Consider the following 214,191-nt stretch of genomic DNA (forward strand, 5'->3'; position numbering starts at 1 on the left):
CGCCGCCGGGGCGGTCATCGGGACCGTCACGGTCGCTGATCCGGACGCCGGCGACGCGCACACGCTCTCCGTCTCCGACGCGCGCTTCGAGATCGTCGGCGGCCAGCTCAAGCTGAAGGACGGGGTGAGCCTCGACCATGAGGCGGAGCCCAGCGTCTCGGTGACGGTCACCGCCACGGATTCGGGTGGGAAGACCGTCTCCGAGACGGTCGAGATAGCAATCGGAGATGTAGCGGAGGTGCTCACCCTGACCTCCGGAGACGACCATTTCACCGATACCGGTGTCGCCGAAACCGCTATCCATGGCGCGGACGGAGACGACACCATCGTCGCCCATGAGGACGGCGGGGTCATCTACGGCGAGGGCGGCGCTGACAGCCTCGTCGGCGGCGCGGGCCAGGACAGTCTCGACGGCGGCGCGGGCGACGATACGCTGGAGGGCCATGCGCCCACGCTCACGCGGCAATCCTTCAACTGGAGCGCGCTTCCTGACCCGGATGACGGCGGCGCGATCGACCAAGGCGACGATCTTTCGGCCGGCGCCGTGCAGAATACCGGGCTCGTCGAAGTGCGGATGACCGTCGAGGAGATTTCCGGCGCTGCGGACACGGACTTCGAAAGTGGCTTCGCGCAGAATGTCGACGGCATCAAGTCCGGCGGGGAGGTCATCAACCGGGCCTCCGCCGCCGAGATCGACTATGCAGGGGCCACGGCGGGCTCCAGCATCGTGGCCCTCGATTTCGCCTCGGCCGCCGACGGCGTCTCGGACGAAGTGCGCAACGTCTCCTTCCGCGTCAACGACATCGACCGGCGCGACGGAACGGACACCGTCACCATCAAGGCCTTTGACGCCTTCGGGAACGAGATCGGGGTGAGGCTGACGGGCGGCGGCGACGTCACGCTGATGGATACTGACGGCGTCGGAGGGGCGGATACGGCCACGGCGCGCGCCGGGGTCGGCGATTCCGTTCCGGACGAGGCGCGCTCCTCGCTTCTGGTCGAGATCGACGGGCCGGTCGCGCGGATCGAGATCCATCACTCGCTCGACGCGTCGAACCTTGGCGGCGTTCGCGTAACGGACGTGTTCTTCGACGCGGTGACGCCGGAACCCGGCTCCGCGGGCGATACGCTCGTCGGCGGAGAGGGGGACGACCTCATCCTCGGCGCATCCGGGGGCGATCTGATCGTCGGTGACGGGGGCGCGGATCGGATCGATGGCGGCGACGGCGACGACACGATCCGCGGCGGGGACGGGGCCGACGCGATGCAGGGCGGCGATGGCGCCGATCTCTTCATCCTGGAGAACGGGTTCGGCGACGATTCGATCGACGGCGGAGAGGGCGCGGACACGATCGACGCCTCGACGGTGACCGACGCCATCACGCTCGCCATATCCGGCGACGGCGAGGGAACGCTCTCCATCGGCGGGGTCGAGGGCGGGCCCGCCGTGGCCGACGACGTGATCGAGACGCCGGGAGCGCAGTTCGAGTTCTTCCTCCTCGACAAGACGGCATGGACCGATCCCGCACGGATGCTCGCCTCCAACTCCAGCTCCGGCGACGCGAATTCAGGGCAGCAGATCGCCTTCAACGGCTATAACGGCGTGAAGGCGGGCATTCAGCAGACACTGCTGGAGGACGGCGCGTCTAGCCTCGCTCAGGCGGTCACGATCAACGGCCTGACTTTCGCAGCGGGAGCGGACATCGAGCTGGACTACGGCTTCATCGTGGCCGACGCCAACGGCATCCAGTATTTCGTGGGCAAGGTGGACCTTGGCGGGGGCGGAGAATACGACGCCTCGGTCATCACCGCCGGATGGAACCCGGCGACGGGCGAGTGGGTCGATCCGCCGGCGCCAGGGACCGTGCTGACGCTGCTGAATCTTGATAACGTCACCGGGACGCCCTGGTCCGGGAGCCACTCGGCCGGGCAGATCGCGAGCAGTGATTTCGACCCCTACTCGAACGACGTGCAGCTTGGCCCGAGCGTGACGGCTCCGGTCGTTGAGGATGCGACGACGCCGGCGGAGCCGGTCATGTCCGCCTCGTTCCAGAGCGTCGAGGCCTTCCGCCTCGGCGAGGGCGACGACATGGCGGACGCCTCCACGGCGACCGTGGACCTCGTCATCGAGGGGCGCGGCGGCTCCGACACGATCCTCGGCGGCTCGGGGAACGACCTGATCGACGCCGGGGACGGGCGGATCGACTCGGTCGAGGCGACGGGGGTGCGGTCGCCGACCTTCAACGTGTTCCGCCTCGGCAATTTCGGCGATCTCGACCCGGACGAGAGCAACGGCGCCTCCGAAAACGCCGCCGCGATGCTCGGGACCTACGGCTCGGAGGACAATCCGCTCTTCCTGCACCTGACGCGCGCCACCGGCAACGATACGAACAACAACGGCCGGATCGAGGACAACGACTGGAACCGTCTCGACGCCGAGGTCGAAAGCTACACGATTGACGGGCAGACGGTTAAGCTCGACTCGGGCCAGGCCTACAGCGCGACGGCTACGTTCACGGACGGGACGACCGGCGCCTTCCTCGCCATCGTCGTTCAGCTCCAGAACGGGGAGACCTACCTCTTCCCGGCCTTCAACAACCCCGAGGATTCCGTCCTTCTCACGACCAAGCCCATCGCCTCGGTGGCGCTGAACAGCGTCGCTCTCGATGACGGGTTTCCCGGCACGATGCGCTTCGACACCGACTTCAAGACAATGGCGGGGAACGAGGTGGAGGGCGGCGCCGGGGATGACACGATCCTTGGCGGAGCCGGGGCGGACACGCTCACGGGCGGCGCGGGGGACGACTCTCTCACCGGCGGCGGCGGGGCGGACATCGCCATCTTCACCGGAAACCGCAGCGACTATACGATCGTCGATCTCGGCGACGGGCGTTACGAGATCACCGACAACCGCGCAAACGGCGCCGCGAACGAGGGGACGGACACCGTCTCCGGGGTCGAGATCTTCCGTTTCGCGAACGGCGACGTGGAAGAGATCGACCTCATCACGCCCCGCCTCCACCTGATCGGAACCGGGGCCAACGAGACGCTCACCGGCGGCGCCACAAACGACACGATCGAAGGGCGCGGCGGGGCGGACCGGCTGTCAGGCGGCGAGGGCGACGACCGGATCATTGGCGGAACCTCGCAGGACACGATCCTCGGCGGCGACGGGGCCGACACGATCATGGGCGGCGGGGGGCATGACAGCATCGACGCCGGTGCGGGCGCGGACTCCGTCACGACCACGAGCGGGAACGACACGATCAGCGGCGGCGCCGGCGACGACGTGATCATCGCAAATGGCGGGGCGGACTCTGTCCTCGGCGGCGAAGGGGACGATTTCCTCGCTCTTGGTTCAGGCAACGACCGCGCCTGGGGCGAGGCGGGGAACGATACGATCCGCGGCGAGAGTGGGCTCGACACGATCGACGGCGGCGCGGGCGACGACAGCATCGACGCCGGCGCCGACAATGACCTGGTGACCGGGGGCGAGGGGAACGACACGCTGATCGGCGGCCTCGGCGACGACACGATGACAGGTGGCGCGGGGAACGACAGCCTCGTCGGCGGCGACGGCGCGGACAGCCTGACCGCCGGCGACGGCGACGACACGATCGATGGCGGCATCGGGAACGACCGGCTCTTCGGAGAAGCCGGGGACGATGTGATCGACGCCGGCGAGGGCGCGGATTCCGTCACCGGCGGCGCGGGGGACGATGCGATCATCGGCGGCGGGGGCGACGACCGGGTCTTCTGGAGCCAGCCGCGCTCCGAGTTCCGCATCCTCTACGACGCGGATACGGCGACCTTCACGATCCGCGATCTCGACGCGGCGGGGACGGACGAGGGGAAGGACACCGTCTCCGGCGTCGAATTCTTCGTCTTCGGCGGCGTCGAATACACCGCGGCGCAGATGATCGCGGAAGCCGCGCGGCAGGAGACGGAGGGCGCGGGCTTCGAGGTCAACCTCGCGGGCGGCGGGTTCAGCATCGAGTATTTCGACTTTGACGCCACGGTGAACTCCGTCAATGACATCGACTGGAATGCCGAGCCCGTTCATCGGGAGGCGCGCGAGGCGCTGGACTTCGTGGAAGAGGTCGGCCCCGCTTTCCACGCCGAGGCGACGGTGCGGTTCGACAACCTCGCCGGCGGGCACTGGCAGCGCATCTTCGACTACGGCAACGGCCCGGCGAGCGACAACATCCTGCTGACGCAAGTGGGCAATTCGAACGACCTGAGGTTCGAAATCTACGACGGCTCCGCCAGCCATTCCATCGTGGCCAATGGCGTGATCGTTGAGGGTGAGACGGCGACATGGACCGCCCAGGTCTCCGATGATGGCCTTATGCAGATCCTCAAGAACGGAATTGTCGTCGCCGAGGGTCAGGGAATCGTCCCGCCCGATGTCGAGCGCGCCAACAAGCTTGTCGGAGAGTCCAACTGGGGGGGGGACACGCCGCTGATCGGCGAAGTGATTTCTATCACCGTCGACGAGGACGGCTATGACCAGTACACAGAGCTTCAGGGTGGGTTCAACGACGCGGTGGACGACGCGACCTTCGCCCTGCGGGCCACGGGCTCGATCACGGTCGACGAGGCAGGGGTCTATGAGTTCAGGCTCGGCTCGGACGACGGCGCAGTGCTCTTCGTGAACGGAGAGCCCGTGATCGACCATGACGGGCTTCATACCTTCAAGACGAAAACCGGATCTCTCACGCTCGAGCCGGGGGAGCACGAGATCGAGGTCCGGTACTTCGAGAATACCGGCCGCAACGGCCTCTCCCTCGAATGGAAGGCGCCAGGCGAAGCGGAGTTCTCGCTCCTTCGGGCCGATGGCGGGCTGGAGACCGTGGAGGCGTCCCCCCTGACGCTCGATCTCGACGTGGACCCGGGCGGATGGACCGTTCAGGGCGTCTCCCTCACCGGCCTGCCGGACGGGACGATCCTGATGAGCGGCGACGATGTCGCCGTCTCCGGCGCCGATCCGCTGGACGTGACGGGATGGAACCTCGAGCATCTCGAGATTACCCCGCCCGCCGGTTTCGTCGGGACCATCAGTCTCGAGGTCTCCGTCGACGGTCTCGACTCCGGCGGCGCGGCCGCGGAGCGGCTCTCGGTCTTCGAGATCGAGGTCGCGCCCGATCCGGAGGCGGCGGCCGCCCCGGATGACGGCGGGGGCGACGGGGACGGCTGGGTCGATGCGGCCGACGGCGCCGGCGCGACGGGGGGCGGCGACGACGTGATGGGCGAAGACGTCGATTTCAGCGACGATTCCGGCGTCGAGGGCGCCGGCTTCCACAGCCACGAGACGCAGGATCCCTGACCGGCGCCGGCGCCGTTGGACATGGGGAAGGCTTCTAACTACAGTCTCCGCTCGCGGTTCGGAAGAAACCACGCGGGCGGAGCGACATGGGCGGGAAGCGCATTCTCCTTTGCATCGGCGGCGGCGTCGCGGCCTACAAGTGCCTCGACCTGATACGCCGCGCCCGCGCGCGGGGAATCGCCGTCACCCCGGCGATGACGCGCGCGGCGGCGGAATTCGTCACGCCGCTCTCCGTCGCCGCGCTGGCGGGGGAGAAGGTTCACCAAACGCTCTTCGACCTCACGGCGGAGGCGGAGATGGGGCATATCCAGCTCTCCCGCGCCGCCGATCTCCTCGTCGTCGCGCCCGCGACCGCGGACCTGATGGCGAAGATGGCGGGCGGCCATGCGGACGATCTCGTCTCCACCCTCCTCATGGCCACGGACAAGCCGGTGCTGATCGCCCCGGCGATGAACGTGCGCATGTGGCTCCACCCCGCGACGCAGCGGAACCTCGCCCGGCTGAGGGAAGACGGCGTCCATGTCGTCGGGCCGGACGAGGGCGACATGGCCTGCGGCGAATTCGGGCCGGGGCGCATGGCGGAGCCGGAGGCGATTCTCGCCGCGGCGGAGCGGTTGTTGGCTCCGAAAGGCCGCCTCTCCGGCCGGCGCGTGCTCGTCACCTCCGGGCCGACGCATGAGCCGATCGATCCGGTGCGCTACATCGCCAACCGCTCCTCCGGCAAGCAGGGCATGGCCATCGCCGCCGCGCTGAGGGACGAGGGCGCCGCGGTCACGCTGGTCACGGGGCCGACGAACGAGCCCGCGCCCGCCGGCCTCTCCGTCCATCGGGTCGAGACGGCGCGGGAGATGCTGGCGGCGGTCGAAGCCGCCCTCCCCGCCGACGCCGCGATCTTCGCCGCCGCCGTGGCGGACTGGCGGGCGGCGGAGGAATCGGGCCGCAAGCTTAAGAAGGACGGGTCGGGCGTGATCCCCGATCTCCGCCTCGCCGAGAATCCGGACATCCTCCGCACGATCTCCGCCCTGCCCCCTGGCCGCCGCCCCGCCCTCGTCGTCGGCTTCGCGGCGGAGACGAACGACGTGGTCGAGAACGCCGCGGCGAAGCGGGCGCGGAAAGGCTGCGACTGGATCGTGGCGAACGACGTCTCCGGCGGCGTCATGGGCGGGGCGCGGAACGCCGTCTCCATCCTCGACGCGTCGGGGCGGGAGGACTGGCCGGAAATGGGCAAGGAGGAGGTCGCCCGCCGCCTCGCCGCGCGGATCGCGGACTGGTTCATGGCGGAGACGGCCTCATGCTGACATGCGCCGTGACGCTCGCCGCCCTCCCGCATTTCGACCCGGAATTCGGCCCGCCCGCCTACGCCACCGCGGGCGCCGCCGGCGCCGATCTCCGCGCCTCCTTCCCGGAGGCGGAACGGGAGGCGGGGCTGATTCTCGCGCCCGGCGCGCGGGCGCTCGTGCCGACAGGGCTCGCCTTCGCGATTCCCGAGGGCTGGGAGGGGCAGGTGCGCCCGCGCTCCGGCCTCGCGCTCCGGCACGGGCTCACCGTGGCGAACGCGCCGGGCACGATCGACAGCGACTACAGGGGCGAAGTGATGATCCTCCTCGTCAATCTCGGGGCGGAGCCCGCGCGGATCGCGCATGGCGACCGCGCGGCGCAGATCGTCTTCGCCCCCGTCGCCCGCGCCGGCTTCGCCTTCGGCGCGGCCGGGTCGACGGGGCGGGGCGCGGGCGGTTTCGGCTCCACGGGCGTGAAGGGCGGGCCATGCTGAGATTCTCGCGCAAGACCCTCCTCGCCTTCGAGGCGGTGCTGGACGTGGCCTTCAACGCCCGCCCCGATCCCGTCCAGTCGAAGGACATCACCCGCCGGCTCGGCATCCCGCAGCGCTATCTCGAACAGGTGATGCAGCAATTGGTGCGGGAGGGCGTGCTGAAGGGCGTTCGCGGCCCGCGCGGCGGCTATACCCTGGCGCGGGAGCGGCGGCGGATCACGGTCGCGGAGATCATCCGCATCGTGGACGCCGCGGACGCCGAGGCGGACCCGGAGCCGCCCGCCTCCCGCCTCGGCGAGGTGGTGGCGCGGCCGCTCTGGCGGGCGGCGCAGGAACGGGCGCTGCGGGAGCTGGAGGAGGTCACGATGCAGGACCTTTGCGCCGAAGCGGAGGCGAAGGGCGTCAGGCGTGAGAACGCGGCGCCCGATTTCACGATCTGAACGCCATGAGGCGACGGGAGGAGACGAACATGCGTGCGCACGGCCGGATTTATGATGACATCACCGAGACGATCGGGGGCACCCCGCTCGTCCGCTTCGCCCGCCTCGCGAAGGCGGCGAGGGTCGAGGCGGAGATCTGCGGCAAGCTGGAATTCTTCAACCCGCTCGCCAGCGTGAAGGACAGGATCGGCGTCTCGATGATCGACGCGCTGGAGAAGGAGGGGAAGCTCGGCGAGGGGGCGACGCTGATCGAGCCGACCTCGGGCAACACGGGCATCGCGCTCGCCTTCACGGCCGCCGCCCGCGGCTATCGGCTGATCCTCTGCATGCCGGAGTCGATGTCGGTGGAGCGGCGGAAGATGCTCACGCTCCTCGGCGCGCGGCTGGAGCTGACCGACCCGAGCAAGGGCATGAAGGGCGCCATCGCCCGGGCCGAAGAGCTGGCGGCGGAGATTCCGGGCGCGATCATCCCGCAGCAATTCGCGAACCCGGCGAACCCGGCGATCCATGTGCGGACGACGGCGGAGGAAATTCTCGCCGACACCGGCGGAAAGGTGGACTACTTCGTCTCCGGCGTCGGCACCGGCGGGACGATCACCGGCGTGGGCTCCGTGCTGAAGGCGAAGGTTCCGGGCGTGAAGGTCGTCGCCGTGGAGCCGGAGGACAGCCCGGTGCTTTCCGGCGGCGCGCCCGGCTCCCACAAGATCCAGGGCATCGGCGCCGGTTTCGTGCCGCAGATTCTCGACCGGAGCCTGATCGACGAGGTTCTGACCATCGGCAACGAGACGGCCTTCGACACGGCGCGGCGGCTGGCCCTTCTCGAAGGAACGCCGGGCGGCATCTCCTCCGGCGCAGCCGTCGCCGCGGCGCTGGAGCTTGCGGCGCGGCCGGACATGGCCGGCAAGCGGATCGTCGTCATCCTGCCGAGCTTTGCGGAGCGCTATCTCTCCACCGCGCTTTTCGACGGGCTCTGATGCGGCGGGGGGCGGGCGCGGCCCGCCCCTCAGGCCTCCAGCATCCGGCGGAGGAGTTCGACATCCTCCGCAAGGAGGCTGTCGGTGTCCGTCAGGCTCTCCACCCGCTTCACCGCGTGCATCACCGTCGTATGGTCCCGCCCGCCGAACTTGCGGCCGATCTCCGGAAGGCTCTTCGAGGTGAGCGTCTTGGCGAGGAACATCGCCACCTGCCGCGGCCGCGCCACCGCCCGCGCGCGCCGCGCGGAGGTCATGTCCGATAGGCGGAGATTGTAGTGCTCCGCCACCTTCCGCATGATCTCGTCGATCGTCACCTTGCGATCCGAGGCGCGGAGAAGGTCCGACAGGCATTCCTGCGCCATGTCGAGCGTGATCTCCCGCCCCACCAGCCCGGCGAAGGCGAAGAGCCGCGTCAGCGCGCCCTCCAGCACCCGGACATTGGAGGAGATGCGATGGGCGAGGAATTCCAGCACCTTCGGGTCCATGCGGACATTCGGCTCCCGCGCCTTCGCCGCCTCCGCCTTCGCCTCGAGGATGCCGAGGCGAAGCTCGTAGTCGGTCGGGTGGATGTCCACCACGAGGCCCCATTGCAGGCGGGAGCGGATGCGCTCCTCGAGATTCTCGATGTCCCCCGGCGCCCGGTCGCCCGAGATCACGATCTGCTTGCCGGAATCGATCAGCGCGTTGAACGTGTGGAAGAATTCGATCTGCGTCGAATTCTTGCCGGCGATGAACTGCACGTCGTCCACCATCAGCACGTCGACGGAGCGGAACTGATCCTTGAAGGCGATGGTGTTGTCGCGCTTGATGGCCTGGATGAAGCGATACATGAACTGCTCCGCCGAAAGGTAGAGCACCTTCCGCTCCGGCCGCAGCTCGGCGATCCGCCAGGAAATGGCGTGCATCAGATGCGTCTTGCCGAGGCCGACGCCGCCATGAAGGAATACGGGGTTGTAGACCACGCTGTCGTCCTCGGCCACGCGCCGCGCCGCGGCGTGGGCGAGCTCGTTGGGCCTGCCGACGACGAACTGGTCGAAGGTGAACCGCTTTTCCAGCGGCGCGGAGCGGAGCGGGGCATCCGCCCCTCCGTCCGAGGCGGCGATCGCCAGCGCGGGCGCGGCCGGTCGGCGCGCCGGCTCCTCCGGCCGCTCCGCCGCGGCGGAGACCGCGATCCGGAGGCAAGGCGCGCCGGCTTCCGAGAGCGCGGCGACGATCTCCTCGGCGTAGTGCCGGCGCACCCAGTCGGCGGCGAAGTCGGTCGGCGCGTCGAGCCGCGCGCAATCGCCCGCGGCGCCGCGGAAGACGAGCGGCGCGATCCATCGGTTGCAGGCGGCCGCGCCGATTTCCGACTGCACGAGCCTGACCGCCTCGCCCCAGATTCGCGCCTCTTCCACCGCCATCTCCCCGCCCTTCAACGCCGCCCCCGCCGCCTGCGTCCGCACTGCTCTCTTCATGCCCGCCGCCCTGTCCCTCAGCTCTGCCGCCAGGGAAGGCCGCGCGCCTTCCAGCCGTTCACCGTTCCGCGGCGCGCATCGGGATCGAGATCGCCCTCGAATCCCTCCGCGACATTGACGCAGCGGAGCGGCCGCCCGGCCGCCGCGGCCGTATCCGCCGTCGCTTGCGCCGCGCGGAGCGACCGGGCGCCAGAGCGGCAGATGAAGAAAATCGTTTCAGCGCCCGCCCGCTCCGCCGCGTCGAGCGCGGCCTCCGCGAAGGCGGGGTTGACCGCCATAGTCGGGAAGGATTGCCACTCGATCATCGCCAGCTCCGCCCCCGCGCCGGAGAGGTCCGGCGCGCCGACGAAGCTCCATTCCGCGCGGGTCCGCACGTCGATCATCAACGCGCCGCCGGCTTTCAGCGCCGCGAACGCGCCTTCCGGCCCGACTTCCTCCACCCCGTTTCCCATGTTCATTCCAGGGACCCTTTCCCGAATCCTCTTTCTGACGTCGGGGACGTTATCGGCAAGCCGACGCGTTCTTCAAGCACAAGTCGACTTGACCGCGCAGGTTTCCAAGTCTTTCGCTGTCGGCTGTGGTTCGGGGGGAGATGTTCCCAAGTATCCGGGGGATATTAACCAATATTAACATTTCAGATCACCGGAGTTTCATTCACTGCATTTCGTGGAGCGAACGCAGGAAGGCGATTCGTGGAAAAATTAACGATCTAAGCATCGCGCAGTTGGTCGATTCTCTCAACCGGTGCAAATGCAGAACATCACTCCGAAACGACACAAAAATGAAACGCGCGGAGCAATGCTCCGCGCGTCAGCACGAACGAAACAGCCCGGGGGCCGGCTTCAGACGGAGAGCGCCTTCACCCTCGAAGAGAGGCGGGAGACCTTGCGGCTCGCCGTGTTGGCGTGCAGCACGCCCTTGGTCGCGCCCCGCATGATCTCGGGCTGGGCGGCCTGGAGCGCCGCCTTCGCCGCGGACGCGTCGCCAGAGGCGATCGCTTCCTCGACCTTGCGGATGAAGGTCTTGATGCGGCTGCGCCGGGCGGTGTTTACCGCGGTGCGCCGCTCGATCTGGCGCACGCGCTTGGCGGCGGACGGCGAGTTGGCCATGAGACGATTCCGTATTCTTCTTGCGAAACGAAGCGCGCGTATACGCGCCGCCTCCGGATCGGTCAAGCCGCGCCTATCTCTGGCACGACGCGCAATAGAAGCTCGACCGCCCCGATTGCGCCACGCGGCGGACGGTTCCGCCGCAGCCCTCGCGCCGGCAGGCCTCGCCCTCCCGGTCATAGACGAGGAAGGAATGCTGGAAATAGCCGAGCTCCCCGTCCGCCTGCCGGTAGTCGCGCAGCGTAGAGCCCCCGGCGGCGAGCGCGTCCGCTATGGTCGCGTTGACCGCCTCGGCGAGCCGCGCGATCCGGGCCGCGGAGATCGAGCCCGCCATGCGCTTCGGCGAGATGCCGGCGCGGTGCAGCGCCTCGCAGACATAGATGTTGCCGAGCCCGGCGACGATCTTCTGGTCCAAGAGCGCCGCCTTTATCGGCGTGAACCGCCCCGAAAGGCGCGCCGCCAGCCAGTTCCCGTTGAACCCGTTCGAAAGCGGCTCCGGCCCGAGGTCCTTCAGCAGCCAGTGCTCCCCGATCCGCGCCGTCGGCTGGAGGTCCATCGCGCCGAAGCGGCGCGCGTCGTTGAAGACGATGCGGGCGCCGCCCTCCATGTCGAGAATCACATGGTCGTGCTTGCCGTCGCCGCCGTGAACGTGGACGAACTCCCCGAGCATCCCGCCGGAAACAAGCATCCGCCCGGACATGCCGAGATGGACGATCAGCGTCTCGCCATCATCAAGATCGGCGAGAATGTACTTCGCCCTTCGCCCGAGGCGCAGCACCCGCCGCCCCGTCAGCCGCTCCGCGAAGCGCTCGGGCAGCGGCCAGCGGAGATCGGGCCGGCGCTGCTCGGCGCGCAGGATCATCTTCCCCTCCATCGCGGGTGCGAGCCCGCGGCGGACCGTTTCGACCTCGGGCAGCTCCGGCATGTCCCTCCCCCTGCGGCGCTTCGCGCGGCTTATGGCGGCGCGGCGCGGACCGGGCTATGTAGCCCGACATGACAGACGAGCGCGAGACCGGCGAGAGCCGCCCGACCACCCATTTCGGCTTCCGCGACGTGGCGGAGGGCGAGAAGGCGGGGCTCGTCCACGGCGTCTTCTCCTCCGTCGCGTCGAAATACGACGTGATGAACGACGTCATGTCCTTCCGCATCCACCGCCTCTGGAAGGAGGCGCTGATCGACTGGATGGCCCCCCGGCCCGGCATGAAGCTCCTCGACGTCGCGGGGGGGACGGGCGACGTCTCCTTCCGCGTGCTCGACCGGCTGAAGGGCGAGGGCGAGGCGACGATCTGCGACATGACGGCGGCGATGCTTGTCGAGGGCCGGAAGCGCGCGGAGGCGGAGAGCCTCTCCCACGCGCTCACCTGGGTTTGCGGCGACGCGATGAAGCTCCCCTTTCCGGACCGGAGCTTCGACGCCTACACCATCGCCTTCGGCATCAGGAACGTGACGCGGATCGGAGACGCGCTCCGCGAGGCCTGGCGCGTGCTGAAGCCGGGCGGGCGCTTTCTCTGCCTCGAATTCAGCCGGGTCGATCCGCCGCTGATGCGAAAGGCCTATGACCTCTATTCCTTCCACGTCATCCCGCGCATGGGGCAGGCCATCGCCGGGGACCGGGACAGCTATCAATATCTCGTCGAATCGATCCGGAAATTCCCGGATCAGGAGGCCTTCGCGGGGATGATCCGGGAGGCGGGATTCGGGCGCGTCTCATACCGGAACCAGACGCTTGGCGTGGCCGCCATCCATTCCGGCTGGCGCCTCTGATGCTCCGCTTCCTTCTGCAGGCCGGGCCGAATGCGTGGCGGCTTGCGCGCGTCCTCGCGACGTTCCGCAAGACCGGGGCGATGGCGAAGGTGCTCGAGGAATTCAATGCGCCGGCGCGGCTCCGCGTCCCCCTGATGATCGTGACGGCGCCCGGCCTGCTCGTCGGCAAGTCCGGCGATGCGGGCCTTCCTCCCGTCGCGCGGGCGATCAACGCGCTCGGGCCGGCCTATATCAAGTTCGGGCAGATCCTCTCGACCCGGCCGGACGTGATCGGCCCCAATCTCGCGCGCGACATGCGGACCCTGCAGGACGCGCTGCCGCCCTTCCCGATGGAGGAGGCGCGGCGCGCGATCCGCGAGGCGCTGGACCGGGAGGTGGAGGAGGCCTTCTCCGAATTCGGCCCGCCCATCGCCGCCGCCTCCATCGCACAGGTCCACCCGGCCATCGACCGGGAGACGGGGCGGAAGGTGGCGGTGAAGGTCCTCCGCCCGGGAATCGAACGCCAGTTCCGCAAGGACATCGCGGCCTTCTACATGATCGCCCGCGTGCTCGAATGGGTCGCGCCGCAGGCCAAGCGGCTCCGCCCGCGCGCCGTGGTCTCGCATTTCGAGGGCGTGGTGACGGCGGAGATGGACCTGAGGCTGGAGGCCTCCGCAGCCTCCGAATTCGCCCACAACGTGAAGGACGACGAAGGCTTCCTCGTGCCGGAGATCGTCTGGCCGCTCTGCGACCGCCGGGTGATGACGGCCTCCTGGGTCGAGGGCATGCCGATGGGGGACCCGGACGGCCTTCGCGCCGCCGGCCATGACCTGACGGCGCTGGCGGAGCGGATCATCCAGGTCTTTCTCCTCCAGGCGCTCCGCGACGGATTCTGGCACGCGGACATGCATCAGGGGAACCTGAAGGTCGCCCCGAACGGGGACGTCCTCGCGCTCGATTTCGGCATCATGGGCCGGATCGACCGGGTGACGCGGCGCTACTACGCCGAGATCCTGCTCGGCTTCCTGCGGAAGGATTATCGCCGCGTCGCGGAGGTGCATTTCGAGGCCGGCTACGTGCCCGCCGACAAGGATGTGGAGCTCTTCGCGCAGGCGCTCCGTTCGATCGGGGAGCCGATCTTCGGGCAGGACGCCTCCCGCATCTCGATGGCGCGGCTCCTCGCGCATCTCTTCGAGGTGACGGAGCGGTTCGGCATGGTGACGCAGACGCAGCTCATCCTCCTCCAGCGCTCGATGGTGGTGGTGGAGGGCGTGGCGCGCTCGCTCGACCCGAACGCCAACATCTGGTCCGCCGCCGGGCCGGTGGTGGAGCGCTGGATGCGGGAGAATCTGGGGCCGCAGGCCGCGCTCCGCGACACGGCGACGGCGCTTCGCACGCTCGCGCGCATCGGGCCGCGCCTGCCGGAACTGGCAGAGCGGCTCGTCCGCCTCGCTGATGCGCCGGAAGCGCCGCCGCCGCCGCCAAGGCGGCGGGGCGCGCACTTGCTCTGGGCCGGGCTCGGAGCCGCCGTCGGCGCCGCCGCCGCTTGGCTCGCCATGACGACCTGAAGGGGGAAACGAATGAGCAGACTTTTCGAGCCGCTCGCGCTCGGCGCACTGGCCTTGCCCAACCGCATCATCATCGCGCCCATGTGCCAGTATGCGTCGAAGGACGGCTGTGCGAACGACTGGCACAGGGTCCATCTCGGCCATCTCGCGCTCTCGGGCGCCGGGCTCCTGATCCTGGAGGCGACGGGCGTGAGCGCGGAGGGCCGCATCTCCCCGCAATGCCTCGGGCTCTACAGCGACGAGAACGAGGCCGCGCTGGCGGAGACGCTGAAATCCGTGCGCGCCGTCTCCTCGATGCCGCTTGCGATTCAGCTCGGCCATGCGGGGCGCAAGGGCTCCTCCCGGTCGCCCTTCGAGGGCGGAGCGCAGATTGCGCCGGACGAGCCCGGCGGCTGGCGCACCGTCGCCCCCTCCGCCATCGGCCATGCCGACACCGACGAGCCGCCCCTCGCGCTCGACGAGGCGGGGCTCGCCCGGGTGAAGGCGGATTTCGTCGCCTCAGCGCTGCGCGCCGCGCGGCTCGGCTTCGACGGGATCGAGCTTCACATGGCGCATGGCTACCTCCTGCACCAGTTCCTCTCCCCCCTCTCCAACCGGCGGAACGACGCCTATGGCGGCGGGATCGAGGGGCGGATGCGCTTCCCGATGGAGGTGTTCGAGGCCGTGCGCGCCGCGCTGCCCGCCGAGTTGCCTGTCTGGGTCCGCGTCTCCGCCTCCGACTGGGCCGAGGGCGGGATCGAAGTCGAGGAGATCGCCGCGCTTTCCCGCGCGCTGGAGGCGGCGGGCTGCGCCGCCGTCCATGTCTCGTCCGGCGGCGTCTCCGCCGCGCAGCAGATCCCGGTCGGACCCGGCTATCAGGTGCATCTGGCGGAGGCGGTGAAGGAAGCCGTCTCGATCCCCGTCTTCGCGGTCGGCCTTATCACCGAGCCGGCGCATGCGGAGGAGATCGTGGCCACGGGCAAGGTCGATGCGGTCGCCCTCGCCCGCGCCTTCCTCTGGAATCCGCGGTGGGGCTGGCACGCCGCCGCCGCGCTCGGCGCGAAGGTGGAGGGGCCGAAGCAATACTGGCGCTCCGCCCCCGCCGGCGTCACGCCGCCCTTCATCGGCTTCGCGCACGGCCAGCGATAGCGCTTGCCGCCCGCGCCCGTCCCTGTAGCCTGCGGGAAAACCACAGGGAGGGCGCGGCATGCGGATCGTGAAGGCGGAGGCGCTGCCAATCGTCATTCCCTTCTCCGACGGGGGCGGGGCAGGCGCGGGGCTCATGCCGACGACGTGGAACACATTGGAGATCGTCCTCCTCCGGCTCGAAGCCGATGACGGGACGGTGGGCTGGGGCGAGGCCTTCGCCTATTCCTGCCGCTCCGCGACCCTCGCCGCGCTCCGCGACATGGTCCTCCCCCTCGTCATCGGCGCGGAGGTGGAGGACATTCCGGCCTTCACCCGCGGCCTCCAGCGGAAGCTCCATATCCAGGGCCGCGCCGGGATCACGCTCTTCGCCATTTCGGGCGTCGACATCGCCCTCTGGGACATTGCGGCGAAGCGGAAGGGCCTGCGCCTCGCCGACCTTCTCGGGTGCAAGCGGGAGCGCTTCCCCGCCTACGCCTCCCTCGTCCGCTATGGCGAGCCGGGCATGGTGGAGGCGCGGGCGCGCATGGCCGTCGATCAGGGCTACGGCGCGGTGAAGCTGCACGAGATCACGCTCCCGAACATCGAGGCCGGGCGCCGCGGCGCGCCGGCCGTGAAGCTGACGACGGACGTCAACTGCAACTGGTCCGCCGAGGAGGCCCGCGCCCTCCTCCCCGAGATGAAGGCGATGGACCTCTACTGGGTCGAGGAGCCCGTCTGGCCGCCGGACGATGCGCCCGCCCTCGCCGCGCTTGAGGCCGAATTCGGCGTGCCTCTGGCGAGCGGGGAGAATGCGGGCGCGGAGCAGCCCTTCCGGGAGATCGTGAAGGCCGTGACCTTCCCGCAGCCCTCGGTCACCAAGGTCGGCGGCGTCACCGAATTCCGCGCCGTCGCGGCTTTGGCGGCGGCGGCAGGCAAGGCCGTCATGCCCCATTGCCCCTATTTCGGCCCCGGCTACTGGGCGAGCGCGCAGCTCATGGGCGCGGCGGAGGCGGGCATGTTCGAGTTCCTGCACATCGAGGCCGAAGCCTGGCTCTCCCCCGCCATGCCCATGCCCGAGGGCGGAGAGATCGCGCTGCCCGAAGGGACGGGCCTCGGCTTTTCGCCCGACATGGATGTGGTGGAGCGCTTCCGCGTCAGCGGCTGATCCCGGCGCGCGCGAAGGCCGCCTGCGCCGCCGTCTCCACCGCGCCGGGCCGCGCGGCGCGGATCGTCTCGACCGGCGCGCTCTCGCCCCGCTCCGCCAGCAGCCGCGCTGCGATCATCCCCGTCCGCCCGAGCCCGGCGCGGCAATGGATGAGGAGCCGCCCGCCGCCGTCCAGCAGGGCGTGGAGCCGAGGGGCGAACCCGGCCCAGTCCGCCTCGTCCGGCGTTCCGAAATCCGGGATCGGCAGATGCAGCCACGCCGCCCCGAACCCTTCCGAAAGGTCGGGGCGCCGGCTTAGCTCCCCCTCGGAAATCAGCGTCAGCGCCGCATCCGGCCGCCAGCTGCGGATCGCCGCGAAATCCGCAGCGCCCGGAAGACGGCAGAGCCCGAGCAGCCCCGGCGCCGCCCCCGCCTCGTCGATCCGGAAGCCGCTCACGCGGCGTTCGCCCGCTCCATCGCCCGGCGATAGGCGGCGACCTCGTCATCCGCCGGGATCGCGACGTCTGACTGGCGCAGCGTCTCGCCCGCCTTCACGTCCCGTGTGAGCGCCACGCGGTCCGCAAGCCCGATCGGCAGCAGCCCCTCCCGCAGCGACCGCGCGGCGGGGACGAGCTTGCCCCAGACGCAATATCCCCCCTCCCCGTCCAGCATCTCCCCCGCCTTCAGGTCCCGCTTCGCCGTGGCGACCACATCGCCCGCGAAGGCCCGCGTCTCCCCCGTCGCCTGACCGAGCAGCGCGGCGGAGAGGACGGAGATTCCGAGCTCCATCCCGATCAGGTGGAAGGGCTTGTACATCGCGGAATAGCGCCCGCTCGCGTCCGTGTTCATGCCGTATTGCCGGAAGCAGCCCGCCGCATAATCGTTCGGCGCCTCGAAGACGGCGTAAACCCCCCAGCGGAGATCGCGGAAGACGGGCCGCCCGTCCCGCTCCTCGGATGAGACCGTCTCCACCATCCCCTTCCCCTCCAGCACGCCGCCCTCGGAAGCGGGGCGGAGGATATGGGCGAGGTCGTCCACCCCGCAGGGCGGGAAGAGCAATCCGTCCGAAGGCGGCGTCAGCCCGCAGGCGTTGGCGATGGCCGCCATTTCGAGGGCGGATTTCGTCCCGTCCACGAAGGAGTTGAACATTTTTGGGTTCATCCCGTCCGCCCGCGCCTTCACCGGGTCGAAGCCCATGTTCTCCCACACCGTTTCCGGCGTGCTCTGATGATAATGCGGCCGGTATTTCGTGCCCTTGCCCGCGCAGACGACCTCGAACCCGCAGGCCCGCGCCCAGTCCACGATCTCCGCCGTCAGCGCCGGCTGGTCGCCATAGGCCATGGTGTAGACCACGCCCGCCGCCCGCGCCTCCCGCGCCAGCGCGGCTCCGGCGAGAACGTCCGCCTCCACGTTCACCATGACGACATGCTTTCCGGCGGCGATGGCGGCGCGGGCATGGCGGACGCCGGCATGGGGGTTGCCCGTCGCCTCGACCACCACCTCCACATCGTCCGCCGCCATGGCGGCGAAGGCGTCGTCGGTGAAGACCGTTGCGGCGATGCGCGCCTCGTCCCACCCTACCGTCAGGCAGGCGGCGCGCGCGGCGTCCGGTCGGAGGTCCGCAATATGCGTGATTTCAAGGCCTTGCGTGGTCGGAACCTGCGAAAGGAACATCGAGCCGAACTTCCCGGCCCCCACGAGGCAGACCCGCACGGGCCGCCCCGCCGCCGCCCTTGCGGCAAGCTTGTCCATCAGAAACATCGCGCTCCTCCGATTTTTCGCCATGAAGCGCGGCGGCGGCCTCTCGCGCAAGGGCGCCGCTGCGCATAATCTGGCGGGAGGAGGAACGCCCATGACCATCCTGATCTCCGGCGCCGGCATCGCCGGCCTGACACTGGCGCTTACCTGCCGGCAGATAGGCTTGGCCTGCCGCATCGTGGAGCAAGTGCGGGAGGTGAAGCCGCTCGGCGTCGGCATCAATCTCCAGCCGAATGCGGTGCGGGAGCTGATGGATCTCGGGCTGGAGGCCGAACTCGCCGCAATCGGCGTCCCGACGCAGGAACTCGCCATGTTCGCCGCGAACGGCCGCGAGGTCTGGCGCGAGCCGCGGGGGCTCGCCGCCGGCTATCGCTGGCCGCAATACTCGGTGCACCGCGGGGAACTGCAGATGCTCCTCTATCGCGCCGTGCTGGAGCGGCTCGGCCCCGACGCGATCGAGACGGGGGTGAAGGGCCTCTCCCACCGCACCGAGGGCGAGGAGGCGGTCCTGGAGACGGAGCGGGGCGAGCGGCGCGGCGCCCTCCTGATCGCGGCGGACGGGCTCCATTCGGCGATCCGCCGGCGGATGCACCCCGATGAAGGCCCGCCGATCTGGGCCGGCGCGATCCTCTGGCGGGGCGCGAGCCGCATCGCGCGCTTCTCCGAGAAGAACATGATGGCGATGATCGGCGACTACGACCAGAAATTCGTCACCTATCCGATCGGCGGGCCGGATGAGGAGGGCCGCTCCCTCATCAACTGGATCGCGGAGCGGCGGTTCGAAGCCGGCCACGGCTGGGCGCGGGAGGACTGGAGCCGCGTCGTTCCGGCCTCCGAATTCGCCCACTGGTTCGACTCGTGGCGCTTCGGCTGGATCGACGTGCCGGCGATCATCGCGGCCGCCCCCGTCGTCTACGAATATCCGATGGTGGACCGGGACCCGCTGCCGTTCTGGACCGAGGGGCGCGTGACCCTGATGGGAGACGCCGCGCACATCATGTATCCGACCGGCTCCAACGGCGCCTCCCAGGCCATCGTGGATGCGCGGCGCCTCGGCCGCGCCTTTCTCGACCACGGGCCGAATCCGGCGGCGCTTGCCGATTACGAGGCGGAGATGCGGCCGCGCATGGCGAAGGTCATCGCCGCCAACCGCGGCGCGGGGCCGGACTACGTGCTGGAGATCGTGAAGCAGCGCACGGGCGGCGTCTTCGATGACGTGGAGGATGTCATGCCCCTGAAGGAGCGGCAGGATTTCGCGGCGACCTACAAGAAGACGGCCGGGTTCTCCATCGAAGCGCTCAACGCGCAGCCGGCGCTGATCGGGGAGCATGAGCGGCGGGCCTGAAGCTCTCGCCTCATTCCGTCGCCTCTCCGTCCGGGCCGGAGCCGACCCCGGGCGCGCGAACGTCGGACAGGTTCTCGGACGCCTGATCCATCTCGGCGTTCATCGCATCGACGACGCCTTCTACGGGGCCGTCCGGACCGATTATGAAATACACCGCTACGATTCCGGCGATCACGACCGTCGATGTTATGACCACCCAATCGACGCTGACCACGCCGTCGTCAGCCAGAAATGCGCTCTTGCGCCTGCGGCGCGCCATAGGTCTGCCCACCATTCCCACCCCAACGGCACCCGACAATACGACGAAACGACCTGATTCGGGTGAAAATACTGCGGATTGTGGACTGACGCCGGTCCAGCGGAGATAAAGGCCGCGGCAGGCCGACTCTCCGGCCGCCCCCCCGATGGAAAGGACCGCCCTTGCCCGCCTTCGATTTCGACCGCCCGATTCCCCGCCTCGGCACCCATTGCGCGAAATGGGACAGCCTCGCCGCCCGGTTCGGGGCCCATGCGGCGGGCGCGTTGCCTATGTGGGTGGCCGACATGGAGTTCGCCGCGCCCCCGGCGGTCACGGAGGCCTTGCGGGCGGTGGTGGAGCACGGCGTCCACGGGTATTACGGCGATCCTTCGGGCTACATCGCCGCGATCCGCGGCTGGATGAAGCGGCGGCACGGATGGGATGTGGAGCCCGGCTGGATCCTCACCACCGCCGGCATCGTCAACGGCGTCAACCTCGCGCTCCAGGCCTATTGCCGGCCGGGCGACGGGGTTATCCTCCAGCAGCCAATCTACCATCCCTTCGCGCCCTCGGTTAAGGCCAATGGCTGCCATGTCGTCGGCAACCTCCTCGTCTATGAGGACGGCCGCTACCGCATGGATCTCGACGCGCTGGCGAAGGCGGTGGACGCGAAGACGCGGATGCTCATCCTCTGCTCCCCGCACAATCCCTGCGGCCGCGTCTGGACGCGGGAAGAGCTGACCGCCATCGCCGAATTCTGCCTCGAACGGGGGATCCTGATCGTCTCCGACGAGATCCATCACGACCTCGTCTTCGACGGGCCGCACACCGTGCTGGCGAGCCTCTCGACAGAGATCGCGGCGCGGACGGTGACGTTCACCTCCTCGTCCAAGACCTTCAACCTCGCCGGCGGCCATACCGGCAACGCGATCATCTCCGACCCGGAGCTCCGCCGGCTCTTCCACCGGCAGATGGAGCGCTGCGGGATGCTGACCGGAAACCGCTTCGGCTACATCATGGCCGAGGCGGCCTATGCCGAGGGCGAGGAGTGGCTCGACGCGCTCCTCGCCTATCTCCGCGCCAACCGGGACCTTGTGGACCGCTTCGCCGCGGAGCGGCTGAAGGGCGTCCGCTCCGTGAAGCTCGACGCCACCTATCTCGCCTGGCTCGACTTTTCCGGCACGGGCATGACGGAGGCCGAAATCATCCGCCGGTTCGAGCGCGAGGCGAAGGTGATCTGCAATCACGGCTCCAGCTTCGGGCCCGGCGGCGCCGGCTTCATGCGGCTCAACTTCGCCTGCCCGCGCCCGATGCTGGAGGAGGCGCTCGGCCGGATCGAGGCCGCCTTCGCCGACCTGCAATAGCCTCAGTCGGCGCGCCGGGCGAAGGCTTCGTCCGGCGCCCAGCCGAGCTTCTCCCCCTCCGCGCCCCACCGCATGAGGAGGCAGGAGGTGCCCTTCCACTGGAAATAGGTCAGCTCGATCTCGTACCAGCCGGGCTCCGGCACGAGCACGTCGACGACGCCGTTCGTCTCGCAGGGGTGGACCCCGTCATGCTTCGAGACGACCGCGCCGCCGATGGAAACCTCGAGCCCGTCATTCGAGAGGAACTCAACCTGCTGCGGCCCCGGCCGCTCGAACCGGACATAGCCGGAAATCGCCGCCGCGACCCGCATCGGCTGCTTCGCCGTCAGCGTCGGGTCACCCTCCATCGAGTCCCGATGGCGGAGATTGGGCAACGGCTCTCCCTGCTCCGAACCCGATTCCAGCCATTCCCTCGCCTCGCGCAGGGAGCGCACCGAATGCGGATAGGCGTAGCGCACCGAAAGACCGGGCAGAAGCGCGCCCGCCTCGGGCTGCGGATCGGCGGGCCTGAGCGCAATCGGCTCGGCCCAGGCGGCGGCGGCGAACAAGGCCAGCGCGGCCGCGGCGGATACTTCCTGAAAGCGCATCGTTCCCCCTCGCGCTTCTGACGACCGCGCCAGAGTAAGGCGCGGCCGCCGCGAAAGGGAAGCATTAGCTTCAGGCGGGGGGGCCTTTGGGCGCCGCGCTGAGATGCCCCTCCTTCACCCAGACATCCGCGCCCCCAGGCCCGGCGGCCGCGTCGAGCCCCGCGCCCTTCGGCAGCCGCAGCCAGGACCAGCGCGAGAACTGCTCTCCGCCCTCCGCAAAGCCGCCCGAGAGCACGAAGATCTCCCGCCCGTCCGCCGCCTCCCGCACGATCCGCGCGCCGGGCGCCCAGCGCTCCCGCCGCACCTCCTCCCGCGCGTCCCGGTGGAGGAGCGCGGCGGAGACGCCCGCGCCCGCCGGGGCCCATTCGAGATCGGCCTCGTGGAGGTGGAACTGGTTCCGGTCCTCCGGGTCGAACTGCCAGAGCTTCACGAGGATGACGCATCCCTCCGCCGAGGCGGGGCGGTGCCGCGTCTCCGGCGGGTTCCGCACATAGGTTCCCGCCGGGAAATCCCCGTGCTCGTCCTGAAACACGCCTTCGAGGACGAGGAACTCCTCCCCGCCCGTATGCACATGCGGGGAGAAGGCGGAGCCCGGCGCATAGCGGACGATGGTCGTCGCCCGCGCGACCTCCCCGCCGATCCGGTCGAGCGGCCGGCGGTCCACGCCCGGCATCGGCGAGGGAACCCAGGGCGCGCCGCCGGCATGGACGGCGGCGCGGGCGGAGAAGTCGTCGTTCACGTTCATGGCGTCCCTCCCGTTCAGGCGAAGCTCGGCCGCGCCGTGACCCGGTTGCGCCAGGCATGGAGCGCCGAGAGCCGCTCCGGAATCTCGATCTTCGCGAAATCGGCGAAGACGAGCGCCGCCGCAAGGGTGATGTCGGCGACGGAGAAGGCCGCGCCCGCCAGATGGTCGCGCGTCCTGAGCAGCGCATCGAATCCCTCGAAGGCCCTTTCGGCCCGGCGCTTCTGCGCCTCGCCCCATGCGGGGAAGGTCTCCATTCCCGCATCCGTCGGCAGGCCGGGCGTCGCATGATGAAAATAGGCCGCCACCGCGTCGAGCGCGTCGGCCTCGGCCTGCCGCTGGCGCATGGAGATCTCCGCGCGTTCCTCCGGCGTCCGCCCTGTCAGCGTCGGCGCGCCTGTCAGGTGATCGAGATACTCCGTGATCGCCGCGCATTCGACGATGCGACGCCCGTCATCAAGCTCCAGAACCGGCACGAAGCCGCCGGGATTGATCGCGAGGTAGGCGGGTTGCTTGTGCTCCCCGCCGAGCACGTCGACGGGGACGAACTCGATCCGCTCCGTCAATCCCTTCTCGGCGGCGGCGACGCGCACGCGCATCGGATTCGGAAGGCCCTTCTGGTCGTAGATCTTCATGGCGCAGCTCCTGTTCAGTCAATTCTATCTATCGGTAGATAGATAATGGAGTTTGACGAAACGGAGGTCAAGCCCCTATCTACCGATAGGGAAAAGGGGTGTACGCTATGGAAATGCGAGACAAAATCATGGAGGCGGCAGAGGCGCGCCTGCGCGCCGTCGGCTACGCCGCCATGAGTTTTCGCGACGTGGCGGCTGATGTCGGCGTCAAGAGCGCCTCGGTCCACTATCATTTCCCCACGAAGGAGGATCTGGCGGAGTCGGTGGTGGAGCGCTATGCGGCGCGCCAGTTTGCGGCGCTGAACGCGGCGGTGGCGGGCGAATCCTCCCCCGCCCGGCGCGCGCGCGCGATGGTCGATCTCCATCTCGGCGCCTTCGCGGCGGACCGGCGGATCTGCCTCTGCGCCATGCTCTCGGCCGAATCGGTCGGGCTGCCGGAGCGGGTGAAACAGGCGGTGAGCGTGTTCTTTGACGCCTGCCTCCTCTTCCTGCAGGAATGTTTCGCCGGCCTTGAGCCGGAACGCGCGGCGATCCGGGCTGCGGGCGTGCTGGCCGCGCTCCAGGGCGGGCTCCTGCTGGCCGCGGCGGCGCGGGACGGGGCGCATCTCGAACGCGCGGCGGCGGCGGCGATGGCGCTCGCCGCGGGCGCAGTGATCTGAGGAGGACGGGATGGAGACGGCGGCGCATGACCGGATCGTGGAGCAGGCGCTCGGCTGGATCGACGCCGGCAAGGGCGCGGCGCTCGCCACGGTGATCCGCACCTGGGGCTCGGCCCCGCGGCAGGCGGGGGCGCAGCTCGCGATCTCCTCCGACGCCGAACTGATGGGCTCGGTCTCCGGCGGCTGCGTCGAGGGCGCGGTGGCGGCCGAGGCGCTGGAGGCGCTGGAGGACGGGGCCTGCCGCGTCCTCTCCTTCGGCGTGTCGGACGAGGAGGCCTTCGCCGTCGGCCTCGCCTGCGGCGGGGAGATCCGGGTGATGGTGGAGCCTGTCGGCGTCGGCCGCGGGCCGGACGAGGCGCTGATCCGCGAGCTCGCCGCCGCCCGCGCCGCGCGCCGCGGCGCGATCTACGCCGTGAACCCGGAGACGTGGGAGCGGCGGCTCATCCTTTCCGGCTCCGGCGACCCGCTGGAGGCGGAGGCGGCGGCGGCGCGGCGGGCGGACCGGTCCGGCTTCGACGAATCGGGCGCCGTCTTCCTCGGCGTCCACAACCCGCCGCTGAAGATGGCCGTGGTCGGCGCCGTCCACATCGCGCAGCCGCTGATGCAGATGGCGCGGCTGACGGGCTATGACCCGGTTTTGATCGACCCGCGGGAGGCCTTCGGCTCCGCCGCGCGCTTCCCCGGCGAGGTCATCAGCCATGACTGGCCGGACGAGGCGCTCGCCGCGCTCGGGCTCGACGAGCGCACCGCCGTCGTGACCCTCACCCATGACCCGAAGCTGGACGACCCGGCGATCCGCGCCGCGCTCCGCGCGCCCGTCTTCTATCTCGGCTGCCTCGGCTCGAAGAAGACCCATGCGAAGCGCGTCGACCGCCTGAAGGAGGCCGGCTTCCCGGAGGAGGAGATCGCGCGCATCCATGCGCCGGTCGGGCTCGACATCGGCGCGAAATCGCCGGCCGAGATCGCCGTCTCGATCATGGCGGAGGTCACGGCGCGGCTTCGCGGGGCGTCCTGATGGAGTTCGGCCCCCTCCCCGTCGCGGAGGCCGCAGGGGCGATGCTCGCCCATTCCGTCCGCGCGGGCGCGCGCCGCTTCGCGAAGGGGGAGCGGCTGGACGCTGAGGGGGCGGCGGCGCTGGCCGCTTCGGGGGTCCAGACGGTCTGGGTCGCCCGGCCGGGGCCGGAGGATCTGGGCGAGGACGAGGCGGCGGCGCTGGTGGCCGCGCCGCTCGCCGGGCCTCATCTCTCCCTCTCCGCCCCCTTTACCGGCCGCGTGAACCTCTATGCGGAGGCGGCGGGCGTGATCCGGGTGGACGCCGCGGCCCTGCTCGCCGCCAACCGGGTGGACGAGGCGGTGACGATCGCCACCCTGCCCGACTTCGCCCGCGTCGCGCCCCGCGCCATGCTCGCGACGGTGAAGATCATCCCCTACGCCGCCCCGGCGGCGGCCGCGCGACAGGCCGCAGCGCTGCTCTCCGGCGCGATCTCGCTCCATCCTTTCCGCGCGATGCGCGCCACGCTGATCCTGACGCGGACGGAGGGGATGAAGCCCTCCCTCATCGACAAGGGCGCCGCGGCGATTCTCGCGCGCCTCGCCGCGCTCGGCGTTGAGGCGGGCGAGCCCGTGGTCACCCCGCACGAGACGGGCGCGCTCTCGGCCGCCCTCGCGGCGGCGGAAGGCGATCTCCTGCTCATCCTCGGCGGCTCCGCGACGTCGGACCGGCGGGATGTCGCCCCGGCTTCGGTCGTCGAAGCGGGCGGGCGGATCGACCGGTTCGGAATGCCGGTGGACCCGGGCAACCTTCTTTTCACGGGCGTGATGGGCGATCGGCCTGTCCTCGGCCTGCCGGGCTGCGCCCGCTCGCCGAAGCTTAATGGCGCGGACTGGGCGCTGGAGCGGATCGTCGCGGGCCTGCCCGTCTCCGGCGCGGAGATCGAGGCGATGGCGGTCGGCGGGCTCCTGAAGGAAATCCCGTCCCGCCCGCAACCGAGGGAGGGCGCGGCGCCGGCGGGCCGGCCCTTCGTCTCCGCCCTTCTCCTCGCCGCGGGCTCGTCGAGCCGGATGCGCGGGGCGGACAAGCTCCTTGAGCCCGTCGGCGGCGCGCCGCTCCTCCGCCGCACGGCCGAGGCGCTGCTGGCGAGCCGGGCCGACGAGGTCGTCGTCGTGCTCCGTCCGGGGGACGAGGCGCGCCGCGCCGCGCTCTCCGGCCTCGGCCTCCGGATGGTCGAGAATCCCGCGGCGGCGGAAGGCATGGGCGCTTCGATCCGCGCCGGCATGGCCGCGCTCGCGCCCGAGGCGGAGGCCGCGCTCGTCGCGCTCGCCGACATGCCGGAGATCGGGGCGAAGGAGATCGATTCGCTCCTCGCCGCCTTCGACCCGGAGGAGGGGCGGGAGATCGTGCGCGCCGCCTCCGCCGCCGGGGAGCCGGGCAACCCCGTCCTCTTCGGCCGCCGCTTCTTCGAGGCGCTGCGCGGGCTCGAAGGCGACGAGGGCGCCCGCGCCATCCTCGCCGCGCATCCCGACCGCGTGCGGCTGCTGCCCCTCGCGGGGCGCGCGGCGCGGACCGATCTCGACACGCCGGAAGACTGGGAGGCCTGGCGCGCTCTCACTGCGTGAGGTCGAGCGTCCGCGCCTCCCCGCCGCGCGTCAGCCGCATCGAGCCCGCCTCGATGCGGGAGACGACCCAGCCCTCCACCACCGAGCCGGATGTGACGCGGTGGACCCGCCCGTCCGGCATCCGCAGGAGCGCGCGGCGGGCGTCCGCGGCTCCGAAAACCCCGATCATCGCCATATCGTCGAGCCGGATCGCATCCCGCAGGGTCGCCGCCGCCGCGACGCCGGACCCCGTGGGCGCGCTCCGCCGCGGCGCCGCCGCGATCCCCGCCTCCTCGCCCTCCTCGTCATCTATGGCGCCGGAGGGCGCCGCACGGGCTGTCTCCGCCTGGGGCTGAGCCGCCGGTTGCCGCCGCGGCGCAAGGCCCCTCGGGCGCGCCCTCGGCGCCGGCGCGAGGGCAAGCGCGCGACCGACGGCGTCCGCGGGATGATCCGGCCGCGCCCCGGGGCGCGGCGCGCTCTCGACAGCCCCCGGCCCGGGCGTCTCCTCCTCCGCCGCGACTTCGGGCGCGGCCGCCTCCTCCGCCGCGGCGAGCGCGGCCTCGGGCGGAGGCTTCGGCGCCGGCGGTTCCTCCGCGGTCGGCTCCGGCGCGGCGGGGGCGTGCGGGGCAGGGGGCGGAGCGGCCGCTTCGGGCGCGGGTGAAGGGGCGGCCGGCGACGTCGGGTCCTCCGGGGCGAGCGGCGGCGCGGGGGGCTCCGCGAGGGCGACGAGGGCCGGCGGCGCGGCGCTCCGCGACGGCTCCCGAGGCGCGCCGGGCGCCGACGAGGAGGGCGCCGGCGGCATGGCCGCCGCCGCGGCGGCTCCGGCGTCCAATGCGGGCGTGGAAAGCGCTGGCGGCGACGGCGGCGGGGCCGCGAAGGGCCCGTCATCCCGTTCCTGCGGCGCCAGCCAGAGCGCCGCGACGGCCGCAAGCCCGACCAGGCCGGCGAGCAGGGCCGCCCCCCTGACCCGCAGCCGCCGCGCCGGGGCCGGGGCGATCGGTTCTGCAGCCTGCACGGGCGGCGGAGAAACCTCCGGGGCCGGCTCGGCCGGAGCCCGGAGGAAATCCGGCCCGCCCGCAAAGGCCGCAAGCTCCGGCCGCGCCTCGGGATTCGTCGAAACCCGCAGCGGCGCGAAGCCCCAGAGCCGCGCATATTCCGCCGCCTCCGCGACGACGCTCCGCTCCGCCGCCGCCGCGGCGCAGTTCTCGCTCCCGGCGAAGGTCACGACGAGTTCCGCCAGCGGCGCCGGCGAGGCCGCCTCCAGCGCCCGCTCCGCCTCCTCCGCGCCACCCCCCTCGGCGACAACGGCGAGCACCCTCGCGGGCGGCAGCCAGAGCGTCACGGGCGCAGGGCTCCGCCCCGTCAACGCCGCGGCGTCGGCGCCGAGCGCGGCGGCCGCGGCGGCGAAGTCCGGATCGTCCAGCGCGACCGCGCCCAGCGGCTCCCCGTCCGCCGCGCGCAGCAGCCTGATCGCCGTCTCCCCGAATTCGAGGACGAGCGGCGCCTCAGAGGGATCGCGCGGCGCGGGCTCCATCCTCGTTCCGCTCCCCGGCCGGCCGGCGCCGGCCGATCACTTCTTCTTCTTTTTCGCGCTCTTCGGAGCCGGCTTCGCCGCCGCCCCGCAAGCCTTGTCCAGCGCCTGTTCGAGATCGGCGATCAGGTCCGCCGCGTCCTCGATCCCGATCGAAAGGCGCACGACCTCCGGCCCCGCCCCCGCCGCCGCCTGCTGCTCCGGCGTCAGCTGCCGGTGCGTGGTGGAGGCGGAATGGATGATGAGGGACCGGGAATCCCCGAGATTCGCGACATGGCTGAAAATCTCGACCGCATCGACCAGCTTCAGGCAGCTTTCGTACCCCCCCTTCACCCCGAAGGTGAAGATCGCCCCGGAGCCCTTCGGCGTGTATTTCCGCGCCCGGAGCGCATAGGGGCTGGTGTCGAGCCCGGCATAGGAGACGTATTCGACCGCCGGATGCCCGGCGAGGAACTCCGCCACCCGCTTCGCGTTCTCGCAATGCTTCGCCATGCGGAGCGAGAGCGTCTCGATCCCGAGCAGGGTCTGGAAGGCGTTCATCGGCGCCTGGCACATGCCGAGGTCGCGGAGCCCGATGGCGATGCCGTGGAACGTATAGGCGAGCGGCCCGAAGGTCTCCGCGAATTTCAGCCCGTGATAGGCGGGCTCCGGCTCGATCATGGAGGGATGCTTGCCCGCCGCGATCCAGTCGAACTTGCCCGAATCGACGACGATCCCGCCCATGGAGGTGCCGTTGCCGGAGAGATATTTCGTCGTCGAATGCACCACCTGCGTCGCGCCCCAGTCGAACGGGCGGCAGAGGAACGGGCTCGCGGAGGTGTTGTCCACGATCAGCGGCAGCTTCTCCTTCTCCGCCAGCTTCCCGATCTTTTCGAGGTCGGTGATGTAGCCGCCGGGGTTGGCGATGGACTCGCAGAAGATCGCCTTCGTGTTCGCGTCGATCGCCTTGCGGATCGCCGACGTGTCCTCGAAATCGACGAAGCGGCATTCCCAGCCGAAGCGCTTGAAGGTCTGGCTGAACTGGGTGATCGAGCCGCCATAGAGCCGGTTCGAGGCGACGAAATTCGCCCCCGGCCCCATCAGCGGGAAGAGCGCCATGATCTGCGCCGCATGGCCCGAGGCGCAGGCCACCGCGCCGACGCCGCCTTCGAGCGCGGCGACTCGTTCCTGCAGCGCGCTCACCGTCGGGTTGGTGAGCCGCGAGTAGATGTAGCCGACTTCCTGCAGGTTGAAGAGCGCCGCCGCATGGTCCGCATCGCGGAACACATAGGCGGTGTTCTGGTAGATCGGCGTCTGGCGCGCGCCGGTCGCCGGGTCCGGCCTCGCGCCGGCGTGGATCTGAAGCGTGTCGAATCCGTAAGTGCGCTCGGCCATGCGGGCCTCCCTGTTGTCGAGTTTGCGCGATCTTTCGCCTAACTCAGCTTCGACGACAAGCGCCCGGAATTGAAGCCGCCCATCGAAAGCTCGCCGACAAGGCGCTGCCATTCCATCTTCGGGCAGAGATTCATCACGACTTCGACGCCGCGGTCCCGCGCCCGCGCCGCCGCCGCCTCGTCGACGACGCCGATCTGCATCCAGATCGCCTTGAGCCCCCTGTCGCCGAAATGCTCCAGCGCCTCGTCCACCACGGCCCCCGCCTCGGAGGAGCGGCGGAAGATGTCCACCATGTCCACCCGCTCGCCCGCCTCCGCCAGCGCGGCGAGGGAGGGCGCGATGGGCTCGCCGAACACCGTCTCCCCCGGATAGACCGGGTTCACCGGCAGGACGCGCCAACCCTTCAGCTTCAGATAGCGGCCGACATAGAAGGAGGGGCGCACCGGATTGGTCGAGACCCCGACGAGCGCGATGGTCTTCACCCGCCCGAGAAGCGATCTCAGCGCCTTGTCGGAGGGTTTTTCGGGCATGTCGTTCATTCCCCGATCCTGCCGCGCGGCGGGGCGCGGCGGAAGGGCCCCAGCCAAAAAAAACGCCCGCCGAAGCGGGCGCAGTCAGAACGAGGGACAGTGAGTGGATGAAGGGAACCTCTCGATCCGCCTTCAAAACTCATGTGGGTGTTACAGCAGCAATCGGCCAGCCGTTGCTCCCCCTTTTATGTCGAATTGTTGCAGGCGGTGTTCATTTTCGCACAACGGTTCGGGCGACCTTGCCGAGCCGTTCGGAAAACCCTTTTTCGCCAGAATGTTGCAGGTCTCGCGTGAGAGTTGCGCTTGCCGGCGCCCTTCGTCAACGAATCTCACGAAGCTGCGCGCGCCTGTAACAAGCCCGTTGCGCGCGCCGGGCGGCGGCAGCCGGAGAGGCGCCATGCGCTACGGAGAGATTCGCGCCTCAGCGGCGCGCCGTCCGCGCCGCGTAGAGCGAAATGGCGGCGGCGTTCGAGACGTTAAGGGAGCCGAAGCTCCCGGCGAAGGGGATGCGGGCGAGGAGATCGCAGCCCTCGCGCGATTTCTCCCTGAGTCCGGGCCCTTCCGCGCCGAGCACGAGCCCGATCGGCCCCGCCGGCGCGACCGCCTCGCTAATCTCCGCCTCCGCCGCGCCGTCGAGCCCGACGAGCCGGAAGCCGAGCGCGCGCAGCCGCTCCATCGTCTCGGAGAGGTTCTTCACGCGGAGATAGGGCTGCCGCTCCAGCGCGCCGGAGGCCGATTTCGCCAGCGCCCCCGTCTCCGGCGCCGCATGGCGGAGCGGGGCGATCACCGCGCGCGCGCCGAAGACCTCGGCCGAGCGGAGAATCGCGCCGACATTGTGCGGGTCGGTCACGCGGTCAAGGAGGAGGACGACGGGCGCCGGGTCCGCCTCCGTCGGCGCGCAGGTCTCCTCCACCCCGCCCCAGTCCAGCGGGCGGGTCAGCAGCGCCGCGCCCTGATGCACCGAGCCCGGATCGAGCGGGGCCGGGAAGCGCCGCGGGGCCGCCTCCTCGGGCTTGACGCCGCAGGCGGCGATGGCCTCGGAGAGCTTCTCCGCCGCGTTGCGGGTCACGACGAGCCGCTCATGCGCGCGGGCCGGGTTCAGCAGCGCGTCCCGCACCGCATGGAGGCCGAAGAGCCAGACGGGGGCCGGCCCCTCGCGGCGTGCGCGCTCCTTCTCTATCACCCAGGCGGGCTTCTGCGGGCGGGTCTCGCTCATGGCCTCGCCATAGCGCGGCGGCGCGGGAAAGACCATCGGCGCCGCTTGCCCGTCATGCGATCGGATTCGGGTTCGGGCATGATGCGGCGCTGCGCGACGGCGGGCGATTTCGGGACTGGCGCAAGCGCGGGAGGAGAGACGATGGCGGATGATCACAAGGGCTCCTGCCTCTGCGGCGGGGTGAGATACGAGGTCAGGGGGCCGCTCCGCCCCGTCGTGGCCTGCCATTGCTCGCAATGCCGCAAGACCACGGGCCATCATGTGGCGGCGACCGGGGCGCCGGCGGAGGCGCTGACGCTGACCGCGAGCGAGACGCTCGCCTGGTATCGCTCCTCCGCGGAGGCGGAGCGCGGCTTCTGCGCCCGCTGCGGCTCCAACCTCTTCTGGCGAAAGGACGGGTCGGGCCGGATCTCGATCTGGGCCGGAACGCTCGACGGGCCGACCGGGCTCACGATCGAGCGTCACATCTTCGCCGCATCGAAGGGCGATTACTACGAAATCGCCCCCGGCGCCCTCGTCTTCCCGGAATCGGACTGACGCGGGCGGCGGAGGCGCCTATATTCGCCGGGCGGCGCGTCGCCGCCCCGGGAGAGCCTGTCGTGAAGACCGCCGCCTACCTCGTCCTTGTTCTGACCGTCGCGATGACCTCCTGCGCCGCGCTGGTGGCGGAGCCGGTCGCGCTTCTGGCGAACTTCGTCCAATGAGCGGCGCGCGGCGTTTCGGCGGGGCGCATTCGCCGGGCGGGGCGCCTGCGGGCGGGCGCGGCGGCTTCTCCGGCCTCCGGCTCAAGTGGTTTTCGTTCCGTGTGCTCGGCCTCCGTCTCGCGCCGACGCCGCTCATCTTCTCCGCGATCTGGGGCATGGCGACGGCCGACCTCCTGCAGATCCTCTGGTCCGCCGGCGGCTGGGCCGCGCTCATGCTCGCGGCGAAGCTGACCGGGGACGGGATGAAGGCGCAGGACGCCTATGACGAGCGGATCGTCGCCCGCCCGCCCGCCTTTCCGCGGAAACTGACCGCCGCGGCGCTGACGGCGCTCGCCATTGGCGCAGTCGCCTTCCTTTCGGGCGCCGCAGCGGCCCCGCTTGCGATCTTCTACGGCGCCGTCGCAGGGGCGGCGCATGTGTTCGCCTTCGGCCCCGATCCGATGCGCGCCAAAGGCGGCGCCGGGATCACGCCGGTCGATCTCGACCGGGTGGCCACGAAGCTGGAGGAGGCGGAGCGCGTGGTGGAGGAGACGGCGAAGGCCGCCGCCGCGCTCCGCGACCGGGCGCTGGAGGGGCGGATCGACCGGCTCGCCTACGCCGCGCGGGACATCCTGAAGGAGATCGCGGAGGATCCGCGGGACATGGCCCGCGCCCGCCGTTTCCTCTCCGTCCATCTCGTCGGCCTCCGCGACGCGACGCTGCAATACGCCAACGCCAGCGCGAAAGGCGCCACGGAGGGCCTTCGCGGACCCTATGAGGCCCTGCTCGCCGACCTGGAGGGCAGCTTCGCCAAGACGCGGCAGAGCCTGATGGCGGAAGACCAGACCGCGCTCGAGATCGAGATCGAGGTCCTCCGGGGCCGCCTGCAACAGGAAGGCGCGCGCTGACGCGCCGGAACGAGGAGAGAGAGAGATGAGCGAGATCCGCGCCAAGGCCGAGGCGGCCCTTCGGGACGCCGAGGCCGTCACCGCCGCCCTCCTGCCGCAGCCCGCCGCCGACATCGTGGTGGCGGACAGGATGGATCCGGAGGAGCGCGCGCGGGTCGAGGCGGTGATCGGCCAGCTCGACATGACCGACAGCCAGTCGATCATCAAGTTCGGCTCCGCCGCGCAGACGGAGCTCCAGACCATCTCCGCCGCCATGCTCGACGGCGTCAGGAACAAGGATGTCGGCCCCGCCGGCGCGAGTCTCCGCGAGATGGTCACGAACATCCGCGGCTTCGACGCGGACGAGCTGGACCCGAACCGCAAGCAGAGCTTCTTCGAGCGGCTCTTCGGCAAGGCCCGGCCGGTGGCCGAGTTCATCGCGAAATACGAGAACGTGCGCGGCCAGATCGACCGCGTCTCGGACGAGCTCCTCGCCCACGAGACTGTGCTGCTGAAGGACATCAAGGCGCTGGACCGGCTCTATGAATCCAGCCTCGCCTTCTACAACGACCTCGCCGTCTTCATCGCCGCGGGGGACGAGAAGCTGCGCCGGCTCGACGAGGAGGAGATCCCGGCGAAGGAAGCGGAGGTGAAGGCCGCGCCGGAGGAGGAGGGCGTGATGAAGGCGCAGGAGCTGCGCGACCTTCGCGCCGCGCGCGACGATCTCGAACGCCGGGTGCATGACCTCCGCCTCACGCGGCAGGTCACCATGCAATCCCTCCCCTCGATCCGGCTGGTGCAGGAGAACGACAAGAGCCTCGTCAACAAGATCAACTCGACGCTCGTCAACACCGTCCCCCTCTGGGAGACTCAGCTGGCGCAGGCGGTGACGATCTTCCGCTCCCGCGAGGCGGCGGAGACGGTGAAGCAGGCGACTGACCTGACCAACGAGCTCCTGAAGAAGAACGCCGCCAACCTGAAGGACGCGAACGCCGAGGTGCGCCGGCAGATGGAGCGCGGCGTCTTCGACATCGAGGCGGTGAAGGAGGCGAACGCGACGCTGATCGCCACGATCGAGGAAAGCCTCCAGATCGCGGACGAGGGCAAGGCCCGCCGCGCCGCGGCGGAGGACGAATTGCGGAAGATGGAGGGCGAGCTCAAATCCGCCCTCGCCGCCGCCCGCGCCCCCCGCCCCGCCGCCGGCCCCGCAGGCTGACGATGCGCGCCGCCTGGCTCCTCTCCCTCCCCCTCCTCGCCGGTTGCGCCGGCGGGGACGCGGCGCTCTATCGGGACTACGCCGCGCTCCTCGCCGCCGACGGCGGCTTGCGGGAAGAGACGGCGCCGGCGGACGCGCCCTATTCGAACGCCGACCTCGCCACGAATTTCGAGCGGATCGCCCTCAACAGGGAATACCGGCGGGAGGGCGCGACGCTCTTGCAGGAGCGGACGGCGACCCGCCTCAGCCGCTGGGACGAGCCGGTGCGCTGGCGCATCGTAGGGCAGGGGGCGACGGCGGAGGATCGGTCCGAATACCGCGCCCTCTCCTCCCGCCTCGCCGCGATCACCGGGCTGGACCTCGGCGAGACGCGGGCGGAGGAGCCGAACCTCTCGATCCTCATCCTCGGGCCGGAGGAGCGGCGCGTCTTCCTCTCCGCGCTGGAGGCGGACGGGGCGAGCGCGCGGATGCCGCTGGTCGCCCGCTGGGTGCAGGATGTCGCCTATCCCTGCATCGGGCAGGTCGGCTATGGCGATGCGGCGAGCGGGCGGATCACCGGGGCGATGATCTTCATCAAGGCGGAATTGCAGGGCCTCCTCCGCCGCTCCTGCATCCATGAGGAATTCGCGCAGACGCTCGGCCTGATGAACGACGATGACGACGTGCGCCCCTCGATCTTCAACGACGACCAGGAATTCGCGCTCCTGACCGAGCATGACGAATATCTCCTCCGCATCCTCTATGACGAGCGGCTCAGGCCCGGCATGGAGGCGGCGGAGGCGGCGCCGATCGTCACGGCGATCATCGACGAGATGCGGCCCGAAGGGCGGGGAGGGCTGAGATGAGCCTGTGGAACAAGCTGACGGGCGAGTTCATCGACGTCATCGAATGGACGGACGACACGCGGGACACGATGGTCTGGCGCTTCGAGCGCCATGGCAACGAGATCAAGTACGGCGCGAAGCTGACCGTGCGGGAGGGGCAGGCGGCCGTCTTCGTCCATGAGGGCCAGCTGGCGGACGTGTTCCAGCCCGGGCTCTACATGCTCGAGACGAACAACATGCCGGTGATGACGACGCTCCGGCACTGGGACCATGGCTTCAAGTCCCCCTTCAAGTCGGAGATCTACTTCGTCTCCACCCGCCGCTTCCAGGATCTGAAATGGGGCACGAAGAACCCGATCATGCTGCGCGACCCGGAATTCGGCCCCGTGCGGCTCCGCGCCTTCGGGACCTATTCCGCCCGCGTGATCGACCCGGCGCTGTTCCTGCGGGAGATCGTGGGGACGGACGGGGAGGTGACGACGGAAGAGGTGACCTTCCAGCTTCGCAACGTCATCGTTTCCCGCTTCGCCGTCGCGCTGGCGGCGAGCGGCATCCCCGCGCTCGACCTCGCGGCGAACATGGGCGAGCTGGCGGAGCTTCTGCGGAAGAAGATCGCGCCGGAACTCGCGGAATACGGCGTCGAGACGCCGGCGCTGATGATCGAGAACATCTCGCTGCCCGAGGAGGTGGAGAAGGCGCTGGACCGGCGGACCTCCATGGGCGTGGTCGGCGACCTCTCGAAATATGCGGCCTATACGCAGGCGGAGGCGATGCGCGCGGCGGCGGAGAATCCGGGCGGGGCAGGGGCCGGCATGGGCGCCGGCCTCGGCATGGGCATGGGAATCGCGATGGCTCAAGCGGGTCAGCCCGGACCCTGGGGCGCGCATGCCGCAGCGCCCCCGCCGCCGCCCCCCGCGCCGGAGCGCGTCTGGCATCTGGTGGAGAACGGGGCGACGAAGGGGCCCTATGGCCTCGGCCATCTCGGCCGCATGGCGGCGGAGGGCGCCTTCTCCCGCGCCACGCTCGTCTGGTCCCCCGGCTACGAGGGCTGGAAGCCGGCGGAGGACGTGGCCGAGCTCGCACGCCTCTTCACCGTCATGCCCCCGCCGCCGCCCCCGCCCGCCTGAGCCCGGCATGAACGAGGCCGCTCCCGAAGCCGCCCCGGAGCCCTCCCGCTTTCCCTGCGAAAGCTGCGGCGCCGCCCTCGCCTATGCGCCGGGGGCGCGGCATGTCGCCTGCCCGTTCTGCGGGGCGGAGAACGAGATCGACGCGCAGGACGCTCCCTGGGCCTCCCCCTGGGCCGTCGCGCGCGGCGAGGCGAAGGGCGCGCTGGAGGAGCAGGACCTCGCCGCCGCCCTCGCCGGCGCGCTCGACGCCTCCGAGATGGAGGAGACGCGGACAATCCATTGCGATTCCTGCGGCGCCGACGTGGAGTTCGACGACAAGACCCATGCCGGAACCTGCCCCTTCTGCGCCTCCCCGATAGTCACGCAGACCGCCGCCAACCGCCATATCAAGCCGAAGGGCGTGCTGCCCTTCGCGCTGACGGAGCGGGACGCGCGGAAGGCGATGAACGACTGGCTGGGCCGGCTCTGGTTCGCGCCCTCGGGGCTGCAGGACTATGCCCGCGCGGGCCGCCCGATGCAGGGCCTCTACGTCCCCTACTGGACTTATGATGCGCAGACGGAGACTAGCTATCGGGGCCAGCGCGGGGACGTCTACTACGTCACGCAGCGTGTGCCGGTGACGGTGAACGGCAAGACGCAGATGCAGGCCCGGCAAGTGCCGAAAGTGCGCTGGACGCCGCGCTCGGGCCGCGTCGCCCGGTTCTTCGACGACGTGCTGGTGCTCGCCTCCCGCTCGCTGCCGAAGAAACACGCGGACCGGCTGGGGCCGTGGGACCTTTCCGCCCTCCGCCCCTATCAGCCCGCCTATCTCGCCGGCTTCCGGGCCGAGGCCTACACCGTGCCGCTCGACGAGGGATGGGCGGAGGCGCGGCGGATCATGGATCAGGTCATCGAGCGCGACATCCGCTTCGACATCGGCGGCGACCGGCAGAGGATCGACGCGGCGGAGACGCGGCTCGGGCGGACGAGCTTCAAGCATGTCCTCCTCCCCGTCTGGCTCGCCGCCTACAAGTATCGGGGGGAGACCTACCGCTTCATCGTGAACGGCCGCACCGGGGCGGTGCAGGGGGAGCGGCCGTATTCCGCCTGGAAGATCGCCGTCGCCGTGATCCTCGGCGCGCTCGCGGCCGGGGCGGTCGGCTACGCGCTCCAAGCGACGGGGGCGTTGCGATAAGTCGCGCGAGGCGCTCCCCGCACAAGGGGAGGGAAGGGGCGTTCCCGCCCGTTTCGGCGTGGATCCTTTTTTGTACCAATTTCTGATTTATCATTAATATCAGATAGATGAACCCCCTGCACACTGTGTGCACACACTCGCCTTCGTCCTCCGCCCTTGACCCGACGCCGCCGAGAGGCGAGCAGAAGCGCGTCAACGGGAGGGAACCAATGGAGCCGATGAACGTCGCCGTCACGGGCGCCTCGGGCCGGATGGGCCGGATGCTGATCCGCGCCGTGGAGGAGGCGGAGGGCTGCCGCCTGATCGGCGTCACCGAGCGCCCAGGCCACGAATGGGCTGGCCGCGACCTTGGCGAATGTCTCGGCGGCGCGGCGACCGGCGTGCCTGTGGAGACGGACCCGCTCGAGGTCTTCGCCAAGGCGGAAGCCGTTCTGGACTTCACGTCCCCCGCGGCGACCGTGGCCCATGCCGAACTCGCCGCGCAGGCCCGCGCCGTCCACGTGATCGGGACGACCGGGCTCTCCCCCGCCGATATCGAGGCGCTGGACTCCGCCGCCCGCCATGCCGTGATCGTGCGGGCCGGCAACATGTCCCTCGGCGTCAACCTCCTCGCGGCGCTGACGCGGAAGGTCGCCGCCGCGCTCGGCCCGGATTTCGACATCGAGATCGTGGAGATGCACCACAACCGGAAGGTCGACGCGCCCTCCGGCACCGCCCTGATGTTCGGGGAGGCGGCGGCCGCGGGCCGCGGCGTGAGGCTCGACGCGGTGGCGGACCGGGGGCGGGACGGGGAGACGGGCGCGCGCAGGCGCGGCCATATCGGCTTCGCCGCCCTCCGCGGCGGGGACGTCGTGGGCGAGCATGACGTGATCTTCGCAGGCGAAGGCGAGCGCGTGATCCTCCGCCATGTCGCGACGGACCGGATGCTCTTCGCCCGCGGCGCGGTGAAGGCCGCGCTCTGGGGCAGGGGCCGCAAGCCCGGCGCCTATTCGATGATGGACGTGCTCGGGCTCGCCTAGAGCGGGTTCAGTTCTGACTGGATCAGTCGGAACAGAAGCCAAGACAGGCGGACTTCTCGTTTTGTCGCCTCATCCGTGCGTACCGGCGATCCGGTTCGCACGGACAACCCTCCGAACCGACTCAGAGCATTTCGAGGTCGCCCGCGCCCTCCGCAGCGCCCGCCTCCCCGGCGAGCCGCGCCCGGATGTCGCCGAGATGAACGGCGGCGAGGAGCGGGCCGAACTCCGTCCCGCCCTCCTGCGCAAGGCCCGCCATCCCGCCGACGAAGCCGGAAAGCGCCTCCAGCTCCTGCGTCATCCGGTCGAGATCCTGCATCGCGGCGCCGCCGCCGGAGGCGGCGTCCTGCAGGGCAAGCGCGCGGCCATGAAGGCGCGCCAGCTCCTCCGAGATCCGGTCGAGCGCGAGCGGGAGCGGCAGGCTCATCCCTCCCGCCACGGTCAGAGCGGCCCCGTCACGGCTTCGATGCAGTTCTTGAGGCCCGCATCGTTGAACGGCTTCTTGAGGTAGTTGTGCATCCCGAGCCGCTTGCCGAGATCGGCCACCACGGGGTCATGTTCCCCCGTCACCATGATGAAGCCGACCTTCCGCGTCCGCTCGCTCTTGCGGAGCGCGAGCAGGAATTCGAGCCCGTCCATGCCTGGCATGTTGTAGTCCGAGATGATGAGGTGGACTGGCGTCGTCTCCAGCGTCTTCAGCGCCGCCTGCGGCCCCGGCATCGGGACGACGTTCTTCACCCCCATCTTGTCGAGGCCCATCGTGATCAGCTGGCGGCTGATGGTCATGTCGTCCACCACCATGATCTTGATCGTGTCGCGAAGGGGCATGTTCAGTTCCTTGTCTGTCGGCGTCCGCTCACACGGCGGGCGCAGGCTTCGCGTTGCGGATGTAGGAGGTGACGCCGCCCCGGTCGAAGAGCTGGGTCGAGGCCTGGCCGAGTCGTTCGGAATGGCCGAGGAAGAGCCGCCCTCCTTCGGCCGTAGCCCCGGCGAAACGCCGGAGCACTTCGTCCTGAGTAGGGCTGTCGAAATAGATCAGGACATTCCGGCAGAAGATCGCGTCGAAGGCGCGGGTGAAGGGCCAGGGGCCGACGAGGTTGAGCCGCTTGAAAGCGATGAGCGCGCGCAGCGCCTCCCCTGCGCGAAGCCGCGGCGCCCCGTCCGCCCCGGGCGGCGCCGCCTCGAAGCGCCCGCGGACGAGCGCGCCAGGCGCGGGCTCAAGGGCCTCCGCAAGATAGACGCCCCGGCGACCGGTCTCGAGAACCACCGGGTTGAGGTCGGTCGCGAGGATCCGAATCCCGAGCGCCGCTGCGTCGGGCGCGAGGTCGAGCAGGCAGAGGGCGATGGAATAGGGCTCCTCGCCGGTCGAGCATCCGGCCGACCAGATCGTCGCTGGCGCGCCCGCACGGGCGGCGGCGACGAGGCGCGGCAGCGTATCCTCCCGCAGCTCCTTGAAGTGATGCGGCTCGCGGAAGAAGCGGGTGACGTTCGTGGTGAGCGCGTTGACCATCGCCCGCAGCTCCGCCGCGCCCTCCCGGCTCTCGATCAGGTCGCAATAGGCTTCGAACCCGTCGAGCGCGAGCGTGCGCACCCGGCGCGAGAGCCGCCCGTGGACAAGCGCGACCTTCTCCGGCGCGAGGGCGATGCCCGCCTCGCGCCGCAGCGCCGCGGCGATCCGACCGAAGGCTTCCGGGCCGATCTCCCGGCGTCTCGAGGGCATCTCGAAAGGCAGCGTCACCTTCATCCCCCTCAGGCCGGCTCGGACTCGACATGCGGCGCGAAGCGCTCGACATCCACGATTCGGAGCAGCCGGTCGTTCAGCAGGATGACGCCGGAGACCATCTCGTTGGTTTCGTCCCCGGCGAGCGCGGGCGTCGGCTGGAAGTCGGTTTCCGGGATCGAGAGGATGTCGGTCACCGTCTCCACCAGAAGGCCGAGCAGATGGCCGCGCACCTCGACCACGATGGTCGAGTGCCGGCTTGTCGTCGCCGTGTCGCCGAGGCCGATCCGCGCCGCGAAGTCGATCACCGGCAGCACGACGCCGCGTAGGTTGATGACACCCTTCACGAAGTGCGGCGTGCGTGGCAGGCGCGTCGCCTCGCTCCAGCGCCTGATCTCCCGCACGGAGCCTATGGCGATGCAGTATTCGTCCTCGCACACCCGGAAGACGACGACTTCCCGGCGAGCGACCCTGCGATCCGCTTGCGCTTCGTTCATCTCGCTCATCCCGTCAACGCCATGACATGCCCCGCCCCGCCGGGCCCGGTCGCTTCGCGCACGAGCGCGTCCACGTCGAGGATGAGCGCGATGCGCCCGTCCCCGAGTATGGTCGCGGCCGCGACGCCCCTGGTCCTGCCGAAGCCCTCTTCCAGCCCCTTGATGACGACCTGCCGCTGGTCGAAGATATCGTCCACCAGCAGCGCGCAGCGCGCGCCGCCCTCCGTCTCGGCCACCATCAGCACCGATTCGAGCGGGCTTTCGACGGGCTGGCGGAAGCCGAGCTCCGCCCCGATGTCCACGATCGGCAGCGGCTCGCCGCGCACGAGCAAGACATGGTCACGCGGGCCCATGCGCTTCAAATCGGCCTTCGTGGGCCGGCAGGTCTCGACAATTGCGGCAAGCGGCGCGACGAGCGTCTGGTCGGAGACGCGGACCACGACGCCGTCGAGCACCGCGAGGGTGAGCGGCAGGCTGATCGAAAAGACGCTGCCCGCGCCCGGCTTCGAGGAAATGATCGTGCGCCCGCCGAGCGCCTGGATCGCTCGCTTCACCACGTCCATGCCGACGCCCCGGCCTGAAAGGGCCGAGACCTCCTTGGCTGTGGAGAAGCCCGGCATGAAGAGAAGGTTGTCGATTTCCGAATCGCTCAGCTCCGCATCGGCGGGAATGAGCTTCTTCTCCTTGGCGATGGAGAGGACGCGAGGGCGGTTGATCCCGGCCCCGTCATCCGCGATCTCGATCACGATCCGGCCCGAGCGCTGCGCGGCGGAGAGGCGGATCGTACCCTCGGCGGGCTTGCCCGCATCGGCGCGTTTTTCCGCCGATTCGATCCCGTGATCGACCGCGTTGCGGATCATGTGCGTCAGCGGGTCGGCAAGGCGCTCGACGATGGTCTTGTCCACCTCCGTGCCTTCGCCCTCGGTCACCAGCTTCACCGACTTTCCCGTCGCATGCGCGGCCTCGCGCACGATCCGCGTCATGCGCTGGAAAAGCGGGCGGACGGGCTGCGCCCGGATCGCCATGACGCTTTCCTGCACGTCGCGCGTCAGCATCCGGAATTCGTCCAGCCCTTCGGCGATGGCCGCGTGCCGGGCCAGCCCGGCCTCCGCGATGCGCTGCGTCAGCATCGCGTGGGTGATGACGAGTTCCCCGGCGAGGTTGACGAGCCGCTCGATGCGGTCTGTATCGACCCGGATCGACGCTTTCGCACCGTCCCCGCTCTTGCCCTCCGCCGCTTTCCCGCTCTCCTCGCCCTTTGGCGCGGCGGCCTTCGCGGGCGCTGGTGCGGGCGCGGGCGCGGGTTCTGCGGGAGCGGATTCGGCGGCGGCCGCCGGCTCCGGCGCGGGCTCGAAGGCCGGCGCCTCGAAGGCGGGGGCCTCCGCGGGGGTCTCCGCCGGCCCGCTCCCGGCGGGCGCGGCCTCCAGCGCGCAATCGTCGGCCACGAATTCGAAGATCTCGAAGATCTCCTCCTCCTTCGCCTCCGTCTCCAGCCGGATGCGCCAGGCGAGGCCCGCATCCTCCGGGTTGAGATCGCCAAGCGCAGGCAGCGAATCCGTGTCGAGCTCGATCTCGCAGGGGCCGAGCGCGGCAAGGGCCCGGAGGAGAAGGAGCGGCTCGTTTCCGCGGGCGTAGAGCCCCGGCGCCGGCCGGAAGGTAAGGAGCCAGACCGTTGGCCCGGCCGCCGCTTCGACGCCGGCGACCGGCTCCGGCGCGAAGTCGAGCGTCTCCAGCGAGGCGGGTTCGAAGGCGGGCGGTTCGTCCGCCCCGAAATCGAGCGACATCGGCGCGTAGCTTTCGTCCGCCTTCTCCGCGCCGGGCTTCACGGGGATGAGCGCGACGATCTCCTCCAGCGAGGCCTCGATCGCGGCGTCGTCCGTCGCCGTCTCGTCCCGCATCGCGGCGACGAGATCGGCAAGCACGTCAGAGGCGCGCAGGAACACGCCGATGACATGCTCGCTCTTCGGGATGCGCGCATCGCGCAATTCGTTGAGCGAGGTCTCGAACTTGTGGGCGAAATTGACGAGCACGTCGAGCCCGAAGGCCCCCGCGCCGCCCTTGATCGAATGGACGGCGCGGAAGACGGCGTTCACCGTCTCCCGGTCGTCGTCGCCGTCGGAGAGCTGTTGCAGCCCTTCTGCGAGGACGGTCAGAAGGTCCTCGCATTCCTCGAAGAAGCCGCCGCGGAGTTCGTCCAGCTCGCTCATCGCCGCCCCCCTTTACGCCGCCACGCGCCGGATGGCGGCGACGAGCTTGTCCTTGTCGAATGGCTTCACGATCCAGCCCGTGGCCCCAGCCTCGCGCGCGCGCTGCTTCATCTCCGGCGCGCTCTCCGTGGTGAGCGTCAGGATGGGGATGCGCCCGCGGCGCGCGTCGCCGCGCACCGCCTCGATGAAGCCGAAGCCGTCCATCCGCGGCATGTTGATGTCCGTGATGATGACGTCGGGCGCGCAGGTTTCGAGCGTTTCGAGTCCGTGCACGCCGTCATCCGCTGTGTGGACGGTGAATCCCGCTTCGGAGAGCGCCTTGCGCAGGAGGTCCCGCATCGTGCGGGAATCGTCCACCGCGAGCACGGTCAGCGTCACGCCGCCGACTCCTCGAGTTCCGCGAGCAGCGCGGTCGCGCCCATCGTCGCGGCATCCGCGCGGAACGCTTCCGAGGGCTCCGTCAGGGTGAGTCTTGCGCCGTCCTGCCGCCAGGCCGCAGCCCCTGCGAGCAGTGCCTGCAGGCAGGCCGCGCCGAGTGATTCGACCTTCGACGCGTCGAGCCGCAATTCGGCCCCGCGGCTTTCCCGCAGCGCCTCGACCAATCCGGCGGCCGCGCCGGTTCCCAAAGCCGCCTCAAGTTCGATGGTGTTCACGACTGGCTCCTTCGATTTTTTCGCCATCGGCCCTCTCCCGCGCGCCCTCGAAAAGCGCTTCGGGCGTCGGCCCCGCGCTTCGGGGCTTATAGGGCGCGCGTCCTTAAGAAGACGCGAATGGGCGCTCGTCGCGCCCCATGTCCGCGGGTCAGAAGAGTTCGACCTGGCCATTTCTTGGCTCCTTCGGTTCAGCCGCACGGATCGGCGGCAGCGACTCGATTTTGGCGATCGGGCGGGTTCTGGCGACGCCCGTCGCAGGATGAAAACGGAGATGGAGCCCGCGCCGTCCGCCCACGTTCTCGGCGATCAGCGGTATCTCCTCGTCCATGAAGAACCGCTGTGCGAAGGCGACGTTTGCATCGCCGATTCGGCTCAGGCCGGAAACCACCTTCGCGCCGCCGAACAGTTTTGCGACGAGTCGCTCCTTCCTTGCGCCGAGATGGAGGAGTTCGTTGACGAGCAGCTCCATCAGATGCGCGCCGTAGAGCCGGGCGCGGGTGTCGTCGCTTCCGGTCTCCGGCAGGAGGAAGTGGTTCATGCCCCCGAGCTTTGCCGACGGGTCGTACAGGCAGGCCGCGACGCAGGATCCAAGGAGGGTCGAAAGAACTGTGTCGGGATCGGCAGAAACGGCGAATTCGCCCTGCATGACATGCTGAACGGAATGCGCCGACGAGCGCGGCGGGTTGTCGCTCATGCCGGATGCGGGGAGGCGGCGCAGGCGCGCAACAGCGCGTCGCGGATCTTCTCAAGGGGCAGGACGCGCTCCGCACCGCCCGCCTCCGCCGCCGCCCGCGGCATGCCGAAGACGACCGAACTCCCCTCGTCCTGCGCGAAGGTCCGCGCCCCGGCGTCGCGCAGGGCGCGCAATCCGTCTGCGCCGTCGCGCCCCATGCCCGAAAGCACCGCGGCGGCGACCTTGGCTGCAGAAGGTTCGGCAGAGGCGAAGAGCCTGTCCACCGCCGGGGAGACGCCGTGCATCTTTGGTCCCTCGACAAGCCGGCAATGCCGCCCGGAGGGATCGATCTCGAGGTGAAGCGGCCCGCCTGGCGCGATGTAGACGACCCCCGCGCGAAGTGGCGCGCCGTTCGCCGCCTCCATCACCCTTGGCGCGGCGGCGACGTCCAGCCGGGCGGCGAGAAGCCGGGTGAAGCCGACCGGCATGTGCTGCACGATCAGCGTTGGCGGGCAGTTGGCCGGCCAGCCGCCGAGAATGGCGCTTAGCGCGTCCACCCCGCCGGTGGAGGCCCCCATCATCACGATCCGGTCCTGTGCGAAGGACTTCGAGACGACCGCCGCCGGCCGCGCTCCGGCGGGGACCGGTCCGCGCAGCCGCGCGCGCGCCGCCAGCTTCACGATCCCCGGCAGGGCGGCGAAGCTTTCCCCGTTATCGCCGTGGCCCGGCTTGCAGACGCATTCCACAGCGCCCTCCGCCAGCGCCTCGATGGCGACGGCGGCGCCCCTCGCCGTGAGGGTCGAGACCATGACAACCGGCGTCGGGCGCAGCCGCATCAGCTTGCGGAGGAAGGAGATGCCGTCCATCCCCGGCATCTCCACGTCAAGCGTCAGGACATCGGGGGAAAGCGCCTTGATCGCCTCCCGCGCCTCGTAGGGGTCCCCGGCCTCGCCGACGACCTCGACTTCGGGATCGCGGAGGAGCGTCGTGGCGATGAGGCGGCGCATGGTGCGCGAATCGTCGACGATCAGAACTCTGGTCTTGCGCATGGTGAGGTCGCCTTCTGGCCTGTGTCGTCTCAGAACTCGTTCCAGTCCTCGTCGGGATCGACGGCGAGCGCGGCGGAGCCTTCGGTCCGCGGGGCGTGGCGGGTGCGGGCGGGGCTCGCCTCCCGCTCCCCGCCGTCGCCGATGCCGAACTGGCCGATGATCTCCCCAAGCCGGTTCGAATCCTCCCGGAGCTCGTGGCCGGCCGCCGTCATCTGCTCGACCATCGCGGCATTCTGCTGCGTCACGCCGTCAAGCTGGTCCATCGCGGCCATGATCTCGCCCACGCCTGAGGATTGCTCCCGCAGCGCCCCGGCGATGGCGGCGACGAGCGCGTTGATCTCGCCCACCGTCGCGATGATCTCCTCAAGCGCGGAGCTGGTCTGCCCCACGTATCTCGCCCCCTCCTCGACCTGCCTGGCGCTGGAGGAGATCAGCGTCTTTACCTCCTTCGCGGCGTCCGAGCAGCGCTGCGCCAGCGCCCGGACCTCGGAGGCGACGACGGCGAAGCCGCGGCCCGCCTCGCCCGCCCGCGCGGCCTCGACACCAGCGTTGAGCGCGAGCAGGTTCGTCTGGAAGGCGATGTCGTCGATCACGCCGATGATCTGCGCGATCTTGCCGGACGATTCCTCGATGTTCCGCATCGCGTCGAGCGAATGGCCCACGATCTCGCCGTTGTCGCGGGCGTTGGCGGCGGCGGCGGCGATGAAGTCGTCCGCCTTGGCGGCGTCCGCCGCCGCGGCGCGCACGCTGTCGGTGAGCTGCTTCAGCGCCGCGACCGTCTCCTCCTGCGCCGCGGCCTGGCTCTCGGTCCGGCGGGAAAGATCCTCCGCCGCCTGGCTGATCTCGCCGACGCCGGAGCGGATGCCGCCGGCTCCCGACGCGATCTCCCTCAGCACATCGGAAAGACGGGTGCGGGTCGTGTTGAAGTCATGCCGCAGCTGCTCGTATTCCTCGGGGAAGGACTGGTCGATCGGCAACGAGAGGTCGCCGGCGGCGAGGCGGGCCAGGCCGCCACGGAGCCCGGCGACGACGCGGGAGAGCGTCGAGTCCGCCTGGTGGAGCTCCTTCCGCGCCTCCTCGCGCTCAGTTTCCTCGTCCGTCGCGTCGCGGCCGATGAAGACGATCCGCGCCACGGCGCCGGATACGTCCGCGATCGGGCGCCATCCGCCGCGAAGATGCGCCGCACCGCCGTCCTTGGTCTTGTGGCGGAACGAGCCGTCCACCGCATCGCCCCGGAACAGATGTTCCCAGAGATCCCGATAATCGAGCGATTCGCGCTCGGCGTCGTCGACGAGAAGCGAATGCGGTTTTCCGACGATCTCCTCCGCCTCATAGCCCAGCGCCTCGAGGAAGAGCGGATTGGCCCGGACGAGTTCGCCCGAAGGGTCGAACTCGGCCACCGCCTCGCGCGCCTCGATCGCGAGGATGAGCGCGCGGTCGCCGAACGCCGCCTGCATCGCCCCCGTCATGTCGCGAAGCTCGACCGCGAAGCCCGCTCGCCCGTCCTCGCCGGGCGAAAGCGGCGCAGGGTTGAGCTCGACGACGATGCCGCCGAACGCCGCGTCCGCGGGCTCGCCCGCGGCGAAGAGCCCTGCCTGCTTGCCCTTCGTCGCCGGGAAGAAGTCCAGCCTCGCGCCGAGCGGCTTCTCAGGGTCGAAATCGCGGCAAAGGGCCTGGAACGCCTCCGCCCGCTCCGCAAAGAAGCGCAGCGCCGCCTCGTTCGCCTCCACAAGCCGCATCTCGGCGTCGAGCAGGATGAGCGCCGAACGCGTCCTGCGGAACGCCGCGGCCGCGGGCGCCGGCGCCGCCGCCGGCGGAGGCAGGAGTTCGGCCGGCGCCGGCTGAGCGGTCTCCGCCGCGGCTTTCTTGCCCGAGGAGGAGAGTCTGGCGAGGAGATTCATGATGGACGTTCCATTCCTGTGCTGGCGTTTCAGGCCAATTCCCGGCCCCGGGTTTTTCCGGGGCTGGCGGGGGCGACGTTCGGGAGCCCCGCATCCCGTCTCTCTGCCCCCGACTCGCTGAAATCTTCCTTAAGGGGGCTTCGTCTCAGGCTTCGGCGGTGGCGAGCGCAGTCGCGGGCGCGGCAGCCTCCGCATCCTCGGGCTCCGGATCCGTCGCTTCCGCTTCTTCAACCTCGGCCGGCATGTCCGCCGAATCACCTTCGGCGTCATCGATCGTGCTGGTGAGGTCCTGGGCCTGGAAGGAAAGGTCCTGCGCCGTCTCCAGCGCCGCCGCGGCGGCGGAAAGATTGCGCTCCACCACTTGCGCCAGCGCCCGGATGGCGGAGTCGATCTGCTCGGCGCCGGTGGACTGTTCCCGCGTCCCGAGCGAGATCTCCTTGACGAGGCCGGAGGTCTTGTCGACCTTCGGCGCCAGATCGTCGAGCAACGTTCCCGCCTCGCGGGAGAGCGTCACCGTCCGCGATGCGAGCGCGTTGATCTCCTCGGAGGCGGCGCGGCTCCGCTCCGCCAGCTTGCGGACCTCGGCGGCGACGACCGCGAAGCCGCGCCCGCTTTCCCCCGCCCGAGCCGCCTCGACCGCCGCGTTGAGCGCAAGGAGGTCGGTCTGGCGCGCGATCTCCCGCACGATGGAGATGCGCTCGGCGATCTGGGTCATGGCCCCGAGCGCCTCCCGCACCGTCGCGCCGGAGCGGTTCGCGGCCTCGGCCATCTCGCGCGCGATCCGGTCGGTCGCCTCGGAATTGTCCGCCATGAGCCGGAGGCTGGAGGACATCTGGGTGATCGCCGCAGAAGCCTCATGCGCGGCGCTGGATTGCCGGACCGTCCCTTCGTTGATGGCCTCGGCGTTCTCCCGAAGGCTTTCGCTCACGCCGGCCACGGACTGCGCGCTCATCCGCGCGCGCCGGAGCACCGATTGCAGCCGCGTCTCAAGCGCGCGGGAACGGGCGAGATTCTCTCTGAAGACGACCAGCGCCGCCCCCATCTCCCCGATCTCGTCACGCCGGTCCTCGAAGCCGGAAATCGGCGCGAGGTCGCCTGCCGCCAGGTCGCGCGTACGCCCCGCCAGCTCTCGAAGCGGAGCGACGACTGATCGCTGGACCATTCGGACCGCGACGAAGCCGATTGCGAGGCCGAGAGCGGCGACGACCGCGAGGGCGATCTGCGCGGCCATGATCGCGGCGTTCACCTCCGCGCCTGCCGCCTCGATGCCGGCCACCGCGCCGTCGATCTCCACTCTGGCGCCGTCCGCGAGCGCGGCCATCGCCGCCTCGGCTTCGCGGGCGGCGCGCGCGGCGGCTTCCGCCGCCTCGATCTCCTGCAGGCGCATGGCGCCGACGCCTGTCGCCGGGTCGGCCGATGCGAGGATGCCTTCGATGGTCTCCGCCAGCAGGCCGATGTCTCCGCCCGCATCGCGCGCGGCCCGAAGCGAATTGCGCCCCAGCTCCAGCGCCTCCCGCGCCGCAAGCGCCGCTTCGCGGTCCGCCGCGCCGCCCGCGCCATAGACCGCGGCGATCGTCTCGTTGATGAAGCTGTCGATCTCCATCCGGTTCTGCATGATCTTGAACGGCCCGTCCATCAGCGCCTTGAGCGTTTCCCCGGTAGCGGCGATGGAATCCTCCGTGCGGATCGTGAGCTCGAACACCTTCTCGTCGAGCAACGAATCCACCGCCAGTTCGAGCTCGCGCGCAGCATTCAGCACCGCACTCTGGACGAGCGAGCTGCTTCCGGCCGAACGCACCTTGGTCGTCTCCGTGATAAGCGTCTGGCTGGGCGCGGTGAGGCTTTCCGCCGTCGCCGGGTCGAGCGCCCGAAGCTCTTCGAGCGCGCCCGTCAGACGATTTTCCGCGCTTGTCGCCGAATCGCCAAGGATGCTTTTGACCGAGGGATCGAACACGGTGCTTTGCGCAATGGCCGAGCCGGCGAGCAGATTGGCGGCCGCCCGCACGCGAAGGGCGTATTCGACCTTCCGGACGTCCTTCTCGACCAGTTCGCGCACTGTCGTCGCGGCGCTGTCCGAGACGCCTTCGACTCCGAGAACCATCTCGAAGTTCGCATCGTCCACGATGGGATGAAGTTGCTCTTCCGCCCTCACGGCGAGGGCGTTGAGCCGCTTCAGCGCGCCCGTGCGCTCCGCCTCGGCCGCGAAGTCTTTCCGCCGCGCGGCGAGAAGCGCGTCGCCCGCCCTGCGCGTCGCGTCGGCGCTGGCCGCGAGGCCCTCGTCCATCTGTCCGGCGCGCGCTGCGAGCGTTCCGTCCAGCGCGCGGAGCGCAGCGGTGAAAGCCTGCGCGCCGGCCTCCAGTCCCGCCTCGTCCTGCGCGCCGCGCATCGCCCTGAGCGCTTCATCGAGTTCCGCGACGGCGACCAGCGTGGCTTTCGAGCCGACGAGGGCTCCGACCCGCTCCTGCCGCAGCTGCTCCACGGCGCCGGAAATCACGAGGAACGCCGCCATCGCGACGCCGGCGCAGACAAGGGTGAGCGCAATCGCGCCGCCCAACCCGAGGTAGATCCTGCGGCCCACTCCTGCGCCGGCTTTCATAGTCTGCACGTCGAGGTTCTGCGGTTTCATGGCGAGCCTCTACATTTTTTGAATCAAACAGCGATGGCCGCAGCCGCGCGCGGGGCGCGGCTGCGGCGGGTCTCGTCAGGCGCCCGGGCCCTTCACCGTGGCGAAGGAGCCGGAGGCGTCGATCCGGGTGAGGAACACGGCGTCGAGGCCCTGGTTGTCGCCCGGGCCGAAGCTGAGCGTTACGCCGCCGAGGTCATGCGCAGCCATCGCCTGCACGGCGGCGAGGAAGCCGGCGCGGGTTGGCTCAGCACCCGCCGCTTCGAGCGCGGCGATCGCCATGAGCCCCGTCAGGTAGCCTTCGAGCGAGACGAAGTCCGGCTCCTGCCCCGGCGCATGCGCGGCCAGCGCGGCCTGGTAGCGGGCGACCACGGGAACGCCCGCATCCCAGGGGGAGGGCACGACCTGGCTGACGATCACCCCGTCCCCGTCCGGCCCCAGCTCCTCGGCCAGCGCCTTGGAGCCGACGAAGGAGATGTTGACGAAGGTCGGGTCGAACTTGAGCTTGCGGGAGAGCTTGATGAACTCCGCCATCGGCTTGTAGGGGCCGACCATCACCACCGCCTCGGGCTCCGCCTTGCGGATCTCGAGGAGGGCCGACTTCACCGCGACCGTGTTGCGGGTGAACGTGCCCTCGGCGATCAGCGTCATGCCGCGCTTCTCGAGCGCCTTGTTCACGCCGTCGAGGCCGGCGCGGCCGAAGGCGTCGTCCTGATAGAGAATCGCGATCTTCGTCATCTTCTCCTGATCGACGAGATGCGCGATCCAGGTCTCGGTCTCGGCGCCGTAGCTGGCGCGGAGATTGACGACGTTGCCGAATTCCGGGTTGCGCAGGAAGCCGGCGCCGGTGAACGGCCCGACGAAGGGGACGCCCGCAGTGGTCGCGAGCGGCTGCGTCGCGGCCGACGTGGGCGTGCCGACCGGCCCGATGAGGCCGAAGATCGAGCCGGAGGAGAGCATTGCGCTCACGGCCGCGGCCGAGGCGTTCGGCTCGTAGCCGTCATCCGCCGTCACCAGCGCGAGGCTCCGCCCGTGGACGCCCCCGGCGCCGTTCGCCTCCGCGAAGGCGATCTCGATGCCTGTCCGCATCCCGGTTCCGAGCGCGGAGGCCGGGCCCTCGAAAGCCGCGACCTGCCCGAAGGTCACCTTGTCGGCCGAGACGCCAGGGTCTGCGAAGGCCGCGAAGGGCAGGGTCAGGGCCAAGGCGGTGCGCACTGCGAGCTGTCTCAATGACATGTGGATCTCCTATCCAAGTTGAACGTCGCGAGTTGGGTCGATTTGGGTAGACGCGGTCCTTGCGCCCGCTTTTGATCCGCCGACGACCCATCGGGCGGAAAAGACGGAATTTTCAGAAAAGTATGTCTGCCAGCGCATCCTCGGCGGCGGCTGCGGCTTCGGCCGCCGGTTTCGGCGCCGGCGCGTCGCGTCTCCGCGCCTTACCGCCGCCGACGACAGCGAGATGCACCTCCCGCTCGCGCTCCATCGTGTAGAGTTCGAAGAGATCCTCGAGCAGCGCCGCCGCCGGCGGTGAGGGCGGCGCAGCGATGCGGAACTCGCGCGCAATCTCGCTGAGCCCTGCTGCCGAGGCGGCGACCTGAGCCAGCGCCTCCCGCGCGCCGCGGACCGACGGCAGAAGCCGGCCAGAAGTCTCCGCCGCCTCGCGCCGCATCGTCTCGAACTCCGCCAGCGCCTCCTCCGCGTCGCGCAGCCGCCTCTCCGTATCTTCAAGCGCAGCAGAGAAGGCGGACGATGTCTCGACGATTGCCGCCCCGCGCTCCGGCGCAGCGGCTTCGGAGAGACGGCGCAGCGCCTCGCTGCATTCTCCGCCCCGTGCGGCGCATTCCTGCGCGCATTCGCGGACGGCGTCGGAAAGGACGCCGAGCGCCGCGCGCGAGGCGCCGCTGCGCGCGGTAAGCAGCATGGCGTTGATCGCCGATAGGTTGATGCCGGCAGAGCTTCGCGTCAGTCCGGCGAAACGCTCCTTCGCCTCCGAGAGAAGCGCGCGCACGCTGGCGCCCGATTCCGAGGCGATCCTCGCGGCGTCCGCCGCCGCCCCGCGCTGCGCGGCGATCTTCTGGAGATCGGAGCGGCGGAAACGGAGCGCGGCGCCGGCCGCGCCCTCGTCCTCTGCGGCGCCGAACACGTCCCTTACGTGCACGCCCTCGGAGGCGAGGCGCGCCATCGAGCGGTCCGCTCCGGCGGCGGAGGCGCGCGCATCGGCGGCGAGCGCATCGAGTTGCGCGGCGACAAGCGCGCGCACCGCGCCCTCCCGCCCCTCGGCTCCGTCGATCATTGTCGTTACATGCTCGACCCGCTGCGCCAGCGAATCGGAGAACTGTATCGCGGCGACGAGCGAGGAGGTCTCCCGCGACACAGCCTCGGCATAAGAGCGCGCGGCTCCGCCGAGGCCGCGCAGCAGCCGCGTCGCCTCGCTGCGGATGGCCTCGCGGCGCGCCTTGCCCGCCTCGATCGAGGAGCCGGCGGAGCGGAGCGCGCGGGCGGCCCGACGCCCGGCCTCGTCCGCGCTGCCGAGCGCGAGGCCGACGCCTTCGATCGCGCGCCCGAGCTGGCCGCATTCGGCGGAGAGAGCGCCGATGAGTCGGCGGAGGTCCACGACATAGACGTCGAGCCCGTTGGCCCCGAGCGAACCCGCGGTGACCACGGTGATTGAAGCGATTGCCCCGAGCTCCCGCACCTCGCGCTCGATCTGATCCAGCGCGGCGACGGCGCGTTCGAGATCGGCGAAGACGGAGGCGCGGTCCGCCCCGCCGCCGGCGAGCGCCGCGCCGAGCGCGCGCGCGGCCTGGGCGACCGGCCCCACCGGGTCGCCGTCGATCTCCTGCGCGGCGAGAAGGGACGAAAGCCGATCGAGCTGCCGGCCCAACGCGCCAAGATCCCCGTGCACCTGTCGGAGCCGATCCGCCGCCTCGGCGAAGGCGCTGACGCTACGGCTCCCCTGCTCCGCGACATTGGCCCGCGCCGCGTCGAATTCCGTGGATCTTTCCATCACACCTCCCCTGGCTCGCGGGGAAGGCATGGCCGCCAAATCCTGACAAGCGGTGAAAGGCGCCGCCGCCGCTACCTCAAGTTTTAGGCGCCGGTGAACCGATCCTTCACCTCCTCCGAGGAGAAGGTCGCCCCCATCGGATAGCCGGCAGGCGTGGGTCTGAAAGTGACGCGCGACTGCGGATCAGGAAGCGAAGGAGAGGCGGCATGAGCCGTACCGTTCTGACGGTGGATGACAGCAAGGCGATTCGCGACATGGTCGCGTTCACCCTCGAACCCGAAGGCTACCGCGTTATCGGCGCGGAACATGGGGCCGACGGTCTGGCGAAGTTCCGGTCGGAGGCTGTCGATTTCGTCATCACGGACCTCAACATGCCGGTGATGAACGGCATCGATTTCATCAAGAACCTCAGGGCCGATCCGAAAGGCGCCGGGGTTCCGGTGGTGATGCTCACCACTGAATCCAAGCCGGAGATGAAGGCCGAGGGCAAGGCGGCCGGCGCCACCGGCTGGATCTCGAAACCTTTCGACGCGGCGATGCTCGTCGCTGTCGCCAAAAAGCTGGCGGGGTAAGGCCATGAGCGCAATCAATCCGGTCATCGCCACCTTCATCACAGAGGCGCGCGAGCAGCTCGAAGGGCTCGAGGCCCTTCTGCTCGATCTCGAATCGGACCCCGCGCCGGAGAAGGTGGACGCCGTCTTCCGCGCGCTTCACACCGTGAAGGGCTCGGGCTCGATGTTCGGGTTCACCGTGCTCGCCCGCTTCACCCATCATTTCGAGGATGCGTTCGACCGGGTGCGCGAAGGGCGCCTCTCGGTCACGCCTTCGCTCGTCGATCTCTCGCTGAAGGCGCGGGACCACATGACCGCGCTGCTTGAGCTTGGCGGCGACGGCCCGGAAGCGGAGGCGATGGCCGCCGCGCCCGACGCGGCGGCGCTGCTCGCCGCCCTCGCGCGGCTGGTCGGCGGCGACCATGCCGCGGAGGCTGCGCCGACCGACGCCGAGGAGAAGCCCGAGCTGGCGGCGCGGGCGCGCCGTTGGGAGATTCGCTTCCGTCCGGCGCCGGACGCGCTGAGGAACGGGATGCGGCCGGACCTTCTCCTCGCCGAACTCGCCGCGCTCGGGACTGCCGGGATCGTGGTCGACGCCTCGGAACTGTCGCCGCTTGAATCGCTCGACCCGACTCTTTCCCAGCTCGCCTGGACGGTGACGCTGGAGACAGCCGAGTCTCGCGCCGCGATCGATTCGGTATTCGTCTTCGCGGACGACGCCGATCTCTCGATCAAGGAAGTCGCGGACGAGGGCGCCGCGCCGGTAGAGGCCGGCCTGGCGGCGGCCGCCGCGCCGGCCCGTACGGAAGACGCCGCGCCCGCCGTCGCCAAGGCCCCGCGCGATCCCGGCGGCAAGCGGTCCTCCGCCGGCGCGGCCGCAGATCAGGTCCGCATCCCTGCGGCCCGACTCGACGAGATCATGGACCGGCTTGGCGAACTCGTGATCGCTCAGGCTCGGCTTCGGCAGATCGCAGAACAGAGCGCCGAGCCCGAGCTCGCAGGCGTCGTCGAGGAGGTGGACCGGCTCGTCTCCGGCCTCCGTGATTCGACGCTCTCGATCCGGATGCTCCCGATCGAGACCGTGTTCGGAAAGTTCCGCCGGGTGGTGCGCGACCTCTCCTCCGAACTCGGCAAGGATGTCGACCTCATTGTCGAGGGCGGCGAAACCGAGATCGACAAGACCGTGCTGGACAAGCTCTCCGAGCCGCTCGTCCACATGATCCGCAACAGCATGGACCACGGCATCGAGCAGGCCGAGCGCCGCCGCGCGGCGGGCAAGCCGGCGCAGGGTCGCCTCCTTCTTTCCGCCCGGCAGGAGGGCGGGGAGGTGCTGATCTCCATCGAGGATGACGGCGCCGGGCTCGATGCGGAGGCGATCCGCGCCAAGGCGCTTGAGCGGGGGCTCCTGACCGCCGATTCGACGCCGACCGAGGCGGAACTGCACCAGCTGATCTTCGCCCCCGGCTTCTCCACCGCCAAGCAGCTCTCCTCCGTCTCCGGCCGCGGCGTCGGGATGGACGCCGTACGCACCGCGGTGGACGCGCTCCGCGGCTCGATCGAGGTGCTGTCGCGCTCCGGATCGGGCACGCGGGTGACGCTGCGCCTGCCAGTCACCCTCGCCATCGTCGAGGGGCTGCTGATCCGGCTCGGGGAGGCGGCCTATGTGCTGCCGCTCTCCGTCGTCGAGGAATGCGTGGAGTTCGACCCGAAGGAACGGAGCCACGAATCGGGCCGCTCCGTGCTCCTGATCCGGGAGCATCTCGTGCCCTTCCTCGACCTGGCGGACGCTTTCGGCGAGGCGGCTTCGGAGGAGCCGCGCCGCCGCGTGGTGATCGCGCGGGCGGACGGAAAGCGCATCGGTCTCGTGGTGGACGACATCCTCGGCCAGCACCAGACCGTGATCAAGGCGCTCGGGCCGCTCCACCGCGAGGTCGAGGGCTTCGCCGGCGCCACCATTCTCGGGGACGGCTCCGTCGCCCTCATCATCGATGTCGCATCCCTGTCGCGGCGCGCGCTCGCGGCGCGACGGGACGCCGCCTGAGGACCACGCCATGACCGAAGAAGCCAAAGCCGCCGCCTCGGGTCGCGAGACCCTGCTCGTCTTCCGCCTCGCCGGGGAGGCCTTCGCCCTTCCCGTGCTCTGCGTGCACGAGATCATCGACCCGATTCGCGTGACCCGCGTGCCCCATTCTCCCGCCTGGGCGCCGGGGCTCGTGAATGTCCGCGGCGCTGTCATCCCTCTCATCGACATGCGCCGCCGGCTCCGGATGCCGCCCGCGGAGGCTGGGGCGGAGGCGCGCATGATCGTGGTCGAGATCGACCTCGCCGGCGCGCCCGCTCGCCTCGCCCTCGGCGCTGACGCGGTGGAGGAGGTGCTGGAGGCGGATACGACCGCGCTCCGACCGCTCCCCGAGCTTGGCGCCCGCTGGCCCGAAGCCTTCGTCCGCGGCGTCGCCCCGCGCGGAGAGGGCGTCGTCGTCCTCCTCGATCCCGAGCCGCTCTTTCGCTCCGACGCCGCGAAGGCCGCTTGAACACGCAACGAAGGAACGCACCCCATGACCATCCGCCTCAAGCTCTTCACCGCCTTCGGCGCAATGATCCTCCTGATTGCCGCCTCAACGCTGTTCGGCCAGATGGGCCTTTCGCGAATGGAGGAGCAGGTTCGTATCATCACGGAGGAGACGGGGCGCTCCATGCGGCTCGCGCAGGAGATGCGGAGCGAAGCCATCGGCGTGCAGCTCTCCGCTCTGATCTACATCGATGACGCAATCGCAGCGGACAATCCCGGGATGATCGACGCTGCGGTGGAGGACGCGAACGCGCGCATAGCCCGCATCGGCGAGAGCCGGGAAACCCTTCGCGCGCTGGAGACGCCCGAGACGGCCGGCCATCTCGCCGCCTTCGACGCCGGTTGGGCCCGTTATATAGAGGCGGAGGCAGGAGTGCGCGCGGCCTCGCTCGAACGCTCGAACCTGCTCGGCGAGACGATCGCGCTGGGCGAGGGGGCCGAGGCCTATGCGCGCCTCACCGAGGCGATGGACCGCGCGCTGGAGACGAGCCGCGATCAGATCGCCGCGACGGGCGGTGGAAGCGACCCGCTGATCGAGACGGAAAAAGCGTTGGATATCGGCTTCGACGATGTGCGCGCCCTGCAGGACGCGTCGAAGACCATCCTCATATCCACGAGCGAGCGTATCCCTGCCGCCGTCGCCGATGCCCGCGGCCACATGGAGGCTGCGGAGCGCAGGATCGCCTCAGCCGAGGCCGCAGGCGTCGCCTCGCTCCGCGCCGAACTCGCCGCCCTGCGCGAGGCGTGGGACGCCTACAGCGCTCTCGCCACAGAAATGATCAAGAGCATGGAGCGCGACAGCAAGGGGGAGGCCTACCGCCTTCTCGCCGATGCCGATCTCATCTTCCATGAGGTCGCCGCATCGCTGGACGCGCTCGTGGAGGCCGCCGCGTCGGCCTCCGCTGCAGCGCGAACCGAGGCGAAAGCGACGCAGGATTCCTCCGTCGCCACCCTCCTCTCCGTTGCCGCCGCCGCGATTCTGATCGCGAGCACGGTCGGGTTCCTTCTTTCCCGCTCTATCTCCCGCGGTCTTTCTCGCGCGGTGGCCGTTGCGCGGGGCGTGGCTGCGGGCGACCTGTCGATGGACGCCTCGACGACTGCGAAGGACGAGATCGGAGACCTTCTCCGCGCGATGGACGAGATGCAGGGCTCGCTGCGCAAGCTCGCCAAGAGCGCGGACGTGATCGCCCGCGGTGATCTCGAGGCCGATCTGAATCGCCGGTCGGATGCGGATACGCTCGGCGTCGCGCTCGAGACGATGCTCACGAAGCTTCGGGAGGTCGTCGCCAACGCGACGCGGAACTCCGACAACGTGGCCGAGGGCGCGCAGTCGGTCAGCGCCGCCGCAGAGCAGATGAGCCAGGGGGCGACCGAGCAGGCCGCCGCCGCCGTACAGGCCTCCGCCAGCATGGAGGAGATGACGGCGACGATCCGCCAGACCGCCGACAACGCGGCGCAGACGGAGAAGATCGCCGGCCAGGCCTCGGGCGAGGCGGCGGAGACCGGCAAGGCGGTCGACGAGGCCGTGCTCGCCATGCGCACCATCGCGGAGAAGATCACCATCGTGCAGGAGATCGCGCGGCAGACGGACCTTCTGGCCCTGAACGCCGCGGTCGAGGCCGCGCGCGCCGGGCAGCACGGCCGCGGCTTCGCCGTCGTCGCCTCCGAGGTGCGGAAGCTCGCGGAGCGGAGCCGCGAGGCCGCGGCCGAGATCGGCCAGCTTTCCGGCCGCACGCTCCAGGTGAGCGAGAGCGCGGGCGAGAAGCTGCGCGCCCTCGTGCCGAGCATCCGCCGCACCGCCGACCTCGTGCAGGAGATCAGCGCCGCGGCGCGGGAGCAGAATGCGGGGGCCGAGCAGATCAACGCCGCGATCCGCGAGCTCGATTCGGTGATCCAGCAGAACGCCGCCGCCTCAACCGAATCCGCCTCCATCGCGGAGAGCCTCGCCAACCAGTCCGCCGATCTCCGCGCCACCCTCGGCTATTTCCGCCTCGGCGGGGAGAAGGCGGCGGCGAAGCTCGCGCCGAAATCCGGCGCGAAACCGATGGCGTCGGAGCCAATGAAACCCGCCGCGCCGGCCAAATCCTCCCGCGCGCCGAAACCGGCGGTCGTGAGGCCCGAACCCGCCGTCGCGCCCGTGGAGGCGGCCGAAGCCGCCCCCCGCCAGGTCGCGATGAAGGTCGCCGGCGGTCGCGGCGTCGTCCTCGATCTCGGGGACGAAGCCTTCGAAAGATACTGAACTGCGCCAAGTGTGGCGCCCGATAGGAAGACTGTAATGCGTAACCTGAAGATCAGGACCAAGCTCTCCCTCGCGTTCGGGACGGTCCTCGTGTTTCTCGCGGCCTTGGCCGTATTCTCGCTCGACCGGCTATCCGACTCCAAGGAGCGGCTGGAGCTGCTGGTCGAGCGGGACGCCGAGGCGATACTCCTCAGCGCGGAGCTGAAGGAAGCCTATGTGTCCGTCGGCCTGGCGCTTGGCGAGCATATTCTTGCTCCGAACGAGGAGGAGATGGCCGGGCGCGAGGAGGAGATAGAAGCCGCGCTCGCCTCCGCCGAACGGTTGACCGCCGCGCTCTCCGGCGTCGTCGCCACGGATGCGACGAAGGCGCTTGTCGCATCGGTCGGGCGGCGCGACGAGGAGGTTCGCGAGGCCGTCGCCAAGGTCCTGGAAGCGTCGCGCATCCGGTCTGACGCCCGGGCCGCGGAGATCATCGACGGCGAGAGCCACGCCGCCGCCGCCGCCTTCGAGGACAGCCTCGCCGCCGCCCGCGCCGCCGCCGGCCTCGCCGAGCCGCTGCCTGCGGAACGTCTCATGGCGGATGCGGAGCGCGCCTTCCTCCATGCCTTCATTGGTCTCCACGGCCTCCTTATCGCGCAGGACGACATGTCCCTGGAGGCGGAGCGTCGGGACATGGTCGCGGCGCTCGACTCCGCCGCCTCCGCGATCTCCGGGCTCGACCGCGCCTTCGGCCCGCTCGCCTTCGCGGAGCGGCGCCGTCTTGAGGAATCCTTCGGCGCCGTCCGATCGTCCTTCGGGCGCGCCGCCGAGATCGCGCTGCTCAACAGCGACTATCGCGCCCGCGCCGCGCAGCATGACGAAGCGGGACCGCGACTGGCGGAGGCCGTCTCGGATCTCAAGACGCTGGTGGAGTTGAGCGCGGACGCGAAGAAGGACGCGACAGCGGCGGCGGAAGCGGCTTATCAGTCCAGCCGACTGATGATCGCCTCCCTCGCGGCGCTCGCCATCCTCGCCGCCATCGCCGCCACGATCGCCGTCACGCGGATGATCGGCCGGGGGCTCGACACCGCGATCGCCGCTGCGCAGAGCGTCGCGGCTGGCGACCTGACCGAGGACGTGAAGGCGGCGTCTCATGACGAGATCGGCGATCTGCTCACCGCCATCGGCAAGATGTCGGAGCGGGTCCGCGGCGCGGTGACCAGGGCCGCCTCCAATGCGGAGGGCCTTGCTGGAAACGCCCAGGCCATGGCCACGACATCGGAGCAGCTGAGCCAGGGCGCGACGGAGCAGGCCTCCGCCGCGATGCAGGCTTCGTCCAGCATGGAGGAGATGACGGCGACCATCCGCCAGGCCTCCGAGAACGCGTCCGAGACGGAGCGCATCGCCGCCGCCGCCGCCGGCGAGGCCGCGGAGACGGGGCGGGCGGTCGGCGAGGCGGTGAGCGCCATGCGCACCATCGCGGAGAAGATCACCATCGTGCAGGAGATCGCGCGGCAGACGGACCTTCTGGCGCTCAACGCCGCGGTCGAGGCCGCGCGCGCCGGGCAGCATGGCCGCGGCTTCGCCGTCGTCGCCTCGGAGGTGCGGAAGCTCGCGGAGCGGAGCCGCGAGGCCGCGGCCGAGATCGGCCAGCTTTCCGGCCGTACGCTGGAGGTGAGCCAGTCCGCCGGGGAGCGGCTGCAGGCTCTGGTGCCCAACATCCGCCGCACCGCCGATCTGGTGCAGGAGATCAGCGCCTCGGCGCGGGAGCAGGACGCGGGCGCGGAGCAGATCAACGCCGCCATCCGGGAGCTCGACGTGGTGATCCAGCAGAACGCAGCGGCCGCGACGGAATCGGCCTCGATCGCCGAAAACCTTGCGGAGCAGTCGGTCGATCTGCGCGCCGCCCTCGCCTATTTCCGCATATCGAAGGAGGCCTCGGGGCCGGCTTCGACGCCTGCACCCGCGCCGGCCCCCGCATTCCGGCGCGACGCCTCCTCCCGCAGGCCGTCCGCTCCGGAGCGGGCGCAGGCGCCCGCCCGACTGAAAGTGGCCGGAGGGGGCGGCGTCGCGCTCCAACTCGGGGACGAGGCTTTCGAGAAATATTGAAGCAACCGAAGCGTGGCGACACCCGCCAACATCCCAGGAGCCTGCCATGTCCCTCTCCCTAGACGTCGCCGTGGAACGCGGTCCGGCCTTCGCCGAGGCCGCGCCTGCGGCCCATCTCGCCTTTGAACTCTCCGGGCAGATCTTCGCCGTGGACGTCGTCGGCGTGCGCGAGATCCTCGACGTGCAGCCAGTCGCCGCTTTGCCCAACGCGCCGATGGAGCTTCTCGGCATGATCGACGTGCGCGGCCAGGGCGTCGCCGTGGTCGACCTCGCGGCGCGGCTTGGGCTCGGGTCGGGCGACCGCTCCGAGGCGCGCATCCTCGTCTTCGAGGTGGGGCCGGACGCCGCACCCATCGCCGCCTTCGCCGACCGCGTCCTCGCGGTGACGGAGATCGCGCCGGGCGAGATCGAGCCCGCGCCGAAGACGACGACCGGCTGGAGCGGCGCCGCGCTCCGCGGCGTGGTGCGCCTCGACGGGCGGATAGCGATGATCCTCGACATGGAGGCTCTGCTCGGCTCCGCAGCGTCCAATCCCTTTGACTTCGAATGAAGTCCTTCGTCGATCCGAGGGTCGGGATCGCCGTTCCACCTCGCATCACCAACGCGCAAGCGGCGGAAATCGTTTCACGCCTTCGCGCCGCCGCAGGCATCTCGATCGGGGCGGACAAGCACGCCTTCATCGAGCTCCGCGTCGGCCGCCGGCTGAGGGATCTCGGCATTCCGGACTTTGCGGCCTACATGCAGCGCCTCTCCGGCCCCGAAGGCGCCGCCGAGCTGGCTTCGCTGGTCGATTGCCTCGCGACGAACACGACGAGCTTCTTCCGCGAGACGGCGCATTACGACTGGCTTGAAAACGCGGGCGCCCCCGAACTTGCCGCCGCAGGCTCCGGGCGGGAGCGGGACTTCGTGATCTGGAGCGCGGCCTGTTCCCTCGGCGCCGAACTCTGGAGCGCCGGCATGGTGCTGGAGCGGCTCTCCGCCGGCCCGCTCGGCCGGCTCCGCTCCGCGCTCCACGGCACGGACGTGTCGACCAGCGTGCTCGAGCGCGCGAAGGCCGCGATCTTCTCGGAGGAGGAGCTTACGGGCCTCCCTGAGCCGCTCCGCAAGCGCCATCTCCTGCGCTCGAAGGCGCCGGTCGGCGGCCGCATGCTCTACCGGATCGAGCCCGAGCTCCGCAGGCGCGCGGTCTTCGCCTACGCCAACCTGATGAAGCCGGAAACCGCGCCACGGATCGAGGCGGACGTCGCCTTCCTCCGCAACGTGCTGATCTATTTCGAGCCGGAAGGGCAGCGCCGCGCCATCGAGGGCGTCGCCGCGCGGCTGAGGCCCGGCGGATATCTTCTTCTCGGGCATGCCGAGGCCCTGCCTTGCCCAATCCAGGGCCTGACGCAGCGTGGCCCGGCGATCTATCGAAAGGACGGATGATGAGCGACGCCAGCGGCCGCCGGCGGTGGCGGGTTCTGATCGTGGACGACAGCGCGGTGGTTCGGCAGACCCTGGCCGACCTCATCTCCTCCGATCCCGATCTCGAGGTTATGGGCATGGCCGGGGACCCGTTCATCGCGGCGGCCCGTATCCGGGAGGAGAGGCCGGACGTCATCACGCTCGATGTGGAAATGCCGCGGATGGACGGCGTGACCTTCCTCCGCAAGCTGATGGCGCAGCATCCGATCCCCGTCGTCGTCTGCTCCTCGCTTGTCGAGGCGAAGAGCGAGACGCTCTCCCAGGTGCTCGCCGCCGGCGCGGTGGAGGTGATCTGCAAGCCGCAGGTCGGCGTGAAGGCCTTTCTTGAGGAGAGCCGCACCATCGTCTGCGATGCGGTGAAGGCCGCGGCGCAGGCCCGGCTCAGCCAGATGAAACGTCGCGCGCCGCCCTCCGGGGTCGAGGCGAAACTCTCGGCGGACGCGATGCTGCCGCCCCCCGGCGCGAACGCCATGGCGCGGACGACGGAATCCGTCATCGCCGTCGGCGCCTCGACGGGCGGGACGGAGGCGCTCCGCGTTTTCCTCCAGGCCATGCCGATCGACTGCCCGGCGATCCTCATCGTCCAGCACATGCCGGAGGGCTTCACCGCTGCTTTCGCGAAGCGGCTCGACCAGGAATGCGGCGTCTCCGTCAAGGAGGCGAGGGACGGGGACCGGATGCTCCGCGGCCACGCGCTCATCGCCCCCGGCAACAAGCACACGCTGCTGAAGCGAAGCGGCGCCGCCTACATGGTCGAGGTGCGGGACGGCCCGCTCGTCTCGCGCCACCGCCCCTCGGTGGACGTGATGTTCCGCTCCGTCGCGCAGCATGCGGGCCGGAACGCCATCGGCGTCATCATGACCGGCATGGGCGACGACGGCGCGAAGGGCATGAAGGAGATGCGGGACGCGGGCGCCCGCACGCTCGGCCAGAACGAGGCGAGCTGCGTCGTCTACGGGATGCCGAAGGAGGCGATGAAGCACGGCGCGGTGGAGGAGGAAATGCCCCTCGAACGCCTCGCCCCGGCGGCGATCCGGCTGGCGGCTTCGGGACGCTGAGGGGTTGGATCGTTCTCCGTCCGGGCCGGTTCACCAGTCCGGACGGAGAACGATCTGACGACATTCAAGCCTTGTCCGGAACCATTCGAAAAGCTCCGGAAAACCGATCTCCCCCGCCGCCACGGCCACGACGAGATCGTCCACCGTCTCGTGGTCCGGGATGGCGAGGCGTCAGCCGCTCCTGTCGGTCAGCAGCTCGACGAGGAGCCAGAGCGTCCGCTTGTTTCCGTCTGCGAATGCGTGATTGCCCACGATGCTGTAAAGCGTCGCGGCGGCCTTCTTCGCCAGCGGTTTGTGATAGCCCGAATAGGGGCGGGCGAGAGCGGGCTCGATCAGATGCAGGCTGCTGACGCCGGCGCCGCCCCTTCGCAAGCCGCAACCCTCTCCTATCCGTCACACCCGCCCCTTGATCGCCCCCCACGCCTCCTCCGCCGTATCGACGAACTCGAAGAGGTCGAGATCCTCCGGGGAGATCGTGCCCGCCTCCGCCAGCATCTCCCAGTTCACCAGCCGCTTCCAGAACTCGGAACCGAAGAGCAGCACCGGCATCTTCTCCATCCGGTCGGTCTGGATCAGCGTCAGCGCCTCGAACAGCTCGTCGAGCGTGCCGTAGCCGCCGGGGAAGACGGTGATCGCCCGCGCGCGCATCAGGAAATGCATCTTCCGGATCGCGAAATAGTGGAAATTGAGCGAGAGCGACGGCGTCACATAGAGGTTCGGCGCCTGCTCATGCGGAAGCACGATGTTGAGGCCGATGGAACGCCCCCCGGCCTCCTCCGCGCCGAGATTGCCGGCCTCCATCACCCCCGGCCCCCCGCCGGTGCAGACGACAAGCTCCCGCCCGCCGCGGGCGAGGCTTTCCTTCGTCACCAGCCGGGCGAAGCTCCGCGCCTCCTCGTAGTAATGCGAGAGTTCGGCGAGCATCGGCGTCTTGGCCGAAGCGCGCTCCGCCGGCGGCGGAATCCGCGCGCCGCCGAACATCACCACCGTCGTCTCCACCCCCTCGGTCGTGAGGATGCGCTCCGGCTTCTCCAGTTCCAGCTGCAGCCGAACCCCGCGCAGCGGATCGGACCGCATGAAGTCCGGATCGACGTAAGGAAGCCGATAGGCCGGATGCGCCGTCTGCGGCGTCAGCGGCACGCGCGCGGTGTGGTCGAGATCCTCCTCCAGCGGGGTGAGGGCGGAATGGCGGTCGCGCGGCGTCATGTCTGCGTCAGGTCCTCTCGCATCGGGCGGCTCGATTGCGCGGCCCGGCCCTTCACCGTATAGCCTCGCCCGGACCGCGAACAGAGCCGAGGAACGCCCCCGATGACCCATTCAGCGCTGGAATCCGCCATCGAAGCCGCCTGGGAGGCGCGGGAGGGGATCAGCCCCGCCACGAAGGGCGAAACGCGCGATGCCGTCGAGGCCGCGCTCGACCTGATGGAGACGGGCGCGCTCCGCGTCGCGGAGCCGGGCGAGGGCGGTGTCTGGCATGTGAACCAGTGGGCGAAGAAGGCCGTCCTCCTCTCCTTCCGCCTCAACGACATGGCCCCGATCCCGGGCGGCCCCGGCGGCTCGACCTGGTGGGACAAGGTGCCCTCCAAGTTCGACGGCTGGGGGGAGGCCGAATGGCGCGCGGCGGGCTTCCGCGCCGTGCCGAACTGCGTCGTGCGCCGCTCCGCCTATATCGCGAAGGGCGTCGTCCTCATGCCCTCCTTCGTCAATCTCGGCGCCCATGTCGGCGAGGGGACGATGGTCGACACCTGGGCCACCGTCGGCTCCTGCGCGCAGATCGGGAAGAATGTGCATCTCTCCGGCGGCGTCGGCATCGGCGGCGTGCTGGAGCCGATGCAGGCCGGGCCGACGATCATCGAGGACGATTGCTTCATCGGCGCCCGCTCCGAAGTGGTCGAGGGCTGCATCGTGCGGGAGGGCTCCGTGCTCGGCATGGGCGTCTATATCGGCCAGAGCACGAAGATCGTGGACCGGGAGACGGGCGCGGTGATGTATGGCGAGGTGCCTGCGGGCTCCGTCGTCGTCTCCGGCTCCATGCCCTCGAAGAACGGCGTCAACCTCTACTGCGCCGTGATCGTGAAGCGGGTGGATGCGCAGACCCGCTCCAAGACCTCGATCAACGAATTGCTGCGGGACTGAGCGATGGGCTGGATCGGCGCCATCGTCATCGGCGGGCTCGCCGGCTGGATCGCGGAGAAGATCATGGGGGCGAACCATTCGCTCCTTCTCAACATCGTGCTCGGCATTGTCGGCTCGGTGGTGGCGAACTTCCTGCTGATCCAGCTCACCGGCGCCACCTTCGGCGGCTTCTTCGGGCGCCTCGGCGTCGGGATCGCCGGCGCCTGCCTCCTGATCGCCGCGGCGCGGCTCCTGCGCCGGGCCTGAAGCCTCACCGGAAGGCGAGCGTCCCGTCGTCGAGGCGCGCGGCGCCGATCGTCTCCCGCTCGTCCTCGTAGTCCTGGCTGAAGAGCCAGGGCTGCCGGTCCCCCTGTTTCGGGAAGAGGTCTATGCTCCGCTGGATGTAGCCGGCGCTGAAATTCTCAGGCTCGATCAGGAGCCGCCTCTCCATCCCCTCCTCCCCCGGCCTGAGCCGCGGCTCGACCACCTCCCGCCCCTCCGCTTGCATGTGGGCGAGGAGTCGGCAGACGAAGCCCGCCACGAGATCGGCCCGGAGCGTCCAGCTCGCGCGGAGATAGCCGAAAATCCAGGCGAGGTTCGGCAGCCCCTCGAACAGGATTCCCCGGTGCGCGAATGCCTGCGAGAAGTCGAAGGGCGCGCCCTCGACCGTGAAGGGAATGTCCCCCATCACGCTCATGCGCAGCCCTGTGGCGGTGACGATCACGTCCGCCTCCACGATCTCCCCGCTCTCCATCTCGATTCCCGTCTCCGTGAAGGTCCGGATCGCGCCGGTGACCATGGAGACGCGCCCCGCCCGGATCGCGGCGAAAAGGTCCCCGTCGGGGACGACGGCGAGGCGTTGCCGCCAGGGCCGGTAAGAGGGCGAGAAATGCGGATCGACCGGCGCCGCATCGCCGAGCAGCGCCGCCGCCGCGCCGATCAGCTCCGCCCGCACCGCCTCGGGCTCCTCCATGCAGCGGCGGGTGAAGCTCGTCTGGTCGTGGATCGCCTTCCGCCGCATGATCTCGTGGAACATCTCCGGCGGCAGGTCGAGCGGGCGGAGCAGCGCGGCGAGCTCGGTCTCGTTCGGCTTGGCGTAGAAATAGGTCGGCGAGCGCTGCACGATGGAGACATGCGCGCCGAGCGCCGCCAGCGCGGGCGCCAGCGTCGCCGCCGTCGCGCCCGAGCCGATGATTGCGAAGCGCCGCCCCGCCGCGTCCAGCCCCTCCGGCCAGCGCTGCGGATGCACGACGGGGCCGCGGAAGCGCCCGGCGCCGGGGAAGTCGGGCTCATGCCCCCGGTCATGGTCGTAATAGCCCTGGCACATCCACAGGAACCGGCAGGAAAGGGCGCGCCGTTCGCCGCCTTCCTCCACCTCCAGCGTCCAGCGCCGCCCCGCCTCGCTCCAGGCGGCGGCGCGCACCGCGCAGCCGTAGCGGATGAGCGGCGCCAGCCCCTCTTCCTCCACGGCCTCCTCCAGATAGGCGAGGATCTCCTGCGCCGTGGCGTAGGGCCTGCCCATCCACGGCTTCCAGCCGAAGCCGAAGGTGGAAAGGTCGCTGTCCGACCGCGCGCCGGGATAGGCATGGAGCCGCCATGTGCCGCCGAGCGCGTCGGCGCGTTCGAGCATCGCGAAGCGGAGGCCGGGCAGGAGCCTGCGGAGATGTCGCCCCGCGCTGATCCCGGAAATCCCGGCGCCGACGACGATGACGTCGAAATCCGGAGGCGTGGCGTCGTCGTCGCGGGGCATGGCTTCTCCTCGAGGCACCCTACCTTCGACGTGGGCGGGCGCAAGCGGCGGGGGGCCATCGAACTTCCGACGGCGGTTCTTCGCGGGCTGATCGCCAGGGCGCCCGGCGGATCAGGCCCGCCGCTGATCCACACTTGACCGCCGCGGCGGTCGCCGCCTGATCTTCAACAGCCGCGGCGGCTCCCGCCTCGGCCTTGCCATCGCCGCCGGATTGCGGATTGTGGCGGCATGAGCGACGCGACGAGCGAGACTACAGGCCGCATCCGCCGCCTCTTCGGGGGCGAGGCCTTCAAGTTCGCGCGCTGGGGCGGGGCGATCTCCCCGGCGGTGATCGGGCTCGACGCGGCGGGGGGGCGGCTTTTCGGCGAGGCGGTGCGCGTGCTCGCGGGCCATGCCGGGGCGACGCTGGCGGACGGGGAGGCGGAAGCGAACCTCCTCATCTACGTGATGAAGGACTGGCGGGACGCGGCGCGGGCGCCGAACCTGCCGGATTTCCTGCCCGATCTTCCCGCTCTCGTCGCCCGGCTGGAGGCGGCGGGGGCGAACCGCTACCGCGTCTTCGCCTTCGACGACGCCGGGGCGATCCGCGCCTCGATCACCCTCCTGCGCTATGACGAGCAGATGCGGGCCGCGCCGGTGGACTACATCGCGCTGACGGAGGCGGCGCTGGCGCTGCTCGTCTTCGACGAGAGCGGCGTTTCGGCAGACCGGCCGGTGGCGATGGCGCAACTGCCGGACGGGGAGAGGCGGGCGATGCTCGTCCCCTTCCACGCCGCGCTGCTGAAGGCGGCCTATGACCCGGCGATCCCCGCCGGATCGAAGGACCCGGCGCTCGCCCTCAGGCTCGCCGCGCGGGTCGGGCTTGCGGGCGCCGACGATGCCGCATGAGGCCCGCTACCGCGTCCACTACGAGGACGTGGACATGGGCGCCGTCGTCTATCACGCGAATTATCTCCGCTTCATCGAGCGGGCGCGGTCCGAGGCGCTGGCGGAGGCGGGGGTTGACCAGGGGGCGATGCGGGCGGCGGGGCTTGTCTTCGTCGTCACGCGGATCGAGGCGGATTTCCTCTCCCCCGCCCGCTATGGCGACATGATCCGGGTGGAGACGGAGGCGACGGAGACGCGCGGCGCCTCCGCGACCTTGGCGCAGGCCGTGTTCCGTGAGGAGACGCCGCTCTTCCGCGCGCGGGTCGTCTTCGCCTGCATGACGCTCGAAGGCCGGCCCGTGCGGCTGCCGGCCGAGGCGCGGGCGGCGCTGGCGGCGATGGAGGGCGAGCGATGAGACAGGCGGCGTTCGAGGCGCTTTCGGCGCGGGGATTCTTCGGCTGGTGGGTGCTCGGCGCGGCGATGCTGGGCATGTTCGCCTCGGGCCCCGGACAATCCCACACTTTTTCCGTCTTCGTCGGGCCGATCTCCGCCGATCTCGGCGTCACCCCGGCCGCGGTTGCGACGGCCTACGCCGGGGCGACGCTCGTCGCCGCCTTCGGCCTCCCCTTTGCCGGGCGGCTGACGGACCGTTACGGGCCGCGGCGGATGATGCTGGTCGTCGGGCTCCTCCTCGGCCTCGCCTGCCTCTTCTTCGGCGCGGCGGCGAATCTCCTGATGCTGGGCCTCGGCTTCGCGATGCTGCGCTTTCTCGGGCAGGGCGCGACGATGCTGAACTGCTCGAACCTCGTCAGCCAGTGGTTCGACAGGAAGCGCGGCTTCGCCATGAGCCTGATGGCGCTCGGCTTCGCGGGCTCCATCGCGGTGCATCCGCCGCTCGGGCAATGGCTGATCGACAATTACGGCTGGCGCTTCGCCTGGGTCGTGCTCGGGCTCCTGACCTGGGCGCTGCTGCTCCCCGTCTTCTGGCTGATCGTGCATGACAAGCCGGAGCCGCTCGGGCTCGACCCGGACGGGGCGGCGAGCGGGCCGAAAGGGGGGGCGAAGGGGGAGATTCCGGGGCTGACGCTGAAGGAGGCGCTGCGGACGCCGACCTTCTACATCGTGCTCGCGGGCATGTTCTCGATCTCCATGCTCGTGACGGTGTTGCATTTCTACCAGGTCACGGTCTTCACCCGCGCCGGGCTCGACGCGGCGGACGCGGCGCTCGTCTTCCCCATCGCGGCGGCGGTGATGGTGGCGACGATGCCGCTGGTGGGGCGGCTGATGGACCGGATCCGCACGCGCTTCGCCTTCGCGCTGGCGCTTTGCGTGCAGGCGGGGGCGCTCCTGATGGCGACGGCGGTGGGGGATTTCGCCACGGCCGCGATCTTCGCCGCGGTCTTCGGGCTCAACAACGCCTTCTCGATGACGCTCTTCGGCTACATCTTCCCGCGCTATTTCGGGCGGCGGCATCTCGGCTCGGTGCAGGGCGCGGCGCAGACGGTGATCGTGATCGGCGCCTCCGCCGGCCCGCCGCTGATCGGCTTCGCGGCGGAGGCGGCGGGGGAATTCGCGGGGCCGCTGCGGCTCGCCGCGCTCTTCCCGCTCGCCTGCGCGCTGGTCGCCGCGCTGTTCCTCCGGACGCCGGCGCCGCTGGCGGAGGGGCGCCAGGGCGATTGAGACGGGGCCGGCTGAAGCGCATTCGGGTATTTGCAGCTTTCCCGCCGCCTTCGCTTTGCGGGTCGTCATCACGAACGCCCGGCTGATCCGACCCGCGGCGGATCAGCCCGCGCCCGCCGCTCCCCGCGGGCGCGAATCCGCGGCCACAGCGGCGGGCATGGCCTGATCTCAAGCGGCCGCGACAGCTTGGCTCCCCTCGCCCTGCCGTCTTCCGCTGGAAGGCTGCTGATCGAGGCCGGGGATCATTGCCGCGGCCGCGGGGCCAAGATGCGATGGCGACGGAGGGGCGCGTGAGCGGCCCGCTCGCGCGCTTCCTGCGCTTTATTGCGGCGCGGCGCCCGCTCATTGACGAAATCGCAGGAAAGCCTCATCTTGACGAAGACTGCGCCGCGCTCCGCGGCCGGTCGCGATCAAGCGCCGCACAAGACGGCCAGAGCGAGGCGAGCATATGGAGACCGAAGCGATCGCGGCCGCCGGAGCGGCGGCGGCGGAACTGGATTTTACGCTTACTGCGCTGTTCCTGCGTGCGACGCTGACCGTTCAGCTCGTGATGATCGCGCTCGTGATCGCCTCCTTCTGGTCTTGGGCGATCATCGTGGACAAATACCTGTTCTTTGCGAAGGCGCGGCGCGAAGCGGGGCTTTTCGAACAGGCGTTCTGGTCCGGCCAGCCGCTCGACCAGCTCGCGGAGCGCCTCGGGGCGGAGCCGCGCTCCGCGCTGGAGCGTATCTTCGCCGCCGGCATGGCGGAGTGGCGGAAATCGCACGGGCCTTCGGGCGGGATCGCGCCGGGGGCGCAGCAGCGGATCGACCGCGCGCTCTCCGTCGCCGTCTCCCGCGAGGAGGAGAAGGCGGGCTCCCGGCTCGGCTTCCTCGCCTCCTGCGGCTCGATTTCACCCTTCGTGGGGCTTTTCGGAACGGTCTGGGGCATCAAGCACGCCTTCGAGCAGATCGCGATCCAGCAGAACACCAATCTCGCCACCGTCGCCCCCGGCATCGCGGAGGCGCTGCTGGCGACGGCGCTCGGCCTTCTCGCTGCGATTCCGGCGGTGATCTTCTACAACAAGTTCACCGGCGACGTGGACCGGATGGGCGGCCAGATGGAGAATTTCGCGGAGGAGTTCGGCGTCATCCTCTCCCGCCAGCTAGAGCGGAAGGTGTCCTGAATGGGCGCATCTCTCTCCGGTTCGGGCGGCGGAGGCGGGCGGCGCGGGCGGCGGCGGCGCGGCGCCGGGCGGCCGATGTCGGAGATCAACGTCACGCCCTTCGTGGACGTGATGCTGGTGCTCCTCATCATCTTCATGGTGGCGGCGCCGATGCTCACCGTCGGCGTGCCGATGCGGCTGCCGGAGACGAACGCGCAGGCGCTCCCTGTCGAGCCCGAGCCGCCGCTGACGGTGAGCCTCGCGGCTGACGGCGTGATCTACGTGCAGGAGACGCCGATGGACTTCGCCGAGTTCTCGGCGCGGCTGCCGGCCATCGCGGCGGAGCGGCGGGACGGGCAGGTCTATCTCCGCGCGGACGCCGGGCTGCCCTATGGCGTGGTGGCGCAGGCCATGGGCGCGCTGAACGCCGCCGGTTTCGCCTCCATCGCGCTGGTGACGGACCCGGCGCCCCCGAGCGCTACCGGGGGCGAATGACATGCGCGTCGGCGCCACGGTCTCGGGCGGCGCGCATCTTGCGCTGATCGGGCTCGCGATCTTTTCCGGCGCGCTCTTCAGCGGGCGGGAGACGCCGGCCATGAACATCGCAGAGGTCACGCTGATGAGCGGGGCGGAGTTCGAGGCCGCGCGCTCCGCCGCGCCGGTCTTCGACCCGAACCTGCCGCCTGCGCCGGAGGCCCCGAACCCGGGCGAGGAGCGGGCCGACGTGACCCTCGCCGAGACCGACGCCGCGCCGACCGCGCCGAACCGGGCGCCGGCCCCGCCCGAGGCTCCGGCGCGGGGCGAGGCGGCGCCCGCCGCGCCCGACCCGCTGAGCCAGACCGCCGTCGCCGATCTCGGGGAGCGGATCGCCGCCCCGGCGGCGCCGGAGGCGGAGCGGATCGTCGCCGCGCCGCCGCCCGAACCCGATCCGGCGCCCGTGGCGGAGAGCGCCGTGGCGTCAGCGCCGGCGCCGAGGCCCGCCGCGCCCCGCGTGGAGGCGCCGGCGCCGGAGCCGCCCGCCCCCGAGCCCGCGCCGGTCGAGGCGGCGGAGCCCGCCCCGGCGCCGCAGCCCGAGCCCGAGCGCGCGCCCGAACCCCAGCCCGAGATCGCCGCGGCGACGCCGCCGGCCGAAGAGCCGCCCGTCGAGACGCTGAACGACCCGGCCGTGCCGGCCCCGAAGCTGAGCCCGCCGCCGCCGACGAAGCCGCGCGACGTGGCGGAGGCGAAGCGCGCCGAACGGCTCGCCCGCGCGGCGGAGCAGCCCGAGGAGACAGGCGCGACGCGACAGGCCGAAGCCCCCTCCGGCGGCGGAACGACGCGCACCGTGGGGGAGCTTTCCTTCCGCGACAGGGAATCGCTCCGCGTCGGGATCCGGGGCTATTTCAGCCCGCCGACCGGCCTCGCCAACGCCGACCGACTCGCCGTCAAGATCCGGATCGAGGTGAGCGAGGAGGGGCGGATCATCGCGGGGCCCGAGGTGCTGGAGCCCTCCGGGCGACTCGACGCCGCGCATGACGCGCTCTATCGGGCGGGGGTGCGCGCGCTCCGCCGCGCAGAGGCGGCGGGCGTTTTCGCCGCGCTTCCGCGTGACAGATACGGGTCATGGCGGCTAATGAACGTGACCTTCACGCCGCGGGAGATCCAGTTCCTATGACGCGTCTTCTCATCGCCCTCCTCCTCATCCTGCCGGCGCTCTCCGCGCCGCGGGCCCAGACGAATGACGGCGCGCTGGAGATAACCGTAGCGGGCGGGGAGTTCGAGCCGATCTCCCTCGCCGCGCCGGGATTCTTTGGCGCGCCTGGCGAGGCGGCGGACCTCGCGCAGCGCATCCGCGGGGTGGTGCTGGCCAATCTCGAAGGCTCCGGCCTCTTCCGCGCCGTGCCGCCCGAAGCCTTCATCCAGCAGATCGACGATTTCGACTCGGCGCCCCGCTACGCAGACTGGCAGGCGATCAACGCCGACGCGCTGCTGACCGGGCGGGCGAGCATCGAGTCGGACGGGCGTCTTCTGGTGCAGTTCAGGCTCTTCGACAATTTCGCGCAGGGCCAGGTCGAGGGCCTGCAGTTCTTCGCCGATCCGGCGGAGTGGCGGCGGATCGGGCACAAGATCGCCGACGCGGTCTATGCCCGATTGACGGGCGAGGGGCCCTATTTCGACAGCCGCATCGTCTATGTCCACGAGAGCGGGCCGAAGGGCCAGCGCGTGAAGCGCCTCGCGGTGATGGACCAGGACGGGGAGAACCACCGCTTTCTGACCGACGGGCGGCAGCTTGTGGTCACGCCGCGCTTCTCCCCTGTGAGCCAGGACCTGCTCTACATCTCCTTCGAGCGCGGGGAGCCGCAGATCTATCTCCTCAACATCGCGACCGGGCAGCAGGAGATCCTCGGCAATTTCCCCGGCATGAGTTTCGCCCCGCGCTTCTCGCCTGACGGGCGGCAGGTCGTCATGTCTCTCGAACAGGGCGGCAATACGGACATCTACGTGATGGAGCTGGCCACGCGGCGTCTCACCCGGCTGACGGACGGGCCGGCGATCGAGACCGCGCCCTCCTTCAGCCCGGACGGGCGGCGCATCGTGTTCGAGAGCGACCGCGGCGGCGGGCAGCAGATCTATGTCATGAGCGCCTCCGGCGGGCCGGCGACGCGGATCAGCTTCGGCCAGGGGCGCTACGGCACCCCGGTCTGGTCGCCGCGCGGGGACCTCATCGCCTTCACCAAGTCGGGCGGAGGGCAGTTCGCCGTGGGCGTGATGCGGGAGGACGGCTCGGACGAGCGCATCCTCGACGCGAGCTTCCTGTCCGAGGGGCCCACATGGTCCCCCAACGGGCGGGTCATATCATTTTTCCGCGAGAGCGCGGGCGCCAACGGGGCCGCGAGCCTCTGGAGCGTGGACATCACCGGCCGGAACCTGAAGAGACTGAATGTTCCGGGCGCGGGATCGGACCCGGCCTGGTCGCCGCTCCTGCCGTGAGGCGGGCGGGCCGAGAGGGGACGCTGAAGAGACGAAACAGCCGCGCGGCGAGGCCGGCGGCGAACATGGTGGAGACCTGAGACGATGATCAGCAAGTTCACGACGACTCTCATGGCCGGCGCGGCGCTCCTGCTCGCCGCCTGCTCGGAGGAGCCGCCCGAGGCCGGCGGGCCGGGGGGGAACCCCTCCGCCATCGGCGCGCTCGACCCGGCGTCGGTCGCCTATTTCCAGCAGACGGTGGGCGACCGAGTCTTCTTCGAGACGGACAGCTCCCGCCTCACCGCCGCGGGCCAGCAGACGCTGGTGCGGCAGGCGGCATGGCTGGCGGAGAACCCCGCCGTCAACGTTGTGGTCGAGGGCCATGCCGACGAGCGCGGCACGCGCGAATACAACCTCGCGCTCGGCGCCCGCCGGGCCGAGGCGGCGCGCGCCTTCCTCGCGGCGCAGGGCGTCGCCCCGAGCCGGCTCCGCACGATCTCCTACGGCAAGGAGCGGCCGGAGCAGCTCTGCTCGGCGGAGAACTGCTGGTCGCAGAACCGCCGCTCGGTGAGCGTGGTGGCCGGCGCGCCGACGAGCTGAGCCGGAACGGAACGATCGCGCGGCCGGATGCGTTCCGGCCGCGCGAACTGACAGGGGAGGCAGCGCGATGACGATGCGGATGGGCGCGGCGGCGCCGCTCCTCGGGCTGGCGATGGCGCTCGGCCTCGCCTCCGGCGCGGCGGCGCAGGTGGACCGCTACGAATTCCTCCAGATGAAGAAGCAGCTGGAGGAAATGCAGGCCGAACTCGGCCGGCTCCGCGGCGTCGTCGCCGCGGGCGGCGGCATGGCCGCGCTCGAGGACGAGCTGAAGCGGCTCGTCGGCCAGGTCGAGCGGCTGGAATTCGCGCAGCGCCAGCACGAGGCGGCGACGAAGCAGAAGATGCTCGACCTCGAATACCGGATCATCGAGCTGGAAGGCGGCGACCCTTCCATCCTCTTCCAGGAAGAGACGAGCCCGGCCCCCGCGCCGGCGCCCGCTCCCGCGCCGACGCAGCAGGGCGGCGGCGTTCTCGGCGTGCTGACCTCGCGCGCCGATGTCTCCGGCGCGGAGCGCGCCGATTTCGACGCGGCGCTGGCGACCGCCCAGGGCGGGGATTCGCGCGCGGCGCGGGCGGCGTTCGAGCGCTTCCTCACCGACCATCCCGGAAGCGCGCTGGCGCCGGAGGCGCATTACCGGCTCGGCGAGGTCCATTTCACCGCCGGCGAATACCGCGCGGCGGCGGAACGGTTCATCGACGGGGCGGAGCTGAACCCCGCGGCGCCGACCGCGCCGGAAAGCCTCCTGAAGCTCGGGATCACGCTCGGCCTCCTCGGCAACCGCGAGGTCGGCTGCGCGACGCTCCGCGAAGTGCCGAGCCGCTATCCGCAGGCGGCGGAGCAGATCGCCCGAGCGGCCCGGGAGGCGGGCCGCGCCGGTTGTGGCTGAGGCCGCGCCGGTTCTCTCCGAAGTCGCCGAGGCGCTCGACGCGCTTCTGGCGGGGGCGGCGCCGCGCCTCGGCCTCGCCGTCTCGGGCGGCGGGGACAGCATGGCGCTGATGCATGCGGCGGCGGACTGGGCGAAGGCGCGGGGCGCCGCGCTCTCCGTCGCGACGGTGGACCACGGGCTCCGGCCCGATAGCGCGGAGGAGGCGGCCTTCGTCGCGCGCGATGCGGCGGCGCTCTCCCTCCCGCATGAGACGATCCTGTGGGAGGGGCGCGGGGCGGCGGGCAACCTCCAGGCCGCGGCTCGGGCGGCGCGGCGGCGGCTCCTCTCCGCCTGGGCGGCGCGGGAAGGGCTGGACGCGGTGGCGCTCGGCCACACGATGGACGACCAGGCGGAGACGGTTCTGATGCGGCTCGCCCGCGGCTCTGGCGTGGACGGGCTTTCCGCGATGGCGGCGCGAACGGAAGCGGAGGGCGCGATATGGCTCCGGCCGCTCCTCGGGCTCCGGCGCGCCGATCTCCGCGCCTTTCTCGAGGCGCGGGGGGCGGGATGGGTCGAGGACCCATCGAACGAGGACCTGCGCTTCGACCGCGTGCGCGCGCGCCGTTCGCTGGAGGCGCTGGACCCTCTGGGCCTGACGGCGGAGGGGCTTTCCTCCACCGCAGCACGGATGCGGAGCGCGCGGGAGGCGCTGGACCACGCCGCCGCGGCGCTGGCGGAGGAGGCGGCGCGCGAAGGCGCCTGCGGGGAGATGCGCCTCGCCGTCGCGCCGCTTCGCGCGGCGCCCACGGAGCTTTCGCGGCGGCTCTTGCGCGCGGCGCTGGCCCGCGTCTCCGGCGCGGAGTACGGCGCGCGGGCGGAGGCGGAGGCGGCGCTGATGAGCGCGATCCTCTCCTGGCGGCTCGGCGGCGGGCGGAGCCTCCACGGCTGCCTGATCCGCCCTGACGGGCCGTCGCATGTGATGCTGGCGCGGGAGGCGGCGGCGGTGGACCCGGCGCCCGCTTCGCTGCCGGAAGGCGGGGCGATCTGGGACGGGCGCTTCTTCCTCGCGGCGCGGGCGGGCGAGAACGGGCTCGTCGCCCCGCTCGGCGAGGCGGGGGCGCGGCGGCTGACGGAGATGGCGGCGACGGGCGAGTGGCGGGCGCCGGCGCACTGGCGCGCGGCGCCGCAGGCCGCGCGGATCACCACTCCGGCGCTCTGGCGCGGCGAGGCGCTGGCCGCAGCGCCGCTCGCGGGCTGGGGCGAGGGATTGACGGCGCGGCGGGCGGGCGCGGGCTGGCCGGGGGGGTGAGCGGCCGGGGCGCGTTCCCGGTTCGGGATTCCGTTCATCGAGAGGCCGGACGCTCTTCGCCCTGCGGCTTGGGCCTCCGGGCGAAAGACGAAGGCGGGCGCCCTCCCCCTTTCGCGAAGAAACTTTACCCCGGCGCCCCCGTCGGTTACCTTGACCGGACGAGAGCCCGTCAGAGGCTCCGCATGAGGCCAGAGCGATGCAGTCTCCCGAGCGGTTCGCGAACCTGCCCGAATACGCGTTCCCGCGCCTGCGCGCGCTGCTGGACGTCTATCCGCCGGGCCCGGCGGGGGCGAACGCGGAGCCGGTGGCCATGTCGCTCGGCGAGCCGCGGCATCCGGCCCCGCCCTTCCTCGCGGAGGCGCTGGCGCGGCATGTGCCGCTCTATGGCAAGTATCCACCGAACGAGGGGGCGCCGGAGCTTCTGGAGGCGATCGGGGGGTGGATCGGGCGGCGCTATGGCGTCTCGCTTGACCCGATGCGGCAGGTATTTCCCCTGAACGGGACGCGGGAGGGGCTGTTCGCCGCCGCCGTCGCGCTCTCGCCGGAAGAAAAGCAGGGGAAGAAGCCCGTCATCCTCCTGCCGAACCCGTTCTACCAGTGCTACGCCGTCGCCGCGATCACCGCGGGGGCGGAGCCCTACTACGTGAACGCGACGGCGGAGAGCGGGCATCTGCCGGATTTCGCGGCGCTGCCCGCCGAAATTCTTGAGCGGACGACGGCGGCCTATCTCTGCTCCCCCGCCAATCCGCAGGGCGCCGTCGCCTCCGACGAATACTGGGCCGGGCTGATCGCGCTGGCGGACCGTCACGACTTCATGATTTTCGCGGACGAATGCTACGCGGAAGTCTATCGCGGCCCGGCCCCGCCGGGCGCGCTTGCCGCCGCGGCGCAGGCGGGGGCGGACCCGGAGCGCGTGGTCGTCTTCCACTCGCTTTCCAAGCGGTCGAACCTGCCCGGCCTCCGTTCCGGCTTCGCCGCGGGCGGGCCGAAGGCGGTGGCGGCCTTGCGGCAACTCCGGAGCTATGCCGGCGCGCCGCTGCCGCTGCCGGCGCAGCTCGCCGCCGCCGAGATCTGGCGCGATGAAGCGCATGTGGAGGCGAACCGCGCGCTCTACGCCGTGAAATACGAGATGGCGGACCGCATTCTCGGCGACCTGCCGGGCTACGTGCCGCCCGCCGCCGGGTTCTTCCTCTGGCTCGAAGTCGAGGACGGGGAGGCGGCGGCGCTGCGGCTCTGGCGGGAGCATGGCGTCCGGGTCCTGCCCGGCGCCTATCTCAGCCGGCCGGGGAGCCTTGACGGGACGGACCCCGGCGCGGGGCGCATCCGCGCGGCGCTGGTGGACGAGCCCGAGCGGGTGGAGCGCGGGCTCCGGGCGATCCGCGCGGTATTGGGGGGCTAGGATGGCGAAGAGCTGGTCGGAGGACGAGAAGGCGCCGCTGCTGCCGCCGGCGGCGCGGGCCTTCGTCGCGCGGCGGGGGGCGGAACTGGCCGGGGCGTTCCTCGCGCTCGCGGGCGCCGCGCTCGCGCTCGCGCTCGGGACGCATCATCCGGACGATCCGAGTTGGTTCAACGCGACGGAAGCCGCGCCGCGGAACCTCCTCGGCGCGCCGGGCGCGCTCTTCGCCGACCCGCTTCTCCAGACCCTCGGCCTCGCCGCCTGGGGCCTGCCGCTCTTCGCGCTGGCATGGGCGGGGCGGCTCCTCGCCCATGCGGGGGAAGAGCGGATCTGGGCGCGGGTGGTCTTCGCGCCGCCGGCGCTGCTCCTCGCCGCGATCTTCGCCTCGGCCCATGCGCCGCATGAGGGCTGGCCCTTCTCCAGCGGGCTCGGTGGCATGATCGGGGACGGGGCGCTCAGCCTCCTGCTCGGCGCGCTGCCCGGAGCGGCGGCGGAGATCGTGAAGCCGGCGACGCTGGGGTTGGCGCTCGCCGTGTTCCCGCTCTCGCTCCTCGCGCTCGGCGTGACGACGGGGGAGGCGCGGGCGGCGTTCGGCTTCCTCGCGCACTCGCTCGTCTCCGCGCTCGTGGCCGTGGGCGTTCATGCGGCGATGGTCGGCGCATGGGTCGTGGAGCGGATGCGCGCGGCGCTGGCGAAACCGCGAAGCGAGACGCATGCCCCGCCGCCCCCGCTCGGCGCCGCGCGGCGGCAGGAGCCTGGTTTCGAAGGCCCGAGGCGCGAGCCGGGCTTCGCCGCCGCCGCCGCAGCCCCTGCCGATGAGGAGGAAAGCCCCCTTCCGGCCCTTCTGCGCCGCGCGGGCCCGCCGCTCGAACGGGTCGCCGAACTGCCGGCGGAGCGGCCGGTGGAGCGCGCGCAGCGCCCGGCGAAGAAATCCCGCGCCGCCACGGCCGAAGAGCAGCCGATGCTCGCCTTCGACGAGGAGCCGGAAAGCTATGTGAAGCCGCCGCTCTCCCTCCTCCAGTCGCCCTCCAAGATCGCCCGCCACCGGGAGAGTGATGCGGCGCTCGACCAGAACGCGCGGATGCTCGAAAGCGTGCTGGACGATTACGGAGTGAGGGGGGAGATCGGGGCGATCCGGCCCGGGCCGGTCGTGACGATGTACGAGCTCGAACCGGCGCCGGGCCTCAAGGCCTCCCGGGTCATCGGGCTGTCGGACGACATCGCGCGCTCCATGTCCGCCCTCTCCGCCCGCGTCTCCACCGTGCCGGGGCGGAACGTGATCGGCATCGAATTGCCGAACGCGAACCGGGAGATGGTGCTGCTCAGGGAGATCTTCGCCTCTGGCGTCTATGGCGATTCGAGCTTCCGGCTCGCGCTCGCGCTCGGCAAGGATATCGGCGGGGAGCCGGTGGTGGCCAATCTCGCGAAGATGCCCCACCTGCTCGTCGCGGGCACCACGGGTTCGGGCAAGTCCGTCGCCATCAACACGATGATCCTGTCGCTCCTCTACCGGCTCAGCCCGAAGGAATGCCGGCTCATCATGATCGACCCGAAGATGCTGGAATTGTCCGTCTATGACGGCATCCCGCATCTCCTCTCCCCCGTCGTCACCGACCCGAAGAAGGCGGTCGTCGCGCTCAAATGGGCGGTGGCGGAGATGGAGGACCGCTATCGGAAGATGTCCAAGATGGGGGTCCGCAACATCGACGGCTACAATGCCCGGGTGCGGGACGCGCTGTCGAAGGGCGAGGGCTTCTCCCGCACCGTGCAGACTGGCTTCGACGAGGGGACGGGCCAGCCCGTCTTCGAGACGGAGGAGATCGAGCCGCAGGAAATGCCCTTCATCGTCGTCATCGTGGACGAGATGGCGGATCTCATGATGGTGGCGGGCAAGGAGATCGAGGCCTGCATCCAGCGCCTCGCGCAGATGGCCCGCGCCTCCGGCATCCACCTCATCATGGCGACGCAGCGGCCCTCGGTGGACGTCATCACCGGCACGATCAAGGCGAACTTCCCGACGCGGATCTCCTTTCAGGTCACGTCGAAGATCGACAGCCGCACGATCCTCGGGGAGCAGGGGGCGGAGCAGCTGCTCGGCATGGGCGACATGCTCTACATGGCCGGCGGCGGGCGGATCACCCGCGTCCACGGCCCCTTCGTCTCGGACGAGGAGGTGGAGGAGGTCGTCGCCCATCTGAAGACGCAGGGCGAGCCCGAATACGTCTCCGCCGTCACCGAGGGCGGGGACGACGAGGACGAGGCGGCGATCGACGAGATCCTCGGCCTTGGCGGCGGGGACAATTCGGACGAGGCGCTTTACGATCAGGCGGTGGCGATCGTGGCGCGGGAGCGGAAATGCTCCACGAGCTACATCCAGCGCCGTCTCGCCATCGGCTACAACAAGGCCGCGCGGCTCGTGGACATGATGGAGCAGCAGGGCGTGGTGTCGCCTGCAAACCACGTCGGCAAGCGCGAGGTGCTTGTCGAAGAAAGATAAGGCCAATCAAGGCTTGCGCCGCGCCTCCGCCTCGCAATACGTTCTGAGTTACGCGAGGGAAATCTTAATGTTTATCGCGAAAGTTGCGGTAAACCGAGGACGGGACGGGGGGTCATATGAAATCAGTAATTCGCGCGGCGGCGCTCGCCGCGGCTTTCGGCGCTTTTGACGCCTCGGCCCAGGGCTTCGTTCCCACCGACGACCGCGCCGCGCTCCGCGAGGAGCAGAAGGCGATCTTCGCGCAGATGTTCGAGCGGCCGGACGACCTCGACCTCATGTTCTCCTATGCACTCGTCTCCATCCGGCTTGAGGATCTCGAGGCGGCGATCTCGACGCTTGAGCGGATGCTGATCTACAACAAGGACCTGCCGCGCGTTCACATGGAGCTCGGCGCCGCCTATTACCGGCTCGGCAGCTACACGACGGCGCAGTACTACTTCAACAACGTGCTCGCCTTTTCCGACGTGCCGCCGGTGGTGGTTGGGAAGGCGAACGAGTTCCTGCGCGCCATCGAGCAGCGGACGGAGACGAGCGTATTCGTCGGCTCGGTCTCGACCGGGATCGCCTACGCCTCCAACGCCACGCTGGGGCCGGACGATTCCACCGTGCAGCTTTTCGGCCTGCCGGCGGTGCTCGCCAACCAGTTCCTCGAGGATGACGATTTCGGAATCAGGACGTCCGCCTCCGTCTCGCATTTCTACGATCTCGGGCAGCCGGATTCGGATTTCTGGCGGACGGACGCCTCGGTCTTCAGCCTGCATTACTTCGACGCCACGGATTCGGACGTGGATTCCCTCCAGTTCCGCACCGGCCCGCAGATCTCGCTCGACGACCGGCAGTTCGGGCCGAAGCTCCGGCCCTTCGCGGAGGTCGAATATGTGCGCTCCGCGAACGACGCGCTCTATCTGACCGGCTCGGCTGGGGCGGAATACAGCGACACGCTCTCCGAATCGCTCTCGGTCTTCGGGTCCGCGCGCGCCGGCTATCGCGACTATTTCAACGGGCGGAACGATTTCGACTCGGTCGTGCTGCGAGCCTCGGGCGGCTTCGCCTGGCTCCCCTCGCCCGACCTCGTGTTCCGCGGGGCGGCGTTCATCGACCGGGAATTCGCCGACGCGGACTTCAACAGCAACACCGAGGGCACGCTCCGCGCCTCGCTCAGCTACAGCTATGACAGCGGGGTGGACTGGGTGACGCGCCGGTGGAACCTCACCGGCTTCGTACAGGCGACGGGCCGCGTCTTCGACGCGCCGGACCCGACCATCGTGGGGGCGGCGAGCGGGCGGGAGCGCAAGGATATCGACCTGCGCGCCGGGCTTCGCCATGTCTTCCACCTGCAGGACGGATTCTGGATCGCGGCGGATGTGGACGGGCTGGCGCGGAATTCGAACATCAGGAACTTCGATCTCGAGAATGTCGGCGCGGGGCTGAGCGTCGGCTTCGATTTCTGAGGGAGGACGGACCATGCGGCGTTTACTGACCACGACGGCCATCGCGGCGCTCCTTCTCGGCGCGCAGAATCCCGCCGAGGCGCGCGAGATCGGCTCCGTCGCCGCGGCGAACCGGGACATCGAGGGCACCCCGCCGGATGCGACGACCCGCGCGCTCCTTCTCGGCGACCGGGTCATCGCGAACGAGCGGATCGTCTCCTCCCCGGTCGGTTCGGGGCAGATGCTGTTCCTCGACCAGACCTCGCTCACCATCTCCCCCAATTCGGAGATCGTGCTGGACAAGTATGTCTATGACCCCGACACGGAGCGGGGCGAGATCGGCCTCACCGTCACCCGCGGCGTGATGCGGATGATCGGGGGGCGGATCACCAAGACCAATGACGCGGTGATCGGCACGCCGACGGCGACGATCGGCATCCGCGGCGGCATCGGGCTCGTCGTCGTGGACGGGGACACGACGAAGGTCATGCATGTCGCCGGCGAATACACGAAGATCGACGGGCCGGGCGGCTCGCTCACGCTGAACCGGCCGAACGCCTTCGCGCAGATCGGCGCGGGCGGACAGCCGGAATATCTCGGCGTCGCGTCGGAGGCGGACGTCGCCGCGCTCTACAACACGATGCAGGGCGGCGGCGGCGGCTCCGAGCAGGGGGTCGAGAGCGAGTCGGTGGAGGGCTCCGGCGTCTCCTCCGTCAACTCGGAGGCGCCCGACACGGTCGCCGCCGCGCCGATCTCGACGCTTGGCGAGCGCCCTGCGCAGGACAACGCCGCAGAGGTCGAGCAGGAGACGATCTCCTCCACTCCCGAAGTCACGCCGGGCGCGCAGGACCCGGAGGATACGGTCGTGGAAGGCCCGTCGCCCGAGCCAGAGCCGGAGCCGGAACCCGAGCCGGAGCCGGAGCCCAATCCGTTCGCCAGTTTCATCGGCGGCGGTTTCATCGCCGAAGCTCGCTCCTTCACCGACGCCGACGGCGTGGTCGTCTCGGATCCTGTCGCCGCCAATCTCGCCGTCTCGGACGAGGGCGCGCTGGCGACCGGCTTCGAGTCGGGCTCCATCGTCATCACCTTCATCGACGAGCAGGGCGCGGTGGATGTCGTCCGTCTCAACACGCCGTCTCAATCCGGCTTCTTCAACGTGGACCCCGCCCAGACCTCGGGCCCGGACGGGCAGCAAATCGTCGGGGCCGGATTCGCGGACGTGGAGGACGGCCTTCTCGCCTACTGGGTGCAGGACCCGGCGGACGGCGATATCGGCTTCATCCTCGGCGCGGAGCCGGGGCCGACGCAGCTTCGCCCGCTCAACCAGAACAACGCCAATTTCCGGGCCACCGAGTTCCGGGTCCTGCCGGACCTCAACATCTCCACCCCGGGCACGGCCGTTCCATTCCTGCCCGCAGGGCTCGGCGAGGTCTTCGACAACGGGAGCCGGGAGCGGATCTTCCTCGTCTCCCGGCCGAACCAGCCGCTCTTCGGCGCGGGCGCAGGTTCGGCTTCGAATCTCGGGAACAAGTGGCTGCTGCCGACCTTCCGCGTCGAGGGGACGGGCGCGAACCAGAACTTCCTGCTGATGGTCGGGGCCGCCGGCGTCCAGAACAACGGGGCGGACGCGCCGGACATGACGAGTTTCTCCCGCGGCTCATTCCGGATCGGCGGCGAGGGCGCGGCGCAGCGGATCCAGCCTTTCGTGGGCACGCTCGCCGTGCCGGACTCCGTCGACCAGACGGGCGGCAAGACCGTTTTCGGCGCGACGGACGATTATCTGGTGCTCACCAACATCAGCTCCTTCGGCCTTGGGGACGATCAGCCGGAGGACGCAGTCTTCGCCAGCTTCTTCCAGAACTTCCTTCAGGGCGGCGGGCCGGACACCACCTACGGCAACCTCCATCTCGCGGAGCGGACCGGCTCCAACCTGTTTGCGCCGACCGACCGCTTCCCCTTCGGCGCGACGCCCGCCGCCTATGCGACGGAGACGGGATTCGCGGGCGCGAACGCGCTCGCCGCGAACGAGGTGCGGTTCCTCTCCTTCGGCTACGGCTCGGGCGCGGCGTTCCTCCGGAGCCAGGCGGGGGACGAGAAGTTCCTCCTCCGCACATCGGCGGACGGGAGCGTGACCGGCGTCCGCGCCGGCTTCGGCCTGCAAAGCGCCCAAGGCTCGGTCTCGATCGGCCTCGACGAGACGGACGGCTCATCCATCTTCGGCGCGTTGCTGAATTTCGGCGGCAACCGTTCCGCCGTGATCGACAACGCCCGCTTCGGGATGCGGGAGCACAACGACTCCGCCTCGTTGGCCGACGTCTTCTTCCCCGACTTCCTCGGGGGCACGGGCGTCGACACGGAGGACGGCTTCCTGACCGGCCGGCCGCCCTCGAGTTTCGGCGACACGGCGCTGCGCGGCGCGCTGCTCTCGCACGGGCTCGCGGAGGCCTCAAACCTCTATCCGGCCAACACGCCGCTCACGCCGCAATTCCTGACCTGGGGCTGGTGGACGGGGCAGTTCCGCTTCGCGGATAACGACCCCGGCGATTTCCAGAACGCCCGACTCCAGTTCAGCCTCGGCACATGGGTCGCGGGCGACCGGACGGACGTCCTGCCCGCCTCGGGGCTTGCGACCTTCAACGGCCCTGTAACGGTCAACGCGATCAACCTGAACGGCGCCGATTTCGTCGATGGCGGGCGCTTCCAGCTCGACTGGGATTTCGGCCAGCGGATCGGCCAGGCAGGCTTCCAGAACGTGCTGAACCTGCCCGATTTCCAGGTGACGGTTGACGACATTTCGGGCCGGCGCGGGTTCAACGATTATGGAGGGGAGACGATCATCTCCGCCGCCGACCCGATCACCGCGCGGGTGGACGGCTCCTTCTTCGACGGGCCGAACGCGAATGACGCGCGGGCGACCGCCGGGTCATTGCGCCTCGACAGCTCTTCGGGTTCAATCCGCGCGACAGGAACATTCTGGGGGGAGCGCTGAACCGCGCTCCCGGGGGCGCATGACGGATCATCGGAAGGACTACGCCTTCACGGCGACGACGCTGAAGCAGCGCACGCATGACGAGGCGATGTATTCCGGCGCCCTTTCCTTCTGCCGCCGCGCCTTCGCCCGCGACCTGGCGGGCGTCGACGTGGCGGTGATGGGCGTTCCGCTCGACACGACGGTGACGAACCGGCCGGGAACGCGCTTCGGCCCGCGGGCGGTGCGCGCGGCCTCCACGCAGCTCGCCTGGTCCCGCGCCTGGCCCTCGGCGTTCGACCCGTTCGAGCGGTTGGCGGTGGCGGATTGGGGCGATGTCGCCTTCGACCCGGGGCGCCCCGGCGAGACGCCCGCGATCATCGAGGCGGCGATCTCCTCCGTGCTGGAGGAGGCGAAGGCCGCGCTGGTGATCGGGGGGGACCATTTCACCACCTATCCCGCGCTCCGCGCAGCCGCGAAGAAGCATGGCGGGCCGCTCGCCCTCGTGCAATTCGACGCGCATACCGACACGTGGCAGGACGAGGGCGACCGGGTGGAGCACGGCACGATGTTCTGGCGCGCCGTGAGGGAGGGGCTGATCGACCCGGCGCATTCGGTGCAGATCGGCATCCGCACGACGAATGACGACCCGCTCGGCATCACAGTGATCGACGCGATCCGCTGCCACCGCTCGACCCCGGAGGAGGTCGCGGCAGAGGCGCTCCGCGTCGTCGGCGGCCGGCCGGCCTATCTGACCTTCGACATCGACGCGCTCGACCCGTCCTGCGCGCCCGGCACGGGCACGCCGGTTTGCGGCGGGCTCTTCAGCTGGCAGGCGCTGGCGATGCTTCGCGCGCTGAAGGGGCTCAACCTCGTGGGCATGGACGTCGTCGAGGTCTCCCCGCCCTATGACCATGCCGAGATCACGGCCCTCGCCGGCGCCACGGTTGCGCTTGAGATGCTCTGCCTCTACGCGGTGCGCCCTTGAGCTCCCCGGTCAAGGCGGCGCTCGACGCCTTCCTCTCAGAGCATCCGGACATCGAGTTCATCGAGCTGGTCTGGCCCGACATGAACGGGGTGATGCGGGGCAAGTGGCTGCCGATCTCCGAGATCGGCAAGCTCGCGCCCGGCGCGCAGCGGCTGCCCGCCTCCACCTATGCGCTCGACATCTTCAGCCAGGACACGGATGCGGACGGGATCGCGCTGAAGGTCGGCGACCCGGACGGGATCGCGGCGCCGCTCCTCCACACGCTGCGGCCGATGCTCTGGTCCCACCGGCCGGCGGCGCAATGCCTGATGACGCTGACCGATGTGGACTGGGAATCGCCCAATCCCTACGATCCGCGGGCCGCGCTGGCTGGCGTGCTCGCGCGCTACGAGGCGGCGGGCTTGAAGCCGGTCGTGGCGCCGGAGCTCGAATTCTACCTCGTAGACGCGGAGGCGGCGCCGAGCGGGCATGTGCAGCCGCCGCTCGGCGCCGGGGGGCGGCGGCTCGAATCCGGGCAGGCCTATCTCCTCGACGTGCAGCGCCATTTCGAGCCGCTCCTTTCCGAGATCGAGGCGGCGGCGGAGATGCTGGACGCGACGACGACCGGCTTCATGGCCGAGTTCGGGCCGGGCCAGTTCGAGGCCAATCTCAACCATGTGGACGATGCGCTGGCGGCGGCGGACCGGGCCATCGCGCTCCGCCGCGCGGTGCGCGGGGTGGCGCGGAAGCACGGGATGGACGCCTGCTTCATGGCCAAGCCCTATGGCGACGAGGTGGGCTCGGGCCAGCATTTCCACGTCTCCGTGCTGGATGCGGAGGGGCGCAACATCTTCTCCGGCGAGGATGACGAGGTTCCGAATGAAGCGCTCGCGGGCGCGATCGGCGGGGTGCTTGCGCGGATGCCGGAATCGACGCTCGGCTTCGCGCCGCATTTCAACTCCTACCGCCGCCTCCGCCCCGGCTCCTTCGCGCCGGTCCACGCCGTCTGGGGCGTGGACAACCGGAACGTCGCCGTGCGCGTGCCCACCGCTGCGGGGCGCGGCGCGCGGCTGGAGCATCGCGTCGCCGGATCTGACGCCAACCCCTACATTGCGCTCGCGCTCATCCTCGCGGCGATGCTGGAGGGGATCGAACGCAAGCTCGACCCGGGCCCGCCGACCGAGGGCGGGGACCCGCAGGAGGGCGCGGCGCGGCTGCCGGGCGGCTGGCGCGAGGCGACGAGGCTCTTCGCCGAATCGGATTTCGTGAATCGCGCCCTTGGGGAGGAGTTCACCCGCGTCTATTCGGCGATGAAACGGCAGGAGGCCGAAGGTTTCGCTATGCGCGTCTCCGATGTCGAGCATATAGTAACGTCCAGATTGATTTGAGACAAAGCCGTCGGGGGGTGGCATGCGGCTCTCGCTCGTCATCGGGGTTTTTCTGGTCCTGATCGGCGGCGGCGCGCTCTATGCGACGCGCAACGCCTTCTTCATGTTTGCGCTGGGCCACCTGACCCATCACCCGCCGCACGACGCCGAAGCGGCGGCCTCGGCCTTTGCGCATCTCGGGGCTGCGTATTCGGACGCGCCGGGGCTGACGCTCGGGGAGGTCGCCGAGGCGCGGCTCGCCTGTATCGGAGCCGAGACGGGCGCCGCCGCGAAGGAGGGGTTCCTCCGGGCAAATCTCGTGATGCTCGGCGCCGGGGCGCATTCGCTTTCCCGCGTGATCCCGCCGGAGGCGCGCAAGCTGGTGGAACTCCGGCCCGACCTCGCCTTCGCCACATGGGCGGGCGAGACGGGGACGGAGCGTGGCGGCGATGCGACCGACATTCTCTCGCGCCTTGCCGATCCGGAAGCGCCGATCCATCTCGGCCTCGGGCTCTCGGAGGGGTTCGCCGCGCTCGAACTCCGGCAATTGCTCGCCGCGCTCGCCGAACATGGCGACGCCTACGATTCCTGCGTGGTGCTCGCCGGGCGGGGCTGAGGCTTCAGGCCCCGCCGCCCTCGACCGGGCCGCCCGCCTTCTTCCAGCCGGAAAAGCCCTCCCCGAGCTGGGCGATGTTGTCCATCCCCATCTCCTGCAGGGTGCGGACGGAAAGGGCGGAGCGGCCGGCGGCGGCGCAGAAGAAGACGAACTTCTTCTTCTCCGCGAAGACCGGCTTGAAATAGGGGCTCGCGGGATCGACCCAGAATTCCAGCATGCCGCGGGGCGCGTGGAAGGCGCCGGGGATACGCCCCTCCCGCTCCAGCTCCCGCGGGTCCCGGATGTCGACGAGGAGGAAATCTTCGTCGTTCAGGCGGGCCATGGCGTCCGCCGGGCTGATCGTCTCGATCACGGCCGTCGCTTCCTTCACCATGTCGAAGGCGGGCTTGATGGGCATTTTTCTCTCCTTCAGGCGGCCCGCCCCGCGGCGCGGCCGGAAAAGATGCAGCCGCCAAGGAAGGTTCCCTCAAGCGCGCTCACGCCGTGATAGCCGCCCCCGCCGAAGCCCGCCACCTCCCCCGCGGCGAAAAGACCGGGGACGGGGGCGCCGCCCTGCCCGAGGGCGCGGCTTTCGAGGTCCGTCTCGATCCCCCCGAGCGACTTCCGCGTCATGACGTGGAGGCGGACGGCGATGAGCGGCCCGGCGGACGGGTCGAGAATCCGGTGCGGCTTCGCGGTGCGGATGAGCCGGTCGCCCCGATACCGGCGCGCGGCGTTGACGAGGGCGACCTGCACGTCCTTCGCGAAGGGATTGGCGACCTGCCGGTCCCGCGCCTCGATCTCCGCCCGCATCCGCGCCTCGTCCAGCAGCGTCTCGCCCGCGAGGTCGTTCATGCGCGCGACGAGGCGGGAGAGGTCGCGCTCCACGATGAAATCCCGCCCCTCCCGCTTGAAGGCCTCCACCTCCGGCGTCGCGCCCTTGCCGAGGCGGGCCTTCAGCACCTTCGCCCATGATTTCGAGGTGAGGTCGGCGTTCTGCTCGGAGCCGGAGAGGGCGAATTCCTTCTCCACGATCTTCTGCGTGGTGACGAACCAGGACCAGTCCTTCCCCGTCGAAAGGATGCGGCGGAGGGTCGCCAGCGTGTCGAAGCCGGGGAGGCAGGGCGGCTCCATCCGGGCGCCGAGCGCGTCGAACCAGAGCGAGGAGGGGCCGGGGAGGATGCGGATGGCGTGGCGGGGCCAGATCGGGCGCCAGTTCTCCACGCCCTCGCAATAATGCCACATCCTGTCCCCGTTGATGAGGCGGGCGCCGGCTGCGGCGGCGATCCCCTGCATGAGGCCGTCCACATGGGCGGGGACGCCGGAGAGCATGTGCGCCGGGGCGGGGCCGAGGCGTTCGGTCGGCCATGCCGCGCGCACGAGGGCATGATTGCCGCCGATGCCGCCCGTGGCGAGGATTACGCTTTCGGCCTCGATCTCGAACTCCCCGACGCTCTCCCGCGTCGAGGCCTCGCCGCGACCCGCCCCGTCCCCCGCCAGCACCTCGCCGGAGACGCCGACCACCGCGCCATTGCGGGTGACGAGGCGCGTGACGCGGCGGCGGAAGAGGAGCTGGAGCTTGCCCGAGGCGGCGGCCTCCCGCGCCGGGCGCTCGAAGATCTCCACGACGCCGGTTCCGGTTCCCCAGGTGACGTGGAAGCGCGGGACGGAGTTGCCGTGGCCGGAGCCCCAGCCGCCGCCCCGCTCCGCCCAGCCGACGACGGGGAACCAGCGGGCGCCGAGGGCGTGAAGCTCCCGCCGCATCGAGCCGGCGGCGTAATCGAGGAAGGCCTCGGCCCAGAGGCGGGGCCAGTGATCTTCCGGCCGGTCGAACCGGGCGGTTCCCATCCAGTCCGACAACGCCAGATCGCGGCTGTCCCTGATCCCGAGGCGGCGCTGCTCCGGCGTGTCGACCATGAAGAGGCCGCCGAGGGACCACCAGGCCTGCCCGCCAAGATTGGCTTCCGCCTCCTGATCGACGATCACGACGCGCCGCCCCCGCAGCACCGCCTCCCGCGCCGCGACGAGGCCCGCGAGGCCGGCGCCGACGATGAGGACATCGGTCTTCATGGCTTCACCCATCCCTCCGCGAAGGCGACGCGGCCGACGCCGGCGAAGCGCCGCTGCCGCTCCAGCTCCGCCTCCAGCCGCGCCATGCGCCCGGCGGAGAGCCTCACGCCCGGCTCCAGCCAGAGGCCGGAGACCGTGAGCGAGTCCGCCTCCCTCTCCGCCTTCATGTCGATGCGGCCGATCATCCGGTCCCCCTCCATCAGGGGAAAGACGTAGTAACCGTATTTCCGCTTTGGCGCGGGGACGAAGACCTCGATCCGGTAGGAGAAGCCGAAGAGCCGCTCCGCGCGCTTCCGGTCCCGCAGCGCCGGGTCGAAGGGGGAGAGGGCGCGGATGCGGCCGGGGGGGTCGGGCGGCGGCTCCTCCGGGAGGTCGGGCCGGGCGAGGTGGACGCGGCGGGCGCCGTCCGCCCCCTCCACCTCGACCTCGATCAGGTCATTGCGCATGCGCGCCCAGTCCTTCGCCTCCTCCGGCGTGACGAGGCCCCAGAAGGCGGCGACCTCCCCCGGCGTGGCGAAGCCGAGGCGATCCAGCGCGGCGGCGCAGGCCCAGTCCACCAGTTCCGCCCGATGCGGCGGATCGGCGGAATGGTCGTGCGGGATCACCCGCTCGACGAGGTCATAGACCTTCTGGAACCCCTCGCGGCGGGCGACGGCGAGCTTTCCCGCCCGCCAGAGCCATTCGAGCGTCGCCTTCGAGGGGTTCCACTCCCACCAGCCGCCCGAGGATCGCGGCTCGTCCTCCCCCATCTCCCGCGCCATGACGGGGCCGCGCCTCGCGATCTCGGCCAGCACCGCCTCCGCCTGCTCGCGAAAGCCCGTGCGGCCATAACCATGCCAGCGCTCGGCCAGCCGCTCCGCCCCGTCCGCCGCCGCGCGGCGCCAGAAGGGATAGAAGCGGGTCGGGATCACCGCAGCGTCATGCGTCCAGTGCTCGAAGAGCGCGCGGTCCCGCTCGATGAGGCGGGCGAGCCGTTCGGGGCGGTAGCCCGCCGTGCGGGCGTGAAGGATCATGTGGTGGGCGCGCTCGACCGTGCGGATGCTGTCCACCTGCACGAAGCCGAGCCGTTCGATGAGGGCGAGGAGCGCCGCATCGTCCCGCCGCGACGGAGCCTCGGCGAGCGCGTGGCGGCCGAGGAAGAGGCGCCGGGCGCGGGCGTTGTCGATGAGGGGCCGGGCGTTCACGCCTCTTCGCCGTAGAGCGCCTCCAGCGCCGCGACGATGACGGCGTTCTCGGCCCGCGCGCGCTCCATGAGGAGAATCTCCTCCTCGCCGATTTCCTCGCCCGCGGCCTGCCGCTCCGCCAGCGCGCCGTGGCCTTCGAGTTCGAGGACGGCGAGGCCGGCTTCCTGCAGGGTCTTCGCCGCCTCGCGCGCCGCCTCCGCCTCGTCCTTCGCGGCGACGTAGAGGAGAAGGGCGGCGCCGGTCGCGCCTTCGGGAAGGCCGTCATCGGGCGCGCGGCCGGCATGGGCGAGGAGGGTGAATACGTCGGTCATGGGGTCTTGCTGCGGCGGGGCGGCGCGGCTGTCAAGCGCGGGGGGCTGCTAAGGCGGTCGTGGCTGGCGGACGCCCTCCATTGCTCTCCCCGGCCTCGAAAAGCATCTCTCCAGTGGAGAGATGCCGAGGCCGTCGCCTGAAGGCGCAAGCCGAAGGGCGAGGGGCTCCAAGCCGCCGCGTCGGTCTAAGATCTGCCGGCGGACGCCGCGGCGGGCGCGGAAACGCGGCCGCCGGGGGGCGGCGGCCGCGCGCAGATCAGCCACGTGTCTGATCTGCCAGGCGCTATTTGAGGCCGTTCAAGATGTTACGGCGGTCTGACCGTTGTTAGGGGCGTGTAGCGAATCTTCCGGCGCTTGAGCCCGCGCGCGCGCCGCGCTAGGGCCCGCCGGGAAGGAGCCCGCCATGACCCTTTCCCATGTTCTCGTCGCCCTCGGGCTGATCCTCGTCGCCCTCGGGCTCGCCGGGCTCGGCTGGTGCATCCGGCTCGCGCGGCGAGTGAAGGGGGGGGAGGAGAAGGAGGGAGAGCTTCAGGCGGTGTTCGCCCGGCTCTCCGCCGTCAACATGGCCTCCATGGGCGGCGCGACGCTCGGCCTCGCGCTCATCCTTTTCGGGCTCATCCTCTGAGGGGCCATTCCGCCTCCAGCGCGGCGACGGCGCGGAAGTGATAGCGGTCCTCCCGGACGGGAGGCGCGACGAGGCGGAGGCCGGGGAGGCGGGCGAAGAGCCGCGACAGCGCGACGCGAAGCTCCAGCCGCGCCAGCGGCGCGCCGAGGCAGAAATGCGGCCCCGCGCCGAAGGCGACATGGGCGGGTTCGGGCCGCGCCGGGTCGAACGCCTCCGGGCGCTCCACGCGCCCCGGATCCCGCCCCGCCGCGCCGAGGAGGAGGCCGACCTCCCCACCGCGCTTCAGGCTGAGGCCGAAGGACGCGACATCCTCCTGCGCGAAGCGGCGGAAGAGATGGAGCGGCGGGTCGAGCCGGAGGCATTCCTCCACCGAAGCCTCAGAGGGCGCCGCGCCGGCGGCGGAGAGCGCGAGGATGGCGGAGGCGAGGGCGTGGGCCGCCCCCTCATGCCCGGCGGCGACGGTGAGCATGGCGGCCGCCGCCGTCTCCTCCCGCGTCGCGCCCTCCCCTTCCGCGGCGGCCAGGGCGGAGAGAAGATCGCCCGCGGGGTCGCGGCGGCGCCGGTCCAGCAGGTCGTCCACGAAGGCGCGGAAGGCGGCGGCGGCCTCGTCTGCTTTCGCCGCGGCATCGGGGGGCGGGGCGAAGGCGTAGGGGGCGACCATCGCCTCCGTCCAGCCGCGCATCGCTTCAGCGGCCTCCTCCGGCGCGCCGAGGAGGCGGGCGACGACGAGGAGCGGCAGCGGCAGGCAGAAGGCGGACATCAGCTCCGCCCGCCCGCGATGCGCGAAGCGGTCGATCAGCCCGTCGGCCAGCGCCGCGATTTCCGGCTCCATCGCCTCGACCCGCCGTGCGGCATGGGCGCGGGCGAGGAGGCGCCGGAGGCGGGCGTGATCCTCCCCGTCCCGCTCCAGCAGGGAGGCGGCCTCGTAGGCGGCGAAGGGGCCGGGCGGGCGCGGCTTGGCGAGCGGGTTCACCCGGCCGAATCGCCGGTCGCGCAGAATCGCGTTGACCCGGGCATGGGCGGCGACGACGGGGATCCCGTATTCCTCCCAGAAGGCCGCGCCGCCGAGCGCGTGAATCCGGGCGTAGAACGGATAGGGGTCCGCCGCGAAGGCCGGGTCGCGCGGGTTCTGGCTGAGGCTGGGCAGGTCCATGAGGCCGGGTAGCACGAAGCGGCGGCCCGCGCCGGGAAAAAGGAAACCGGCCGCCGCGATGCGGGGCCGGTCTGGTACTCCCTACGGGAGTCGAACCCGTCTTTTCAGATTGAAAATCTGACGTCCTAACCGATAGACGAAGGGAGCGTCTCGATGCGTGATAATCGCCGCGGCGGCGGGTTTCAAGGCGCCAGGGGCTATCAGCGGCCGGATTTCCCGCCCGCCTTGCCGCCGGTCTTCCCGGTCAGTTCCGCAAGGCTTTCCTCGATTCGGGCGCTGATATGGGAATAGGCCTCCGCATTCGCGCGTTGAGCCGCCTCGGCGAGGGCCTGGGCGTTGGAAACCGCGGTCTCGAAGGCCTTCGCCGTCAGCTCGGCCTGCTTCTTCGCGGCCTCGGGCCCGGGCTCGGCGCGGGAAAGCGCGGCGATCTGGGATTGCGCGGTTTTCATCGTCTCCTGAAAGACGGCGACCTGCTTCTCGAAGAGGTCCTGATATCCGGAGGCGGCGGCCTTCTGCGCCGCGACAAGCGCCTCCATGTTGCGCTTCTGCGCCTCGAAAAGGGTCGACTGGTCGAAGCCCTTGAGCGCCGAGAGATCGAAGAGCTTCGACAGCTCCGCAGGATTCATCAGTTCGGCGAGCCTCGCCGGATCGAAGGGATTGGCGCCTTTGCCGAACATTCGAGCCTCCTTTCGGCTGCGCCGCGTGGTGCGACGCGGCGAGGGAAGCATAGCCGCCGCCGCCGCGTCGGATCAAGGCTCATGTTGCGGCGCACAATCAGGCGCGGCCGAGCGCCCCCGACATGGCGATGTCGATTGCGGCGCCCGCCTTCTCCTCGCCCCAGGCGACGAGCTGGAAGGCGGGATAGAAGCGCTCCGCCGCCATCACCGCGCCGCGGAGCATGGCGTCGATCTGCGCCGCGGTAGCCGTCGCGCCGCCGGCGAGGACGAGGCCGTAGCGATAGACCATCAGCTTCTGCTCGTCCCAGAGCGTGAAGCAGCCGGACCAGATCAGGTCATTCGCCTTGTCGAGCAGCAGCGCGAGTTCGGTCCGCTTCTCCGGCGGCGGGGCCATCTCGAAGGTGCAGATGAGCCGCAGCGTCTCGTCATGGCCCGACCAGGCGAGCGTGAGGGAATAGGTGGTCCAGGCGCCTTCCACCGCCATCGCGATCTGATCCTCCCCCACCCGGTCGAATTCCCAGTCGCGCCGCTCGGCGAGCGTCTCGACGATGTCGATCGGGTGAAGGTCTTCGGTGAAGATGTCGTGCTCGACGGCTTCCATGCCTCGCGTTCCCTTATCTGTCGCCCGGCAGGGTCGCCCGCCCTGCTAGGGCTGGTTGGGATGCCAACAGGTCGTGATCTGTTAACCTTCGACCTACGAGATATGGTGCCGCAGCGTAGCGACTCCGTAAAGCGAATTCTTCTTGCGCCGCACACTCAGCCGGCGTCGGGCGCGCTCATCCAGCGGGCGATCATACGGTGGCGGACATTCGCCTCCGCCGCCTCGCGGTAGAAGGCGATGAGCTGGCGCGCCGGGTCCCCGAGCCGGGAAAAGCCGCCGACGAAGGCGACGACGACGCCGAGGCTCGTCTCCCCCGAGATCACCATGAACCCGCCCGCGGCGATCACCGCGAGGGGCGCCGCCGCGTTCAGGAAATTCAGAAGCGCCTTCATCACCAGCTTCCAGAACACGAAGCGGAGCCGCATGTCGTAGAGATTGGAGACGCGCCGGCGCATCCCCTTCGCCTCTGGCGGCCGCTCCGCCCCCGCCGCCGCGGCGTAGCGGCGGATGAGCCGCAGCCGCGCTTCGACGAGGCGGTTGAGGCGGCGCTGGATCACCGGCGCGAGCGCAACCTGAGGTAGAAGAAGGAGAAGCCCGACAAGCGCGACCCGCGGCTCGACGACGAACATGTAGACGAGGGCACCCGCGAGCATCGCAAGGTCGGCGAGCGCCTGGCTCGGCCGCGCGCCCGCGAAACCGGCGAGTGCGGGAAGCTCCGTCGTCAGGATCGCGGTCACGTCCCGCCCGTTCCCGTTTGCGGGCGGCTCCGCGCCGCGGAGGCCCCAGAGATGGTCCCGCGTGTAGCGGAGCGCGCTCTCGCTCAGCCAGTTCTGCACGAGGCCGAGGGCGAATTTCGCGACCTGATGCAGCGCGACCACCGCGAGATAGACGCCGGCGAGGAGGACGAGCAGCCGCGCGTCCCCCTTCGCGATGGCGTCGTCGAAGAGGCGGCGTTGCAGCTCGATGGGCGCGAGGGCGAGGGCGGTGGCGAGGAGCGCGAGGCCGAGGGCGGCGAATTGCCACAGCCTGGTCATGCGCCAGACGAAGCCGGCAAGGGAGCCGGCCGGGCTGTCGTCCCCCGTCTTCTCGATGCGTCTCGGGGCGGGCAGGGGCGCCGGGCGGCGCGCCCGCTTCGCGCTCAGCCGCCCATGCGCGCTTCGAGCGCGGCGATGCGGGCGGCGAGCGCCTCGTTCTCCTCCCGCGCCTTCTGCGCCATGTCGCGGACGGCGTCGAACTCGTCCCGCGTCACGAGGTTCATGTCGGCGAGGAGCCGCTCCATGCGCTGGCGGATCACCGTCTCCGCCTCGTCCCGCACGCCTTGCGCGACGCCGGCGGCGTTCGTCATCAGCTGCGAGAGATCGTCCAGAATCCGGTTGCGGCTCTGCATGGCGAAGTCCTTTCCTGCTCATCCCCATATGGCTCCGGGGGGCGCGCCGGGCAAGCGGCTTGACCTCGGCGGGGGCGGGACGCAGAAGCGGGCGCATGGCCCTCGTCCTCCCCTTTCCGGCGATAGACCCGGTTCTGGTGACGATCCCGCTCGGCGTGATCGACCTGCCGATCCGCTGGTATGCGCTCGCCTATCTGGCGGGGCTGTTCATCGGGCTCGTGATCGTTCGCCGCCTCGTGGCGCGGCCCGCGCTCTGGCCCGGCGAGGCGCCGCCGATGACGCGGGAGCAGGTCGAATCGCTCCTCACCTGGATGGTTTTCGGCGTGATCCTCGGCGGGCGGCTCGGCTTCGTGTTCTTCTACCAGCCGGCCTATTACCTCGCGAATCCGGGGGAGATATTGCAGGTCTGGTCGGGCGGAATGTCCTTCCACGGCGGGTTCCTCGGGGTGATCCTCGCCGTCATCGCCTTCTGCCGGCTGAACCGCGCGCCGCTGATGCAGGTCGCGGATGCGGTGGCGGTCGCGACGCCGGCGGGGCTGCTGCTCGGGCGGATCGCCAATTTCATCAACGGGGAGCTCTGGGGCCGGCCGACGGACGCGCCCTGGGCGATGGTGTTTCCGGGCGCGGGGCCGGAGCCGCGGCATCCGAGCCAGCTCTACGAGGCGGGGCTGGAGGGGCTGCTGCTCCTCGTCCTCATGCTCTGGCTCGCCTTCCGCGGCGGATGGCTCAGGCGGCCCGGGATGCTGACAGGGCTCTTCTTCATCGGCTACGGCCTCGCCCGCGCCTTCGTCGAGAACTTCCGGGAGCCGGACGCGCAGTTCGTCACGGCGGCGAATCCGGAGGGGCATGTGATCCCGCTCTTCGCGGGGCTGGGGTTCACGATGGGGCAGGCGCTTTCGCTGCCCATGGTCTTCGTCGGCCTCGGTTTCTGGGCCTTCGCGCGGCGGCGATGACGCCGTTGGAGGCGATCATCCGGGCGGAGATCGCCGCTTCCGGGCCGATGACGCTGCATGACTACATGGCGCTCTGCCTCGCGCACCCCGAACACGGCTATTACAGGCGGCGCGACCCGCTCGGCGCGGCGGGGGACTTCACAACCGCGCCGGAGATCAGCCAGATGTTCGGGGAGATGGTCGGGCTCTGGCTCGCGGAGGTCTGGCAGGGGCTGGGTCGGCCCGCCCCGTTCCGGCTTGTCGAGCTAGGGCCCGGGCGGGGGACGCTGATGGCGGACATCCTCAGGGCGGGGCGGGCGGCGCCGGGTTTTCCGGAGGCCGCGGAGGTCTGGCTCGTGGAGACCTCGCCCGCGCTTCGGGCGGAGCAGGCGAAGCGCGTGCCGGGGGCGAGATGGGCGGGCGCGCTGGGCGAGGTTCCCGGGGGGCCGCTCCTGATTGTCGCCAACGAGTTCTTCGACGCGCTGCCGGTGCGGCAATACGTGCGGACGGCGAAGGGATGGGCGGAGCGGATGGTCGGGCTCGACGGCGACCGCCTCGGCTTCGGCCTCCGCCCGGCGCCCGATCTTGGCCCGGCGCCGGTGGGCGCGGTGCGAGAGCGGAGCCCGGCGGGCGAGGCCGTCGCGGCGGAGATCGGGGCGCGGATCGGGGCGCATTGCGGCGCGGCGCTGATCGTCGATTACGGCTACGCCGCGCCGACGCCGGAGGGCGCGGACACGGTTCAGGCGCTCCGGGCGCACGCCTTCGCGGACCCGCTGGAGGCGCCGGGCGAGGCGGACATCACGGCGCATGTGGATTTCGGCGCGCTCGCGCGGGCGGCGAAGGGCGCCGCCGCCTCCCCGCTCGTCCCGCAAGGCCCGTGGCTCGAACGGCTCGGGATCGGCGCCCGCGCCGCCGCGCTGGCCCGCGCGCGGCCGGAGCGGGCGGCGGAGATCGAAGGGCAGCTCAGGCGCTTGACGGCGCCGGAGGAGATGGGGACGCTCTTTCGCGTCATGGCGCTCGGGCCAGAGGGCGCGCCGCCCTTTCCGGGCTTCGAGGGGGAGCGATGAGCCTCACGCCGATCCGCGCCGACGGGCTGACCTTTCCGCACGGCTTCTTCACACGGGCGGGCGGCGTCTCCGCGGGCCTCTACGCCTCGCTGAATTGCGGGCCGGGCTCGCGCGACGAGCCGGCGGCGGTGGCGGAAAACCGCGCCCGCGCGGCGGCGGCGCTCGGCGCGGCGCATCTCCTGACGGTCCACCAGATCCATTCGGCGGAGGCGGTGACCGTCTCCGCCCCCTTCCCCGGCGAGCGGCCGAAGGCGGACGCGATGGCGACGGCGACGCCGGGCCTCGCGCTCGGCGCGCTTTCGGCGGATTGCGCGCCGGTGCTGTTTGAGGACCGGGATGCGCGCGTCGTCGCCTCCGCCCATGCCGGCTGGCGCGGCGCGCTCGCCGGGGTGACGGACGCGGCGATCGCGGCGATGGAGGGGCTCGGCGCGGCGCGGAGCCGCATCCGCGCCGCGGTCGGGCCGACGATCAGCCAGCGCGCCTATGAGGTCGGCCCGGAGTTCCTGGAGGAGTTCCTCGCCGATGACGGGGAGAACGCCCGCTTCTTCGCCGGCGGGGCGGGGGATCGGATGATGTTCGACCTGCCGGGCTATCTCCTCGCCCGGCTCCGCGCCGCGGGGGTCTCCGCAGAGTGGACCGGGCATTGCACCTATTCGGACGAGGCGCGGTTCTATTCCTATCGCCGCTCCACCCATCGGGGGGAGCCGGATTACGGCCGCCTTCTCGCCGCCATCTCCCTGCCGGAGGCCTGACATGCTCCACTTCGCCCCCGAGGAATATGCGGCCCGCCGCGGGCGGCTGCGCGCCGAGATGGCGGCGCGGGGGCTCGACGCGATGCTGCTCTTCGCGCCGGAGAGCCAGTACTGGGCGACGGGCTATGACACGTTCGGCTATTGCTTCTTCCAGTGCCTCGTCATCGACCATGAGGGCGAGGCGCTGCTGACCCGCTCCGCCGACCTCCGGCAGGCGCGGCTTACCTCCACGGTGGAGGATGTGCGGATCTGGAAGGACGCGGCGGGGGCGGACCCGACGGCGGACCTCGCCGACCTCCTCGCCGCGCGCGGGCTCGCCGGCAAGCGGCTCGGGATCGAGACGGACACGCACGGTCTGACGGCGCGCTGGGGCGCGGCGATGGCGGCGCGGTTTCCGGGGCTGGTGGAGGCCTCGGAAATCGCGCCGCGGCTCAGGCTCACGCAATCGCCGGCCGAGATCGCGATGACGCGGCGGGCGGCGGAGATCGGCGACGCCTGCTATCTGAAGGCGCTGCCGCTGATCCGGCCGGGGGCGGACGAGGCCGCGATCCTCGCCGCGATGCAGGGCGAGGTCTTCGCCATGGGCGGGGACTACGCGGGGAACGAGTTCATCATCGGCTCCGGCGAGGGCGCGCTCCTCTGCCGCTATTTCGCCGGGCGGCGGCGGCTCGACGAGCGGGACCAGCTGACGCTCGAATGGGCGGGGGTCTGGCGGCACTATCATGCGGCGCTGATGCGGACGGTGATCGTCGGCGACCCGCGGCCCGAGCATCGCTCGATGCACGGCGCGGCGGAGGAGGCGCTCCTGGCCTGCGAGGCGGCGCTGAGGCCGGGGCGGGCGATGGGCGAGGTCTTCGCCGCCCATGCCGCGGCGCTGGACCGGGCGGGCTTCGGCGCGGCGCGGCTCAACGCCTGCGGCTACGCCCTCGCCGCGCGCTTCTCCCCCTCCTGGATGGAGCCCTTCATGTTCTACGAGAACGCGGAGACGGAGATGGCGCCCGGCATGGTCTTCTTCCTCCACATGATCCTGATGGACAGCCGGACGGGCGCGGCGATGACGCTGGGGCGCACCTCCCTCGTGACGGAGACGGGGGCGGAGCCGCTTTCCGCCCTGCCGCTGGACCTGCCGCTCCGGTGAGGGCGGCGGCGCTCCTCCTTGCGCTCGCGCTGCCCGCCTCGGGGGGCGAGATTACTTTCGCCGGGCCGGAGGGCGTACGGACGGAGGCGGACCCGCGCGCGCCGCTTCTGGCGCTGCGGACGGAACGGCAGACCTTCGGCGCGGCGATCGCGCCCGGCGTCGGGCTTTTCGTGGAGCCCGTCGCGGGGGCGACGATCCACGGCTCGAACCTCCTCGCGGGCGCGGTCGTCCGCCGGCTTTCGGGCCATGCGGAGGCTTCGCGCGTGCTCTCCTCGGGGCGGCTCTTCACGCTCCGCGCCCGGCTCTCGGGCGGGCGCGGGCGCGCCGTGCTGGACTGGGCGCTGACGGACGAGCGCGGGGCGGCTGCGGGGGCTGGCTACGCCGTCTCCCGGCTTTCCGGCGCGGGGCGGATCGGGCCGGAGGAGGCGGAGCGGCTGGCCTTCCAGATCGCCGCGCAGCTTCAGGACGAGACGGCGCTCGGCCCCGTGATCGCCGCCGCCGCCGCGCTCGCCCGGATCGAGGGCGCGCCGAGCCCGGCGCCGCGGCCGGAGCCCGAAGCCGAACCCGAAACCTGAAGGCGGGTCATTCGAGGGCGGGGAGCCGCGTGGCGAGCTGCGCGGCGAGGCGGGAGGCGGCGACCGGCAGGTTCCGCCCCTCAGCCCGCGCCAGGGCGATGCGGGCGCGGGGCGCGCCGGCGAGCGGGCGGAGCGCCGCGCCCGCGCGCTCGGCCCAGTCCGGCGAGACATCCGCCTTCAGCCGCACCTGAAGCGTGGGGCGCGCGCCGCGGGCGGGCGGCGTCGGGTCCTCCACTTCGAGGAGGGGGCGCACGTCGAGCCGGCGCTGCTTGAAGAAGAGGTCGATGAGCTGGCGAAGGCCCGTTCCCTCCGGCGGCAGGATCAGGTCATGGTCGAGGAAATCCTCCGCGCGGAGCGGCGCGGGATCGTCCGGCGCCGGGACGACGCCGACGAGCGGCGCCTCCGCCGCCGCCAGCGTCTCCGCCCCGTCCTGGAAGATCGGCTGGACGACGAGGGCGAGGTCCGCCTCCCCCGCGGCGAGCAGCGCGGCGAAACCGTCATGCGCGACGCGGGTGACGGCGACGGCGACGCCCGGATGCGCCTCGCGGAAGCGGGCGACCTCCGCCGGCGCGAAGCCCGCCGCGAGATCGGCCGAGACGAGGAGCCGCACGCGCCCGATTCGCAATCCCTCCATCGCCGCCACCGTTTCCCGCGCGCGGCGGAAGCCGGCGATCTGGTCAAGGAAATGGCGGTGGTAGATTTCTCCTGCGGTGGAGAGCCGCACGCCGCTCGCGCTCCGCTCGAAAAGCTGGGTCCCCAGCTCCTCCTCCAGCGAGAGGAGCTGGCGGTTCAGCGCCGATGGGGAAATCGTGAGATATTCCGCCGCCTTGCGGATCGACCCCTCGCGCGCGATGAGAGCGATGGCGGAAAGGATTTTCATCTGGCGCAAGGCCCGGCTCCTCGTGATGCGATTCCTGCAGCACCATATCGCAAAATTAGCGATAGACAGCAACACAAACCGTCGAAATGGTCAGAAATGTGGCGCCGCACCATGAAGCGCGCCGAATCTGACAGGGACATAGGGAATGATGAAACGGCTTCTCACCACGGCGGCGCTCGCCGCGCTGATCGCCACGCCGGCGGCTGCGCAGATCAAGGTCGGCGTGCTGCATTCGCTCTCCGGCACAATGGCGATTTCCGAGACGACGCTCAAGGACACGATGCTGATGCTCATCGAGCAGCAGAACGCCAAGGGCGGCCTCCTTGGCCAGCAGCTCGAGGCGGTCGTCGTCGACCCGGCCTCGGACTGGCCGCTCTTCGCCGAGAAGGCTCGCGAGCTGCTGACCGTGCACAATGTGGACGTGATCTTCGGCAACTGGACCTCGGTGAGCCGCAAGTCGGTGCTGCCGGTGATCGAGGAGCTGAACGGGCTGCTCTTCTATCCGGTGCAGTACGAGGGCGAGGAAAGCTCGAAGAACGTGTTCTACACCGGCGCCGCGCCGAACCAGCAGGCGATCCCGGCGACGGACTATTTCCTCGAGGAGCTCGGGGTCGAGAAGTTCGCCCTGCTCGGGACGGACTATGTCTATCCCCGCACGACGAACCGCATCCTCGAGCAGTACCTGAAGGACAAGGGGATTCCGGAGGGCGACATCTTCGTGAACTACACGCCCTTCGGCCATTCCGACTGGTCCAAGATCGTCGCCGACGTGGTGGCGCTCGGCGCTGACGGGAAGAAGGTCGGCGTCATCTCCACGATCAACGGCGACGCGAATATCGGCTTCTACAAGGAGCTGGCCGCGGCCGGCGTCTCGGCTGACGACATCCCGGTCGTCGCCTTCTCCGTGGGCGAGGAGGAGCTTTCGGGCCTCGACACGTCGAACCTCGTCGGCCATCTCGCGGCGTGGAACTACTTCCAGTCCGCCGACACGCCGGCCAATGCCGAGTTCATCAAGGCGTGGAAGGCCTTCGCGGGCGAGAACCGCGTGACGAACGACCCGATGGAGGCGCATTACATCGGCTTCAACATGTGGGTGAACGCCGTGACCGCCGCTGGCACCACGGATGTGGACGCCGTCCGGACCGCCATGTACGGGCAGAAATTCCCGAACCTGACGGGCGGCGAGGCGGAGATGCTGGTGAACCATCACCTCTCCAAGCCGGTGCTGATCGGCGAGATCCGGGCCGACGGCCAGTTCGACATCATCAGCTCGACCGAGCCTGTGCCGGGCGACGCCTGGACCGACTTCCTGCCTGAATCCGCCGTCCTGATCTCCGACTGGAAGGATCTCGGCTGCGGCATGTACAACACCGAGACCAAGACCTGCGTGCAGATCCAGTCCAACTACTGAGCGGCTGGCGGCGGAGGGGCTGCGCGCCCCTCCGCCTTTCAACGACAAGAACCGAAGAACCGGGCAGGTCCATGCGCATTCTCCTAAGCCTTCTCGCGTTCTGCGCGGGCCTCTGGCTCGCGCCCGCGCCTGCCGCGGCGCAGGAGGGCGGCGTGCAGGCGATCCTCCAGCAGCATCGCGACGCGGTCGCCTCCGGCTCCCGCCGCTTGGTGGAGCCGGCGATCGACGCGCTGAAGGCGAGCGGTCTCGACCAGGCGCGGGAGGTTCTGGAGGTCTGGCAGGCGCGGGAACTCTACCAGCGCACGGCGGACGGGCTCTTCTTCTTCGCCGCGCCGGAGGGCGAGGGCTTCCGGCTCCGGGACGTCGATACGGGCGCGGATGCGGGCTTCGCCGCAAAGGCGGATATGACGCAGCTCCGGCCCTCGGGCGGGGTGCGAGGGCTGATCGGCGCGGCGCTCGTCGCCTTCCGCCTGCTCGACCCCGACCCGGAGGACAGACGCACGGCGCTCGCCGCCCTGTCGCGCAGCCCGGAGGCGGGGCATCTCGAACCGCTCCGCGACGCGGTGGCGGCGGAGACGGACCCGGCGCTCCGCAGGGATATGGAGCGCCTCGAACGCGCGCTCACCATCCGCTTCGACCGGGACGAGGGCTCCCGGATCGAGGCGATCCGCTTCTTCGAGGGCGACGCCGGGCTGGACGCGCGGGCCGCGCTCGCCCCGGTCGTGGCGACAACGCGCGGCGCGGCGGAAGCAGCGCCGGAGGGCGCGAACATCGCCCGGATGCTGGAGCCGGGGGACGACCTGACGGAGGAGGAGGCCTGGGCGCTCCTCGTCGAGGCCGGGCTCGCGGCCGCGCGGGTGACGAAGGCGGATATCCGCGCCGCGCTGGAGGCGAATATCGAGGGCGCCGCCGCGGGCGGCGTTCCCGTCCGCGATCTCGGCTCGGACGCGGCGCGGGAGCGGGCCTACGCCGCGCTCGCCGCCGCCGGCAGGGCGCAGCCGACGGTGACGGACGCGGAGGCGCGGGCGATCATCGACGCGCATGTCTTCTTCGAGCGCTATGCGGAACCCTCCCCCGCCGTCACCGGGGCGGCGGAGGCGGCGCTGGCCTCGATCTCCTTCCGCGTCGGGGCGATGCAGGCCGCTGACCTGACGCTCGACGCGCTCTCCCTCGCCTCGATCTATTTCCTCGCCGCGATCGGCCTCGCCATCACCTTCGGCGTCATGCGCGTCATCAACATGGCGCATGGCGAGTTCATCATGATGGGGGCCTATACCGGCTATGTCGTGCAGCTCTTCGTGCCGGACTATACGATATCGATCCTCGTCGCCCTGCCGCTCGCCTTCGCGGTGACCTTCGGCGCGGGGGTGGCGATGGAGCGGCTGGTGATCCGCTGGCTCTATCACCGCCCGCTGGAGACCCTGCTCGCCACCTTCGGCATCTCCATCGCGCTCCAGCAGCTCGCGAAGAACATCTTCGGCACGCAGGCCCGGCCGCTGACGGCGCCGGGCTGGCTCGACGGCGCGCTCGTCTTCAACGACATCGTGGCGATCAGCTATATCCGCATCGCGATCTTCGTCATGGCGCTGGTCTTCCTCGCCCTCCTCGTCTTCGTGCTGAACCGCACCCGGCTCGGCCTCGAAGTCCGGGCGGTGACGCAGAACCCGGGCATGGCCGCCTCGATGGGGATCGACCCGGACCGGATCAACATGCTGACCTTCGGCCTCGGCTCCGGCATCGCCGGGGTGGCCGGCGTCGCCATCGGGCTCTTCGCGCAGGTCACCTCGGAGCTCGGGCAGGGATACATCGTTCAGAGCTTCATGACGGTCGTCGTCGGCGGCGTCGGCAACATCTTCGGCGCGCTGGCGGGGGCGACGCTGATCGGCTTCCTCCAGAAGGGGATCGAGTGGTTCAACCCCTCGAACACGCTGGCGGCGCAGACCTACATGATCCTCTTCATCATCCTCTTCATCCAGTTCCGGCCGAAGGGAATCATCGCCCTCAAGGGTCGCGCGGCGGGGGATTGAGATGCAAAGGTCGTTCATCGCGCGCAACCCTTCGGTGCTGATCTTCCTCGCGGCGCTGGCGCTCTTCACCATCCTCGTGACGATCCTCGCGGAGGGCGCGGGGGCCGGGGTGATCTCCACCTCCTTCGTCAAGACGCTGGGCAAGACGCTCTGCCTCTGCCTCGTCGCCGTGGCGATGGATCTCGTCTGGGGCTATTGCGGCATCCTCAGCCTCGGCCATTTCGCCTTCTTCGGGCTCGGCGGATACATGATCGGCATGTGGCTGATGTATGCGCGGACGGAGGAGATCGTCCTTTCCGCCAATGCAGGCGCCGCGCTGCCGATGACGCCGCAGGAGCTTTCGGACGGGATCGCGGCGCAGATCTTCGGCGTTGTCGGCGGGTCGGAGCTGCCCTGGGTCTGGAGCTTCGCGCATTCGCTGCCCTTGCAGCTTCTCCTGATCCTGCTCCTCCCCGGCCTCATCGCGCTCGTCTTCGGCTGGCTCGCCTTCCGCAGCCGGGTGGCGGGCGTCTATCTCTCGATCCTGACGCAGGCGATGACGCTCGCGCTCTCGCTCTGGCTCTTCCAGAACGACAGCGGGCTTCGCGGCAATAACGGGCTTTCGGGGCTCCAGAACATTCCCGGCCTCGCGGAGGTTCCGCAGGCGACGCTCTCGCTCTGGTTCCTCTGGGCCTCGGCCTTCGCGCTCGGCGGCTTCTACCTCCTCGCGGCATGGGTTGTCTCCGGCAAGTTCGGCTCGGTGATCCGCGCGATCCGGGACGACGAGGCGCGGGTGCGGTTCCTCGGCTATTCGGTCGAGGGCTACAAGCTCTTTGTCTTCACGCTGACGGCGATGATCGCGGGGATCGCGGGCGCGCTCTACTATCCGCAGGCGGGGATCGTGAACCCCGCGGAAATAGCGCCCATCGCCTCGATCTACCTCGCCGTCTGGGTCGCCATCGGCGGGCGCGGGCGGCTCTGGGGCGCGGTTCTCGGCGCCGCCGCCGTCTCGCTCGTCTCGTCCTGGTTCACCTCGGGGCAGGCGCCGGCCATCCCGCTCGGCTTCTACACGGTGGTCTGGACGGACTGGTGGCTCGTCCTCCTCGGCTTCGGTTTCGTCGCCGTCACGCTCTTCGCGCCGAACGGGCTGGCGGGGCTGGTGGAGAGGATCTTCATCCGGGGTGCGAAATGAGCGCGCTGCTGGAGGTTTCCGGGGTCACCGTCACCTTCGACGGATTCCGGGCGATCAACGACCTTTCCTTCGAGATCGGGCCGGCGGAGCTTCGCGCCGTGATCGGGCCGAACGGGGCGGGCAAGACCACGTTCATGGACATCGTGACCGGCAAGACGAAGCCCGATACGGGCCGCGTGCTCTGGGGCGAGGAGTCCCGCTCGCTCCTCCGCATGTCGGAGGCGGAGATCGCGCGCGCCGGGGTGGGGCGGAAGTTCCAGCGGCCGACGGTGTTCGAGGATCAGTCGGTGTTCGACAACCTCCTCCTCGCGCTCCGCAAGAACCGCTCTCCCTTCGCCGTGCTGCTCTACCGGCGGAGCGGGGAGGACAAGGCGCGGGTCGAAGCGCTGGCGGCGGAGATCGGGCTCGCGGACCAGCTCGGGCGGCTCGCGGCGGAGCTCTCCCACGGGCAGAAGCAATGGCTGGAGATCGGCATGCTGCTGGCGCAGGAGCCGCGCCTCCTCCTCGTCGACGAGCCGGCCGCAGGCATGACGCCGGCGGAGCGGGAGCATACGACGGACCTTCTGGTGCAGGCGGCGAAGACGCGGGCCGTCGTCGTCGTCGAGCATGACATGGAGTTCGTCCGAAGGCTCGATTGCAAGGTGACGGTCCTGCATGAGGGGCGGGTTCTGGCCGAGGGGTCGCTCGACCATGTGACGCGGAACCAGGAGGTGATCGATGTCTATCTCGGGCGCTGAGCGATGCTGAGGACCGAGGGATTGACGCTCCATTACGGCGGCGCGCAGATCCTCCACGGGCTCGACGTGGCGGCGGAGACGGGGCGCGTCACCTGCGTCATGGGCGTGAACGGCGCGGGGAAGACGAGCCTCCTGAAGGCCATCGCAGGCTCCCACCGCAAGACGGGCGGGGCGGTCATCCTCGACGGGGAGGACATTTCGCGGCTCTCGCCGCAGGCCCGGGCGAAGAAGGGCGTCGGCTATGTGCCGCAGGGGCGGATGATCTTTCCGCTGCTGACGGTGCAGGAGAATCTCGAAACCGGCTTCGGCTGCCTGCCGAAGGCGGAGCGGCGGGTGCCGGAGGCGATGTTCGAGCTTTTCCCGGTGCTCAAGGAGATGCGGAATCGCCGCGGCGGCGACCTTTCGGGCGGGCAGCAACAGCAGCTCGCCATCGCCCGCGCGCTCATCACGCGGCCGAAGCTCCTGCTGCTGGACGAGCCGACGGAGGGCATCCAGCCCAACATCATCCAGCAGATCGGCCGCGTGATCGCCATGCTGCGGGACGAGGGGAAGATGGCGATCATCCTCGTCGAGCAGTATTTCGACTTCGCCTATGGCCTTGCGGACCGGTTCTACGCCGTCACCCGCGGCGCGGTGACGATGGAGGGCGCGAAGGCGGAGGTGGACCGGGAGAAGCTCCTCTCCGCCGTCTCGGTCTGACCGGGCTCAGCCCGCCCGCGCGATCTCGCACCGCATCGCCCGGAGCGGCAGGGAGCCGCTGACCGGGTCGGCGCGGTCGGTCGGCGCCGCCGCGTTCAGGCTCGCGGCGAGGGGGTCGGCCCCGGGGCCCGGCGTGCCGACCGGGACGGCCCAGCCGTGCTGCGCGAAGACGGCGTCGGGCTCCAATCCCTCCACGATCCGCGCGCGGGCGAGGAAGCGGCCCGCCCGGGTCCGCACCTCCGCCCAGTCGCCCTCGGAGAGCCCGCGGGAGGCGGCCGTCTCCGGCGCCATCTCCAGCGTCGGGTCGGGCGCGAGGCGACGGAGAGAGGGGAGGTTGCGGCCCTGGGAGTGGCAATAGGCGACCGTCTTGGCGCCGCCGAGCCGGAGGGGGAAGCCGGCATCCTCGGCTTCGCCGGGCGCGGAGTCGAGGGCGGGCACGGGCGGCTGGCCGTGGATGAGGAGCGTTTCCGAATAGATCTCGATCCGCCTCGTCGGCGTCGGGAACCCGCCCGAAGCGTAGGGCCGGAGCGGAACCTCGCCCGGCAGCGTCATGCCCGCGGGTTCGGCGCGGAGCGCGTCCAGCCCGATGCCCGCGGGGGCGAGGTGGTGGGCGTGGCCGGCCTCGGCGTCGCAGCCGAACATCGTCTCCTTGAGCCCGAGCCGGGCGGCGAGCGCGAGGGCGATGTCCACGTCGCTCCGCGCCTCGCCCACGGGCGGGATCGCGGCGGGGCGGAGCTGGACCCGGCGGAGCCCTTCGAGGCTCACGTCGAACCCGGCGCGGAGCCCCTCCCGCTCCCACGAGGTGGCGGCGGGGAGGATGTAGTCCGCCTCCCGCGCCGTCTCGTTCAGGAAGAAATCGACATGGACATGCATCTCCAGCGCCGCGAGCGCGCGGCGCGCGAGGGCGAGGTCGGGCTGCGAGGCGAGGAGGTTGCCGCCGAAGGAGACGAGCATCCGCACCGGATAGGGCGCGCCTTCCGCCGCGGCGCGCCAGACGTCCCGCGCCGTGACCCAGCCGAACCGGCCGGGGCCGAGCGGCCGCTCGCCAAGGCCGAGCGCCTTCGCCCGCTGCGCATCGCCCAGCAGGTCCTTCCCGGAAATGTCAGCGAAGGGGGCAGCGGCGCCGGGGACGTTCCCGCCCGCGTCGCCGTATGAGCCCGTCAGCGTGTAGAGAATGGAGATGGCGCGGTCCGTCTGCGTCGCCGTCTCGCTCTGGCCGACGCCGTTCCAGACGCCATAGGCGACGCGCGGGCTTTCGGCGATGAGGTCGGCGGCGCGCGCGAGGTCGGCTTCGGAGACGCCCGTGACCTCCGTCACGCGGGCGGGGGGCCATGCGGCGGCGGCCCCGGCGAAGATCGCGAAGGCGGTGCGGACAGGGACGAGGCCTGTGGCCGTCTCGACGACGCCCTCATGGCGGAGATCGGCGGCCTCCGGGTCGTCGAGCCACTCGCCGCGGCCGGAATGGTAGCGGAGGAGCGCGCCGCCGGGGCCGGCGGCGAGGAGCGTTTCGCCGTTCCCGCCCTCCGCGAGGTCGGCCTCGCGCAGGAGCCGCCCGTCATCCCCGCGCACGAGGAAGGCCGCGTTCGTCCAGCGGCGGGCGAAGGCTTCGTCGAACCGGCCGGAGGCGACGAGGAGATGGGCGAGGCCGAGGGCCAGCGCCTGGTCCGTTCCCGGCCTCACCCGCAGCCACACGTCCGCGCGGCGGGCGAAGAGCGTGGGGCGCGGATCGACGACCAGGAGGCGGGCGCCGCGACGCATCGCCTTCTGCACCTCGCCGGAGCGGGCGAGCCATGTCGCCGCCGGGTTCCAGCCCCAGAGCACGGCGAGGTCGCAGCGCGCGAAATCCGGCGTTCCCGTGTCCCAGCCATAGGTGAGGCGGGAGGAATGGTCCTTGCTCCAGTTGCAGATTTCGGTCGCGTAGATCGTGTTCGGGGAGCCGAAGGCGCGGATGAAGCGCTCGATCCAGGCGATTCCGTCCGACATGTGGCTGCCGCTCGGCGTCGTCACGCCGAAGGCGACCTGCTCGGGCCCGTGACGGTCCCGCACGGAGGCCATCGCGGCGGCGACCGCGCCGAGCGCCTCGTCCCATGAGACGGGCTCGAAGCGCGGCTCCGCTTCGCCCTTCGGCGAAACGCGACGGAGCGGGCGCGTCAGACGGTCCGTATGGTGGACGAGTTCCGGCGCGGCGCGGCCCTTCGGGCAGAGCTTCTCCCCGCTCGGATGCGTCGGGTCGGGCTCGATCCGGAGGAGCCGGCCCTCCTCCACGAAGGCGGTGCATCCGCAGCGGGAGCGGCACTGCGTGCAGAAGGCGGCAATCGCGGTCTCGGCCATGAACGCCCCTCCGGTCTCGGCGCGCCGCTACGGGCGACGGACCGGAGCATGGCGCGCCCCGCCCCGGCGCGCAACGGGCCGGGGCGGGGCCTTCTCTCAACCGAGGCCGGGCTTGGGGCGGCCCTTCGGGGCCGGCTTCTTGCGGCCCTTGCCGGCGTCGCCGCCGTTTTCCGGTTCGCGGTCCGCCTCCATCCGGCAAAGCTCGATCTCGCATTTCAGTTTTTCGAGTTCGAGCCTGCAGCGCTCGACCTCCAGCTCCTTCTTCTTCAGCTCCGTATCCTCACAGACGGCGCAGGGGGAGACGAGGCCCTCGACATGGAAGCCCGTGGTGGCGATGCAGATCTCCTCCTCGAAGATCAGGCCGCCGCCGCCGGGATCGGCAAGATCGTCGATTTCCGCCAGCGCCGCATCGGCGCGCCGCGCCGCCTCCTCGCCCTGTTCGGCGCGGATGTCCTCGATCACCGCCCTCCGGCTCCGCTCCAGCGCGGCGGGGGCCGCGAACTCGCCGCGCACCACCGTCTCCCCCGGCGCGGGCGCGGCGCATCCCTCCCGCATCGGCGGCGGGGGCGCCGCGGTCAGCGAATGGGCGGGCGGCGGGGCGACGACGTCCAGCCGGGCGGGGGAGGGGCGGGCGACCGGGCTGCGGAAGGTCGTCAGCCCAGGGCGCGGAACCTCGTCCCCCGCGGGCGGCGAGCATTTGTGGACGACCTCGACAAGGGTGAGGCGGCGGGTGAGGCGCTTCGCCAGCTGGTAGAAATTGTAGGTGACCGGCTGGCAGGGATTCGGGTTCTTCACCTTCCGGACGGAGCGGTAGACGTTCTCCGCCTCGGCCTTCACGTCGATCGCGATCTCGTTCTTGGCGGAGACGCGGGCGGCGGATTTGGTCACAGTCTGCCTCAGCGTCTCCTCCAGCCGCGTCACCGCATCGCGATAGGTCCTCTGGCCCTTCCGCTTCTGGCCGAAGAGCTTGAAGTTGTTCTCCCCGACATGTTCGAAGAAATACTCGTCCTTCACCGAGGTCTCGTCCCTGACCGTCTCCTCGACCGTCAGCTCCAGCTCGGCGGCGACGCTGCGCTGGTCATGCAGGGCGCGGGAGAACCTGTCTCTCCGCACCTCCTCCAGCTCGACCTCCTCGCCGGGCAGGAGCGTGATCGAGAAGGCGTGCCGGCCGATGCCGAGGCCGACCTCGCAGGTGTCCCAGCGATACTTGCGCGTGACGACGCAAAAAAAGCCGTTCTCGGCGAAATAGCTTTCCTCATGCTCGAAGAAGCGGGTGACGCAATCGTCGCGACAGTCGATCAGCGGTCGTTGCTGATTCGGGATCGGGCATTGCTGAGCCATCAGACTCTCCATTACTCATGGTTTGTCTCTCCCCGGTCGGCAATTTTTACCTTCGCCGTTAGCCCACTGTGACTTGACCCGTCGCTCGCCCGTGCATTCGGCGTGAATTCGGAGCGACAGGCAGTGACCGGCGGGCGCCGCGGCCCTCCCCCCGTCGCGTTCGCGCGCGCGCCTGTCGGGTTCAGCCTTGTCGCCGACGGCCGACTGGCCTACGCTCTTTTCGTTCTGGTCCGGTGGTTCGCGCCGCCGGTTAAAAGGGAATCCGGTGAGGGGCTCGCCCCAAGGCCGGAACTGCCCCCGCAACTGTAAGCGGAGAGCGCGGTCGGCATATGTCACTGGGGCGTCCTGCCCCGGGAAGACCCGGCCAAGCGATGACCCGCGAGTCAGGAGACCTGCCGGAACGATCACCTTGTCCGGGCGCGGGGCGCGCCAGGGACTGCGGCTTGTCCGTAGCGGTGACGTTCACCGTCTGCGGCGGGCGAAGCCCTCCGAAGACATCGCAAGTCTCGCGGCGAAGCCGCGGATCGGAGGGTCATGAATGAAACGCATCGCCATGGTCGTCGCGGCTTTCGCCGCATCGCAGGCTCATGCCGAGGAGCAGGAGGCGCTCTCGCTCCGGCTCGATGACATCGTCGTCACCGGGGGGCTCACGCCCCTGCCGGCCGCGGCGCTCGGCCGGTCGCTTTCCGTCGTCACGGCGGAGGAGATCGAGGCGAAGGGGATCGTCTATGCGGTGGACGCGCTCCGCGCGCTGCCGGGCGTCGCCGTCAGCCGCACCGGGGCGCCGGGCGGAGTGACGACGGTCCGCATCCGCGGGGCGGAGAACACGCATACCCAGGTCTTCATCGACGGGGTGAAGGCCGCCTCGCCCGACAACCTGACCTTCGATTTCAGCGGCCTCCTCGCCGCGGATATCGAGCGGATCGAGGTGCTGCGCGGGCCGCAATCCGCGCTCTTCGGCGCGAACGCGATCGGCGGGGTGATCTCCATCGTCACGAAGCGGGCGAAGGAGCCCGGCTTCACGACGTCGGGCTCGGCGGAGGCCGGGACGGACGGCTCCTTCGGCGGCGACGTCGCGGGGCGCTGGCGGGGCGAGCGGGCGGGGCTTTCGCTCTCCGTTGCGCGGCGGGAGACGGGCGGCTTCGACGTTTCCGGCACGCCGGGCGGCGAGGATGACGGGGACGAGAACCTGACGCTGAGCCTGACGGGCGATCTCGACGTGGCGGAGACTTTCCGCCTCGGCGGGACGCTCCGCTATATCGACCGGACCTCGGAATTCGACGAGTTCAACTTCGCCGCCCCGGACCGCGCAGGGCTGGTGACGGACGCCGAGCTCGAAGGCGAGCGGAAGGAGATCTACGGCTCCGTCTTCGGCGAGGGGGAGACCTTCGGCGGGCGGGCGCGCCATCGGCTGACGCTCGGCTATACCGAGGTCAGGGACGAGCAGTTCGACGCCGGCGCGCGGACGAACGAGACGAAGGGCTCGCGCCGGCAGGCGCGGTTCCAGACGACCTTTGCGCTCGACGCGGCGAATGTGGACGCGGCGGACCACACGATCACCGCGGCGGTGGATTACGAGCGCGAGGCGTTCCGAAACACCGACCCCGCGCTCGTCTTCGACCCCTCGCAGCTCATCCTCCAGACGCGGGAGCAGTGGAGCGGGGCCGCCGAATATCGCGGGCGCTTCCTCGATGCGGTGGACCTGCAGCTCGGCCTCCGGCACGACCTCAACGACGATTTCAGGGACCGGACCACCTGGAGCGCCTCGGCCTCCTGGCTGCTGCCGAACCGGACGACGCGGCTGCATGGCTCCATTGGCACGGGCGCGCAGAACCCGACGCTGATTGACCAGTTCGGCTTTTTCCCCGGCTCCTTCGTCGGCAACCCGAACCTCAAGCCGGAGACGAGCTTCGGCTGGGATGTCGGCGTGGAGCAGACCTTCTGGGGCGGCCGCGCGGCGGTGGACGTGACGTATTTCCAGGATCGGCTGAAGGACGAGATCGTCAGCCAGTTCGACCCGGTGACCTTCCTCTCCACCTCCGTCAACCAGGCGGGGACGAGCAAGCGGCGGGGCGTGGAGGTCGCCGGGCGGGTGGAGCCGGCGGAGGGGCTGACGCTCGGCCTCACCTACACCTTCCTCGACGCGGAGGAGCCGAACGGGGACCGGGAGGTGCGCCGCCCGCGGCATGATCTCGGGCTCGAGGCGAGCTACCGCTTTGCGGAGGACCGGGCGCTGGTGGCGGTCGGCGTCAATCATGTGGCCGGGCTGAACGATCTCGACTTCACGGCGCCCTTCGTCGCCGGGAGCCAGATCGCCTTCGAGGACCGGACGGTGGTGAACCTCTCCCTCTCCTATGCGGTGACGGAGCAGGTGGAGGTCTATGGCCGCGTCTCCAACCTCTTCGACGAAGACTATCAGGAGGTGGACGGGTTCGATGCGGAGGGCCGCGTGGCCTTCATCGGGCTGAGGGCGCGGTTTTGAGGCGGGCGCGGGCGGCCCTCCTCGCGCTTCTGGCGCTCGCCGCCCCGGCGGCGGCGGAGCCTGAGCGGGTCGTCTCCGTCAATCTCTGCACGGACCAGCTCGCCATGCTGCTCGCGGCGCCTGGGCAGCTCGTCTCCGTCTCCCACATCGCGCACGATCCGCTGAGTTCGGCGATGCTGGAGGAGGCGCAGGCCTTCCCGGCGAATTACGGGCGGGCGGAGGAGGTCTGGCTCCTGCGGCCCGACCTTGTGCTCGCCGGCGCCTTCACGCCGGAGACGACGGTCTCCATGCTCCGGCGGATGGGCGTCCGCGTGGAGCGGTTTCCGCTGGTGACGCGGCTGGCGGACGTGCCGGGGGCGATCCGCGCCGTGGGCGCCGCGCTCGGGCGGGAGGCGGAGGCGGAGCGGGAGGCGGAGGCGTTCGAGGCGCGGCTCGCCGGGCTGAAAGGGCGGCGGGCGGGGGCGGACCCGCGCGCCGCGCTCTGGCGTGCGAACGGCTGGAGCCTCGGGCCGGAGACGCTGGCGGGGGACATTCTCGCCACCGCGGGGCTCGCCAATGTGGCGGCGGAGCTGGGGCTTGCGGCGGGCGGGCGCATTCCGCTCGAATCGCTGGCGATGGCCTCGCCCGATCTCGTCCTCTCCGGCGCGCGCTATCCCGGCGCCTCGGAGGGCGAGGCGATCACGTCGCATCCCGCGCTCAGGCATTTCCGCCGCGGCGCGGTGGAGGACAGGGACTGGGTCTGCGGCGCGCCCGCCGCGCTCCGCGCCGTCTCCGCCATGATCGAGGCGCGGCGGAGCCTCCGCGGCGAAGAGGTCGCGCGGCGGTGAGCCGGCTCGCGGCCTTCGGGCTCGGCGCGGCGCTTGTCGCGCTCTTTCTCGCCTCGCTTCTGGTGGGCCCGGCGGAGGCGGGGCCTCTGGCCTCGCTCCGCGCCTTCCTCTTCGGGGGCGAGGGGCCGCTGACCCTGGTGATGCGGGAGATCAGGCTGCCCCGCGCGCTCCTCGGCGCGATGGTGGGGGCGAGCCTCGGGCTCTCGGGCGCGGCCTTGCAGGGGTATCTCAGGAACCCGCTGGCGGAGCCGGGGCTCGTCGGCGTTTCGGGCGGCGCGGCGCTCGGCGCGGTGATCTCGCTCCAGACGGGTTTTGCGCTCGCCTTTCCGCTGGCGCTGCCGGCGGCGGCTTTGGCGGGGGCGCTTTGCGCCGTGCTGCTCATTCTCGTTCTGGCGGGGGCGCGGGGCGGGGCGCTGACGCTCATTCTCGCCGGAGTGGCGATCAGCGCGCTGGCGGCGGCGCTCGTCTCGCTGGTGCTCAATCTCTCGCCCAATCCCTTTGCGGCGTCGGAGATCGTGTTCTGGATGATGGGCTCGCTCGCCGACCGGTCCTTCGCCCATGTCGCGGTGGCGGCGCCCTTCATGGCGCTCGGCGTCGCGCTCCTGCTGCCGCTCCGGCGCGGGCTCGACGCGCTGACGCTGGGGGAGGATGCGGCGGCCTCGCTTGGCGTGCGGCTGGCGCGGCTCAGGATGATGCTCGTGCTCGGCGTCGCCTCGCTTGTGGGCGCGGCGACGGCGGTGGCGGGGGCGGTCGGCTTCGTCGGGCTCGTCGCGCCGCATCTCGTGCGCCCGCTGGTCGGCTCGCGGCCCGGCGCGCTCCTGCCGGCGGCGGCGATGGCGGGGGCGGCGCTGACGCTCGCCGCGGATGTCGCGGTGCGGGTCGTGGCGCCGGAGCGGGACCTGAAGCTCGGGGTGATGATGGCGCTGGTCGGCGCGCCCTTCTTCCTCCATCTCGTCTGGCGGCAGAGGGGGGCAGGGGCGTGACGTTGCTGTCTCTCACGGACGTGACGGTGAGGCGCGGCGGGGCGGCGGCGCTTTCGGGCGTGTCGCTGGAGGTCGCGGGCGGGGAATGCGTCGGGCTCCTCGGGCCGAACGGGGCGGGCAAATCGACGCTGATCCGCGCCGCGCTCGGGCTTGAGGGCTTCTCCGGGCGCTCCTCCCTCGCCGCCCTGCGCCCGGCGGAGCGGGCGCTGGCCGCCGCCTATCTGCCGCAGGCGCGGGAGATCGCCTGGGGGCTTTCGGTGGAGGCGCTCGTGGCGCTCGGGCGGCTGCCGCATGGCGAGCCGGATGCCGCCGGGCCGGAGGCGGTTGAGCGGGCGCTGGCGCGGATGGACCTTCTCGCCCTCCGCCATCGCCCGGCGACGCGGCTTTCGGGCGGGGAGCAGGCGCGGGCGCTGCTGGCGAGGGCGCTGGCGGCGGAGGCTCCGCTCCTCTTGGCGGACGAGCCGGCGGCGGGGCTCGACCCGGCGCACCAGATCGCGGCGATGCGGGTTTTCGCAGGGCTCGCGGCGGAGGGGCGGGGGGCGCTCGTCGCGCTCCACGATCTCGGGCTCGCGGCGCGGTTCTGCACGCGGGTCGTCGTCCTTTCGGCGGGCCGGATCGCGGCGGACGGGGCTCCGGGGGCGGTGCTCACGCCCGCGCTGCTGGCGGAGGTTTTCGGCGTGACCGCCTATTTCGCGGAGACGCCTTCGGGCCCGGTGCTGCAGCCGCTGGAGGCGCTCAGGTGATCGCGCTGGCGCGGCCCTGGATGGTCCTGACGCTGCCCGGTGAGATGCGCGTCCTCTCCTTCGCGCCGCACCGTCCCGGCTTCGTGCGCGCGCGCCGGATCGTCTGGCGGGAGGTGCGGGATGCGGACCTGACGGAGCACTTCGACGCGAAGGGCTGGCTCGCCGGCGCGCTGGCGGCGGAGGGGATGGCGGATGCGGTCGCCATGCTCACCTCCCGCCGGCTCGACGCGGCGCGGGAGGCGCGGGAGGACGGGGCCTTCGCGCTCGCCACCGTCGGGCTCGGCAATGCGGAGCGGATCGGGGCGGGGGCCGCGCCGGCGCCGCCGCGCGGTTGGGGGACGATCAACATCGCCGTCGTGCTGGAGGCGGGGCTCTCGGAGGCGGGGCTCGTCGAGGCGTTGTCGCTGGCGGCGGCGGCGCGGACGCGGGCGGTGATGGAATCGGGGCGTCTCATCGCCGGGGGGCCGGCGACGGGGACGGGAACGGACTGCATCGCCGTCGCCGCGCCCTTCGGCGAGGAGGACCATTGCGGGCTGCATACCGAGACCGGCCGCGCGCTCGGCCGCGCCGTCTTTGCGGCGGTCGCGGCGGGGGCGGCGGAGTGGATGGAGGCGTTCGGACATGCGCAGATTTCCCCCTGAACGGATCGTCTGCCTGACGGAGGAGACGGTGGAGACGCTCTATCTCCTCGGCGAGGAGCGGCGGATCGTCGGCGTTTCGGGCTACGCCGTGCGCCCGCCGCGGGTGCGGCGGGAGAAGCCGCGCGTCTCCGCCTTCGTCTCGGCGGACATTCCGAAGATCGTGGCGCTGGAGCCCGATCTGGTGCTGACCTTTTCCGACATCCAGGCGGACGTGACGGCGGCGCTGATGCGCGCGGGGCTCGCCGTCCACGCCTTCAACCAGCGGGACGTGGCGGGGGTCTTCGCCATGATCCGCACGCTCGGCGCGCTGATCGGGGAGCCGGCGAAGGCGGAGGCGCTGGCGCGGTCGCTGGAGGCGCGGCTCGCGGCGGCGCGGGCGGAGGCGCCGGCGAAGCGGCCGCTTGTCTGGTTCGAGGAATGGGACGAGCCGCTGATCTCCGGCGTCGGCTGGGTCTCCGAACTGATCGCGGCGGCGGGCGGGGAGGATTGCTTCGCCGCCCTTTCGCGCGAGGCGGCGGCGAAGGACCGGATCGTGAGCCCCGAGGCGGTGATCGAGGCGGCGCCGGAGGTGATCCTCGCCTCCTGGTGCGGGAAGAAGGTCAGGCCGGAGAAGATCGCCGCACGGCCGGGCTGGGCGGCGATCCCGGCGGTGAAGTCGGGGCGGATCGTCGAGATCAAGTCGCCGCTGATCCTCCAGCCGGGCCCGGCGGCGCTGACAGACGGGCTGGATGCGATCCGGGCGGCGCTCTTTCCCGCTCAGGCGCGCTGAAGCATCCGCCCGAGCATCCGCCCGCCGAGGATGTGGACATGGAGATGCGGCACCTCCTGCACCCCGGCCTCTCCGGCGTTCGAGATGAGCCGATAGCCGCCGTCGCCGGCGCCCGGCGTCACGCCAACCTTCCTCGCCACGGCGTCGATGGCGCGGGTGTAGTCCACGATCTCCGCGTCCGAGGCCTCGGCGGCGAAATGGTCGTAGTTCACATATTTGCCCTTCGGGATGACGAGGACATGGACGGGCGCCTGGGGCGCGATGTCCTCGAAGGCGAGGCTGTGTTCCGTCTCCAGCACGGTGCGGTTGGGGATCTCGCCGCGGAGGATCTTCGCGAACACGTTCTGGTCGTCATAGGCGTAGGGCATGGCTCTCTCCGGTCAGGAAGGGTTCGATCTCTCGCGTCATCGCCTCCGTAGCCTCCGGCCCGGCGCGAAGGAAGCGGGCGACGGCGATGGCGATCTCCTCGCGCCCCATGCCGGGGGCGGCGCGAATGGCGGCGCCGGGCGCGGCGGCCCGGAGGCGCGTCGCCTCCTCCGCGAATTCCGCCTCGAGCGCGGAGACGAGCGCCGCGCCCCCTTCCCCCGCCCCGAGAAGGCCGACGCGGCGCGCATGGTCCTCGTATTCGGCGGGGGTGAAGGGCGTCTCGATGCAGAGGATGCGCATCCGGCAATCGGTCGCCGCGAAATCCCGCGCCACATCGTCCCGTGACGGGTCGATGCAGAGCGCGAGGCGGGAGACGCCGAGCGCGTCGAACATCAGGCCGAGAAAGGCGCGGCGGTGGCGGCCGCGCTTGTCCTTCCCCGCCTCCAGGCCGCCGAGATCGAAGGGCAGGCGCCCCTCCTCGTCGAAGACATAGCCGAGGGCGGGGAAGCCGCCGGCCCGCCCCGCCGCCTCCGCCGCATGTCGGCCGACATGCCATTTCTTCGCGGCGATCAGCAGCACCTCCTTGCCGTCGTCCAGCGTCGCGCCGCGGCTCCAGAACCGTTCCCCCTGCCGCCGCCCGATGCGCCCGCGCCCGGCGAGATAGGCGTATTGCGCGCCGATCCGCTCCGGCCCCGGCGCGGCGCCGTCGCCCGCGGCGTAGAGATCGAGGAGGGAGCGGCGGAAGGCCGGGTCGAAGCTCGTGATCTTCCGCGCGAAGAAGCGCGGCTCCGCGAGAAGCCGCGCCTCATGGTCCCGGTGGAAGACGACGGGCATGCCGTAATCGGAGAAGATCAGGGTGGTGGGCGGATGCGAGGCGATTTCCTCCACCGGCGCGGAGTGGAAGGCGATGGTCTGGAACATCGTCTCGTCCGGGATCCAGGTGGTGCGGAAGAAGCGCTTCACCTCGGGCCGCTCTTCGAGGAAGGCGAGCATCCGCTCCACCGTGCGGGCCCGGAGCAGCCACCATTGCGAGCCGATCTTGGCGCGAAGGCCCTCCGGCGGCCGCCGCGCGAGGCCGAGGCGCTTCTGCACCGCCATCGAGCCGTAGAAGAGCCGCTTCTGCTTCCGCTCGTTGAACCAGTGGCGGTAGATCAGCCGCTCCTCCTTCAGGCCGGTCTTGATCCAGTCGCCTTCGAGGAAGTCGTTGATCTCGATGAAGTCCCGGTCATGGCCGGCGAGCGCGGCGCGGAGATGGGCGGCGGGCTTCGTCGGCAGGCAGTCGCCGCTCAGGAGGTAGTAATGCGTGACGCCGGAAAAGCCGGACCGCGCCGCCTCGATCAGGTTCAGCGTCGCCTGGCAAAGGGAGAACTCGCCCCAGCCGCAGGCGACGCGCTTCGCGAAGGCGACGTTCGGCTCTGCGGCGAACGCCTCGCGGAGCTTCGCGAACTCGGCCTCCTCCCCGTTCCGGTCGAAATGGATCGCCACCGCATCCCCCGCCGCGAGGAGCGCGCGGGCCTGCGCGACCACGCCTTCGGCGTCGCGGTGGCAGAGGAGGAGGAAGGCGATCTTCACGTCCATTCCGCCCTTATAGCGGGCGGCGGGCGCGGCGGAAGCGGCAGGCGCCGCCGATAGCCTGAACGATCAGAACTGCCGCGCACTCGCGATTGATGCGCCGGGCCTCGGTCAGCGGGCGTGCGGGGGAAGCCCGCAGAGGCCTCGCCCGTAGGCGAAAGCCGCAGGGCGATGGGCGCCAAGCCGCCGCGTCGGTCGAAGAGCCGCCCGCGGTCGCCGCGGCGGGCGCGGAAACGCGGCCGCCAGGGGGCGGCGGCCGCGGGCGGATCAGCCGCGGGTCTGATCCGCCGGGCGCTCCTGGCGACGGCGCGCAACACTGGGGCGGCCAGGCGGCTCCGAAGCCCGAAGTTCGCCTCTCCTCGTGTGATTGCGCGGCCCCCCGCCGCAGTCTATTGCTCGCCTCCAGCGGGAGGAAAGGCCGGCGATGGCACAGTTTCCGGGCATGTGGGTTTCGACGAGCGGGCGGCTCGCCTATCGCGTCATGCCGAAATGCGCCTGCTCGACCATCGGCCAGATCCTGCACTACGGCGACAGCGGCGCCTATTTCGACGGCGACATCCATGACGCCCAGACCGGGCTCCTGAAATGGGACCAGGAGGCGAGCCAGGAACGCATCCGCGAGGTGGTGGAGGGGCGGACCGCCTTCGCCTTCACCTGCGTGCGGAACCCCTATACCCGCATCCTCTCGGCCTTCTTCGACAAGATCTGCGGGCTGCAGCGGAACGGGCGGCGCTATCGCGGCAATCTCACGCCGCTCCTGGAGAAGCGCTATGGCGTCGAGGTCGAGGGGGATTTCGACCAGGTCGCCTCCTTCCGCCGCTTCCTCCTCTTCGTGCGGGACACTGTGCGGTTCCGGAAGCCGATGCAGGCGGATATCCACTGGATTCCGATGGCGAGCCATCTCGGCTGGTCGATCCGGCAAGGCTGCGCGGTGGACATGATCTTCTCCACCGAGCGGTTCAACGAGGGGATGAAGGCGGTGCTGGAGCAGGCCCCGCTCGCCCATCCGCTCGATATCGACGCGATGCCGCGCTTCAACGAGAGCGAGGGGCACGGGCCGAAGCGGGCCCATCCGGTGGAGGCCTATTTCGACGACCTCTCCACCTTCATCATGCACGACGTCTACCGGAAGGACTTCCAGCTCTTCAAATACGACCTTGCGCCGGGTTCGGGCGCGCCGCGGAAGGCGATCGACCCGGCGGAGGTGACGGCGCGTCTGCAGAAGAAGGCGGGGTGAGGGCGGCGCGGGCGAGCGTCGCCCGCTCGATCCGGTCAAGCCGCGCGAGCGCGGCCGCCTCCCCGCCCTCCTCCCTCAGCGCGCGGGCGAAGGCGCGGGCGGCGGAGGCCGGGCTCCAGGGCAGCGCCGCCTCGCTCAGCCAGCGGCGGAGCGGCGCCGGCAGCCGGTCATAGGCCCACATCGGGTCCCGCGCCCTCAGGCGGCGCTTCAGGCCGGCGGCGCCGAGATTGCCTGCGCGCATGGCCGGCTCAGGCGATGTCTACGACGAGGAGGAGCCGCGTCTCCCCCGCCCGGATCGGGGGGGAGCGATGGACGAGGCCGGTCGCCTCCGGCCCCGGCCAGCGCGCGCCGCGGAAGATCGCGGCGGCGAAGGCGGGCAGGCGGAAGACCGGGTCGGGGTCGCCCGCTTCGGGGAGCGCGCCGTATTCCGTCCCGCGCCCGCGCAGCGTCATCAGGAGGCGGGCGGGCACGTTGTCCAGATGGAAGCGGCGGCAGCCGTCATCCTCCACCACGTCGAGCCGGAGGCGGAGGCGCTTCGCGCCCATGATTTCGGCGAAGCGGCGCGCGAGGGCGGCGCACTCGGCGACCATGCGCGCCGCATGCTCGCCTTCGGGCGTCTCCGCCGCGGCGAGGGCGGCGCCGAGCGCGGCGGCGGCGGCCTCCGGCGGCGTCTCCGTCCTCAGCCGGGGGAGGCGTCCGGGCGGGATCGCCTCCACCCATTCCGCAAAGGCCGGGTCTTCCGCCCGCCGCCAGATCGCGGCGGCGACGCCCGGCTCCCGGATGCGGGAGAGGATTTCGGGCCGCTCCCCCGCGGCGACATGCGCGGCGAGGCCGCGGAGCGGCGCCGGCGCGTTCACGCCGCCTCCGCGCGCCGCCAGGCCGGGAACGGGTCGGCCATGCCGGACCACGCCTCGGGCGCGAACCGCTCCGCGGGGACGAGGCAGGCGTCGAGCCGCGCGCGGAGGGCGGCCTCGTCCATGCCGGCGCCGATGAAGACAAGCTCCTGCCGCCGGTCGCCCCAGGGCTCGGCCCAGTGGCGGCGCATGTAAGCGATTCCGTTCCGGTCCTGCGGCCAGCGCGCCTCGGGCACGGCGGCCCACCAGGTTCCGAGGGGCCGGACGGTCGAGAGCGAGCCGGCGAGGCTGAACTCGGCCACCCAGTCCGGCCGCGTGGCGAGCCAGAAATGCCCTTTCGCGCGGATCACGCCGGGAAGCTCCCCGTTCAGCGCGGCATGGACCTTCACCGGGTCGAACGGGGCGCGGGCGCGATAGACGAAGGAGGAGACGCCGTATTCCTCCGTCTCCGGCACATGGTCGGCGAAGCCGTAGAGCTCCTTCGCCCAGAGCGGATGCTCGTGCGCCTTCTCGAAATCGAAGAGCCCGGTGTCGAGCACGGCGCCGGGCGGGACAGCGGCGAAATCCGTCTCGATCAGGCGGGCGTCCGGGTTCAGCGCGCGGATGATCTTCCGCGCGGCGTCTGCCCGCTGCGGCCCGGCGTCGCTGACCTTGTTGAGGATCACGACGTCGGCGAACTCGATCTGCTCGACGAGGAGATCGACAAGGCGCCGCTCGTCCCCCTCCCCGGCCGTCTCGCCGCGGTCCGAGAGGAAATCATGGCTGGCGTAGTCGTTGAGAAGATTCGCCGCGTCCACCACCGTCACCATCGCGTCGAGCCGGGCGACGTCGGAGAGGCTATCGCCGTCCTCGTCGCGGAACTCGAAGGTGGCGGCGACGGGGAGCGGCTCGGAAATGCCGGTCGATTCGATCAGGAGCGCGTCGAACCGCCCCTCGGCGGCGAGGCGGCGCACCTCCTTCAGCAGGTCCTCCCGCAGGGTGCAGCAGATGCAGCCATTGGTCATCTCGACCAGCTTTTCCTCCTGCGCGGACAGCTCCGCCCCGCCGGCGCGGACGAGATCGGCGTCGATGTTCACCTCCGCCATGTCGTTGACGATGACGGCGACGCGCCGCCCCTCGCGGTTGTTCAGGATCGTGTTGAGGAGCGTCGTCTTCCCGGCGCCGAGGAAGCCGGAAAGGACGGTGACGGGCAGGCGGGGGTCATGGGCTTTCATCGGCGGCTCCTGTTTCGGGTGAGTTATGTTATCATATTACATATCCGTCAACCCGCTCCCCCCGACTTGCTCCCCCCGACTTGCTCCCCGCCGCCCCGCGCCTTATCTCGCCCGGCAAGCGGCTGCCCCGCCGAGCCGCGAGGGAGCGCCGGATGTTCCGCCTGTTCGAAAACCTCGTGGACCCCTACGGGCCGCACGACCCCTCGGCGCCGCCGCCGGCGAAGCTGTGGCCGTTCATCCTGCATCACCTCAGGCCGTTCCGGACCGTGCTCGGCTTCACGGCGGCGTTCACCGCGGCGGTGACGCTGATGGAGATCGCGCTCATCTGGTATGCGGGGCGGGTGGTGGACCTGCTCGCCAGCTCCGAGCCCTCGGCCTTCTTCGCGGAGCACGGGATGGAGCTGGCCTTCGTCGCGCTCCTCATCCTTCTCGTCCGCCCGGCGATCCAGTTCATCGACGTCGCGCTGCTGAACCAGGCGGTGATGCCGAATATCGGGACGCTGATGCGCTGGCGGGCGCACCGGCGGATGCTGCGGCAGTCGGTCGGCTTCTTCCAGGCGGATTTCGCGGGGCGCGTCGCCTCCCGCGTCATGCAGACGGCGCCCTCGATGGGGGAGGCGACGTTCCAGATCTTCGACGCGCTGGTCTACGCCGCGATCTACCTGATCGGCGCGATGATCCTGCTCGGGGACGTCGATGCGCGGCTGATGCTGCCGCTGATCCTCTGGGCCGCGGCCTATATCGCGCTGCTCGCCTGGCTCACGCCGCGGATCGGGAAGGCGAGCCAGGCGTTTTCCGACGCGCGCTCGGCCATCACCGGGCGGATCGTCGATTCCTATTCGAACATCCAGACGGTGAAGCTCTTCTCCCACGGCGCGCGGGAGGAGGCCTATGCGAAGGAGGCGATCGAGCGCGGGCGGCGCACCTTCGCGGACGAGATGCGGCTGGTGACGGGGATGGATTTCGGGCTCGTCATCATCAACGGGCTCCTGATGGTCGGCGTCGTCGGCTGGGCGATCTTCCTCTGGTCCACCGGCGAGGCGGGGGTGGGCGCGGTGGCGGCGGCGACGGCGCTGGTGATGCGGCTCAACGCCATGACGGGCTGGATCATGTGGGCGCTCTCCTCCCTCTTCCAGAATCTCGGGGTGATCGCGGAGGGGATGGAGACCATCGCCGCGCCGATCACGCTGAACGACAGGCCGGGCGCGCCGGCGCTGAAGGTCTCGGGCGGGGCGATCCGGTTCGATGCCGTTCGGCACGGCTATGGCGGCGGCGCGCGCTCCGCGCTCGCCGGGGTGGACCTTTCCATCGCGCCGGGGGAGCGGATCGGGCTCGTCGGGCGGTCGGGGGCGGGAAAGTCCACCCTCGTCAACCTCCTCCTCCGCTTCCATGACCGGGAGGCGGGGCGGATCGAGATCGACGGGCAGGACGTGGCGGAGGTGACGCAGGAAAGCCTCCGCGCCGCCATCGGCATGGTGACGCAGGACACCTCGCTCCTCCACCGCTCGGTGCGGGACAACATCGCCTATGGCAAGCCGGGCGCGACGGATGCGGAGATCATGGAAGCGGCGCGGAAGGTCGCCGCGGCGGAGTTCATCCCCGAGCTTCGCGACCAGGAGGGCCGCAGCGGGCTCGACGCGATGGTGGGCGAGCGGGGCGTGAAGCTTTCCGGCGGGCAGCGGCAGCGCATCGCCCTCGCCCGCGTCGTGCTGAAGGACGCGCCGATCCTCGTGCTGGACGAGGCGACCTCTGCGCTCGATTCCGAGGTCGAGGCGGCGATCGAGGAGAGCCTGATCGGCCTGATGGAGGGCAAGACCGTCATCGCCATCGCCCACCGCCTCTCCACCATCGCGCGGATGGACCGGATCGTGGTGCTGGACGCGGGCCGCGTGGCCGAGGCGGGGACCCATGCGGACCTCGTCGCCGCGGGCGGGCTTTATGCGCGGTTCTGGGCGCGGCAATCGGGCGGGTTCATCGGGCTGGAGGCGGCGTAGGGGTGTGCGCACACGGCGTGCAGGGGAGTTATGTATTTGTTTTGAAATATAAATCTGAAAATCCGACTTGAATCCGTTCGCCTGGCGCGGGGGCGACAAATGCGAGCGCCCTTGCGCCACGGCGGAAACCCGCCATCATCGCCCGATGCTCCGCCGCGCCGTCGATACCCCGTTCGGGCGCCTCACGCTGACCGAGGCGGGGGGCGCAATCGTCTCGCTCCGCTTCGGCGGGGAGGGGGCGGATTCTTCCCCGCTGCTCGAAGAGGCGGAGGCGCAGCTTCGCGCCTATGCGGAGGGGCGGCTCCGCGAATTCGACCTGCCGCTCGCGCCCGCGGGCGGGCCGCTGCAGCAGGCCGTCATGGCGGCGATGCGGGCGATTCCGTTCGGGGAGACGCGGACCTATGGCGAGATCGCCGCGCTCGTCTCCGCCCCGGCGCAGGCGGTGGGGCAGGCCTGCGGGGCCAATCCGATCCCGGTCGTCATTCCCTGCCACCGGGTGACGGGGGCGAGCGGGCTCGGCGGCTTTTCCGCGCCGGGAGGGGCGGAGACGAAGGTGAGGCTCCTCCGCCATGAAGGCGCCTATTCACTGCTGATCTGAGAGGTTCCCATGCCCGACCCCGTAAAGCCCGGCGCCGTGGCGCTGATCACCGGCGCCGCGAGCGGCATCGGCCGCGCCGCCGCCCTCGCCCTCGCCGCCCGCGGCATGCGCGTCGCCCTCGCGGACCTGCCGGGCGAGAAGCTCGACTCGGCGGCGGCGGAGGCCGGGGGATTGAAGATCGAGGTCGATCTCTCCCGCCCCGGCGCGGTGGAGGCGATGCGCGCGGCGCTCCTGCCCGCGCTCGGGGCGCCCGCGCTCCTGATGAACAACGCCGCCTCCCGCGCCGGGCGCGGCTTCGACGCGGCGCCGGAAGACTGGCGGGCCGCCTTCGAGGTGAACTTCTGGGCGGTGGCGGAGGCCTGCCGCGTGTTCCTGCCGGACATGGCGGCGGCGGGGGGCGCAATCGTCAACACCGGCTCGAAACAGGGGATCACCAACCCGCCCGGCCACCCGGCCTACAACGCCGCGAAGGCCGCGTTGAAGAGCTGGACTGAGGGGCTGGAGCATGAGCTGAGGGCCCGGCCCGGCCCGCGCGTCTCCGCCCATCTCCTCATCCCGGGCTGGACGACGACGGGTGACGCGGCGCACCGGCCGGGCGCCTGGCTGCCGGAGCAGGTCGTCGACCGGATGCTGGCGGGGCTCGCGGCGGGCGATTTCTACATCCTCTGCCCGGATGACGAGACGACGGAAGAGATGGACAGGAAGCGCATCCTCTGGGCCGCGGGGGACGTGGCGGAAAACCGCCCGCCGCTCTCCCGCTGGCATCCGGACTGGAAGGAGCGGGCGGCGGCTTCCTGTTCCTGACCCCCGCTTGACAGACCGGCGCCCCCGCGCATCCTCCGCCGCGATGAGCGCCCTCCTCTCCCTCGAAGCCGAGATCGCCGGTTGCCGCGCCTGCGCCGGGCGTTTCGCGGCGACGGAGACGCGCCATGCGCCGCGGCCCGTCACCCGGCTGTCCGATACGGCGCGCATCCTGATCGCGGGGCAGGCGCCCGGGCTGCGCGTGCACGAATCGGGCCTGCCCTTCGATGACCGTTCGGGGGACCGGCTGCGCGGCTGGATGGGGGTGGACCGGGAGACGTTCTATGACCGCGCGCGCATCGCGATCCTGCCCATGGCGTTCTGCTTTCCGGGCTATGACGCGAAGGGGGCGGACCTGCCGCCGCCGAAGCTCTGCGCCGAGCTCTGGCGGGAGCGGGCGCTCTCGCTGATGCCGCAGCTGCGGCTGACGCTCCTCGTCGGGCTTCATGCGCAGGGCTGGGCGCTCGGCGCGCGGCGGGGGGTGACGGAGACGGTGGCGGCCTGGCGGACATTGGGGGAGGCGGCGTTCCCGCTGCCCCATCCGTCCTGGCGGAACACGGGCTGGCTGAAGCGGAACCCGTGGTTCGAGGCGGAGGCGCTGCCGGCGCTGCGGGCGCGGGTCGCGGCGTGGCTTTGAAGGCGGGTTTGTATCCGGGATCTGCGGCCGGCCCGGGCCCGAACGGCGGACGGAGGGCCGCGCGCGCCCCTTGGCGGGCGCCATGAGGCGGGGTTTGCAGGGCTTTGTCGTTCCGCTCCGAACGACGCTGGAGCCCCCTGCGCCGGCGGAGAGCGCCCGCCCCCCCGCAGGGGCGGGCGCGGCCCGTGCTGGACGCACAGGCCAAGGGTCGCGGGGGGGGGCGGAAGGCGACGCCCCGGCCGCAAAGGGGCGGTCTCTCAAGGCCGCGCTCGCCGCGCTCCTCCTCCTCGCGGGCTGCGCCGGCGGGCCGCTCGGCGAGGCGCCGCCGCTCGCGCCCGCGACGGTGGAGGACGGGTCGGTGGCCGGGGCGGGGGGCGAGCGGCTCGCGCTTTCGCGATGGGAGCCGGCTTCGGCGCCGCGCGCGGTCGTCCTCGCCGTGCACGGCTTCGGGGATTACGGGCCCTCGACCTTCTCCGGGCCCGCGGAATTCTGGGCAGGCCGGGGCTTTCTCGTCTACGCCTATGACCAGCGCGGCTTCGGGCGGAACGAAAGCCGCGGGCGCTGGCCGGGGGCGGAGGCGCTGATCGCGGATTTTCGCGCCGTCGCGGCGGCGCTCCGGGCGCGTCATCCGGGCCTGCCGCTCTTCGCAATCGGGCATTCGATGGGCGGGGCCGTCGCGCTCGCCGGGCTGGCGGAGGGCGGGGAGGCGGACGGGCTTATCCTCGCCGCGCCCGCGGCGCAGGGCGGGGAGGCGCTGCCGCTCCCGTGGCGGGCGGCGGCCTGGGCGGGCGCGCTCCTTTTCCCCGAGACGCGCTGGACGGGGGAGGGGATCGTCACCATCCGCGCCTCGGACAATGACGAGGCGCTGATCGCCCTCGGGCGCGACCCGCTCTATCTCGGGCGGCCTTCGAGCCGGGAGCTTTTCGGCCTCGTTCAGGTCATGGACCGGGCGGTGGCGGCGGCGCCCCGCCTTTCGCTCGATGCGCTGACGCTTTACGGAGAGCGGGACGAGGTGGCGGAGCGGGACGCCGTGCTCGCGCTCCACGAGGCGCTCGGCGGGCCGAAGGCGCTGATCCTCTATCCGGAGGGCTGGCACCTTCTCTTCCGCGACCACCAGCGCGAACGGGTCTGGCGCGACGCGGCGGAATGGATGGAGGCGAGATCGTGACGGAGACGGCGCTGGACCGGGCCTGGGCGGCCTCCGAGGCGGGGGGCGATGCGGAGACGGCGCGCTTCTGGGAGACATTCGCGGCGACGGAGCTCTTCCTCGCCATCGACCCGGCGACGCTGTCCGACGAGGCGCCGCAGCCGCTGACCTTCCCGGTGGAGGGCGCGGAGACGGCGCTGGCCTTCGACACCGAGGCGCGGCTCGCGTCCTTCATGGGGGACGAGGCGGCGCATCTGACGCTTTCGGGGCGGGCGCTGGCGGAGATGTGCGCGGGGGCGGGGGCGCAGCTCGGCCTCAATCTCGGCGACGCGCCTTCGGCGACGGTGCTGCCGCTCTCCGCCCTCGCCTGGGCGGCGGAGGCGCTGCGCCAGCCGATCGAGGCCGCGCGGGGCGACGGGGTGACGCTGACGAAGCCCTTCGGGGCGGAGCCCGACCTTCTCGGCCGGATCGACGCGCGGCTCGCCGGGCTCGGGCCGGCGCTGGCGGAGGCCTGGCTCTGCGGGGCGGAGGGGGAGGGCCTGCTGCTCTGCCTGCGGCTCGCGGAGCCGGCGGCGGAGCGCGCGGCGGTGGCGGCGCTGGCGGAGACGGCGCGATTCGCCGGCGGGGAGCGCGCGGCCTTCGCCATCGCCGTGCTGGAAGAGGGCGACCGGCGGCTGGAGGCGGCGCGGCGCGTCGGCTTCGGCTTCGAGCCGGCGGCCCCGCAACCGCCCGCGCCGCTGGCGGGCCCGCCGAAGCTCCGGTGATCGCCTTGTTTTCCTGCCCGGTTTCGGATAAGGAGAGTCCAGACGATGGCTGGACTATCTGACGATGACGCACGGGTTTCGACCCGCGGGAGGAGTTGGGTTTCCTAGATCGGACTGCGCCGCAAAGCCGCAATCCCGCGGCAGGCGCGACTAGAGGACGACCCAATGACGACCGGAACTGTGAAATTCTACAACGAGACCAAGGGCTACGGCTTCATCCAGCCGGATGACGGCGGCAAGGACGTGTTCGTCCACGCCACCGCGCTGGAGCGCGCGGGCATGCGCTCGCTGAAGGAAGGCCAGAAGGTCACGTTCGAGACCGAGATCGACAAGCGCAGCGGCAAGACCGCCGTGAGCTCGATCTCCGGCTGAATTCGGCTTTCGCCGAAAGAGCGCCGCCCCCCCCGGGGCGGCGTTTTTCTTTGCGTCAGCCGCCGGCCCGCGCCGCGCCGGCCGCGTGACCCTCGAAATACCCGTCCCGGTCGGCATGGAAGCCGTGCCCGGCGCAGCGGTTCTCCATCATCGTGAAGGACGCTTCCGGGTCGAGCCCGCGATAGCCGTGGTTGAAGCCGACGGCGCGCCAATCCATCGTGTTGCAGGTGTTTCGGCTGATCGCGCCGTCCGGCGCGACGCTGGCGCCGGGCGCGCCGGAACAGGCGGCGAGGGCGAGCGCGAGGAACGGCGGAGCGAATCTGGTCATGCCCGAAAAGCTGGCGCCCCGCGCGGGGCGGGCGAGGCGCGGGCGCTCACGACTTCGTGAGGAAGGCTCAGGCCGCCTTCGCGCCGAAGGCCGCCATCGTGCCGCGATGGAGCGCCCTGTCCCCCGGCGCGATCTCGCCGGGGCGGAAGGCGGCGCCGTCCGCCAGCCGGGCGTAGATCGGGCCGAAATCCGCCATCGCCGCTTCGAGGAGCGAATCGAAGCTCTCGATCACGAAATAGGTCTGCTGCCGGTCGTCGATCCGGTATTCGGTGCGCATCACCCGTTCGAGATCGAATTCGATGCGGTTCGGCGAGGGATCCTCCAGCGCGAAGACGGTCTCCGAGGGGGAGGACATGATCCCGGCGCCGAAGATGCGCAGCCCCTCCGCCTCCCGCACGAGGCCGAATTCGATCGTGTGCCAGTAGAGCCGGGCGAGCTCCGTCAGCCGCCCGAGCTTCATGGCGCGCAGGCCGCCCTCGCCATAGGCCTGGATGAAGGCGGCGTAGGCCGGATCGGCGAGGAGCGGGACATGGCCGAAGACGTCATGGAAGATGTCCGGCTCCTCGATGTAGTCCATCTCGTCCTCGTCCCGGATGAAGCAACCGGCGGGGAAGCGGCGGTTGGCGAGATGGTCGAAGAACACTTCGTCCGGCACGAGGCCCGGCACGCCGACGACGCGCCAGCCCGTCCGCGACTCCAGCCGGTCCGACAGGCGCTCGAGATCCGGGATGCCGCCTTCGGAGAGGGCGAGGCTCTCCGTCGCCTTCAGGAAGGCGGCGGAGGCGCGGTCGGGGAGGAGGCGCATCATGCGGGCCGTCAGCGCGTCCCACCGCGCGTGCTCCTCGGGCGAATAGGCGCTCCAGCGCTGGTCGATGGTGAAATCGGCGGCGACGGGGCCGGCTTCGCGGCGGAGGCGGGCGGCTGCGGCTTCCATGGCTTGTCTCCTCTGACTTTCGGGGAGAGTGCCGCGAAAGCGGCGGAAATGCTTTTCAAACCGCTCGCTTCTGTAGCAAGATGCGCGAAATTCTTTCGCAGAGGCGTCAATGAGCGAAGAAATCCCCCTGTCGCCGGCCGACCGCGCGCTCCTGCGCCGGCTGCAGGCCGATTCGGGGGCGACGCTGGAGCGGCTGGCCGAGGCCGCCGCGCTCTCCCCCGCCTCGGCCTGGCGGCGGGTGAAGGCGCTGGAGGAGGCGGGGCTGGTCCGCGCCCGCGTCGCGCTCCTCGATCCGGCGAAGGCCGGGCGCGCGCTCTGCGTCTTCGCCGACGTCACGCTGCGCGACCATGCGGCGGAGAAGCGGGCGGCGTTCGAGCGCTTCGTCGCCGCGGCGGAGGAGGTGATGGAATGCCATTCGACCGCGGGCGGGCGGGATTACCTGCTGAAGATCCGCGTCGCCGGCGTGGCGGAATACGAGGCGTTCCTGATGGAGCGCCTGCTCGCGCATCCTTCCGTCGCCTCGGCCTCAAGCTCCTTCTCGCTCAAGGAGCTGAAATATTCGACCGCGCTGCCGCTCTGACGCGGCTCATTCGTGCCAGTGCGCCTCGACCATGGCGGCGAGCAGGGCCTGGAGTTCGGCGAGCCGCGCCTCCGTCGTCGCGGGCATGAGCAGGGCGCCGAGGCGGAGGGCCTGGGCGATCTCGGCATAGGCCTCGCCCTCGGGCCCGGGGGCGGGGAGCGTGGCGCGGAACCGGGCGAGGCGGGCCGCGTCCGCCGCCGCGAGCGCCTCCGCCGCCTCGGGGATCGCGCGAAGGCCGCGCTCCGTCGCCAGCCCCTCGCCGCCTTCGGCGGCCCACGCCGCCGCCAGCGCGCGAAGGAAGGCGCCCTGGCTCTCGAAATGATGATAGAAGGAGCCGCGGGTCTTCCCCGCGCGCCGCGTCAGCGCCTCGACCGTCAGCCCCGAGGGGCCTTCCTCCTCGATCGCCGCGCGCCCGAGCGCCAGCCAATCCTCCCGCCCGAGGCGCGCCACTGGTGTCTCTCCGGCTCCGTTCGTGCAATACCGTATGGTATGGTTTGTATTCCGCGCCGCAAGGGCGAATCTGCGCCGCCCCTGCGCCGGCCTGTCGCAGGCGATAGAAAATCCATCCAGATCATGGACTTGCCTCTCAGCCCCAAATCCGCTTGCGGCATTGACGCAGCGCACCCGGCCGGCCTAATGTCCGCCCCGGCGAGGAGAGGGCCCAGAGGCGAGCGGAGGCGGCGCGACGTGACGACGCGACCCCCGGAAGACCCCCTGAAATCTCTCGCCGCGCGGATCGAGGCGGCGCGCGAGGCGCGGAAACCGCCGCCGCCCGCGCCGAAGGGCAAGTTTTCCGCCGCCGGGTTCGGCTGGCGCATGACGATCGACCTGGTGACCGGCATTCTCGTCGGCGCGGGGCTCGGATGGGGGATGGACAGCCTTTTCGGCACGCTGCCCCTCTTCCTGATCGTCATGACGATGTTCGGTTTCGCCGCCGGCGTCCGCGTGATGCTGGGCTCGGCGCGGGACTACGAGAAGGACCATCCGGCGCAGCGCGCGCCGGAGAAGAGAAGGGAAGACAATGGCGACGGGACCTGACGGCGAGGTTGTCATCGACCCGATGAAGCAGTTCGAGATCAAGCCGCTCTTCGGCGACGAGCTCGGGCTCTTCACGATCACCAATTCGACGCTGTGGATGGCGCTGGCCGTTGCCGCGGTGGCGGCGCTCCTCCTCCTCGGCGGTCGGGGGCGCAACCTCGTGCCGACGCGGATGACCTCGGTCGCGGAAATCCTCTACGGCTTCATCAGGCAGATGTGCACGGACGTGCTGGGCCATGAGGGGGTGAAGTTCTTCCCCTACATCTTCACGCTCTTCATGTTCATCCTCTTCTCCAACCTCCTCGGCATGATCCCGGGCTCCTTCACGACGACGAGCCATGTGGCGGTGACGGGCGTGCTCGCGCTCGCCGTCTTCTGCTCGGTCATCGTCATCGGCGTGATGCGGCAGGGCATCGGCTTCTTCGGCATGTTCTGGGTGACGAGCGCGCCGGCCGCGCTCCGCCCCGTCCTCGCCGTCATCGAGGTCATCTCCTTCTTCGTGCGGCCGCTCAGCCATTCGATCCGTCTCGCCGGCAACATGATGGCGGGCCATGCGGTGCTGAAGGTCTTCGCGGGGCTGGCGGCGATGATCGTCGCCGCCGGGCTCGGCCCGCTCGTCGTCCTGCCCATCGTCGGCATGATGGGGATGACGGCGCTCGAACTCCTCGTATCCGTGGTGCAGGCCTACATCTTCTCGATCCTCACCTGCATCTATCTCAACGACGCGCTCCACTCGCACCATTGAGCGGGCGCATCCCAATCCATCCATTCAAGGAGACGAAAGATGGAAGCTGAAGCTGCGGCCCTCCTGGGCAAGTATATCGGCGCGGGCCTGGCCTGCACCGCGATGGCCGGCGCCGGCATCGGCGTGGGCAACGTCGTCGGCAACTACCTCGCCGGCGCGCTGCGCAACCCGGCCGCGGCCGGGGGCCAGACGGCGACCATGTTCCTCGGCATCGCCTTCGCCGAGGCGCTCGGCATCTTCGGCTTCCTGATCGCGCTGCTGCTGATGTTCGCCGTCTGACGGCGGGCGTTTTCAAGGCGACAGGGCTGCGCGCCGTCGGGGCGCGCGGCCCAAACGATCGGGAGGGCCGGATGGTCCACATGCGCATTTCGGCCGTCATGGCCAGCGGCGCCGCGCTTCTCGCCGCCCCCGCCCTTGCGGCGACCGAGGGCGAGGCGAAGGGCGGCATGCCGCAGCTGAATTTCGACAGCTGGGGGAGCCAGATCTTCTGGCTCGTGGTCTCGCTCGTCGTGCTCTTCCTCCTGATGAAGAACGTGATCCTGCCGCGCATCGCCGCGGGGCTGGAGGAGCGTTCCGAGAAGATCGAGGACGATCTCGACCGCGCCGCGACCTTCCGGCGGGACGCCGAGGCGGCCGAGGCCGCCTACGAGAAGGCGCTGGCCGACGCCCGCGCCAAGGCGCAGGAGATCGCGCAGGGGGCGAAGGACGCCGTCCAGGCCGACTACGCCGCCGCCGTCGCGAAGGCGGACGCGGAGATCGCGGCCCGTGCGGCCGAGGGCGAGAAGCGGATCGCGGAGATCGGCGAGAGCGCCGCGGAGGCCGTCAGCGAGGTCGCGGCGGACACGGCGGGCGCGGTGATCGAAGCCGTCGCGCCCGGCATGGGCGACGACAAGGCGGCGCGCGCCGCCGTCTCCGAACTCCTCGGGAGGTGAGCCGATGATGAGCTTCTTCGGAAACAGCGACCTTGTGGTCGGCCTCTCCAGCCTCCTCTTCATCGCGCTGATCGTCTACCTCAAGGTGCCCGGCAAGGTCGCCGCGATGCTGGACGCGCGGGCCGACAAGATCGCGAAGGAACTGGACGAGGCGCGGCGGCTCCGCGAGGAGGCGCAGGCGCTCCTCGCCTCCTACGAGCGCAAGCAGAAGGAAGTCGAGGAGCTGGCGCAGGAGATCGTGACCCGCGCCCGCGCCGAGGCGGCCCGCGCCGCCGAACAGGGCCGCGCCGAGCTCGAAGCCTCCATCACCCGCCGGCTGAAGAAGGCCGACGAGCAGATCGCCTCGGCCGAGGCCGCGGCGATCCGCGAGGTGAAGGACCGCGCCGTGGCGGTCGCCATCGAGGCCGCCGGCAAGGTCATCGCCGGCAAGATGACGGGCGAGGCGGCGGAAGCCTATCTCGCGCAGGCGATCAAGGACGTTTCGGCCAAGCTGCACTGAGGCCGGTCGCCGGAAACAGCAGGGGCGCGCGAGGCATCGCGCGCCCCTTCGCTTTCTCCCCCGCCCCTTCCCCCGCCCCGCAGGCCGCGCTATCCCCCGCCCATGCCGCGATACCGCCTCACCCTGGAATATGACGGCGCCCCCTTTTCCGGCTGGCAGCGGCAGGCGGACCGGCCTTCCGTGCAACAGGCGCTGGAGGAAGCGGTTCTGCGGCTGACCGGGGATGCGGCGCATGTGCAGGGCGCGGGGCGCACCGATGCCGGCGTCCATGCGCTCGGCCAGGTGGCGCATCTGGACCTTGAGCGGGACTGGGAGCCGTTCCGGCTCATGGAGGCGCTGAACCATCACCTCCGGCCCGCGCCTGTCTCCGTCATCGCGGCGGAGGCGGCGGGGGCGGCGTTCCATGCGCGGTTCGACGCCGTGGAGCGGGAATATCTCTATCGCATCCTCAACCGCCGCGCGCCGCCCGCGCTGGATCGCGGGCGCGTCTGGCATCTGCGCCAACCGCTCGACGCGGAGGCGATGCACAGCGCGGCGCAGGCGCTGGTCGGACGGCACGACTTCACCACCTTCCGCGCCGCGCTCTGCCAGGCGAAGAGCCCGGTCAAGACGGTGGACGAAGTGCGGGTGAGCCGTGCGGGGGAGGAGATCCACATTGTCGCCCGCGCACGGAGCTTCCTTCACAATCAGGTGCGGAGCTTCGTCGGCACGCTGGAGCGGGTGGGCGCCGGCGCCTGGGCGCCGCGGGATGTGGCCGCGGCGCTCGAAGCGAGGGACCGGGCGGCCTGCGGCCCGGTCGCGCCGCCGCAGGGGCTCTATCTCGTGGCGGTGCGGTATCCGGGCTCTCAGCGCCCGAGCGAGCACTCGCCGTAGGTCTCGCCCCGCGCCTCCACCTCGGCCATCTTCGCGCCGAGCTCGCCGGGGGTGAAGGCGCCGGCCTCCATCAGGTTCTGCGTCACCGCCTGGATCCAGCGCTCGTAATAGCTCTGCGTCTCGAAGGCTTCCGGGCCCATGTCCTCCAGCACGCGGCGGAGGCCGTCCACCGTGAAGAGGCCCTTGGAGGTGGCGAGCACCATCAGCGCGTCCACCCGCTTTTCCCAGAGCGCGTAATCGTGCAGGGCGGGGTCGATGGCCGGGTCCGCGGGCGGGAGGCCGCCCATGTCATGCCAGCGGCGCCCCTCTTCCTCGCCATGATCGTGGTGATGGTGATGGTCGTGCATGCGCGCCTCCTACCGCCCGCGAATCCGCGGGTCCATCGCGTCGCGGAGCCCGTCTCCGATGAAGTTCACGGAGAGCACCGTAAGGCTGATGAAGAGCCCCGGCCAGATCACGCGGCCGGGCGACCGCGTCATGAAGTCCTTGCCGTCGAAGAGGAGCCGCCCCCAGGTCGGGAAGTCGGGCGGAAAGCCGAGGCCGAGGAAGGAGAGGGTCGATTCCGTGATGATCGCCGCGGCGATGCCGATGGTCGCCGAGACCATGATCGGCGAGAGGACGTTGGGCAGGATGTGCCGCGTGATGACGCGGCCCTCCTTCGTGCCGATGCTCTGCGCCGCGAGGACGAATTCCCGCTCCTTCAGCGTCTGCACCTCGCCGCGCACGATCCGCGCCGTCTGCATCCAGCTCGTGACGCCGATGATGACGACGATGAGGAGGAAGACGCCGGCCTCCGGCCCGAAATTCGCCCGGAGCGTATCGCGGAAGAGGAGGATGGCGACGAGGAGGAGGGGCAGGATCGGCAGGGCGAGGAACAGCTCGGTGAGCCGCATCAGCGGCCCGTCGAGCCGGCGGAAATAGCCGGCGAGGACGCCGATCACCGCGCCGATCAGCATCGAGACGGCCATCGCGGTGATGCCGACCGCGAGCGAGACTCGCCCGCCCGCCAGCACCTGGGCCAGCATGTCCCGCCCCACATTGTCCGTCCCGAACGGGTGGGCCCAGCTCATCGGCATGTTGCGGGCGCGGAGATTGGTGGTCCCCGGGTCGATGGTCCAAAGCATCGGGCCGAAGATCACGGCTAGAAGGATGAAGCCGAAGACGCCGGCCCCGATCATCGCCCCGCGATGCGCGCGGAACTGCCGCCAGACATCGCCCCAGAGCGAGCGATGCGCCGTCGGCGCGGCGGCGGCCGCCGCTGCGGTCGCGTCAGTCATAGCGGATCCTCGGGTCGAGCACGCCGTAGAGGAGATCGGCGATCAGGTTGAAGACGACGATCAGGATCGCGAAGATGAAGGTCAGCGTCTGGACGAGCGGGATGTCGTTCGACTCGATCCCGGTGATGAGCAGCGCGCCGATGCCGTTCACACGGAAGATCTGCTCGGTCACGATGGCGCCGCCGAAGATCGTCGGCACGCCGAGCGCGATCACGGTGACGACCGGGATGAGGGAGTTGCGGAGAACGTGGAGCAGGACGACCGTCCGCTCCCGCACGCCCTTGGCGCGGGCGGTGCGGACATAATCCTGCGTCAGGTTGTCGAGCATCGAGGCGCGCATGAAGCGGCTGATCTGGCTGGCGTTGGCGAGGGCGAGGACCATGGTGGGCATGGCCATCTGCTTCACCTGGAACCAGAAACTGTCCCAGTCCTCCACGACATGGGTGGTGTCGTAGATCGAAGGCAGCCAGCCGAGCCAGACCGAGAAGACGACGATCAGCAGGAGCCCGGTGAAGAAGGTCGGGATCGAGAAGCCGAGCATCGAGATGAAGGTGCCGATCTGGTCGAAGAGCGAGTATTGCCGGTAGGCGGAGATGACGCCGAGCGGCACCGCGATCAGCACGGCGACGACATAGGACATGCCGACGACCCAGAGCGTCTGCGGCAGGCGCTCCACGATGAGGTCGGTGACGGGGGAGCGGGTGGCCCAGGAGAGGACGCGGAGGCGGTTCTCGCTGTCCCCGATCGTCAGGCCGGTCATCTGTTCGAGGACGGCGAGCGGCTCATTGATGAGGAACTGCTCAAGCCATTTGAAATAGCGGATGATGAAGGGCTCGCCGAGGCCGAGGGAGAGGCGGATCTTCTCCCGCACCTCGGGCGGAATGGTGAGCGGCAGGTTCGCCGTCGGGTCCGAGGGCGCAAGGTCGAGCAGCGCGAAGACGATGAAACTGATCGCGAGCAATGTCGGGATCGAGATCAGGAGGCGTCTTGCGGCGTATCGGAGCATCGATGGTCCCGTGCGATCCCGTGGGAAAAAAGGGGGCGGCCCCGGAAGGCCGCCCCCGCGTTCAGCGCGTCACTTCACGCGATGCCAGTCCGCGATGTTCCAGAGCTCGCTGTCCCAGTCGGAGATCTTCACGCCCCCGAGGCTGTTGGCGTGCGCGGAGGTGCCGCCGCGATGGACGAGCGGGATCATGGCGTAGTTCTGCATGAGCATGTCGTTCATCTGCTTCACGATTTCCGCCCGGGCCTCGAGCCCCGCGGTGCGCGAAAGCTCCGCCGCGAGCGCGTCATAGGCCGGATCGCAGAAGCGCATGATGTTCTCGCCCTGCCACTGCGTCGCCGGCCGCGGGGCCTTGTCGCAGATCGCGTTGGCCATGTAGGCCTCCGGATCGACGCCCGAGAAGTTGTTCGTGTACATCTCGAGGTCGGCGTAGAACTTCTGGAACGTGTCCGGCGAGTTCGGGTCGCCGCCGAAGAAGACGCTGGCGGAGATGTTCCGCAGCTCCGTCTCGACGCCGATCTCGCTCCACCATTCCTTGATGATGGCCTGGAATTCCTGGCGCACCGCGTTCGTGGAGGTCTGGTAGAGGAAGGAGAGGCGCATGCCGTCCTTCTCCCGCACGCCGTCAGGGCCGGGGACCCAGCCGGCCTCGTCCAGCAGCGCCTTGGCCTCCTCGATGTTCTGCGTCAGGCAGGCGTCGTTCGCCGTGGAGACGTAGATGTCCGGCCCGGGGACGACGTTGCAGGTCGGCCGCCCGGTCTTGCCGTAGCCGATCTCCGTCAGGATCACCGGGTCGATGGCGCGGGAGAGCGCCTTCCGGACGCGGATGTCGGAGAGGATCGGATGCGCGTTCGAGCCGTCCTCCTTCCAGACGGAGCGCTCGTCCGGCCCGAGCGCCGGGTCGGGGTTGGTGAAGTTGACATGGATGCGCTCGACCGAGGTGCCGAAGGCGACGACGACCTTGCCCTTGCCGGCCTCCTCCATCTCGTTCAGCACTTCCGGGCTGATCTGGAGGTTCCAGGCGTAGTCGAACTCGCCCGTCTGGAGGACGGAGCGCGCCGCGGACTCGGCGTCGCCGCCGCCCTTGAAGGTCACGGTCGCGAAGGCGGGCTTCGCCGGGTCGCGATAGTTCGGGTTCGCCTCGAGCGTGATGACGTCATTGGCGCGGAACTCGACGACGCGGAACGGGCCGGTGCCGATCGGGTTGAAGTTCTGCTCCGTGCATTCCGGCGCCTTCGCCCCGGTGCATTCGGCGAACTGCTTCGCCTGGATGATCGGGCTCTCGGAGCCGACCAGCGCGGTGTAGGGGAAGGGCTTCGCCTCGGAATAGGTGATCTTCAGCGTATGGTCGTCGAGCGCCTCCATCCCGGCCACGCCCTCGAAATAGCTGGTCTGCGCGCAGCCGCCGTCGGGGTTGGTGCAATACTGCCAGGTGAAGATCGCGTCCGCCGCGGTGAAGGGCGTGCCGTCGGACCAGAGGACGCCCTGCTTCAGCTTCCAGGTGATCGTCGTCAGATCCTCGGAGACGCCGCCGTTCTCGACGGTCGGGATCTCCTCGGCCAGCAGCGGCGTCAGCGCGCCGGTGTCGTCGAACCGGGCGAGCGGCTCGATGACCATCGACGCCGCCTCGACCTCCTTCGTCCCGCCGGAGAGGAACGGATTCATCGTGGACGGCGCCTGCCAGTAGATGATCTTGAGCTCGCCGTCGGCCCCCCGCTCGGCGAGGACGGGGCCGGCGCAGAGCGCCAGCGCCGTGCCCGCGGCGAGTAGATGTTTCAGTCCGGTCATTGTTCAGGCTCCCTGTCTGTTGACCTTGTGACGATGTCGGCGCCGCCCGTTTTCCGGGCGGCCCTCAGCTGACGATAGCGGATGCTCCGCCGCGCGGAAGGGCGAATTCCCGCCCTCATGCCGCGAAATGGCAGGCGACGCCGCGCCCGTCCGCCAGTTTCCGGAAGGCGGGAACCTCGGCCGCGCAGCGCGCCTCGGCCACCGGGCAGCGGGTGCGGAAGACGCAGCCGGAGGGCGGGTTGGCGGGCGAGGGCACGTCCCCCTGGAGGATGATGCGCTCCACGCTCCGCTTCTCCACCGTCGGCACGGCGGAAAGGAGCGCCTTCGTATAGGGGTGGCGCGGGCTCTCGTAGAGCGCGTCGCGGCTCGCGAGCTCGACCAGCCTGCCGAGATACATCACCGCCACCCGGTCCGCGATGTGGCGGACCATGGAAAGGTCATGGCTGATGAAGAGATAGGTGAGGCCCAGCCGGTCCTGCAGGTCCTCCAGCAGGTTGACGACCTGCGCCTGGATCGAGACGTCCAGCGCGGCGATGGGCTCGTCGCAGACGATGAATTTCGGGTCGAGCGCCAGCGCGCGGGCGATGCCGATGCGCTGCCGCTGGCCGCCGGAAAACTCGTGCGGATAGCGGTTCGCGAAATCCGGATTCATGCCGACCTGGTCGAGCAGGGCGCGCACCTTGTCCTGCCGCTCGGCGCGGCTCATGTCGCGCCGGTGCTCGTCCAGCGGCTCGGCGATGATGGAGCCGACGGTCATGCGCGGGTTGAGGCAGGCCTGCGGGTCCTGGAAGATCATCTGCATCGAGGGGCGGAGGCGGCGGAGCGCGTCCCCCTCCGTCCTCGATATGTCCTTGCCGTCGATGAAGATCGAGCCGGCGGTCGGCTTGTAGAGGCGGATCACGGCGCGCCCCGTCGTGGACTTGCCGCAGCCCGACTCGCCGACGACGCCCAGCGTCTCGCCCCGGCCGATCTCGAAGCTCACATCGTCCACGGCCTTGATGACGCCGACCTGCCGGCGGAAGATGCCGGCGTAGATCGGGAAATGCATCGAGAGCCCGCGGACGCTGACCAGCGTCTCCGCCTTCGCTGCGTCAAGCGGCATCGCGTCCCTCCTGCGGCGGGGTCCACCAGCAGGCGACCTCGTGTCGGTCGCCGCGATCGAGAACGGGCGGGTTCGCCTCCCGGCATTTCGCGTGGACATGCGCGCAGCGCGGCGCGAAGGGGCAGGAGGAAGGCGCGGCGCGGAGGATCGGCGGCTGCCCGGCGATGGTCAGCAGCCGTTCCTTCCGCGCGCCGCCGAGATCGGGGAGGGTCTGCATCAGGGCGCGGGTATAGGGATGCTGCGGCCGGGCGAAGAGCTCCGCCACCGGCGCCTGTTCGGCGACCTGGCCGCCATACATCACCATCACCCGGTCCGCGATGCCGGCGACGACGCCGAGATCGTGGGTGATCCAGATCACCGCCATGCCGAGCTCGGTGCGGAGCTTCTGCACGAGGTCGAGGATCTGCGCCTGGATCGTCACGTCGAGCGCGGTGGTCGGCTCGTCCGCGATCAGCACCTTCGGGTCGCAGGCGAGGGCGATGGCGATCATCACGCGCTGGCGCATGCCGCCGGAAAACTGGTGCGGGTAATCGTCCAGCCGCGCCGCGGGCGAGGGGATGCCGACCAGCGCCAGAAGCTCCGCCGCCCGCTCCCGCGCCCGCGCCTTCGAGAGGCCGAGATGGACGCGGAGCGGCTCCATGATCTGGAAGCCGACGGTGAAGACCGGGTTGAGCGAGGTCATCGGGTCCTGAAAGACGAAGCCGATATCGCCGCCGCGGAGGGCGCGCATCTCCTGCTTCGTCATCTTCAGCACGTCGCGGCCCTGGAACAGCACCTCGCCGCCCGTCACCATCGCAGGCGGGGAGGGCAGGAGGCCCATCAGGGACATCATGGTGACGGACTTGCCGGAGCCGGATTCCCCGACGACGCCGAGAAGCTCCCCCTCCCGCACTGCGAAGCTCACGCCGTTCACCGCATGGACCTGACCGTCCCGCACGCGGAACACGGTTTCAAGATTGCGAACGTCGAGCACCGGCGGCGAAGCCGCCTCTCGCTGATCCGTCATACGCTTCCCTGTCGGCGCGCCCTTGGGGCGTTGTGATTGGGAAAACACAACACCATTCGCTGCGGCGCCGCAAGAGGCGATGCAGCGACTAGCGCTGCGCCTTCACGTAAGCCTTGAGGACCGCGTTGATGCGGGTCTGGTAGCCCTTCCCGCCTGCGCGGAAATGGTCGAGCACGTCCTTGTCGAGCCGGATGGAGACGAGCTCCTTCGGGACGGGATGGACGATTTCGGCGTTCGCCCAGTCGAAGGCCTCGTCCTCGTTATCGGTCTCGGCTTCGGAATCCTCGGGAATGGGAAGGGCGCGCAGCGCCTCCCACTCCGTCACGCCCTTCAGCTTCTTCGCCTCAGAGAGCGTAAGCTTCGTGATACTTCCCGATTTCGCCACGCCTCGCCCTCCTTGCCGAAATGATCCTGCGAACTTCGCCCCGCATCGTGAAGATTACTGCGATGAAGACGCCGCCAAGCGGGCCTATCGCAATGAAGCGCTCCTCGCCTTCGCGCGGGCTGGCGAATTCGAGCACGGGGTTTTCGAAGACAAGGATCGCGTCTTCGAAGGCGATGCCGTGCTTGGCGAGGTTCTTTATGCGCTTTTGGTCATCATATTCGAACGAAAGCCGTTCGCTCATAGTTCAAAGTCCCCTTTGGCCCGTTTGGGGCGCATATGTTCCCGGGGCAGCCCGTCTAGATGCGAGCCTTGGATCTTTGTATATACAATCGCATTACGCCCGTCAACCGCCGCCCGCTCACCCCTTCGTCCAGCTCTCCCGCTTGCGGTAGATCGTGGAGGGGCTGAGGTCGAGCACGCGGGCGGCCTTGGGGACGGAGCCGCCATGCGCGGCGACCGTCGCCTCGATGAATTCCCGCTCCACCTCCGCCATCGTCGCGCCGACGAGGCTTTCGATCCGGGCGGAGAAATCGAGCGGCGCGGCGGCGGAGGGGCCGGGCGCGGCGGGCGGCGAGACGGAGCCGGCGAGGCCGGGCGGCAGCATCTCCGGCGTCGCCTCCTCGGCGTCGTGGAGCAGCACGACGTTCCAGATCACGTTCTGCAACTGGCGCACATTGCCGGGCCAGGGCATGGCGCGGAGCGCGTCCTTCATGCCGGGCGAGAGGCGGGAGAAGCGCTTTCCCTCCTCCCGCGCATAGCGGCGCAGGAAGGCCTCCGCGGCCTCGATCACGTCCTCCCCGCGGTCGCGGAGCGGCGGCAGGTGGATCGGCACGACATGGAGGCGATAGAAGAGATCCTCCCGGAACCGCCCGGCGCGAACCTCCGCCACAGGGTCCCGGTTGGTCGCGCAGATGATCCGCGCGTCCACCTTGCGCGGCGTCGTGGCGCCGACGGGCGTGACCGTCGAGGTCTGGAGGAAGCGGAGGAGCTTGGTCTGGAGCGCGAGGTCCATCTCGCAGATCTCGTCGAGAAAGAGCGTGCCCCCGTCCGCCGCCGCGGCGGCGCCCGGCTTGTCCGCTATCGCGCCGGTGAAGGAGCCGCGGAGATGCCCGAAGACCTCGGATTCCAGCAGGTCGCGCGGGATCGCGCCGCAATTGAGCGCGATGAACGGGCCCTTCGCGCGGCCCGACTCGGCGTGGATCGCCTGCGCGGCGACTTCCTTGCCCGCGCCGCTCTCCCCCGTGATGAACACCGTGGCGGTGGAGCGCCCGATATCCCCGATCAGGCGATAGACCTCCCGCATCGCGGGGGAGCGGCCGATGAAGCCGTGGAAGGCGCCGCCCTCCACGTCGCCGCGGGCGCGGGCCGCGGGCTCGGGCGCGCCGATCTCCTTCATCGCGTTGGAGACGGCGGAGAGGAGGCGCCGCTCGTCGAACGGCTTCACGAGGAAGTCGAACGCGCCGCGCTTCATCGCCTCGACCGCGCGGTTGATCGAGCCGTTGGCGGTGATGACGATGATCTTCCCCGCCGGGTCCGCCGCCCGCATCTCCGTCAGGAGGTCGAGCCCGTCCCCGTCCGGCAGCATGAGGTCGAGGAGGACGAGGCGCCCCTCCGCGCCCTGATGCCGGGCCCGCGCCTCCTCCGCCAGATAGGCGCAGTCGACGGCGTAGCCCTCCCGCTTCAGGACGCCCTCATAGACGAGGGCGAGCGAGCGCGTGTCCTCGACCAGCAGGATCGGCGCTCGTGGGGGCTCGCTCACGCGGTCTTGGCCTTTCGCTCCGCGATGACGAAGCGCATCACCCCGTCGAGCTCCGGCAGCGCCTCGGCGGCGAGCGCGGCGGCGCCGTCCATGTCCTGATCGTTGGCGAGGCGGTTCAGCTTCTCCGCATGGCGCTGGAGCCGGACGGCGCCGACGGCGCCGGCGACGCTGACGAGGATGTGGCTCGCGCCGCGCATCTCGTCCACGTCGCCCTCCTCCGCCGCGGTGTCGATCCGCGCGCGGATGGAGGCGAGGTCGGCCTCCACGCGGGTCAGCAGCTCGCCCATCACCTCCTCGCCGATGGAGGCGGCGAGGCTGTCATAGATCGTGCGCTCGATCAGGCCGGCGCTTTCCGCCGGCTTCGCCGAGCGGGCGCGCCGCCCGTCCATCAGGCTGAGGATGTCGAGCCCGAACTGGCGGATCGAGGTGATGGGCTTGGCGATCAGCCCGTCCGCGCCGACCTTGGCGATCTTGTCGCGGTGCTCCTGCATCGCATAGGCGGTGAGCGCGATCACCGGCGCCTCCGCGAGCGGCCCGGAATCGGCCCGGATCGCGCGGATCACGTCGAGGCCGGAAACGCGGGGCATCTCGATGTCGATGAGCAGCACGTCATAGACGCGCTCCTTCAGCCGTTCGAGCGCGATCGCGCCGTCGGAGGCGATGTCCACCTCCGCGCCGAGGGTCTGAAGCATCTGCGTCGCGACGAGCTGGTTGGTCACGTTGTCCTCGGCGAGGAGGATCGACATCCCCTTCAGCCGTTCAAGGCCGCTCTCCGTCTCAACACTCATGGACCCCGGTCCCTCCGCGTACGCCGATCTTGTTCTACCGTGCCTCCTCTTAGCGGCTATTTGCAAATCGCAAATTAATCGGCGGCGTTCATCCGCGCGCGGGCGGGAGGCCGAGGCCGGCGAGCGCGGCGGCGATCTCGTCGAGGATCGCCGGGTCGTCGATCGTCGCCGGCTGGCGGAAGCTCTCGCCGTCCGCGATCTTCGCCATGATTCCGCGCAGGATCTTGCCCGAGCGCGTCTTCGGCAGGCGGTCCACAACCACGGCGAGGCGGAAGGCGGCGACGGGGCCGATCCGCTCCCGCACCAGCTTCACCGCCTCCGCCACGATCTCCCCGTGCGGCCGCGCGCAGCCCTTGTTGAGGCAGAGGAAGCCGAGCGGCGCCTGCCCCTTCAGATCGTCCGCGATCCCGACGACGGCGCATTCCGCGATGTCCGGATGGTCCGAAAGCACCTCCTCCATCGCCCCGGTCGAGAGGCGATGGCCGGCGACGTTGATGACGTCGTCCGTCCGCGCCATGATCTGGAGATAGCCCTCCGCATCCTTCATCCCGGCGTCGCCGGTCTCGTACCAGCCGGGGAACGTGGTGAGGTAGGACTTCACGAACCGCGCCTCGGCGTTCCAGAGCGTCGGCAGCGTTCCGGGCGGGAGCGGCAGCTTCACCGCCACGGCGCCGAGCGTGCCGGGGGGAACTTCATGCCCGCCCTCGTCAAGGATGCGCACGTCATAGCCCGGCATGGCGAGGCCCGTCGTGCCGAGCCTGATCTCGCAGCCGGGTTCGAGGCCGAGCGGGACGCCGGTGATCGCCCAGCCCGTCTCCGTCTGCCACCAATGGTCCACGACGGGAACGCCGAGGAGGCGCGCGGCCCAGTTCACCGTGTCGGTGTCCGACCGCTCGCCCGCGAGATAGAGCGCCTTGAGCGAGGAAAGGTCGTGCCCGGCGACGAGCGCGCCCGCAGGGTCCTCCCGCTTGATCGCGCGGAAGGCGGTGGGGGCGGTGAAGAAGCTCTTCACCTTGTGCTTCGCGATGACGCGCCAGAAGGTCGCCGCGTCCGGCGTGCCCACGGGCTTGCCCTCGAAGAGGACGGACGCGCAGCCGGCGAGGAGCGGGCCATAGACGATGTAGGAATGGCCGACGACCCAGCCGACATCGGACGCCGCCCAGAACACGTCCCCCGCCCCGACGCCGTAGAGGTTCCGCATCGTCCAGTGCAGCGCGACCGCATGGCCGCCGGAGGGGCGCACGACGCCCTTCGGCTGCCCCGTCGTCCCCGATGTGTAGAGCACATAGAGCGGCTCCGCCCCGCCGACGGGAACGGGCGCGGCGGGCGCCGCCCCCTCCTGGAAGGCGAACCATTCCGCGTCCCGCCCCTCGACGAGCGCGGCGGGCTTCTCCGGCCGCTGGAAGATCACGCAGAATTCGGGCTTGTGCTTCGCGATGTCGATGGCCCCGTCGAGCAGGGGCTTGTAGTCCACCACCCGGCCCGGCTCGATCCCGCAGGAGGCGGCGATCACCGCCTTCGGCTTGCAATCGTCGATCCGCACGGCGAGCTCGTTGGCCGCGAAGCCGCCGAAGACGACGGAATGGACGGCGCCGATCCGCGCGCAGGCCAGCATGGCCACCGCCGCCTCCGCCACCATCGGCATGTAGATCACCACCCGGTCCCCCTTCGCGACGCCGCGCCGCGCGAGCGCGCCGGCGAGCCGGGCGGTGAGGTCCTGCAATTCCGCGTAGGTGACGATGCGGGTGGAGCCGGTGATCGGGCTCTCGTGGATGATCGCCGCCTGGTCGCCGCGCCCGGCGGCGACGTGCCGGTCCACCGCGTTGAAGCAGGTGTTCATCTCCCCGTCCGCGAACCACTCGTAAAGCGGGGCCCGTTCGGGGAAGAGCGCGCGGGAGGGAGGGCGGCTCCACTCCATCGCCTTCGCGGCCTCCATCCAGAACGCTTCCGGATCGGCCTTCCAGCCTTCATATGCCCCGCGATAGCTCATGGCGCTTCCCCTCGCTTTTCCAGAGGGGAAGCATGATATGGCCTTGGCGGCAAGTGCCGGGCCGCCCCGCGACGCGGGCGACCGGGCCGCGAAAGGAGGCTGCGATGCGGGACGCCGCGACATTCTGGGACGGGATCGCGGAGCGCTACGCCGCGAGCAAGGTCTCCGACCCCGAAACCTACGAGCTGACGCTGCGCCGCACGGCGGAGCGGCTTCGCCCCCTGGACCGGGCGCTGGAGATCGGATGCGGCACGGGGACGACCGCGCTGCGGCTCGCCCCTTCCGTCGCGTCGTTGACGGCGACGGACCTCTCCGGCGAGATGATCCGCATTGCGGAGGGCAGGGCGGCGGAGGCGGGCGCGCAGAACGTGCGGCTCCTGCGCGCCGGTCTCTCCGACGCGGCGCTCGAAGGGGAGCCCTATGACGCCGTGCTGGCGTTCAACCTCCTGCACCTGCTGGAGGACCTGCCCGCCGCCGCGCGGCGCGTCCGCGCGCTTCTGAAGCCGGGCGGGCTCTTCATCTCGAAAAGCGCCGCCGTGCCCTCGCCGCAGCCGCTTTCCTTCCGGCTGATCCGCCTCGTCGTTCCCGTCATGCAGGCGCTCGGCAAGGCGCCCGCGGTGGTCTTCCGGCCGGTCGCGGAGGTGCAGGCGGTCATCGAGGCGGCTGGGTTCTCCCTCCTCGCGGCGGAGGATCACGGCGCGCCGGGGCGGGGGCGGTTCATCGTCGCGAAGGCGGTCTGAGCCGGGCCGCGCGGGGCGCGTGACAATCCCCGCGCCCTCCGCTACCGCTTCTCCACCATGACCGCGCCCACCGTCCTCGACAGCCGCTATTCCTGGGGCCGCCTCGGAATCACCCTCGCCATCGGTTCGGTCTCCAGCGTCGGGATCTGGGCCTTCATCGCCATCCTGCCGGCGGCGCAGGCCGAGTTCGGGCTCGGGCGGGGCGGGGCCTCCGTGCCCTATGCGGTCTCCATGCTCGGCTTCGCGCTCGGCAACCTCCTCGTCGGGCGGATGGTGGACCGGCTCGGCGTCGTCCCCTCGCTGATCGGGGCGGCGTGCCTTCTCTCGGCGGGCTTCGCGCTCTCGACGCTGGCGCCCTCCCTCGCGGTCTTCATCCTGCTGCATTTCGCCATCGGCTTCGGCTCGGCCGCGGGGTTCGGGCCGCTGATGGCGGATGTGAGCCACTGGTTCATGCGCCGCCGCGGCATCGCGGTGACGGTCGCCGCCTCCGGCAACTACATCGCCGGCGCGCTCTGGCCCTGGGCGCTTTCGGGGCTGCTGGCGGAGGAGGGGTGGCGCGCCTTCTATCTCGCGCTCGCGCTCATCGTGCTTGTCGTCGTGATCCCGCTCGCGCTCCTCCTCCGCCGCCGCGCGCCGGAGGAGGCGATGGCGGCGGCGGGGGCGAAGGCGGCGGCGAATTCCATGAGCGCGGGGCTCTCGCCCCGCTCGCTCCAATTGCTCCTCTGCCTCGCGGGGCTCGGCTGCTGCATGGCGATGGCGATGCCGCAGGTCCATATCGTCGCCTATTGCGTCGATCTCGGCTTCGGGCCGGCGGTGGGGGCGGAGATGCTCTCGCTCATGCTCATGGGCGGCGTCGTCTCCCGCATCGCCTCCGGGGTGCTGGCGGATGCGATCGGCGGGGTGCGGATGCTGATCGTCGGCTCGGCGCTGCAATGCCTCGCGCTGCTGCTCTACATCCCGTTCGACGGGCTCGCCTCGCTCTATGTCGTGTCGCTCGTCTTCGGGCTGAGCCAGGGCGGGCTGGTGCCGGCCTATGCGATCATCGTGCGGGAATACCTGCCGCCTGCGGAGGCGGGGGCGCGGGTCGGCGTCGTCATCATGTCGACGATCATCGGCATGGCGCTCGGCGGCTGGGTCTCGGGCTGGATCTACGACCTCACCGGCTCCTACACGCTCGCCTTCCTGAACGGCGTCGCCTGGAACCTCGTGAACCTCGCGGTGGCCTTCGCGCTCATCCTCCGGTCGCGGCCGAAAGGGCCCCGCGCGCCCGCGCTTGACGCCCTGCCGACTCGCGCCTAAAAGGCGCAACTCCAATCAGGGCGCCTCCGCGGCGGCCCGGTCTTATGCCGAGGTGATCCGATGTCCCGTCGTTGCGAGCTTTCCGGAAAGGGTGTCCTTTCGGGCAACCGCGTGAGCCATTCCAACATCAAGACCCGCCGGCGCTACCTGCCGAACCTCTCGCCCGTCAGCCTCGACAGCGAGACGCTGGGCCGGACCTTCCGCTTCCGCATCGCGACCTCGACGCTCCGCTCGGTGGACCATCGCGGCGGGCTCGACGCCTATCTCGCCAAGGCGCGGGACGAAGACCTTTCGCCCGCCGCGCTGAAGGTGAAGAAGGAAATCGCGAAGGCTCAGGCCTCCGCCTGATCGCCGCGCGTCTCCCCTGCGGCGGCCCGGCGCTTGATGGCGCGGGCCGCCGCCGGCATTTTCGGCCCATGCGGCTTCTTCGCCTCCTCCTGATTCTCGCCGTGGCGCTCGGCCTCGGGCCTCGCTTCGCCGCGGGCGGCGAGGTCATCTGCGGCGTCAACGGGTTCGTCGCCTACGATTTCGAGCGGGGCGCCCCCGCCGCGCCGGAGCCGGAGCGTTGCGACCATTGCACGCTCGCGAAGGCCGCGCCGCCGCCCGAAGCGCCCGCCCTCCCCGGCCCGCGGCTCGCGGCGGAGCCCGCGGCGGAAGCCGCGCCCGCGCCGCCGCCCGCCCGCCCCGTCTCCCTCGCGGCCCGGCCCCGCGGCCCGCCCCTTCCGGCCTGATCCCCCTCTTCAGATCAGACCGAAAGGACCAAGCAATGAACCGCATGATTCCCGCCGCCTTCGCGGCGCTCCTCTCCCTTGCCGGCGCCGCGTCGGCGCATGGCGACCACGAACATGGCGAGAAAGGCCATATCCACGCCGTCTATCCCTTCGCCTACGCCTCCGCGCCGGGCGCGAAGGCGGGCGGCGCCTATGTCAGCGTCGAGAACGCGGGCCCGGCGGACCGGCTCGTCGCCGCCCGCGCGGACATCTCCGAGCGCGTCGAGATCCATGAGCACCGGATGGAGGACGGCGTGATGAAGATGCGCGAGGTGGAGGCGATCGACCTCCCCGAGGGCGGCGCCATCGAGATGAAGCCGGGCGGCTATCACGTCATGTTCATGGGCCTGAAGGCGCCGCTCGAGGCGGGCGGGACGATCCCCGTCACGCTCGTCTTCGAGAGCGGGGCGGAGCTCGCGGTCGAGGTGCCGGTGATCGAGCGGGGCGAAAAGCCCGCGCACGGCCATTCCGGCCATTCTCACGACTGAGCGGAGAGCAGCTCCTCCACCCAGGCGGGGACAAGAACGGTGGCGGGGCCCTCGCGGGCCTCGTCGAACCGGGCGCCCGAGGCTTCGAGGTTGAGCTCCAGCGTCCGCGCCCCGGCGAAACCCGCCTCCCGCGCGAAGCCGGCGGCGGGGTAGACCTCGCCCGAGGTTCCGATGGAGACGAAGAGGTCGGCGGCGGCGAGCGCCGCGCCGATCTCCTCCATGTGATACGGGATCTCCCCGAACCAGACGACGTCGGGGCGGAGCGCTCTCGCGCCGCAACCGGGGCATTCGCTCGCCGTCGAGAGATCGCCGGGCGCCTCGCCCCGCCCGCCGCAGGCGGCGCAGAGGCGCTTCAGAAGCTCGCCATGCATGTGCAGCAGCCGGCGCGAGCCCGCCCGCTCATGCAGGTCGTCCACGTTCTGCGTGACGAGGAGGAGGCCGCCGCGCCATTCCGCGTCGAGCCGGGCGAGCGCCTCATGCGCCGCATTGGGCCGCGCCTCCCGGCAGAGGCGGCGGCGCTCGTTGTAGAAGTCGTGCACCAGCGCGGGGTTGCGGGCGAAGCCCTCCGGCGTCGCCACCTCCTCGAGCGGATAGCGCGTCCAGAGCCCGCCGGCGTCCCGGAAGGTGCCGAGCCCGCTTTCGGCGGAGATTCCGGCGCCGGTGAGGATGACGATGTTCATGGGCCGCTCCTTCGGGGCGGAGCGTAGACCGGTTTCCGATCTTGCGGAACCAGCGGGCGCCGGCGGTGAGGTCGGTCCGCGCCCGAGCGGCGCGCGAAGGGCCGCGGAATCGCTCGGGAGGACGCCTCGGAACGATTGGCCAGCGCGGTTTATGGCGTCAGGACCTCGGACGATTGCACGTCTTGCGACGTTGCGATGCGGCCTCCCATGCGGGAGGGAGGCCGCGGCCCGGGCTCGTCGCCCGGACCAAGGGTTCCGGGGGGAGCGCGTCGCCTGAGCCCGTCCGGGTCCACGCTGGCGCCCTTGTCATCGCGCGCACGGCGCCCCAAGAGGCGACGAAGGCGGCCGGAGAGGGGTAGGCATGGACGGGATTTTCGCGCTCGCGGCGGCGAACCTCGTCTCGCCGGTGATCCTCTCCTTCGCGCTCGGCCTTCTCGCGGCGCTGGCGCGGTCCGACCTTTCGGTGCCGGAGGCGGCGGCGAAGGCGCTTTCGATCTATCTGCTCTTCGCCATCGGCTTCAAGGGCGGCGCCGCCGTGGCGGAGAGCGGCTTCGGCGGGACGCTGGCGCTCGGCCTTCTTGCGGGCGTCGTCCTCTCCTTCGCCATCCCGCTCGTCGCCTTCGCGCTCCTCCGCGTGATCTCCCGCCTCTCGGTGATCGACGCGGCGGCGCTGGCGGCGCATTACGGCTCCATCTCCATCGTGACCTTCGTGGCGGCGACGGCGGCGCTGCAATCGCAGGGGATCGCCTATGAGGGCTGGATGGTCGCCGTCGCGGCGGCGATGGAGGCGCCGGCGATCCTCTCCGCGCTCTGGCTCGTGGCGCGGAAGGGCGGCGCGGCGGAGCAGGAGGAGGGGCTGATGCGGGAGGTGCTGCTGAACGGCTCCATCGTGCTCCTCGTCGGCTCCTTCCTCATCGGCGTCGCGACAGGGGCGGAGGGGCTGGCGAAGATCGAGAGCTTCATCGTCGCCCCCTTCACCGGCGTGCTCTGCCTCTTCCTGCTCGACATGGGCCTGATCGCGGGGCGCGGATTGCGGGAGATGCGGCGCGGCGGGCCGGTGAGCCCGGCGCTGATCGGCTTCGGGCTCCTGATGCCGCTCCTCGGCGGCGCGGCGGGGCTGGCCTCCGCGCTCCTCATCGGGCTCTCGCCGGGCGGGGCCGCGCTGATGACGACGCTGGCGGCCTCCGCCTCCTACATCGCGGTGCCGGCGGCGATGCGCGTGGCGCTGCCGGAGGCGAACCCCTCCGTCTATCTTACGCTCTCGCTCGGCGTTACGTTCCCCTTCAACCTGACGGTCGGCATCCCGCTCTACATCGCGGCGGCCGTCGCCCTCGCGGGAGGCTGAGATGATCCGCCACAAGGCGAAACGGGTGGAGATCGTGATCGAGGCCATCATGGCCCGCCGCCTCGCCGCAGCGCTGACCGAGGCGGGGGTGACCGGCTTCACCGTCCTGCCCGTCGAGGGCGGCTCCGGCCGCTCCGGCCCCTGGAGCCGGGAGGGGCAGGTGACGCGGGCCGGCGGCATGAACGCCTTCGTCTGCATCGTGCGGGAGGACCGGCTCGACGCGCTGCTGGAGGCCGCCTATCGCGTGGTGGAGCGGCATATCGGCGTGATCTGCGTCACCGATTGCGAGGTGCTGCGGGCGGAAAGGTTCTAGAACGATTGCGCCCTATCAGAGAGATGTCGAGAGGTATAAGGAGCTAATTGCTCTTAAAGCTTAATGTCGAAATAAATTTATGATAAGCGATAATATCTGATCGAGACATTTTCTTGTACATAAGGGAGTCTAAATTCATCTCTCTAGTCCTGACTCCAACCAACATAAGTGTGTATAGGCCGATGATGAACAGGGCAATATTCACTGCGCACCATGATAATATAAAGTAGTTCTCTTTTTCAAATATTTCTCCGTATTCATAATATTCCAAAATTCCAATCATGGATGATATGATAATTATATTAGGAATAACATATACAACGATACTAACCAATCGAGTAATTTTCGATGATAAGCTGCCAGAAACAAGTTTGTCCATTTTAAATAAGTGGTACCCATAATGCGAGAATCTATTGTCCAAAAATTTTGCGATAAATGCCTGTGACCGAACAAGATAGAAGAAGTATAGAGATGAGATCAATGTGAAAATAATGCTAGTCGATGCATATCCTGCAAGGTAATAGGGTGAGCGAGTCGTATTCTGTAGTACATCCTCAAGACTCTGAAACAATAGGAATCCGAATACTGTAAAATATCCAAAAATCAACCGAAAAACTACATCAGACCAAAGTCTGTGCTCGGAAGCAACCATTTCAATGTATTCAGGGCATAAGTGATTATCTTTAGAGCTCTCATCTGAATTTATCAGATCTAATATAGATCGAACCGATATATAGGGCAATAATCCATCTACCTCATGTATTGTAAAGTATGATACGTCAAGTTCAAATTTCTCTAAACGGTCGCTTATAATCAAGCATTGTTTTGGGCTTCCAATTACGTATAGCTTGGGGGAATCTACAAAATTATTTGCAATACTTATCAAAAAATCTGAAACGGCATTGACGCAAAATCCCTCTGCTATAACTACAATCTTCTTTACGCGTCCAATTGAAACATATATCGGAAGATTTTTGCCGCCGATGACGATGTATTCTGTATCTACTACTCTATTTGTAATTTCACTTTCATTGACTAATATACCATTATATTCATTAATAATGGGCCTCTTTAGGCATTTAATTTGACCCACTATTTGTAGACGAAAAATTTCAGGCATTTCGCACACTAAGAGAGAATTTTTTTCTACGTTTCTGCTTTCTCATGCGCCTCACCCGCGCCCGACGAAGGGCATCTTCGTCGCCATCACCGTCATGAAGAGGACGTTCGATTCGAGCGGCAGCGAGGCCATGTGCAGCACGGATTGCGCCACATGCTCCGGGTCCATCACCGCCTCGATCCGGATCGAACCGTCCGCCTGCGGCACGCCCTCGGTCATCTTCTGCGCCATTTCCGTGAGCGCGTTGCCGATGTCGATCTGGCCAACGGCGATGTCGTGCTTCCGCCCGTCGAGCGAGAGGGTCTTCGTCAGGCCGGTGATGGCGTGCTTCGTCACCGTATAGGGCACGGAGCCGGGGCGCGGCGCATAGGCGCTGATCGAGCCGTTGTTGATGATCCGCCCGCCCTTCGGCGCCTGCCGCTTCATCAGCGCGAAGGCGGCGCGGGCGCAGAGGAAGGAGCCGTGGAGATTCGCGTCCACCACGCCGAACCAGTCCTCCAGGCTCGTCTCGTCGATGTCCTTCGGCGGGGAGCCGCGGCCGGCATTGTTGAAGAGGAGGTCGAGCCGGCCGAATTCCTTCGCGATCTCGACGAAGATCGCCTCCACCTCGTCCGGCTTCGCGATGTCGCAGGGGAGGACGAGCGCGCCCGCGCCGCATTCCGCCGCCGCCGCCTCCAGCGCGTCCCGCCGCCGGCCGACCAGCGCGACGCGCCAGCCCGCCTGCGCCAGAAGCCGCGCGGAGGCCCGCCCGATCCCGCTGCCCGCGCCCGTCACCAGAGCCGTCTTCGCCATGCGTCCCTCCCTGTCTCTTTGGCGCGAACCTGACGCGCGCGGGCGCGGGGCGCAAGAGCGTCAGGGGCCTTAGCGTCAGGGGCCTTCCGGCGCGTCGAGCGCGCGGATGCGCGCCGCCTCCTCCCGGAACCCGCCCCAGCGCCAGAGGTCATGCGCGACGACGCCCCAGAAACCGCGGACGACCGTGATCGCCCAGACGAGCGGAAGCCGGAGCGGCCAGGGCAGTTGCAGCACCCGCCAGGCCCGCGTGCCCGGCTTTCGCGCGTACCAGGGCGCCCAGCCGCCGGCGCGCACCGCGCGCCACATCAGCCCGGCCCAGAACCAGTTGAGGCCGAGCACGATCATCGCCTCGCGAAAGATCGCGTCCGCCCGCTCCCGCTCCACCGTCTCGTGCTCGACGGCGTAGAGCCAGTCATGCAGCGCGGCGGCGGCGAGGTAGAGCGAATGGGTCTGCGGCACGAAGAGCGTGAGGGGGAAGGGCACGGAGGCGCCGTCGAATTCGAAGCCCCTTCCCACCACATGCCGGTCCCCCGAGCCGGGCCGGCCGACATCGTAGAAGAAGCTCTTCTCCGTCACCCATTTCGGCGCCAGCACGCCGGGCGGCAGCCAGCTCCCGCGGGATTCCGCCCGGCGGCTCCGCCGCTCTTCCGAGCTCAGGCCCTCATAGTTGATCGCCGCCTGGAAGGCGGCGCGGGTGATCGAGACGGGCTCCTCCATCGCCACCCCTTTCGGGTTTCGCCGCCGCGCGTTCGCGGCCATAAGGGCGCGAAGACTCTCACGAAGCCGAAGGGATGGAAAGCCGGATGACCGCACTGCCCGAGACGATGCGCGCCGTCGAGATCACGAAGCCCGGCGGGCCGGAGGTTCTGGCCCTTTGCGAACGGCCTCTCCCCGCGCCGGGGGCGGACGAGATCCTGATCCGCGTCGCGGCCGCCGGGGTGAACCGGCCCGATTGCCTGCAGCGCGCCGGCGCCTATCCGCCGCCGCCCGGCGCCTCGCCGCTGCCGGGGCTCGAGGCTTCCGGCGAGGTTGTCGCCGCGGGCGCCTCGGTCACGCGCTGGAAGGTGGGGGACAGGGTCTGCGCCCTCCTGAACGGCGGCGGCTATGCCGAATACGCCGCCTGCCACGAGGATCATGCGCTCGCCGTTCCGGCCGGGCTCTCGATGGGGGAGGCCGCGGCGCTGCCCGAAACCTTCTTCACCGTCTGGACCAATGTCTTCGACCGGGGGCGGCTGAAGGCGGGGGAGACCTTCCTCGTCCATGGCGGCTCGTCGGGGATCGGGACGACGGCGATCCAGCTCGGACGCGCCTTCGGCGCCCGCGTCTTCACCACGGTCGGCGGGGCGGACAAGGCGGAGACCTGCCGCGCCCTCGGTGCCGAGATTGCGGTGAACTACCGGGAGGCGGATTACGTCGCGGCGTTGCGCGAGGCGACGGGCGGCAAGGGCGTGGACCTGATCCTCGACATGGTGGGGGGCGACTACATCCCCCGCAACGTGAAGCTCGCGGCGGAGAGCGGGCGGATCGTGCAGATCGCCTTCCTGCAGGGGCCGGAGGTTTCGCTCAACTTCGCGCAGGTGATGGTGAAGCGGCTGACGATCACCGGCTCCACGCTCCGTCCGCGGAGCGTGGCGGAGAAGGCGGCGATCGCGGAGAGCCTGCGGGAGAAGGCCTGGCCGCTGATCGCGGCGGGCAGGGTGAAGCCGGTGATGGCGGCCGCCTTCCCGCTCGCGGAGGCGGCGGCGGCGCACCGGCTGATGGAGGGCTCGACCCATATCGGGAAGATCGTGCTGACGATGTAGGGGGGCATGGGGCGGGAGGCGGATCGGCCGGGCGCGCGCGCCGCCTCCGCCCTTGGCGCGGCTTCAGCCAAACGCGCTCCCCACCTCTTCCCCTCGGCCTCGAAAAGCATCTCTCCGGGGGAGAGATGCTGAGGAAAGCGGTTTCCTTGAAACCGCGTAGTCGGCTGGAGGCGCAAGCCGGAAGCCGAGGGGCGCCAAGCCTTCCCGAACGTCGAAGATCGGCCCGTGCCCGCCGCAGTGGGCCCGAGTCGCGCCCGCCGGAGGGGCGGCGGGCGCGGGCGGATCAGCCGCGTGTCTGATCCGCCAGGCGCAAGTGGAGACGATCTGCACAAGACCGCCGCCGCTCTCAGCGCGCACCACCCGCCAAACGCGCTCCCCTCTCCCGCTTGCCGGAAAGGGCGTGGGCTCGCGCAACCTCTCCACCCCGTCCCCCGGCCTCGATCAGCATCTCTCCGGGGGAGAGATGCTGAGGAAAGCGGTTTCTTTGAAACCGCGTAGTCGCCCGAAGGCGCAAGCCGCAGGGCGAGGGGAGCCAAGCCTCTCCGAACGTCGAAGATCAGTCCGCGTACGCCGCGGTGGGCGCGAGTCGCGCCCGCCGGAGGGGCGGCGGGCGCGGGCTGATCTGCCGCGGGTCAGATCAGCCGGGCGCGTGGAAACTGTCTGCACAAGCTCGCGGCCTCCGCCCGTGGCGCGGCTTCAGCCAAACGCGCTCCCGACTCCCGCTCGCAGGAGAGGGGAGAGGGCAGGCGCCCGCTCCCCACCCCTTCCCCCGGCCTCGATCAGCATCTCTCCGGGGGAGAGATGCCGAGGCCGTCGCCCGAAGGCGCAAGCCGCAGGGCGAGGGGCGCCAAGCCTTCCCGAACGTCGAAGATCGGCCCGTGAACGCCGCGTTGGGCGCGGTGACGCGCCCGCCGGAGGGGCGGCGGGCGCGGGCGGATCAGCCGCGTGTCTGATCCGCCGGGCGCCTGTGGAGACGATCCGCACAAGACCGCCGCCGCCTCCCGTGGCGCGCCCTGAGCCAAAGGCGCGTTCCTCTCGCGTCGGCGCAAGAGGGTGAGGCCCCCCCTCAATCCGACTTCACCAACCCCGAAAACCCCGCGACCGCCAGCAGCGAAAGCGCCCAGCCGAGTATGATCTTCGCATACATCAGCGGCCTGAAGAACCATGCCCCCCATCGCTTGTCCTCGTCCGGCGTCCAGTGCGCCTGCTGTTCGATCTCGACGACGGGGACCAACACATCGGCTGCATAGATGAGCGCGTTGAACTCGGGATATGACTTGCCTTGGTCTGTCTCCAGATAACACGCCGTCTGCCGCTGCGGCGGCTCTGCGCACCCGATCCATTCGGCAGAGCGCAGCACGAGCGCGTTCGCCGGCTTCATCGACCCCATCTCGTTCGCGCCCCAGAACCAGAACGCGCCAAAGAGCCAGAGGCCGAGCAGCCACCATGCGGCGCGCAGCGGGCGGCGGCCATAGGCGATGGTCGCGCCCGTCAGCGCATCCCAGAACCGCGCGACGTTCAGCGCCAGCCAGAGGCCGGGGATCGGCGCCGCCGCGGCGAGCGCATGGTCAGGCGCCAGGCCGAGCCGTCGCGCCGCCTCCTCGCGATGGGCGGAGAGCGGCGACGCGCCTTCAGGAAGGTCGCGCGCGTGGAGAAAATCCCGGATCGCCGGAGCGCGTCGAACAGAGGTATCTAAAAGGGTGGCGTCCCTTCGGCTCTCCTTCGACAGTGACTTCAGCTCTTGCCCGAAGGCCGAGATCACGCCCCGAACCTCCCGCGCCGAAGCGCGCGCCAGCCGCAGGCGCGTCCGCGCCGCTTCGAGCCGGATTGCGAGCCGCCGCCTCCGGTCTGCTCGCTGCCGCCGCTCTTTGTCGATCAGCACGAGCCGCGCATCCTCTGGATGCCCCATCTCCCGCAGAACCTTCGCGCAGTGCTCCCAGGGCTGTGGCCAGAAGTCCTTGCCGTATTTTGACGGGTCCTGAAGACCTAGCCAGCGGATGCGCGCCTCGCCATCGATTCCCCCACCGACAAACGCGCCGTAGCGGCAGCGGTCTAGCACGAGGTCTCCCGCGCTAGGCCAGCAGGCCGGGTCGTCGTCAATTGCGTCGATCTCCGCCGCCGTCAGGTCGATCCCGCCCTCAGCCGAGGCGCCCTTCCGCCAGAAGAAGGCGCCAGTCACGACGCAGCGGCCGGCGTTCAGCGTCCTGCCGCCCTCGTTGCGGAAGGTCGCACCCGTGCAGGAAAGATCACCGCCGATTCGCGCCCCGACGAGCCGCGCCTCCCCCGCCACATGCGCCCCGCGGAGGAAGACGTCTCCGGTCGTCGTAAGCCCATCGGCGCTGAGCGCCTCGCCGCCCTCGTTCCGCAAGGTCGCGCCCTCGCAATCGAGATTGCCGCCGATCTGTGCTCCGAGGAGCCGCACCTCCCCCACCACACGCGCTCCGCGAAGGAAGACGTCGCCCGTCGTCGTGAGTCCGTCGGCGTTCAGCGCCTCTCCGCCCTCGTTCCTCAAGGTCGTGCCGTTGCAATCGAGATTCCCGCCGATACGCCCCCCGAGGAGCCGCGCCTCCCCCGCCACCTGCGTCGCGCGGAGGAAGACGCCGCCGGTCGTTGAGAGTCTGTCAGCTCTCAGCCCCGGAAGCCGTGAGCCGTTCAGAAACAGCCCGGCGAGCCGGGCGCTCCGGAAGACTGGCGCATCCTCGAATCGGCAGGCAATGAACCCCAGATCATGCTCCGCCTTGCAGCCTTCGAGGTTCAGGCCCGCCGTCCCCTCGCTACCCAACTCCGGGTCCGCCTCTCCGTCGCTGACAATCAACGCGCCCTGCACCCGCAGCCCCGTCTCGTGCACTCGCCAGCCATCCCCCGCCCCCAACGCGCACCAGCGGACGAAGCGGGCGCGGAGGCGGCGGTCGGGGCCGGCGTCTTGGGGCGGGAGGGTTCCGTCGCCCAGCACCGTCACATAGCCGGTGTCGAGTTCCTGCAGCACCTTCCGCTCCGCGGGGGAGAGCGGCCCGAAATCCGCAAGGCGCCGCGGCTGCCGCGTTCCGGTCATCGCCGCGGCCCCGCCTCAGGGGCGCCGCTCCGCCGGCCGACCATCCACGCAATGCCCATCGCCGCCCCTCGCCAAATCGCCCCCATGATCCTGGATGCGGCGCCAAAGGCAACCCGAAACCTCACACCCGAAAAAATTTCGAAATTTTCATTTCCCTCACAATATCAGACACCTAACCCCCCTGCGCACTGTGCGCACACAGGCCGCCCCCGTCACGGCGCATCATGAAAAATCACCCCCAGCGTCCAGCGCCGCCCGGCGCGCAGCCGGCTCACCCCGTGCCGCTGCCGCACGCGATAGACCCCCCTTGCCCCCGCCCGCGGCCGCTCGTTCACCGCGAAGGCGACGGCATGGCCGGGCCTCAGCGAGACGACCTCGGCGCGGGACTGCATCCGCGGCCTCTGCTCGGTGAAGACGAGCTCGCCCCCCTCGAATTCCGCCGGGTCGTTCAGCAGCACGACGACCTGGAGGGGGAACGCCACAGCGCCGTAAACGTCCTGATGCAGGCAGTTGTAATCCCCCTCCCCATAGCGGAGGAGGAGCGGCGTGGGCCGCGTCTGCCCCGCCGCCCGGCATGTCTCCCGGAACGCCACATGGCTCTCCGGAAAGCGCCGTTCCTCCCCCAGCGCCGCCGCCCAGGCATTCGCCACGGCGGCGAGGCCGGGATAAAGCTGCTCCCGCAGCCGCGCGACCGGGCCGGGCAGGGGATCGGCGAAATACTTGTATTCCCCCTCCCCGAACCCGTGCCGCCGCATCACGACATGGGAGCGAAAGCGCGCCGCCTCGTCCCAGAGCCCGATCAGCCCCGCCCGCTCCTCCGCCCCGAGGACCGGCCCGAGATCGGCCCAGCCATAAGCGTCCAGCGCCGCCCGCATCTCCGCCGCCTCACCCATCGCCGCCTCCCGCATCGCCTCCACGGGGAGATACGCCGCCCGCTCCCCCGCGTCGGCCCGGATCATGCGGTTCAGCGCCGCCCCGCCCCCTCCGCCAGCATCCGCACCGCCGCCGCCCCGAGCCCCGGCGCGAGCGGCGCATGCCCCGCCAGCATCCGCAGGAACAGCGCGCCGAACACCATGTCGAGCGCGAGGTCGAGGTCGAGATCGCCCCGGATCTCCCCCCTTGCCGCCGCCGCCTCCAGATGCCCCCGCGCCGCCCGCCGCCCGTCGAGGATTACCCGGTTCCTGAACGCCTTGAACATCTCCCCGTCCTGCTCCGCGCTGGCCAGCAGCAGCGCGCTCTGCCGCCCCTCGCGGGAGGAAAGCCGCCGCGCCGTCTCCTCCAGCAGCGCCGCGAGCGCGGAGAGCCCGGGCCGCGAAGCCGCCGGCCCAGTCTCCGGCTCGGCAAGGAGGGCCGCCATCGCCAGTTCCTGCGCATTGGCCCAGTGGCGATAGATCGTCGGCTTCCCCACCCCCGCCCGCGCCGCGACCGCCTCCACCGTCAGCCGCGCCGGCCCGCCCTCGGCCAGGAGCGCCCGCGCGGCTTCGAGCGCCTTGTCGCGCGCGGCCTCGCTCCGGGGCCGGCCGCGGCGTTGGGAAGACTGGGGGGAAGATTCCGCTTTACTCATTATGAAACGATACGTAACGTAAATAAAAAGCGCAAGGAGATTCGCAATGCAGGCCGACCCCGCCCTCTCCGCCTATCTCTGCGTCCGCGGCGCGGAGGCGGCGATCGCCTTCTATCGGGAGGCGTTCGGCGCCGAGGAGCGGTTCCGCCTCGTCGATCCGGGCGACGGGCGGATCGGCCATGCCGAGCTTTCGCTCGGCGGCGGGCTCCTGATGCTGGCGGACGAGTATCCGGATTTCGGCGCGCTCTCGCCGGAAAGCCTCGGCGGCTCCCCGGTCAAGATGCATCTCTATGTCGAGGACGCGGCGGAAACCTTCGCCCGCGCCCTCGCCCTCGGCGCGACGGAGCTTCGCCCGGTGAAGGCGCAGTTCCACGGCGACAGGAGCGGGCTGCTGGCCGATCCGTTCGGCCATTGCTGGTTCATCGCCGAGAAGGCGGAGGCGGTGGCGCCGGAGGAGATGCAGCGCCGCTGGGCGGAGATGATGGCGGGGTGAGCCCTTGCGCACAAAATTTCGAAATTTTCCGTTTCATCACGAAATCAATAGCTTGACCCCTCTGCACACTGTGTGCACACGCCCGGCCCGGCGCCTCAGCCGGTCACAAGGTCGAGCCGCCCCGCCTCCGTCCAGAGGATGAACCCCTCCGCCCGCCGCCCCGGATAAAGGCGCCGGAGCGCGGCGGCGTAGGCCTCCATCTGCCGGCGATAGGCTTCGGGAACGCCCGAAGGCCCCTCGGGCGGGCGCGCATCCGTCTTGAAGTCCACGAAGGCGACCGAACCCTCCGCCACCACCAGCCGGTCGATCCGGCCCGCAACCCGCGCCCCGTCGAGGAGGAGGGAGACGGGCGCCTCCGCCACGGCCTCCGGCGCGAAGAAGCGCGCGGCGCCCGGCGCGGCGCGGGCGCGCACGGCGATCTCCAGCGCCTTGGTCAGCGCGTCGGGCGCGGGCGCCGTCCCCTCCGCCCGCATGACCCGGGCGAGAAGCGGCTCGTCCCCCGGCGCGAGGCCGCGTTCGAGCGCGGCGTGGACGGCGACGCCGCGAAGCCGCGCCGCCTCCGCGCCCGCCCCGGCCCCGCCCGCGACCTCCCCGTCCCCGAGCGCGCTGGCGGCGAGGCGGCGCTGCGCCTGCGGGGCCGGGGCGGGGGGCGCCGCCATCCAGCCCTCCATCTCCGCCTCCGCAATCGCCGCCGCGGCGGCGATCCGCGGCGTCTTCCCCACGCCCGGCGTCTCGTGGACGAGAACGCCGTCCTCCCCCGCCTTCGCGCCGAGTTCAGCCATGCCCGCGGCGACGAGGTCGCGCCAGCGCGCCCCGGCCCCCTCCTTCTCCTTGTCCTCCTCCCCGGCGCCGGCGACGATCAGCCAATCCTCCGCCCGGGTCATGGCGACATAGAGCAGCCGCCGGCTCTCCGCCGCCTCGGCCTCCGCCTCCCGCTCCCGGATCGCGGCGAGAAGGCGCGGCTCCGCCTCCCTCGATCCGCGCCAGGCCGCGCGGGGGCCGGCCCCCGTTTCGATCTCCACCACCGGATCGGGCTTGCCGGAGGTCGCCCTGCCGGTCGTGTCGGGCAGGATCACGACGGGCGCCTGCAACCCCTTCGCGCCATGCACCGTCATCACGCGAACCTCGCCGCGCGGCTCCCCCCGCTCGCGCGCGATCTCGCTCTCCCCCGCCTCCAGCCACGCAAGGAACCCTTCGAGGGAGGGGATCTCCTCCGCCTCATAGGCGAGGGCGAGGGAGAGCAGCTCGTCGATCGCATCCTCCGCCTCCCGCCCGAGCCGATGGAGGAGCCGGCGCCGCCCGTCCCGCCCCGCCTCGTCCGGGGCGAGAAGCGCGCGTTCGAGGAACTCGAAGGGCGCCGTCCGGTCCGCCATGGCCCGCGCCTCGCGCAGCAGCCGAACCTCCCGCGGCCAGCGCGCCTCCGCCGCCTCCAGCGCGCGCCAGAGCGTTCCCTTCCGGCCATGGGCGAGGTCGAAGAGCCCCTCCTCGTCCACGTCGAAGAGCGGCGAGCGAAGGAGGGCGGCGAGCGTCAGGTCGTCCTCCGGCGTCAGCGCGAAGCGCATGAGCGCGGAGAGGTCCTTCACCGCGAGGGCTTCGGAAAGCGAAATCCGGTCCGCCCCCGCCACAGGCACGCCGCGGCGTTTCAGCTCGGTCACCAGCGGCCCCATGATCGGCGCGCGCTTGCGGAGGAGGATCAGGATGTCCCCCGCCTCCACCGGCCGCGCGCTTGCGCCGGGCAGGGGTTCCTTCCCGATCATCGCCGCCACGCGCTCGGCGACCTTCACCGCCAGCTTCACCCGCGCGTCGCGCCGCCCCGGCAGGTCCACCGGCGCCCAGGGCTCCGGCGCCTCCGCCTTCGCGTCGGGCTCGGTGAGCGGCCAGAGCTCCACCCGCCCGGCGCGTTCCGCAAAGAACGCCTTGTGGCGGGGCGGGACGCCCTCGGCCGTCAGCCCCTCGCCGCGCTCCCCGTTGAACGTGGCGTCCACCGCTTCGAGGATCGCGGGGGCGGAGCGGAAGCTCGCCTCCAGCGCCTCCTCCGCCAGCCCGCCGAAGGGCGCGAGGAGCCTCCGCTGTTCCGCCCGCTTGGCGGAGAACATCTCCGCATCCGCCCCCTGGAAGGAATAGATCGACTGCTTCTCGTCGCCGACGACGAAGCTCGTCCGCCCTCCGCGCCGCGCGCCTTCCCCGGCGCGGAACTCGGCGGCGATGGCGTCGATCACCGCCCATTGCGCCGGCGCCGTGTCCTGCGCCTCGTCGACGAGGATATGGTCCACCCCGCCGTCGAGCCGGTAGAGCGCCCAGGCCGCCATGTCGGAGCGGGTGAGGAGATCGCGGGCGCGGCCCACGAGATCGTCGAAATCCAGCATCCCCCGCGCCGCCTTCGCCGCCCGCCAGCGCCGGACGAAGGCGCCGCCGAACCGCGCGAGCCGGATCGCCCGCTCCGCCGCATCGGCGGCGCGCCCGGCTTCGCGGACCTCCAGCGCGACAGAGACAAGTTGTTCGCAAAGCGCCTGCCAGTCAGGCTCCGCTGCTTGTGCGCCTTTCGAAGCGGGGTCCTTGAGGCCCTCATCGGCGGTTTTCTTGAGGACAGCCGCGTCCAGCGCGTCCGCAAGTCCGTCATCGTTCCGCCCGAGCGCGGCTTCCAGCGTCGCGGCGCGCCCCTTGTCCGTTTTCGCGCCATGCGCCCACGCCGCAATCATCCGCCGGAGCGCATCCCGGTCCAGCGCGGAAAGCGCCGCCATCCGCGCCGAGAGCCTGTCCGGCGGATGCGGAACGCCGAAGGCGGCGGAGAGCGCCGGCTCGTCCGGCGGGTCGGGGAAAAGCTCCGCCCGCTTCGCCGCCGCCGCCGCGAGCGCGGCGAGCCCGTCCTCGTTCCGCTCCGCCGCGACGCCGGCGAGCGCCGCCCGGTCCGCCCCGCCCGCCCGCGCCATATCGTCGAGGAGAGCCGAGATCGCCGCCGCCCGCTCCCGCTCCTCCATCACGCGGAAGCCGGGCGGGGCGCCGGCCTCAAGCGGGAAGCGGCGGAGCAGCGCGTCGCAGAAGGCGTGAATGGTCTGGATCTTCAACCCCCCCGGCGTCTCCATCGCCGCCGCGAAGAGCCGGCGCGCGGGCGCAAGCTCCTGCGGCGGCTCCTCGCCGGTGAGAGCGCGGAGCGCGCCGCGCAGGTCGTCATCCTCCATCATCGCCCACTTGCCGAGCGTGTCGAAGAGCCGGTTCCGCATCTCCGCCGCCGCCGCCTTGGTGTAGGTCAGGCAGAGGATCGCCTCCGGCCGCGCCCCGTCGAGCAGGAGCCGCGCGACGCGCTCCGTCAGCACCCGCGTCTTGCCCGAGCCGGCGTTCGCCGCGACCCAGACGGAGCGCGCCGGGTCCGCCGCCCGCCGCTGCGCCTCGACAGCGCTCACGGGCGCGCTCACGGCCCCGGCTCCGGCGCGCCCGGCGGCGCTTCCTCCGCCACCCGGTCGGACCATTCGCCGAACCGCGAGAGATGGTCATAGTCCGAGGCGAAGCCGCTCTCCTCCGGATAGGCACGCGGGATATAGGGCCGGTCCGTCTCGAACGCCTCGATCAGCGCGACGAGCCGGGCGAGCGCATCCGCCTCCGGCTCGATCTCCACCGTCTTCCCCCCCTCGCCGGCCCCGGAAAGCGCGATATAGGCGAGCCTCCGCGCCGCCGCGCGCGGCGCGCCTTCCAATCCCGCCGCCTCCGCGATGAGCGCGAGGAGCGGCAATTGCTTCTGGAAGATGCGCGCCTGCTCCTTCGATGGGGTCGCGCCCGACTTGTAGTCGTAGATCGCGAGCCCGCCCTCCTCCAGCGCGTCCACCCGGTCCGCTCGCCCCCGCAGCGTAAAGTCGCCGCCCCTCGTGACGAACTCCAGAACCCCCGAAGCCTCCAGCGCCGCCGGCCGCCCCTCCGCCCGCCGCGCCTCCTCCTCTGCGAGGAACCAGTCGCGGAGCCGGGCGAGCCGCATCTCCCAGGCCAAAGCCTGCGACGGCGCGCCGACGGAGGCGGAGACGGCCTCGGCCGCGATCCGGTCGAAGAGCGGCCCCGCCGCCTCCCGCCCCGGCCAACGCCCCATCGTCTCCTCCACGAAGCGCTCGACCGCGAGGTGGAGGACCTCGCCCCGGTCCCGCGCATCCGCCGCCGCGCCGAGCGGGTCGAGCGGGCGGAGCTTCAGCACATGCCTTGCGTAGATCGCGTAAGGGTCGCGGATCAGCGCCTCCACCTCGGTGACGGAGAGCTTCCGCGGCCGCGCCTCCGCCGGCGGGTTCGGCGCCGGGCGCTTCGCCGCGGGCGGCGGCGGCGCGCGGCGGAGCGCATCCGCCCGCGCCAGAGCCGCCGCCCCCCGCGCCCGCATCGCGGCGAGCGGCGCTCCGCCCTCGACGGCGGAAAGGAGCGCGACGAGGCGGGAGAGCCAGCGCGAGGGCGTGGTCGGCGCCCCCTCCGCCTTCCCCGCGCGGGAGAGGACGGCGCGGGGCGCCGCGGCGGCGGAGAGGAAATCATGCGCCGAAAGGCCGATCCGCCGTTCCGGCGGCGGCAGCCCGATCCGCGCCCGCATCGGGCGGGAGAGCCAGGGGTCCACCGGCGGCGCCGCCGGCCATGTCCCCTCGTTGAGCCCGCCGAGGATGACGAGCCCCGCCCCGCCGATCCGCGCCTCGCGCTGGCCCTCGATCACGATGCGCGCATCCGCCCCCGCCGCCGGGTCCCGCACCTCCCCGGCGTCGTCGAGCGCAGCCTCGAAGAGATCGGCGTACTCCGCCGCCCTCGCCTCCGGGCCGAGCGCCGGAGCCGCCGCCCCGAACCGCTCGAAGGCGGCGAGGAGCGCGGCGCCGTCCGCCCTCTCGAACAAGGCCGCCCCCGCGATCGCCTCCGCCGCCACCCGGTGCCGCGCGACGAGCGCGGAGAGCGGCGCCGCCTCCGGCATCGGCTCCAGCGCGGCGAGGACGGGGAGGAGCGCCGGCGCCGCGAGCGGCGCCTCCCCCTCGCCCTCCTTCACCATCTCCGCCGCGACTGCGGCGACGGAGCGGAGGCGGAGCGCGACCTGCCGGCGGCGCAGCCCCTTCAGTTCGAGCCGGGAGACGGCCGCGCGGAGCGCGCCCCGCTCCTCCCCCGCCCCGGCGAGCGGATGCTTCAGCAGCGCGAGCAGCGCCGCCTGGTCGAAGGGGCGGGAGAGGAGCCGCGCCACGAGCCGCGCGAAGACCCCCGCCGGCGTGAGCCCGAGCGGCCGCCCCGCCGCCATGTCCGGCGCGACCCCCCATCGGGAAAGCTCCGCCGCCACCCTCCGGGCGAGCCCGATATCCGGCGTCGTGAGCGCGACGCGCGGCTCCCCCCGCTCCAGCGCCTCCCGCATCAGGAGGGCGATGGCCTCCGCCTCCCGCGCCGGGCTCTCCGCCTCGATCAGCGTCAGCCCCTCCGTCGCCGCACCGGCGTAATCCCTGATCTCCGGCAGCGCCGCGCGCCAGCCGTCCGTCGCCGGGGCGGGGCGAAGCGCGTGGGAGAGGAGCCGCGCGCGCGCCGTCGGCTCCGCTTCCCTCTCCCAGCGGCGCACCTCCGTCGGCTCCATCCCGAGCCGCTTCAGCAAAAGATGGGCGCCGTATTGCGGATGGTCGGGGTTCATCCCCGCCCATCCCGCCGCGTCGAGCGTGAAGTCGAAGCCGGGGAGCAGCACCGCGCCCTGCGGCAGGCGGGCGATTGCGGCCAGCAGGTCCTGCGTCGTCCGCGTGGAGCCGGTCGAGCCGGCGGCGAGGAGCGGCGCTTCGGGCGGCGCCCCGGCCCATTCGGAGAGGAGCGCGGCGACGTCGAGCCGCCGCAGCGCCTCCCGGTCCGAAAGATCGAGCGCGGCCAGATGCTCCGGCCATTTCTCCCGAAGGATGGCGAGGAACTGGAGCGTCCGCAGCCAGTGCTCCGCCGGGTCCGTCTCCGCCGCCTCGTCGAGCCGCGCGGGCGGAACCTCCTCGCGCTGCATCTCGTCGAGAAGGTCGGCGAGCGCGGCGGCGAGGCCGGGCGCCGCCACGGGCGCGCCGCTTTCCGGCGAGGCGGCGAGGAAGGTCGAGACGAGCCGCGTCAGCGTCAGCCGCCGCTCCAGCGCGCCGATGGCGGGCGGCGCCTCCGCCATGCCGGCGCCGAGCGCGGCGATGGGCGCGAGCCGCGGCAGGAACGTCGCCTCGGTCCCCGCCTCGAAGGCCCGCTCCACGGCGCGGATCGCCCGCCCCGTCGCGAGGGTGACCGTGATCCGCGCCAGCGCCTCCGGCGGCGCGTCGCCAAGCCGCGCGCGAAGCCCCCGCGCCAGCGACGCCGCGAAATCCGCGCCCGGCGGCAGGCCGAAGACGCGCGGGCCGGGCTCTTCGAAGATCGGCCTCACCGCAGCAACCCTTCCGCCAGCCCGATCCCCTCCGGGCTCCCCACATCCGCCCAGCGCCCCTCATGGACCACGCCGAAGAGCCGCCCCTCCGCGATCAGCCGGTCCCAGACGAGGTTGAGGGAGAAGGGGCCCTCCGGCGTATCGTCCAGCGCGCCCGGGTCGATGATCTCCGCCCCGGTGAAGACGAAGGGCGCCGCCTCCGCCGCCCCCCGCCGCGCCAGCCGCCCCTCGCCGTCCCTGAAGAAGTCGCCCGGCCCCTTGTGCCCCAGCGCATCCTCCCGCCGCGCGAGATGGAGAAGCGCGCCCATCCTCGCCCCGTCCCACGCCCCGGTGAGCGACGCGAGCGGGTCCGCCCCCGCCCAGATCGCGTCCGCGTTCAGCGCGAAGACCGGCTCCCGGCCCAGAAGCGGGCGCGCCAGCCGCATCCCCCCGCCCGTCTCCAGCAGCGCCTCCTCCTCCGAAAACACGATCTCCGGCGAAGCCCGCCCGGCGAGATGCGCGCGGATCATGCCGCCGAGATAATGGAGGTTCACCACGACGCGCCGAACGCCGGCCGCCGCCAGCCGGTCAAGCGCATGATCGATCAGCGCCTGCCCGCCGACCTCGACCAGCGGCTTCGGCCGCGCCGCCGTCAGCGCCCCCATCCGCGTCCCCCGCCCGGCGGCGAGCAGCATGGCGAGGGCCGGCCCGCTCACCCGCCCGCCCCCACGCGCGCCAGCGCCGCCGGCTCCGGCGGCGGGACATGGGCGGAGACGAAGGCGGCGAGCGGCGCGAGCGCCGGGTGCGCAAGGTCCCGCATCAGATGCGCCCAGACGCGCGGGATGAGCGCGAGATAGGCGCCCTTCCCGTCCCTGAGCCGGAGCCGCGCGAAGATGCCGACGATCTTGAGGTTCCTCTGCGCCGCCAGCGCCGCCGCCGCCGCCTCGAACGCCGCGCTGTCCTCCCCCGTCGCCGCGATGCGCCGGGCGAGCAGCGCCTCGCGGAGCGGCGCCGGCACATCCCGCCGCGCGTCCTCGGTCAGCGAGATCAGGTCATAGGCGGCATGCCCCGCCAGCGCGTCCTGATAGTCGAGCAGGCCGACGCGGGCATGGCCCTCCCGCTCCGGCAGCCAGAGCAGGTTCTCCGCATGATAATCCCTGAGCACGAGCGCCCGGCGGGAGAGCGCTGGCGCGGCGCAGGCGGCGGAGATCAGCGCCGCGAACTCCGCCTTCGCGTCGTCCGGGGCAGGGCGCCCCGCGCCCGCCGCCCACCAGTCGAGCGCCAGCATCGCCTCGCGCACCAGCACCGCCTCGTCATAGGGCGGAACATCGGCCCGCGCGCCCGCCCCCTCCGCGAAGGCCGGCGGCCCTTCGAGGAGCGGCAGGAGGTCGACCGCCGCCTCGTAGATAGCGGCCTCCAGCGCAGGCTCCGCCGCCGCGACTCTCGCAAAGAGCGCGTCGCCCAGATCCTCGATCAGCGCGAAACCCGCCGCCTCGTCCGCATGGAACACCTCCGGCGCGCTGAGGCCCCTTCGCCGCAACTCGCCCGTGAGCGCGAGGAAGCGCCCGAGGTCCTCCCCCCGCTCCGCCGGCGCGTCCATCAGCACGGCGCGAAGCCGCCCCGAGGCCGCCCGCTCGTAGCGCCGGTTCGAGGCGTCCCCCGCGAGGGGGGAGAGCGCGGCCCCGCCCCATCCCGCTCCGGCGAGGAAGCCCCGCTTCGCCTCGGCCCGCCCGTCGCTCACGCCAGCGCCTCCGCCACATGATCCCATCCGCCGCCGACGCCCCGCCAGAGGAGAAGCCGCCCGCCCGCCTCCGGGCTCTCCAGCGCAATCTCCAGCCGCCTTGCCGGGGCGAGCGCGCCGAGCCTTTCCGGCCATTCGACGAGGAGGATCGCCCCCTCCTCCGCCGCCGCGTCGAGCCCCAGCTCCCGCGCATCCTCCGGCCCGGAGAGCCGGTAGAGATCGGCGTGCCAGAGCGGCGCGTCGGCTTCGTAGACCTGAACGAGCGTGAAGGTGGGGGAGGGGATTTCCTCCGCCGGGCGCCCCGCCGCCGCGAGCCGCGCGGCGATGGCGGCGCGGGCCAGCGCCGTCTTCCCCGCGCCGAGCCCGCCGGAGAGGAACACGACATCCCCCGCCCGCAAGGCGCGCCCCAGCGCCGCGCCCGCGCGCGCCGTCTCCGCCTCGTCGGCGAGGCCGCGCGCCCCCCCCGCATGTCCCGTGATCCGCTCCATTGCCCGCCTTGTTAGCGCGGAGCCGCCCGCCTTGCGAGGGGCGCCGGCGCTGGACAGGCGCGGCGCCTTCCGCTCATATCCGCGCCGGGAAGTGCAGCCGGAAGGGAGGCGCGGATGCCGGAGGGGCCGCTCGGGCGCTATCGCGAACTGATCGCCTCGGGCGCGGTGAAGGACGACACGGCGCAGCGCCTCGCGCTGGAGAAACTTCAGCTCCTCCACGGCCGGCTGAAGGATTACGACCCGTGGAAGGGCAAGCGCGTCGCCCGCGGCTTCTTCGGCTGGGGGCGGGAGGCGGCGAAGAAGGATGCGGACCTCAACGGCCTCTACATCTATGGCGGCGTCGGGCGCGGCAAGTCCATGCTGATGGACCTCTTCTTCGAGGCCGCGCCGGTGGCGAAGAAGCGCCGCGTGCATTTCCACGCCTTCATGCAGGAGGCGCACCGCGCCATCCACGAAGCCCGAAAGAAGGGGGACGAAGACCCGATCAAGACCGTGGCGAAGGCCATCGCCGCCGACACGATCCTCCTCTGTTTCGACGAGATGCAGATCACCGACATCACCGACGCGATGATCGTCGGCCGCCTCTTCGAAAAGCTCTTCAAGCGCGGGACGGTGATCGTCACCACCTCGAACCGCCCGCCCGACGATCTCTACAAGGACGGGCTGAACCGGCAGGTCTTCCTCCCCTTCATCGCGCTCATCAAGGAGAAGCTGGACCTTCACCTCCTCGAAAGCCCGAAGGATTACCGGCGCGAGCGGCTGACGGGCCGCCCGGTCTATCACACGCCGCTCGGACCCGAGGCCGACGCGGCGATGGACGAGACCTGGGACGAGCTGACCGGCGGCCAGCCCGGCGAGCCGCTCACCCTCACGGTTACGGGCCGGGACGTTATCATCCCCCGCTTCCGCAACGGCGTCGCGCGGGCGAGCTTCGCCGATCTCTGCGAGCGGCCGCTCGGCGCCGGGGACTATCTCGCCATCGCCGGCGCCGCGCGCACCCTGCTGCTGGACCGGACGCCGCGCCTCGGCGTCCACAACGCCAACGAGGCGAAGCGCTTCGTCACGCTGATCGACGCGCTCTACGAGGCGAAGACGCGCCTCGTCATCTCCGCCGAGGCGGAGCCGGAGGCGCTCTACCCCGAGGGCAAGGGCGCCTTCGAGTTCGAGCGCACGGCCTCCCGCCTCGCCGAGATGCGCTCGGAAAGCTGGGCGGCGGCCGCCGCCTAGCGGAGGACGGAGGAGCCCGTCGGCGTCAGCCGCTGGACCTTGATCGTCTCCCGCTCGATCAGCGCGCCGACCTTGGGGGAGATCACGCCGGTCCATTCCGGGTCTTCATAGACCGCCTTGTAGAGCCGCTCCCGCTCCGCCTCGCTCTCGAACCGGCGGAGCCAGACGAAGACGCTCTCGTCCGTCTCCCCGCGGAAGGAGCCGCCGACGACATGCCCCCGCGCCACCTGGAAGGGGACGATCACGGAGTCGAACATCTTCACCCATTCGGCCATGCAGCCGGGGCGGATGACGTATTGGCGGAGTTCGTAGAAGGCCATGGGCGTTTCCTCGTTCTGGTCGGGCGCGCACTGAAGCACCGCGCGAAGGCGAAGAGAAGCCCGTTCCGCGAAGATCAGCGTTCGAGTTCGGGCATGGCCCGGCGCATATAGGCGTCGAAGAGCGGAACGGTGAACGCGGTGTCGCCGTGCTGCGGGGAGTAGATCATCCCCTTGCGGATGAGCTTGCCGCGGGTCGGGCCGACGCTGGTCGTCTTCAGGCCCAGCATTTCCGCAATGTCTCCCGAACGATGGGCGCCCGGCCCGAATTCGGCGAGCGCGCGCATGTAGCGCTTCTCCGAAGGCGTGCAGCGGTCGAAGCGGACGCGGAAAAAGTTTTCGTCGAGCGAGCGGATCGAGGTTCGCGTGGCGGCTTCCACGTCGCGCCGTTTGATCACGTCCCCTGTTGCGTGGTTCCAGGCGTCGAACGCCCATTGCTGGATGAAGTAGGGATACCCTTCGGTGATGCGGACGATCTCAGCCACCGCCTCGGGCTCGATCTGGACGCCCTCCTTCGCGGCCGGCGTCACGATGGCGTCGCGCGCATCTCCCGCTCCGAGCGCGCCGATCCTCGGATAGGTGAAGAGACGCTCGGCATAGGATTTCGACTCGCCGGCAAGCCCGAGAATTTGAGGCAGCCCGGCCCCGAGAAGCAGGAGAGGGAGACCGAGCTGGTTGGTCCGGTGGACCGCCATAATGAGCGCGCTGAATTCCGCTTCCGAGAGATACTGCATCTCGTCGATCACGATGAGCGCTGGCGAGAGCGCCGCCCGCGCCGCCTCGCCCACGGCGACGAAGAGCGCTGGCAGGTCCGCCTCGAGGTCGCCGCTGTCCGCCGCGCCAGTCTCGGCATCCACGCCAAGGCTGAATTCGATATCTCCGTATTTGAACTTCACGCCGTTTACGAAGCTCTTCAGCACGCGCAGGGCGCGGTTCGCCGCCGCCCGCGCGCCTTCGACAGTGCTCAGGCGAAACAGCATCGTCCTAAGGCCGGGGACGAGCAGTTGCGGCAGTCTCTTCGCCTCATGCGCCTCGATCATGTGCGTTCGGAAGGCATGGGCCTCGGCGGCGTCGCTCAGCTTGTTGAGCAGCACGGTCTTGCCGACGCCGCGGAGGCCGACAAGGATCATGCTTTGCGCCGGTCGCCCTTGTGCGGTTCGCTGAAAGACGATCTCGGCGTCTTCGAGGATGCCGGCGCGGCCCGCCAGTTCGGGAGGCGGATTGCCCGCACCGGGGGCGTAGGGGTTTCTGACCGGATCCATGGATTGACTCTTTTTATCCGTTTTTACCTACTCTCAGGTCAAAACAGATAAAGTCAATCAATTCACGAAGCCCTCCCGGCGCCCGGAAATGCGGCGCGGCGTCCGCGAAATGACCAAGCCGGCGGCGCCGGGGCTGGAAATCCCGGCCCTCCCTCGGCTAGGATTCGCCAAATCCGCGGCGCGCGCCATAATTCGCGAAAAATCGCCCCGACAGAGGAGCCTTCCATGTCTGCTTTCCGCCTCTCCGGCGCAGCCGCGGCCGCCGCGCTCGCCCTCTCCCTCCCTTCCGGCGCCGCGGCGCTCGAAAAGGTCGTCTTCGGCACCAACTGGCTCGCCCAGGCGGAGCATGGCGGCTTCTACCAGTCCGTCGCCGACGGGACCTATGCGGCCTGCGGGCTCGACGTCTCCATCGTCCAGGGCGGGCCGCAGGTGAACAACCGCGCGCTGCTCCTCGCCGGGCGGATCGACTATCACATGGGCGGCAACATGCTGCAGGCCTTCAACGCGGTGGCCGAGGGCATCCCCGTCGTCGCCGTCGCGGCGATCTTCCAGAAGGATCCGCAGGTCATCATCGCCCATCCCGGCAAGGCCGAGACCTTCGACGACCTGAAGAACCTCACCCTCCTGATCGGGGACAACGGCTTCCAGTCCTATTACCAGTGGATGATCAAGGCGAAGGGCTTCACCGCCGAACAGCGCGAGCCCTACACCTTCAACCCGGCTCCCTTCCTTGCGGACGAGAACAAGGGGATGCAGGGCTATCTCTCCTCCGAGCCCTACCTGATCCAGAAGGAGGGCGGCTTCACCCCGAAGGTGTTCCTGATCGCGGACGCCGGCTACACCGACTATTCGACGACGATCGAGACGATGCAGGAGACGATCGACACGAAGCCCGAACAGGTGAAGTGCTTCGTCGAGGGCTCCATCAAGGGCTGGTACAACTACCTCTACGGCGACCGCGCGGCCGCCGACGCGATGATCATGGCCGACAACCCGGACATCACGCCCGACAAGATCGAATACGCCATCGAGAAGATGAAGTCCGAGGGCATCGTGGAGAGCGGCGCCGCGCTCGAACTCGGCATCGGCGCGATCAATCCGGAGAAGGTCGAGGATTTCTTCGGCAAGATGGTCGAGGCCGGGGTCGTCTCGGGCGACATCGACTGGTCCAAGAGCTTCTCGACCGCCTTCGTCAACCAGAAGGTCGGCATGGACCTGAAGCCGAACTGAGCGCGATGCCGCCGCGCCGGCCGCTCCTCACCCTCTCCGGCGTGGGCAAGACCTTCGCCGGGGACGTCGTCGCGCTCCGGGGCATGAGCCTTGAGGTGCGGGAGGGGGATTTCATCTCCCTCCTCGGCCCTTCCGGCTGCGGCAAGTCCACCGCGCTCCGGCTCATCGCCGGCCTCAGCCACCCGACCGCGGGCTCGATCCGCTGGGCCGACGCGCGGGAGCGGGGGGATATCGGCGTCGTCTTCCAGGAGCCGACGCTGATGCCCTGGGCGACGGTGGCGGAGAACGCATGGCTCCCCTTCCGCCTCCGCGGCCAGAGCTATTCCGCCGTGAAGGACGAGGTGCGGGAGGCGCTGCGCCTCGTCGGGCTCGACGCCTTCGCCGGCGCCTATCCGCGCGAGCTTTCGGGCGGCATGAAAATGCGCGTCTCCATCGCCCGCGCCCTCGTCACCCGCCCGAAGCTGATCCTGATGGACGAGCCCTTCGCCGCGCTGGACGAGATCACGCGCTTCAGGCTCAACAACGACCTCCTGAGCCTCAAGGCGAAGATCGGCTGCACCGTCATCTTCGTCACCCATTCGGTGTTCGAGAGCGTCTTTCTCTCCGACCGGATCGTCGTCATGGCCGCCCGCCCCGGGCGGGTGGAGCGGGAGGTGGCGGTGGGCGAGCCCTATCCGCGGGACGAGGCCTTCCGCACCTCGCCGGAATACGCGGCGCTCTGTCGGGAGGCTTCCTCCGCGCTCCATGCCGCGATGGGCGAGGCGGCGTGACCGCGATCGAGGCCCCCGCCCCGCTCGACGCGGAGGAGGAGGCGCGGCTCCGCGCCGCCCGCCGCGACCGCATCGCGAAATGGGCGCTGCCCGTCATCGTCATGGCGCTGACGCTCGTGCTGTGGGACCGGATCGTCGTCTGGAACGACATCGCCCATTACATCCTGCCCGCGCCGAGCCGGGTGGCGGAGACGCTGGTGGCGGACTGGGCGATCCTCGGCCCCGCGGCCTGGGCGACGATCCAGATCACCGGCCTCGCCCTCCTCGCCGCCGTGGTGGGCGGGGTCGGGCTCGCGGTGTTCTTCACCCAGTCCCGCCTCTTCGAGCTTTCGTTCTACCCCTACGCCGTCATCCTCCAGGTGACGCCGATCATCGCCATCGCGCCGCTTCTCCGCATCTATATCGACAGCGTCTATGGCGTGCTGATCCTCTGCGCCTGGATCGTGGCCTTCTTCCCGATCCTCTCCAACACCACGCTCGGCCTCAACTCGGCGGACCACAACCTGCGCGACCTTTTCCGCATCTACGGCGCGACGCGCTGGCAGCGGCTCCGCTATCTCCAGCTTCCCGCCGCCTTGCCCTATTTCCTCGGCGGGCTCCGCATCGCCGGCGGGCTCTCGCTGATCGGCGCCGTCGTGGCGGAGTTCGTGGTGGGCACGGCGGGGCAATCCTACGGCCTCGCCTCCCGCATCCTCGAAGCCTCCTACCGGCTGAACATTCCGCGCCTCTACGCCGCGCTGCTCCTCATCTCCGCCATCGGCGTGGTGATCTTCGCCGCGCTCTCGCTCCTTTCCCATCTCCTCTTGCGGAAGTGGCACGAAAGCGCGTTGAAGAGAGAGACATGACCGCCTTCCTCACCCTCCCCGCCGCGCACCGCCTCACCCTCGCCAACCTGAAGGCCCCCGGATGGCTGCTCGGGCGCCCGGAGAGCCTCGCCCCGCTCGACCTCTCCATCGAGGACGGGATCATCACGCAGGGCTCCGGCCAGACGGTCGACATGAAGGGCGCCATCGCCTTCCCCGCCTTCGTCGACATGCACACGCATCTCGACAAGGGCCATATCTGGCCCCGGAGCCCCAACCCGGACGGCACGTTCATGGGCGCCCTCCGCACAGTCGCCGGGGACCGGGAGGCGCGCTGGCGGGCGGAGGATGTCCGCGCCCGCGCCGATTTCGCGCTCCGCTGCGCCTTCGCGCATGGCGCGGCGGCGATCCGCACCCATCTCGATTCGATCCCCCCGCAGGACGACATCTCCTGGCCCGTCTTCCGCGAATTGCGGGAGGATTGGGCGGGCAGGATCACGCTTCAGGCCGCCTGCCTCGTCCCGGTGGACGGGGTGGACGCGGACGGCGCCTTCGCGAAGACGGCGGCCACCGTCGCCGCCTCGGGCGGCGTCCTCGGCTGCGTGACCTATCCCGTCCCCGACCTCCGCGAACGCCTCCGCGCCTTCTTCGCGCTGGCCGAACGCCACGGCCTCCACGCCGATTTCCATGTGGACGAGACGCTGGACCCGGCCTCCGCCACGCTCCGCACCATCGCCGAGACCGCGAGGGAGACGGGCTTCGCCGGCCGCATCGCCGTCGGCCATTGCTGCTCCCTCTCTGCGCAGCCCGAAGCCGAGGCGCTGGCGACGCTCGACCTCGTGGCGGAGGCGGGGATCGACGTCGTCTCCCTCCCGCTCTGCAACCTCTACCTGCAGGACCGTCACGCCGCCCGCACCCCCCGGATGCGCGGCGTCACCCTCGTCCACGAGATGAAGGCGCGGGGGATCAACGTCTCCTTCGCCTCCGACAACACGCGCGATCCGTTCTACGCCTATGGCGACCTCGACATGATCGAGGTGATGCGGGAGGCGACGCGCATCGCCCATCTCGACCATTCCGATCCGGACTGGTCGCGCGCCTTCACCGCCAACCCCGCGAAGGCGATGGGCCTCCCCGCCCCCTCCTTCACGCCGGGCGCCCCTGCCGATCTCGTCATCGTTCGCGCAAGGAGCTGGACGGAGCTCTTCGCGCGCCCCCAGGCGGACCGGATCGTGATCCGCGCCGGCCGCGCCATCGACGCCCCGCTCCCCGACTATGCCGAGCTTGACCACCTGATGGAGGCCTCTTGACCCTCGAAGCCGCGAAAGCCGCCCTCCGCCATCTCGATCTCGACGAGAACCCGGTGACGGTGAAGGCCAAGAGCCGGGATTTCTTCTGGTATTCCCCCGTCCTCAAGGAGCGGCTCGATCATGTGACGGGCGATTTCGCCGTCGCGCCGCGCTCCGAGGCGGAGGTGATCGAGGTGCTGAGGGCCTGCTTCGCCCATGACGTGCCGGTCACCGTCCGCGGCGCCGGCACCGGCAATTACGGGCAGGCGATGCCCCTTCGCGGCGGCTGCATCCTCCACATGAAGCATCTCGACAAGGTGAAGGCGGTGCATCCCGGCCGGGTGATCGTGGAGCCGGGCTGCCTCCTGAAGGATCTCGACGCCGTCTGCATCCGCGATTCGGGGCAGGAGATCCGCATGTTCTCCTCCACCTTCGCCACCGCGACGATCGGCGGCTTCATTTCGGGCGGCTCCGGCGGCGTCGGCTCCGTCCGCTGGGGGAGCCTCCGCGACCTCGGCAACATCATCCGCCTCCGCGTCGTGACGATGGAGGCGGAGCCGCGCGTGCTGGACTTCCGGGGGGAGGAGCTTTCCCGCGTCTCCCACGCCTACGGCACGAACGGGATCATCACAGAGCTCGAAATGCCGCTCGCCCCCGCCTATCCCTGGGTGGAGATCTTCGTCGCGGGCGAGGATTTCATGGAGACCGTCCGCTTCGCTGACGATCTCGCGAACGAGGACGGCATCCTCATCAAGCTCGCCAGCGTCTTCGAGGCGCCGACGGCGCACAGCTATTTCCAGCGCGTGCGCCCGCATGTGACGGATGCGGATTCGCTCGTCGGCCTCATGGTCGCGCCCCATGCGATGGACGCCTTCCTCACCTTCCTGGCCCGCCGCCCCGGCCTCCGGCTCATCTACCGCTCCGACGCGCATGACTGGGTGCGCGACCCGGGCCCGGTCTATGAATATGGATGGAACCACACGACCCTCCGCGCGCTGAAGGTCGATCCCTCCATCACCTATCTCCAGGTGAGCTTCGACTTCCCCGACCATGTGGAGAAGATCAGGGCGATCCGGGAGCGGTTCTCGCCCGAGGTGCTGCACCATCTCGAGGTCATGCGCGCCCACGGCAAGGTCCAGATGGCCGGCCTCTCCCTCGTGAAGTTCACGACGGAGGCGCGGCTCGACGAGATCATCCGCGAGCATGAGGCGATGGGCTGCCCGGTCTGGAACCCGCACCGCTACACGCTGGAGGAAGGCGGGCGGCAGAGCGTGGACGCCCGCCAGCTCGCCTTCAAGAAGGAGGCGGACCCGAAGGGCCTCCTCAACCCCGGCAAGATGATCTCCTGGGAGCAGGAGACATGGGACCGGACGCGCATCTGGGCCTATCCCGGCCTCCAGAAGCGGCCCGAAGCCGACGCATGAGCCGCGCCCTCGTCCTCTTCGCCCATCCCTGCGCGGAGAGTTTCTCCGCCGCGCTCCACGGCGCTGTCGTGGATACGCTCGCCGCGAAGGGCTGGGAGGTGGACGATTGCGACCTCTATGCGGAGGGCTTCTCCCCCGTCCTCACGGCGGAGGAGCGGCGGGGCTATCACGAGGTCGGGCCGAACCTCTCCCCCGTCGCGCCCTATGTCGAGCGGCTCCGGGCGGCGGAGGCGCTCGTCCTCGTCTTCCCTGTGTGGAATTTCGGCTTCCCGGCGATCCTGAAAGGGTTCTTCGACCGGGTGTTCCTCCCCGGCGTCTCCTTCCGGCTCGAAGAGGGCAAGGTCCGCCCGAACCTCACGAACATCCGCCGCCTCGCCGCGGTGACGACCTATGGCGGCACGCGGATGCGCGCCTTCCTCGCCGGGGACCCGCCGCGAAAGATCGTCTCCCGCGCCGTCCGCTTCGTCTGCGCGCCGGAGGCCCGCCTCTCCTACAACGCGCTCTACGACATGAACCGCGCGACGGACGGGGACCGCGCGCGCTTCCTCGCCCGCGCGCGCGCCGCCATGGCGGCCCTCTGATGCGCGCCCTCGTCGTCCATTGCCACCCGAAGGGCGGCAGCTTCACCGCCGCGGTGCGGGATGTCGCGCTCGCCCGCCTCCGCGTCGCCGGGGCGGAGGTCCGGGTGATCGACCTCTACGAGCAGGGCTTCGCCCCCGTCCTCACCCCCGCGGAATTCGACGGCTACGAGAAGGAGCCGGAGAACGTCGCCCCCGTGGCCGACGATGTGGCGGCGCTCCGCTGGTGCGATTGCCTGATCTTCGTCTACCCGACCTGGTGGTATGGCCTCCCCGCCATGCTGAAGGGCTGGCTGGACCGTGTGATGCTCCCCGGCGTCGCCTTCCTGATGCCGGATGCGCAGCACAAGGACATCCGGCCCGGCCTCGCCCACATCACCCGCCTCGCCGTCTTCACCACCTGCGGCGCCTCCTGGCGGCTCACCACCTTCGTCGGCGCGCCGGGCAAGCGCACGATCCTCCGCGGCGTGCGGCTCCTCTGCCATCCGCGCTGCCGCACCGCCTTCGCCGCGCATTACTCGATGGACTCTTCGACGGCGGATAGCCGGGCCCGCCATCTCGTCCGCGTCTCCACGGCGGCGGACCGTCTCTTCCGCCCCCATGCGCTCGACGGGAGAAGGGCATGAGCCGCCGCCTCGACTGGGCCGAACATCCGGCCTCCGCCTATGACGAAATCGACCCGATGCGGACCGTCGCGATCCTGCCCACGGCGGCGGTGGAGCAGCACGGGCCGCATCTGCCGCTCGGCGTCGACGCCTACATCATGGAGGGGATGCTCGCCCGCCTCCGCATGGCGTGCCCGGACGACCTCGACCTCCGCATCCTCCCCGTGCAGGCGGTGGGGAAATCCAACGAGCATCTCTGGGCGAAGGGCACGCTCACCCTGAGCGCGGAGACGGCGCTGAGGGTGTGGACGGAGATCGGCCTTTCCGTCGCCCGCGCCGGCCTGCGGAAGCTCGTCATCGTCAACAGCCACGGCGGCAACGCCGATCTCATCTCGATCCTCGCGCGGGAGATGCGCGTTCAGGCCGGGATGCTCGCGGTCAAGACAAGCTGGTTCGATCATGGCGTCCCCGACGATCTCTATTCGGAGCACGAGCGCCGCTTCGGCATCCATGGCGGCGATGCGGAAACCTCGCTGATGCTCGCCTTCCGGCCCGACCTCGTGGAGATGGGCAAGGCCGCGATCTTCCGCTCCGCCGCCGAAGGCGCGCCGATCCCGCCAATCGGGCCGACCGCCCGCGCCTGGATCGCCTCGGACCTCAACCCGGCCGGCGTGGTGGGGGACGCGTCGCTGGCGACGGCGGGGAAGGGGGAGGCGACGGCGGCGCATCAGGTGCAGGGAATGCTCGCGCTCCTTCGCGCCGTGGCGGAGGCCGCGCCCCCCGCTTCCTGATTGTTTCAGGTCGATCACGGTTTTTATCGTACAGAATCAAGTGTCGGAGGGCGATAACCATGGTTATGGCCCCGGCGCGCCCCTTTCCGGCCGCCCGGAAGACTGCGCCGAACCCGGCGCCGAAGCGCCGCATCCCCGCTCGACTTGCGCGCGCCGCCATGCCCATAAGGCGGAAAAGAGGACCGTCCGATGGCGGCGCATGAGCGGCGCATACCCGAATTTCTCCGTCACGCCCCGGCGCCCGGCGTCCGCGGCTTCGCCGTGCTCGCCGCGATCGAGGCGATGGCGCGCGGGATCATGCTCTCCGTCTATCCCCTCGCCATGTATCAGGCGCTCGGCGATGCGGAGCGGGTCTCCGAGGTCTATTTCCTGATCGGCTGCGTCGCGCTCGTCGTCTCGATGTTCGTGCCCTCCATCGCCAGCCGCCTGACCCGCCGCTGGACCTTCACGCTCGGCGGCGTGATGCTCGGCGCCGGGGCGCTCACCGCCTCGCAGGGCGGCCCGCTCTTCACCCCGCTCGGCCTCGGGCTCACGAATATCGGCGTCGTCACCTTCTTCATCTGCTTCAACGCCTACGTGCTCGACTTCATCGAGCGGACGGAGCTGGGCCGGTCGGAGACGCTGCGCCTCTTCTATTCCTCCCTCGCCTGGATGATCGGCCCCGTGCTCGGCGTCGCGCTCTGGCGGCTCTGGGAGCCGGCGCCCTTCCTCATCGCCGCCGCCTCCGCGGCGACGCTCCTCGCCGTCTTCTGGTACATGCGCCTCGGCAACGGAAAGCTCATCGCGCCGGGGAAGCCGCGGCCGAACCCGCTGCGCTTCCTCCCCCGCTTCCTCGCCCAGCCGCGGCTGATCGCGGGCTGGCTCTTCGCGGTGATCCGCTCGGTCGGCTGGTGGGCCTATGTCGTCTACATGCCGATCTTCGCGGTGGAGGCGGGCCTGGGGGAGACGATGGGCGGCGCCTTCGTCTCCCTCGCCAACGGCTTCCTGCTGCTGACGCCCTTCATGCTGCGCTGGATGCGCCGCCGCTCCGTGCGCCAGGCGGTCAGGACCGGCTTCGCCGGCGCCGCGCTCTGCTTCCTCGCCGGCGCGCTCGCCTCGCCCGCGCCGGCGATGACGCTCTGCCTCCTCGCGGCGGGCGCCTTCTTCCTCATCCTCCTCGACGTCTCCGGCGGCCTCCCGTTCCTGATGGCCGTGCGCCCGCACGAGCGGACGGAAATGGCCTCGATCTATTCGAGCTTCCGGGACGTCTCGGGCATCGTCACGCCCGGCGCCGTGCGCCTCGTCCTCGCCGTCGCGCCGCTCCCCGGCGTCTTCGCGGCCACGGCGGGGGCGCTCTTGATCGGCTTTCTCATCGCCGGGCGCCTGCATCCGCGGCTCGGCGCGCGGCGCATGCCCTTGCGGGAGGGGGCGAATCCGCCGAAAGTCGCCGCCGAAACCTGAAGGGGGAGCAAGAGATGAGAACCCGCGCAGCCCTGGCCGTGAAGGCCGGACAGAACCTCGAAATCGTCGATCTGGAGCTGGATGGCCCGCGCGAGGGCGAGGTTCTTGTCGAGGTGAAGGCGACCGGCATCTGCCATACCGACGATTTCACCCTCTCGGGCGCCGACCCGGAGGGGATTTTCCCCGCCGTGCTCGGCCATGAGGGCGCGGGCGTCGTCGTCGATGTCGGGCCGGGGGTGAAATCCGTGAAGAAGGGGGATCACGTCATCCCCCTCTACACGCCCGAATGCCGCGAATGCCCCTCCTGCCTCTCCCGCAAGACCAATCTCTGCACCGCGATCCGCGGCACGCAGGGGCAGGGCCTGATGCCGGACGGCACCTCGCGGTTCAGGACGCTCGATGGCGACCCGGTCTTCCACTACATGGGCTGCTCGACCTTCTCCAACTTCACCGTGATGCCGGAGATCGCGCTGGCGAAGGTGCGGGAGGACGCGCCTTTCGACAAGATCTGCTATATCGGCTGCGGCGTCACCACCGGCGTCGGCGCCGTCATCAACACGGCGGGCGTGGAGCGGGGGGCGAAGGCGGTCGTCTTCGGCCTCGGCGGGATCGGGCTGAACGTGATCCAGGGCCTCCGCCTCGCCGGCGCCGACATGATCATCGGCGTGGACCTCAACCCCGCCCGCAAGGAATGGGGCGAGAAGTTCGGCATGACCCATTTCGTCAACGCCGCCGAAGTCGGCGACGATATCGTGCCCCACATCGTCAACATGACCAAGAAGGGCGCGGACCAGATCGGCGGCGCCGACTACACGTTCGACTGCACCGGCAACGTGAAGGTGATGCGCGCCGCGCTCGAATGCGCCCATCGCGGCTGGGGCGTCTCCGTCGTCATCGGCGTCGCGCCCGCGGGGGCGGAAATCTCGACGCGCCCGTTCCAGCTCGTCACCGGCCGCACCTGGAAGGGCACCGCCTTCGGCGGCGCGCGCGGGCGCACCGACGTGCCGAAGATCGTGGACTGGTACATGGACGGGAAGATCGAGATCGACCCGATGATCACCCACACCATGCCGCTGGAGAAGATCAACCACGGCTTCGACCTGATGCGGAAGGGCGAGAGCATCCGGAGCGTGGTGCTGTTCTGAGAGGGCGCCGCCGGCTCGCGCCGCGCGCCGCCGAACACTGAAAGCCGCCGGGCGCGCGAGATGCGTTCGGCGGCAGAAAAATTTCGAAATTTTCAAAAACCGTTTGGAATCAACGGTCCGAGGCTGATTTCCATGGAAATCCGCCTCGAAGGGCCCCGGCCGGCGACCCTCAACCGGCCTTCACCTTGCCCTCCGCCTGCCGCAGCATCGTGGGCACCAGCACTTCCGAAAAGCCCGCGACGAAGGACCAGAGCATCAGGAGCGACAGGTCCTTGTTCGGGGAGAGCCCTCCGATCGAGGTAAAGAGCGCGGTGGAGGCGAGGGAGGCGTCGAAGCCGGCTTCCCGGAGCTTCGGCGTCAGCGTCCCGTCGCCGAGGAGGCCGGTGTCGAACACGAAATAGAGGATCATCGCCGCGCCGATGCCGACGCCGAGGCGGAACAGCAGCATGGCGAAGCGGGCGTTCGTCCGCATGTCCTCCAGCGTCGCTGACTCCACCCGCTTCTTCGTCTGCGACATCATCGAGAAGGCGGCGCCGAAGAGCCCGGCGGCGAGCGCGACGTAAAAGCTCGCGAAGGCCCGCATCCCGCCTTCCGGACCGACAGGCGGCGCGGGCGGGCCCGCCTGCCCCTCCGGCATACGGAAGACCTCGGCCAGATGGTTCTGCGCGATCCAGGCCAGGAGGATGACGAGGAGGATGAAGAAGGTCGTCGCGAGGCTGAAGATCAGGCTCACCCGCGCGGTATAGGCCGCGATGAACTCGCGGAGGAGATAGCGCTTGCGGAACTTGTCCTGCACGTCGGAGGCGAGGCGGAAGAGCGTCTCCCTGAGGGCTGGCTCGTCGTCATGGTGCTGCTCTACGAGCTTGGTGTATTCGGCGAGGCAGGGCAGGTCGATGGCCTTCGCCTCCAGCAGGGTGCGCTGCGCCTCGATGCGGAGCGCGGGCAGGTCGAAAAGGCCGACCATCAGCAGCTCGATCTCGTTGACGATCCGCCACTCGCCCTTGTTCTCGGGTCGGTCCGCCTTCTGCCGTAGGAAGGCGATCCGCGTCTCCAGCCGCGCCCGGTCCGGCCTGCCGTCCGGGCCGGGGGCGAGCATCCGGCTCACGGCGAGGCCGGTCATCTTCTGCCGGAACATGACGGAGGAGACGTTGGGGAGGGCCAGCGAAAGCCAGCGCCAGAACCGTTTCGCCCGGTAGCCGCCGGGCCAGTGCGAGGCCGGTCTATCCTCGTCGTCGGCCGCCGTCGGGGCGGCGGAGATCGCCCGGTGCTCGTTCATGTCTCAACCCCCGATTGGAAGCTCCGCCAACTTTCTACCACAAAGCATCACATCCGCGGAGTCCGCCGCGACCCGGGACGTGCGCATCGACACGCGCTCTGGACTTCCCGCACAGGGCGTGAACCTCTCGGCGTATGTCGAAACCCGCCGCGCTCGTTCTCCTCTCCCTCGCCGTCGTCGCCGGAATGGCCCCGTGGTTCGCCGCCGCGGCGGCGATGGGCTCGATGATGGCGGAGGGGGGCTTCGGGCCGGCGCGGGCCGCGCTGATGTCCTCCGCCGTTCAGGCCGGCTTCGTCTTCGGCGCGCTCGGCGCCGCGATCTTCGGCCTGCCGGACCGGTTCGACCCGCGCCGCACGCTGGCGGTTGCGGCGGGGCTAAACGCGGCGTTGACGGGCGGGCTTCTCCTGCTTTCGCCGGGCTCGGACCTTGCCGTTCTTCTCCGCTTCCTCACCGGCGCTGGCTTCGCCGGCATCTATCCCGTCGGCATGAAGATCGCCGTGGGATGGGGAACGAAGGACAGGGGCCTCCTTGTCGGCGCGCTGGTCGGCGCGCTGACGCTCGGCTCGGCGACGCCGCATCTCGCGGCATGGCTCGGCGGGGCGGAGTGGCGCACGGTGATCGGCGCGGCGGCGCTGGCCTCCTTGCTCTGTGCGCTGCTGGCGCCCTTCGTGGCGCTCGGCCCTCATCACGCCCGATCGCCCGCCTTCCAGCCGCGCGCGGTCCTCCTGATGTGGACGGACCGGCGCATCCGCGCGGCGACCGGCGGCTATCTCGGCCACATGTGGGAACTTTACGCCATGTGGGGCTGGGTCGCCGTCGCGGCGGCAGCCGGCTATGCTGCGCATATGGAGAGCGCGGAGGCGGCGCGGCTCGCCGCGCTGACCGCCTTCCTCGCCATCGGGATCGGCGCGCTGACCTGCGCGCCTGCGGGCTGGCTGGCGGACCGGATCGGCAAGGCGCGCGTCGCGGCCGGCGCGATGGTCGGCTCGGGCGCCTGCGCCCTCGCCGTCGCGGCGGCGCATGGCGGGCCGATCTGGCTCTCCTTCCTTCTCATCCTCCTCTGGGGGGCGCTGGTGATCCCCGACAGCGCGCAATTCTCGGCCTTGATCGCAGACGCGGCGCCGCCCGCGCTGGCGGGCTCGCTCATGGCGATGCAGACGGCGCTCGGCTTCGCGCTGACGATCCTGACGGTGCAGCTCGCCCCCGTCGCCGCCGCCGCTTTCGGCTGGACCGCGGTGCTGGCTGCGATGGCGCTCGGCCCTCTCTTCGGCGTTCTTGCGCTTCGCCCGCTCCTCCGCCGTCTGTGAGCTTCGGCACGGAAGAGGCGAATATGTCGCAGGAATGGCTACGCAAGCGGGAATTATCGGCTAAGGTGTGGACACCAAAGCCGGCGCGAAATCGGGAGACCGGGGCCGGGAAGCCGGAAAAAGGGGGAACGCCATGAAAAAAGCATCCGATCTCTTCGTCGAATGCCTTGAAGCCGAGGGCTGCGAATATGTCTTCGGAATTCCCGGAGAGGAGAATCTCGACTTTCTCGACTCGCTCTCCCGCTCGGAGAAGATCCAGCTGGTGCTGACGCGCCATGAACAGGGCGCCGGCTTCATGGCCGCCGTCTATGGCCGCCTCACGGGGAAGACGGGCGTCTGCGTCTCCACGCTCGGGCCGGGGGCGACGAACTTCACCACCTCGGCGGCCTACGCGCAGCTCGGCGGGATGCCGATGCTGATGATCACCGGGCAGAAGCCGGTGAAGAAGTCGAAGCAGGGCAGGTTCCAGATCCTCGATGTGGTCGAGATGATGGGACCGATCACGAAGTACGCGGTGCAGGTCGTCGCCTCGGACAACATCCCCTCCCGCATCCGCGAGGCCTATCGCATCGCCGAGGAGGAAAAGCCGGGCGCGACGCATATCGAGTTGCCGGAGGACATTGCTGACGAGCACACCGCGGAACGGCCGATCCCGCGCTCCGCCGTGCGGCGCCCCGTGCCGGAGGAGAAGTCGATCATCCAGGCGCTGGAGAAGATCCACGCCGCGAAGTCTCCCATCCTCGTCATCGGCGCCGGCGGCAACCGCAAGATGACTTCGAAGATGCTCACGAAGTTCGTCGAGAAGACGGGGATGCCCTTCGTCACCACCCAGCTCGGCAAGGGCGTGGTGGACGAGCGCAGCGAGCTCTTCATGGGCTGCGCCGCGCTTTCCGCCGGGGATTACGTCCACCGCGCGATCGACGCGGCGGACCTCATCATCAATGTCGGCCACGACGTGATCGAGAAGCCGCCCTTCTTCATGAAGCCGGGCGGGACGGAGGTGATCCACGTCTCCTACAACACGGCAATGGTGGACCCGGTCTATTTCCCGCAGGTCGAGGTGATCGGGGATATCGGCAACGCGATCTGGCAGCTGAAGAACGGCGTGAAGAAGCCGGAGGAGGCGGGCTGGGACTTCTCCCGCATGATGGAGATCCGCAAGCACCACGACGCGCAGATCCTCGAAGGCGCGGACGACATGCGCTTCCCCGTCTATCCGCAGCATGCGGTCGCGAAGATCCGCGAGGCGATGCCGGATGACGGGATGATCTGCCTCGACAACGGCGTCTACAAGATCTGGTTCGCGCGAAACTATCGCGCGCGGATGCCCAATACGGTGCTGCTCGACAACGCTTTGGCGACGATGGGCGCGGGCCTGCCCTCGGCCATGGCGGCGCATCTCGTCTATCCAGACAGGAAGGTGCTCGCGATCTGCGGCGACGGGGGGTTCATGATGAACTCCCAGGAGCTTGAGACGGCGGTGCGGCTCAAGATGAACATCGCCTGCCTGATCCTGAACGACAATTCCTACGGCATGATCCGCTGGAAGCAGGCGAACATGGGCTTCAAGGACTGGGGGCTGCAGTACAACAACCCGGATTTCGTGAAATACGCGGAGAGCTACGGCGCCATCGGCCATCGAGTCTCTTCCGCAGGGGAGTTGCCCTCGATTCTCCACACGGCGCTCAACACGCCAGGCGTGCACCTGATCGACTGCCCGGTGGATTATTCCGAGAACGACCAGATCCTGAACACCGACATCAAGAAGCGCTCCGCCGCGCTCTGAAATGAACGGGGGCGCCGCGCGATTCCGGCGCCCCTGCCGCATCGGGAGAGAGACATGCCTGAACTGAAGGCGAGATACCCCTATTACCTCAACAACGAGGCCGTCTTCGCCAACGAGGACCTCGAGGTGACGGACAAGTATACCGGCGAGGTGGCGACCCGCGTCGCCCTCGCCGACGCGAAGGCGATCGACGCCGGGATCGCCGGCGCCGTCGAGGCCGCCGAGGCGATGGCGAAGATGCCCGCCTTCGAGAAGAAGGCCGTGCTGAAGCACTGCGTCGCCCGTTTCCGCGAGCGGTTCGACGAGCTGGCCTATTCGCTCTGCGTCGAGGCGGGCAAGCCGATCAACGACGCGGAGGGCGAGGTTACGCGCCTGATCGACACGTTCGAGATCGCCTCGGAGGAAGCCACGCGGACGCATGGCGAGCTTCAGGCGCTCGACATCTCGCCGCGCGCGAAGGGCTATCGCGGCATGTGGAAGCGTGTGCCGATCGGCCCCTGCTCCTTCATCTCCCCCTTCAACTTCCCGCTGAACCTCGCGGCGCACAAGGTGGCGCCGGCGCTCGCCGTCGGCTGCCCCTTCGTGATGAAGCCGGCCTCCCGCACGCCGCTCGGCGCGATCATCATGGGGGAGGTGCTGGCGGAAACGGACCTTCCGAAGGGCGCATTCTCCATCCTTCCCTGTTCGCGCGACGGGGCGGACCTCTTCACCGTGGACGAGCGGCTGAAGCTCCTCTCCTTCACCGGGTCGCCGGGCGTCGGCTGGGACCTGAAGGCGAAATGCGGGAAGAAGAAGATCGTGCTGGAGCTCGGCGGCAACGCCGCAGTCGTGGTCGACGCGGATACGCGGGATCTCGACGACGCGGTGAACCGGATCATCTTCGGCGCCTTCTACCAGTCCGGCCAGTCCTGCATCGGCGTTCAGCGCATCCTGATCCACGCCGACATCTACGATGTGATGAAGGCCAAGCTCGTCGCCAAGACGAAGACGCTGATCGCCGGCAGCCCGCATGACCGGAAGACCTTCATCGGCCCGATGATCTCTGAGGGCGAGGCGAAGCGGCTCCACGGCTGGATTGCCGATGCGGAGAAGGCGGGCGGGACCATCCTCTGCGGCGGCCATCGCGAAGGGGCGATGCTGGAAGCCACGCTGATGGAGAACGTGCCGCAAGACCAGGCGCTCTGCACCGAGGAGGCGTTCGGCCCCGCCGCAGTCCTCCAGACGTTCACAAGCTGGGATGAAGCCATCCGCATGGTGAACGATTCGAAGTTCGGGCTTCAGGCAGGGATCTTCACGCGCGACTTCTACAAGGTCCAGCAGGCCTGGGACGAGATGGACGTCGGCGGCGTGGTCGTCGGGGACGTGCCCTCCTACCGCGTGGACAACATGCCCTATGGCGGGGTGAAGGACTCCGGCCTCGGCCGTGAAGGAATCCGTTTCGCCATGGAGGACATGACGGAGATCCGCAACCTCGTTATCCGCACGCCTCCGGGGTGAGGGGCGGCCTCTCGACTCGACGCTTCTGATATGATCTCGGCTTGTCGAAGGGTATCGGGAGCGAGGTGAGGATGCAGTTCGGCCTTGCCATGCCGCATGAAGGGAATGCGGACGCCCGCGCCTTCAGCCGCGAGCAGAAGGCGGGGGCCCTGCTCGCGTTCCGGGTGCGGGCGCTCGGCTGCCTCGTGATCGGTCTGACGCTGATGTTGCGCGCCTCCGGGGAGGCGCTGGCCTTCTATCTCGGCATGCTCGGGCTTCTCGTGCTCACCGGGTGGCTCTTCTACCAGACCACGCGCACGCGCTGGTCCGCCTGGCGGCGCACGATGCGCTGGGCGCGCTTCGCGCTTGTCGCGGCGGACATGGCGATCATCACCGCCGCGCTGATCGCGCCGGCGCCGGGGACGCCCGAGGCCTGGCCCCATGCAATGCAGTTGCGGCTCGGCAATGTAGGCTTCCTCTTCCTCTTCCTGGCGTTTTCCGGTCTGAGCTACTCGCCCGGTCTCGCGCTCTGGGCCGGGTTCGCGGCGGGAGGCGCGTGGCTCCTCGGTGTGATTTGGATTCTCGGCGAAGGGGAGAGCTTCACCCGCGGCGCCGGGGATTTCGCGGCGATGGAGATCGACGGGATCATCGCGACGCTGCTCGATCCGAACTATGTGTCCGTAATCTCCGCGGCGCAGGAGGCGCTGCTGTTGCTGCTCGTCGGCGCCGTGATCGCCTCCGCCGTCTGGCGCGGGCGGCGCCAGGCGCTCAGGCAGATCGGCGCGGCGCGGGAGCGGGCGACGCTGGCGCGCTATTTCTCACCCGATCTCGCCGCGGAGCTGACGCAGGGCGCAGCCGGGCTCGAGGAATTGAAAGTGAGCGAGGCGACGATCCTCTTCGCGGACATCTTCGGCTTCACCCGCCTCGCAGAGGCGATGACGCCGGAGGAGACGATCGCCTTTCTGCGCGAATTCCACGCGCTGGCGACGGCCGAGGTGTTCGCCAACCGCGGCACGCTCAACAAGTTCATCGGGGACGAGGTGATGGCCAGCTTCGGCGCGATCCATCCGATGGAGCGCGCTCCGGCGGCCGCGCTCGCCTGCGCCGCGGGGATCGCGCGGCGCGTCTACGACTGGTCGGAGGCGCGGGTTGCGCGCGGGCTGCCTCCGGTGCAGGTAGGAATCGGGGTTCATTTCGGGAAGGTCGTGGTTGGTAACATCGGCGATTCGCGCTGCCTCGAACTCGCTGTGCTCGGCGATGTGGTCAACATTGCGAGCCGCCTGCAGGAGCGGACGCGGGAGGAGAACGCAGCCATTGTCGCAAGCGTCGACCTGCTGGAGGCCGCCGGGCGCGATGTTCCGGAGCTCGCGCCGCTCCTTGCCGCCTTCGCGCCTCTCCCGGGCGAGTCGGTTCGCGGCAAGCTCGGCGCCGTCCGCTGTGCGGCGCTACCGGGCGGCGCGGATTTTTTTCCGGTTCATTAAGTTTCGTTAACATGCTAACAGCATGAGAATCAGGGATTTTCCCAAAATCTTCTCAATGCGGCAAAAATTTGCGAATAATTAGCTACAAAAGAACATTTACGTCTCATCAAACTTAATTATTTCTTGAGTCGCGCGCCGCTTGCAACCGTGGCGTGTCACGAGGCCGGCGGACGCCAGGGCGGCTTCGTCGATAGCGGCCGGGTTCGAACGGGATGAAAGTCATGTCCAATACTGACGTCTTGCCTGTCATCGATATTTCGCCCCTCCTGAGCGGCGACGAAGCTGCAATCCGCCGCGCCGCCGACGAAATGGGCGAAGCGGCGCGGGAAGTCGGGTTCTTCTATGTCGCGAATCATGGGATCTCGCTTTCCATGATCGAGAGCGCGTACGGCGCCGCCGAGGAGTTTTTCGCCCAGCCGGATGAAGTCAAGCGCGCCTACTACATCGGTGACAGCCTCAATCACCGCGGTTATGTGCCCTTTACGGAAAAGGGCGATTATGCCGATGAGGTGAACCGGAACTACGAGGCCTTCGACCTTGCGCTCGACCTGCCGCACGACGACCCTGACTACCTTGCGGGAAACCTTCTGCTCGGCCCGAACGTCTGGCCCTCACTCCCCGGTTTTCGCGAGCGGATCGGCGCCTACTACGCGGCTGTGTCCGAGGTCGGCCGGCGGATTTGCGGTGCTCTCGAATTGCACCTCGATCTTCCGAAGGGCGATCTGACGCGGCAGATGACAAAACCGATCTCGCAGCTTCGGCTTCTTCACTATGTGCGGGCCCGCGCAGTGACGGAGACGAAGAGCGTCAACATGGGCGCGCATACCGATTATGAATGCCTGACGCTGCTGCATCAGCGCCAGAAGGGCCTTCAGGTGATGACGCGGCAGGATGAATGGGTCGACGTGCCGGTGAAGCCCGATGCCTATGTCATCAATATCGGCGACATGCTTGAGGCCTGGACCAACGGCGCCTTCCGCTCCACGCCGCACCGGGTGCTCAACCTCAGCCCTGAGCGCTTCTCAATGCCCTACTTCGTCGCGGCGAACTACGATACCGTGATCAAGCCCTTTCCCAGCTTGATTTCGCCTAAAAATCCTCCAAGGTACGAAGGATTCAAGGCAGGGTTGCATCTGGAGCGCATGTTGCTGAGAGACTTCCCCTATCTCCGCGAACGCCGGGGCGAACGCATCTGGTCGGCTACGAAAGATCATACGGGGCCGGTGCAGAACCCATTCGAGAAGCGAATGAACGGACTGGGGAGCTGAGGGAATGCCGTCGATCGAGACAATGATGGTCGTCGCCTTGGCGGGTTTTGCGCTCAGCGCATCCCCGGGACCGTCGATGCTCTACGTGCTCTCGCGCAGCGTGGGGCAAAGCCGGGCGGCGGGCCTCGCGTCGGCAGTCGGTCTCGGGCTTGGCGGCGTGGCTCTTGCGGTGGTCGCGGCGCTCGGTCTCGCCGCGGTGTTCCAGCAATCGGAGCTCCTCTATCGCAGTGTGACTTATGCAGGCGGGCTCTACCTCATCTATCTCGGCGCTCAGATGATCCTTGAAAAGGACTCTGGTGAGCCGGGGGAGATGAAGGTCGCCAAGGTCGAGAGGCGCAGCTATGCGCGGATCATCTGGCAGGGCGTTCTGGTCGAACTGATGAACCCGAAGACGGTGCTGTTCTTCATGGCCTTCATCCCGCCTTTCGTCGACATGTCGAAGGGCGACGTGATGATGCAGATGCTCGTACTCGGCATCCTTGTTCCGCTGACCGCGGTGCCTTCCGACGTGCTCGTGGCCTTCGTCGGCGGTTCGCTGGCGCAAACCGTGAAGGGCAACCGCCTCATCCGGCGCGGCCTTGCCTGGCTCGGCGGGCTGATACTTGTAGGGATCGGGCTCCGGCTGTTCCTTTGACGCTCAGTCGAGCGGGCGCTCGTAGAAGCGGTAAGTTTTCGCGATGCGTGCGCCCAGCATCTCGATCATCTTGCGGACCGGGAGGTTATCCTCGAGGATCCAGGAAAACTCGAGTTCGGTGAACCCGCGCTCGCGGTACCGCGGCTCGGGCGAATAGATGAGCATCAGAGGGGCGATGGAGCCGACGATTCCGTCCAGCCCCGGCATCATCCCCATCAGCGGCACCCGCGCGCCCCGGATTCGCCCGTAGCGAAGACGCCAGAGCAGGCGAAGGACATTCAAGGGGAAGAGGCGGCCGCGGAAATCGCGTATCGCCTCGTTCACGTCCGGCAGAAGGATGATGAAACCCACCGGCTCCCCGTCCAGTTCGGCGATGCGGGAGAGGCCTGGGTCGATCAGCGGCCGCATCTCCTTCGCCATCGCGTCGATCTCGCCCTCGGTGAACGGCACGAAGCCCCAGTTGTTCTTCCACGACTCATTGAAGATGCGGGCGATGAGCGCGACCTCCTCGGCCCAGCGCCCGAGGTCCACCGGCCGAGTCCGAAGCCGCTCCGGCGCATTGCGGAAGAGTCGCTTGGGGCGCTCCGGCAGCCCGTCCGTCGTGTCCAGCCGGTAGGCGAACGCGTCGCGGGCCCTGGCGAGGCCGGTCGCCTCCACCATCGGGCCGAGCCAGGGCGCGTCATGCGGCATCAGGAGGAAGGGCGGGCTGTCGAATCCGTCCACGAGGAGGCCCGCCTCATGGTTGATGTTGAGCGTGTACGGGCCGCGCATCCAGCCTGCGCCCCGGCCGCGGAGCCAGCCCTCCGCCGCGGCGACGAGCGCCGAGACGATCGCCTGATCCTCCTCTGCCGCGAGGGCGCCGAAGAGGCCGCAGACGCGCCCATCCACCTTCGGAGAAAGCCGGTCGACTTGTGCGCTGATCCTCCCGACCGCGCGACCTCCGCGCCACGCGATGAAGAAGGCCGCCTCGCCGTGGTCGAACCAGCGGTTGCTCTTCGGCGAGAAGAATTGCGCCCGCTCAAAATGCAGCGGCTCGATCCAGTTCGGGTCGCCGGCCATGATGCGGCCGGGCAGGCGGATGAACGTCTTCATCTCCGCCTTGCCGGCGACCTCCCGGACCTCGATTACCTGCATCGTCATTCCTCCAGTGAAATGAGGATCCAGAGCCCAAGGGCTCCGAACATCGCCGTTGCGCCAAAGGCGGCGAGAGCGGGCGGCAGGTTTCCTGTCTCGCCGAGCGCAGTCAGCATTCCGTCGAGAAGGAGAAAGCCGAACCCGAGCGCCACCGCCATCGCCGCCCGCCCACCAAGCCCGCCGCCCCGCCTTGTGCCGAAGGCTGCCGGCGCGGCGAGGAGGATCATCACGAACGGAGCGAGAAAGGCCGCGTAGCCCCGGTAGACCCGCGTCTGATAGAATTCCGCAGTGCGATTCCCAACCCACCCTCCGGAGAGGATTCGCTCCGCCACATTTCCGGCCACGCTCCGGGTCGGCGCGGCGAGAGCGCGGACATTCGCGGGGCGGAGCGTCGTCTCCCACAACTCGCCATCGATCCGGGTCGACCTGGCTTCTCCGGGCACGAGCCTGACCGCATCCTCCAGCCGCCAGGCTCCGTCGTCATAGCGCGCGGCGCCAGCGGTGATGCGCGTGAGCAGGCGGCCCTCTGCATCCGTCCCGTAGATCTCGACGCCGCCGAGCCGGTCGCCCGCGGGGGAGGAGGAGGCGGCGTGGATCACGCCCTGTCGCGTCCGCGCCCAGAACGCGCCTGCGCTTTCCGCCGGCGCCGGATCCAGCCAGGCCGAGAGGCGCCCCTCAAGCGTGGGCGAGACGCGGTCCGTCAGCACGTAGAAGACCAGGCCGAGCGCAAGCGCGACCGGCATGAGCGAAAGAAGCATCCGGTAGGTCGTGGCGCCCGCCGCGCGAAGCACCACGAATTCGCTCCGGCCCGCGAGGGACAGGAAGGCGAGGACCGGCCCGACGATCAGCGCCACCGGCGTCACCGCCGTCAGGATAACCGGCGCGCGCAGCGCGAGGTAGCGCGCCAGGCCGCCGTCATCACGCGCCAGCACATCCGCCGCGCTCTCCACGAGGTCAAGCGCCGCCGCGAGCCCGCCGAGCGCGAGCAGCGCGCCGAGCACGCGCACGAGCACGACGCCGCCGAGATGCCGGGCCAGGGTCACGACCGCTCGGCCTCTTCGCCCGACCGAAGGGGCAAGGCTGCGCGTGCGCGGCGCAAGGCGTTGTCGACAATGACATAGAACTTCCGCGCGGCGCCGTCGGATCCCTGGCTCGAAGTCGTAAGGAATAACCAGAAGCCGAAGGCGAAATAGACGGCGCAAAGCCCCCAGAGCGCCGGCGCCGGCGGAACGGCGCCATTGGCGGCGAGGCCCTCCACCGTTTTCGTCACGTTCTGGAACACGATCAGGACCGCGAGCGCCACCACCACGCGCCGCCAGACGGGCGAGCGTTTCCCCGCCACTGCGAGCGGCACGGCTATCAGCGGCACGCCGAGAAGGGCGAGCGCGCGCACCAGCCGCCCGTGATACTCCGCGGCATAGCGCGGCTCTGTCGGCAATCCGTCCTCCCCGCGGATGCGGACGAGCAGTTCATCCTGCGTCAGCTCGCGCTCGGAGCCGCCGCGGGGGCGGAAGAAGCCGCTGTCAAGATCGAATTCCCGCTCCAGCAGCAGCGAGTCGAACCGGACGGAAAGCTCGCCCTCCGCCCGGCCGATCGAGACGGCGACGCCGTTCTCGAGCCGGAGCCGCAGCGTTCGCGTCTCCGGATTGGGGATCAGAACGCCGCGCTCCGCAGTCAGGATCCGCTCCGCGCCGTCCTCCTCGACCTGGAGAAGGAAGACGCGCGTCAGGTAGCGGCCGGTCGGGTCCACCTCCTCGGCCGAGATCGTCATGCCCCGGCCGGCGTCGATGAAGGCTCCAGCCTCGACCCTCGCATCCCAAGCTGCGTTCACAAGCTCATGTTTAACCGCTTGAAAAGCGTATCGGGAGTAGGGTTGCAGATAACCGAACAGCAACAGCGAAAGGACGCCGAGCCCCGCACCGCAGAGAACGAAGCCAGCGCCGATCCGGCGTATGGACCAGCCGGCGCCCTCCATCGCGTCCAGCTCATTCTCCGACCCGAGCGAGGTCATCACGGCGATGATGCCGACGGCGAAGGCCGCGGGAAGTGCGAGGCCGAGATAGTGCGGGACAAGATTGAGGGTCATCGAGAGAACGAGGCCGAGCGGCGCGCCCTTGCCGGTCAGCAGCTCGAAGAGACGCAGGACCCGTTCGAGAAGAAGGGCGGCGAGCGTTACGGCGAGGGCGGCGACCATCGGCGTCGCCATCAGACGAAGGAGATAGGCGTCTATCGTGCTGAGCTTGAGGCGCATCATGCTCTCTGAAGGCCGCGCGGCCAGCGCGCCCCGCACCTTTACGGGACGCGCAGGGGTGTCGCAACCGCGGCGCTTCGACTCCACGCGCTTCGGCGCTGGCGCGACGCTGCCGATTCCCGTAGTCTTCGCTCCTGCGGAAATGCGTGTGGAGGCAAGATCGGGAGCAAATGGCCGGCGCCGCCAGAAAGACGTCCCGCATGGAAGAGCTTGAGGCCAGGCTTGCCGAGGCGGAGGATCTGCTCCTCGCGCGCGAAGAGCTGTTCCGCATCTTCAACAAGTTCGCGGTGGACATCATGGCCATCGACTCCGAACAGGAGCTGATGTGGCATGTCGCGCGCGAAGTCGTCGGCAAGATGGGCTTCAACGATTGCGTGATCTATCTGACCGATCCGCTCGGCGCCTATCTCCGCCAGGTCGCGGCGCTCGGCGCGAAGAATCCCGAAGGCTATGACATCGTCAATTCCCTCCGCATCCGCATGGGCGAGGGCGTGACGGGCAAGGTGGCGGCGGGCGGAAAGCCGATCATCGTGACCGACCTTTCGAAGGAGCCCTCGTACATCCCAGATCTCGAACCGGCCTTGAGCGAAATCTGCGTCCCGATGATGATCGATGGCAAGGTCGTCGGCGTGATCGACAGCGAAGAGGCTTCGGCCAACGTCTTCACTGTCAACCACCTCTCGATTCTCACGACGATCGCGGCCATCGTCTCCTCGAAGCTGAAGCTCCTGCGCGAGGCGGAGGCCGCCCGGCGCCGCAACCTTGAGCTCGAGCGTACGCGGGAGCGTCTGGAGCGCGCGCGGCGCGAGGCAGAGAGCGCAAGCCGGATCAAGAACGCTTTCCTCGCCACATTGAGCCACGAGCTCCGCACGCCGATGAATGGCGTGATCGGGATGGGCGAGCTCCTCGCGCATACGAATCTTGACGATCGCCAGCGCCAGTTCGTGGACGTGCTGCTCGCCTCCGCCAAGTCGCTGACCGGCCTGATGGACGATCTGCTCGACATCTCGATGATCGAGGCGGGAGAGATGCGGCTTCAGATCGGCGAGTTCGACCTTGAGGACATGACGCGCACGCTTGTCGGCGCCATCCAGGCGATGGACGTGGCGCGGGAGACGGAGATCACCCTCGCCCTCGATCCCTCGCTCCGGGGGCTCTGGCGGGGCGACGGCAAGCGCGTGCGTCAGATCCTCTCCAATCTCCTCAACAACGCTGTGAAGTTCACCGGCAAGGGGCATGTGAAGGTGCGCGTCCGGCCACTGGCCAACGGCCTCCGCTTCGAGGTCGAGGATAACGGGCCCGGCGTTCCCGCCGGCCAGCTCGGCGCCATCTTCGACCGCTTCCGCCAGGTGGAGCAGACCGAGTCCCGCCGACATGGCGGCGTCGGCATAGGGCTCAACATCTGCCGTCAGCTTTGCCTCGCGATGAAGGGGGAGATTGGCGTCGAGAGCGAGGAAGGCGCGGGCGCGCTCTTCTGGTTCGAATTGCCCCTCGTCCGGGTCAGCGTGGCGAAGTCAGCGTGAAGCGGCCGCGGTCGGCGAACCCGGCCGGACCGAGAGCGCGACGCAGGATTTCGATCCGCCAGCCCGCCTCGGTCTCGCGGACGCGCAGGAAGCGCCATTCTGCCGGCGCGGCGCCACGCCCCGGCGGCGTCGAGGCGGAAGGGCAGCCCAGAACCGAGATGCGCCCGGCGGCCCCATCGATCCAGGAGAGTTCGTTCCGGTGATCGTGCCCGTGAAGCACGATCGCCGCACCTGCCTCGGCGATGGCGGCGGAGAGCGCGGCCCGATCCCGCAGCGCCTTTCGCGGCCGGGCAAGTTCGGTCGGCGGATGGTGGATCAGCACGATCCGGCACAGCCCGGCGGCGGCCCCGAGCGCGCGGCGGAGCGCGCGGATCTGAGCGGCCCCCGCCTCGCCCTGCGCGAGGAAGGGCGCAGTCGGGATCGCCGTGGTGACGCCGAAGAGCGCCACGGGCCCGAACCGCCGGAGCACCGGCCAGGCTCCGTCCGGCTGCTCCCCGCGCGTGAACGGGGCGTAGGCCGCTTCCCGCGCCGCCTCCGCCCCCGGCGCGATCGCCTCGTGATTGCCGGGCACGAAGCTCAATGTCTCCGGCGGACCGAAGCCGGACAACCAGGACGCGGCGGCGGCGAACTCGCGCGGGAGGCCAAAATTCACCGCGTCTCCCGTCATCGTCACATGGTCGGGACGATGAGCGAGGATGTCGTCCCGCAGCGCCTCCGCAACGGCGCGGAGATGCAGCCTGCTGCGCCGGCGCGCCCAGTTCAGTGCGCTCAGCCCCCGCTTGCCAAGCAGTTCGAGCGGCGCGAAGCCCCCGTGAAGCGGGAGGTGCGCGTCGGTGAAATGGGCGATCGTGAAGCCGGGCATCGCGGTTCCTCGCCGGGGCGCGCAGCTTGCGGGGCCGCGGCCGAGCCGATAGGGGAGGCCCATCCTTTCGCCGAAAGCCGCGCCTCATGTCCAGCCCGATCGGCCTGATCCGCAACCGCGCCGCGACCCGCGCGACGCGCGGATCGCCGGCGGGCGCTGGCGAAATCCTTCGCATGCCGGAGGATTTCGCCGCGCTCGAGGCCGCGCTGGCCGAATTCCGGGAGGCCGGGGTGGCCGCGATCGTGATCGAAGGCGGGGACGGAACGGTGCGCGAGGTCGTCAGCCGGGCCTTCCGGATCTGGGGAGGAAGCCCGCCGCCCTTCTCGCTGCGACCGACCGGCAACACCAACCTGATCGCCCGAAGCGCCGGGTGCGCACCGCGGGGGGGCGCTCCGCTTGCGCCGGAGCGGTTGCGTCGGAGCGTTCTGCCGGTTCTCAAGGCCGAGCGCGAAGGGGCGGAGGCCATGCGTGGCTTCATCGTGGGAGCCGGGGCCTACGAGGCGGCGACGCGCTTCGCGCGCGAGGAGATCGGCGCGCGGCACGGGTTGCAGGTTCTGCTAGCGGTGCTCAGGCTTCTCCGCTCACGGGCGCTCCGCGGACCCTGGCCGATTGGTTTTGCGGCGTCGACGACAGCGCCGGAAAGCGCGCCACGGATGCTCGTGGCGGCCACTTCGTTGCCGGGCGCGCTCCTCTTCGGCCTCTCGCCCTTCTGGGGGAGCGGCTCGGGGCGGCTGCGTTTCCTCGACATCGCGGCGGAGCCCCCGCGGCTCGCCCTCGCCGCCCCCTTCGTCGCGCTCGGGCGGCCCCGGCGCTGGATGTCCGAGGCCTATCGGAGCGGGCGGTCCGAGGTTGCGACCCTGCGGCTGGAGACGCCTTTCGTCATGGACGGCGAGCCCTTCGCGCCCGGCGCGGACGGCCTTGTCAGGCTCACCGCCAGCGAGACCGCGACATTTCTCTCCGTCTGACCGGCTCGACTTGAGCCCCTCGAGCGGGTATCCCCGGCGCTCAAACGACACGGGAGCGCGAAGCCGATGGCCGCCGCCGAAGAGATCGAACCGAGACCCTCCGCCAAGCCGGCCACGTTGAACCGGCCGATCCGCAAGTTCGTCAAGAAGCGCGGCAAGCGCCTGATGCGCTGGGTGGCGCAGTTCCAGGCGAAGGACGGGCTGGTGCCCGACACGCCCTTCATCGGCAATGATCATTTCCCGTTTCTTCGCGAGTTCGAGGAGAAATCGGAGGCGATGCGCGAGGAGGTGCTGGAGATCCTGAAGCATCGCGAAGCCATCCCCGGCTTCGAGCAGGTCTCGCCCGACCAGCATCGCATCGCCAAGGCGCAGCAGTGGAAGACATTCATTCTCTACGGCTTCGGCGACCGGTTGGAAAAGAACTGTCGCCAGGCGCCCGTGACGGCGGAGATGCTTTCCCGCGTGCCGAACGTGCAGACGGCGTGGTTCTCCATTCTTGCGCCCGGCTACCATATCCCGGCTCATACAGGGGTCACGAAAGGCATCGTGCGCGCCCATGTCGGTCTCATCATTCCGAAGGATCGGGAGAAGTGCCGCATCCGGGTGGCGGACGAGGTGCGCGCGTGGAAAGAGGGCGAGGCCTTCGCCTTCGACGACACGTTCGAGCATGAGGTCTGGAATGACACCGATGAGGAGCGGGTGATCCTCCTCTTCGATTTCGACAGGCCGATGCGCTGGCGGGGGCGACTGCTCAACAAGTTGATGCTGAACCTGATGAAGCTCACCGCCTTCTATCAGGAGCCGAAGAAGAACCTTGCCGATTTCGAGGCGCGGTTCGAGGCGGCGACGCGCCGCGCCGACGCCAATCTCGAGAAGCTGAGCGACTGAGATGCGCCGGCCGGCGCCGGCGCTCCTGTCCTTCATCGAGGCCGAGCTGGCGCGGCCAGTCTCCATGCGCGCCGCGGCTTTCGCTGCGCATCTGGCGGAACGGCCGGGCGTCGTCGCCGTGCTTTTCTATGGCTCCTGCCTGCAGCGGGGGACGGAGGAGGGCATGCTGGACTTCTATGCGCTGACAGAAGGCGAAGGCGCCTGGGGCGAGGGCCGGCGCCTCGCCGCCGCCGGCCGCGCCCTGCCGCCCAATGTCTATCCGCTGGACTTCGAGGGCATGCGGGCCAAGGTCGCCGTCGTGCCGCTCGATGTCTTTCGTGCGCGGATGGACCCGGACGGGCTGGACACGACATTCTGGGCCCGGTTCTGCCAGCGCGCGGCGCTGGTCTGGTCGAGGGACAAGGCGGCCGCGCATGCCGCGGCGCAGGCCGTCGCCGCGGCGGTTGAGTCTGGCGCGCTATGGGCCGAGCGGCTCGCGCCCGGCGCCGGGGGGGCGGAGGCCTGGCGGATGCTCTTCGCGGCGACATACCGGGTCGAATTCCGGGTCGAGGGGCCGGGCCGCGCCGGCGAGATCGTCACGAGGGACGAACCGCGCTTCGCCGCGCTCTGGCCGCTCACCGCGCCCGTGCGCGCCGCCTCCGGCGCGAGCGGCTCATGGACGGCGCGGCGCATAACGGGAAAGGCGCTCCACATCGCGCGGCTGGCGAAGGCCGCCTTCACCTTCGAGGGCGGGCCGCGCTATCTGTTGTGGAAGATCCGCCGGCATCGCCGCCGGCGCTGAACCTCACCGCTTCACCGCGGCCTTCTCGGAACGCGGGGCCGACGGCTCGGCCTCGGACTTGCTGGTCGCGCCGCCGGTGACGATGCGCAGCGCGCCCTGTGGCGCCGCGAGGCGGCGACGGTCCGCCTTGTTGGCGGGGATCAACTCCATCTCGGCTCCGACCCGGGCGAATACGTCCAGCGCATCCGCGATCTGCTCGCGTGTATGCGCGGCCGAGATCGAGGACCGGAGGAGCGAGAGCGCGTTCGGCGTCGAGGGCGGGATCGCGATGTTGGTGTAGACGCCATTCTCGATCAGAGCGTTCCAGAAGCGCACCGCGGTCTCCTTGCCCGGCAGCTTCACGGCCACGACGGGCGAAACCTCCGGACCGAGGTCGAAGCCCAGCGCCTCAAGGCCGTCAAAAAAGGTGCGGGCGTTGCGCCAGAGCTGCTCGCGAAGGTCGGGACGCGCCTCGATCTGGTCGAAGCTCTGACGCGCCGCGGCGATCACCGCGGGCGGGAGCGAGGCGGTGAACATGTACGGCCGCGAGATCGATCGCAGGATTTCCACGCCCTCGTGATCAGAGACGCAGAAGCCGCCGACCGTTCCGACCGACTTGGAGAAGGTGCCGACGATGAAGTCGCAATCCGCCTCGACATCGGCCTGCTCGCAGAGACCGCGGCCGAGGGCGCCAAGCGTGCCGAGCGAATGCGCCTCATCGACCATGAGATAGGCACCGTAGCGGCGCTTAACCTCGGCGATCTCCTTCAGCGGCGCAGTATCACCAAGCATCGAGTAGATGCCCTCGGTCACGACGAGTTTGTCGCCGGGCTTGCCTTCGAGGCGCGCGAGCTTGCGCGCGAGGTCTTCCGCATCATTGTGGCGGAAGCGGATCACCTCGGCGGAGGAGAGCTTGCATGCGTCATAGATCGAGGCGTGGCTGTCCGCGTCGATGAGCAGATAGTCGCCCTGCTGCGCGAGTGCGGAAATGGAGCCGAGATTGGCCGCATAGCCTGTCGAGAACACCACGGCGCACTTCTTGCCGTAGAAGGAGGCGACGCGCGCCTCCAGCGCCTTGTGCAGCCCGTAGGTGCCGTTGGCGATGCGCGAGCCTGTCGTGCCGGTTCCGAAACGGTCGATAGCCGCTTTCGCCTCGGCCAAGCATTCCGCGTCGAAGGTCATGCCGAGATAGTTGTTCGTCCCGAGCAGGATCGTGCGGCGACCTTCGAGTATCGCCTCAGTCGGCGAGATCACCTCTTCGAATTCGAGGCGGGTCGGATCCCGGCCAAGCGCCTTGAGCGCGCCGAACGCCTTCTGAACGGCCTGGGCCTTTTCTTCGATGCTCACTGCCTACTCCTGCGTCCTCAGGTCCGCTTCAGGCGTTTTCCAGAATCAGGCCATGAACCGTCTCGGCGAGTTGCCTCACCGTCTTGACGTCCGAGATACGGTCAAGAGGCACCGTGATCCCGAACTCGTCCTCAAGCTCGAAGACGAAATCCATGACGCTGACGGAGTCGAGGCCCGTATCCGCAACGATATTCGTGTCCGCCGTCAGCGCCAGGTCCCCTTCGACCTTTGCGCCAAGCAGGCGGATGATGTCGTTCTGCACGGATTCGAGCGTGGCCATTCGCGTCCCGTTGCTGTCCCCACGCCGCTTATGCGGCGCCTGTTCCCGTTCGTCAGGCTTCTTGTGCGCTCTGTCGGCGCGTATCGCCCTTTAGTTTCAGAAAGCGGAACATGGCGCGAAGTGACAGAAATTTAAAGGTCAATTCGGTTTCGTCATCACAAGTCTTGCAAGATGAAACTTTTTCGCGAGGTGACGGGGCGCCGGTCAGCCTGCTCCCGAAGGCGCTGATTCCCTTGGGAAATCCGAAGAGGCTCCCGGAACGGACGAAACGTGCGGATCAAGCCTATTGAACGGCGGCGCACAATTTTTCGTGCAGCGCGTCAATGAGCCCCAGCCCGATGGGCTATGACCGCCCGGCGGTCTCGCCGGACCCCGCGAGAAACAGGCGCAGATCGCGCAACCCTGGCAGCGCCGCGCGAAGCCGCTCCCGCCCGACGCCTGCGACGATTTCCGCAAAGACCGGCGCAATGGCGGCTGTCGCCGCGTCCCGCGTAGCGCGACCCTTCTCGGTGAGCGAAACCAGCTTGCGCCGCCGGTCCTTTTCGTCGCCGCGCACATGGATGTAGCCTGCGCCTTCCAGCCGCGCGATGGTGTTCGTCATCGCGCCCTTGGTCAGCTGGAAAACCCGCGCCAGCTGCGCCGGGCTCTTCTCGCCGCCGAGATGCGAGAAATGGTTGAGCACGGCGAACTGCGACAGCTCCAATCCCTCCGGAAGCGCCCGGCGGAGACGCTGTTCCGCCAACTGCTCTATCGCCCTGATCTCCGTCAGGACGGTGAAAGCGATCGGATCGTCCGACGCGCGCATGGCCCCTCCGTGCTTCGTTCAAGAGTGAACGGAACGGACTTGCAGCGTCAAGGCCCCGAGAAGATGCGGGCGCCGGAGAGGGAGGGAACGCGCCGTCGCGCCGCATCGACCGCCGCCAGATCGAGATCGGCCATGACGACCCCAGGCGCCTCCCCGCCATCGGCGATCACTTCGCCCCAGGGGCCGACAACTAGGGAGCGCCCCCAGGTCTCCCGCTCCGGCCCTTCCGCGGCGCGGTGCCGCCCGGTCTGCGCCGGCGCAAGAACGAAGCAACCCGTTTCGATCGCTCGTGCGCGAAGCAGCGGCGCCCAATGCGCGGCGCCGGTCGGCCGCGTGAAGGCGGAGGGTATGGTGACAATCTTCGCTCCGGCCCTCGCCAGCCGGAGATAAAGCTCGGGAAAGCGCATGTCATAGCAGATCGTCATGCCGAGACCGCCCCAGGGTGTATGCGCGAGCACGGCCTCCGCGCCTGGCTGGTATCCCGAACTCTCACGATAGGTTTCCCCCGCCGAGGGCGCTGCGTCGAACATGTGTATCTTGTCGTAACGGGCTGCGACGGCGCCTTTCGGCGTCACAAGGAAGGAGCGGTTCACGAAGCGGCCGTCCGGGGCCTCGCCGGAAAGCGCGAGCGAGCCTATTAGGAGCCAGATCTCGAGTTCGGATGCGACCGCGCGGAGCCGCGCGAGCGTGGCGTCCTCCGCCTCGCTCCGCAACATGGCGCGCTGGCGCGCGCGGTTCATGGAGACGATGTTGGTCACCTCCGGCGTCGCCACCAATGTGGCCCCCGCCTCGGCCGCCTTGCGGACCAGAGCTTCCGTCTCCGGGAGATTGGCCGCCGGATCGTCGGAGGAGGAAAGCTGCAGAAGCGCTGTGCGGAGGATCATCGCTCAAGCCTGCCGCGGCGGCCCGCCCGCTTCAAGCCGTCAGAAGCGGGTCTAGCTTGCCCGAGCGCTCAAGGGCATAGAGATCGTCGCAACCGCCGACATGAAGGCCGGAGACGAAGATCTGCGGCACCGTGCGACCGCCGTTGGAACGCTGCGTCATCTCCGCGCGGAGCGCGGGTTCGGCCATCACGTCGAATTCGCGATAGGAGACGCCCTTGCTCTCAAGCAGGCGCTTCGCCATCCGGCAATAGCCGCAAATCGGCGTCGTATAGATCTCGACCTCGGCCATACTCGTCCCCGGTACGCAAGACCTATGATTTAGGCGGGCCGTTCCTCGCGGGCAACCCGGGCGAAGGTGAGAACGTTCACATCTGCGGCGCCGGCTGCGCGGCACGCTTCCGCGCAGCCCGAAAGGGTGGCGCCGGTCGTGAGCACGTCATCGATCAGCAGCACGCGGCGCCCGGCTATCCGGCTGCGCCACCGGCGGGCCACGGCGAAAGCGCCGGCCACGTTTTCCCGCCGCTCGCGCCGGTTCCTTCCCTCCTGACTCTGTGTCGAGCGGGTCCTCTCCAGAAGATCGAGCGCGAGAGCGGCGTCCTTGCCCGAAATGCGGGCCAGCTCCCGAGCGATCTCCCCGGACTGATTGTATTTCCGCTTCAGCATCCGTTTCCAGTGCAGCGGCGCCGGCGCGATGAGGTCCGCCGTCTTCACCAGCGTCCCGCCCGCGCCGCCCTGCGCCGCCAGCATCCAGCGCGCCGCAAGCGGCGCGACGTCCAGCCGGTCCCCATGTTTCAGCGCGAGGATGAGCCGCCGCGCGGCCCCTTCGTAAACGACAGCGCCGACGCCGCGCGCCCATGCGGGCGGCGCATGCTCGCAAGCGTCGCAGACCAGCCCTTCGGACGGGCCGAAGGCCATGGGCGCGCCGCAGCAGTTGCAAGCAGGCGGGTTGATGAAGATCGTGTCCCGCCAACAAGCCGGGCAGAGCCCGCCCGGCTCCGCGATCTCCGCCCGGCAGGCGGGGCAGGCGGGGGGATAGACGAGCCTTGCGATCGTCTCGGCAGCGCGGGCGACCCACCCGCCAGGGTTGCGCCTGCGCGCGGGGCGCGTATACCCGGCAGCGTCGTCTCCGGAGGCAGGGTCATGGAGCTTTTCGATCATCGCGTCCGCATTCTGCGCGCCGAAAGGGTTAAGAAAACCTTGATGGAGGACGGCGCCGCCGGTTTCCTTCACGAACGCGCAGCTTCAGGCGTCGCCGAGCGGATGGCCGATGTCAACCGCACGTTCCCGCGCGCGTTGATTCACGGCTCGGGCTTCGGTGCCTTCGCCGCCGCTATCGGCGGGAGGCCGGAGGCGGAGGCAACTGTGCAGACGGAGAGCGCGGCGCCCCTTGCCGCGCTCGCCGCCGCGCGCGCGCCGGGGGCGGAGACCCGGATCGCGCCGGAAGAGGAGCCGGAGGGCGAGGCCGGGGAGTACGATCTCGTCGTCTCAGGCATGACGCTCCATCGCGCGAACGACCCTGTTGGCGTGCTCGTCCGGCTCCGGCGGCTCCTGAAGCCGGACGGCCTGCTTCTCGCCGCGCTTCCCGGCGGGCGGACGCTGCACGAACTGCGCGCTGCGCTCGCCGAGGCAGAGGCCGAGGTGGAGGGCGGAATCTCTCCCCGCGTCGCGCCGATGGCTGAGATCAGGGATCTCGGCGCCCTCCTGCAGCGCGCCGGCTACGCCATGCCGGTGGCCGATGTGGACCGGGTGGAGGCTGCATACCGTAGCCCTGTTCATCTGATGCGGGACCTTCGGGCGATGGCGGAGGCGAACGTGCTCGCGCGCCGCCGCCGCCGCTTCAGCCGACCCTCGACGCTCGACCGGGCGGCGGAATTGTACGCCACAAGTTTCGGACGAGACGACGGCAGAGTGACCGCGACATTCGAGATAATCCATCTCGCCGGCTGGGCCCCGGCCGAAGGACAGCCGAAGCCGCTCCGCCCTGGCTCGGCCGCAGCGCGCCTCGCGGACGCGCTGGGCGCGGAAGAGGGACGGTTGCCGCGTGAGGGAGGCGAATAGACGCGCCCGTTTGAAGCCGCGGCAAGCCGGGCTACCTCTCGCACCGCGCCGTCGCGCCATGTAAGAAGGGTGGGAAGCCGATGAGAGACCTGATGAAAGACGAGGCCGCCCTAGATCGCCTCGCCCACGCCCCGGGCGACCATCCGCGCATTCCTTCGCGGAAGACCGGTGTGCTGATCGTCAATCTTGGCACTCCGAACGGCACCGACTATTGGAACATGCGCCGGTATCTGAAGGAGTTCCTGTCGGACCAGCGCGTGATCGAAGCGCCGAAATGGCTCTGGCAGCCGATCCTCAATCTGGTGATCCTGACCACGCGGCCGCAGAAATCCGGCGAGGCTTACGCCTCGATCTGGAACCGCGAGAAGGACGAGAGCCCGCTTCGCACCATCACCCGTGCGCAGACCGAGAAAGTCGCCGCGCGGCTCCACGCCGCCTATGGCGACCAGGTGATCGTCGATTTCTGCATGCGCTACGGCGACCCTTCGACGCCCTCCAAGATTCAGGAATTGCAGGAGAAGGGGTGCGACCGCATCGTCTTTTTCCCGCTCTATCCGCAGTACTCGGCCACGACGACGGCGACGGCGAACGACCAGGCCTTCCGCGCGCTGATGAAGATGCGCTGGCAGCCGGCTTTCCGGACCGTCTCCGCCTATAACGATCATCCGCTCTACGCCGAGGCCCTGGCGCAATCCGTGGAGCGCGCCTATGCGGCGATGGACCGGCGGCCCGACGTGCTGGTCGCCTCCTATCACGGCCTGCCGAAAGACTATCTGGACAAGGGCGACCCCTATCATTGCGCCTGCCACAAGACGACGCGGCTCCTGCGTGAGCGGCTCGGCTGGGAAAAGGGAGAGGTGCTGACCACCTTCCAGTCCCGCTTCGGGCCGAAGCAATGGCTCCAGCCCTATACGGTCGAGCATGTCGCGGAGTTGGCGAAGGCCGGCAAGAAGCACATCGCCATCATGGCCCCCGGCTTTTCAGCCGATTGCGTCGAGACCCTCGAGGAGATCAACGAGGAGATCAAGGAAGCCTTCGAGGAGGCGGGCGGCGAGCGGTTCGACTATATCCCCTGCCTCAACGACGACGAGGCGCATATCGACATGATGGAGGCGATCCTTAAGGTCGAGCTGAGCGGATGGGTCGCCTGAAGGCCGCTCATACCGGCACGCCCTTCATCCTTCCGACACGCTGAAGCACGATGTCCGACCGCACCTGAGCGACCATCGGGTGCGGGAGGAGGCGGCGGTGGACGAAGCTTGCCAGTTCGTCGAGGCTCCTGACCTGGACGTGGAGCAGGTAGTCAGCGTCGCCCGTGAGCGTATAGGCCATACGCACCTCCGGCAGGTCGTCAAAGAAGCCGGCGATGTCGTCCACAACGCTCTCGGAATGGGCGGCGAGCGTCACGCGGCTGAACGCCTCCACGACGTAACCGAGCCGCGCAGGCTCCACCTCCGCGCGGTATCCGCTGATGAACCCCGCCTCTTCCAGCGCGATCCGGCGGCGCGAGCACTGCGAGGGAGAGAGGGCGACCCGCTCCGCCAGCGCGGCGTTGGTGAGGCTCGCATCCTGCTGAAGGAGGGCGAGGATTTTCCGGTCGAATCCGTCAAGGTCCATTTCGTGCGCCTCTCTCGCGATTTGCTCACTGTCTGTGCGTCATCCTATCGCGATATCCTAAAAACGCACGGACATCGCGCGTCGTTTTCGCCATTCTCTCACAAAATAGCCACTCAGAGAGGAGCCTGGCCATGGGACCCTTCCCGCACGACGCCGCCCCCGCCGAGATCACGAAGCATAACCCCGCCGGGACGGACGGGTTCGAGTTCGTCGAGTTTGCGCACCCGGAGCCCGAGGCGTTGCACAAGCTCTTTCGCATGATGGGCTACACGGCGGTCGCGAAGCACCGGACGAAGGATGTGACTCTCTATCGCCAGGGCGACGTCAACTATCTCGTCAACGCGGAGCCGGGCGATTTCGCCGCTGATTTCGTGAAGAAGCACGGTCCCTGCGCCGCCTCCATGGCGTGGCGCGTGGTGGACCCGCAGCAGGCTTATGAACATGCCGTTGCGAATGGCGCGAAAGGCTATCATGGCGATGACAAGGTGATGGACGCGCCCGCGATCCTCGGCATCGGCGGTTCGTTGCTCTATTTCGTCGCGCGCGACGGCGGCTCGCCCTACATGAAGGACTATGAGTGGTTCGGCGCGGTCGATCCGCGGCCCGAGGGCCTCGGCTTCTTCTATCTCGATCACCTGACCCACAACGTTCATCGCGGCAACATGGACAAGTGGTACGGCTTCTATTCCGGCATCTTCAACTTCAAGGAAATCCGGTTCTTCGACATCAAGGGGAAGATGACCGGCCTCTTCTCTCGCGCGCTGACCTCGCCCTGCGGCAAGATCCGCATACCGATCAATGAAAGCGCGGACGAGAACAGCCAGATCGAGGAATATCTCCGCGAATACAACGGCGAGGGCATCCAGCACATCGCGGTGGCGACGAACGACATCTACCGGAGCGTCGACGCGCTGGCCGCGAACGGGCTCGAGTTCATGCCGCCGCCGCCGGATGTCTATTACGACATGTCCTACAAGCGGGTCGCCAACCACGAAGAGCCGATCGACCGGATGAAGACGCATGGCATCCTGATCGACGGCGAGGGCGTGGTGGACGGGGGCACGACGCGCATCCTCCTCCAGATCTTTTCCAAGACGGTGGTTGGCCCGATCTTCTTCGAGTTCATCCAGCGGAAGGGCGACGACGGCTTTGGAGAGGGCAACTTCAAGGCCCTGTTCGAGAGCATCGAGATGGACCAGATCAACCGTGGTGTCCTTTCCGCCGCGGAATGACCGACCTGCGGCGCGGCTCAGCCGCGCCGCACCAGCACGGCGCGGAAGTCGTTCACGTTGGTGAGCGTCGGCCCGGTGACGACCTGATCGCCCGTCGCGGCGAAGAAGCCGTGGCCGTCATGCCGGGTGAGGGCGTCCTCGAAGGACAGGCCCGCGGCAACGGCGCGGACGGGCGTTCCTTCATCTATGATTGCGCCGGCGACTTCCTCCATCCCGTCCACCCCGTCCGTGTCGCAGGCGATGGCGGAGACGCCCGGCGCGCCCCGAAGCGCTGCGGCGAGGCCGAGGAGGAATTCGACATTTCGCCCGCCGCGCCCGAGCGGCGCGGCTTCGCGCCGGATCGTCACCGTCGTCTCCCCGCCCGAAATGAGGACGACCGGCCCGCTCTCGGCGAGGGCCCGCGCCGCCATCTCGGCTCCGAGCTCTCGCGCCTCGCCTTCGAGCGCGTCACCGAGGATCAGAGGGCGGACGCCGGCCGCCTCCGCGACTGCGGCGGCGGCTTCGAGCGACAGCATCGGAGCGCCGATCAGCCGATATTCGGCGCGCGAGAGGCGCGCATCGCCCGGTTTCGGCGTCTCCTCGGCCTCCGTTTCGAGATGGCGGGCCACTGAAGGCGGCGCCGCGATCCCGCGTCGGGCGAGGATCGCGCGCGCCTCTGCGAATGTCGTCGGATCGGCGACCGTCGGCCCCGATGCGATGACGCCCGGATCGTCCCCCGGCACGTCGGAAATCGCCAATGTGAGCACGCGCGCCGGAAAGGCGGCGGCCGCAAGCCTGCCGCCCTTGATCGCGGAAAGATGCTTGCGGACGGCGTTCATCTCTCCGATCGGCGCGCCGGAGGCGAGGAGGGCGCGGGTGAGCGCCTGCTTTTCGGCGAAATCGACGCCCGGAGCCGGAAGGGAGAGGAGCGCGGAGCCGCCGCCCGAGATCAGTGACAGGACGAGGTCCCCCTCCCCGGCGCTCTCCGCGAGTGCGAGGATGCGCCGCGCCGCCTCCCGCCCGGCCTCGTCCGGCTCCGGATGCGCCGCCTCGACGACCTCGATCCGTTCCGTCTTCGCGCCGTGGCCGTAGCGCGTCACGACCATCCCCTCCGGCGCCGGGAGACGCGCGCCCCACGCCGCCTCAAATGAAGCGGCCATGGAAGCGGCGGCTTTGCCCGCGCCGATCACGATCAGCCGGCCGGCAGGCGGCTTCGGCAGATGCGCGCCGAGCAGCCGGCCGGGCGCCGCGGCGTCGAGAGCGGCGTCGAACATGTTTCGCAGGAGCGCCCTGTCCTTGGTGACTGTCACTACGCTTTCCTCATCCGTTTCGCGGAAGATGCCGCTCCGCGCGCCAGAGGGAAAGCGGCGCCGCGCATTGGAATCGTCATGCGGGCGATATAGAGACAAGGGCGAACCGAGGAGGATCGAATGACGACTGTGCGCAAGGCTGTGTTTCCCGTCGCCGGGCTCGGAACCCGTTTCCTTCCCGCGACGAAGGCCGTGCCGAAGGAAGTGCTGCCGCTCGTGGACCGCCCGCTCATCCAGTACGCCATCGACGAGGCGCGCGAAGCCGGGATCACCGACTTCATCTTCGTGACCGCGAAGGGAAAATCCGCCCTCGAGGATTATTTCGACAGCGCGCCGGAGCTTGTCCGCGCGCTGGAAGAGAAGAACAAGCCCGACCTTCTCGAACTCATCAAGCCGGCGGAGATGCCCTCCGGCGCGATCAGCTATCTTCGCCAGCAGGAAGCGCTTGGCCTCGGCCACGCGGTATGGTGCGCGCGGCATCTCGTGGGCGACGAGCCTTTCGCGGTGATCCTTCCGGACGACGTGATCCAGGGCGAGACCGGATGCCTCAAGCAGATGGTGGAGGCGCATGACGAGATGGGCGGCTGCATCGTCGCCGCGATGGAAGTCGGGCCGGAGAGTATTTCGAGCTATGGCGTGATCGATCCGGCGAGCGACGATGGACGGCTCGTCGAGATGCGCGGCATGGTCGAGAAACCCAAGGCGGCTGACGCGCCCTCCAATCTCGCCGTGATCGGCCGATACATTCTCAGCCCGCGGGTGATGAAGAACCTCTCGGTCATCAAACCGGGCGCAAACGGCGAAATCCAGCTGACTGACGCGATCGCGCAGGAGATCAAGATCGGCCGTCCCGTTCACGGCCTCCGGTTCAGGGGCGAGCGGTTCGATTGCGGCTCCAAGCTCGGTTATCTCCAGGCGACGGTCGCCTTCGCCCTTAATCGGGCCGAGTTCCGGACGGACATGGCCGCGTTCCTGAAGAAGACCGCCGCCGACCTCTGAGCGGTGGAGGCCTACTCGGAGGCGGCGGCGAGGCGCGGCGCCGCATAGCGCGCGATCCAGCTTCGGATGAGCGCGCGCTGAAGCGCCCGCGCCCGCGCCGCCCAGGCGCGGGCGCCGGGCGGAGTCTCCACCTCATCCATCGCAAAGGCGGCGCGCTGGGGCAGATCTGCGGCGATGATCGCGAAGGCGAGACGGCGGCCGGCTTCCGGCTCGATATAGCCGGCGAGCGCGCTCACGAAGTTCATCGTTCCGGTCTTCGCGCGGACGCTGGCGGCGACGGCCGGCGTGGCCGCGCCTTCGTCGAGGATGGGCCGATCCGGGGTCAGGCCGCGCAGGGTGGCCGCGCGTCCGCCGCCCAGCGCCGGAAAGCCGCGCCGCTCTGCAGCGACCAGGAATTCGGCAAGGCGACGGACGCTGGCGCGGCTTTCGGCCGAAAGCCCTGAGTGATTGGTCAGCCTGAACCCCGGATCACCCGGCGGGAACCCTGTGAACTGCGCCGCCCATGCGTTCATCGCGCCGGCCGAGGCTTCCAGCGTTTCGGCGGAGCCGCCCACGGCGCGCGTCGCCGCAAGGCCGACCGCCTCGGCGGTAAGGTTTGTCGAATACCGCATCATGTCTGTCAGGATATCCGCAAGCGGACGGCTCTCGACACGGGCGATCACGTCCGCGACGGCGGGGGCGGCGCCGGGTTCCGGAGGCGGCAGCCTGAGCCCAGCCTCGTCCGCCTGCCGGACGAAGACCTCTCCGGCATAGTCCGCCGGGCGACGGACCGGAAGCCATCGCCCGCCATCCCTCGCGAGCGCCGTCGCCGCGACATGCCACGTTTCCGGCGCGCCGCCGAGATAGGCGAAGGCTCCGGGGGCCGAGACGACGTCATGCGCCTCCACCCGAACCGCGGCGGTCACGGGGCTGAGCGTTTCCGCCCGCGCCTCGACGGAGAGCGAGGGCGCTCCGCCCCGTCGGCGCCATTCCACAAAGACGCGGTTGTAGTTCAGGTTCAGGCCGCCGACGGACGGATTGTAGGCGGCCGTATCCGGCTGCGTCGGATCGATCCGCTCAACTGTCGGAAGAAGCCCCGCATCGACCAGAAACCGGCCGGATACGAAGTCGAGCCCCGCCTCCTTCGCGCGAAAGGCGAGGAGGTCCAGCGCCTCGCTGTCCGTCTCCGGGTCGCCGCCGCCCTGCAGAACAAGATCGCCCGAGAGCGAGCCGCCCTCCAGCGTTCCGCTTGCCACGAGCCGCGTCTCGAAACGGTGGTCCGGGCCGAGCGCGTCCAGCGCATAGACGGCCGTTGGCGCTTTCGCCACGGAGGCGAGCGGGAGCGGCAGGTCCGCCTCCCCGCCTTCGAGAGGCGCGCCTGTCTCGAGGTCGACGACGATGAAGGCGACGGTTCCGGAGAGCCCTGCCTCCGCCACCAGGGCCAGCGCATCCGGCGCCCGCGCCTCGGGCCGCGGCGAGGGAAGGGGAGAGACCTCCGGCGCTGTCGCCGCCGCGCTCCAGGCGACAAGGATACAAAGGGGCAGTAGCAGCGCGCGGAGCCGGATCATGGCCAATCCCCCCGTGCGCGGATTGCGGTCGATGAGGCGGGCGAGGTCGCGCCCGTCACGAGCGCCCATGCCGGTGCGCGGGCATGGGAAAGGCGCGCCGCCTCCGCCCCCTTCAGCCGATGGCGGCGGAAGGCGCGCGCGGCCGGCGCCAGACGCGCCTTCGCCGCCGCGCCGGGCCGGGCGATGACGCCCACGGGGACGGTTTCCATGATCCAGCGCCAGTCTTCCCAGAGGTGGAAGGTCATCAGATTGTCCGCCCCCATGAGCCAGGTGAAGCGCACGCCCGGATGCAGACGGCGAAGCGCGGCGAGCGTGTCGGCAGTATAGCGCGTTCCGAGCTCGGCCTCCACGCCCGTCGCCTCGATCCGGTCGTCTCCGATCAGGGCCCGGCAGGCCTCTAGCCTACGGGCCAACGGAGCCGGGCCTCGCGTTTTCAGCGGGTTCCCGGGCGAGACCAGCCACCAGACGCGATTGAACCGGAACCGGCGCAGCGCCTGCCGCGTGATATGGAGGTGGCCCTCGTGCGGCGGGTCGAACGAGCCCCCGAGAAGCCCGATGCGATAACCGGGCGGAGCCTCCGGCCCGCTGCTCATCGGCGCATCATCGGGTGGTCATCGGCGCGCTCCCGCCCGTTGGTCCCGCGCATCTCGGCGAAGGGGCGCAGGAAAGTCAACGCCATGGCTGAGAGAACAAAAAACCCGGGCCTTTCGGCCCGGGCGAGTGAGGGCGGCGCGCCACGCCGCCCCGGGGATCCTGAGAGGGATCAGCCGATCTGAGAGCCCTTGCCGAATTCGGGATAGGCCTCCATGCCGAGTTCGGTCATGTCGAGGCCGTTGACCTCGTCCTCCTGGCTCACGCGGATGCCCATCGTCGCCTTGAGGATCATCCAAACCGCCGCCGACACCGCGAAGACGAAGACGCCGACCGTTATGATGGAGATCAGCTGCACGCCGATGGAGGCGTCGCCGTTCGTGAACACGACCGCGATGGTGCCCCAGATGCCGGCGAAGAGGTGCACGGGAATCGCGCCGACCACATCGTCGATCTTCATCTTGTCGAGGAACGGCACCGCGAAGACAACGATCGCGCCGCCGACCGCGCCGATCAGGAGCGCCGCCCCGAGGGAGGGAGTCAGCGGCTCTGCCGTGATCGAGACGAGACCTGCGAGAGCGCCGTTCAGCACCATCGTGAGGTCAACCTTCTTGTATAGAACCTGCGTCAGGATCATGGCTGCGAGCGCGCCACCGGAAGCCGCGATGTTCGTGTTGGCGAAGATCCGGCTGATATCCGCAACGTTGCCGGCGGTGTTCATGTAAAGCTGGGAGCCCCCGTTGAAGCCGAACCAGCCCAGCCAGAGGATGAACGTCCCGAGCGTCGCGAGCGTGAGGTTGGAGCCCGGCATGGGCGTCACGCGGCCGTCCTTGTATTTGCCAAGGCGCGGGCCGAGGATCAGAGCGCCGGCGAGCGCCGCCCATCCGCCAACGGAATGCACCACGGTGGAGCCGGCGAAGTCGAGGAAACCCATCTCGTTCAGCCAGCCGCCGCCCCATTTCCAGGAGGCCTGGATCGGATAGATCAGGCCCGTGAGGATGATGGTGAAGATCAGGAACGGCCAGAGTTTGATCCGCTCGGCGAGCGCGCCCGAGACGATGGACGCCGTCGCCGCGCAGAACATCAGCTGAAAGAAGAAGTCCGAACCGACGGACGCGTAGGTGAGATCCGGCTCAGTATCAGCAAGGCCGACCGGGTCGAGCGACGTCGGGCTGAACGCGCCGAGATAGTTGGTGATCGTCCAGCCGTCGCCCGGATACATCAGATTGTATCCGACGAGGTAATAGAAGACCGCCGCTAGCGCGAAGAGCCCCATATTCTTCGTCAACTGCATCGTGACGTTTTTTGACCTCACGAGACCGGCTTCGAGCATGGCGAAGCCGCAGGCCATAAACATCACGAGGAAGCCGGCCACGAGAAACATGAAGGTGGTGAAGATGTAGCCGATCTCGCCGGCGACCGGCGGATTGGGCTCCTGGGCCATCGCCGGGGCGGCGAGCGCCGCTAGGCTCAGCGCCGCGGCGGCGGCGGCGCGCGTGAACGTGTTGTTCATCCTGGATTTTTCCCCTGTCAGAATTGAGCGCGTCACAGCGCGTCCTCGCCCTGCTCGCCCGTCCGGACGCGCACGGCCTGTTCGATGTCCCAGACAAAGATCTTTCCGTCGCCGATCTTTCCGGTGCGGGCCGTCTTTGCGATCGTTTCGACGATCTTCTCCGCCTCGCCGTCCGGGCAGGCGATCTCGAGCCGGATCTTCGGCACGAAGTTCACGACATACTCCGCGCCGCGATAGATTTCGGTGTGGCCGCTCTGGCGGCCGTATCCCTTCACCTCGGAGACCATGAGGCCCTGCACGCCGATGGCGGTCAGGGCTTCTCGCACCTCTTCGAGCTTGAAGGGTTTCAGAACTGCTGTGACGAGCTTCATCTTGTCCCTCTTTCGCGCGCGCTGCTGAAGGGCGCGCTTCCAAGGAGCCTCTATGCAAAGCTTGTGCCAATCTTTCGGAAACTTATGGGATCAGCAATTATTGTTCATAAACAGTGGCTTGATGGATCTGCATCAAAGCCGGTCGCCACCAGTCTGTGAGGGGCGACCATTTTTCGCCCAATTGGGCGGCGAGAATCCCGTGATGCCTACTTCTTGTGCATGAATAGGAAGTCCCGGAACCAACGAGCCGCCCACGCGCCATCATGCGCCGGCCCCGGCGCATCGAGCCCGGCGAGCGCGCGGTCGGCAACGTCCTCCGGAAACGCATCTCCGCGTCGGAGTGCGATCAGCTCACGTGCAAATGGCGCCGTGAATTCCGGGTGCGGCTGGATCGAGATCGCCCAGGGACGCTCCGGATCGCCATACGCGAGCATGGCGTTCTCGCAGAAGGGCGATGTGGCGAGGCGTGTGGCGCCGGGGGGGAGTTCGACGACCTGATCCTGATGCACCGCCGGCAGCGAAAGCCGTTCCGGCGTCTCGGCCATCCATCCGGGTCGGGCCAGGGATTCGTACTCATGGAGGCCTAGCCCCCAGCCCTTATCCGACTTCACGGCCCGGCCGCCGAGCGCCTCCGCCATGATCTGGTGGCCGAAACAGACTCCGATCATCGGCGCCCGGGCGGCGGCGGCATCGCGGATGAAGGCCTTTAGCGGCGGGATGAAGGCATGATCCTCATAGACGCCGTGCTTCGAGCCGGAAATGATCCATCCGTCCGCCGCCTCGGGCCCCTCCGGGAACTCGCCCTCTACGACGCGCCAGCCCCTCACCGAGAAGGGCTCGCCAGATCGCTCGAGAAGCGTGGCGAAAAACCGGTCATACTGGCCCCATTCCGGCGTCAGCTTCTCCGCCGTCAATCCGGCGATCAGCACCCCGATCCGCATCCTGTCCTCCCGCTTGGCCAGTCTCCTCTATCCGGGCGGCGCATCGGCGAAAAGAGGCGTCAGATCCGGACGGGTCCTGACCCGGAGAACTGGTCCGGACCGATTGCGATTTTTCGGGCATGAATCTGGAAACGGAGGAATGCCCAGATGCCCAAGAAACGCTTCACGG

The 214,191-nt window shown here is 70.1% G+C and carries 207 protein-coding genes, 1 tRNA gene and 1 riboswitch; of the genes, 114 read left to right on the forward strand and 94 right to left on the reverse strand.

Annotation, left to right across the window (positions count from 1 at the left end; translation table 11 throughout):
* From ACE37J_RS07255 to cysK, 5 genes are all read left to right on the forward strand, one after another.
* The coding region (locus tag ACE37J_RS07255; RefSeq protein WP_409709303.1) for a PA14 domain-containing protein at positions 1 to 5,326 on the forward strand (5,326 nt) is incomplete at its 5' end.
* A gap of 86 nt (positions 5,327 to 5,412) precedes the next feature.
* The gene (coaBC, locus tag ACE37J_RS07260) at positions 5,413 to 6,624 is read left to right on the forward strand and encodes a bifunctional phosphopantothenoylcysteine decarboxylase/phosphopantothenate--cysteine ligase CoaBC (RefSeq protein WP_409709306.1); all 1,212 of its coding nucleotides are present in this window, start codon (positions 5,413 to 5,415) and stop codon (positions 6,622 to 6,624) included.
* Positions 6,618 to 7,097: a dUTP diphosphatase gene (dut, locus tag ACE37J_RS07265; RefSeq protein WP_409709309.1), complete on the forward strand. Its 480-nt coding sequence runs from the start codon at positions 6,618 to 6,620 to the stop codon at positions 7,095 to 7,097. Before coaBC ends, dut begins: the two co-directional genes overlap by 7 nt.
* A complete protein-coding gene (locus ACE37J_RS07270) occupies positions 7,091 to 7,537 on the forward strand; it encodes an RrF2 family transcriptional regulator (RefSeq protein ID WP_409709312.1) in 447 nt (148 codons plus the stop codon). The genes dut and ACE37J_RS07270 overlap by 7 nt, the downstream gene beginning before the upstream one ends.
* A gap of 29 nt (positions 7,538 to 7,566) precedes the next feature.
* Entirely contained in the window at positions 7,567 to 8,511 is a 945-nt protein-coding gene (cysK, locus tag ACE37J_RS07275; RefSeq protein WP_409709315.1) for a cysteine synthase A, read from the forward strand.
* A gap of 29 nt (positions 8,512 to 8,540) precedes the next feature.
* Here cysK and dnaA read toward each other — a convergent pair whose 3' ends face one another.
* The 4 genes from dnaA to mutM form a co-directional block, all read right to left on the reverse strand.
* Positions 8,541 to 9,911, reverse strand: a complete 1,371-nt coding sequence (gene dnaA / locus ACE37J_RS07280; RefSeq protein WP_409709905.1) for a chromosomal replication initiator protein DnaA — start codon at positions 9,909 to 9,911, stop codon at positions 8,541 to 8,543.
* A gap of 71 nt (positions 9,912 to 9,982) precedes the next feature.
* Positions 9,983 to 10,423: a rhodanese-like domain-containing protein gene (locus tag ACE37J_RS07285; protein WP_409709318.1), complete on the reverse strand. Its 441-nt coding sequence runs from the start codon at positions 10,421 to 10,423 to the stop codon at positions 9,983 to 9,985.
* Between the two features lie 384 nt (positions 10,424 to 10,807).
* Positions 10,808 to 11,074: a 30S ribosomal protein S20 gene (rpsT, locus tag ACE37J_RS07290; protein WP_409709321.1), complete on the reverse strand. Its 267-nt coding sequence runs from the start codon at positions 11,072 to 11,074 to the stop codon at positions 10,808 to 10,810.
* Positions 11,075 to 11,147: 73 nt separating this feature from the next.
* Positions 11,148 to 11,999 (reverse strand): bifunctional DNA-formamidopyrimidine glycosylase/DNA-(apurinic or apyrimidinic site) lyase, encoded by an 852-nt coding sequence (gene mutM / locus ACE37J_RS07295; protein ID WP_409709324.1) that lies wholly within the window; start codon positions 11,997 to 11,999, stop codon positions 11,148 to 11,150.
* Between the two features lie 68 nt (positions 12,000 to 12,067).
* On the opposite strand from mutM, the gene ubiE reads away from it, so the two are divergent.
* From ubiE to ACE37J_RS07315, 4 genes are read left to right on the forward strand one after another with little or no spacing between them, the layout of a single operon-like run.
* Positions 12,068 to 12,838: a bifunctional demethylmenaquinone methyltransferase/2-methoxy-6-polyprenyl-1,4-benzoquinol methylase UbiE gene (gene ubiE, locus ACE37J_RS07300; RefSeq protein ID WP_409709327.1), complete on the forward strand. Its 771-nt coding sequence runs from the start codon at positions 12,068 to 12,070 to the stop codon at positions 12,836 to 12,838.
* The gene (gene ubiB / locus ACE37J_RS07305) at positions 12,838 to 14,385 is read left to right on the forward strand and encodes a 2-polyprenylphenol 6-hydroxylase (RefSeq protein ID WP_409709330.1); all 1,548 of its coding nucleotides are present in this window, start codon (positions 12,838 to 12,840) and stop codon (positions 14,383 to 14,385) included. Before ubiE ends, ubiB begins: the two co-directional genes overlap by 1 nt.
* A 12-nt stretch (positions 14,386 to 14,397) precedes the next feature.
* Positions 14,398 to 15,513, forward strand: a complete 1,116-nt coding sequence (locus ACE37J_RS07310) for an NADH:flavin oxidoreductase/NADH oxidase (RefSeq protein WP_409709333.1) — start codon at positions 14,398 to 14,400, stop codon at positions 15,511 to 15,513.
* A gap of 58 nt (positions 15,514 to 15,571) precedes the next feature.
* A complete protein-coding gene (locus ACE37J_RS07315; protein WP_409709336.1) occupies positions 15,572 to 16,657 on the forward strand; it encodes a mandelate racemase/muconate lactonizing enzyme family protein in 1,086 nt (361 codons plus the stop codon).
* On the opposite strand, the gene ACE37J_RS07320 is transcribed toward ACE37J_RS07315, so the two are convergent.
* Complete coding sequence (locus ACE37J_RS07320; RefSeq protein WP_409709339.1) at positions 16,647 to 17,093, reverse strand: protein-tyrosine phosphatase family protein; 447 nt, start codon at positions 17,091 to 17,093, stop codon at positions 16,647 to 16,649. The genes ACE37J_RS07315 and ACE37J_RS07320 overlap by 11 nt on opposite strands.
* The gene (locus ACE37J_RS07325; RefSeq protein WP_409709342.1) at positions 17,090 to 18,388 is read right to left on the reverse strand and encodes an NAD(P)H-dependent oxidoreductase; all 1,299 of its coding nucleotides are present in this window, start codon (positions 18,386 to 18,388) and stop codon (positions 17,090 to 17,092) included. The genes ACE37J_RS07320 and ACE37J_RS07325 overlap by 4 nt, the downstream gene beginning before the upstream one ends.
* Before the next feature lie 100 nt (positions 18,389 to 18,488).
* Here ACE37J_RS07325 and ACE37J_RS07330 point away from each other — a divergent pair, with 100 nt between their 5' ends.
* Positions 18,489 to 19,739 carry a flavin-dependent oxidoreductase gene (locus ACE37J_RS07330; RefSeq protein WP_409709345.1) on the forward strand — a complete coding sequence of 417 codons (1,251 nt, stop codon included), beginning with the start codon at positions 18,489 to 18,491 and terminating at the stop codon, positions 19,737 to 19,739.
* Positions 19,740 to 19,749: 10 nt separating this feature from the next.
* Here ACE37J_RS07330 and ACE37J_RS07335 read toward each other — a convergent pair whose 3' ends face one another.
* On the reverse strand, positions 19,750 to 20,013 hold the full coding sequence (locus ACE37J_RS07335) for a hypothetical protein (protein ID WP_409709348.1): 264 nt from the start codon (positions 20,011 to 20,013) through the stop codon (positions 19,750 to 19,752).
* 146 nt (positions 20,014 to 20,159) lie between these two features.
* Between ACE37J_RS07335 and ACE37J_RS07340 the strand changes: the two genes are divergently transcribed.
* Positions 20,160 to 21,341: a MalY/PatB family protein gene (locus ACE37J_RS07340; protein ID WP_409709353.1), complete on the forward strand. Its 1,182-nt coding sequence runs from the start codon at positions 20,160 to 20,162 to the stop codon at positions 21,339 to 21,341.
* A gap of 2 nt (positions 21,342 to 21,343) precedes the next feature.
* Here ACE37J_RS07340 and ACE37J_RS07345 read toward each other — a convergent pair whose 3' ends face one another.
* The 3 genes from ACE37J_RS07345 to ACE37J_RS07355 all read right to left on the reverse strand — a co-directional run bounded on the left by ACE37J_RS07345 (position 21,344) and on the right by ACE37J_RS07355 (position 23,305).
* On the reverse strand, positions 21,344 to 21,928 hold the full coding sequence (locus tag ACE37J_RS07345) for a hypothetical protein (protein WP_409709355.1): 585 nt from the start codon (positions 21,926 to 21,928) through the stop codon (positions 21,344 to 21,346).
* A gap of 70 nt (positions 21,929 to 21,998) precedes the next feature.
* On the reverse strand, positions 21,999 to 22,673 hold the full coding sequence (locus ACE37J_RS07350) for a cupin domain-containing protein (RefSeq protein WP_409709358.1): 675 nt from the start codon (positions 22,671 to 22,673) through the stop codon (positions 21,999 to 22,001).
* A 14-nt stretch (positions 22,674 to 22,687) separates the two neighbouring features.
* Entirely contained in the window at positions 22,688 to 23,305 is a 618-nt protein-coding gene (locus ACE37J_RS07355) for a glutathione S-transferase family protein (protein ID WP_409709360.1), read from the reverse strand.
* Between the two features lie 113 nt (positions 23,306 to 23,418).
* Here ACE37J_RS07355 and ACE37J_RS07360 point away from each other — a divergent pair, with 113 nt between their 5' ends.
* From ACE37J_RS07360 to ACE37J_RS07370, 3 genes are read left to right on the forward strand one after another with little or no spacing between them, the layout of a single operon-like run.
* Positions 23,419 to 23,964 carry a TetR/AcrR family transcriptional regulator gene (locus tag ACE37J_RS07360; RefSeq protein ID WP_409709363.1) on the forward strand — a complete coding sequence of 182 codons (546 nt, stop codon included), beginning with the start codon at positions 23,419 to 23,421 and terminating at the stop codon, positions 23,962 to 23,964.
* A 10-nt stretch (positions 23,965 to 23,974) separates the two neighbouring features.
* Entirely contained in the window at positions 23,975 to 24,979 is a 1,005-nt protein-coding gene (locus ACE37J_RS07365; RefSeq protein WP_409709366.1) for an XdhC family protein, read from the forward strand.
* Complete coding sequence (locus tag ACE37J_RS07370; RefSeq protein WP_409709369.1) at positions 24,979 to 26,580, forward strand: NTP transferase domain-containing protein; 1,602 nt, start codon at positions 24,979 to 24,981, stop codon at positions 26,578 to 26,580. Before ACE37J_RS07365 ends, ACE37J_RS07370 begins: the two co-directional genes overlap by 1 nt.
* Here ACE37J_RS07370 and ACE37J_RS07375 read toward each other — a convergent pair.
* From ACE37J_RS07375 to rlmB, 4 genes are all read right to left on the reverse strand, one after another.
* A complete protein-coding gene (locus ACE37J_RS07375) occupies positions 26,570 to 28,093 on the reverse strand; it encodes a hypothetical protein (RefSeq protein ID WP_409709372.1) in 1,524 nt (507 codons plus the stop codon). The two genes, ACE37J_RS07370 and ACE37J_RS07375, sit on opposite strands and share 11 nt — an antisense overlap.
* Before the next feature lie 36 nt (positions 28,094 to 28,129).
* Entirely contained in the window at positions 28,130 to 29,464 is a 1,335-nt protein-coding gene (locus ACE37J_RS07380) for an O-acetylhomoserine aminocarboxypropyltransferase/cysteine synthase family protein (RefSeq protein ID WP_409709375.1), read from the reverse strand.
* Positions 29,465 to 29,502: 38 nt separating this feature from the next.
* Positions 29,503 to 29,994, reverse strand: coding sequence for a CoA-binding protein (locus ACE37J_RS07385; protein ID WP_409709908.1), 492 nt, complete (start codon positions 29,992 to 29,994; stop codon positions 29,503 to 29,505).
* A 421-nt stretch (positions 29,995 to 30,415) separates the two neighbouring features.
* Positions 30,416 to 31,210, reverse strand: a complete 795-nt coding sequence (gene rlmB / locus ACE37J_RS07390) for a 23S rRNA (guanosine(2251)-2'-O)-methyltransferase RlmB (protein ID WP_409709377.1) — start codon at positions 31,208 to 31,210, stop codon at positions 30,416 to 30,418.
* Positions 31,211 to 31,351: 141 nt separating this feature from the next.
* Here rlmB and ACE37J_RS07395 point away from each other — a divergent pair, with 141 nt between their 5' ends.
* The 7 genes from ACE37J_RS07395 (at position 31,352) to dapB (ending at position 38,140) form a co-directional block, all read left to right on the forward strand.
* Entirely contained in the window at positions 31,352 to 31,747 is a 396-nt protein-coding gene (locus tag ACE37J_RS07395; protein ID WP_409709380.1) for a GFA family protein, read from the forward strand.
* Positions 31,748 to 31,910: 163 nt separating this feature from the next.
* Positions 31,911 to 32,801, forward strand: a complete 891-nt coding sequence (locus ACE37J_RS07400) for a 5-bromo-4-chloroindolyl phosphate hydrolysis family protein (RefSeq protein WP_409709383.1) — start codon at positions 31,911 to 31,913, stop codon at positions 32,799 to 32,801.
* Between the two features lie 25 nt (positions 32,802 to 32,826).
* Complete coding sequence (locus tag ACE37J_RS07405; RefSeq protein WP_409709386.1) at positions 32,827 to 33,996, forward strand: toxic anion resistance protein; 1,170 nt, start codon at positions 32,827 to 32,829, stop codon at positions 33,994 to 33,996.
* 2 nt (positions 33,997 to 33,998) lie between these two features.
* Positions 33,999 to 34,841, forward strand: coding sequence for a DUF2927 domain-containing protein (locus ACE37J_RS07410; protein WP_409709389.1), 843 nt, complete (start codon positions 33,999 to 34,001; stop codon positions 34,839 to 34,841).
* Positions 34,838 to 35,947, forward strand: coding sequence for an SPFH domain-containing protein (locus ACE37J_RS07415; protein WP_409709391.1), 1,110 nt, complete (start codon positions 34,838 to 34,840; stop codon positions 35,945 to 35,947). The genes ACE37J_RS07410 and ACE37J_RS07415 overlap by 4 nt, the downstream gene beginning before the upstream one ends.
* Positions 35,948 to 35,954: 7 nt before the next feature.
* Positions 35,955 to 37,121 carry a zinc finger domain-containing protein gene (locus tag ACE37J_RS07420; protein WP_409709394.1) on the forward strand — a complete coding sequence of 389 codons (1,167 nt, stop codon included), beginning with the start codon at positions 35,955 to 35,957 and terminating at the stop codon, positions 37,119 to 37,121.
* Between the two features lie 209 nt (positions 37,122 to 37,330).
* Entirely contained in the window at positions 37,331 to 38,140 is an 810-nt protein-coding gene (dapB, locus tag ACE37J_RS07425) for a 4-hydroxy-tetrahydrodipicolinate reductase (protein WP_409709397.1), read from the forward strand.
* Between the two features lie 121 nt (positions 38,141 to 38,261).
* Here the strand turns inward: dapB and ACE37J_RS07430 are convergent, their stop codons facing one another.
* The 13 genes from ACE37J_RS07430 to ACE37J_RS07490 all read right to left on the reverse strand — a co-directional run bounded on the left by ACE37J_RS07430 (position 38,262) and on the right by ACE37J_RS07490 (position 52,467).
* Positions 38,262 to 38,564 (reverse strand): hypothetical protein, encoded by a 303-nt coding sequence (locus ACE37J_RS07430; RefSeq protein WP_409709401.1) that lies wholly within the window; start codon positions 38,562 to 38,564, stop codon positions 38,262 to 38,264.
* Between the two features lie 14 nt (positions 38,565 to 38,578).
* Positions 38,579 to 38,965, reverse strand: a complete 387-nt coding sequence (locus ACE37J_RS07435; protein WP_409709404.1) for a response regulator — start codon at positions 38,963 to 38,965, stop codon at positions 38,579 to 38,581.
* A gap of 28 nt (positions 38,966 to 38,993) precedes the next feature.
* Positions 38,994 to 39,875, reverse strand: a complete 882-nt coding sequence (locus ACE37J_RS07440; protein ID WP_409709407.1) for a CheR family methyltransferase — start codon at positions 39,873 to 39,875, stop codon at positions 38,994 to 38,996.
* A gap of 11 nt (positions 39,876 to 39,886) precedes the next feature.
* Positions 39,887 to 40,354, reverse strand: coding sequence for a chemotaxis protein CheW (locus ACE37J_RS07445; protein WP_409709410.1), 468 nt, complete (start codon positions 40,352 to 40,354; stop codon positions 39,887 to 39,889).
* A gap of 5 nt (positions 40,355 to 40,359) precedes the next feature.
* Positions 40,360 to 42,561 (reverse strand): chemotaxis protein CheA, encoded by a 2,202-nt coding sequence (locus ACE37J_RS07450; protein WP_409709413.1) that lies wholly within the window; start codon positions 42,559 to 42,561, stop codon positions 40,360 to 40,362.
* Positions 42,562 to 42,573: 12 nt separating this feature from the next.
* Positions 42,574 to 42,939 carry a response regulator gene (locus ACE37J_RS07455; RefSeq protein WP_409709416.1) on the reverse strand — a complete coding sequence of 122 codons (366 nt, stop codon included), beginning with the start codon at positions 42,937 to 42,939 and terminating at the stop codon, positions 42,574 to 42,576.
* The gene (locus ACE37J_RS07460) at positions 42,936 to 43,214 is read right to left on the reverse strand and encodes an STAS domain-containing protein (RefSeq protein ID WP_409709419.1); all 279 of its coding nucleotides are present in this window, start codon (positions 43,212 to 43,214) and stop codon (positions 42,936 to 42,938) included. The genes ACE37J_RS07455 and ACE37J_RS07460 overlap by 4 nt, the downstream gene beginning before the upstream one ends.
* 148 nt (positions 43,215 to 43,362) lie before the next feature.
* Positions 43,363 to 43,908, reverse strand: a complete 546-nt coding sequence (locus tag ACE37J_RS07465; protein ID WP_409709422.1) for a chemotaxis protein CheD — start codon at positions 43,906 to 43,908, stop codon at positions 43,363 to 43,365.
* Positions 43,905 to 44,936 carry a chemotaxis response regulator protein-glutamate methylesterase gene (locus ACE37J_RS07470; protein WP_409709425.1) on the reverse strand — a complete coding sequence of 344 codons (1,032 nt, stop codon included), beginning with the start codon at positions 44,934 to 44,936 and terminating at the stop codon, positions 43,905 to 43,907. Before ACE37J_RS07470 ends, ACE37J_RS07465 begins: the two co-directional genes overlap by 4 nt.
* Positions 44,937 to 44,965: 29 nt before the next feature.
* A complete protein-coding gene (locus tag ACE37J_RS07475; RefSeq protein WP_409709428.1) occupies positions 44,966 to 46,837 on the reverse strand; it encodes a methyl-accepting chemotaxis protein in 1,872 nt (623 codons plus the stop codon).
* 145 nt (positions 46,838 to 46,982) lie between these two features.
* Positions 46,983 to 49,463, reverse strand: a complete 2,481-nt coding sequence (locus tag ACE37J_RS07480; protein ID WP_409709431.1) for a methyl-accepting chemotaxis protein — start codon at positions 49,461 to 49,463, stop codon at positions 46,983 to 46,985.
* 75 nt (positions 49,464 to 49,538) lie between these two features.
* Positions 49,539 to 50,696, reverse strand: a complete 1,158-nt coding sequence (locus ACE37J_RS07485) for an ABC transporter substrate-binding protein (protein WP_409709434.1) — start codon at positions 50,694 to 50,696, stop codon at positions 49,539 to 49,541.
* Positions 50,697 to 50,808: 112 nt separating this feature from the next.
* A complete protein-coding gene (locus ACE37J_RS07490; RefSeq protein WP_409709437.1) occupies positions 50,809 to 52,467 on the reverse strand; it encodes a hypothetical protein in 1,659 nt (552 codons plus the stop codon).
* Between the two features lie 206 nt (positions 52,468 to 52,673).
* On the opposite strand from ACE37J_RS07490, the gene ACE37J_RS07495 reads away from it, so the two are divergent.
* The 8 genes from ACE37J_RS07495 to ACE37J_RS07530 are packed head-to-tail and all read left to right on the forward strand — an operon-like array spanning position 52,674 to position 62,436.
* On the forward strand, positions 52,674 to 53,039 hold the full coding sequence (locus ACE37J_RS07495; protein ID WP_409709440.1) for a response regulator: 366 nt from the start codon (positions 52,674 to 52,676) through the stop codon (positions 53,037 to 53,039).
* A gap of 4 nt (positions 53,040 to 53,043) precedes the next feature.
* Positions 53,044 to 55,059 (forward strand): chemotaxis protein CheA, encoded by a 2,016-nt coding sequence (locus tag ACE37J_RS07500; protein WP_409709443.1) that lies wholly within the window; start codon positions 53,044 to 53,046, stop codon positions 55,057 to 55,059.
* A 10-nt stretch (positions 55,060 to 55,069) separates the two neighbouring features.
* Positions 55,070 to 55,549, forward strand: coding sequence for a chemotaxis protein CheW (locus tag ACE37J_RS07505; protein ID WP_409709447.1), 480 nt, complete (start codon positions 55,070 to 55,072; stop codon positions 55,547 to 55,549).
* A gap of 24 nt (positions 55,550 to 55,573) precedes the next feature.
* Positions 55,574 to 57,826, forward strand: coding sequence for a methyl-accepting chemotaxis protein (locus ACE37J_RS07510; protein WP_409709450.1), 2,253 nt, complete (start codon positions 55,574 to 55,576; stop codon positions 57,824 to 57,826).
* A 36-nt stretch (positions 57,827 to 57,862) separates the two neighbouring features.
* Complete coding sequence (locus ACE37J_RS07515; RefSeq protein WP_409709453.1) at positions 57,863 to 59,914, forward strand: methyl-accepting chemotaxis protein; 2,052 nt, start codon at positions 57,863 to 57,865, stop codon at positions 59,912 to 59,914.
* 46 nt (positions 59,915 to 59,960) lie between these two features.
* Positions 59,961 to 60,464 carry a chemotaxis protein CheW gene (locus ACE37J_RS07520; protein ID WP_409709456.1) on the forward strand — a complete coding sequence of 168 codons (504 nt, stop codon included), beginning with the start codon at positions 59,961 to 59,963 and terminating at the stop codon, positions 60,462 to 60,464.
* Complete coding sequence (locus tag ACE37J_RS07525) at positions 60,461 to 61,339, forward strand: CheR family methyltransferase (RefSeq protein ID WP_409709459.1); 879 nt, start codon at positions 60,461 to 60,463, stop codon at positions 61,337 to 61,339. The genes ACE37J_RS07520 and ACE37J_RS07525 overlap by 4 nt, the downstream gene beginning before the upstream one ends.
* The gene (locus ACE37J_RS07530; RefSeq protein WP_409709462.1) at positions 61,339 to 62,436 is read left to right on the forward strand and encodes a chemotaxis response regulator protein-glutamate methylesterase; all 1,098 of its coding nucleotides are present in this window, start codon (positions 61,339 to 61,341) and stop codon (positions 62,434 to 62,436) included. The genes ACE37J_RS07525 and ACE37J_RS07530 overlap by 1 nt, the downstream gene beginning before the upstream one ends.
* Positions 62,437 to 62,607: 171 nt before the next feature.
* Here the strand turns inward: ACE37J_RS07530 and ACE37J_RS07535 are convergent, their stop codons facing one another.
* Both ACE37J_RS07535 and ACE37J_RS07540 read right to left on the reverse strand, forming a co-directional pair.
* Positions 62,608 to 62,808: a Fic family protein gene (locus ACE37J_RS07535; protein ID WP_409709465.1), complete on the reverse strand. Its 201-nt coding sequence runs from the start codon at positions 62,806 to 62,808 to the stop codon at positions 62,608 to 62,610.
* 21 nt (positions 62,809 to 62,829) lie between these two features.
* Entirely contained in the window at positions 62,830 to 63,642 is an 813-nt protein-coding gene (locus ACE37J_RS07540) for an LOG family protein (protein WP_409709468.1), read from the reverse strand.
* 102 nt (positions 63,643 to 63,744) lie between these two features.
* On the opposite strand from ACE37J_RS07540, the gene dapD reads away from it, so the two are divergent.
* Both dapD and ACE37J_RS07550 read left to right on the forward strand, forming a co-directional pair.
* Positions 63,745 to 64,572, forward strand: coding sequence for a 2,3,4,5-tetrahydropyridine-2,6-dicarboxylate N-succinyltransferase (gene dapD / locus ACE37J_RS07545; protein ID WP_409709471.1), 828 nt, complete (start codon positions 63,745 to 63,747; stop codon positions 64,570 to 64,572).
* Between the two features lie 3 nt (positions 64,573 to 64,575).
* On the forward strand, positions 64,576 to 64,818 hold the full coding sequence (locus ACE37J_RS07550) for a GlsB/YeaQ/YmgE family stress response membrane protein (protein ID WP_409709474.1): 243 nt from the start codon (positions 64,576 to 64,578) through the stop codon (positions 64,816 to 64,818).
* A gap of 4 nt (positions 64,819 to 64,822) precedes the next feature.
* On the opposite strand, the gene ACE37J_RS07555 is transcribed toward ACE37J_RS07550, so the two are convergent.
* Positions 64,823 to 66,301, reverse strand: a complete 1,479-nt coding sequence (locus ACE37J_RS07555) for a flavin-containing monooxygenase (RefSeq protein ID WP_409709477.1) — start codon at positions 66,299 to 66,301, stop codon at positions 64,823 to 64,825.
* A gap of 228 nt (positions 66,302 to 66,529) precedes the next feature.
* Here ACE37J_RS07555 and ACE37J_RS07560 point away from each other — a divergent pair, with 228 nt between their 5' ends.
* From ACE37J_RS07560 to ACE37J_RS07640, 17 genes are all read left to right on the forward strand, one after another.
* A complete protein-coding gene (locus ACE37J_RS07560; RefSeq protein ID WP_409709480.1) occupies positions 66,530 to 67,189 on the forward strand; it encodes a hypothetical protein in 660 nt (219 codons plus the stop codon).
* Complete coding sequence (locus ACE37J_RS07565) at positions 67,179 to 67,583, forward strand: YbgC/FadM family acyl-CoA thioesterase (RefSeq protein ID WP_409709483.1); 405 nt, start codon at positions 67,179 to 67,181, stop codon at positions 67,581 to 67,583. The genes ACE37J_RS07560 and ACE37J_RS07565 overlap by 11 nt, the downstream gene beginning before the upstream one ends.
* Complete coding sequence (locus ACE37J_RS07570; protein ID WP_409709486.1) at positions 67,580 to 68,848, forward strand: MFS transporter; 1,269 nt, start codon at positions 67,580 to 67,582, stop codon at positions 68,846 to 68,848. Before ACE37J_RS07565 ends, ACE37J_RS07570 begins: the two co-directional genes overlap by 4 nt.
* A 448-nt stretch (positions 68,849 to 69,296) precedes the next feature.
* A complete protein-coding gene (gene tolQ / locus ACE37J_RS07575) occupies positions 69,297 to 70,013 on the forward strand; it encodes a protein TolQ (RefSeq protein WP_409709489.1) in 717 nt (238 codons plus the stop codon).
* Positions 70,014 to 70,487, forward strand: a complete 474-nt coding sequence (locus ACE37J_RS07580) for an ExbD/TolR family protein (protein ID WP_409709492.1) — start codon at positions 70,014 to 70,016, stop codon at positions 70,485 to 70,487.
* 1 nt (position 70,488) lies between these two features.
* Entirely contained in the window at positions 70,489 to 71,646 is a 1,158-nt protein-coding gene (locus tag ACE37J_RS07585) for a hypothetical protein (RefSeq protein WP_409709494.1), read from the forward strand.
* Positions 71,643 to 72,962: a Tol-Pal system beta propeller repeat protein TolB gene (tolB, locus tag ACE37J_RS07590; protein WP_409709497.1), complete on the forward strand. Its 1,320-nt coding sequence runs from the start codon at positions 71,643 to 71,645 to the stop codon at positions 72,960 to 72,962. Before ACE37J_RS07585 ends, tolB begins: the two co-directional genes overlap by 4 nt.
* An 84-nt stretch (positions 72,963 to 73,046) precedes the next feature.
* Positions 73,047 to 73,541, forward strand: a complete 495-nt coding sequence (gene pal, locus ACE37J_RS07595; RefSeq protein ID WP_409709500.1) for a peptidoglycan-associated lipoprotein Pal — start codon at positions 73,047 to 73,049, stop codon at positions 73,539 to 73,541.
* Between the two features lie 67 nt (positions 73,542 to 73,608).
* Positions 73,609 to 74,427, forward strand: coding sequence for a tol-pal system protein YbgF (ybgF, locus tag ACE37J_RS07600; protein WP_409709503.1), 819 nt, complete (start codon positions 73,609 to 73,611; stop codon positions 74,425 to 74,427).
* Positions 74,420 to 75,715, forward strand: coding sequence for a tRNA lysidine(34) synthetase TilS (tilS, locus tag ACE37J_RS07605; RefSeq protein WP_409709506.1), 1,296 nt, complete (start codon positions 74,420 to 74,422; stop codon positions 75,713 to 75,715). The genes ybgF and tilS overlap by 8 nt, the downstream gene beginning before the upstream one ends.
* 196 nt (positions 75,716 to 75,911) lie before the next feature.
* Positions 75,912 to 77,114 carry an aminotransferase class I/II-fold pyridoxal phosphate-dependent enzyme gene (locus tag ACE37J_RS07610; RefSeq protein WP_409709508.1) on the forward strand — a complete coding sequence of 401 codons (1,203 nt, stop codon included), beginning with the start codon at positions 75,912 to 75,914 and terminating at the stop codon, positions 77,112 to 77,114.
* Position 77,115: 1 nt separating this feature from the next.
* Positions 77,116 to 79,608 carry a DNA translocase FtsK gene (locus ACE37J_RS07615; protein ID WP_409709511.1) on the forward strand — a complete coding sequence of 831 codons (2,493 nt, stop codon included), beginning with the start codon at positions 77,116 to 77,118 and terminating at the stop codon, positions 79,606 to 79,608.
* 116 nt (positions 79,609 to 79,724) lie between these two features.
* Positions 79,725 to 81,059 carry a hypothetical protein gene (locus ACE37J_RS07620; protein ID WP_409709514.1) on the forward strand — a complete coding sequence of 445 codons (1,335 nt, stop codon included), beginning with the start codon at positions 79,725 to 79,727 and terminating at the stop codon, positions 81,057 to 81,059.
* Between the two features lie 13 nt (positions 81,060 to 81,072).
* Positions 81,073 to 84,027, forward strand: a complete 2,955-nt coding sequence (locus tag ACE37J_RS07625) for a FecR domain-containing protein (protein WP_409709517.1) — start codon at positions 81,073 to 81,075, stop codon at positions 84,025 to 84,027.
* A gap of 19 nt (positions 84,028 to 84,046) precedes the next feature.
* A complete protein-coding gene (gene speB, locus ACE37J_RS07630; RefSeq protein WP_409709520.1) occupies positions 84,047 to 84,994 on the forward strand; it encodes an agmatinase in 948 nt (315 codons plus the stop codon).
* The gene (locus ACE37J_RS07635; RefSeq protein WP_409709522.1) at positions 84,991 to 86,361 is read left to right on the forward strand and encodes a glutamine synthetase family protein; all 1,371 of its coding nucleotides are present in this window, start codon (positions 84,991 to 84,993) and stop codon (positions 86,359 to 86,361) included. Before speB ends, ACE37J_RS07635 begins: the two co-directional genes overlap by 4 nt.
* A 22-nt stretch (positions 86,362 to 86,383) precedes the next feature.
* Complete coding sequence (locus ACE37J_RS07640; protein WP_409709525.1) at positions 86,384 to 86,956, forward strand: hypothetical protein; 573 nt, start codon at positions 86,384 to 86,386, stop codon at positions 86,954 to 86,956.
* Positions 86,957 to 86,960: 4 nt separating this feature from the next.
* Here ACE37J_RS07640 and ACE37J_RS07645 read toward each other — a convergent pair whose 3' ends face one another.
* From ACE37J_RS07645 to ACE37J_RS07660, 4 genes are read right to left on the reverse strand one after another with little or no spacing between them, the layout of a single operon-like run.
* The gene (locus ACE37J_RS07645) at positions 86,961 to 87,353 is read right to left on the reverse strand and encodes a rhodanese-like domain-containing protein (protein ID WP_409709528.1); all 393 of its coding nucleotides are present in this window, start codon (positions 87,351 to 87,353) and stop codon (positions 86,961 to 86,963) included.
* Between the two features lie 11 nt (positions 87,354 to 87,364).
* Positions 87,365 to 89,005 carry an FAD-binding dehydrogenase gene (locus ACE37J_RS07650; protein ID WP_409709531.1) on the reverse strand — a complete coding sequence of 547 codons (1,641 nt, stop codon included), beginning with the start codon at positions 89,003 to 89,005 and terminating at the stop codon, positions 87,365 to 87,367.
* Entirely contained in the window at positions 89,002 to 90,189 is a 1,188-nt protein-coding gene (locus ACE37J_RS07655; protein ID WP_409709533.1) for a winged helix-turn-helix domain-containing protein, read from the reverse strand. Before ACE37J_RS07655 ends, ACE37J_RS07650 begins: the two co-directional genes overlap by 4 nt.
* Entirely contained in the window at positions 90,186 to 90,500 is a 315-nt protein-coding gene (locus tag ACE37J_RS07660; RefSeq protein WP_409709536.1) for a hypothetical protein, read from the reverse strand. The genes ACE37J_RS07655 and ACE37J_RS07660 overlap by 4 nt, the downstream gene beginning before the upstream one ends.
* A gap of 403 nt (positions 90,501 to 90,903) precedes the next feature.
* Between ACE37J_RS07660 and ACE37J_RS07665 the strand changes: the two genes are divergently transcribed.
* Entirely contained in the window at positions 90,904 to 91,125 is a 222-nt protein-coding gene (locus tag ACE37J_RS07665; RefSeq protein ID WP_409709539.1) for a hypothetical protein, read from the forward strand.
* On the opposite strand, the gene ACE37J_RS07670 is transcribed toward ACE37J_RS07665, so the two are convergent.
* The 6 genes from ACE37J_RS07670 to ACE37J_RS07695 all read right to left on the reverse strand — a co-directional run bounded on the left by ACE37J_RS07670 (position 91,115) and on the right by ACE37J_RS07695 (position 94,943).
* Positions 91,115 to 92,278, reverse strand: a complete 1,164-nt coding sequence (locus ACE37J_RS07670) for a cytochrome P450 (protein ID WP_409709542.1) — start codon at positions 92,276 to 92,278, stop codon at positions 91,115 to 91,117. The genes ACE37J_RS07665 and ACE37J_RS07670 overlap by 11 nt on opposite strands.
* A 72-nt stretch (positions 92,279 to 92,350) precedes the next feature.
* Positions 92,351 to 92,425, reverse strand: a tRNA-Glu gene (locus tag ACE37J_RS07675).
* Positions 92,426 to 92,478: 53 nt separating this feature from the next.
* Positions 92,479 to 92,955 carry a TIGR01841 family phasin gene (gene phaP / locus ACE37J_RS07680; RefSeq protein ID WP_409709545.1) on the reverse strand — a complete coding sequence of 159 codons (477 nt, stop codon included), beginning with the start codon at positions 92,953 to 92,955 and terminating at the stop codon, positions 92,479 to 92,481.
* Between the two features lie 97 nt (positions 92,956 to 93,052).
* On the reverse strand, positions 93,053 to 93,556 hold the full coding sequence (locus ACE37J_RS07685) for a YbjN domain-containing protein (protein ID WP_409709548.1): 504 nt from the start codon (positions 93,554 to 93,556) through the stop codon (positions 93,053 to 93,055).
* A 155-nt stretch (positions 93,557 to 93,711) separates the two neighbouring features.
* Positions 93,712 to 94,590 carry an ABC transporter transmembrane domain-containing protein gene (locus ACE37J_RS07690; protein WP_409709551.1) on the reverse strand — a complete coding sequence of 293 codons (879 nt, stop codon included), beginning with the start codon at positions 94,588 to 94,590 and terminating at the stop codon, positions 93,712 to 93,714.
* Between the two features lie 104 nt (positions 94,591 to 94,694).
* Positions 94,695 to 94,943, reverse strand: a complete 249-nt coding sequence (locus tag ACE37J_RS07695) for an accessory factor UbiK family protein (protein ID WP_409709554.1) — start codon at positions 94,941 to 94,943, stop codon at positions 94,695 to 94,697.
* Between the two features lie 95 nt (positions 94,944 to 95,038).
* Here ACE37J_RS07695 and lgt point away from each other — a divergent pair, with 95 nt between their 5' ends.
* Genes lgt through ACE37J_RS07720 form a run of 5 tightly spaced genes read left to right on the forward strand, consistent with a single transcriptional unit; the run spans position 95,039 to position 99,407 of the window.
* Entirely contained in the window at positions 95,039 to 95,896 is an 858-nt protein-coding gene (lgt, locus tag ACE37J_RS07700) for a prolipoprotein diacylglyceryl transferase (protein ID WP_409709557.1), read from the forward strand.
* Positions 95,893 to 96,942 (forward strand): class I SAM-dependent methyltransferase, encoded by a 1,050-nt coding sequence (locus ACE37J_RS07705; protein WP_409709560.1) that lies wholly within the window; start codon positions 95,893 to 95,895, stop codon positions 96,940 to 96,942. Before lgt ends, ACE37J_RS07705 begins: the two co-directional genes overlap by 4 nt.
* The gene (gene pgeF / locus ACE37J_RS07710; protein ID WP_409709563.1) at positions 96,939 to 97,694 is read left to right on the forward strand and encodes a peptidoglycan editing factor PgeF; all 756 of its coding nucleotides are present in this window, start codon (positions 96,939 to 96,941) and stop codon (positions 97,692 to 97,694) included. The genes ACE37J_RS07705 and pgeF overlap by 4 nt, the downstream gene beginning before the upstream one ends.
* 1 nt (position 97,695) lies before the next feature.
* On the forward strand, positions 97,696 to 98,832 hold the full coding sequence (locus tag ACE37J_RS07715; protein ID WP_409709566.1) for a M24 family metallopeptidase: 1,137 nt from the start codon (positions 97,696 to 97,698) through the stop codon (positions 98,830 to 98,832).
* The gene (locus ACE37J_RS07720; RefSeq protein ID WP_409709569.1) at positions 98,829 to 99,407 is read left to right on the forward strand and encodes a hypothetical protein; all 579 of its coding nucleotides are present in this window, start codon (positions 98,829 to 98,831) and stop codon (positions 99,405 to 99,407) included. The genes ACE37J_RS07715 and ACE37J_RS07720 overlap by 4 nt, the downstream gene beginning before the upstream one ends.
* Positions 99,408 to 99,414: 7 nt before the next feature.
* On the opposite strand, the gene ACE37J_RS07725 is transcribed toward ACE37J_RS07720, so the two are convergent.
* A complete protein-coding gene (locus tag ACE37J_RS07725; protein WP_409709911.1) occupies positions 99,415 to 100,287 on the reverse strand; it encodes a LysR family transcriptional regulator in 873 nt (290 codons plus the stop codon).
* Between the two features lie 148 nt (positions 100,288 to 100,435).
* Between ACE37J_RS07725 and urtA the strand changes: the two genes are divergently transcribed.
* The 5 genes from urtA (at position 100,436) to urtE (ending at position 106,332) form a co-directional block, all read left to right on the forward strand.
* Complete coding sequence (gene urtA, locus ACE37J_RS07730) at positions 100,436 to 101,698, forward strand: urea ABC transporter substrate-binding protein (protein ID WP_409709915.1); 1,263 nt, start codon at positions 100,436 to 100,438, stop codon at positions 101,696 to 101,698.
* Between the two features lie 71 nt (positions 101,699 to 101,769).
* Positions 101,770 to 103,725: an urea ABC transporter permease subunit UrtB gene (urtB, locus tag ACE37J_RS07735; RefSeq protein WP_409709571.1), complete on the forward strand. Its 1,956-nt coding sequence runs from the start codon at positions 101,770 to 101,772 to the stop codon at positions 103,723 to 103,725.
* 1 nt (position 103,726) lies between these two features.
* Entirely contained in the window at positions 103,727 to 104,896 is a 1,170-nt protein-coding gene (gene urtC, locus ACE37J_RS07740; protein WP_409709574.1) for an urea ABC transporter permease subunit UrtC, read from the forward strand.
* The gene (gene urtD / locus ACE37J_RS07745; RefSeq protein ID WP_409709577.1) at positions 104,893 to 105,633 is read left to right on the forward strand and encodes an urea ABC transporter ATP-binding protein UrtD; all 741 of its coding nucleotides are present in this window, start codon (positions 104,893 to 104,895) and stop codon (positions 105,631 to 105,633) included. Before urtC ends, urtD begins: the two co-directional genes overlap by 4 nt.
* A gap of 3 nt (positions 105,634 to 105,636) precedes the next feature.
* A complete protein-coding gene (gene urtE, locus ACE37J_RS07750) occupies positions 105,637 to 106,332 on the forward strand; it encodes an urea ABC transporter ATP-binding subunit UrtE (protein ID WP_409709580.1) in 696 nt (231 codons plus the stop codon).
* Between the two features lie 6 nt (positions 106,333 to 106,338).
* On the opposite strand, the gene ACE37J_RS07755 is transcribed toward urtE, so the two are convergent.
* The gene (locus ACE37J_RS07755; RefSeq protein WP_409709583.1) at positions 106,339 to 108,663 is read right to left on the reverse strand and encodes a molybdopterin-dependent oxidoreductase; all 2,325 of its coding nucleotides are present in this window, start codon (positions 108,661 to 108,663) and stop codon (positions 106,339 to 106,341) included.
* A gap of 96 nt (positions 108,664 to 108,759) precedes the next feature.
* Positions 108,760 to 110,004: a hypothetical protein gene (locus ACE37J_RS07760; protein WP_409709585.1), complete on the reverse strand. Its 1,245-nt coding sequence runs from the start codon at positions 110,002 to 110,004 to the stop codon at positions 108,760 to 108,762.
* 209 nt (positions 110,005 to 110,213) lie between these two features.
* Positions 110,214 to 110,419: riboswitch (cobalamin riboswitch) on the forward strand.
* Positions 110,420 to 110,542: 123 nt separating this feature from the next.
* On the opposite strand from ACE37J_RS07760, the gene ACE37J_RS07765 reads away from it, so the two are divergent.
* The 6 genes from ACE37J_RS07765 to ACE37J_RS07790 are packed head-to-tail and all read left to right on the forward strand — an operon-like array spanning position 110,543 to position 116,449.
* Positions 110,543 to 112,486 (forward strand): TonB-dependent receptor plug domain-containing protein, encoded by a 1,944-nt coding sequence (locus ACE37J_RS07765; RefSeq protein ID WP_409709588.1) that lies wholly within the window; start codon positions 110,543 to 110,545, stop codon positions 112,484 to 112,486.
* A complete protein-coding gene (locus tag ACE37J_RS07770; protein ID WP_409709591.1) occupies positions 112,483 to 113,313 on the forward strand; it encodes an ABC transporter substrate-binding protein in 831 nt (276 codons plus the stop codon). Before ACE37J_RS07765 ends, ACE37J_RS07770 begins: the two co-directional genes overlap by 4 nt.
* Positions 113,310 to 114,296, forward strand: a complete 987-nt coding sequence (locus ACE37J_RS07775) for a FecCD family ABC transporter permease (protein ID WP_409709594.1) — start codon at positions 113,310 to 113,312, stop codon at positions 114,294 to 114,296. The genes ACE37J_RS07770 and ACE37J_RS07775 overlap by 4 nt, the downstream gene beginning before the upstream one ends.
* Positions 114,293 to 115,039 (forward strand): ABC transporter ATP-binding protein, encoded by a 747-nt coding sequence (locus tag ACE37J_RS07780; protein WP_409709597.1) that lies wholly within the window; start codon positions 114,293 to 114,295, stop codon positions 115,037 to 115,039. The genes ACE37J_RS07775 and ACE37J_RS07780 overlap by 4 nt, the downstream gene beginning before the upstream one ends.
* A complete protein-coding gene (locus ACE37J_RS07785; protein ID WP_409709600.1) occupies positions 115,036 to 115,680 on the forward strand; it encodes an adenosylcobinamide amidohydrolase in 645 nt (214 codons plus the stop codon). Before ACE37J_RS07780 ends, ACE37J_RS07785 begins: the two co-directional genes overlap by 4 nt.
* Positions 115,661 to 116,449: a cobalamin-binding protein gene (locus tag ACE37J_RS07790; RefSeq protein ID WP_409709603.1), complete on the forward strand. Its 789-nt coding sequence runs from the start codon at positions 115,661 to 115,663 to the stop codon at positions 116,447 to 116,449. The genes ACE37J_RS07785 and ACE37J_RS07790 overlap by 20 nt, the downstream gene beginning before the upstream one ends.
* On the opposite strand, the gene ACE37J_RS07795 is transcribed toward ACE37J_RS07790, so the two are convergent.
* Complete coding sequence (locus tag ACE37J_RS07795; RefSeq protein ID WP_409709606.1) at positions 116,437 to 116,817, reverse strand: HIT domain-containing protein; 381 nt, start codon at positions 116,815 to 116,817, stop codon at positions 116,437 to 116,439. The genes ACE37J_RS07790 and ACE37J_RS07795 overlap by 13 nt on opposite strands.
* Complete coding sequence (locus ACE37J_RS07800; protein ID WP_409709609.1) at positions 116,801 to 118,393, reverse strand: DUF5928 domain-containing protein; 1,593 nt, start codon at positions 118,391 to 118,393, stop codon at positions 116,801 to 116,803. Before ACE37J_RS07800 ends, ACE37J_RS07795 begins: the two co-directional genes overlap by 17 nt.
* A 418-nt stretch (positions 118,394 to 118,811) precedes the next feature.
* Here ACE37J_RS07800 and ACE37J_RS07805 point away from each other — a divergent pair, with 418 nt between their 5' ends.
* Positions 118,812 to 119,624 (forward strand): sulfotransferase family protein, encoded by an 813-nt coding sequence (locus ACE37J_RS07805; protein ID WP_409709612.1) that lies wholly within the window; start codon positions 118,812 to 118,814, stop codon positions 119,622 to 119,624.
* On the opposite strand, the gene ACE37J_RS07810 is transcribed toward ACE37J_RS07805, so the two are convergent.
* The 3 genes from ACE37J_RS07810 to ACE37J_RS07820 are packed head-to-tail and all read right to left on the reverse strand — an operon-like array spanning position 119,533 to position 121,692.
* The gene (locus tag ACE37J_RS07810) at positions 119,533 to 119,865 is read right to left on the reverse strand and encodes a DUF6525 family protein (protein WP_409709615.1); all 333 of its coding nucleotides are present in this window, start codon (positions 119,863 to 119,865) and stop codon (positions 119,533 to 119,535) included. The two genes, ACE37J_RS07805 and ACE37J_RS07810, sit on opposite strands and share 92 nt — an antisense overlap.
* Before the next feature lie 7 nt (positions 119,866 to 119,872).
* On the reverse strand, positions 119,873 to 120,481 hold the full coding sequence (locus ACE37J_RS07815; RefSeq protein WP_409709618.1) for a DUF1826 domain-containing protein: 609 nt from the start codon (positions 120,479 to 120,481) through the stop codon (positions 119,873 to 119,875).
* Complete coding sequence (locus tag ACE37J_RS07820) at positions 120,478 to 121,692, reverse strand: GTP-binding protein (RefSeq protein ID WP_409709621.1); 1,215 nt, start codon at positions 121,690 to 121,692, stop codon at positions 120,478 to 120,480. The genes ACE37J_RS07815 and ACE37J_RS07820 overlap by 4 nt, the downstream gene beginning before the upstream one ends.
* A gap of 152 nt (positions 121,693 to 121,844) precedes the next feature.
* Here ACE37J_RS07820 and ACE37J_RS07825 point away from each other — a divergent pair, with 152 nt between their 5' ends.
* From ACE37J_RS07825 to ACE37J_RS07855, 7 genes are all read left to right on the forward strand, one after another.
* Positions 121,845 to 123,686 carry an ABC transporter ATP-binding protein gene (locus ACE37J_RS07825; RefSeq protein WP_409709624.1) on the forward strand — a complete coding sequence of 614 codons (1,842 nt, stop codon included), beginning with the start codon at positions 121,845 to 121,847 and terminating at the stop codon, positions 123,684 to 123,686.
* A gap of 145 nt (positions 123,687 to 123,831) precedes the next feature.
* Positions 123,832 to 124,284 (forward strand): methylated-DNA--[protein]-cysteine S-methyltransferase, encoded by a 453-nt coding sequence (locus ACE37J_RS07830; protein ID WP_409709627.1) that lies wholly within the window; start codon positions 123,832 to 123,834, stop codon positions 124,282 to 124,284.
* 9 nt (positions 124,285 to 124,293) lie between these two features.
* Entirely contained in the window at positions 124,294 to 125,088 is a 795-nt protein-coding gene (locus ACE37J_RS07835) for an SDR family NAD(P)-dependent oxidoreductase (protein ID WP_409709630.1), read from the forward strand.
* 43 nt (positions 125,089 to 125,131) lie between these two features.
* A complete protein-coding gene (locus tag ACE37J_RS07840; protein ID WP_409709633.1) occupies positions 125,132 to 125,722 on the forward strand; it encodes a uracil-DNA glycosylase family protein in 591 nt (196 codons plus the stop codon).
* Between the two features lie 82 nt (positions 125,723 to 125,804).
* The gene (locus ACE37J_RS07845) at positions 125,805 to 126,890 is read left to right on the forward strand and encodes an alpha/beta fold hydrolase (RefSeq protein WP_409709636.1); all 1,086 of its coding nucleotides are present in this window, start codon (positions 125,805 to 125,807) and stop codon (positions 126,888 to 126,890) included.
* Complete coding sequence (locus ACE37J_RS07850) at positions 126,887 to 127,633, forward strand: SseB family protein (RefSeq protein WP_409709639.1); 747 nt, start codon at positions 126,887 to 126,889, stop codon at positions 127,631 to 127,633. The genes ACE37J_RS07845 and ACE37J_RS07850 overlap by 4 nt, the downstream gene beginning before the upstream one ends.
* Before the next feature lie 165 nt (positions 127,634 to 127,798).
* Complete coding sequence (locus ACE37J_RS07855) at positions 127,799 to 128,005, forward strand: cold-shock protein (protein WP_409709642.1); 207 nt, start codon at positions 127,799 to 127,801, stop codon at positions 128,003 to 128,005.
* Between the two features lie 55 nt (positions 128,006 to 128,060).
* Here ACE37J_RS07855 and ACE37J_RS07860 read toward each other — a convergent pair whose 3' ends face one another.
* Together ACE37J_RS07860 and phhA are read right to left on the reverse strand one after the other, a co-directional pair.
* The gene (locus ACE37J_RS07860; protein ID WP_409709645.1) at positions 128,061 to 128,333 is read right to left on the reverse strand and encodes a hypothetical protein; all 273 of its coding nucleotides are present in this window, start codon (positions 128,331 to 128,333) and stop codon (positions 128,061 to 128,063) included.
* 67 nt (positions 128,334 to 128,400) lie between these two features.
* Entirely contained in the window at positions 128,401 to 129,267 is an 867-nt protein-coding gene (gene phhA / locus ACE37J_RS07865) for a phenylalanine 4-monooxygenase (RefSeq protein ID WP_409709648.1), read from the reverse strand.
* A gap of 109 nt (positions 129,268 to 129,376) precedes the next feature.
* Between phhA and ACE37J_RS07870 the strand changes: the two genes are divergently transcribed.
* Positions 129,377 to 129,847, forward strand: coding sequence for an Lrp/AsnC family transcriptional regulator (locus tag ACE37J_RS07870; protein ID WP_409709651.1), 471 nt, complete (start codon positions 129,377 to 129,379; stop codon positions 129,845 to 129,847).
* A 6-nt stretch (positions 129,848 to 129,853) separates the two neighbouring features.
* On the opposite strand, the gene ACE37J_RS07875 is transcribed toward ACE37J_RS07870, so the two are convergent.
* On the reverse strand, positions 129,854 to 130,297 hold the full coding sequence (locus ACE37J_RS07875; protein WP_409709655.1) for a helix-turn-helix domain-containing protein: 444 nt from the start codon (positions 130,295 to 130,297) through the stop codon (positions 129,854 to 129,856).
* A 237-nt stretch (positions 130,298 to 130,534) separates the two neighbouring features.
* Here ACE37J_RS07875 and ACE37J_RS07880 point away from each other — a divergent pair, with 237 nt between their 5' ends.
* From ACE37J_RS07880 to truA, 6 genes are all read left to right on the forward strand, one after another.
* Entirely contained in the window at positions 130,535 to 130,885 is a 351-nt protein-coding gene (locus ACE37J_RS07880; protein ID WP_409709658.1) for an AtpZ/AtpI family protein, read from the forward strand.
* On the forward strand, positions 130,869 to 131,630 hold the full coding sequence (locus ACE37J_RS07885; protein ID WP_409709660.1) for a F0F1 ATP synthase subunit A: 762 nt from the start codon (positions 130,869 to 130,871) through the stop codon (positions 131,628 to 131,630). Before ACE37J_RS07880 ends, ACE37J_RS07885 begins: the two co-directional genes overlap by 17 nt.
* Positions 131,631 to 131,669: 39 nt before the next feature.
* Complete coding sequence (locus tag ACE37J_RS07890) at positions 131,670 to 131,909, forward strand: F0F1 ATP synthase subunit C (protein WP_409709663.1); 240 nt, start codon at positions 131,670 to 131,672, stop codon at positions 131,907 to 131,909.
* Between the two features lie 71 nt (positions 131,910 to 131,980).
* A complete protein-coding gene (locus tag ACE37J_RS07895) occupies positions 131,981 to 132,562 on the forward strand; it encodes a F0F1 ATP synthase subunit B' (RefSeq protein WP_409709666.1) in 582 nt (193 codons plus the stop codon).
* A 7-nt stretch (positions 132,563 to 132,569) separates the two neighbouring features.
* The gene (locus ACE37J_RS07900; protein ID WP_409709668.1) at positions 132,570 to 133,061 is read left to right on the forward strand and encodes an ATP F0F1 synthase subunit B; all 492 of its coding nucleotides are present in this window, start codon (positions 132,570 to 132,572) and stop codon (positions 133,059 to 133,061) included.
* 102 nt (positions 133,062 to 133,163) lie between these two features.
* Positions 133,164 to 133,934 carry a tRNA pseudouridine(38-40) synthase TruA gene (gene truA, locus ACE37J_RS07905; protein ID WP_409709671.1) on the forward strand — a complete coding sequence of 257 codons (771 nt, stop codon included), beginning with the start codon at positions 133,164 to 133,166 and terminating at the stop codon, positions 133,932 to 133,934.
* Here truA and ACE37J_RS07910 read toward each other — a convergent pair.
* The 11 genes from ACE37J_RS07910 to ACE37J_RS07960 form a co-directional block, all read right to left on the reverse strand.
* On the reverse strand, positions 133,907 to 134,281 hold the full coding sequence (locus ACE37J_RS07910) for a ScnB-like protein (protein WP_409709674.1): 375 nt from the start codon (positions 134,279 to 134,281) through the stop codon (positions 133,907 to 133,909). The genes truA and ACE37J_RS07910 overlap by 28 nt on opposite strands.
* A 9-nt stretch (positions 134,282 to 134,290) precedes the next feature.
* A complete protein-coding gene (locus ACE37J_RS07915) occupies positions 134,291 to 135,211 on the reverse strand; it encodes an ABC transporter permease (protein WP_409709677.1) in 921 nt (306 codons plus the stop codon).
* Complete coding sequence (locus ACE37J_RS07920; protein WP_409709680.1) at positions 135,204 to 136,217, reverse strand: ABC transporter permease; 1,014 nt, start codon at positions 136,215 to 136,217, stop codon at positions 135,204 to 135,206. Before ACE37J_RS07920 ends, ACE37J_RS07915 begins: the two co-directional genes overlap by 8 nt.
* Before the next feature lie 69 nt (positions 136,218 to 136,286).
* A complete protein-coding gene (locus ACE37J_RS07925) occupies positions 136,287 to 138,002 on the reverse strand; it encodes a peptide ABC transporter substrate-binding protein (RefSeq protein WP_409709683.1) in 1,716 nt (571 codons plus the stop codon).
* A gap of 115 nt (positions 138,003 to 138,117) precedes the next feature.
* Positions 138,118 to 139,104 (reverse strand): ABC transporter ATP-binding protein, encoded by a 987-nt coding sequence (locus tag ACE37J_RS07930; protein ID WP_409709686.1) that lies wholly within the window; start codon positions 139,102 to 139,104, stop codon positions 138,118 to 138,120.
* On the reverse strand, positions 139,094 to 140,110 hold the full coding sequence (locus ACE37J_RS07935; protein ID WP_409709689.1) for an ABC transporter ATP-binding protein: 1,017 nt from the start codon (positions 140,108 to 140,110) through the stop codon (positions 139,094 to 139,096). The genes ACE37J_RS07930 and ACE37J_RS07935 overlap by 11 nt, the downstream gene beginning before the upstream one ends.
* An 88-nt stretch (positions 140,111 to 140,198) precedes the next feature.
* The gene (locus ACE37J_RS07940; protein ID WP_409709692.1) at positions 140,199 to 140,495 is read right to left on the reverse strand and encodes a BrnA antitoxin family protein; all 297 of its coding nucleotides are present in this window, start codon (positions 140,493 to 140,495) and stop codon (positions 140,199 to 140,201) included.
* On the reverse strand, positions 140,455 to 140,736 hold the full coding sequence (locus tag ACE37J_RS07945) for a BrnT family toxin (RefSeq protein WP_409709696.1): 282 nt from the start codon (positions 140,734 to 140,736) through the stop codon (positions 140,455 to 140,457). The genes ACE37J_RS07940 and ACE37J_RS07945 overlap by 41 nt, the downstream gene beginning before the upstream one ends.
* Positions 140,737 to 140,853: 117 nt before the next feature.
* The gene (locus ACE37J_RS07950; RefSeq protein WP_409709699.1) at positions 140,854 to 142,254 is read right to left on the reverse strand and encodes a sigma-54-dependent transcriptional regulator; all 1,401 of its coding nucleotides are present in this window, start codon (positions 142,252 to 142,254) and stop codon (positions 140,854 to 140,856) included.
* Complete coding sequence (locus ACE37J_RS07955) at positions 142,251 to 143,042, reverse strand: response regulator (RefSeq protein WP_409709702.1); 792 nt, start codon at positions 143,040 to 143,042, stop codon at positions 142,251 to 142,253. Before ACE37J_RS07955 ends, ACE37J_RS07950 begins: the two co-directional genes overlap by 4 nt.
* An 88-nt stretch (positions 143,043 to 143,130) precedes the next feature.
* Positions 143,131 to 145,032, reverse strand: coding sequence for an AMP-binding protein (locus tag ACE37J_RS07960; RefSeq protein ID WP_409709705.1), 1,902 nt, complete (start codon positions 145,030 to 145,032; stop codon positions 143,131 to 143,133).
* Positions 145,033 to 145,136: 104 nt separating this feature from the next.
* Between ACE37J_RS07960 and ACE37J_RS07965 the strand changes: the two genes are divergently transcribed.
* The 5 genes from ACE37J_RS07965 to ACE37J_RS07985 all read left to right on the forward strand — a co-directional run bounded on the left by ACE37J_RS07965 (position 145,137) and on the right by ACE37J_RS07985 (position 148,329).
* Positions 145,137 to 145,772, forward strand: a complete 636-nt coding sequence (locus ACE37J_RS07965; RefSeq protein WP_409709708.1) for a class I SAM-dependent methyltransferase — start codon at positions 145,137 to 145,139, stop codon at positions 145,770 to 145,772.
* A gap of 57 nt (positions 145,773 to 145,829) precedes the next feature.
* Entirely contained in the window at positions 145,830 to 147,071 is a 1,242-nt protein-coding gene (locus ACE37J_RS07970; protein WP_409709711.1) for an MFS transporter, read from the forward strand.
* A 60-nt stretch (positions 147,072 to 147,131) separates the two neighbouring features.
* Positions 147,132 to 147,419: a 50S ribosomal protein L28 gene (rpmB, locus tag ACE37J_RS07975; protein WP_409709714.1), complete on the forward strand. Its 288-nt coding sequence runs from the start codon at positions 147,132 to 147,134 to the stop codon at positions 147,417 to 147,419.
* A 68-nt stretch (positions 147,420 to 147,487) separates the two neighbouring features.
* A complete protein-coding gene (locus ACE37J_RS07980) occupies positions 147,488 to 147,802 on the forward strand; it encodes a hypothetical protein (RefSeq protein WP_409709717.1) in 315 nt (104 codons plus the stop codon).
* Between the two features lie 35 nt (positions 147,803 to 147,837).
* Complete coding sequence (locus tag ACE37J_RS07985) at positions 147,838 to 148,329, forward strand: copper chaperone PCu(A)C (protein ID WP_409709720.1); 492 nt, start codon at positions 147,838 to 147,840, stop codon at positions 148,327 to 148,329.
* Here the strand turns inward: ACE37J_RS07985 and ACE37J_RS07990 are convergent.
* Positions 148,320 to 149,009, reverse strand: a complete 690-nt coding sequence (locus tag ACE37J_RS07990) for an NAD-dependent deacylase (protein WP_409709723.1) — start codon at positions 149,007 to 149,009, stop codon at positions 148,320 to 148,322. The two genes, ACE37J_RS07985 and ACE37J_RS07990, sit on opposite strands and share 10 nt — an antisense overlap.
* Before the next feature lie 361 nt (positions 149,010 to 149,370).
* Between ACE37J_RS07990 and ACE37J_RS07995 the strand changes: the two genes are divergently transcribed.
* Positions 149,371 to 150,354: a sodium-dependent bicarbonate transport family permease gene (locus ACE37J_RS07995; RefSeq protein ID WP_409709726.1), complete on the forward strand. Its 984-nt coding sequence runs from the start codon at positions 149,371 to 149,373 to the stop codon at positions 150,352 to 150,354.
* A 1-nt stretch (position 150,355) separates the two neighbouring features.
* Positions 150,356 to 150,667: a P-II family nitrogen regulator gene (locus ACE37J_RS08000; RefSeq protein WP_409709729.1), complete on the forward strand. Its 312-nt coding sequence runs from the start codon at positions 150,356 to 150,358 to the stop codon at positions 150,665 to 150,667.
* 43 nt (positions 150,668 to 150,710) lie between these two features.
* Here ACE37J_RS08000 and ACE37J_RS08005 read toward each other — a convergent pair whose 3' ends face one another.
* The 3 genes from ACE37J_RS08005 to ACE37J_RS08015 form a co-directional block, all read right to left on the reverse strand.
* Complete coding sequence (locus ACE37J_RS08005; protein WP_409709732.1) at positions 150,711 to 151,787, reverse strand: hypothetical protein; 1,077 nt, start codon at positions 151,785 to 151,787, stop codon at positions 150,711 to 150,713.
* Between the two features lie 51 nt (positions 151,788 to 151,838).
* Positions 151,839 to 152,579, reverse strand: coding sequence for an SDR family oxidoreductase (locus tag ACE37J_RS08010; protein WP_409709735.1), 741 nt, complete (start codon positions 152,577 to 152,579; stop codon positions 151,839 to 151,841).
* Between the two features lie 75 nt (positions 152,580 to 152,654).
* Complete coding sequence (locus tag ACE37J_RS08015) at positions 152,655 to 153,296, reverse strand: DUF1353 domain-containing protein (protein WP_409709918.1); 642 nt, start codon at positions 153,294 to 153,296, stop codon at positions 152,655 to 152,657.
* Between the two features lie 86 nt (positions 153,297 to 153,382).
* Here ACE37J_RS08015 and ACE37J_RS08020 point away from each other — a divergent pair, with 86 nt between their 5' ends.
* A complete protein-coding gene (locus ACE37J_RS08020) occupies positions 153,383 to 154,381 on the forward strand; it encodes an NAD(P)H-quinone oxidoreductase (RefSeq protein WP_409709738.1) in 999 nt (332 codons plus the stop codon).
* Positions 154,382 to 155,447: 1,066 nt separating this feature from the next.
* On the opposite strand, the gene ACE37J_RS08025 is transcribed toward ACE37J_RS08020, so the two are convergent.
* The 3 genes from ACE37J_RS08025 to ACE37J_RS08035 form a co-directional block, all read right to left on the reverse strand.
* Positions 155,448 to 157,433: a hypothetical protein gene (locus ACE37J_RS08025; RefSeq protein ID WP_409709741.1), complete on the reverse strand. Its 1,986-nt coding sequence runs from the start codon at positions 157,431 to 157,433 to the stop codon at positions 155,448 to 155,450.
* Between the two features lie 212 nt (positions 157,434 to 157,645).
* A complete protein-coding gene (locus ACE37J_RS08030) occupies positions 157,646 to 158,392 on the reverse strand; it encodes a 2OG-Fe(II) oxygenase (RefSeq protein ID WP_409709744.1) in 747 nt (248 codons plus the stop codon).
* 5 nt (positions 158,393 to 158,397) lie between these two features.
* A complete protein-coding gene (locus ACE37J_RS08035) occupies positions 158,398 to 158,997 on the reverse strand; it encodes a TetR/AcrR family transcriptional regulator (protein WP_409709747.1) in 600 nt (199 codons plus the stop codon).
* Between the two features lie 46 nt (positions 158,998 to 159,043).
* On the opposite strand from ACE37J_RS08035, the gene ACE37J_RS08040 reads away from it, so the two are divergent.
* Positions 159,044 to 159,490 (forward strand): VOC family protein, encoded by a 447-nt coding sequence (locus ACE37J_RS08040; protein ID WP_409709750.1) that lies wholly within the window; start codon positions 159,044 to 159,046, stop codon positions 159,488 to 159,490.
* 95 nt (positions 159,491 to 159,585) lie between these two features.
* Here ACE37J_RS08040 and addA read toward each other — a convergent pair whose 3' ends face one another.
* The 5 genes from addA to tsaE are packed head-to-tail and all read right to left on the reverse strand — an operon-like array spanning position 159,586 to position 168,056.
* Positions 159,586 to 162,903 carry a double-strand break repair helicase AddA gene (gene addA, locus ACE37J_RS08045; RefSeq protein WP_409709753.1) on the reverse strand — a complete coding sequence of 1,106 codons (3,318 nt, stop codon included), beginning with the start codon at positions 162,901 to 162,903 and terminating at the stop codon, positions 159,586 to 159,588.
* On the reverse strand, positions 162,900 to 165,848 hold the full coding sequence (addB, locus tag ACE37J_RS08050) for a double-strand break repair protein AddB (protein WP_409709756.1): 2,949 nt from the start codon (positions 165,846 to 165,848) through the stop codon (positions 162,900 to 162,902). Before addB ends, addA begins: the two co-directional genes overlap by 4 nt.
* Positions 165,845 to 166,543: a nucleotidyltransferase family protein gene (locus ACE37J_RS08055; protein ID WP_409709759.1), complete on the reverse strand. Its 699-nt coding sequence runs from the start codon at positions 166,541 to 166,543 to the stop codon at positions 165,845 to 165,847. The genes addB and ACE37J_RS08055 overlap by 4 nt, the downstream gene beginning before the upstream one ends.
* Positions 166,540 to 167,568 carry an aminoglycoside phosphotransferase family protein gene (locus ACE37J_RS08060; protein WP_409709763.1) on the reverse strand — a complete coding sequence of 343 codons (1,029 nt, stop codon included), beginning with the start codon at positions 167,566 to 167,568 and terminating at the stop codon, positions 166,540 to 166,542. The genes ACE37J_RS08055 and ACE37J_RS08060 overlap by 4 nt, the downstream gene beginning before the upstream one ends.
* Complete coding sequence (gene tsaE, locus ACE37J_RS08065) at positions 167,565 to 168,056, reverse strand: tRNA (adenosine(37)-N6)-threonylcarbamoyltransferase complex ATPase subunit type 1 TsaE (protein ID WP_409709766.1); 492 nt, start codon at positions 168,054 to 168,056, stop codon at positions 167,565 to 167,567. Before tsaE ends, ACE37J_RS08060 begins: the two co-directional genes overlap by 4 nt.
* 114 nt (positions 168,057 to 168,170) lie before the next feature.
* Here tsaE and zapE point away from each other — a divergent pair, with 114 nt between their 5' ends.
* The gene (gene zapE / locus ACE37J_RS08070) at positions 168,171 to 169,283 is read left to right on the forward strand and encodes a cell division protein ZapE (RefSeq protein ID WP_409709769.1); all 1,113 of its coding nucleotides are present in this window, start codon (positions 168,171 to 168,173) and stop codon (positions 169,281 to 169,283) included.
* Here the strand turns inward: zapE and ACE37J_RS08075 are convergent.
* Positions 169,280 to 169,603, reverse strand: coding sequence for an NIPSNAP family protein (locus tag ACE37J_RS08075; protein ID WP_409709772.1), 324 nt, complete (start codon positions 169,601 to 169,603; stop codon positions 169,280 to 169,282). The genes zapE and ACE37J_RS08075 overlap by 4 nt on opposite strands.
* A gap of 74 nt (positions 169,604 to 169,677) precedes the next feature.
* A complete protein-coding gene (locus tag ACE37J_RS08080; RefSeq protein WP_409709775.1) occupies positions 169,678 to 170,862 on the reverse strand; it encodes an AAA family ATPase in 1,185 nt (394 codons plus the stop codon).
* A 225-nt stretch (positions 170,863 to 171,087) separates the two neighbouring features.
* Between ACE37J_RS08080 and ACE37J_RS08085 the strand changes: the two genes are divergently transcribed.
* From ACE37J_RS08085 to ACE37J_RS08130, 10 genes are all read left to right on the forward strand, one after another.
* Positions 171,088 to 172,092 (forward strand): ABC transporter substrate-binding protein, encoded by a 1,005-nt coding sequence (locus tag ACE37J_RS08085; RefSeq protein WP_409709778.1) that lies wholly within the window; start codon positions 171,088 to 171,090, stop codon positions 172,090 to 172,092.
* Between the two features lie 5 nt (positions 172,093 to 172,097).
* Positions 172,098 to 172,862, forward strand: a complete 765-nt coding sequence (locus ACE37J_RS08090) for an ABC transporter ATP-binding protein (protein WP_409709781.1) — start codon at positions 172,098 to 172,100, stop codon at positions 172,860 to 172,862.
* A complete protein-coding gene (locus ACE37J_RS08095; RefSeq protein ID WP_409709784.1) occupies positions 172,859 to 173,707 on the forward strand; it encodes an ABC transporter permease in 849 nt (282 codons plus the stop codon). The genes ACE37J_RS08090 and ACE37J_RS08095 overlap by 4 nt, the downstream gene beginning before the upstream one ends.
* A complete protein-coding gene (locus ACE37J_RS08100) occupies positions 173,704 to 174,975 on the forward strand; it encodes a cytosine deaminase (protein ID WP_409709787.1) in 1,272 nt (423 codons plus the stop codon). Before ACE37J_RS08095 ends, ACE37J_RS08100 begins: the two co-directional genes overlap by 4 nt.
* Complete coding sequence (locus tag ACE37J_RS08105) at positions 174,972 to 176,378, forward strand: FAD-binding oxidoreductase (protein ID WP_409709790.1); 1,407 nt, start codon at positions 174,972 to 174,974, stop codon at positions 176,376 to 176,378. Before ACE37J_RS08100 ends, ACE37J_RS08105 begins: the two co-directional genes overlap by 4 nt.
* Positions 176,375 to 176,959 (forward strand): NAD(P)H-dependent oxidoreductase, encoded by a 585-nt coding sequence (locus tag ACE37J_RS08110; protein WP_409709793.1) that lies wholly within the window; start codon positions 176,375 to 176,377, stop codon positions 176,957 to 176,959. The genes ACE37J_RS08105 and ACE37J_RS08110 overlap by 4 nt, the downstream gene beginning before the upstream one ends.
* Positions 176,959 to 177,582, forward strand: coding sequence for an NAD(P)H-dependent oxidoreductase (locus ACE37J_RS08115; RefSeq protein WP_409709796.1), 624 nt, complete (start codon positions 176,959 to 176,961; stop codon positions 177,580 to 177,582). Before ACE37J_RS08110 ends, ACE37J_RS08115 begins: the two co-directional genes overlap by 1 nt.
* Entirely contained in the window at positions 177,579 to 178,352 is a 774-nt protein-coding gene (locus ACE37J_RS08120; RefSeq protein ID WP_409709799.1) for a creatininase family protein, read from the forward strand. Before ACE37J_RS08115 ends, ACE37J_RS08120 begins: the two co-directional genes overlap by 4 nt.
* A 189-nt stretch (positions 178,353 to 178,541) precedes the next feature.
* Positions 178,542 to 179,792 carry an MFS transporter gene (locus ACE37J_RS08125; protein ID WP_409709802.1) on the forward strand — a complete coding sequence of 417 codons (1,251 nt, stop codon included), beginning with the start codon at positions 178,542 to 178,544 and terminating at the stop codon, positions 179,790 to 179,792.
* Positions 179,793 to 179,806: 14 nt separating this feature from the next.
* A complete protein-coding gene (locus ACE37J_RS08130; RefSeq protein WP_409709805.1) occupies positions 179,807 to 180,937 on the forward strand; it encodes an S-(hydroxymethyl)glutathione dehydrogenase/class III alcohol dehydrogenase in 1,131 nt (376 codons plus the stop codon).
* 169 nt (positions 180,938 to 181,106) lie between these two features.
* On the opposite strand, the gene ACE37J_RS08135 is transcribed toward ACE37J_RS08130, so the two are convergent.
* Positions 181,107 to 182,213: a hypothetical protein gene (locus ACE37J_RS08135; RefSeq protein ID WP_409709808.1), complete on the reverse strand. Its 1,107-nt coding sequence runs from the start codon at positions 182,211 to 182,213 to the stop codon at positions 181,107 to 181,109.
* Between the two features lie 134 nt (positions 182,214 to 182,347).
* On the opposite strand from ACE37J_RS08135, the gene ACE37J_RS08140 reads away from it, so the two are divergent.
* The 6 genes from ACE37J_RS08140 (at position 182,348) to ACE37J_RS08165 (ending at position 190,165) form a co-directional block, all read left to right on the forward strand.
* Entirely contained in the window at positions 182,348 to 183,520 is a 1,173-nt protein-coding gene (locus ACE37J_RS08140) for an MFS transporter (RefSeq protein ID WP_409709811.1), read from the forward strand.
* Between the two features lie 133 nt (positions 183,521 to 183,653).
* On the forward strand, positions 183,654 to 185,306 hold the full coding sequence (locus tag ACE37J_RS08145) for an acetolactate synthase large subunit (protein ID WP_409709814.1): 1,653 nt from the start codon (positions 183,654 to 183,656) through the stop codon (positions 185,304 to 185,306).
* Positions 185,307 to 185,360: 54 nt separating this feature from the next.
* Positions 185,361 to 186,803: an aldehyde dehydrogenase family protein gene (locus ACE37J_RS08150; protein ID WP_409709817.1), complete on the forward strand. Its 1,443-nt coding sequence runs from the start codon at positions 185,361 to 185,363 to the stop codon at positions 186,801 to 186,803.
* Between the two features lie 71 nt (positions 186,804 to 186,874).
* Entirely contained in the window at positions 186,875 to 188,263 is a 1,389-nt protein-coding gene (locus tag ACE37J_RS08155; protein WP_409709820.1) for an adenylate/guanylate cyclase domain-containing protein, read from the forward strand.
* Positions 188,264 to 188,484: 221 nt separating this feature from the next.
* On the forward strand, positions 188,485 to 189,531 hold the full coding sequence (locus tag ACE37J_RS08160; protein ID WP_409709823.1) for an isopenicillin N synthase family dioxygenase: 1,047 nt from the start codon (positions 188,485 to 188,487) through the stop codon (positions 189,529 to 189,531).
* A 4-nt stretch (positions 189,532 to 189,535) separates the two neighbouring features.
* Positions 189,536 to 190,165 (forward strand): LysE family translocator, encoded by a 630-nt coding sequence (locus ACE37J_RS08165; RefSeq protein ID WP_409709826.1) that lies wholly within the window; start codon positions 189,536 to 189,538, stop codon positions 190,163 to 190,165.
* A gap of 3 nt (positions 190,166 to 190,168) precedes the next feature.
* On the opposite strand, the gene ACE37J_RS08170 is transcribed toward ACE37J_RS08165, so the two are convergent.
* From ACE37J_RS08170 to ACE37J_RS08180, 3 genes are read right to left on the reverse strand one after another with little or no spacing between them, the layout of a single operon-like run.
* The gene (locus ACE37J_RS08170) at positions 190,169 to 191,305 is read right to left on the reverse strand and encodes a hypothetical protein (protein ID WP_409709829.1); all 1,137 of its coding nucleotides are present in this window, start codon (positions 191,303 to 191,305) and stop codon (positions 190,169 to 190,171) included.
* Positions 191,302 to 192,342: an LptF/LptG family permease gene (locus ACE37J_RS08175; protein ID WP_409709832.1), complete on the reverse strand. Its 1,041-nt coding sequence runs from the start codon at positions 192,340 to 192,342 to the stop codon at positions 191,302 to 191,304. The genes ACE37J_RS08170 and ACE37J_RS08175 overlap by 4 nt, the downstream gene beginning before the upstream one ends.
* A complete protein-coding gene (locus ACE37J_RS08180) occupies positions 192,339 to 193,553 on the reverse strand; it encodes an LptF/LptG family permease (RefSeq protein ID WP_409709835.1) in 1,215 nt (404 codons plus the stop codon). The genes ACE37J_RS08175 and ACE37J_RS08180 overlap by 4 nt, the downstream gene beginning before the upstream one ends.
* Before the next feature lie 197 nt (positions 193,554 to 193,750).
* Here ACE37J_RS08180 and ACE37J_RS08185 point away from each other — a divergent pair, with 197 nt between their 5' ends.
* A complete protein-coding gene (locus ACE37J_RS08185; protein ID WP_409709838.1) occupies positions 193,751 to 195,073 on the forward strand; it encodes an ATP-binding protein in 1,323 nt (440 codons plus the stop codon).
* Here the strand turns inward: ACE37J_RS08185 and ACE37J_RS08190 are convergent.
* Positions 195,051 to 195,935, reverse strand: a complete 885-nt coding sequence (locus ACE37J_RS08190; RefSeq protein WP_409709842.1) for a metallophosphoesterase family protein — start codon at positions 195,933 to 195,935, stop codon at positions 195,051 to 195,053. The genes ACE37J_RS08185 and ACE37J_RS08190 overlap by 23 nt on opposite strands.
* Before the next feature lie 86 nt (positions 195,936 to 196,021).
* On the opposite strand from ACE37J_RS08190, the gene ACE37J_RS08195 reads away from it, so the two are divergent.
* From ACE37J_RS08195 to ACE37J_RS08205, 3 genes are all read left to right on the forward strand, one after another.
* A complete protein-coding gene (locus ACE37J_RS08195; protein WP_409709845.1) occupies positions 196,022 to 196,900 on the forward strand; it encodes a diacylglycerol kinase family protein in 879 nt (292 codons plus the stop codon).
* A 66-nt stretch (positions 196,901 to 196,966) separates the two neighbouring features.
* Positions 196,967 to 197,788, forward strand: a complete 822-nt coding sequence (locus tag ACE37J_RS08200; RefSeq protein WP_409709848.1) for an aspartyl/asparaginyl beta-hydroxylase domain-containing protein — start codon at positions 196,967 to 196,969, stop codon at positions 197,786 to 197,788.
* Position 197,789: 1 nt separating this feature from the next.
* Entirely contained in the window at positions 197,790 to 198,569 is a 780-nt protein-coding gene (locus ACE37J_RS08205) for a hypothetical protein (RefSeq protein WP_409709850.1), read from the forward strand.
* Positions 198,570 to 198,572: 3 nt separating this feature from the next.
* Here ACE37J_RS08205 and spt read toward each other — a convergent pair whose 3' ends face one another.
* The 6 genes from spt to ACE37J_RS08235 form a co-directional block, all read right to left on the reverse strand.
* On the reverse strand, positions 198,573 to 199,895 hold the full coding sequence (gene spt / locus ACE37J_RS08210; RefSeq protein ID WP_409709853.1) for a serine palmitoyltransferase: 1,323 nt from the start codon (positions 199,893 to 199,895) through the stop codon (positions 198,573 to 198,575).
* Between the two features lie 28 nt (positions 199,896 to 199,923).
* Positions 199,924 to 200,175 carry an acyl carrier protein gene (locus ACE37J_RS08215; protein ID WP_409709856.1) on the reverse strand — a complete coding sequence of 84 codons (252 nt, stop codon included), beginning with the start codon at positions 200,173 to 200,175 and terminating at the stop codon, positions 199,924 to 199,926.
* A gap of 343 nt (positions 200,176 to 200,518) precedes the next feature.
* Positions 200,519 to 200,980 (reverse strand): MarR family winged helix-turn-helix transcriptional regulator, encoded by a 462-nt coding sequence (locus ACE37J_RS08220; protein WP_409709859.1) that lies wholly within the window; start codon positions 200,978 to 200,980, stop codon positions 200,519 to 200,521.
* A 47-nt stretch (positions 200,981 to 201,027) separates the two neighbouring features.
* On the reverse strand, positions 201,028 to 201,864 hold the full coding sequence (locus ACE37J_RS08225; protein WP_409709863.1) for a carbon-nitrogen hydrolase family protein: 837 nt from the start codon (positions 201,862 to 201,864) through the stop codon (positions 201,028 to 201,030).
* 31 nt (positions 201,865 to 201,895) lie between these two features.
* Complete coding sequence (gene grxC, locus ACE37J_RS08230; protein ID WP_409709866.1) at positions 201,896 to 202,153, reverse strand: glutaredoxin 3; 258 nt, start codon at positions 202,151 to 202,153, stop codon at positions 201,896 to 201,898.
* A gap of 29 nt (positions 202,154 to 202,182) precedes the next feature.
* Positions 202,183 to 203,022: a ComF family protein gene (locus ACE37J_RS08235; RefSeq protein ID WP_409709869.1), complete on the reverse strand. Its 840-nt coding sequence runs from the start codon at positions 203,020 to 203,022 to the stop codon at positions 202,183 to 202,185.
* Positions 203,023 to 203,064: 42 nt separating this feature from the next.
* On the opposite strand from ACE37J_RS08235, the gene ACE37J_RS08240 reads away from it, so the two are divergent.
* A complete protein-coding gene (locus ACE37J_RS08240; RefSeq protein WP_409709872.1) occupies positions 203,065 to 203,922 on the forward strand; it encodes a methyltransferase in 858 nt (285 codons plus the stop codon).
* 92 nt (positions 203,923 to 204,014) lie between these two features.
* A complete protein-coding gene (gene hemH, locus ACE37J_RS08245) occupies positions 204,015 to 205,073 on the forward strand; it encodes a ferrochelatase (protein WP_409709875.1) in 1,059 nt (352 codons plus the stop codon).
* A gap of 7 nt (positions 205,074 to 205,080) precedes the next feature.
* Here hemH and ACE37J_RS08250 read toward each other — a convergent pair whose 3' ends face one another.
* Positions 205,081 to 205,539: an Lrp/AsnC family transcriptional regulator gene (locus tag ACE37J_RS08250; protein WP_409709878.1), complete on the reverse strand. Its 459-nt coding sequence runs from the start codon at positions 205,537 to 205,539 to the stop codon at positions 205,081 to 205,083.
* 131 nt (positions 205,540 to 205,670) lie between these two features.
* Here ACE37J_RS08250 and hppD point away from each other — a divergent pair, with 131 nt between their 5' ends.
* Positions 205,671 to 206,771, forward strand: a complete 1,101-nt coding sequence (gene hppD / locus ACE37J_RS08255; protein ID WP_409709881.1) for a 4-hydroxyphenylpyruvate dioxygenase — start codon at positions 205,671 to 205,673, stop codon at positions 206,769 to 206,771.
* Positions 206,772 to 206,788: 17 nt separating this feature from the next.
* Here hppD and ACE37J_RS08260 read toward each other — a convergent pair whose 3' ends face one another.
* Positions 206,789 to 208,060, reverse strand: coding sequence for a glycerate kinase (locus tag ACE37J_RS08260; protein ID WP_409709884.1), 1,272 nt, complete (start codon positions 208,058 to 208,060; stop codon positions 206,789 to 206,791).
* Positions 208,061 to 208,180: 120 nt separating this feature from the next.
* Between ACE37J_RS08260 and galU the strand changes: the two genes are divergently transcribed.
* Entirely contained in the window at positions 208,181 to 209,059 is an 879-nt protein-coding gene (gene galU / locus ACE37J_RS08265) for a UTP--glucose-1-phosphate uridylyltransferase GalU (protein WP_409709887.1), read from the forward strand.
* Positions 209,060 to 209,070: 11 nt separating this feature from the next.
* On the opposite strand, the gene dacB is transcribed toward galU, so the two are convergent.
* The 5 genes from dacB to ACE37J_RS08290 all read right to left on the reverse strand — a co-directional run bounded on the left by dacB (position 209,071) and on the right by ACE37J_RS08290 (position 214,022).
* Positions 209,071 to 210,606 carry a D-alanyl-D-alanine carboxypeptidase/D-alanyl-D-alanine-endopeptidase gene (gene dacB / locus ACE37J_RS08270; RefSeq protein ID WP_409709890.1) on the reverse strand — a complete coding sequence of 512 codons (1,536 nt, stop codon included), beginning with the start codon at positions 210,604 to 210,606 and terminating at the stop codon, positions 209,071 to 209,073.
* Positions 210,603 to 211,199 (reverse strand): nicotinate-nucleotide adenylyltransferase, encoded by a 597-nt coding sequence (locus tag ACE37J_RS08275; protein ID WP_409709893.1) that lies wholly within the window; start codon positions 211,197 to 211,199, stop codon positions 210,603 to 210,605. Before ACE37J_RS08275 ends, dacB begins: the two co-directional genes overlap by 4 nt.
* Positions 211,200 to 211,369: 170 nt before the next feature.
* Positions 211,370 to 212,710 (reverse strand): ammonium transporter, encoded by a 1,341-nt coding sequence (locus tag ACE37J_RS08280; protein ID WP_409709896.1) that lies wholly within the window; start codon positions 212,708 to 212,710, stop codon positions 211,370 to 211,372.
* A gap of 32 nt (positions 212,711 to 212,742) precedes the next feature.
* Complete coding sequence (locus ACE37J_RS08285; protein WP_409709899.1) at positions 212,743 to 213,081, reverse strand: P-II family nitrogen regulator; 339 nt, start codon at positions 213,079 to 213,081, stop codon at positions 212,743 to 212,745.
* Positions 213,082 to 213,287: 206 nt separating this feature from the next.
* Positions 213,288 to 214,022, reverse strand: coding sequence for a type 1 glutamine amidotransferase (locus ACE37J_RS08290; protein ID WP_409709902.1), 735 nt, complete (start codon positions 214,020 to 214,022; stop codon positions 213,288 to 213,290).
* Between the last annotated feature and the right edge of the window lie 169 nt (positions 214,023 to 214,191).

It is taken from the genome of Pikeienuella sp. (assembly GCF_046290545.1).
GTDB lineage: Bacteria > Pseudomonadota > Alphaproteobacteria > Rhodobacterales > Rhodobacteraceae > Pikeienuella.

Bases quoted from the DNA above. Each gene is read 5' to 3' on its own strand.
- coaBC (WP_409709306.1), top strand. From the start codon at position 5,413: ATGGGCGGGAAGCGCATTCTCCTTTGCATCGGCGGCGGCGTCGCGGCC.
- dut (WP_409709309.1), top strand. From the start codon at position 6,618: ATGCTGACATGCGCCGTGACGCTCGCCGCCCTCCCGCATTTCGACCCG.
- ACE37J_RS07270 (WP_409709312.1), top strand. From the start codon at position 7,091: ATGCTGAGATTCTCGCGCAAGACCCTCCTCGCCTTCGAGGCGGTGCTG.
- cysK (WP_409709315.1), top strand. From the start codon at position 7,567: ATGCGTGCGCACGGCCGGATTTATGATGACATCACCGAGACGATCGGG.
- dnaA (WP_409709905.1), bottom strand. From the start codon at position 9,911: ATGGCGGTGGAAGAGGCGCGAATCTGGGGCGAGGCGGTCAGGCTCGTG.
- ACE37J_RS07285 (WP_409709318.1), bottom strand. From the start codon at position 10,423: ATGAACATGGGAAACGGGGTGGAGGAAGTCGGGCCGGAAGGCGCGTTC.
- rpsT (WP_409709321.1), bottom strand. From the start codon at position 11,074: ATGGCCAACTCGCCGTCCGCCGCCAAGCGCGTGCGCCAGATCGAGCGG.
- mutM (WP_409709324.1), bottom strand. From the start codon at position 11,999: ATGCCGGAGCTGCCCGAGGTCGAAACGGTCCGCCGCGGGCTCGCACCC.
- ubiE (WP_409709327.1), top strand. From the start codon at position 12,068: ATGACAGACGAGCGCGAGACCGGCGAGAGCCGCCCGACCACCCATTTC.
- ubiB (WP_409709330.1), top strand. From the start codon at position 12,838: ATGCTCCGCTTCCTTCTGCAGGCCGGGCCGAATGCGTGGCGGCTTGCG.
- ACE37J_RS07310 (WP_409709333.1), top strand. From the start codon at position 14,398: ATGAGCAGACTTTTCGAGCCGCTCGCGCTCGGCGCACTGGCCTTGCCC.
- ACE37J_RS07315 (WP_409709336.1), top strand. From the start codon at position 15,572: ATGCGGATCGTGAAGGCGGAGGCGCTGCCAATCGTCATTCCCTTCTCC.
- ACE37J_RS07325 (WP_409709342.1), bottom strand. From the start codon at position 18,388: ATGGACAAGCTTGCCGCAAGGGCGGCGGCGGGGCGGCCCGTGCGGGTC.
- ACE37J_RS07330 (WP_409709345.1), top strand. From the start codon at position 18,489: ATGACCATCCTGATCTCCGGCGCCGGCATCGCCGGCCTGACACTGGCG.
- ACE37J_RS07335 (WP_409709348.1), bottom strand. From the start codon at position 20,013: ATGGTGGGCAGACCTATGGCGCGCCGCAGGCGCAAGAGCGCATTTCTG.
- ACE37J_RS07345 (WP_409709355.1), bottom strand. From the start codon at position 21,928: ATGCGCTTTCAGGAAGTATCCGCCGCGGCCGCGCTGGCCTTGTTCGCC.
- ACE37J_RS07350 (WP_409709358.1), bottom strand. From the start codon at position 22,673: ATGAACGTGAACGACGACTTCTCCGCCCGCGCCGCCGTCCATGCCGGC.
- ACE37J_RS07355 (WP_409709360.1), bottom strand. From the start codon at position 23,305: ATGAAGATCTACGACCAGAAGGGCCTTCCGAATCCGATGCGCGTGCGC.
- ACE37J_RS07360 (WP_409709363.1), top strand. From the start codon at position 23,419: ATGCGAGACAAAATCATGGAGGCGGCAGAGGCGCGCCTGCGCGCCGTC.
- ACE37J_RS07365 (WP_409709366.1), top strand. From the start codon at position 23,975: ATGGAGACGGCGGCGCATGACCGGATCGTGGAGCAGGCGCTCGGCTGG.
- ACE37J_RS07370 (WP_409709369.1), top strand. From the start codon at position 24,979: ATGGAGTTCGGCCCCCTCCCCGTCGCGGAGGCCGCAGGGGCGATGCTC.
- ACE37J_RS07375 (WP_409709372.1), bottom strand. From the start codon at position 28,093: ATGGAGCCCGCGCCGCGCGATCCCTCTGAGGCGCCGCTCGTCCTCGAA.
- ACE37J_RS07380 (WP_409709375.1), bottom strand. From the start codon at position 29,464: ATGGCCGAGCGCACTTACGGATTCGACACGCTTCAGATCCACGCCGGC.
- ACE37J_RS07385 (WP_409709908.1), bottom strand. From the start codon at position 29,994: ATGCCCGAAAAACCCTCCGACAAGGCGCTGAGATCGCTTCTCGGGCGG.
- rlmB (WP_409709377.1), bottom strand. From the start codon at position 31,210: ATGAGCGAGACCCGCCCGCAGAAGCCCGCCTGGGTGATAGAGAAGGAG.
- ACE37J_RS07395 (WP_409709380.1), top strand. From the start codon at position 31,352: ATGGCGGATGATCACAAGGGCTCCTGCCTCTGCGGCGGGGTGAGATAC.
- ACE37J_RS07400 (WP_409709383.1), top strand. From the start codon at position 31,911: ATGAGCGGCGCGCGGCGTTTCGGCGGGGCGCATTCGCCGGGCGGGGCG.
- ACE37J_RS07405 (WP_409709386.1), top strand. From the start codon at position 32,827: ATGAGCGAGATCCGCGCCAAGGCCGAGGCGGCCCTTCGGGACGCCGAG.
- ACE37J_RS07410 (WP_409709389.1), top strand. From the start codon at position 33,999: ATGCGCGCCGCCTGGCTCCTCTCCCTCCCCCTCCTCGCCGGTTGCGCC.
- ACE37J_RS07415 (WP_409709391.1), top strand. From the start codon at position 34,838: ATGAGCCTGTGGAACAAGCTGACGGGCGAGTTCATCGACGTCATCGAA.
- ACE37J_RS07420 (WP_409709394.1), top strand. From the start codon at position 35,955: ATGAACGAGGCCGCTCCCGAAGCCGCCCCGGAGCCCTCCCGCTTTCCC.
- dapB (WP_409709397.1), top strand. From the start codon at position 37,331: ATGGAGCCGATGAACGTCGCCGTCACGGGCGCCTCGGGCCGGATGGGC.
- ACE37J_RS07430 (WP_409709401.1), bottom strand. From the start codon at position 38,564: ATGAGCCTGCCGCTCCCGCTCGCGCTCGACCGGATCTCGGAGGAGCTG.
- ACE37J_RS07435 (WP_409709404.1), bottom strand. From the start codon at position 38,965: ATGCCCCTTCGCGACACGATCAAGATCATGGTGGTGGACGACATGACC.
- ACE37J_RS07445 (WP_409709410.1), bottom strand. From the start codon at position 40,354: ATGAACGAAGCGCAAGCGGATCGCAGGGTCGCTCGCCGGGAAGTCGTC.
- ACE37J_RS07450 (WP_409709413.1), bottom strand. From the start codon at position 42,561: ATGAGCGAGCTGGACGAACTCCGCGGCGGCTTCTTCGAGGAATGCGAG.
- ACE37J_RS07465 (WP_409709422.1), bottom strand. From the start codon at position 43,908: ATGAGCGACAACCCGCCGCGCTCGTCGGCGCATTCCGTTCAGCATGTC.
- ACE37J_RS07470 (WP_409709425.1), bottom strand. From the start codon at position 44,936: ATGCGCAAGACCAGAGTTCTGATCGTCGACGATTCGCGCACCATGCGC.
- ACE37J_RS07475 (WP_409709428.1), bottom strand. From the start codon at position 46,837: ATGAATCTCCTCGCCAGACTCTCCTCCTCGGGCAAGAAAGCCGCGGCG.
- ACE37J_RS07480 (WP_409709431.1), bottom strand. From the start codon at position 49,463: ATGAAACCGCAGAACCTCGACGTGCAGACTATGAAAGCCGGCGCAGGA.
- ACE37J_RS07485 (WP_409709434.1), bottom strand. From the start codon at position 50,696: ATGTCATTGAGACAGCTCGCAGTGCGCACCGCCTTGGCCCTGACCCTG.
- ACE37J_RS07490 (WP_409709437.1), bottom strand. From the start codon at position 52,467: ATGGAAAGATCCACGGAATTCGACGCGGCGCGGGCCAATGTCGCGGAG.
- ACE37J_RS07495 (WP_409709440.1), top strand. From the start codon at position 52,674: ATGAGCCGTACCGTTCTGACGGTGGATGACAGCAAGGCGATTCGCGAC.
- ACE37J_RS07500 (WP_409709443.1), top strand. From the start codon at position 53,044: ATGAGCGCAATCAATCCGGTCATCGCCACCTTCATCACAGAGGCGCGC.
- ACE37J_RS07505 (WP_409709447.1), top strand. From the start codon at position 55,070: ATGACCGAAGAAGCCAAAGCCGCCGCCTCGGGTCGCGAGACCCTGCTC.
- ACE37J_RS07510 (WP_409709450.1), top strand. From the start codon at position 55,574: ATGACCATCCGCCTCAAGCTCTTCACCGCCTTCGGCGCAATGATCCTC.
- ACE37J_RS07515 (WP_409709453.1), top strand. From the start codon at position 57,863: ATGCGTAACCTGAAGATCAGGACCAAGCTCTCCCTCGCGTTCGGGACG.
- ACE37J_RS07520 (WP_409709456.1), top strand. From the start codon at position 59,961: ATGTCCCTCTCCCTAGACGTCGCCGTGGAACGCGGTCCGGCCTTCGCC.
- ACE37J_RS07525 (WP_409709459.1), top strand. From the start codon at position 60,461: ATGAAGTCCTTCGTCGATCCGAGGGTCGGGATCGCCGTTCCACCTCGC.
- ACE37J_RS07530 (WP_409709462.1), top strand. From the start codon at position 61,339: ATGAGCGACGCCAGCGGCCGCCGGCGGTGGCGGGTTCTGATCGTGGAC.
- ACE37J_RS07540 (WP_409709468.1), bottom strand. From the start codon at position 63,642: ATGACGCCGCGCGACCGCCATTCCGCCCTCACCCCGCTGGAGGAGGAT.
- dapD (WP_409709471.1), top strand. From the start codon at position 63,745: ATGACCCATTCAGCGCTGGAATCCGCCATCGAAGCCGCCTGGGAGGCG.
- ACE37J_RS07550 (WP_409709474.1), top strand. From the start codon at position 64,576: ATGGGCTGGATCGGCGCCATCGTCATCGGCGGGCTCGCCGGCTGGATC.
- ACE37J_RS07555 (WP_409709477.1), bottom strand. From the start codon at position 66,301: ATGCCCCGCGACGACGACGCCACGCCTCCGGATTTCGACGTCATCGTC.
- ACE37J_RS07560 (WP_409709480.1), top strand. From the start codon at position 66,530: ATGAGCGACGCGACGAGCGAGACTACAGGCCGCATCCGCCGCCTCTTC.
- ACE37J_RS07565 (WP_409709483.1), top strand. From the start codon at position 67,179: ATGCCGCATGAGGCCCGCTACCGCGTCCACTACGAGGACGTGGACATG.
- ACE37J_RS07570 (WP_409709486.1), top strand. From the start codon at position 67,580: ATGAGACAGGCGGCGTTCGAGGCGCTTTCGGCGCGGGGATTCTTCGGC.
- tolQ (WP_409709489.1), top strand. From the start codon at position 69,297: ATGGAGACCGAAGCGATCGCGGCCGCCGGAGCGGCGGCGGCGGAACTG.
- ACE37J_RS07580 (WP_409709492.1), top strand. From the start codon at position 70,014: ATGGGCGCATCTCTCTCCGGTTCGGGCGGCGGAGGCGGGCGGCGCGGG.
- ACE37J_RS07585 (WP_409709494.1), top strand. From the start codon at position 70,489: ATGCGCGTCGGCGCCACGGTCTCGGGCGGCGCGCATCTTGCGCTGATC.
- tolB (WP_409709497.1), top strand. From the start codon at position 71,643: ATGACGCGTCTTCTCATCGCCCTCCTCCTCATCCTGCCGGCGCTCTCC.
- pal (WP_409709500.1), top strand. From the start codon at position 73,047: ATGATCAGCAAGTTCACGACGACTCTCATGGCCGGCGCGGCGCTCCTG.
- ybgF (WP_409709503.1), top strand. From the start codon at position 73,609: ATGACGATGCGGATGGGCGCGGCGGCGCCGCTCCTCGGGCTGGCGATG.
- ACE37J_RS07610 (WP_409709508.1), top strand. From the start codon at position 75,912: ATGCAGTCTCCCGAGCGGTTCGCGAACCTGCCCGAATACGCGTTCCCG.
- ACE37J_RS07615 (WP_409709511.1), top strand. From the start codon at position 77,116: ATGGCGAAGAGCTGGTCGGAGGACGAGAAGGCGCCGCTGCTGCCGCCG.
- ACE37J_RS07620 (WP_409709514.1), top strand. From the start codon at position 79,725: ATGAAATCAGTAATTCGCGCGGCGGCGCTCGCCGCGGCTTTCGGCGCT.
- ACE37J_RS07625 (WP_409709517.1), top strand. From the start codon at position 81,073: ATGCGGCGTTTACTGACCACGACGGCCATCGCGGCGCTCCTTCTCGGC.
- speB (WP_409709520.1), top strand. From the start codon at position 84,047: ATGACGGATCATCGGAAGGACTACGCCTTCACGGCGACGACGCTGAAG.
- ACE37J_RS07640 (WP_409709525.1), top strand. From the start codon at position 86,384: ATGCGGCTCTCGCTCGTCATCGGGGTTTTTCTGGTCCTGATCGGCGGC.
- ACE37J_RS07645 (WP_409709528.1), bottom strand. From the start codon at position 87,353: ATGCCCATCAAGCCCGCCTTCGACATGGTGAAGGAAGCGACGGCCGTG.
- ACE37J_RS07650 (WP_409709531.1), bottom strand. From the start codon at position 89,005: ATGAAGACCGATGTCCTCATCGTCGGCGCCGGCCTCGCGGGCCTCGTC.
- ACE37J_RS07660 (WP_409709536.1), bottom strand. From the start codon at position 90,500: ATGACCGACGTATTCACCCTCCTCGCCCATGCCGGCCGCGCGCCCGAT.
- ACE37J_RS07665 (WP_409709539.1), top strand. From the start codon at position 90,904: ATGACCCTTTCCCATGTTCTCGTCGCCCTCGGGCTGATCCTCGTCGCC.
- ACE37J_RS07670 (WP_409709542.1), bottom strand. From the start codon at position 92,278: ATGGACCTGCCCAGCCTCAGCCAGAACCCGCGCGACCCGGCCTTCGCG.
- phaP (WP_409709545.1), bottom strand. From the start codon at position 92,955: ATGTTCGGCAAAGGCGCCAATCCCTTCGATCCGGCGAGGCTCGCCGAA.
- ACE37J_RS07685 (WP_409709548.1), bottom strand. From the start codon at position 93,556: ATGGAAGCCGTCGAGCACGACATCTTCACCGAAGACCTTCACCCGATC.
- ACE37J_RS07690 (WP_409709551.1), bottom strand. From the start codon at position 94,590: ATGACCAGGCTGTGGCAATTCGCCGCCCTCGGCCTCGCGCTCCTCGCC.
- ACE37J_RS07695 (WP_409709554.1), bottom strand. From the start codon at position 94,943: ATGCAGAGCCGCAACCGGATTCTGGACGATCTCTCGCAGCTGATGACG.
- lgt (WP_409709557.1), top strand. From the start codon at position 95,039: ATGGCCCTCGTCCTCCCCTTTCCGGCGATAGACCCGGTTCTGGTGACG.
- ACE37J_RS07705 (WP_409709560.1), top strand. From the start codon at position 95,893: ATGACGCCGTTGGAGGCGATCATCCGGGCGGAGATCGCCGCTTCCGGG.
- pgeF (WP_409709563.1), top strand. From the start codon at position 96,939: ATGAGCCTCACGCCGATCCGCGCCGACGGGCTGACCTTTCCGCACGGC.
- ACE37J_RS07715 (WP_409709566.1), top strand. From the start codon at position 97,696: ATGCTCCACTTCGCCCCCGAGGAATATGCGGCCCGCCGCGGGCGGCTG.
- ACE37J_RS07725 (WP_409709911.1), bottom strand. From the start codon at position 100,287: ATGAAAATCCTTTCCGCCATCGCTCTCATCGCGCGCGAGGGGTCGATC.
- urtA (WP_409709915.1), top strand. From the start codon at position 100,436: ATGAAACGGCTTCTCACCACGGCGGCGCTCGCCGCGCTGATCGCCACG.
- urtB (WP_409709571.1), top strand. From the start codon at position 101,770: ATGCGCATTCTCCTAAGCCTTCTCGCGTTCTGCGCGGGCCTCTGGCTC.
- urtC (WP_409709574.1), top strand. From the start codon at position 103,727: ATGCAAAGGTCGTTCATCGCGCGCAACCCTTCGGTGCTGATCTTCCTC.
- urtD (WP_409709577.1), top strand. From the start codon at position 104,893: ATGAGCGCGCTGCTGGAGGTTTCCGGGGTCACCGTCACCTTCGACGGA.
- urtE (WP_409709580.1), top strand. From the start codon at position 105,637: ATGCTGAGGACCGAGGGATTGACGCTCCATTACGGCGGCGCGCAGATC.
- ACE37J_RS07755 (WP_409709583.1), bottom strand. From the start codon at position 108,663: ATGGCCGAGACCGCGATTGCCGCCTTCTGCACGCAGTGCCGCTCCCGC.
- ACE37J_RS07760 (WP_409709585.1), bottom strand. From the start codon at position 110,004: ATGGCTCAGCAATGCCCGATCCCGAATCAGCAACGACCGCTGATCGAC.
- ACE37J_RS07765 (WP_409709588.1), top strand. From the start codon at position 110,543: ATGAAACGCATCGCCATGGTCGTCGCGGCTTTCGCCGCATCGCAGGCT.
- ACE37J_RS07790 (WP_409709603.1), top strand. From the start codon at position 115,661: ATGCGCAGATTTCCCCCTGAACGGATCGTCTGCCTGACGGAGGAGACG.
- ACE37J_RS07795 (WP_409709606.1), bottom strand. From the start codon at position 116,817: ATGCCCTACGCCTATGACGACCAGAACGTGTTCGCGAAGATCCTCCGC.
- ACE37J_RS07800 (WP_409709609.1), bottom strand. From the start codon at position 118,393: ATGGACGTGAAGATCGCCTTCCTCCTCCTCTGCCACCGCGACGCCGAA.
- ACE37J_RS07805 (WP_409709612.1), top strand. From the start codon at position 118,812: ATGGCACAGTTTCCGGGCATGTGGGTTTCGACGAGCGGGCGGCTCGCC.
- ACE37J_RS07810 (WP_409709615.1), bottom strand. From the start codon at position 119,865: ATGCGCGCAGGCAATCTCGGCGCCGCCGGCCTGAAGCGCCGCCTGAGG.
- ACE37J_RS07820 (WP_409709621.1), bottom strand. From the start codon at position 121,692: ATGAAAGCCCATGACCCCCGCCTGCCCGTCACCGTCCTTTCCGGCTTC.
- ACE37J_RS07825 (WP_409709624.1), top strand. From the start codon at position 121,845: ATGTTCCGCCTGTTCGAAAACCTCGTGGACCCCTACGGGCCGCACGAC.
- ACE37J_RS07830 (WP_409709627.1), top strand. From the start codon at position 123,832: ATGCTCCGCCGCGCCGTCGATACCCCGTTCGGGCGCCTCACGCTGACC.
- ACE37J_RS07835 (WP_409709630.1), top strand. From the start codon at position 124,294: ATGCCCGACCCCGTAAAGCCCGGCGCCGTGGCGCTGATCACCGGCGCC.
- ACE37J_RS07840 (WP_409709633.1), top strand. From the start codon at position 125,132: ATGAGCGCCCTCCTCTCCCTCGAAGCCGAGATCGCCGGTTGCCGCGCC.
- ACE37J_RS07845 (WP_409709636.1), top strand. From the start codon at position 125,805: ATGAGGCGGGGTTTGCAGGGCTTTGTCGTTCCGCTCCGAACGACGCTG.
- ACE37J_RS07855 (WP_409709642.1), top strand. From the start codon at position 127,799: ATGACGACCGGAACTGTGAAATTCTACAACGAGACCAAGGGCTACGGC.
- ACE37J_RS07860 (WP_409709645.1), bottom strand. From the start codon at position 128,333: ATGACCAGATTCGCTCCGCCGTTCCTCGCGCTCGCCCTCGCCGCCTGT.
- phhA (WP_409709648.1), bottom strand. From the start codon at position 129,267: ATGGAAGCCGCAGCCGCCCGCCTCCGCCGCGAAGCCGGCCCCGTCGCC.
- ACE37J_RS07870 (WP_409709651.1), top strand. From the start codon at position 129,377: ATGAGCGAAGAAATCCCCCTGTCGCCGGCCGACCGCGCGCTCCTGCGC.
- ACE37J_RS07885 (WP_409709660.1), top strand. From the start codon at position 130,869: ATGGCGACGGGACCTGACGGCGAGGTTGTCATCGACCCGATGAAGCAG.
- ACE37J_RS07890 (WP_409709663.1), top strand. From the start codon at position 131,670: ATGGAAGCTGAAGCTGCGGCCCTCCTGGGCAAGTATATCGGCGCGGGC.
- ACE37J_RS07895 (WP_409709666.1), top strand. From the start codon at position 131,981: ATGGTCCACATGCGCATTTCGGCCGTCATGGCCAGCGGCGCCGCGCTT.
- ACE37J_RS07900 (WP_409709668.1), top strand. From the start codon at position 132,570: ATGAGCTTCTTCGGAAACAGCGACCTTGTGGTCGGCCTCTCCAGCCTC.
- truA (WP_409709671.1), top strand. From the start codon at position 133,164: ATGCCGCGATACCGCCTCACCCTGGAATATGACGGCGCCCCCTTTTCC.
- ACE37J_RS07910 (WP_409709674.1), bottom strand. From the start codon at position 134,281: ATGCACGACCATCACCATCACCACGATCATGGCGAGGAAGAGGGGCGC.
- ACE37J_RS07915 (WP_409709677.1), bottom strand. From the start codon at position 135,211: ATGACTGACGCGACCGCAGCGGCGGCCGCCGCCGCGCCGACGGCGCAT.
- ACE37J_RS07920 (WP_409709680.1), bottom strand. From the start codon at position 136,217: ATGCTCCGATACGCCGCAAGACGCCTCCTGATCTCGATCCCGACATTG.
- ACE37J_RS07925 (WP_409709683.1), bottom strand. From the start codon at position 138,002: ATGACCGGACTGAAACATCTACTCGCCGCGGGCACGGCGCTGGCGCTC.
- ACE37J_RS07930 (WP_409709686.1), bottom strand. From the start codon at position 139,104: ATGCCGCTTGACGCAGCGAAGGCGGAGACGCTGGTCAGCGTCCGCGGG.
- ACE37J_RS07935 (WP_409709689.1), bottom strand. From the start codon at position 140,110: ATGACGGATCAGCGAGAGGCGGCTTCGCCGCCGGTGCTCGACGTTCGC.
- ACE37J_RS07945 (WP_409709696.1), bottom strand. From the start codon at position 140,736: ATGAGCGAACGGCTTTCGTTCGAATATGATGACCAAAAGCGCATAAAG.
- ACE37J_RS07955 (WP_409709702.1), bottom strand. From the start codon at position 143,042: ATGAGTGTTGAGACGGAGAGCGGCCTTGAACGGCTGAAGGGGATGTCG.
- ACE37J_RS07960 (WP_409709705.1), bottom strand. From the start codon at position 145,032: ATGAGCTATCGCGGGGCATATGAAGGCTGGAAGGCCGATCCGGAAGCG.
- ACE37J_RS07965 (WP_409709708.1), top strand. From the start codon at position 145,137: ATGCGGGACGCCGCGACATTCTGGGACGGGATCGCGGAGCGCTACGCC.
- ACE37J_RS07970 (WP_409709711.1), top strand. From the start codon at position 145,830: ATGACCGCGCCCACCGTCCTCGACAGCCGCTATTCCTGGGGCCGCCTC.
- rpmB (WP_409709714.1), top strand. From the start codon at position 147,132: ATGTCCCGTCGTTGCGAGCTTTCCGGAAAGGGTGTCCTTTCGGGCAAC.
- ACE37J_RS07980 (WP_409709717.1), top strand. From the start codon at position 147,488: ATGCGGCTTCTTCGCCTCCTCCTGATTCTCGCCGTGGCGCTCGGCCTC.
- ACE37J_RS07985 (WP_409709720.1), top strand. From the start codon at position 147,838: ATGAACCGCATGATTCCCGCCGCCTTCGCGGCGCTCCTCTCCCTTGCC.
- ACE37J_RS07990 (WP_409709723.1), bottom strand. From the start codon at position 149,009: ATGAACATCGTCATCCTCACCGGCGCCGGAATCTCCGCCGAAAGCGGG.
- ACE37J_RS07995 (WP_409709726.1), top strand. From the start codon at position 149,371: ATGGACGGGATTTTCGCGCTCGCGGCGGCGAACCTCGTCTCGCCGGTG.
- ACE37J_RS08000 (WP_409709729.1), top strand. From the start codon at position 150,356: ATGATCCGCCACAAGGCGAAACGGGTGGAGATCGTGATCGAGGCCATC.
- ACE37J_RS08005 (WP_409709732.1), bottom strand. From the start codon at position 151,787: ATGCCTGAAATTTTTCGTCTACAAATAGTGGGTCAAATTAAATGCCTA.
- ACE37J_RS08010 (WP_409709735.1), bottom strand. From the start codon at position 152,579: ATGGCGAAGACGGCTCTGGTGACGGGCGCGGGCAGCGGGATCGGGCGG.
- ACE37J_RS08015 (WP_409709918.1), bottom strand. From the start codon at position 153,296: ATGGAGGAGCCCGTCTCGATCACCCGCGCCGCCTTCCAGGCGGCGATC.
- ACE37J_RS08020 (WP_409709738.1), top strand. From the start codon at position 153,383: ATGACCGCACTGCCCGAGACGATGCGCGCCGTCGAGATCACGAAGCCC.
- ACE37J_RS08025 (WP_409709741.1), bottom strand. From the start codon at position 157,433: ATGACCGGAACGCGGCAGCCGCGGCGCCTTGCGGATTTCGGGCCGCTC.
- ACE37J_RS08030 (WP_409709744.1), bottom strand. From the start codon at position 158,392: ATGATCCGGGCCGACGCGGGGGAGCGGGCGGCGTATCTCCCCGTGGAG.
- ACE37J_RS08035 (WP_409709747.1), bottom strand. From the start codon at position 158,997: ATGAGTAAAGCGGAATCTTCCCCCCAGTCTTCCCAACGCCGCGGCCGG.
- ACE37J_RS08040 (WP_409709750.1), top strand. From the start codon at position 159,044: ATGCAGGCCGACCCCGCCCTCTCCGCCTATCTCTGCGTCCGCGGCGCG.
- tsaE (WP_409709766.1), bottom strand. From the start codon at position 168,056: ATGGAGCGGATCACGGGACATGCGGGGGGGGCGCGCGGCCTCGCCGAC.
- zapE (WP_409709769.1), top strand. From the start codon at position 168,171: ATGCCGGAGGGGCCGCTCGGGCGCTATCGCGAACTGATCGCCTCGGGC.
- ACE37J_RS08075 (WP_409709772.1), bottom strand. From the start codon at position 169,603: ATGGCCTTCTACGAACTCCGCCAATACGTCATCCGCCCCGGCTGCATG.
- ACE37J_RS08080 (WP_409709775.1), bottom strand. From the start codon at position 170,862: ATGGATCCGGTCAGAAACCCCTACGCCCCCGGTGCGGGCAATCCGCCT.
- ACE37J_RS08085 (WP_409709778.1), top strand. From the start codon at position 171,088: ATGTCTGCTTTCCGCCTCTCCGGCGCAGCCGCGGCCGCCGCGCTCGCC.
- ACE37J_RS08090 (WP_409709781.1), top strand. From the start codon at position 172,098: ATGCCGCCGCGCCGGCCGCTCCTCACCCTCTCCGGCGTGGGCAAGACC.
- ACE37J_RS08100 (WP_409709787.1), top strand. From the start codon at position 173,704: ATGACCGCCTTCCTCACCCTCCCCGCCGCGCACCGCCTCACCCTCGCC.
- ACE37J_RS08110 (WP_409709793.1), top strand. From the start codon at position 176,375: ATGAGCCGCGCCCTCGTCCTCTTCGCCCATCCCTGCGCGGAGAGTTTC.
- ACE37J_RS08115 (WP_409709796.1), top strand. From the start codon at position 176,959: ATGCGCGCCCTCGTCGTCCATTGCCACCCGAAGGGCGGCAGCTTCACC.
- ACE37J_RS08120 (WP_409709799.1), top strand. From the start codon at position 177,579: ATGAGCCGCCGCCTCGACTGGGCCGAACATCCGGCCTCCGCCTATGAC.
- ACE37J_RS08125 (WP_409709802.1), top strand. From the start codon at position 178,542: ATGGCGGCGCATGAGCGGCGCATACCCGAATTTCTCCGTCACGCCCCG.
- ACE37J_RS08130 (WP_409709805.1), top strand. From the start codon at position 179,807: ATGAGAACCCGCGCAGCCCTGGCCGTGAAGGCCGGACAGAACCTCGAA.
- ACE37J_RS08135 (WP_409709808.1), bottom strand. From the start codon at position 182,213: ATGAACGAGCACCGGGCGATCTCCGCCGCCCCGACGGCGGCCGACGAC.
- ACE37J_RS08140 (WP_409709811.1), top strand. From the start codon at position 182,348: ATGTCGAAACCCGCCGCGCTCGTTCTCCTCTCCCTCGCCGTCGTCGCC.
- ACE37J_RS08145 (WP_409709814.1), top strand. From the start codon at position 183,654: ATGAAAAAAGCATCCGATCTCTTCGTCGAATGCCTTGAAGCCGAGGGC.
- ACE37J_RS08150 (WP_409709817.1), top strand. From the start codon at position 185,361: ATGCCTGAACTGAAGGCGAGATACCCCTATTACCTCAACAACGAGGCC.
- ACE37J_RS08155 (WP_409709820.1), top strand. From the start codon at position 186,875: ATGCAGTTCGGCCTTGCCATGCCGCATGAAGGGAATGCGGACGCCCGC.
- ACE37J_RS08160 (WP_409709823.1), top strand. From the start codon at position 188,485: ATGTCCAATACTGACGTCTTGCCTGTCATCGATATTTCGCCCCTCCTG.
- ACE37J_RS08165 (WP_409709826.1), top strand. From the start codon at position 189,536: ATGCCGTCGATCGAGACAATGATGGTCGTCGCCTTGGCGGGTTTTGCG.
- ACE37J_RS08170 (WP_409709829.1), bottom strand. From the start codon at position 191,305: ATGACGATGCAGGTAATCGAGGTCCGGGAGGTCGCCGGCAAGGCGGAG.
- ACE37J_RS08180 (WP_409709835.1), bottom strand. From the start codon at position 193,553: ATGATGCGCCTCAAGCTCAGCACGATAGACGCCTATCTCCTTCGTCTG.
- ACE37J_RS08185 (WP_409709838.1), top strand. From the start codon at position 193,751: ATGGAAGAGCTTGAGGCCAGGCTTGCCGAGGCGGAGGATCTGCTCCTC.
- ACE37J_RS08190 (WP_409709842.1), bottom strand. From the start codon at position 195,935: ATGCCCGGCTTCACGATCGCCCATTTCACCGACGCGCACCTCCCGCTT.
- ACE37J_RS08195 (WP_409709845.1), top strand. From the start codon at position 196,022: ATGTCCAGCCCGATCGGCCTGATCCGCAACCGCGCCGCGACCCGCGCG.
- ACE37J_RS08200 (WP_409709848.1), top strand. From the start codon at position 196,967: ATGGCCGCCGCCGAAGAGATCGAACCGAGACCCTCCGCCAAGCCGGCC.
- ACE37J_RS08205 (WP_409709850.1), top strand. From the start codon at position 197,790: ATGCGCCGGCCGGCGCCGGCGCTCCTGTCCTTCATCGAGGCCGAGCTG.
- ACE37J_RS08215 (WP_409709856.1), bottom strand. From the start codon at position 200,175: ATGGCCACGCTCGAATCCGTGCAGAACGACATCATCCGCCTGCTTGGC.
- ACE37J_RS08220 (WP_409709859.1), bottom strand. From the start codon at position 200,980: ATGCGCGCGTCGGACGATCCGATCGCTTTCACCGTCCTGACGGAGATC.
- ACE37J_RS08225 (WP_409709863.1), bottom strand. From the start codon at position 201,864: ATGATCCTCCGCACAGCGCTTCTGCAGCTTTCCTCCTCCGACGATCCG.
- grxC (WP_409709866.1), bottom strand. From the start codon at position 202,153: ATGGCCGAGGTCGAGATCTATACGACGCCGATTTGCGGCTATTGCCGG.
- ACE37J_RS08235 (WP_409709869.1), bottom strand. From the start codon at position 203,022: ATGATCGAAAAGCTCCATGACCCTGCCTCCGGAGACGACGCTGCCGGG.
- ACE37J_RS08240 (WP_409709872.1), top strand. From the start codon at position 203,065: ATGGAGGACGGCGCCGCCGGTTTCCTTCACGAACGCGCAGCTTCAGGC.
- hemH (WP_409709875.1), top strand. From the start codon at position 204,015: ATGAAAGACGAGGCCGCCCTAGATCGCCTCGCCCACGCCCCGGGCGAC.
- ACE37J_RS08250 (WP_409709878.1), bottom strand. From the start codon at position 205,539: ATGGACCTTGACGGATTCGACCGGAAAATCCTCGCCCTCCTTCAGCAG.
- hppD (WP_409709881.1), top strand. From the start codon at position 205,671: ATGGGACCCTTCCCGCACGACGCCGCCCCCGCCGAGATCACGAAGCAT.
- galU (WP_409709887.1), top strand. From the start codon at position 208,181: ATGACGACTGTGCGCAAGGCTGTGTTTCCCGTCGCCGGGCTCGGAACC.
- dacB (WP_409709890.1), bottom strand. From the start codon at position 210,606: ATGATCCGGCTCCGCGCGCTGCTACTGCCCCTTTGTATCCTTGTCGCC.
- ACE37J_RS08275 (WP_409709893.1), bottom strand. From the start codon at position 211,199: ATGAGCAGCGGGCCGGAGGCTCCGCCCGGTTATCGCATCGGGCTTCTC.
- ACE37J_RS08280 (WP_409709896.1), bottom strand. From the start codon at position 212,710: ATGAACAACACGTTCACGCGCGCCGCCGCCGCCGCGGCGCTGAGCCTA.
- ACE37J_RS08285 (WP_409709899.1), bottom strand. From the start codon at position 213,081: ATGAAGCTCGTCACAGCAGTTCTGAAACCCTTCAAGCTCGAAGAGGTG.
- ACE37J_RS08290 (WP_409709902.1), bottom strand. From the start codon at position 214,022: ATGCGGATCGGGGTGCTGATCGCCGGATTGACGGCGGAGAAGCTGACG.